At 64.9% G+C, this 225,340-nt stretch carries 218 protein-coding genes, 2 tRNA genes and 1 pseudogene (2 of these 221 running past the window's edge); 95 read left to right on the top strand and 126 right to left on the bottom strand.

The genetic code is table 11. The annotated features are described in order from the left end of the window. From RPPS3_RS12955 to RPPS3_RS12870, 18 genes are all read right to left on the bottom strand, one after another. Positions 1 to 861 carry the 5' portion of a DNA adenine methylase gene (locus tag RPPS3_RS12955; RefSeq protein WP_107344472.1) on the bottom strand. Its footprint begins 15 nt before the window's first position, so the window shows 861 of its 876 coding nt (coding positions 1-861); it begins with the start codon at positions 859 to 861; its stop codon lies off the left edge, out of view. After that, positions 858 to 2,090, bottom strand: coding sequence for a DUF7146 domain-containing protein (locus RPPS3_RS12950; RefSeq protein ID WP_107344471.1), 1,233 nt, complete (start codon positions 2,088 to 2,090; stop codon positions 858 to 860). The genes RPPS3_RS12955 and RPPS3_RS12950 overlap by 4 nt, the downstream gene beginning before the upstream one ends. Next, positions 2,087 to 2,365 (bottom strand): hypothetical protein, encoded by a 279-nt coding sequence (locus tag RPPS3_RS12945; protein WP_107344470.1) that lies wholly within the window; start codon positions 2,363 to 2,365, stop codon positions 2,087 to 2,089. The genes RPPS3_RS12950 and RPPS3_RS12945 overlap by 4 nt, the downstream gene beginning before the upstream one ends. After that, positions 2,362 to 2,598, bottom strand: coding sequence for a Lar family restriction alleviation protein (locus tag RPPS3_RS24895; RefSeq protein ID WP_107344469.1), 237 nt, complete (start codon positions 2,596 to 2,598; stop codon positions 2,362 to 2,364). The genes RPPS3_RS12945 and RPPS3_RS24895 overlap by 4 nt, the downstream gene beginning before the upstream one ends. Beyond that, a complete protein-coding gene (locus RPPS3_RS12935; protein ID WP_107344468.1) occupies positions 2,595 to 2,861 on the bottom strand; it encodes a hypothetical protein in 267 nt (88 codons plus the stop codon). The genes RPPS3_RS24895 and RPPS3_RS12935 overlap by 4 nt, the downstream gene beginning before the upstream one ends. Continuing rightward, positions 2,858 to 3,340, bottom strand: a complete 483-nt coding sequence (locus RPPS3_RS12930; RefSeq protein ID WP_234819946.1) for a hypothetical protein — start codon at positions 3,338 to 3,340, stop codon at positions 2,858 to 2,860. The genes RPPS3_RS12935 and RPPS3_RS12930 overlap by 4 nt, the downstream gene beginning before the upstream one ends. 13 nt (positions 3,341 to 3,353) lie before the next feature. Further along, positions 3,354 to 3,734: a hypothetical protein gene (locus RPPS3_RS24500; protein WP_159060673.1), complete on the bottom strand. Its 381-nt coding sequence runs from the start codon at positions 3,732 to 3,734 to the stop codon at positions 3,354 to 3,356. After that, entirely contained in the window at positions 3,715 to 5,052 is a 1,338-nt protein-coding gene (locus tag RPPS3_RS12920; RefSeq protein WP_107344466.1) for an MT-A70 family methyltransferase, read from the bottom strand. Before RPPS3_RS12920 ends, RPPS3_RS24500 begins: the two co-directional genes overlap by 20 nt. Next, entirely contained in the window at positions 5,049 to 5,300 is a 252-nt protein-coding gene (locus RPPS3_RS12915) for a hypothetical protein (protein WP_107344465.1), read from the bottom strand. Before RPPS3_RS12915 ends, RPPS3_RS12920 begins: the two co-directional genes overlap by 4 nt. Positions 5,301 to 5,311: 11 nt before the next feature. Next, positions 5,312 to 6,442 (bottom strand): DNA polymerase III subunit beta, encoded by a 1,131-nt coding sequence (gene dnaN, locus RPPS3_RS12910; RefSeq protein ID WP_107344464.1) that lies wholly within the window; start codon positions 6,440 to 6,442, stop codon positions 5,312 to 5,314. After that, entirely contained in the window at positions 6,439 to 6,690 is a 252-nt protein-coding gene (locus RPPS3_RS12905) for a hypothetical protein (protein ID WP_107344463.1), read from the bottom strand. The genes dnaN and RPPS3_RS12905 overlap by 4 nt, the downstream gene beginning before the upstream one ends. Before the next feature lie 20 nt (positions 6,691 to 6,710). Continuing rightward, positions 6,711 to 7,136 carry a single-stranded DNA-binding protein gene (gene ssb / locus RPPS3_RS12900; RefSeq protein ID WP_107344462.1) on the bottom strand — a complete coding sequence of 142 codons (426 nt, stop codon included), beginning with the start codon at positions 7,134 to 7,136 and terminating at the stop codon, positions 6,711 to 6,713. Further along, positions 7,133 to 7,462, bottom strand: coding sequence for a hypothetical protein (locus RPPS3_RS12895; protein WP_107344461.1), 330 nt, complete (start codon positions 7,460 to 7,462; stop codon positions 7,133 to 7,135). Before RPPS3_RS12895 ends, ssb begins: the two co-directional genes overlap by 4 nt. Continuing rightward, positions 7,462 to 7,815, bottom strand: coding sequence for a hypothetical protein (locus RPPS3_RS12890; RefSeq protein ID WP_107344460.1), 354 nt, complete (start codon positions 7,813 to 7,815; stop codon positions 7,462 to 7,464). Before RPPS3_RS12890 ends, RPPS3_RS12895 begins: the two co-directional genes overlap by 1 nt. Further along, complete coding sequence (locus RPPS3_RS12885) at positions 7,802 to 7,981, bottom strand: hypothetical protein (protein ID WP_107344459.1); 180 nt, start codon at positions 7,979 to 7,981, stop codon at positions 7,802 to 7,804. The genes RPPS3_RS12890 and RPPS3_RS12885 overlap by 14 nt, the downstream gene beginning before the upstream one ends. Then, the gene (locus RPPS3_RS12880; protein WP_107344458.1) at positions 7,978 to 8,265 is read right to left on the bottom strand and encodes a hypothetical protein; all 288 of its coding nucleotides are present in this window, start codon (positions 8,263 to 8,265) and stop codon (positions 7,978 to 7,980) included. Before RPPS3_RS12880 ends, RPPS3_RS12885 begins: the two co-directional genes overlap by 4 nt. After that, positions 8,262 to 8,582 (bottom strand): hypothetical protein, encoded by a 321-nt coding sequence (locus tag RPPS3_RS12875; protein ID WP_107344457.1) that lies wholly within the window; start codon positions 8,580 to 8,582, stop codon positions 8,262 to 8,264. Before RPPS3_RS12875 ends, RPPS3_RS12880 begins: the two co-directional genes overlap by 4 nt. Before the next feature lie 214 nt (positions 8,583 to 8,796). Then, positions 8,797 to 9,036: a hypothetical protein gene (locus RPPS3_RS12870; protein ID WP_107344456.1), complete on the bottom strand. Its 240-nt coding sequence runs from the start codon at positions 9,034 to 9,036 to the stop codon at positions 8,797 to 8,799. Positions 9,037 to 9,172: 136 nt separating this feature from the next. On the opposite strand from RPPS3_RS12870, the gene RPPS3_RS12865 reads away from it, so the two are divergent. Then, entirely contained in the window at positions 9,173 to 9,481 is a 309-nt protein-coding gene (locus tag RPPS3_RS12865; RefSeq protein WP_107344455.1) for a hypothetical protein, read from the top strand. A gap of 11 nt (positions 9,482 to 9,492) precedes the next feature. Here RPPS3_RS12865 and RPPS3_RS12860 read toward each other — a convergent pair whose 3' ends face one another. Continuing rightward, positions 9,493 to 9,816: a hypothetical protein gene (locus RPPS3_RS12860; protein WP_107344454.1), complete on the bottom strand. Its 324-nt coding sequence runs from the start codon at positions 9,814 to 9,816 to the stop codon at positions 9,493 to 9,495. 115 nt (positions 9,817 to 9,931) lie between these two features. Between RPPS3_RS12860 and RPPS3_RS12855 the strand changes: the two genes are divergently transcribed. Continuing rightward, positions 9,932 to 10,579: a hypothetical protein gene (locus RPPS3_RS12855; RefSeq protein WP_107344453.1), complete on the top strand. Its 648-nt coding sequence runs from the start codon at positions 9,932 to 9,934 to the stop codon at positions 10,577 to 10,579. A gap of 231 nt (positions 10,580 to 10,810) precedes the next feature. Here the strand turns inward: RPPS3_RS12855 and RPPS3_RS12850 are convergent, their stop codons facing one another. Then, positions 10,811 to 11,167 carry a hypothetical protein gene (locus RPPS3_RS12850; RefSeq protein ID WP_107344452.1) on the bottom strand — a complete coding sequence of 119 codons (357 nt, stop codon included), beginning with the start codon at positions 11,165 to 11,167 and terminating at the stop codon, positions 10,811 to 10,813. 15 nt (positions 11,168 to 11,182) lie between these two features. After that, positions 11,183 to 11,674: a hypothetical protein gene (locus RPPS3_RS12845; protein ID WP_107344451.1), complete on the bottom strand. Its 492-nt coding sequence runs from the start codon at positions 11,672 to 11,674 to the stop codon at positions 11,183 to 11,185. A 38-nt stretch (positions 11,675 to 11,712) separates the two neighbouring features. Between RPPS3_RS12845 and RPPS3_RS12840 the strand changes: the two genes are divergently transcribed. The 10 genes from RPPS3_RS12840 to RPPS3_RS12790 all read left to right on the top strand — a co-directional run bounded on the left by RPPS3_RS12840 (position 11,713) and on the right by RPPS3_RS12790 (position 16,849). Next, positions 11,713 to 12,021, top strand: coding sequence for a hypothetical protein (locus RPPS3_RS12840; RefSeq protein WP_107344450.1), 309 nt, complete (start codon positions 11,713 to 11,715; stop codon positions 12,019 to 12,021). A gap of 11 nt (positions 12,022 to 12,032) precedes the next feature. Next, positions 12,033 to 12,413, top strand: coding sequence for a hypothetical protein (locus tag RPPS3_RS12835; RefSeq protein ID WP_159060672.1), 381 nt, complete (start codon positions 12,033 to 12,035; stop codon positions 12,411 to 12,413). Then, positions 12,413 to 12,685, top strand: a complete 273-nt coding sequence (locus tag RPPS3_RS12830) for a hypothetical protein (protein WP_107344448.1) — start codon at positions 12,413 to 12,415, stop codon at positions 12,683 to 12,685. Before RPPS3_RS12835 ends, RPPS3_RS12830 begins: the two co-directional genes overlap by 1 nt. Beyond that, positions 12,685 to 12,930 carry a hypothetical protein gene (locus RPPS3_RS12825; RefSeq protein ID WP_107344447.1) on the top strand — a complete coding sequence of 82 codons (246 nt, stop codon included), beginning with the start codon at positions 12,685 to 12,687 and terminating at the stop codon, positions 12,928 to 12,930. Before RPPS3_RS12830 ends, RPPS3_RS12825 begins: the two co-directional genes overlap by 1 nt. Continuing rightward, positions 12,927 to 13,124, top strand: a complete 198-nt coding sequence (locus RPPS3_RS12820) for a hypothetical protein (RefSeq protein WP_107344446.1) — start codon at positions 12,927 to 12,929, stop codon at positions 13,122 to 13,124. The genes RPPS3_RS12825 and RPPS3_RS12820 overlap by 4 nt, the downstream gene beginning before the upstream one ends. Further along, positions 13,114 to 13,584 carry a hypothetical protein gene (locus tag RPPS3_RS12815; protein WP_107344445.1) on the top strand — a complete coding sequence of 157 codons (471 nt, stop codon included), beginning with the start codon at positions 13,114 to 13,116 and terminating at the stop codon, positions 13,582 to 13,584. The genes RPPS3_RS12820 and RPPS3_RS12815 overlap by 11 nt, the downstream gene beginning before the upstream one ends. A 6-nt stretch (positions 13,585 to 13,590) precedes the next feature. Further along, positions 13,591 to 13,842 (top strand): hypothetical protein, encoded by a 252-nt coding sequence (locus RPPS3_RS12810; RefSeq protein ID WP_107344444.1) that lies wholly within the window; start codon positions 13,591 to 13,593, stop codon positions 13,840 to 13,842. A 109-nt stretch (positions 13,843 to 13,951) separates the two neighbouring features. After that, positions 13,952 to 14,221: a hypothetical protein gene (locus RPPS3_RS12805; protein WP_107344443.1), complete on the top strand. Its 270-nt coding sequence runs from the start codon at positions 13,952 to 13,954 to the stop codon at positions 14,219 to 14,221. Next, the gene (locus tag RPPS3_RS12800; RefSeq protein ID WP_107344442.1) at positions 14,218 to 15,429 is read left to right on the top strand and encodes a tyrosine-type recombinase/integrase; all 1,212 of its coding nucleotides are present in this window, start codon (positions 14,218 to 14,220) and stop codon (positions 15,427 to 15,429) included. Before RPPS3_RS12805 ends, RPPS3_RS12800 begins: the two co-directional genes overlap by 4 nt. Before the next feature lie 829 nt (positions 15,430 to 16,258). Next, entirely contained in the window at positions 16,259 to 16,849 is a 591-nt protein-coding gene (locus RPPS3_RS12790) for an HdeD family acid-resistance protein (RefSeq protein ID WP_107344440.1), read from the top strand. A 26-nt stretch (positions 16,850 to 16,875) separates the two neighbouring features. Here the strand turns inward: RPPS3_RS12790 and RPPS3_RS12785 are convergent, their stop codons facing one another. From RPPS3_RS12785 to epmA, 3 genes are all read right to left on the bottom strand, one after another. Then, positions 16,876 to 17,139 carry a hypothetical protein gene (locus tag RPPS3_RS12785; protein ID WP_107344439.1) on the bottom strand — a complete coding sequence of 88 codons (264 nt, stop codon included), beginning with the start codon at positions 17,137 to 17,139 and terminating at the stop codon, positions 16,876 to 16,878. A 158-nt stretch (positions 17,140 to 17,297) separates the two neighbouring features. Next, entirely contained in the window at positions 17,298 to 18,389 is a 1,092-nt protein-coding gene (locus RPPS3_RS12780) for a lysine-2,3-aminomutase-like protein (protein WP_107344438.1), read from the bottom strand. After that, positions 18,386 to 19,441, bottom strand: coding sequence for an EF-P lysine aminoacylase EpmA (gene epmA, locus RPPS3_RS12775; protein WP_107344437.1), 1,056 nt, complete (start codon positions 19,439 to 19,441; stop codon positions 18,386 to 18,388). Before epmA ends, RPPS3_RS12780 begins: the two co-directional genes overlap by 4 nt. 137 nt (positions 19,442 to 19,578) lie before the next feature. Between epmA and efp the strand changes: the two genes are divergently transcribed. Then, positions 19,579 to 20,145, top strand: coding sequence for an elongation factor P (gene efp / locus RPPS3_RS12770; protein ID WP_107344436.1), 567 nt, complete (start codon positions 19,579 to 19,581; stop codon positions 20,143 to 20,145). Positions 20,146 to 20,212: 67 nt separating this feature from the next. Here the strand turns inward: efp and RPPS3_RS12765 are convergent, their stop codons facing one another. Continuing rightward, complete coding sequence (locus RPPS3_RS12765; RefSeq protein ID WP_107344435.1) at positions 20,213 to 21,193, bottom strand: lipid kinase; 981 nt, start codon at positions 21,191 to 21,193, stop codon at positions 20,213 to 20,215. A gap of 217 nt (positions 21,194 to 21,410) precedes the next feature. Here RPPS3_RS12765 and RPPS3_RS12760 point away from each other — a divergent pair, with 217 nt between their 5' ends. The 3 genes from RPPS3_RS12760 to RPPS3_RS12750 all read left to right on the top strand — a co-directional run bounded on the left by RPPS3_RS12760 (position 21,411) and on the right by RPPS3_RS12750 (position 24,151). Beyond that, positions 21,411 to 22,640 carry a lytic murein transglycosylase gene (locus tag RPPS3_RS12760; RefSeq protein ID WP_107344434.1) on the top strand — a complete coding sequence of 410 codons (1,230 nt, stop codon included), beginning with the start codon at positions 21,411 to 21,413 and terminating at the stop codon, positions 22,638 to 22,640. A gap of 17 nt (positions 22,641 to 22,657) precedes the next feature. Then, positions 22,658 to 23,776, top strand: a complete 1,119-nt coding sequence (locus tag RPPS3_RS12755) for an FUSC family protein (RefSeq protein WP_107344433.1) — start codon at positions 22,658 to 22,660, stop codon at positions 23,774 to 23,776. An 84-nt stretch (positions 23,777 to 23,860) separates the two neighbouring features. Next, complete coding sequence (locus RPPS3_RS12750) at positions 23,861 to 24,151, top strand: hypothetical protein (protein ID WP_011158059.1); 291 nt, start codon at positions 23,861 to 23,863, stop codon at positions 24,149 to 24,151. 134 nt (positions 24,152 to 24,285) lie between these two features. On the opposite strand, the gene recJ is transcribed toward RPPS3_RS12750, so the two are convergent. The 7 genes from recJ to RPPS3_RS12715 all read right to left on the bottom strand — a co-directional run bounded on the left by recJ (position 24,286) and on the right by RPPS3_RS12715 (position 31,730). Then, positions 24,286 to 26,127: a single-stranded-DNA-specific exonuclease RecJ gene (gene recJ / locus RPPS3_RS12745; RefSeq protein WP_107344432.1), complete on the bottom strand. Its 1,842-nt coding sequence runs from the start codon at positions 26,125 to 26,127 to the stop codon at positions 24,286 to 24,288. A 112-nt stretch (positions 26,128 to 26,239) separates the two neighbouring features. Then, complete coding sequence (locus tag RPPS3_RS12740; protein WP_107344431.1) at positions 26,240 to 26,965, bottom strand: haloacid dehalogenase type II; 726 nt, start codon at positions 26,963 to 26,965, stop codon at positions 26,240 to 26,242. A 116-nt stretch (positions 26,966 to 27,081) separates the two neighbouring features. Next, positions 27,082 to 27,525 carry a GNAT family N-acetyltransferase gene (locus tag RPPS3_RS12735; protein ID WP_107344430.1) on the bottom strand — a complete coding sequence of 148 codons (444 nt, stop codon included), beginning with the start codon at positions 27,523 to 27,525 and terminating at the stop codon, positions 27,082 to 27,084. A 17-nt stretch (positions 27,526 to 27,542) separates the two neighbouring features. Beyond that, positions 27,543 to 28,547, bottom strand: coding sequence for a class II fructose-bisphosphatase (glpX, locus tag RPPS3_RS12730; protein WP_107344429.1), 1,005 nt, complete (start codon positions 28,545 to 28,547; stop codon positions 27,543 to 27,545). A gap of 62 nt (positions 28,548 to 28,609) precedes the next feature. Further along, positions 28,610 to 29,935: a homoserine dehydrogenase gene (locus tag RPPS3_RS12725; RefSeq protein ID WP_107344428.1), complete on the bottom strand. Its 1,326-nt coding sequence runs from the start codon at positions 29,933 to 29,935 to the stop codon at positions 28,610 to 28,612. Positions 29,936 to 30,013: 78 nt separating this feature from the next. Continuing rightward, positions 30,014 to 31,234 (bottom strand): LL-diaminopimelate aminotransferase, encoded by a 1,221-nt coding sequence (locus RPPS3_RS12720; RefSeq protein WP_107344427.1) that lies wholly within the window; start codon positions 31,232 to 31,234, stop codon positions 30,014 to 30,016. A gap of 184 nt (positions 31,235 to 31,418) precedes the next feature. Continuing rightward, the gene (locus tag RPPS3_RS12715) at positions 31,419 to 31,730 is read right to left on the bottom strand and encodes a hypothetical protein (RefSeq protein WP_107344426.1); all 312 of its coding nucleotides are present in this window, start codon (positions 31,728 to 31,730) and stop codon (positions 31,419 to 31,421) included. Positions 31,731 to 32,056: 326 nt separating this feature from the next. Here RPPS3_RS12715 and RPPS3_RS12710 point away from each other — a divergent pair, with 326 nt between their 5' ends. Further along, positions 32,057 to 33,862: a PHA/PHB synthase family protein gene (locus tag RPPS3_RS12710; RefSeq protein WP_107344425.1), complete on the top strand. Its 1,806-nt coding sequence runs from the start codon at positions 32,057 to 32,059 to the stop codon at positions 33,860 to 33,862. A 41-nt stretch (positions 33,863 to 33,903) separates the two neighbouring features. Here the strand turns inward: RPPS3_RS12710 and RPPS3_RS12705 are convergent, their stop codons facing one another. The 4 genes from RPPS3_RS12705 to RPPS3_RS12690 form a co-directional block, all read right to left on the bottom strand. Next, complete coding sequence (locus RPPS3_RS12705; protein WP_107344424.1) at positions 33,904 to 35,181, bottom strand: amidase; 1,278 nt, start codon at positions 35,179 to 35,181, stop codon at positions 33,904 to 33,906. 72 nt (positions 35,182 to 35,253) lie between these two features. Further along, entirely contained in the window at positions 35,254 to 36,231 is a 978-nt protein-coding gene (locus tag RPPS3_RS12700) for an ABC transporter substrate-binding protein (protein ID WP_107344423.1), read from the bottom strand. A gap of 56 nt (positions 36,232 to 36,287) precedes the next feature. Further along, a complete protein-coding gene (locus RPPS3_RS12695; RefSeq protein WP_107344422.1) occupies positions 36,288 to 37,166 on the bottom strand; it encodes an ABC transporter permease in 879 nt (292 codons plus the stop codon). Further along, positions 37,166 to 38,248, bottom strand: a complete 1,083-nt coding sequence (locus RPPS3_RS12690) for an ABC transporter ATP-binding protein (RefSeq protein WP_234819945.1) — start codon at positions 38,246 to 38,248, stop codon at positions 37,166 to 37,168. Before RPPS3_RS12690 ends, RPPS3_RS12695 begins: the two co-directional genes overlap by 1 nt. Positions 38,249 to 38,263: 15 nt before the next feature. Here RPPS3_RS12690 and RPPS3_RS12685 point away from each other — a divergent pair, with 15 nt between their 5' ends. Further along, the gene (locus tag RPPS3_RS12685; protein ID WP_107344420.1) at positions 38,264 to 38,962 is read left to right on the top strand and encodes a GntR family transcriptional regulator; all 699 of its coding nucleotides are present in this window, start codon (positions 38,264 to 38,266) and stop codon (positions 38,960 to 38,962) included. A gap of 16 nt (positions 38,963 to 38,978) precedes the next feature. Here RPPS3_RS12685 and RPPS3_RS12680 read toward each other — a convergent pair whose 3' ends face one another. From RPPS3_RS12680 to RPPS3_RS12660, 5 genes are all read right to left on the bottom strand, one after another. After that, a complete protein-coding gene (locus tag RPPS3_RS12680; protein ID WP_107344419.1) occupies positions 38,979 to 39,341 on the bottom strand; it encodes a hypothetical protein in 363 nt (120 codons plus the stop codon). A gap of 244 nt (positions 39,342 to 39,585) precedes the next feature. Next, positions 39,586 to 41,382 carry a B12-binding domain-containing radical SAM protein gene (locus tag RPPS3_RS12675; RefSeq protein ID WP_107344418.1) on the bottom strand — a complete coding sequence of 599 codons (1,797 nt, stop codon included), beginning with the start codon at positions 41,380 to 41,382 and terminating at the stop codon, positions 39,586 to 39,588. Between the two features lie 254 nt (positions 41,383 to 41,636). Continuing rightward, a complete protein-coding gene (locus RPPS3_RS12670; RefSeq protein ID WP_107344417.1) occupies positions 41,637 to 42,236 on the bottom strand; it encodes a class I SAM-dependent methyltransferase in 600 nt (199 codons plus the stop codon). A gap of 68 nt (positions 42,237 to 42,304) precedes the next feature. Next, the gene (argC, locus tag RPPS3_RS12665; protein ID WP_107346586.1) at positions 42,305 to 43,300 is read right to left on the bottom strand and encodes an N-acetyl-gamma-glutamyl-phosphate reductase; all 996 of its coding nucleotides are present in this window, start codon (positions 43,298 to 43,300) and stop codon (positions 42,305 to 42,307) included. A gap of 14 nt (positions 43,301 to 43,314) precedes the next feature. Next, positions 43,315 to 43,980: an FMN-binding negative transcriptional regulator gene (locus RPPS3_RS12660; RefSeq protein ID WP_107344416.1), complete on the bottom strand. Its 666-nt coding sequence runs from the start codon at positions 43,978 to 43,980 to the stop codon at positions 43,315 to 43,317. Between the two features lie 450 nt (positions 43,981 to 44,430). On the opposite strand from RPPS3_RS12660, the gene RPPS3_RS12655 reads away from it, so the two are divergent. After that, entirely contained in the window at positions 44,431 to 44,976 is a 546-nt protein-coding gene (locus RPPS3_RS12655; protein WP_107344415.1) for a DUF2087 domain-containing protein, read from the top strand. Positions 44,977 to 45,078: 102 nt separating this feature from the next. Here RPPS3_RS12655 and RPPS3_RS12650 read toward each other — a convergent pair whose 3' ends face one another. Further along, positions 45,079 to 46,068: an MBL fold metallo-hydrolase gene (locus tag RPPS3_RS12650; RefSeq protein WP_107344414.1), complete on the bottom strand. Its 990-nt coding sequence runs from the start codon at positions 46,066 to 46,068 to the stop codon at positions 45,079 to 45,081. 86 nt (positions 46,069 to 46,154) lie between these two features. Then, on the bottom strand, positions 46,155 to 46,685 hold the full coding sequence (locus RPPS3_RS12645; protein WP_107344413.1) for a DedA family protein: 531 nt from the start codon (positions 46,683 to 46,685) through the stop codon (positions 46,155 to 46,157). Positions 46,686 to 47,141: 456 nt separating this feature from the next. Between RPPS3_RS12645 and parE the strand changes: the two genes are divergently transcribed. After that, positions 47,142 to 49,193, top strand: a complete 2,052-nt coding sequence (gene parE / locus RPPS3_RS12640) for a DNA topoisomerase IV subunit B (protein ID WP_107344412.1) — start codon at positions 47,142 to 47,144, stop codon at positions 49,191 to 49,193. A 45-nt stretch (positions 49,194 to 49,238) separates the two neighbouring features. Here parE and aqpZ read toward each other — a convergent pair whose 3' ends face one another. Then, a complete protein-coding gene (gene aqpZ / locus RPPS3_RS12635; RefSeq protein WP_107346585.1) occupies positions 49,239 to 49,961 on the bottom strand; it encodes an aquaporin Z in 723 nt (240 codons plus the stop codon). 316 nt (positions 49,962 to 50,277) lie between these two features. Here aqpZ and RPPS3_RS12630 point away from each other — a divergent pair, with 316 nt between their 5' ends. Further along, complete coding sequence (locus RPPS3_RS12630) at positions 50,278 to 50,754, top strand: hypothetical protein (RefSeq protein WP_199852135.1); 477 nt, start codon at positions 50,278 to 50,280, stop codon at positions 50,752 to 50,754. 57 nt (positions 50,755 to 50,811) lie between these two features. Next, positions 50,812 to 51,000: a hypothetical protein gene (locus RPPS3_RS12625; RefSeq protein WP_042441071.1), complete on the top strand. Its 189-nt coding sequence runs from the start codon at positions 50,812 to 50,814 to the stop codon at positions 50,998 to 51,000. Positions 51,001 to 51,033: 33 nt separating this feature from the next. Here RPPS3_RS12625 and RPPS3_RS12620 read toward each other — a convergent pair whose 3' ends face one another. Next, positions 51,034 to 51,939, bottom strand: coding sequence for an SDR family oxidoreductase (locus RPPS3_RS12620; RefSeq protein WP_107344411.1), 906 nt, complete (start codon positions 51,937 to 51,939; stop codon positions 51,034 to 51,036). A gap of 98 nt (positions 51,940 to 52,037) precedes the next feature. Between RPPS3_RS12620 and RPPS3_RS12615 the strand changes: the two genes are divergently transcribed. Then, positions 52,038 to 52,874, top strand: coding sequence for a helix-turn-helix transcriptional regulator (locus tag RPPS3_RS12615; protein WP_107344410.1), 837 nt, complete (start codon positions 52,038 to 52,040; stop codon positions 52,872 to 52,874). 51 nt (positions 52,875 to 52,925) lie between these two features. Here the strand turns inward: RPPS3_RS12615 and RPPS3_RS12610 are convergent, their stop codons facing one another. Continuing rightward, positions 52,926 to 54,431, bottom strand: a complete 1,506-nt coding sequence (locus tag RPPS3_RS12610) for a caspase family protein (RefSeq protein WP_107344409.1) — start codon at positions 54,429 to 54,431, stop codon at positions 52,926 to 52,928. A 175-nt stretch (positions 54,432 to 54,606) separates the two neighbouring features. Further along, entirely contained in the window at positions 54,607 to 56,292 is a 1,686-nt protein-coding gene (locus RPPS3_RS12605; RefSeq protein WP_107344408.1) for a methyl-accepting chemotaxis protein, read from the bottom strand. Between the two features lie 326 nt (positions 56,293 to 56,618). Here RPPS3_RS12605 and RPPS3_RS12600 point away from each other — a divergent pair, with 326 nt between their 5' ends. The 3 genes from RPPS3_RS12600 (at position 56,619) to RPPS3_RS12590 (ending at position 60,495) form a co-directional block, all read left to right on the top strand. Continuing rightward, complete coding sequence (locus tag RPPS3_RS12600; protein ID WP_107344407.1) at positions 56,619 to 57,641, top strand: AraC family transcriptional regulator; 1,023 nt, start codon at positions 56,619 to 56,621, stop codon at positions 57,639 to 57,641. A gap of 272 nt (positions 57,642 to 57,913) precedes the next feature. Beyond that, positions 57,914 to 59,329 (top strand): DEAD/DEAH box helicase, encoded by a 1,416-nt coding sequence (locus RPPS3_RS12595; protein WP_107344406.1) that lies wholly within the window; start codon positions 57,914 to 57,916, stop codon positions 59,327 to 59,329. A 98-nt stretch (positions 59,330 to 59,427) separates the two neighbouring features. Next, entirely contained in the window at positions 59,428 to 60,495 is a 1,068-nt protein-coding gene (locus RPPS3_RS12590) for a GGDEF domain-containing protein (RefSeq protein WP_107344405.1), read from the top strand. A gap of 8 nt (positions 60,496 to 60,503) precedes the next feature. Here RPPS3_RS12590 and RPPS3_RS12585 read toward each other — a convergent pair whose 3' ends face one another. The 13 genes from RPPS3_RS12585 to RPPS3_RS12525 all read right to left on the bottom strand — a co-directional run bounded on the left by RPPS3_RS12585 (position 60,504) and on the right by RPPS3_RS12525 (position 72,695). After that, on the bottom strand, positions 60,504 to 61,010 hold the full coding sequence (locus tag RPPS3_RS12585; RefSeq protein WP_107344404.1) for a TfoX/Sxy family protein: 507 nt from the start codon (positions 61,008 to 61,010) through the stop codon (positions 60,504 to 60,506). Positions 61,011 to 61,117: 107 nt separating this feature from the next. Beyond that, entirely contained in the window at positions 61,118 to 61,399 is a 282-nt protein-coding gene (locus RPPS3_RS24770) for a hypothetical protein (protein WP_234819944.1), read from the bottom strand. Positions 61,400 to 61,484: 85 nt separating this feature from the next. Next, entirely contained in the window at positions 61,485 to 61,958 is a 474-nt protein-coding gene (locus tag RPPS3_RS12575) for a RidA family protein (RefSeq protein WP_107344403.1), read from the bottom strand. After that, a complete protein-coding gene (locus RPPS3_RS12570; protein WP_107344402.1) occupies positions 61,955 to 63,055 on the bottom strand; it encodes an NAD(P)/FAD-dependent oxidoreductase in 1,101 nt (366 codons plus the stop codon). The genes RPPS3_RS12575 and RPPS3_RS12570 overlap by 4 nt, the downstream gene beginning before the upstream one ends. Positions 63,056 to 63,060: 5 nt before the next feature. After that, positions 63,061 to 65,025 (bottom strand): CTQ-dependent glycine oxidase GoxA, encoded by a 1,965-nt coding sequence (gene goxA / locus RPPS3_RS12565; protein ID WP_107344401.1) that lies wholly within the window; start codon positions 65,023 to 65,025, stop codon positions 63,061 to 63,063. Between the two features lie 155 nt (positions 65,026 to 65,180). Next, entirely contained in the window at positions 65,181 to 65,552 is a 372-nt protein-coding gene (sufA, locus tag RPPS3_RS12560; RefSeq protein ID WP_107344400.1) for a Fe-S cluster assembly scaffold SufA, read from the bottom strand. A 129-nt stretch (positions 65,553 to 65,681) separates the two neighbouring features. Next, positions 65,682 to 66,098: a VOC family protein gene (locus tag RPPS3_RS12555; protein ID WP_107344399.1), complete on the bottom strand. Its 417-nt coding sequence runs from the start codon at positions 66,096 to 66,098 to the stop codon at positions 65,682 to 65,684. A 7-nt stretch (positions 66,099 to 66,105) separates the two neighbouring features. Then, a complete protein-coding gene (locus RPPS3_RS12550) occupies positions 66,106 to 66,474 on the bottom strand; it encodes an SUF system Fe-S cluster assembly protein (protein WP_013502742.1) in 369 nt (122 codons plus the stop codon). Beyond that, positions 66,471 to 67,718, bottom strand: a complete 1,248-nt coding sequence (locus RPPS3_RS12545; RefSeq protein WP_107344398.1) for a cysteine desulfurase — start codon at positions 67,716 to 67,718, stop codon at positions 66,471 to 66,473. The genes RPPS3_RS12550 and RPPS3_RS12545 overlap by 4 nt, the downstream gene beginning before the upstream one ends. Next, entirely contained in the window at positions 67,715 to 69,028 is a 1,314-nt protein-coding gene (gene sufD / locus RPPS3_RS12540) for a Fe-S cluster assembly protein SufD (protein ID WP_107344397.1), read from the bottom strand. The genes RPPS3_RS12545 and sufD overlap by 4 nt, the downstream gene beginning before the upstream one ends. 23 nt (positions 69,029 to 69,051) lie before the next feature. Next, positions 69,052 to 69,810, bottom strand: coding sequence for a Fe-S cluster assembly ATPase SufC (sufC, locus tag RPPS3_RS12535; protein WP_107344396.1), 759 nt, complete (start codon positions 69,808 to 69,810; stop codon positions 69,052 to 69,054). 133 nt (positions 69,811 to 69,943) lie between these two features. Then, positions 69,944 to 71,440 carry a Fe-S cluster assembly protein SufB gene (gene sufB / locus RPPS3_RS12530; RefSeq protein ID WP_107344395.1) on the bottom strand — a complete coding sequence of 499 codons (1,497 nt, stop codon included), beginning with the start codon at positions 71,438 to 71,440 and terminating at the stop codon, positions 69,944 to 69,946. Between the two features lie 82 nt (positions 71,441 to 71,522). After that, on the bottom strand, positions 71,523 to 72,695 hold the full coding sequence (locus RPPS3_RS12525; RefSeq protein ID WP_107346583.1) for a cysteine desulfurase family protein: 1,173 nt from the start codon (positions 72,693 to 72,695) through the stop codon (positions 71,523 to 71,525). 236 nt (positions 72,696 to 72,931) lie between these two features. On the opposite strand from RPPS3_RS12525, the gene RPPS3_RS12520 reads away from it, so the two are divergent. Continuing rightward, complete coding sequence (locus RPPS3_RS12520) at positions 72,932 to 73,579, top strand: alpha/beta hydrolase (protein ID WP_107344394.1); 648 nt, start codon at positions 72,932 to 72,934, stop codon at positions 73,577 to 73,579. A 141-nt stretch (positions 73,580 to 73,720) separates the two neighbouring features. Here RPPS3_RS12520 and RPPS3_RS12515 read toward each other — a convergent pair whose 3' ends face one another. Then, positions 73,721 to 74,824 carry an anhydro-N-acetylmuramic acid kinase gene (locus RPPS3_RS12515; protein ID WP_107346582.1) on the bottom strand — a complete coding sequence of 368 codons (1,104 nt, stop codon included), beginning with the start codon at positions 74,822 to 74,824 and terminating at the stop codon, positions 73,721 to 73,723. Positions 74,825 to 74,981: 157 nt separating this feature from the next. Between RPPS3_RS12515 and tyrS the strand changes: the two genes are divergently transcribed. The 3 genes from tyrS to RPPS3_RS12500 all read left to right on the top strand — a co-directional run bounded on the left by tyrS (position 74,982) and on the right by RPPS3_RS12500 (position 78,323). Then, a complete protein-coding gene (gene tyrS / locus RPPS3_RS12510) occupies positions 74,982 to 76,238 on the top strand; it encodes a tyrosine--tRNA ligase (RefSeq protein ID WP_107344393.1) in 1,257 nt (418 codons plus the stop codon). Between the two features lie 84 nt (positions 76,239 to 76,322). Next, a complete protein-coding gene (locus RPPS3_RS12505; RefSeq protein ID WP_107344392.1) occupies positions 76,323 to 77,540 on the top strand; it encodes an MFS transporter in 1,218 nt (405 codons plus the stop codon). 222 nt (positions 77,541 to 77,762) lie between these two features. Then, the gene (locus RPPS3_RS12500) at positions 77,763 to 78,323 is read left to right on the top strand and encodes a cytochrome b (protein ID WP_107346581.1); all 561 of its coding nucleotides are present in this window, start codon (positions 77,763 to 77,765) and stop codon (positions 78,321 to 78,323) included. A 140-nt stretch (positions 78,324 to 78,463) separates the two neighbouring features. Here the strand turns inward: RPPS3_RS12500 and RPPS3_RS12495 are convergent, their stop codons facing one another. Further along, positions 78,464 to 82,192: a YhdP family protein gene (locus tag RPPS3_RS12495; RefSeq protein WP_107344391.1), complete on the bottom strand. Its 3,729-nt coding sequence runs from the start codon at positions 82,190 to 82,192 to the stop codon at positions 78,464 to 78,466. A 194-nt stretch (positions 82,193 to 82,386) separates the two neighbouring features. Between RPPS3_RS12495 and RPPS3_RS12490 the strand changes: the two genes are divergently transcribed. Then, a complete protein-coding gene (locus tag RPPS3_RS12490; protein ID WP_107344390.1) occupies positions 82,387 to 83,079 on the top strand; it encodes a peroxiredoxin in 693 nt (230 codons plus the stop codon). A gap of 93 nt (positions 83,080 to 83,172) precedes the next feature. Continuing rightward, on the top strand, positions 83,173 to 84,537 hold the full coding sequence (locus tag RPPS3_RS12485; RefSeq protein ID WP_107344389.1) for a M23 family metallopeptidase: 1,365 nt from the start codon (positions 83,173 to 83,175) through the stop codon (positions 84,535 to 84,537). Between the two features lie 4 nt (positions 84,538 to 84,541). On the opposite strand, the gene RPPS3_RS12480 is transcribed toward RPPS3_RS12485, so the two are convergent. The 5 genes from RPPS3_RS12480 to RPPS3_RS12460 all read right to left on the bottom strand — a co-directional run bounded on the left by RPPS3_RS12480 (position 84,542) and on the right by RPPS3_RS12460 (position 92,233). Beyond that, positions 84,542 to 85,918, bottom strand: a complete 1,377-nt coding sequence (locus RPPS3_RS12480) for a DUF4041 domain-containing protein (protein WP_234819943.1) — start codon at positions 85,916 to 85,918, stop codon at positions 84,542 to 84,544. Between the two features lie 141 nt (positions 85,919 to 86,059). Then, entirely contained in the window at positions 86,060 to 86,950 is an 891-nt protein-coding gene (locus tag RPPS3_RS12475) for an NAD(P)-dependent oxidoreductase (protein ID WP_283812299.1), read from the bottom strand. 2 nt (positions 86,951 to 86,952) lie between these two features. Next, positions 86,953 to 88,084 (bottom strand): peptide chain release factor 2 gene (gene prfB, locus RPPS3_RS12470; RefSeq protein ID WP_107344388.1). Its coding sequence is split into 2 segments (ribosomal slippage): positions 86,953 to 88,014 and positions 88,016 to 88,084, totalling 1,131 coding nucleotides; the frame shifts between segments, so codons are not numbered across the junction. Between the two features lie 119 nt (positions 88,085 to 88,203). Continuing rightward, positions 88,204 to 90,702, bottom strand: a complete 2,499-nt coding sequence (locus RPPS3_RS12465; protein ID WP_107344387.1) for a penicillin-binding protein 1A — start codon at positions 90,700 to 90,702, stop codon at positions 88,204 to 88,206. 220 nt (positions 90,703 to 90,922) lie between these two features. Next, a complete protein-coding gene (locus RPPS3_RS12460) occupies positions 90,923 to 92,233 on the bottom strand; it encodes an N-acetylmuramoyl-L-alanine amidase (RefSeq protein ID WP_107344386.1) in 1,311 nt (436 codons plus the stop codon). 700 nt (positions 92,234 to 92,933) lie between these two features. Between RPPS3_RS12460 and RPPS3_RS12455 the strand changes: the two genes are divergently transcribed. Both RPPS3_RS12455 and RPPS3_RS12450 read left to right on the top strand, forming a co-directional pair. Next, on the top strand, positions 92,934 to 96,104 hold the full coding sequence (locus tag RPPS3_RS12455) for a ribonuclease E/G (protein WP_107344385.1): 3,171 nt from the start codon (positions 92,934 to 92,936) through the stop codon (positions 96,102 to 96,104). Positions 96,105 to 96,219: 115 nt separating this feature from the next. Then, positions 96,220 to 97,239 carry a PGN_0703 family putative restriction endonuclease gene (locus tag RPPS3_RS12450; protein ID WP_107344384.1) on the top strand — a complete coding sequence of 340 codons (1,020 nt, stop codon included), beginning with the start codon at positions 96,220 to 96,222 and terminating at the stop codon, positions 97,237 to 97,239. 104 nt (positions 97,240 to 97,343) lie between these two features. On the opposite strand, the gene RPPS3_RS12445 is transcribed toward RPPS3_RS12450, so the two are convergent. The 3 genes from RPPS3_RS12445 to RPPS3_RS12435 form a co-directional block, all read right to left on the bottom strand. Then, positions 97,344 to 98,681, bottom strand: a complete 1,338-nt coding sequence (locus tag RPPS3_RS12445) for a dicarboxylate/amino acid:cation symporter (RefSeq protein WP_107346578.1) — start codon at positions 98,679 to 98,681, stop codon at positions 97,344 to 97,346. Positions 98,682 to 98,779: 98 nt separating this feature from the next. Further along, positions 98,780 to 99,337, bottom strand: a complete 558-nt coding sequence (locus RPPS3_RS12440) for a biotin transporter BioY (protein ID WP_199852226.1) — start codon at positions 99,335 to 99,337, stop codon at positions 98,780 to 98,782. A gap of 158 nt (positions 99,338 to 99,495) precedes the next feature. Continuing rightward, positions 99,496 to 100,686 (bottom strand): pyridoxal phosphate-dependent aminotransferase, encoded by a 1,191-nt coding sequence (locus tag RPPS3_RS12435; protein WP_107344382.1) that lies wholly within the window; start codon positions 100,684 to 100,686, stop codon positions 99,496 to 99,498. Positions 100,687 to 100,793: 107 nt separating this feature from the next. Between RPPS3_RS12435 and RPPS3_RS12430 the strand changes: the two genes are divergently transcribed. The 4 genes from RPPS3_RS12430 (at position 100,794) to RPPS3_RS12415 (ending at position 104,593) form a co-directional block, all read left to right on the top strand. Beyond that, positions 100,794 to 102,221 (top strand): M48 family metalloprotease, encoded by a 1,428-nt coding sequence (locus RPPS3_RS12430; protein WP_107344381.1) that lies wholly within the window; start codon positions 100,794 to 100,796, stop codon positions 102,219 to 102,221. Between the two features lie 182 nt (positions 102,222 to 102,403). Continuing rightward, a complete protein-coding gene (locus tag RPPS3_RS12425) occupies positions 102,404 to 102,793 on the top strand; it encodes a BA14K family protein (protein WP_107344380.1) in 390 nt (129 codons plus the stop codon). Between the two features lie 211 nt (positions 102,794 to 103,004). Next, positions 103,005 to 103,634, top strand: a complete 630-nt coding sequence (locus RPPS3_RS12420; protein WP_107344379.1) for a peroxiredoxin — start codon at positions 103,005 to 103,007, stop codon at positions 103,632 to 103,634. 191 nt (positions 103,635 to 103,825) lie between these two features. Then, complete coding sequence (locus RPPS3_RS12415) at positions 103,826 to 104,593, top strand: DsbA family protein (protein ID WP_011157992.1); 768 nt, start codon at positions 103,826 to 103,828, stop codon at positions 104,591 to 104,593. A gap of 83 nt (positions 104,594 to 104,676) precedes the next feature. Here the strand turns inward: RPPS3_RS12415 and RPPS3_RS12410 are convergent, their stop codons facing one another. The 3 genes from RPPS3_RS12410 to RPPS3_RS12400 form a co-directional block, all read right to left on the bottom strand. After that, a complete protein-coding gene (locus tag RPPS3_RS12410; protein ID WP_107344378.1) occupies positions 104,677 to 105,360 on the bottom strand; it encodes a TetR/AcrR family transcriptional regulator in 684 nt (227 codons plus the stop codon). Beyond that, positions 105,357 to 106,310 (bottom strand): cation diffusion facilitator family transporter, encoded by a 954-nt coding sequence (locus RPPS3_RS12405; RefSeq protein ID WP_107344377.1) that lies wholly within the window; start codon positions 106,308 to 106,310, stop codon positions 105,357 to 105,359. The genes RPPS3_RS12410 and RPPS3_RS12405 overlap by 4 nt, the downstream gene beginning before the upstream one ends. Before the next feature lie 341 nt (positions 106,311 to 106,651). After that, positions 106,652 to 106,864 carry a hypothetical protein gene (locus RPPS3_RS12400; RefSeq protein WP_107344376.1) on the bottom strand — a complete coding sequence of 71 codons (213 nt, stop codon included), beginning with the start codon at positions 106,862 to 106,864 and terminating at the stop codon, positions 106,652 to 106,654. A gap of 267 nt (positions 106,865 to 107,131) precedes the next feature. On the opposite strand from RPPS3_RS12400, the gene RPPS3_RS12395 reads away from it, so the two are divergent. From RPPS3_RS12395 to aat, 10 genes are all read left to right on the top strand, one after another. Next, positions 107,132 to 107,851, top strand: a complete 720-nt coding sequence (locus RPPS3_RS12395) for a DUF1236 domain-containing protein (protein WP_107344375.1) — start codon at positions 107,132 to 107,134, stop codon at positions 107,849 to 107,851. A gap of 291 nt (positions 107,852 to 108,142) precedes the next feature. Then, positions 108,143 to 108,598 carry a type II 3-dehydroquinate dehydratase gene (gene aroQ, locus RPPS3_RS12390; RefSeq protein ID WP_107344374.1) on the top strand — a complete coding sequence of 152 codons (456 nt, stop codon included), beginning with the start codon at positions 108,143 to 108,145 and terminating at the stop codon, positions 108,596 to 108,598. Between the two features lie 38 nt (positions 108,599 to 108,636). After that, positions 108,637 to 109,134, top strand: coding sequence for an acetyl-CoA carboxylase biotin carboxyl carrier protein (accB, locus tag RPPS3_RS12385; protein ID WP_107344373.1), 498 nt, complete (start codon positions 108,637 to 108,639; stop codon positions 109,132 to 109,134). Between the two features lie 109 nt (positions 109,135 to 109,243). Beyond that, positions 109,244 to 110,596, top strand: coding sequence for an acetyl-CoA carboxylase biotin carboxylase subunit (gene accC / locus RPPS3_RS12380; RefSeq protein ID WP_107344372.1), 1,353 nt, complete (start codon positions 109,244 to 109,246; stop codon positions 110,594 to 110,596). A gap of 190 nt (positions 110,597 to 110,786) precedes the next feature. After that, positions 110,787 to 112,319, top strand: coding sequence for a sensor histidine kinase (locus tag RPPS3_RS12375; RefSeq protein WP_107344371.1), 1,533 nt, complete (start codon positions 110,787 to 110,789; stop codon positions 112,317 to 112,319). Continuing rightward, entirely contained in the window at positions 112,316 to 112,759 is a 444-nt protein-coding gene (locus RPPS3_RS12370; RefSeq protein ID WP_013502774.1) for a response regulator, read from the top strand. The genes RPPS3_RS12375 and RPPS3_RS12370 overlap by 4 nt, the downstream gene beginning before the upstream one ends. Then, positions 112,756 to 113,847 carry a sensor histidine kinase gene (locus RPPS3_RS12365; protein WP_107344370.1) on the top strand — a complete coding sequence of 364 codons (1,092 nt, stop codon included), beginning with the start codon at positions 112,756 to 112,758 and terminating at the stop codon, positions 113,845 to 113,847. Before RPPS3_RS12370 ends, RPPS3_RS12365 begins: the two co-directional genes overlap by 4 nt. Positions 113,848 to 113,974: 127 nt before the next feature. Further along, positions 113,975 to 114,646: a spermidine synthase gene (locus RPPS3_RS12360; RefSeq protein WP_107344369.1), complete on the top strand. Its 672-nt coding sequence runs from the start codon at positions 113,975 to 113,977 to the stop codon at positions 114,644 to 114,646. Positions 114,647 to 114,889: 243 nt separating this feature from the next. Then, positions 114,890 to 116,107 carry a citrate transporter gene (locus RPPS3_RS12355; protein WP_107344368.1) on the top strand — a complete coding sequence of 406 codons (1,218 nt, stop codon included), beginning with the start codon at positions 114,890 to 114,892 and terminating at the stop codon, positions 116,105 to 116,107. 62 nt (positions 116,108 to 116,169) lie between these two features. Beyond that, entirely contained in the window at positions 116,170 to 116,850 is a 681-nt protein-coding gene (gene aat / locus RPPS3_RS12350) for a leucyl/phenylalanyl-tRNA--protein transferase (protein WP_107344367.1), read from the top strand. Between the two features lie 6 nt (positions 116,851 to 116,856). On the opposite strand, the gene RPPS3_RS12345 is transcribed toward aat, so the two are convergent. Beyond that, on the bottom strand, positions 116,857 to 117,846 hold the full coding sequence (locus tag RPPS3_RS12345; RefSeq protein WP_107344366.1) for a DUF2155 domain-containing protein: 990 nt from the start codon (positions 117,844 to 117,846) through the stop codon (positions 116,857 to 116,859). A gap of 232 nt (positions 117,847 to 118,078) precedes the next feature. On the opposite strand from RPPS3_RS12345, the gene RPPS3_RS12340 reads away from it, so the two are divergent. Both RPPS3_RS12340 and RPPS3_RS12335 read left to right on the top strand, forming a co-directional pair. Continuing rightward, the gene (locus tag RPPS3_RS12340; RefSeq protein WP_107344365.1) at positions 118,079 to 119,023 is read left to right on the top strand and encodes an alpha/beta hydrolase; all 945 of its coding nucleotides are present in this window, start codon (positions 118,079 to 118,081) and stop codon (positions 119,021 to 119,023) included. 107 nt (positions 119,024 to 119,130) lie between these two features. After that, positions 119,131 to 120,465 carry an agarase gene (locus tag RPPS3_RS12335; protein ID WP_107344364.1) on the top strand — a complete coding sequence of 445 codons (1,335 nt, stop codon included), beginning with the start codon at positions 119,131 to 119,133 and terminating at the stop codon, positions 120,463 to 120,465. 21 nt (positions 120,466 to 120,486) lie between these two features. On the opposite strand, the gene RPPS3_RS12330 is transcribed toward RPPS3_RS12335, so the two are convergent. Further along, complete coding sequence (locus RPPS3_RS12330) at positions 120,487 to 121,425, bottom strand: GlxA family transcriptional regulator (RefSeq protein WP_107344363.1); 939 nt, start codon at positions 121,423 to 121,425, stop codon at positions 120,487 to 120,489. Between the two features lie 123 nt (positions 121,426 to 121,548). Here RPPS3_RS12330 and RPPS3_RS12325 point away from each other — a divergent pair, with 123 nt between their 5' ends. Next, positions 121,549 to 122,238, top strand: coding sequence for a DJ-1/PfpI family protein (locus tag RPPS3_RS12325; RefSeq protein ID WP_107344362.1), 690 nt, complete (start codon positions 121,549 to 121,551; stop codon positions 122,236 to 122,238). 39 nt (positions 122,239 to 122,277) lie between these two features. Here RPPS3_RS12325 and RPPS3_RS12320 read toward each other — a convergent pair whose 3' ends face one another. Further along, complete coding sequence (locus RPPS3_RS12320) at positions 122,278 to 122,688, bottom strand: NADH:ubiquinone oxidoreductase subunit NDUFA12 (RefSeq protein ID WP_011157971.1); 411 nt, start codon at positions 122,686 to 122,688, stop codon at positions 122,278 to 122,280. A 246-nt stretch (positions 122,689 to 122,934) separates the two neighbouring features. On the opposite strand from RPPS3_RS12320, the gene RPPS3_RS12315 reads away from it, so the two are divergent. Next, complete coding sequence (locus tag RPPS3_RS12315; RefSeq protein ID WP_107346577.1) at positions 122,935 to 123,465, top strand: BA14K family protein; 531 nt, start codon at positions 122,935 to 122,937, stop codon at positions 123,463 to 123,465. Positions 123,466 to 123,688: 223 nt separating this feature from the next. Further along, the gene (locus RPPS3_RS12310) at positions 123,689 to 125,923 is read left to right on the top strand and encodes a lytic transglycosylase domain-containing protein (RefSeq protein ID WP_107344361.1); all 2,235 of its coding nucleotides are present in this window, start codon (positions 123,689 to 123,691) and stop codon (positions 125,921 to 125,923) included. Between the two features lie 298 nt (positions 125,924 to 126,221). On the opposite strand, the gene RPPS3_RS12305 is transcribed toward RPPS3_RS12310, so the two are convergent. After that, a complete protein-coding gene (locus tag RPPS3_RS12305) occupies positions 126,222 to 127,763 on the bottom strand; it encodes a porin (protein WP_107344360.1) in 1,542 nt (513 codons plus the stop codon). Between the two features lie 608 nt (positions 127,764 to 128,371). Here RPPS3_RS12305 and RPPS3_RS12300 point away from each other — a divergent pair. Together RPPS3_RS12300 and RPPS3_RS12295 are read left to right on the top strand one after the other, a co-directional pair. Then, positions 128,372 to 128,465: transfer RNA gene (locus tag RPPS3_RS12300), tRNA-Ser, on the top strand. A 161-nt stretch (positions 128,466 to 128,626) separates the two neighbouring features. Then, positions 128,627 to 129,831: pseudogene (locus RPPS3_RS12295) on the top strand (amidase family protein). A gap of 110 nt (positions 129,832 to 129,941) precedes the next feature. Here the strand turns inward: RPPS3_RS12295 and RPPS3_RS12290 are convergent. Together RPPS3_RS12290 and RPPS3_RS12285 are read right to left on the bottom strand one after the other, a co-directional pair. Next, a complete protein-coding gene (locus tag RPPS3_RS12290; protein WP_107344359.1) occupies positions 129,942 to 130,676 on the bottom strand; it encodes a DNA alkylation repair protein in 735 nt (244 codons plus the stop codon). Continuing rightward, positions 130,663 to 131,190 carry a MarR family winged helix-turn-helix transcriptional regulator gene (locus tag RPPS3_RS12285; protein ID WP_107344358.1) on the bottom strand — a complete coding sequence of 176 codons (528 nt, stop codon included), beginning with the start codon at positions 131,188 to 131,190 and terminating at the stop codon, positions 130,663 to 130,665. The genes RPPS3_RS12290 and RPPS3_RS12285 overlap by 14 nt, the downstream gene beginning before the upstream one ends. A 164-nt stretch (positions 131,191 to 131,354) precedes the next feature. Between RPPS3_RS12285 and RPPS3_RS12280 the strand changes: the two genes are divergently transcribed. Further along, positions 131,355 to 132,992 carry an inorganic phosphate transporter gene (locus tag RPPS3_RS12280; RefSeq protein ID WP_434006759.1) on the top strand — a complete coding sequence of 546 codons (1,638 nt, stop codon included), beginning with the start codon at positions 131,355 to 131,357 and terminating at the stop codon, positions 132,990 to 132,992. Positions 132,993 to 133,150: 158 nt separating this feature from the next. Here the strand turns inward: RPPS3_RS12280 and RPPS3_RS12275 are convergent, their stop codons facing one another. The 6 genes from RPPS3_RS12275 to RPPS3_RS12250 form a co-directional block, all read right to left on the bottom strand. Continuing rightward, complete coding sequence (locus tag RPPS3_RS12275; RefSeq protein WP_107344357.1) at positions 133,151 to 133,945, bottom strand: ABC transporter ATP-binding protein; 795 nt, start codon at positions 133,943 to 133,945, stop codon at positions 133,151 to 133,153. Further along, entirely contained in the window at positions 133,939 to 134,967 is a 1,029-nt protein-coding gene (locus RPPS3_RS12270) for an ABC transporter permease (protein ID WP_107344356.1), read from the bottom strand. The genes RPPS3_RS12275 and RPPS3_RS12270 overlap by 7 nt, the downstream gene beginning before the upstream one ends. Beyond that, on the bottom strand, positions 134,945 to 136,033 hold the full coding sequence (locus RPPS3_RS12265) for an ABC transporter substrate-binding protein (RefSeq protein WP_107344355.1): 1,089 nt from the start codon (positions 136,031 to 136,033) through the stop codon (positions 134,945 to 134,947). The genes RPPS3_RS12270 and RPPS3_RS12265 overlap by 23 nt, the downstream gene beginning before the upstream one ends. A 337-nt stretch (positions 136,034 to 136,370) precedes the next feature. Beyond that, complete coding sequence (locus RPPS3_RS12260) at positions 136,371 to 137,108, bottom strand: enoyl-CoA hydratase/isomerase family protein (protein WP_107344354.1); 738 nt, start codon at positions 137,106 to 137,108, stop codon at positions 136,371 to 136,373. A 21-nt stretch (positions 137,109 to 137,129) separates the two neighbouring features. After that, positions 137,130 to 138,512 carry a phenylacetate--CoA ligase family protein gene (locus tag RPPS3_RS12255; RefSeq protein WP_107344353.1) on the bottom strand — a complete coding sequence of 461 codons (1,383 nt, stop codon included), beginning with the start codon at positions 138,510 to 138,512 and terminating at the stop codon, positions 137,130 to 137,132. Next, entirely contained in the window at positions 138,509 to 140,119 is a 1,611-nt protein-coding gene (locus RPPS3_RS12250; protein WP_107344352.1) for a GMC family oxidoreductase, read from the bottom strand. Before RPPS3_RS12250 ends, RPPS3_RS12255 begins: the two co-directional genes overlap by 4 nt. Positions 140,120 to 140,693: 574 nt before the next feature. Here RPPS3_RS12250 and RPPS3_RS12245 point away from each other — a divergent pair. The 4 genes from RPPS3_RS12245 (at position 140,694) to RPPS3_RS12230 (ending at position 144,025) form a co-directional block, all read left to right on the top strand. Continuing rightward, a complete protein-coding gene (locus tag RPPS3_RS12245; protein ID WP_107344351.1) occupies positions 140,694 to 141,509 on the top strand; it encodes a MetQ/NlpA family ABC transporter substrate-binding protein in 816 nt (271 codons plus the stop codon). After that, on the top strand, positions 141,509 to 142,627 hold the full coding sequence (locus RPPS3_RS12240; RefSeq protein ID WP_107344350.1) for a methionine ABC transporter ATP-binding protein: 1,119 nt from the start codon (positions 141,509 to 141,511) through the stop codon (positions 142,625 to 142,627). Before RPPS3_RS12245 ends, RPPS3_RS12240 begins: the two co-directional genes overlap by 1 nt. Next, complete coding sequence (locus RPPS3_RS12235; RefSeq protein ID WP_199852134.1) at positions 142,608 to 143,264, top strand: methionine ABC transporter permease; 657 nt, start codon at positions 142,608 to 142,610, stop codon at positions 143,262 to 143,264. The genes RPPS3_RS12240 and RPPS3_RS12235 overlap by 20 nt, the downstream gene beginning before the upstream one ends. Positions 143,265 to 143,359: 95 nt before the next feature. Further along, the gene (locus tag RPPS3_RS12230) at positions 143,360 to 144,025 is read left to right on the top strand and encodes a DUF1847 domain-containing protein (RefSeq protein WP_107344349.1); all 666 of its coding nucleotides are present in this window, start codon (positions 143,360 to 143,362) and stop codon (positions 144,023 to 144,025) included. A gap of 190 nt (positions 144,026 to 144,215) precedes the next feature. On the opposite strand, the gene RPPS3_RS12225 is transcribed toward RPPS3_RS12230, so the two are convergent. Both RPPS3_RS12225 and RPPS3_RS12220 read right to left on the bottom strand, forming a co-directional pair. Then, positions 144,216 to 145,091 carry a transporter gene (locus RPPS3_RS12225; RefSeq protein WP_234819941.1) on the bottom strand — a complete coding sequence of 292 codons (876 nt, stop codon included), beginning with the start codon at positions 145,089 to 145,091 and terminating at the stop codon, positions 144,216 to 144,218. A gap of 366 nt (positions 145,092 to 145,457) precedes the next feature. After that, on the bottom strand, positions 145,458 to 146,006 hold the full coding sequence (locus RPPS3_RS12220) for a cysteine hydrolase family protein (protein ID WP_107344347.1): 549 nt from the start codon (positions 146,004 to 146,006) through the stop codon (positions 145,458 to 145,460). 105 nt (positions 146,007 to 146,111) lie between these two features. On the opposite strand from RPPS3_RS12220, the gene RPPS3_RS12215 reads away from it, so the two are divergent. Together RPPS3_RS12215 and RPPS3_RS12210 are read left to right on the top strand one after the other, a co-directional pair. Then, positions 146,112 to 147,137: a GlxA family transcriptional regulator gene (locus RPPS3_RS12215; RefSeq protein ID WP_107344346.1), complete on the top strand. Its 1,026-nt coding sequence runs from the start codon at positions 146,112 to 146,114 to the stop codon at positions 147,135 to 147,137. A 152-nt stretch (positions 147,138 to 147,289) separates the two neighbouring features. After that, positions 147,290 to 147,511 (top strand): hypothetical protein, encoded by a 222-nt coding sequence (locus tag RPPS3_RS12210; protein WP_107344345.1) that lies wholly within the window; start codon positions 147,290 to 147,292, stop codon positions 147,509 to 147,511. Positions 147,512 to 147,530: 19 nt separating this feature from the next. Here the strand turns inward: RPPS3_RS12210 and modB are convergent, their stop codons facing one another. Continuing rightward, a complete protein-coding gene (gene modB / locus RPPS3_RS12205; protein WP_107344344.1) occupies positions 147,531 to 148,226 on the bottom strand; it encodes a molybdate ABC transporter permease subunit in 696 nt (231 codons plus the stop codon). 6 nt (positions 148,227 to 148,232) lie between these two features. Continuing rightward, positions 148,233 to 148,931, bottom strand: coding sequence for a molybdate ABC transporter substrate-binding protein (modA, locus tag RPPS3_RS12200; RefSeq protein ID WP_234819940.1), 699 nt, complete (start codon positions 148,929 to 148,931; stop codon positions 148,233 to 148,235). 129 nt (positions 148,932 to 149,060) lie between these two features. Between modA and RPPS3_RS12195 the strand changes: the two genes are divergently transcribed. Further along, positions 149,061 to 150,005, top strand: a complete 945-nt coding sequence (locus RPPS3_RS12195) for an ABC transporter ATP-binding protein (RefSeq protein ID WP_107344342.1) — start codon at positions 149,061 to 149,063, stop codon at positions 150,003 to 150,005. A 304-nt stretch (positions 150,006 to 150,309) separates the two neighbouring features. Here the strand turns inward: RPPS3_RS12195 and RPPS3_RS12190 are convergent, their stop codons facing one another. The 10 genes from RPPS3_RS12190 to RPPS3_RS12145 all read right to left on the bottom strand — a co-directional run bounded on the left by RPPS3_RS12190 (position 150,310) and on the right by RPPS3_RS12145 (position 160,418). Beyond that, positions 150,310 to 151,071: an SDR family NAD(P)-dependent oxidoreductase gene (locus RPPS3_RS12190; RefSeq protein ID WP_107344341.1), complete on the bottom strand. Its 762-nt coding sequence runs from the start codon at positions 151,069 to 151,071 to the stop codon at positions 150,310 to 150,312. Between the two features lie 15 nt (positions 151,072 to 151,086). Then, entirely contained in the window at positions 151,087 to 152,826 is a 1,740-nt protein-coding gene (locus RPPS3_RS12185; protein ID WP_107344340.1) for a nitrilase-related carbon-nitrogen hydrolase, read from the bottom strand. A 14-nt stretch (positions 152,827 to 152,840) separates the two neighbouring features. Then, a complete protein-coding gene (locus RPPS3_RS12180) occupies positions 152,841 to 153,830 on the bottom strand; it encodes an acetamidase/formamidase family protein (protein ID WP_107346574.1) in 990 nt (329 codons plus the stop codon). Between the two features lie 25 nt (positions 153,831 to 153,855). Then, positions 153,856 to 154,569, bottom strand: coding sequence for an ABC transporter ATP-binding protein (locus tag RPPS3_RS12175; RefSeq protein ID WP_047309675.1), 714 nt, complete (start codon positions 154,567 to 154,569; stop codon positions 153,856 to 153,858). Then, the gene (locus tag RPPS3_RS12170; RefSeq protein WP_011157964.1) at positions 154,562 to 155,284 is read right to left on the bottom strand and encodes an ABC transporter ATP-binding protein; all 723 of its coding nucleotides are present in this window, start codon (positions 155,282 to 155,284) and stop codon (positions 154,562 to 154,564) included. Before RPPS3_RS12170 ends, RPPS3_RS12175 begins: the two co-directional genes overlap by 8 nt. Then, on the bottom strand, positions 155,284 to 156,348 hold the full coding sequence (locus RPPS3_RS12165; RefSeq protein WP_107344339.1) for a branched-chain amino acid ABC transporter permease: 1,065 nt from the start codon (positions 156,346 to 156,348) through the stop codon (positions 155,284 to 155,286). Before RPPS3_RS12165 ends, RPPS3_RS12170 begins: the two co-directional genes overlap by 1 nt. 11 nt (positions 156,349 to 156,359) lie before the next feature. Further along, complete coding sequence (locus tag RPPS3_RS12160; protein ID WP_107344338.1) at positions 156,360 to 157,232, bottom strand: ABC transporter permease subunit; 873 nt, start codon at positions 157,230 to 157,232, stop codon at positions 156,360 to 156,362. A gap of 116 nt (positions 157,233 to 157,348) precedes the next feature. Then, positions 157,349 to 158,587: an urea ABC transporter substrate-binding protein gene (locus RPPS3_RS12155; RefSeq protein WP_107344337.1), complete on the bottom strand. Its 1,239-nt coding sequence runs from the start codon at positions 158,585 to 158,587 to the stop codon at positions 157,349 to 157,351. Between the two features lie 11 nt (positions 158,588 to 158,598). After that, entirely contained in the window at positions 158,599 to 159,264 is a 666-nt protein-coding gene (locus tag RPPS3_RS12150) for an ANTAR domain-containing response regulator (RefSeq protein WP_107344336.1), read from the bottom strand. Further along, positions 159,261 to 160,418 carry a transporter substrate-binding domain-containing protein gene (locus RPPS3_RS12145; protein WP_107344335.1) on the bottom strand — a complete coding sequence of 386 codons (1,158 nt, stop codon included), beginning with the start codon at positions 160,416 to 160,418 and terminating at the stop codon, positions 159,261 to 159,263. Before RPPS3_RS12145 ends, RPPS3_RS12150 begins: the two co-directional genes overlap by 4 nt. A gap of 395 nt (positions 160,419 to 160,813) precedes the next feature. On the opposite strand from RPPS3_RS12145, the gene RPPS3_RS12140 reads away from it, so the two are divergent. Then, on the top strand, positions 160,814 to 161,149 hold the full coding sequence (locus tag RPPS3_RS12140) for a GrlR family regulatory protein (protein ID WP_107344334.1): 336 nt from the start codon (positions 160,814 to 160,816) through the stop codon (positions 161,147 to 161,149). Positions 161,150 to 161,644: 495 nt separating this feature from the next. On the opposite strand, the gene draG is transcribed toward RPPS3_RS12140, so the two are convergent. The 3 genes from draG to RPPS3_RS12125 form a co-directional block, all read right to left on the bottom strand. Next, the gene (gene draG / locus RPPS3_RS12135) at positions 161,645 to 162,535 is read right to left on the bottom strand and encodes an ADP-ribosyl-[dinitrogen reductase] hydrolase (protein ID WP_107344333.1); all 891 of its coding nucleotides are present in this window, start codon (positions 162,533 to 162,535) and stop codon (positions 161,645 to 161,647) included. A gap of 11 nt (positions 162,536 to 162,546) precedes the next feature. Beyond that, positions 162,547 to 163,305 (bottom strand): NAD(+)--dinitrogen-reductase ADP-D-ribosyltransferase, encoded by a 759-nt coding sequence (locus RPPS3_RS12130; protein WP_413776057.1) that lies wholly within the window; start codon positions 163,303 to 163,305, stop codon positions 162,547 to 162,549. Between the two features lie 185 nt (positions 163,306 to 163,490). After that, entirely contained in the window at positions 163,491 to 164,495 is a 1,005-nt protein-coding gene (locus tag RPPS3_RS12125) for an AraC family transcriptional regulator (protein WP_107344331.1), read from the bottom strand. A 300-nt stretch (positions 164,496 to 164,795) separates the two neighbouring features. Between RPPS3_RS12125 and RPPS3_RS12120 the strand changes: the two genes are divergently transcribed. From RPPS3_RS12120 to RPPS3_RS12085, 8 genes are all read left to right on the top strand, one after another. Further along, a tRNA-Ser gene (locus tag RPPS3_RS12120) sits at positions 164,796 to 164,885 on the top strand. Positions 164,886 to 165,368: 483 nt separating this feature from the next. Continuing rightward, positions 165,369 to 166,317, top strand: a protein-coding gene (locus tag RPPS3_RS12115) for an IS630 family transposase (protein ID WP_107344330.1) whose coding sequence is annotated in 2 segments (ribosomal slippage) — positions 165,369 to 165,704 and positions 165,706 to 166,317 — 948 coding nt in all. Because the reading frame shifts where the segments join, the coding sequence is not laid out codon by codon here. A 223-nt stretch (positions 166,318 to 166,540) separates the two neighbouring features. Further along, positions 166,541 to 167,323, top strand: a complete 783-nt coding sequence (locus RPPS3_RS12110) for a VOC family protein (protein ID WP_107344329.1) — start codon at positions 166,541 to 166,543, stop codon at positions 167,321 to 167,323. A 29-nt stretch (positions 167,324 to 167,352) separates the two neighbouring features. After that, positions 167,353 to 168,519, top strand: coding sequence for a M20 aminoacylase family protein (locus RPPS3_RS12105; protein ID WP_107344328.1), 1,167 nt, complete (start codon positions 167,353 to 167,355; stop codon positions 168,517 to 168,519). 167 nt (positions 168,520 to 168,686) lie between these two features. After that, positions 168,687 to 170,303 carry an ABC transporter substrate-binding protein gene (locus tag RPPS3_RS12100; RefSeq protein WP_107344327.1) on the top strand — a complete coding sequence of 539 codons (1,617 nt, stop codon included), beginning with the start codon at positions 168,687 to 168,689 and terminating at the stop codon, positions 170,301 to 170,303. A 24-nt stretch (positions 170,304 to 170,327) separates the two neighbouring features. Further along, on the top strand, positions 170,328 to 171,305 hold the full coding sequence (locus RPPS3_RS12095; RefSeq protein ID WP_107344326.1) for an ABC transporter permease: 978 nt from the start codon (positions 170,328 to 170,330) through the stop codon (positions 171,303 to 171,305). A gap of 4 nt (positions 171,306 to 171,309) precedes the next feature. After that, the gene (locus RPPS3_RS12090) at positions 171,310 to 172,140 is read left to right on the top strand and encodes an ABC transporter permease (RefSeq protein WP_107344325.1); all 831 of its coding nucleotides are present in this window, start codon (positions 171,310 to 171,312) and stop codon (positions 172,138 to 172,140) included. Next, the gene (locus tag RPPS3_RS12085) at positions 172,137 to 173,759 is read left to right on the top strand and encodes an ABC transporter ATP-binding protein (protein ID WP_107344324.1); all 1,623 of its coding nucleotides are present in this window, start codon (positions 172,137 to 172,139) and stop codon (positions 173,757 to 173,759) included. The genes RPPS3_RS12090 and RPPS3_RS12085 overlap by 4 nt, the downstream gene beginning before the upstream one ends. A 61-nt stretch (positions 173,760 to 173,820) precedes the next feature. Here RPPS3_RS12085 and RPPS3_RS12080 read toward each other — a convergent pair whose 3' ends face one another. Beyond that, entirely contained in the window at positions 173,821 to 174,711 is an 891-nt protein-coding gene (locus RPPS3_RS12080; protein WP_107344323.1) for a LysR substrate-binding domain-containing protein, read from the bottom strand. Between the two features lie 226 nt (positions 174,712 to 174,937). Between RPPS3_RS12080 and RPPS3_RS12075 the strand changes: the two genes are divergently transcribed. From RPPS3_RS12075 to RPPS3_RS12065, 3 genes are read left to right on the top strand one after another with little or no spacing between them, the layout of a single operon-like run. After that, positions 174,938 to 176,539: an ABC transporter substrate-binding protein gene (locus tag RPPS3_RS12075; protein ID WP_107344322.1), complete on the top strand. Its 1,602-nt coding sequence runs from the start codon at positions 174,938 to 174,940 to the stop codon at positions 176,537 to 176,539. Positions 176,540 to 176,550: 11 nt separating this feature from the next. Then, on the top strand, positions 176,551 to 177,258 hold the full coding sequence (locus RPPS3_RS12070; protein WP_234820197.1) for a cysteine hydrolase family protein: 708 nt from the start codon (positions 176,551 to 176,553) through the stop codon (positions 177,256 to 177,258). Then, positions 177,255 to 177,740, top strand: a complete 486-nt coding sequence (locus tag RPPS3_RS12065) for an L-2-amino-thiazoline-4-carboxylic acid hydrolase (protein ID WP_107344320.1) — start codon at positions 177,255 to 177,257, stop codon at positions 177,738 to 177,740. Before RPPS3_RS12070 ends, RPPS3_RS12065 begins: the two co-directional genes overlap by 4 nt. Positions 177,741 to 177,777: 37 nt before the next feature. Here RPPS3_RS12065 and RPPS3_RS12060 read toward each other — a convergent pair whose 3' ends face one another. The 12 genes from RPPS3_RS12060 to RPPS3_RS12000 form a co-directional block, all read right to left on the bottom strand. After that, positions 177,778 to 179,082 carry an NAD(P)/FAD-dependent oxidoreductase gene (locus RPPS3_RS12060; RefSeq protein WP_107344319.1) on the bottom strand — a complete coding sequence of 435 codons (1,305 nt, stop codon included), beginning with the start codon at positions 179,080 to 179,082 and terminating at the stop codon, positions 177,778 to 177,780. A 293-nt stretch (positions 179,083 to 179,375) separates the two neighbouring features. Next, complete coding sequence (locus tag RPPS3_RS12055; RefSeq protein ID WP_107344318.1) at positions 179,376 to 180,758, bottom strand: nitrogenase component 1; 1,383 nt, start codon at positions 180,756 to 180,758, stop codon at positions 179,376 to 179,378. A gap of 11 nt (positions 180,759 to 180,769) precedes the next feature. Further along, positions 180,770 to 182,278, bottom strand: a complete 1,509-nt coding sequence (locus tag RPPS3_RS12050) for a nitrogenase component 1 (protein ID WP_107344317.1) — start codon at positions 182,276 to 182,278, stop codon at positions 180,770 to 180,772. 67 nt (positions 182,279 to 182,345) lie between these two features. After that, on the bottom strand, positions 182,346 to 183,215 hold the full coding sequence (locus RPPS3_RS12045; RefSeq protein ID WP_011158185.1) for an AAA family ATPase: 870 nt from the start codon (positions 183,213 to 183,215) through the stop codon (positions 182,346 to 182,348). Between the two features lie 38 nt (positions 183,216 to 183,253). Continuing rightward, on the bottom strand, positions 183,254 to 184,186 hold the full coding sequence (locus RPPS3_RS12040) for a radical SAM protein (protein WP_234820195.1): 933 nt from the start codon (positions 184,184 to 184,186) through the stop codon (positions 183,254 to 183,256). A 792-nt stretch (positions 184,187 to 184,978) separates the two neighbouring features. After that, on the bottom strand, positions 184,979 to 185,791 hold the full coding sequence (locus RPPS3_RS12030) for an ABC transporter ATP-binding protein (protein ID WP_107344315.1): 813 nt from the start codon (positions 185,789 to 185,791) through the stop codon (positions 184,979 to 184,981). Then, entirely contained in the window at positions 185,791 to 186,789 is a 999-nt protein-coding gene (locus RPPS3_RS12025) for an ABC transporter permease (protein WP_107344314.1), read from the bottom strand. The genes RPPS3_RS12030 and RPPS3_RS12025 overlap by 1 nt, the downstream gene beginning before the upstream one ends. 10 nt (positions 186,790 to 186,799) lie before the next feature. Continuing rightward, on the bottom strand, positions 186,800 to 187,828 hold the full coding sequence (locus tag RPPS3_RS12020; protein WP_107344313.1) for an ABC transporter substrate-binding protein: 1,029 nt from the start codon (positions 187,826 to 187,828) through the stop codon (positions 186,800 to 186,802). Positions 187,829 to 188,313: 485 nt separating this feature from the next. After that, positions 188,314 to 189,396, bottom strand: a complete 1,083-nt coding sequence (locus tag RPPS3_RS12015) for an amino acid ABC transporter permease (RefSeq protein WP_107344312.1) — start codon at positions 189,394 to 189,396, stop codon at positions 188,314 to 188,316. Next, positions 189,393 to 190,562, bottom strand: a complete 1,170-nt coding sequence (locus tag RPPS3_RS12010; RefSeq protein WP_107344311.1) for an amino acid ABC transporter permease — start codon at positions 190,560 to 190,562, stop codon at positions 189,393 to 189,395. Before RPPS3_RS12010 ends, RPPS3_RS12015 begins: the two co-directional genes overlap by 4 nt. A 20-nt stretch (positions 190,563 to 190,582) precedes the next feature. Next, positions 190,583 to 191,605, bottom strand: coding sequence for an amino acid ABC transporter substrate-binding protein (locus RPPS3_RS12005; RefSeq protein ID WP_107344310.1), 1,023 nt, complete (start codon positions 191,603 to 191,605; stop codon positions 190,583 to 190,585). 32 nt (positions 191,606 to 191,637) lie between these two features. Further along, positions 191,638 to 193,257, bottom strand: coding sequence for a carboxylesterase/lipase family protein (locus tag RPPS3_RS12000; RefSeq protein ID WP_234820193.1), 1,620 nt, complete (start codon positions 193,255 to 193,257; stop codon positions 191,638 to 191,640). Positions 193,258 to 193,766: 509 nt separating this feature from the next. Between RPPS3_RS12000 and RPPS3_RS11995 the strand changes: the two genes are divergently transcribed. The 7 genes from RPPS3_RS11995 (at position 193,767) to RPPS3_RS11965 (ending at position 200,362) form a co-directional block, all read left to right on the top strand. Beyond that, complete coding sequence (locus RPPS3_RS11995) at positions 193,767 to 194,753, top strand: alpha/beta hydrolase (RefSeq protein ID WP_234820191.1); 987 nt, start codon at positions 193,767 to 193,769, stop codon at positions 194,751 to 194,753. Between the two features lie 242 nt (positions 194,754 to 194,995). Beyond that, a complete protein-coding gene (locus tag RPPS3_RS11990; RefSeq protein ID WP_107344308.1) occupies positions 194,996 to 196,204 on the top strand; it encodes a trans-sulfuration enzyme family protein in 1,209 nt (402 codons plus the stop codon). Between the two features lie 542 nt (positions 196,205 to 196,746). Further along, positions 196,747 to 197,721 (top strand): aliphatic sulfonate ABC transporter substrate-binding protein, encoded by a 975-nt coding sequence (locus tag RPPS3_RS11985; protein ID WP_107344307.1) that lies wholly within the window; start codon positions 196,747 to 196,749, stop codon positions 197,719 to 197,721. A gap of 123 nt (positions 197,722 to 197,844) precedes the next feature. After that, positions 197,845 to 198,687 (top strand): ABC transporter permease, encoded by an 843-nt coding sequence (locus RPPS3_RS11980; protein WP_107344306.1) that lies wholly within the window; start codon positions 197,845 to 197,847, stop codon positions 198,685 to 198,687. Continuing rightward, on the top strand, positions 198,687 to 199,466 hold the full coding sequence (locus RPPS3_RS11975) for an ABC transporter ATP-binding protein (protein WP_107344305.1): 780 nt from the start codon (positions 198,687 to 198,689) through the stop codon (positions 199,464 to 199,466). Before RPPS3_RS11980 ends, RPPS3_RS11975 begins: the two co-directional genes overlap by 1 nt. Positions 199,467 to 199,494: 28 nt before the next feature. After that, positions 199,495 to 200,004, top strand: a complete 510-nt coding sequence (locus RPPS3_RS11970) for an OsmC family protein (protein ID WP_107344304.1) — start codon at positions 199,495 to 199,497, stop codon at positions 200,002 to 200,004. 31 nt (positions 200,005 to 200,035) lie between these two features. Continuing rightward, the gene (locus RPPS3_RS11965; protein WP_107344303.1) at positions 200,036 to 200,362 is read left to right on the top strand and encodes a hypothetical protein; all 327 of its coding nucleotides are present in this window, start codon (positions 200,036 to 200,038) and stop codon (positions 200,360 to 200,362) included. Between the two features lie 102 nt (positions 200,363 to 200,464). Here the strand turns inward: RPPS3_RS11965 and RPPS3_RS11960 are convergent, their stop codons facing one another. Then, complete coding sequence (locus RPPS3_RS11960) at positions 200,465 to 202,069, bottom strand: GMC family oxidoreductase (RefSeq protein WP_107344302.1); 1,605 nt, start codon at positions 202,067 to 202,069, stop codon at positions 200,465 to 200,467. 332 nt (positions 202,070 to 202,401) lie between these two features. On the opposite strand from RPPS3_RS11960, the gene RPPS3_RS11955 reads away from it, so the two are divergent. Further along, a complete protein-coding gene (locus RPPS3_RS11955) occupies positions 202,402 to 203,388 on the top strand; it encodes an ABC transporter substrate-binding protein (protein ID WP_107344301.1) in 987 nt (328 codons plus the stop codon). 160 nt (positions 203,389 to 203,548) lie between these two features. On the opposite strand, the gene RPPS3_RS11950 is transcribed toward RPPS3_RS11955, so the two are convergent. The 4 genes from RPPS3_RS11950 to RPPS3_RS11935 are packed head-to-tail and all read right to left on the bottom strand — an operon-like array spanning position 203,549 to position 208,289. Further along, positions 203,549 to 204,796 carry a nitrogenase component 1 gene (locus RPPS3_RS11950; RefSeq protein WP_107344300.1) on the bottom strand — a complete coding sequence of 416 codons (1,248 nt, stop codon included), beginning with the start codon at positions 204,794 to 204,796 and terminating at the stop codon, positions 203,549 to 203,551. Then, positions 204,796 to 206,154 (bottom strand): nitrogenase component 1, encoded by a 1,359-nt coding sequence (locus RPPS3_RS11945; protein ID WP_107344299.1) that lies wholly within the window; start codon positions 206,152 to 206,154, stop codon positions 204,796 to 204,798. Before RPPS3_RS11945 ends, RPPS3_RS11950 begins: the two co-directional genes overlap by 1 nt. Position 206,155: 1 nt before the next feature. Continuing rightward, positions 206,156 to 207,028: an AAA family ATPase gene (locus tag RPPS3_RS11940; RefSeq protein WP_107344298.1), complete on the bottom strand. Its 873-nt coding sequence runs from the start codon at positions 207,026 to 207,028 to the stop codon at positions 206,156 to 206,158. 43 nt (positions 207,029 to 207,071) lie between these two features. Further along, a complete protein-coding gene (locus RPPS3_RS11935) occupies positions 207,072 to 208,289 on the bottom strand; it encodes a radical SAM protein (protein WP_107346571.1) in 1,218 nt (405 codons plus the stop codon). A 446-nt stretch (positions 208,290 to 208,735) separates the two neighbouring features. Between RPPS3_RS11935 and RPPS3_RS11930 the strand changes: the two genes are divergently transcribed. The 11 genes from RPPS3_RS11930 to RPPS3_RS11880 all read left to right on the top strand — a co-directional run bounded on the left by RPPS3_RS11930 (position 208,736) and on the right by RPPS3_RS11880 (position 217,728). Next, complete coding sequence (locus tag RPPS3_RS11930; protein WP_107344297.1) at positions 208,736 to 209,683, top strand: sulfonate ABC transporter substrate-binding protein; 948 nt, start codon at positions 208,736 to 208,738, stop codon at positions 209,681 to 209,683. A gap of 46 nt (positions 209,684 to 209,729) precedes the next feature. Continuing rightward, positions 209,730 to 210,905, top strand: coding sequence for an FMNH2-dependent alkanesulfonate monooxygenase (ssuD, locus tag RPPS3_RS11925; protein WP_107344296.1), 1,176 nt, complete (start codon positions 209,730 to 209,732; stop codon positions 210,903 to 210,905). Further along, complete coding sequence (gene ssuC, locus RPPS3_RS11920; RefSeq protein ID WP_107344295.1) at positions 210,902 to 211,708, top strand: aliphatic sulfonate ABC transporter permease SsuC; 807 nt, start codon at positions 210,902 to 210,904, stop codon at positions 211,706 to 211,708. Before ssuD ends, ssuC begins: the two co-directional genes overlap by 4 nt. A 4-nt stretch (positions 211,709 to 211,712) precedes the next feature. Then, positions 211,713 to 212,558 (top strand): ATP-binding cassette domain-containing protein, encoded by an 846-nt coding sequence (locus tag RPPS3_RS11915; protein WP_107344294.1) that lies wholly within the window; start codon positions 211,713 to 211,715, stop codon positions 212,556 to 212,558. 10 nt (positions 212,559 to 212,568) lie between these two features. Beyond that, on the top strand, positions 212,569 to 213,138 hold the full coding sequence (locus tag RPPS3_RS11910; RefSeq protein ID WP_107344293.1) for a flavin reductase family protein: 570 nt from the start codon (positions 212,569 to 212,571) through the stop codon (positions 213,136 to 213,138). Positions 213,139 to 213,299: 161 nt separating this feature from the next. Then, positions 213,300 to 214,253, top strand: a complete 954-nt coding sequence (locus tag RPPS3_RS11905) for an aliphatic sulfonate ABC transporter substrate-binding protein (protein WP_107344292.1) — start codon at positions 213,300 to 213,302, stop codon at positions 214,251 to 214,253. Positions 214,254 to 214,591: 338 nt separating this feature from the next. Beyond that, positions 214,592 to 214,822: a hypothetical protein gene (locus RPPS3_RS11900; protein ID WP_159060671.1), complete on the top strand. Its 231-nt coding sequence runs from the start codon at positions 214,592 to 214,594 to the stop codon at positions 214,820 to 214,822. Beyond that, positions 214,819 to 215,442, top strand: coding sequence for a helix-turn-helix domain-containing protein (locus RPPS3_RS11895; RefSeq protein WP_107344290.1), 624 nt, complete (start codon positions 214,819 to 214,821; stop codon positions 215,440 to 215,442). Before RPPS3_RS11900 ends, RPPS3_RS11895 begins: the two co-directional genes overlap by 4 nt. Before the next feature lie 262 nt (positions 215,443 to 215,704). Next, on the top strand, positions 215,705 to 216,196 hold the full coding sequence (locus tag RPPS3_RS24630) for a hypothetical protein (RefSeq protein WP_199852212.1): 492 nt from the start codon (positions 215,705 to 215,707) through the stop codon (positions 216,194 to 216,196). A gap of 138 nt (positions 216,197 to 216,334) precedes the next feature. Beyond that, positions 216,335 to 216,568, top strand: coding sequence for a DUF2218 domain-containing protein (locus RPPS3_RS11885; RefSeq protein WP_107344289.1), 234 nt, complete (start codon positions 216,335 to 216,337; stop codon positions 216,566 to 216,568). A gap of 59 nt (positions 216,569 to 216,627) precedes the next feature. Then, positions 216,628 to 217,728 carry a threonine aldolase family protein gene (locus tag RPPS3_RS11880; RefSeq protein ID WP_107344288.1) on the top strand — a complete coding sequence of 367 codons (1,101 nt, stop codon included), beginning with the start codon at positions 216,628 to 216,630 and terminating at the stop codon, positions 217,726 to 217,728. A 4-nt stretch (positions 217,729 to 217,732) separates the two neighbouring features. Here the strand turns inward: RPPS3_RS11880 and RPPS3_RS11875 are convergent, their stop codons facing one another. From RPPS3_RS11875 to RPPS3_RS11850, 6 genes are read right to left on the bottom strand one after another with little or no spacing between them, the layout of a single operon-like run. Continuing rightward, complete coding sequence (locus tag RPPS3_RS11875) at positions 217,733 to 219,112, bottom strand: nitrogenase component 1 (protein ID WP_107344287.1); 1,380 nt, start codon at positions 219,110 to 219,112, stop codon at positions 217,733 to 217,735. A gap of 12 nt (positions 219,113 to 219,124) precedes the next feature. Then, complete coding sequence (locus tag RPPS3_RS11870; protein WP_107344286.1) at positions 219,125 to 220,630, bottom strand: nitrogenase component 1; 1,506 nt, start codon at positions 220,628 to 220,630, stop codon at positions 219,125 to 219,127. Between the two features lie 15 nt (positions 220,631 to 220,645). Then, on the bottom strand, positions 220,646 to 221,959 hold the full coding sequence (locus RPPS3_RS11865; protein ID WP_107344285.1) for an O-acetylhomoserine aminocarboxypropyltransferase/cysteine synthase family protein: 1,314 nt from the start codon (positions 221,957 to 221,959) through the stop codon (positions 220,646 to 220,648). A gap of 35 nt (positions 221,960 to 221,994) precedes the next feature. Next, entirely contained in the window at positions 221,995 to 222,696 is a 702-nt protein-coding gene (locus RPPS3_RS11860; protein WP_011157914.1) for a methionine ABC transporter permease, read from the bottom strand. Beyond that, complete coding sequence (locus RPPS3_RS11855) at positions 222,650 to 223,783, bottom strand: methionine ABC transporter ATP-binding protein (protein ID WP_107346570.1); 1,134 nt, start codon at positions 223,781 to 223,783, stop codon at positions 222,650 to 222,652. Before RPPS3_RS11855 ends, RPPS3_RS11860 begins: the two co-directional genes overlap by 47 nt. Before the next feature lie 8 nt (positions 223,784 to 223,791). Continuing rightward, entirely contained in the window at positions 223,792 to 224,574 is a 783-nt protein-coding gene (locus RPPS3_RS11850) for a MetQ/NlpA family ABC transporter substrate-binding protein (RefSeq protein ID WP_107344284.1), read from the bottom strand. A 495-nt stretch (positions 224,575 to 225,069) separates the two neighbouring features. Here RPPS3_RS11850 and RPPS3_RS11840 point away from each other — a divergent pair, with 495 nt between their 5' ends. Next, positions 225,070 to 225,340 carry the start of an isopenicillin N synthase family dioxygenase gene (locus RPPS3_RS11840; protein ID WP_107344282.1) on the top strand. It continues 776 nt past the right edge of the window, so the window shows 271 of its 1,047 coding nt (coding positions 1-271); the start codon lies at positions 225,070 to 225,072; its stop codon lies beyond the right edge, outside the window.

The raw sequence follows: 225,340 nt of genomic DNA, 5'->3' as shown, positions 1-225,340 counted from the left end.
GATCAGCTCGAGCTGCGCCCCGCGGTGTTCACGATCGAGCGCCGCGGCGCATGCGGGATTGATCCACAGCACCTCGAGGCGCTCGCGCGCGCCATCCGCCAAGGTCCGTTTTTCGAAGCGCGTCCACTCGCAAAGCATTTCGTCGTACAGCGGATCCGGATAGCCGGAGAGCACCACCATCGATTTGATCTGCAACAGCGCATCGAGCATTGCCGCATGCGCCTCCCGATCCATCTCATGCCGATACCCGTGCGTGTTCGCCGAGCGGCCGATCAGCGACGAACGAGTCTCCGGCAGATACGGCGGATCGAAATACAGCAGCGTCGACGGGGTGTCGTAGCGAACTAACAACTGCATCGCGTCGATCCGCTCGATCGTCACCGAGCGCAGCCGCTCGACAAATTCCGGCACCGAGCGATGCCAGTTCGCCCACGCGTTCGAGGGCAGCGCACGCGCGTCCGTCATCTTGGCGCGGAATCCAGTGCGACAGCCGCGCGAGGCGCTGTCTGATCCATGCCCCATGAACGACAGAACGATCATCTTGTGGGCATCGTCGACATCGTCGATCGGCGCGCTGTAGGACCACTCGAATTCGTCGCGAGCATAGAGCGTCAGGCCAATCCGCCGCTGCAGCTCCGATGCCTTCTCGGGATCTCGCAGCACGCGGAAGAGATTCACCAGCCGGCCGTCGAGGTCGTTGTAAACTTCCGCTGGCGATCGCGGCTTCCGGAGCAACACGGACGCCGCGCCGCCGAACGGCTCGACATAGATCTGATGCCTCGGAAAGAACGAGATGATCCACGGCGCGATGCGCCACTTGCCGCCATGCCAGCGCAAAACCGGTCGCGTCGGGGCACTCATTCCCCGCCCCTCAGCATTCCATTGAAATCCCCGCCCGCGCGCGCGAAGGCGATGCGAATGGTCAGGCCCGGCCGCGCGTAGCGGCGGGCGGCGCGGTCCATCGCGTAGTGAGTCAGAACAGGGTCGCTGTCGCCGTCGCCGAGCAGGGTCAGGTGTTCGACGCTGTCCGGAATCAGCAGTCCCGGCTTGTCGAGATCCGGCAGCGGGCCCGGCACGCGCTTGGGGTGCCCGTTCGGCTGCTTTGCCGTCGGGTGCGCCAGGTTTTCGAAATGCGGCCCGCCGAGGTTGCCGAGATCGCCGGCGGCCCACCAGGCGTAATCGTCGATGCTGCGGCCGGCGATCCGATGCGCGGTATAGACCGAGCCCACGGTCTCGATCCCCTCGCCGATCACCAACACGCGGGCCTGGCACGCATTCGGATCAGTTTGCGGGTTTGCGCAATCGCGCAAACTCTCCCGCGCAAACAGGATATGCGCGCCCGCCTTGCTGCCGCGCATCTTCTTCGCCGGCAGGATCTCGCCGGTCGCCGGATCGATCAGCTCCAGTTTTCGCGGCGGATCGGTGTCGGTGAGATAGGTGAAGTGCAGCCCGCCGAACCGGCCGTCGCCGCGAATGAACGCCGCGATCATCGCCGGGCCGCGATGCAGCACCGCGCGACTGATCCGCCCGCGCTCGTCCTCTTCCTCGCCGTGGAAGTAAGCCGCGGCGGGCAAGAAGCGCAGGCCCGGTGTCTTGTCCGGCAGGATCAGCCCGCGCGTCGCAGTCAGATATCGCTCCGCCGGCGTGCCGCGCAGCGGCTCGGCGCCGTCCCACATGTTCCGCAGCCGCCGCCGCTCCTGCTCGCGATAGCGATCGGCATCGGCCTCGCGCTTCAGGCGCTTCGCCTCGCGCTGTTCGGCCAGCCGCGCCACGGCTGCGGGATCTGCACTGCGCTGCCCGCCGAGCCGCTCGCAGGCGTCGACAAAGCTGCAGTTCTCGATTTTCTCCACAAGCCGGATGACATCGCCGCCGTCGCTACAGACGGCGCACACCCAGGTCTCGCCGTCCGCCTTCACCTCGAACGCCGATTTCGATTTCGCGCCGCCGCCGCACACCGGGCACGGCCCGATCATTCTCGCGCCGCTGCGCCGCAGGGTGACATATTGCCCGGCGACCTCCGCCACCGGATTGCGCTCGCGGATCTGCGCGAGATCGGCTTCGGAAAAGCGGCGGGCAACTCCAGCGCTCATCGCTGCGCCCTCGCCTTCGCCTGCGGGAACAGCGCCTCGTACACCGACTGATCGACGCGGATCTTCTCGATCAGCCGCAGCACGCCGGCAAACGCATTGCGCCGCTCGGTGTAGTGCGCCACCCACCCCTTGCCGGCATCGGTGCCGGCCTCGCCGCGCCAGCGCACCAGCCCTGCCTCGGCATCCCGCATCGCGCTATCCGCCGCCAGATACATCGCATCCAGCGTGGTCTTCCCCGGTGGCGGCAGAGGAGCTTCATTCGGAGCCGCGGTCATCGCATCGAGATCCCCACGTCGACGCCGCGCCGCCGCCTCTTACGCCTGTTCCACTCCCTTGTTGCTTCGGCCTCGGCGCGCTCTTCACTCAGATCACGGCCGTCGTCGTGAACACACGGGCCATGCGTGAAGCAATCGTTGCAGACCCGCTGCCACATCGACAGATTCATCCGCTCAACAAAGCTGTCTGTCGATCCGCAGAACGGGCACGGTTTCGCCTTAGCAATCCTCATCCCTTCGCCCTCACCGGCCGCAGGCCTGCGGCTTCGATCCAGTCGCTCACTTGGCCGCGCGACAGCCGCCGCGCTTCGTCGCGATCGCGCACCGGGCGCCAGCTGGTGGTGCTCGCCTCCGGCAAATTCAGCCGAAAGCACGCGCCGCCACGATCGCCCTCGATCTCCATGATCTCGCCGACCTGCACCCGCCCCAGCACCACCGCCTCGCGCCCCAGGCCGAGCCGCTGAAACGTCACCGGGCTGCGCGGGGAATCGGTCATTCCCCCGTCTCGCAGATCAGCCGCGCCGCGACGCCGAGGACGCTGGACGCCTCGCCGCTCGGCGTGCGCTTCATCGAGCGGGCGATGTCTTCGGCCGGGCAGCCGTATTGCAGCAACATCGACATCAGGATCGCCGCATCGCTCACCAGCGCGTCGATGTAGGAATTGACCTTCTGTGCATTGATGAACACTTCCGCGACGGCGCGGAGCTCGCCCGTCTCTGGGTCGCGCTCGCGGCCGATGCCGACCTTGAACGGCAGGTGATCGTGCTCGACCGCGATCATTTCGTGCTGGCGACGATTGGCGAGGCGCTGGCGGAACGGCTCGACCAAAGCAAGCCGCGCCGCATCGTTTGCTGCGCCCCAACGCTTCGCCATCGTGCCCGTGCAAGAGTAGCTGCGCTGGCCGCCGCGGTAGTCCGGCACGATCTGGTCGGCGATCTCGACCGAGCGCTTATCGAGCGGCGCTTGCTGGTTCATCAGTCAGCCCCACTCACTTCGTCAGCTTGGCGATCGCACGCTGCTGCGCGCGGGTGAGCTTGAGGCCGAGGCCGGACAAGTTCGCTTCGAGATCGTCGGCGATGCGGCGAGCTTCCTTCCGCGCGGGATCGGACTCTTCGTCCGATATGAACTTGGCGGCCACCTCGTCCGTCACCGCGCCGATCTTCGCCAAATCCCGAGCCACGGAGGCGCGCAGATATGTCCATCGATCGAACCGATCTAGAAAAATGTCCCTCGAATTCACCGCCACCGATCCAGACGGGAGCAACGCATAGACATAGTTCTGGCCCTCAAACACTGTTACGGCCCTTCGCACCCGCGAGCCCATCGGCACCAGCTTCACACCAAGAAACTCACGGCTGCGCATCGTCATGGTTGCTCTCCTTGTTGAGGGGCAGAAACGCCGGCAGATCGAGCGGCTCGGCATCGGTCTCCCCTCCCCCTTGCGGGGAGGGGTCGGGAGCTTGCCGCGGCGAAGCATCGCGAAGCCGGGTGGGGGTGCCGCGCGTCGCAACGCCCGCATCGATCGCCGTCGCCACCCCGGTGAATTCCAGCTCATCACCCCAGCTCACCCAGCCGGGCCGAAGGCGGCGCGCGTTGAGTTCGAGATACGGGCCCTCGAACAGCCGCTCGGCGCGCGCCAGCCATTCGTCGGGCTTGCGGCTATGCTCCATGATCGGCGCGACGATCAGTTGCCGCACATCGGCATGGAGCCGCTTCGGCTTGCCCTTGGTGGCCAGCCAGCACATTTCCGGGTTGGCCCGGCTCCAATGGCCCTGGCCGAAGTGCCACAGCCGATTGTCCGCGATGTCGATCGACACGCCGTCGGCCAGCAGCTTGGCGATGATCTCGTTCGCCCGTGCCGTCGTCTTCACCCAGGTGAACAGCACCGTGATATAGGTCAGGCCGAAACGCCGGATCAGCTCGGCGGCCTGATCGAGAGCCCAATCCACCACCCACATGCCGAGCGCGCCGCCATCGGCGAGCAATTCGCCGACCGGCATCTGCGCGATCGCATCCAGATCCTCCGTCTTGTAGTGCATCCCCGCGCTGCGCCCGGCGCCGGCATCCGACCAGGTCGCGTACTGCCATTGCGGGTCCATGCCGATGAAGCCGAACTTGCGGCCCTCGCGGACGAGCTGATGCAGATCCTCGACCCGGCCGCCGGAGACGGTGCGGGCCGCGTGGTTGTCGCGCCGGCGCTGGATGTCCGCGGTCTTCTCCGCGCTCTTGATCGGATCGACGATGATCGCCTTGCCGGACGCGAATTTTTCCCGCGTCGCCTGCAGCAGCTCTTCGAACGCATCGTCGGCGAGCTGCGCCGCGGCCGCGGCGCGGGCGGCCAGCTTCTTGTCGATGCCGATCTCCTTCAGCGTCGCCGGCGGCGGCGCCTCTTCGGATTCCTCCGCCGCTACGTCCGCCGCAGGCCGTCGCCCCTGGCTCTGCACCGCGAGCGTTCCCGCCTCCCGCGCTTCCGCCAGCATCGCGCCGAGCCGCCGCTCGGCCCGCACCTGCGTCACCTGCGCCTCGATCAGCAGCGCGCGATCCTTGATCAGCTTGGCCTGCAGCTTCACATGCTCGAGATCGAGCCGCATCGCCGACCACTCGTCGAACGACTCCGCCCGCGACAGCCCCGCCGCCAGCTTCGCCAGCACCTCCCGCGCCTCGGCGTATTGCGCGAGCACGTTCATGCGCGGTCACCTGCGGGCTGATAAAGCACACCAGCCCGCCGCCAGCTTTCACGCTCGATCGCATAGACGATGGCGAGGCCGGCTGACGTTCCACTCAGGGCTGACCACGCCCGGCGCTCCCAGTAGTCGAGCGAAACAAATCTGATCGCGGCGGCCTTGATCACTGCATCGCGATAGGCCAGCACCAGGCCATACGGCACACCAAACGCGCGCGCGATTCGGAAGAACGGATAGGAGGTCTCACCCACGGCGCACCTCCTCAAACACGAAGAGGCATCAGCAGAAACAGAGCGTCGTTTCTGCCAACGATCTCGAACACCGCGGGGTCCATCGGCCCAGCCATCTTGATCCGAAGCACATCCGCGTCGATTGCTCCGAGCATGTCTTTGAGGAATTCGCCGTTGAACCCGATATCCAGACTGAATGGGTCGCACTGCTCAACATCAAGCCGATCCTCACCATCGCCAACGTCAGCGTTGACGGCGGACAGTTTCATCTCACCACCTTCAAACGAGAGCTTGATCCCGCGCCCGTTCGACTGCGCGCGATTGATGAGATTGACGCGGTCGACGCTCTGACGAAGCGCCGCCGCCTCAATCAGCGCAACGTGCGAATTGGTGCCTGGGATTGTCCGGATGTAGTCAGGATACCGCGCATCGACCAACTTCGACCGCTTGGTGATGCTTCCGACCGTGACGGCAATCGCAGCGCCGGTGATGTGTAGAATCGCGTCGGCCGCCGTCTTCGCGTCGATCATCCGGACGATGTTGTTCACCATCTCGACCGGAACCAACACCGCATCAAACTCAGGAGTCGGCACGCTGCCCATGGTCACCATGGCAAGCCTGGCGCCATCGCACGCCACAAGCCTCAGCACACCATCGCGACGCTCGAACAACGCGCCACGCAAGTACATCCGTTCCTTTCCGGTGAGCATGGCAAATGACACCATCCCCAATGTCCGCCGCAGCAGCGCCGCCGACATCGAGAAGGTCACGCCGCCATCGACCTTGACTGCGTCTGATGGGAAGTCTGCTGCTGGCAGCGCATGAAGCGTAAAGCGCGACCGACCACACCGCACAACAATGCGCGCATCGTCATCCCATTCGATTGTGATGTCGCTGCCGGCGGGGAAGTCGGAGACCAGCTGATCAAACAGCGCAGCTGTAACGGTGATGCCCCCGTTCGCATGGCCCGCAGCCGGAACGACTCCGTCAATCGCGCTGTCGATGTCTGTCGCCATCAGGCGCAAGGTCTCGGATTCAAAGGTGATCAAGACGTTAGTTAAGATCGAAGCAAACCCCTTCCCGGTCTGCGCCGCTCCGGCGGCAACCTGCCGCAGCACAGGCTGCAAATCGTCCCGACCAACAGTAACCTTGCCCTGGCTCATGCGTTTAACCCCATGGCTCTCCGATACTCATCCTCGCAAGCTGCGACGCTGGGGTATTTCGGGCTGATCCAAAGTTGAAGACGATGCTTCGCATCATCCAGCAGGCCGGCCCGAAGGAGGCTATCGACTTCATCGACAAAGACGAAGTTCGTCCGGTCTCGCAGTTCGCTTAGCAACTCGATAGCGCCGTCGACGTCCGCGGGTGACGTATTCAGCGCGTCCAACACCGTCGAAAAATCATCTTCCATCGCTAATCCCCTCGCCGCCGTCAGAACGGAATCTCGTCATCGAGATCGTTGCGCTCGGCGCCATAGCTCTCTTCGCTGGCCGGGCGGCCGGCGCCGGAGGATTCCAGCATCGTCAGGCTGCCGCGGAAGGCGGCGAGCACGATCTCTGTGGTGTAGCGATCGGCGCCGGATTGATCGGTCCACTTGCGGGTTTTGATCTGGCCCTCGATGTAGACGTTCGCGCCTTTCTTCAGATACTGCTCGGCGATCTTGCACAGCCCTTCATTGAAGATCACGACGCGGTGCCATTCGGTCGCCTGCTTGCGCTCGCCGGTGTCCTTGTCGCGCCAGCTCTCGGAGGTGGCGATCCGCATCGTCACCACCGGCTTGCCGTCCTGCAGCCGCCGCACCTCGGGATCGGCGCCGAGCCGGCCGATCAGGATTACCTTGTTGACGCTGCCGCTCATCCCTGACGCTCCCGCGTGTTGCACAGTTCCTGGTAGGCATCGATCCGCACCAGCTCGAGCGCGCTGGCCGCGTGCATCCGCCACAGCGGTTTCTGCTCGTCTTGCGCGGCGAGCAGGCCTTCCAGCGTCACCACCATGCTCATCGCGCCGAAGCTGGTGCGCGGGCCATCGCACGGCCGCGCATCCGCCCGCCGCACCTCGGCGGCCACGCGCATCATCCGCTCGGTCCAGCGCGGATCGCGCTGCGCCGAAGGCCGCGTGATCACCTCTTCGGAAAGCACGATCAGTTCGTTCAGCGTGGCGGAAAACGGCCGCGTCGCGGTCATCAGCTGGCTCCGGCAATCAGTTGAGGAGCGTCGCGCTGATCGCGATGCGCCGAGCGCAGCAGCCGCTCATAGGCGAGGATCGCCAACGCGATGAATTCTTTGCGGTCGATGCCGACCAGCGGCACCAGCGCCAGCGCCTGCACATACGCACTGAGAAACGCCATCAGCGGCAGCGCCTGCACCTCGTCCGGCAGCTGCGCGACCATCGCCGTGATCGTGGCCACCTCGCCCGCCAGCGCCTGCTGATCGCGGGTGCGCAAGTAAGCCTGCCCGGCTGCGATCGCACGCGCGGCCACGAAGGAGAGTTGTTCGGCCGGCGAAAGGCGGGCGGCGGCGCCGTCAGGTCGCGACATCGCAGCCCCCGCGCACGAAGCGGATGAAGGTTTCGACTTGGGTGTCGAGCCAGGCCCCGATCAGCGCCGCACCGCTGCCGATGGCACCGAACGCCAGCAGCAACAACCCCACCGATGAGATCGGATGCAGCGCCACGAAGTCACACGCGCGATCCAGCGGGCTCATCGGGCGACCTCACCGCGCAGGAAGGCAGCGAGCTTCGCCTTGTCGTTGACGTAGTAACCAACGCCGCGCTCTCGCAGCACCAAAACGCCCGAAGGCAGCTGCCGTCGAAGCTCGGTCACATGGCTCTCCGCGTAGCCCTGCGACACCCCCTCGCCATTGCTGAGAACACAGCGGATCGACGAGTCGCTGACCGTCTGGCGCTTCAGCAGCAGCCCTGCGAGCAACAGCAGGCGTGCGCGGGTGGTGCCGGTGAACGGATTGAAAGGCGGGGCGGGCTCGGTCATTTCGCGCCGATCCGCTCTTCAAGCCGATCAATCCGCTCGATTTCGGCGACGATCAGCGCGCCAGCACGAACGAGATCGCGGCGCCGATCCTTCGGCTTCCACCATTCGTGCGACCAGGGCCACAAACTCGATAGAAGCGAGACGCCTTCGGTGGCATAAGGGTCAACCATCATTGACAGCCGTTGAGCCGGCAGCGCGTAGCAGGCCGCCGCAACGGCCAAGTCGCCGCCGCTACGATCGTCGTGCCGCGCGCCCCAGCCCTCGACATCAATCTGGCGTTTCCGCTCCGCCGCGATATCGTCCAGCGCCCGGCTCACGGCCGCACCCCTTTGAGCAGGTAGCGCTTGCCCCAGCGTCCAACACCGCTGCGCGGATAAGTTTCGCGTTTGCTGCCGCTGTGGCCTCGCCCGCCAGAGCGAGCGCCGTGAACCAGACGGAGCGCTTCAGGGCTGGCGACTGCAGCCGGCCGCAGCAGGAACGACAGAATGGCGCGGCCAACTCCGTACCGATCGAACGTCCTCATCCCGAACATCACACCCCTCCCCGGTCAGCACGGCCGCCCAAGCGCGGCCGGAACTGATTCAGCTCGCGCGCGGAAAAGCCGGGCCGCTCGCCGTAGGGGCAGGCCTCGGGGTCGAAGGCGGGGTCGGCGGCTTTGCGGCCGAGCGCGCGCGGCAGGCAGCGCTGCACCACCGCGATCATCAGCGCCGCGGCGACGATCAGCAGCGCCGCCCGGGCGATCAGGTCGAGGGTCTGGATCGCGGCGTCCATCACGACACCGCCTTTCGGCGCGCTTGCGTGACGTCATTGAGGCGATGGCGGGCGCCGGTCATGCTCGCGCCTCCCGGTTTCCGGGCAACCATCGCGGCGCGACGTGATGCGCCGCGCACCACTGGAGATACGCCCCATGGAGTTGAACCGCTCCGCAGACGGACTCGCCACCGAGCTGATCTTGGCCGGATGGAGCCTGACCATGATGGCCCAGGCCTTCGAGGATCTGGCGCTGGCCTTTGCCAAGGTCGATCCCGCCGCCGCCGACAAGGCGATCCACGCGATCGAGGTGCTGGCCGCCGACAGCCTGACCAAGTTCACCGATCACCCGCCCGAGGGGGTCGCTCTGCCGCGGCAGGCGCTGGTGCCGGTGGCGCAGAATTTCCGCCAGATGACGCAGGGCGCCCGCCAGGCGATCCGCGACGCGGCCAAGCCGCCGAACTGACAGCCAGGCCGTCACGACACCGCCTCCCCGTCAGCCGCAGCGGGAATTGGTTCGTGTTCGGAACCATTTCCCGGCGCCTCTGGGACAGCTGGTTCAGCCGGTAATCCGTGGAGCCCGACCAGATAATCCCGCTGACGCAATTCCTCGGCGATCACCGCCGAACTGAGCTTTGCGAGCGTCGAGGAGCGGACGTCACGAATTCGGCCGTCGCGGGCCTTTGCGTGGGCGGTTGAAGCCGGAAGGCCAGCCAGCCGCGCCACATCGTTCATCGTCAGGCGCACCGCAGCGGCGCGCTCCTTGATCTGTAGGATGTCTGTGATAGGGTGCGATTGCATAATTGCAATCTGAAATCTGATTCGTCGAACTCTCGCAAGCGCAATGTTGCAAGATGTAGTGGAAACCTTCCCGGTGCATACTCTCCGTAGCGCAATCGCTACGGATAGAACGCACTTGGCCAGGAAGTCCGACGAACAGATCGACGCACGCGTCGCCCGCATGCATCGCGATTACCTCCACAACGTGGTGGCAGAGACCAAGAAACAGCCCACCACCATCGCCAAGCTGCTGAATATTTCGCCGTCGACGCTGACGCGGATCTACAGGCCGAAGGACGGTCAGATCTCGAAGATGAGCGCCGGCACCCTGGCCCGGCTTGAGGAATTCTCCGGGCTGGCCGCGCCGAGCCTGGAGCCTGAGCCGCAAAAGCAGCCGTCCGAATTCCGCGAAGACGCGACGCGCTACGAAGCCGATGCGGGCGATCCGACGCTCGCCGCGATGATCGCCACCATCATTGGAAACAAGAAGAACATTGATCCGTGGGTGATCCGCAGCCGCAGCCTCGAATGCGCCGGCTTCATGCCCGGCGACGTGGTGCTGGTGGACCTATCGACCATGCCACGGGCCAGCGAGCCGGCATGCGCCCAGGTCTATAACTGGCGGGGCGGCACCGCCGAGACCGTGATGCGTATCCTGGAGCCGCCCTATCTGGTGGCCGCCACGTTCGATCCCGCCTTGCGCAAGCCGCTGTTGGTGGACGATGACCGCGTCATCGTCAAAGGCCTGATCCTGCCGCACCGCCTGCGCCCGCGCCCGAACTAACCCCCACCGAAGCTTCGCCATTTCACGCGGTGATTTGCCCCGGCCGCATCCGCGCGCGCCCACAATTGCTTTCACGTGAAACATCGACGCAAGTCTGATTGCGTCGATTGCAACATGGAATTGCATTAATCGAATTTTGCGCTATCGTTGCATCGTGCGCCGGACGATTTCGTCCGCGCCATCCGGGCGACGACGATGCAAGCCAGCCGTACAGCCAGCGATCAGGTTAGTTCAGGCGTTCGGCCGCTCAGACCGCAGCACCCGGTACGTGCGCCGGCGGCCCAGTGCGACGCCGAGGCCGAACAGCAGCACGCTGCCGATCAGCGACACACCCGCTTGGACCTGTTGAAATTCCGTTCTAGCCGCGATGTACGCCACGATCGCGCCGATCACCGTCAGCACCAGCAGCATCAGGCTGACGATGCCAACCCACGTCATGCGCACGTGCTCGATGATCACCGCGGCTTCCTGGCCGGCCTGCGCTTCCTGCCGGCGATAGGCCCATTCGCGGCGCGCCAAGACAATCGCTGGAACGACGACAAAGATGGCGAAGAACACCAACCCGGCGACGATGGACTCATTCTCCATTTCACCCCCCTGTGCTCAATCGAGCCCGCATTCTCTGGCGAGATCGGCGAAGGCTTTCGGCGCACCGAGCATCTGGAAAACCACCACCGCGCTGACACCGTCGGCGGTTTCGACCCGCATCGCCGTTTCCTTTCCCTCGCGCATCGCGCGGACAAGGCTGCGCGGCGCCGCAATTTGGATCAGTCGGCCACCGATGGCGACGCCGCTCAGCGCGACCACCTCGCCCTTATCGACCCTGAACTTGAACTCGAACCGATCGCCTTCGTTGATTGGCCGCGCGTAGTCGCCGAGCTCCATCATCGCCAGCGACAGCGTTTTGCCGATGCAACGGACGCCGAGCGCCGCACCGCCGGACGTCGTCAGCGCGATGTAGCTGCCGCCGTCGCCGAACCGATCTTCGCGCGCCTTGGTCACCCAGCTCCCGATTTGCCGTCCCGAGTAATCCGCCTGCGCCGCGCCGCTCAGCAGCAGCGCCGCCAGGGCGCTGAGAACGATTTCCCGTTTCATCGTCGCAACCTCGTGTCCTCAACCGGGAGTATCCTGCCATGCGCCTGAGTTCCGTTCCAGCCGCCGCGGCGGCGCCGTCCACCGCCGGCCGCGGCCCGCTCGCCGAGCGGCTGCTGCAGGGCCGGCTTGCCCGGCTCGGCTTCGCCGTCATCGCCGGCACCGATGTGGCGTATCTCGCCGACGCCGAGCGCCGGCTGATCATCCGCTTCGAGCGCACGCCCGCCGGCCGCATCGCCTATCGCGATACGCTGGCCAAAGCCCGCGCCGTCCGCGCCGCCCACGACCTCGGCATCGCCCTGCACCGCGCCACCCTGCTGGCCGGCCTGCAGCCGACCCGCTTGCACTGACGGGGGCGATGATGGTGCGCAAGATCGAGATCAACTTCGCCGAAGACGTCGAACTGACAGACGACATCGAGCAGCAGCTGCTGCAGATCGCCGGTGAGATCTGCAGGGCCTACGAGCTGGCGCATCCTGGCCGCGTGATGTGGCCGGCCGGCATCGGCGGCAAGATCACCTTCATGCCGCTCACGGCGGAAGACGAGCGCGAGCGCGGCATCGAGTTCGACGACGACACCTTCGAAATCGATTGTTACGCGCGCGAAGGCGACGAAACCGAACGCGCCCGCCACACCCCGCCGCCATGGCGTCCGCAGCATCCGAGCAAGCAGGCCGTCACCGCCGTCGCCCTGCAGATGCTGAAGCCGACCGTCACCAACGTGAGCTGGGGAGCGCGCTGATGTCGCAAGACCTGCTCGCCTTCCCGCCCTATCGCCCCAAGCTGCCGCCGCTCGACCGCGACGATCGCCACGCCGCAATGCTCGGATTCTGGTCCAGCAACCGCAATCTGACCACCGAGCAACGGCTGGAGTTGATCAAGCGTTTCGGCCTGATCGACGACACCAAGCCCTGGCCGTGGCCACGCGCCGCCAACGACGCCACGCTGGTGATCAGCGATCAGCAGCTCGACCGCGTCCTCGGCACCGTCGCCTGCGAAATGGAGCAAGGCTGATGGCCGAACCGATCGTCAAAGTCGGCATCAAGATGCCGGAGAGCTTCGCCCGCGCGCTGCGCGACTACGCGGAAACCAAGGGCGTCAGCATCAGCGCCATCTGCCGCGCCGGCGCCCGCCACCAGATGGCCACCGGCGGCCTCGGCGACGCCCTCCCCTCCCCCTTGCGGGGAGGGGTCGGGGGCCTGCCGCGGCGAAGCGGAGCGGAGCCGGGTGGGGCTGACACGCGCGAGGCCTCCGCATGACCCCGCTCCTCGCCTCCGCATCCGCCGATGGCGTCGCCGTCGTGATGTCGCCCGTCGTGCCGAAGAGCCACGACGATCCAAGCTACCGCAGCCAGCGCGCCCGCGAGATCGCTGCGTTATTCGCCCAGCGCCTCCGCCCGCCACCCCGCAGCGCGCCGGTGCTGGTGATCACGGAGCAGAGCCATGGCGCTTGAGATCATCGTCAGCCTCAACGGCCGACCGATTGCGACCGCCTGCGCCGTCAACATCAGCGATCTCGCCAAGCTGTCGGACTACAAAGTCACGGCGTTTGAAACCGCGAGCGCCTTCACGCCCGCGGCGAGCAACACGTTCAAAATCGAAGCGCACAACCACGAGCAATCGTGCTGGGCGCTGGTCGAGAAAATCGCCTCACGAGCGAAGGTTAATCCAGGAGAGAGCAGCATGAGCCAAACATCCATCAAGCCTGAATTTGCTCGCGCCAACGGACCAAACTGCGTTGGATGCATCGAAGAGAAAGCAGACGTCATGCTGACGTTTGGGTTCGGCACCAACTTCACCGACGTGTTTCTTGATCGACGCCTCGCGGCATCATTCCACGAAGAACTCGGCCGGGTTCTGAGCTCAATCCCAATTTCATCCGCACCTGACCGCTCCAGCGAACAAAATGGGTGATCGAAAATGATTTCTCACCTGGAGCCGGGCGGCGATGAGGACTACGTCGACCGCTGCATCGCTTGCGACATCCCCCTCAAAGAGGGCGACGACGTCTACAACGACGTAAGCGGCGGCATCATCCATGCGGAGTGCTGCGGGCCGGACCGCGAGTGCTACGTGAACCTCGATGACGGCAGCCCGATCGGCCCGGACGAACCAATCCCGCAGCCGTGGAAGTGGTCTCCGCTTCCTGCTTCTCAGCAAGATCCCAAATGACCACCCTCATCGCCCTCGCCGCCTTCGGCCTCTTCGTCGCAGCCATCCTGCACGAAGCCCGCGCGCTGGAGCGGGCGGATGCGGACGAGCCGCAGGAGCCGTCGCGCCCATGAGATCGATCTCGCCGCGATCGTTTTCCGGCCTGCAGCCGCGGGGCCTTCGCCTCGAAGCAGCGGCCGAATATGTCGGCGTCGGCAAGACCAAATTCCTCGAATGGGTCGAGGATGGCCGGATGCCGGCCGGCAGGCTCGTGGATGGCTGCCGGTTGTGGGACCGGCTGCGACTTGACGAAGCCTTCGAGGCGTTGATGGATGACGGCAGCGCCACCCCCAGGCCCGGCACGCGCGCCCCGCGCACCGACTGGAGCAACGTGGTGTGACCGAGGCCGTCATGCCCCCGCTGGATTGCCGCTACCTCTACAAGGACACCGATCGCCACGGCAACGACCGGTATTATTTTCGCAAGCGCGGCCAGCCGAAGATCCGCATCCGCGCCGAGCCCGGCACCGCCGAGTTTCACCAGCAGTTCGCCGCCGCCCTGGCCGGCCAGCCGCTGCCCGGCAGCCCTGCCCCGGCGCGGCCACCGGCGCCGCGCGTGGTGGTCAATTCCCTGCGCTGGCTGGTCGAGGAATATTATCGCCGCAGCCAGGAGTTCCGCGCCTATGACGAGTCGACGCAGAAGGTGCGCCGCGCCATCCTTCGCCTCTTGTGCGACGAGCCGATGCGCGAGGGCAGCCCGGACCTGATCGGCGAGATGCACTGCGAGCTGCCCGAAGAGGTCGTCATCAAGCTGCGCGATCGCAAGGCGCTGACCTCTGTCGATTCCGCCAACATGCGGGTGAAGGCGCTGCGCCAGCTCTACAAATGGGCCGTAAAGGTACAACCCAAGCCGCTGGTCACGCGCAACACCGCCAAGGCGGTCGAGCTGCTGGAGCGGATCGAGACCGGAGGCCATCACACCTGGACGATCGAGGAAATCCAGCAGTTCAAGCGGCGCCACCCGATCGGCACCAAGGCGTATCTGGCGCTCAATCTGTTCCTGCTCACCGGCCAGCGGCTGTCGGACGTGGCGCGGCTCGGCAAGCAGCACATCCGCCGGCCGGAGCATGTCAGCGAAGAGATGCGCCGCGCCCATCCCGGGCGATGGCTGGCCTTCCGCCAGCAGAAGAACCGCCGGCGCAGTCCGGTCGATCTGGTGATCCCGATCCTGCCAGAGCTCGAGGAGGTGCTGGCGGCGTCGACCTGCGGGGATCTCAATTTCCTCGAGACCGAGTTCGGCCAGCCCTACACGACCAAGGGGCTCGGCAATTGGTTCGGGGACAGGTGCGTCGAGGCCGGCGTGCCCGGGCGCGCCCACGGCCTCCGCAAGGCCGGCGCCACCATCGCGGCCGAGCGCGGCGCCACGCCGCACCAGCTCATGGCCATCTTCGGCTGGAAGACGCTGCAGCAGGCCGAGCTATACACGAAAAAGGCCAACCAACAGCGCATCGCCGGCAGCGCGATGAACCTGGTCTGGTTCGGCCAGACCGTGAACGAAGGAGGAAAGCCGAAAAAGGCCAAAAGACGCGGGCCACCGGCGCAAATGTGACCCACTTTTCTCACAGCCGAAAATAAACGTGACCCACCGGCAAGCTAAGTCATTGAAGTTACTTTCTAATACAGCACCGGTTCCAGTCCGCTAGGGAGCGCCATCATTCCTCTTCAGCGCTGCAAGAATCCCAGCCAGTCGGTCACCGGCGAGCAATCCCCATGATGCGTGCGGGTCTGGGCTGACCTCATAGTAATCAGTCTGGCCGCAGCTGGCGCATTCGTAGATTCGCAGTTCGATCGATCGCACCGGGGACACCCGGGCGAGCCCCGTGCGAGCACCGCATCTGCTGCAGTGGGGCCGTTTGTCTTTGCACATGCCGCCTCCTAACGGAGACTGATTGCTTGTGGTGCGAACGCCGCGACCACAATTTTAAATTGAATATTTTCTTTATACTCCCTTTTTGGATGCCCAGCGAATCCAATGTGCGGATTCGGCCGGCGACCGCGCTGGACATGGTTGCGCAAGTGTTTGCCGGCGGGTGAATTGGACGCGAACCAGAGGCACGCGCAATTGAGACTTCCCGCCCGATGCTCATGATCGGCGGGTGGTGGATATTCTCAGTCTGAAGTCCTGTGCGCTTGAAGTCAGGCGAACACGAACAGCGTGATCGCAAGCGCCAACGCGACTAGATGCAAAACGGCTGGGACCATCGGTCGTCTCCCGCCAAAGTCGTCGCAATCGAACGCTACAATTAACTGATTCCCGACGCCGTTTCGATTCGCCGGCACCCCCGCGGACCAACACGCCGAATACCGTTGAACTATTAACGCCGAGGTGCGTTGCGCGGGGTAGGTTCCTGAATGGGAACCATTAAAGGAGAAGTCCCATGTCTCTGCCAGATGACAGCCTTCGCCCCCAAGACGTCGAGCGCCTGCAAGCGCGCGTCGAGGCGGCCATTCGCGATCACTGGAAGGCCTATCTGTTCGAAGGCATTCTGCTACTGATCATCGGCTTTGCGGCGATCCTGCTGCCGCTGCTCGCCAGCATCACCTTCACCATCATGCTCGGCTGGCTGTTCTTCATCGCCGGTGTGGCCGGCGTCGGGTTTTCGATCTGGGCGCGCAAGGGCCCCGGCTTCTGGTGGTCGCTGCTGTCGGCCGCATTGGCGCTGGTCGCCGGGCTGGTGCTGATCGCGATGCCGCTGCAAGGCACGCTGACCCTGACCTTCATCGTCGGCGTCTATTTCCTCGCCGAAGGTGTCGCGACCATCATGTACGCCTTCCAGCATCGCGGACGGATGTCGGAGCGCTGGGGCTGGATGCTCGCCGCCGGTATCGCCGACATCCTGGTGGCGTTCATCATCATCTCGGGCTGGCCGGGCACCGTCTGGGCGATCGGCCTGCTGATCGGAATCAATCTGGTGTTCGGCGGCACCTCGCTGATCGCGATGGCGCTCGCCGCCCGTAAGAGCACCTAGTTGTGCGACGTCTGCCGCGGTTCGCGTCAGCAGCCGCGGCAGATGCTCTTGATCTTGCGGTCGAGCGCGGCATCCGCCGGATCGATCTGATCGATGGTCCGCTCCGGCGGCGTGTCGTTGCGGCGCGGCTGCAGATGCCCGATCGGCGCTTGCCGGAGCCCTGCCCCACCATCGGACACGCCCGGCGACATCGTCGAGCCGGCCGAACCGCCTGTGCCGCTGCCGGATTGCGCCAATACCGCGCTGCCGCTCAGGGTCAGGATCGCGGCGGCGATCATCACAGATTTCATCGGAGCTCTCCTTCCATCCACGCTCCCGCCGCGAGGCTGGGCGCCGATCGCGCCAACATCACGGCAGTCTGCATCGGCCAATGGTCCGCCCAACCCCAGCACCAACGCATCATTCCCGGCCCAGTTGCCGGACTGCACCAGCGACAGAGTACCGCCGCTCATTCCGACCGCGGCGGATACAGATGTACCTCGCCGCAATAGTCGGCGACACGATAGCGCGAATCCGGCTCGGTTCCATCGGCGTCCGACAAATAATTGGGGCCAACCGGCGCCTTACCGTAGCCGCCGGGAATGTCGAGCACGTACTCCGGCTGGCAAAGTCCAGACACATTACCGCGCAATGCGCGCATCAAGGCCTGGCCCTCGGCGAGCGTGGTGCGCAGATGCGCGGTGCCCGGCGCCAGATCGCCATGGTGCAGGTAGTACGGCTTGATCCGGCACTCGACGAAAGCGCGCATCAAGGCTTCGAGTGTCGCGGCGTTGTCGTTCACGCCCCGCAGCAGCACCGACTGGCTCACCATCGGAATTCCAGCGTCGACGATCCGCGCGCACGCCCCGCGTGCCGCCTCGGTCAACTCGCGCGGGTGATTGGCGTGCAGCGCGAGCCATGTGGTCTTGCCCGGCACGCGCAAGGCCCGCACCAGATCGGGCGTGATCCGCGCCGGATCTGCGACGGGAAGACGGGTGTGAAAGCGGATGATCTTGACGTGCTCGATCGCGGCGAGTTCGGCCATGATCTCGCCGAGCCGCCGCGGCGACAGCATCAGCGGGTCGCCGCCGGTGAAGATCACTTCCCAGATCTCGTTGTGCGCGCGGATGTAGTCGAGTGCGGCAGCGGTCGCCTCGCGCGACAGCGCGTTGTCCTTGCCGGGACCGACCATCTCGCGGCGAAAGCAGAACCGGCAATACACCGCGCAGACATGCACCGGCTTGAACAGCACGCGGTCGCGATGCCGATGCACGATGCCTTCGACCGGCGCATGCGCGGCGTCGCCGATCGGATCGTCGCGTTCAAAAGCGAGCGAGGACAATTCCTCGGCGCGCGGGATGTACTGCCGCGCGATCGGATCGTCGGCATCGTCGCGATCGATCAGCGCCGCGACCGCCGGCGTCACCGCGATGGCATAGCGCGACGCGACCTCGCTCAGCATCGCGCGGTCGTCCGCAGCGGCGAGCCCCTCGGCGATCAGTTCGTCGGGTTGACGCAGCGTCGCCGCTGCCGGCGTGTTCAATCGGGTGACTTTGGTCATACGCCCTCGCCTGCCGGCGGCGTCCACACCACCTGATCGATCGTGGTTGCGCCGGCCGCCAACATCACCAGGCGGTCGAAGCCGAGCGCGACGCCGCTGGCCTCCGGCATTTCGCCGACCGCCGCGAGAAAGGCCTCGTCGAGCGGATAGCGCTCGCCGTAGCGCCGCTCTTTCTCGTCCATCGCGGCGATGAAGCGCGCACGCTGCTCGGCCGCATTGGTGAGTTCGCCGAACCCGTTGGCGAGTTCGACGCCGCAGGCATACAGCTCGAACCGTTCGGCGACCCGCGGATCGTCCGGCTTGGTCCGCGCCAGCGCCGCTTCAGGCGCCGGGTATTCGCTCAGCACCGTCAGCCGTCCATCGCCGAGCCGCGGCTCGACATGCTCGACCAGCACCTTGCTGAAGATGTCGGACCAAGTGTCGTCATCGGCGATCCGCACGCGCGCAGCGGCCGCGTTTGCCAGCGCCGTGCGATCCCCCTCACCTCTGGAGATCGTGGCAAGCAGATCAATGCCGGCAAAACGGGCGAACGCATCGGCCACCGTCAGCCGCTCCGCCTCGGCGCGCGGATCGGCACGCCGGCCCCTGAACGAAAACGTTGCGATGCCGGTGGCCTCGGCCGCGACGCGGACCAGCGCGACGCAGTCGTCGATCACCTGCTGGTACGGCGCCTCGGCGCGATACCACTCCAGCATGGTGAACTCCGGCAGATGCACGCGGCCCCGCTCACGGTCGCGAAACACCCGGGCGAGTTCGAAGATTCGCGTCTCGCCGGCCGCCAGCAGCTTCTTGCAGGCGAACTCCGGCGAGGTCCGCAGGTATCGGGAGCGCCGCTCGCCGTCCGGCCCCAAAAGTTCAGTGCGCGGGGCGTGCAGATGGGTCTCGTTGCCGGGCGAAATCTGCAGGATCGCGGTCTCGACCTCGGTAAAGCCCGCCGCCTCGAACCAGGTGCGCACGGCCCGGGTCACCGCCCCCCGCGCGCGCAAAAACGGCTGACGGTCCAGATACCTATCCCTGTTCCACCAGGGCGACGGTTGGCTTGTCGCCTCCATCTCAAGTCGCCCCCATCCGGCCGCGCAAAACACTGGCATCAGCGCCACAAATCAGTATGTTGCGCCCCGAAACCGTTTCGGCCTCGGGATACCAACGCCCGGATCGGGCCCGGACCTGAACGACAGGAAACATTCCTTTGAGAGTCATCGCCAGTTCTATTCGCAAGGGCAACGTCCTCGAGCAAGATGGGAAGCTTTACGTCGTCCTGTCTGCCGAAAACATCCATCCCGGCAAGGGCACGCCCGTCAGCCAGATCGAAATGCGCCGAATCAGCGACGGCGTGAAGATCTCGGAGCGCTACAAGACCACCGACCAGGTCGAGAAGGTCACCATCGAAGAGCGCAATTACACCTTCCTGTATGAAGATGGCGAAGGCTTCCACTTCATGGAGCCGGAGTCCTACGATCAGGTCCAGGTCGCCAAGGACGTCGTCGGCTCGGCTGCGCCTTACCTGCAGGAAGGCATGGTGGTGAAGCTGTCGATGCACGACACCACCGCGGTTGCGATCACCCTGCCCCAGCGCGCCACGCTCGAAGTCGTCGAGACCGAGCCGGTGACCAAGGGCCAGACCGCGTCGTCGTCCTACAAGCCGGCGGTGCTGTCGAACGGCGTCCGCACCCAGGTCCCGCCGCACATCGGCACCGGCACCCGCATCGTGGTGCTGACCGAAGACGGCTCCTACGTCGAGCGCGCCAAGGACTAATTGCAATCAGCCCTGCTGACTGCCGCAAAGCCCGCCGCAACCCGGCGGGCTTTTTCGTTGGCGTTGTTCAAGGACGCGGCGGCGGGTGTTTCGGCGCGAATACGCTGACCGCGTTGCGCAGCAGCTCGAACCGGGCCGGCGTAAACGTCACCAGTTCGCCGTCGGCATTCACCGGCCGCGGCTTGCGGGTGCGGATTTCGAACGACGTGCCGCGCGCAGCGCGCACCTCGCGCCACAACACGTGGCGGCCCTTGCGGAAATCGTAGGCCACCGCCAGCAGCTTCCACACCTGCGCGAACTCCAGCGAATACAGATCGAACTGGCCGTCGTCGATTTCAGCGGTTTGCTCCACCGCCATGCCGCCGCCGTAGTAACGACCGTTGCCGACCGCGACCTGCATGGTCTTCACCCGCACCTGCTCATCGCCCGACACGATCACCGCATGAAACGGTCGCGCCTTGCTGAGCACCTTCGCGGCGGTGAGCGCGTAGCTGAGGCGGCCGAACCTGCGCTTGCTCTCGCCGCTCAGTTCGCGCGCCAGATCGGCGCTCAGCCCGACGCTGGCGACGTTGAAGAACTTGTGCCCGTTGACGTCACCGAGGTCGATGGTCTTGCGATGTCCCGCCGCAATCACATCGGCGGCGGCTTCCATATCGAGCGGCAGACCGAGCGTCCTCGCCAGATCGTTGGCGGTCCCCGCCGGAATGATGCCGAGCGGCAACCCGGTCGTCACCAGTGCCGGCGCAGCCGCGTTCAGCGTGCCGTCGCCGCCGGCGATTACAACGCCTGCGGCGCCTTCGGCATGAGCTTCGATCCACGGGGCGACCTCGTGGCGACTGGAAGGTGCCGAGACCACCAGGTCGAAACCCGCGGTGCTGAGTTTGGAGCCGGCCAGACCGACGGCTTGGCTGCCGGAGCGGCTGCCGCGGTTGATCACCATCAGCAGCCGTCGCGTCGGCGCCGCCTGGGCAACGGCGCTGCCAAGGTCGGAGCCGTCGCTGGGCGCAGCCTCCTCAAGGTCCGGCCCGATGTCGGATTCGCGGTCCACTCAACTCCCCATTGTCGGCTGTATCGCGCTTCGAATGCCTGAGGCTGCGGAAGGCAGGTCGGTGTCACCAGTTGGGCGCAGAGCGCGGCGGTACAAGGGCACAGGCGGAGACATCGTGTCGCTGCCGCCTGTTGGAACAATCGGCCGCCCGCTTGCGCAGCTGCTATCGAGGCGCAGCGGCTTTGGGGACGACCTCAATGCCGCTACACTGCCGGCCATGGTCGATCACGATTCCCCCACCTCCCTCACCCGTCGCCACCTGCTCCAGGCGGCCGTCGGCGCCGCCGTGATGCTGCCTGCCGCAGCTGCGGCCGCAGCGCCGGCCGGCTTCGATGAATGGCGCGACGCGTTCCGGGCCAAGGCGCTGGCCAAGGGCATCTCGCCGCGCACCTGGGATCGGGTGATGGGGTCGCTCGAACCCGACATGAGCGTGTTCAAGAACTTCCAGAAGCAGCCCGAATTCAACGAGCAGCTCTGGCAGTACATCAACCGGCGGGTGTCGGATTGGCGGATCACCGCCGGCCGCGAGGCGCTGCGCAAGAACGAAGCGTTGTTCGCGCGGATCGAGCGCGATTTCGGCGTCGAGCGCGGCACGCTGCTGGCGCTATGGGGCGTCGAGAGCGCCTATGGCGATCCGCTGGTACAGCAGAATCATATGCGGCCGGTGTTTCCGTCGCTCGCCGCGCTGGCGTGGCGCGAGCCGCGGCGGCGAACGTATTGGGAAACCGAGCTGATCAACGCGCTGCGGATCGTCGACAAGGGCTGGTCGACACCGGAAGAAATGCGCGGCTCCTGGGCCGGCGCGATGGGCCACAGCCAATGGATGCCGGAGGTGTGGCTGAACGTCGGCATCGACTATGACGGCGACGGACGAGTGTCGCCGTTCGGCCGGCCCGACGACGCGCTCGGCTCGACCGCGAAGTATCTGGTCCGGCGCGGCAACTATCGTCGCGGCGAGCATTGGGGCTACGAGGTCGAGGGCCCCGGCGGCGCAGGCAGCGGTCGCCGCAGCTATTTGGAATGGTCGCGTTCCGGCGTCACTCGCGCCGATGGCCAGCCATTTCCCAATTCCTCGGCCAGCGCGACGATGTGGGTGCCGGTCGACGGCGGCCCGAAATTCCTGATCGGGCCGAACTTCTACGCGGTGAAGAGCTACAACCCGTCGATGAACTACGCGCTGGCGATCTGCCACCTCGGAGATCGCATTCTCGGCGGCAGCCCGTTCATCCATCCCTTCCCCGGATCGGAGCGCGCGCTGACGCTCGCCGAGGTGCAGGAGATGCAGACCCGGCTGACCCGCGCCGGCTTCGACACCGGCGGCACCGACGGCCGGGTCGGCAACGACACCATGAAGGCAATCCGCGACTTTCAGCTCAAGACCGGCCTATCGCCCGCCGACGGCTATGGCGGGCTCAAGGTGCTGGCACGACTGCGGCAGGGTGGATAGAGGCCGCAGGCTTTTCAATGATTCAACATCACTGGACGTGGCACCGGATCAAGGCGCTGGCGCACGAGGAGTGGCGCGAGCTCGTCACCTTCAATCCCAGCGACCGGCCGTGGCAGATGCCTTTCTCGGCCGCACTCGCCGCCGGAGTGCCGATGTTGATCGGCGCCTACTTCGATCATCTCGACTACGGCCTGATCTCGTCGCTCGGCGGCATGGCGTTTCTGTATCTGCCGCGAACCCCGCTGCACCACCGCATGGTGTCGATGATGGCGGCCGGCTTCGGCTATGCCGCCTGCTACACGCTCGGGCTGGTGGTGCATCTGCTGCCGTGGCTGCTGGTGCCGGCGATCACCTTCACGGCGATCGTTGTCACCATGCTGTGCCGGTTCTATCGGGTGGGACCACCGGGCAGCATGTTCTTCGTGATGGCCGCGGCGATCGCCGCCTATACGCCCAGCGACCTGATGCAGCTGCCGCTGAAGGCGGGGCTGTTCGTGCTCGGCAGCCTGCTCGCGACCCTGATCGCGATGATCTACTCGATCGTCGTGCTGCGGATCCGCGATCCGCTGCCGGTGCCGCCGCTGGCGACCGACGATTTCGAGCACGTCGTGCTCGACTCCGTGGTGATCGGCATCTTCGTCGGTTTGGCGTTGGCGCTGGCCCAGGCGCTGCAGCTCGAGCGGCCGTATTGGGTGCCGGTGAGCTGCCTCGCCGTCATTCAGGGCCTGTCGGTGCGTGCGATCTGGAATCGGCATCTGCACCGCCTGCTCGGCACCGCGATCGGCCTCGGCCTCGCCGCGGTGCTACTGGCGCTGCCGCTCGAGAAATGGAGCATCGCGTTTGCGGTGATCGCACTGAGCTTCGTGATCGAGACGGCGGTGATCCGGCACTACGGCTTCGCGGTGATCTTCATCACCCCGCTGACCATCTTCCTCGCCGACGCCGCGACGCTGGGCCAGGAGCCGGCGCACCAGATCATCGAGGCGAGGTTTATCGATACCGTGGTCGGCTGCGTGGTCGGCCTGCTCGGCGGGGTCTGCCTGCACCATCCGGGCTTCCGCCACGTGACGGCCCGCTTGATCCGCCGGCTGATCCCGGCCTATCTGATCCCAGCCAAACACGACCGGGGCGATTGACCGAAAGTCAGGGTTTTGCCCCGGCCGAGCCGTGGAATAATACCCTTCCTCCGTTTCTTCAGGATGTATCGCCGGATTTGAGCCATGACCGACGTGCGCCCTCAGGCCGAGACCTTCCAAGCTCCACTGGACGAAATCGTCTGGAACACCACCTTCCGCCGCGGCTTCGCCGAAGCCCGCTCAGGCCGTACCCCGCGCTATGACGACGAGGTGATGTTCCAGGACGGCCTCGCCTGGGTCTATGAATGGGGCCGCCAGTTCGCCATCCTCGCCCCGCCCGACCTGCCCCTGGTGCTGCCCGAAGAAGGCGCACTGAATCCCAAAGCGGTCGAGCTGTTCCGGGAAATGATCATCCAGGGCGAGATTTGTACTTAGCTTCCGGCGTCCCGCTCATTGAACGCAACTCACGTCATGGCCGGGCTCGACCCGGCCATCCATCACTCTTGAAAGATGGATCGCCGGATCAAGTCCGGCGATGACGACCGTTTCGCGAGCGCGGCTCGCGCTGCTCACCTGATCATCGTCGGCCCGGCATCCGGGACCGCGACGTCGATGACGCGCAGCTGCACGCGTTCAGCGCCTTGCCAGCGGTCGACGCTCAGGCAGCCGGCGACGTGGAGCATCTGACCGCGGTTCTCGGTGAGCGCGTTGCCGAGCTTCTGCCCGACGCTGCGGAATGCGATGCCGTTGACGAACGCGCCGTCGCCGGCCTTGAAGCGCAGCCGCAGATGCGCCTGGCCGACCTCGTCGGCATAGACGAGCTGATGCGCCGGCAGCGCCACGATCGGCTCCGGATTACCAGCGCCGAACGGCCCTGCCCGGTTCAGCGTTGCTGCCAGTTCAGTCGTCACGCCGCGCGCCGACACCGCGCCGTCGACATACAGTTCGTTGACGTGGCGCGACTTGGCGACGTCATCCGCCAGCGTCGTTTCCAGCCAGGCCCGGAATTCGGCGAGCCGCTCTTTGCGCAGCGTCACGCCGGCCGCCATGGCGTGGCCGCCGCCCTTGAGCAAAAGTCCATCGTGCACCGCCTGGCGCACCGCCTTGCCGAGATCGACGCCGGAGATCGAGCGACCCGAGCCGGTGCCGATGCCGCCGGGCTCGAGCGCGATCGCAAACGATGGCCGTCCGAATTTCTCTTTCAGCCGCGACGCGACCAGGCCGACCACGCCAGGGTGCCAGCCTTCGGACGCAGTGACGATCACCGCGCCCTTGTCCTCGAGCCCGAGCGACGCCATCGCCTCGGCCTCGGCCTGTGCTTCGGCCCTCTGTTCGATCTCGCGCCGCTCGCTGTTGAGGCGATCGAGTTCGGCGGCAATGCGGGCGGCTTCGGAGACGTCGGATTCGAGCAGCAGCCGGACGCCGAGATCGGCGCGGCCGATACGCCCGCCGGCATTGATCCGCGGCCCCAGCATGAAGCCGAGATGCCACGCCTCCGGCGGACCGTTCAGCCGCGACACGTCCATCAGCGCGGTGTGGCCGACGTGATCGCGGCGGCGCATCGCGATCAGTCCCTTGGCGACGAAAGCACGGTTGAGCCCGACCAGCGGCGCGACGTCCGCCACGGTGCCGAGAGCGACGTGGTGCAGCATGTCGAGCAGGTTCGGCTCCGGCCGCTCGGTGGTCCAGAACCCGCGATGCCGCAGCTCGCGATTGACCGCGACCAGCGTCATCAGCACCAGGCCGACCGCAGCAAGATGGCCGAGCCCCGACAGATCGTCCGGCCGGTTCGGATTGATCAGCGCTTCGACCTCGGGCAGTTCGTCGCCGCATTGGTGATGATCGATCACCACCACGCTCATCCCGAGCCGCCGCGCTTCCGCCAGCGGCTCCATGCTGGTGGTGCCGCAGTCCACGGTGATCAGCAGCGTCGCGCCTTTGCCGGCGAGCATACGGATCGCGTCGATATTCGGGCCGTAGCCTTCGAAGATGCGATCCGGAATGTGGATCAAAGGATCGAGCCCGCAATGGCGCAGATGCCAGGCGAGCAACGCCGACGAGGTCGCGCCGTCGACATCGTAGTCGCCGAAGATCGCGACCTTCTCGCCGCGCGAGGCAGCGTCGGCGATCCGCTTGGCGCCGGCTTCCATCTGGGTCAGCGACGCCGGATCGGGCATCAGCTTGCGGATCGTCGGATCGAGAAAGTCCTCGACCTGATCGATCTCCACGCCCCGCCCGGCCAGCACCCGCGCCAACATCTCGGGCAATTGATAGCGCTGCACCATTGCCTGCGCCTTCGCAGTGGCGCGCGCGTCGAGCCGGTCGCGCCACGCCTTGCCGGTGGCAGAGCGGGTCACGCCGAGAAACGCCGGCACGGTTTCGGCCGGCAAAACTGAGATGGGAGGCGTCATGGTCCGCGCAGATAAGCACGAAGCGCCGACAGCGCAAACCGCCAGGACGGCGGTCGGAGCACCCCACTGCCCGTCATTGCGAGCGAAGCGAGAGGTTTGACCTTCGCGCGGGTCAGCACCCAAGCCGATCGGCGACACCGGCCAGATCGTCGGCCACGATGGTCCAGTCGCCGGTGGCATCGAAGTCGATCGTCTGCAGCGGGCCGTACTCGGTCGGGCGCGGGATGAACGCTGTCTGCAAGCCCAGCGCTTGCGCGGCCTGAAGATCATAATTGTGCGCGGCGACCAGCATCACTTCGCCCGGCTGCAGATTGAGCAGCTTCGCGGCACCGAGATAATTCTCCCGATCCGGCTTGTAGTGGCGGAAGATGTCACTGCCGAGAACCAGATCCCACGGCAGGCCGGCGCTCTTCGCCATCCGGGTCAACAGCCCGACATTGCCGTTCGACAGCGGAGCCAGAATGTACTTGGTCTTCAGCCGCTCCAGCGCTGCGACCACGCCCGGCCACGGCTTCAACCGATGCCAGCCAGTGACGATGTAGTTGAGATCGTCCTCGGTCAGTCCCTTGATGCCGAATTCGCCGACAAGCCGCTCCAGCGATTGCCGATGCAGTTCGTCGAGGGTGAGGAATTCGGCTTGCGGATTGTTGCGGACCGCATCCATCGACGGCACGTAGGCCTGCCGCCATGCATCGATCAATCCGGTCCAGTCGCCTTCGAGGCCACGCCCAGCCGCGTAGGCCGAGAGATCGTCGATCAGGCTGCTGCGCCAGTCGACCACGGTGCCGAACACGTCGAACAGCAGGGCTTTGACGTCTGTCGCATCGGACACCGGCATGGCGTTCGTCCCTTGTTGTTCTTCGTCATTGCGAGCGCAGCGAAGCAATCCAGAGTCACACATGCAGACTGGATTGCTTCGTCGCTTCGCTCCTCGCAATGACGTTGTTAGGCTGGCTACAGTATCTTCCGATACTGCATGAAGCCGGAATCCTCGGCAATGCGGTCGTAGAGCAGACGTGCGGTGGCGTTGCCGGTTTGGGTCAGCCAATGCACGCGGCTACAGCCGTCCGCTTTGGCGCGCGCGTACACGGCTTCGATCAGCTTGCGGCCGAGGCCGAGCCCGCGGGCGCTGTCGGCGACGAACAGGTCTTGCAGATAGCAGTAATTGCCGACCGTCCAGCACGACCGGTGATAGATGAACTGCACGATCCCGGTGAGCTTGCCGTCGACATAGGCGCCGAGCAGATGAATCGGCTCGGCGGGATCGTGAAACCGCGCCCAGGTGACGTCGGAGACCTCGGGCGCCAGTGTCGCCTTGTAGAACGCGAGGTAACCGGCCCACAGCGGCTCCCAGGCGGCCCGCTCGTCGGGGCCGACGGGACGAATCTCGACGGCCATCCGACGATCTCCTCAACTCAATCCAGGTGGAACTTTTCGAGCTGGCGGTGGTCCGCCTTGATGTAGCGCACCGTGCCGGTGACCGACCGCATCACCACGGTCTCGGTCTGGATCACGCCCTTGCGGAACTTGACGCCCGAGAGCAGCGAACCATCGGTGACGCCGGTCGCGGCGAACAGGCAGTCGCCCTTCACCATGTCCTCGATCTGGTACACGAAGTTCGGATCTTCGATGCCCATCGACTCGGCGCGGTTGCGCTTGGAGTGAGTGTCGAGCAGCAGCCGGCACTGCATCTGGCCGCCGATGCAGCGCAGCGCCGCCGCGGCCAGCACGCCTTCCGGCGCGCCGCCGGTGCCCATGTAGATGTCGACGCCGGTGTTGTCCGGGTCGGCGCAGTGGATCACGCCGGCAACGTCGCCGTCGGTGATCAGCTGGACGCCGGCGCCGGTGGCGCGGATCTTGGCGATCAGCTCGGCGTGGCGCGGACGATCGAGCACCAGCACGGTGATGCCGTGAGTCGGTACACCCTTGGCCTGCGCCAAGCGAAGGATGTTGTCTTCCGGCGGCGCATCGATGTCGATCAGGTTCTTCTCGTAGCCCGGACCGATCGCGATCTTCTGCATGTAGACGTCGGGCGCGTGCAGTAGCGTGCCGCCTTCAGCCATCGCCATGGTGGCGATCGAGCCCGGCATGTTCTTGGCGCACAGCGTGGTGCCTTCGAGCGGGTCGACCGCGATATCGACCTTCGGACCGGCATTGATGCCGGCACCGACCTTCTCACCGATGAACAGCATCGGCGCTTCGTCGCGCTCGCCCTCGCCGATCACGATGGTGCCTTCGATCGGCATCTTGTTGAGCTCGCGGCGCATCGCATCGACCGCGGCCTGGTCCGCGCCCTTCTCGTTGCCGTGGCCGCGCAGCCGCGCCGCAGACACCGCGGCGCGCTCGGTCACACGCACGATCTCCAGGGTCAGGATGCGTTCCAGCAGCAATTGCGGCGGAACGGAAATGGTGGTCGACATCGGCCCAGCTCCTCAAAACAGCGCCCCCGCGCTTGTGGCGGGGGCTGTACAAATGGTCGAACTCAGTTCTTCTCGATCCGGATCACCTGTGGCCGGCCGCTGATCACCTTGTCGCGCTGCACGGCTTGCAGCGCGCGGCGCACCGCGTCTTCAGCGGTGGCGTAAGTAATCAGGATCACCGGCACCGGGACCGACGATTTGGCAGCCTTGCCGTTGGCATCGACGCTGCGGTGCGGATGCCGCTGCACGATGGACTCGATCGAGATGTCCTGCTCGGCAAGCCGCTTGGCGATGGTCGCGGCGGTGCCGGCGTGATCGCGCGCCAACAGCCGCAAGTAATAGCCGCCCTCGTGGCGCTGCATCGGCGCCTTCGCGGTGGCCTTCAGCCCCGATACCGGCCGGCCGAACGGCACCGCGCGGATGCCGCGGGCGACATCGGCGATATCCGCCACCACCGCGGAGGCAGTCGCGGCGGCACCAGCGCCGGCGCCGACCAGGGTGATCGGCGGAATGCCGTCGCCGTCGATCGAGACGGCATTGGTCACGCCCATCACCTGGGCGATCGACGAGGTCTTCGGCACCATGGTCGGATGCACGCGCTGCTCGATGCCCTTGGCGGTGCGAACCGCGACGCCGAGCAGCTTGACGCGATAGCCGAGATCATCGGCCGCGCGGAGATCTTCCGGCGTGATCGAGCGGATGCCTTCGACATAAACCGAGCTCTCCGACACCTTGGTGCCGAATGCGAGGCTGGCCAGGATCGCCAGCTTCTGCGCGGTGTCGTGGCCGTCGATATCGAAAGTCGGATCGGCTTCGGCGTAGCCGAGCCGCTGGGCGTCGGCGAGGCAGTCGTCGAACGACAGCCCCTCCTGCTCCATCCGGGTCAGGATGTAGTTACAGGTGCCGTTGAGGATGCCGTAGATCCGGTCGATGTCGGTGCCGGCGAGGCCCTCGCGCAGCGTCTTGATCACCGGGATCGCGGCGCCGACGGCGGCCTCGTAGTTCAGCGCCGCATTATGCTTCTCGGCCAGCGACGCGAGCTTGAGGCCGTGCTTGGCGATCAGCGCCTTGTTGGCGGTGACCACTGCCTTGCCGGCAGCCAGCGCCGCCTCGATCGCCGGACCGGCGGGATCGCCGGCATCGCCGATCAGTTCGACGAAGCAATCGACCTCGGGATCGGTGGCGATCGCCAGCGGGCTCTTGGCCCATTTGATGCCGGACAGATCAAGCCCGCGCTTCTTCGCCTTGGAGCGCGCGGTGACCGCGACCACCCGCACGGGGCGGCCGCAGCGAGCGGACAAGGTCCGCTCCTGCCGTTCGATGACGCGGACGACTTCGGCACCCACGGTGCCGAGACCCGCAATACCCACTCTGAGTGGCGCGACCATGACGCGCTGACCTGCTGCCGGAACCGGCGTTTCTTGGGGAAGAACCCGGAGGCCGGCGGGCGGCCCCCAATGACGGGCCTATCGCTGAGCAGCGAGAGGCACGACGTTGTGCAACGTTTCGACGCCGCTTTCAAGGAAGCGCCGGACGCCGCGCGCCGCCTGGCGGATGCGCTGCTCGTTTTCCACCATCGCGATGCGGACGAAGCCCTCGCCGTGCTCGCCGAAGCCGACGCCGGGCGACACCACGACACCGCACTTCTCCACCATCAGGGTGGCGAACTGCATCGAGCCGATCTCGCGGAAGGCCGGCGGCAGCGGCGCCCAGGCGAACATCGACGCCGAGGGCGGCGGGATGTCCCAGCCGGCGCGGCCGAAGCTCTCGACCAGGATGTCGCGGCGCTTCTTGTAGGTCTCGCGCATCTCCTTGATGCAGTCGTCCGGACCATTCAGCGCGGCGGTGGCGGCGACCTGGACCGGGGTGAAGGCGCCGTAATCGAGATACGACTTCACGCGGGCCAGCGCGGCGATGATGCGCTCGTTGCCGACCGCGAAGCCCATCCGCCAGCCGGCCATCGAGAACGTCTTCGACATCGAGGTGAACTCGACGGTGACGTCCATCGCGCCCGGCACCTGCAGCACCGACGGCGGCGGATTGTTGTCGTCGAAATACACTTCGGCGTAGGCCAGATCCGACAGGATCATGATCTCGTGCTTCTTCGCGAACGCCACCAGATCCTTGTAGAAGTCGAGGCTGGCCACATAGGCGGTCGGGTTCGACGGATAGCAGGCGATCAGCGCGATCGGCTTGGGGATCGAATGGATGATCGCCCGCTCGGCCGCGGCGAAGAAATCCGGGGTCGGCTCGGACGGCACCGAGCGGATCACGCCGCCGGCCATCAGGAAGCCGAAGGCGTGGATCGGATAGCTCGGGTTCGGGCACAGCACGACGTCGCCGGGGGCGGTGATCGCCTGGGCGACGTTGGCGAAGCCTTCCTTGGAGCCGAGGGTCGCGACCACCTGGGTGTCGGGGTTCAGCTTCACGCCGAATCGGCGGTCGTAATAAGCGGCCTGAGCCCTGCGGAGACCGGTGATACCGCGGGAGGCGGAATAGCGGTCGGTGCGCGGCTTGCCGAGAGTGTCCTTCAGCTTTTCCAGGACGTGCGGCGGAGCCGGCAGGTCCGGATTGCCCATCCCGAGATCGATGATGTCGGCTCCGGCGTTGCGCGCGGCGGCCTTGGCCCGGTTGACCTGCTCGAACACGTAGGGCGGCAAGCGGCGGATGCGGTAGAATTCTTCCATGGTCCTCGACTCCGGGTAACGGTGGGATCGTTACCGCGTTCTTGATCGGAGGGGAATCCGATAAACGTGCAGCAACGCCCTGATTCGATCGAATTTGCGGCTGTTTGCGACAAGGCTGACATGCAGCCCGCTCGCGATCGTCACCTGCCCCGGCGGCGGGTCGTCGATGGCGGCGTCGCTCCGGCTATCTCGACGCCGCCGTTCTGGCGGCCGCGGTGCCCGCGGCCGGCGCGGCGGCACCTGCAGCGGCATTCGCGTTCGCTTGGCGTTCGCGGGCTGCGATCAATTCCTGCTCGATCTTATTGCGCTCGGCCGGCGCCAGCACCGCTTCCTCGCGATTGGCCGGCAGGTCGTTCACGGCCGGAAAAGCGTCGGCTTGCTTGGGCTTGGCAGGGGCATCGCTGCTGCCGAGCAGCGGCATGTCCGACAGCGACACCGAGCAGCCGCCGAGCGCGCAGCCGGCCACGACCAGCGCAGCTGCCACAGCAGCCCGCATGCCGGGTCCCGTCCGTCCACCCGTGCCTGCCACTCGCATCACCCTGCTTGCCTTCACGCGGCCCCGCCTTCCCGATCGTCGCCGCTCGCAACAATCGTCGCACTCGAGGATTAAACCTTAGCTCATTTCGCCTCGAACCGGCCAGCGCCGAGCGGCGACATTAACCGACCCGACCGCCTCAGTGGGATGCCAATGTGGCTAAATCAAGCGCAATTTGTCGCACTGCAGCACATCGAAATCAGCGACGTTTACCGAACTATGCCATCATCCGGGGGCGCGACGACAAATCTCAGCGGATTTTCTGCACCGGATTGTAGTGTTGATTCATGACCGACATGCTCGCAGAACCCAAGGCGGCCCCGAAGTTCGATCCTGACGCATTCGCCCGCAATCTGGCGCAGGCGATGGAGACTGGTAGCCAGGCGCTTGCGACGATGATGAAGTCGCAGAACGGTGCCGTGCCACCGGACGGTCATCCGCCCCCCGGTCTGACCGAAATGGTGAAGAGCTTCTCCACCGTCGCCAATTACTGGCTGTCCGACCAGGACCGTTCCAAAGAGCTGCAGCAGCGGCTCGGCAAGTCGTGTCTCGAACTCTGGGGCGCGGCCTCCAAGCGCCTCGCCGGCGAACAGGCCGAACCGGCGATCGCCCCCTCGCCGCGCGACAAGCGATTCGCCTCACCGGAATGGAAGGCCAACGCGTTCTACGACTTCCTGATGCAGGCCTATCTGCTCACCACGCAGTGGGCCGACGAACTGGTCAAAAACGCTGAGATCGATCCGCACACCAAGCGCAAGGCGGCGTTCTACGTCCAGCAGCTCACCACCGCGCTGGCGCCGTCCAACTTCGTGATGACCAACCCCGAGCTGACGCGGCACACGCTGGAGGCCAGCGGCGACAATCTGGTACGCGGCATGAAGATGCTGGCCGACGACATCCAGTCCGGCCGCGGTCACCTCAAGATCCGGCAGTCCGATCCGGCCGGGCTCGAGGTCGGCGTCAACATGGCGGTCACCCCGGGCAAGGTGATCTTTCAGAACGAGATCATGCAGCTCATCCAGTATGAGCCCGCCACCGAAACGGTGCAGCGCACGCCGCTGCTGATCGTGCCGCCGTGGATCAACAAATACTACATCCTCGACCTGAAGCCCGAGAAGTCGTTCATCAAATGGTGCGTCGACCAGGGCCTCACCGTGTTCGTGATCTCCTGGGTCAACCCGGACAAGAGCCTCGCCGACAAGGATTTCGCCGACTACATGAAGCTCGGGCCGCTGACCGCGATGGACGTGGTCGAGAAGGTCACCGGCGAGATGAAGGTGCACACGCTGGGCTACTGCGTCGGCGGCACCCTGCTCGCCTCGACGCTGGCCTGGCTGGCAGAGCGCCGCCGGGTGCGGGTCACCTCGGCGACCTTCCTGACCACGCAGGTCGACTTCACCCATGCCGGCGACCTGATGGTGTTCGTCGACGAGGAACAGATTTCCGCGGTCGAGCGCGAGATGAAGGTCACCGGGGTGCTCGAAGGCGCCAAGATGGCGATGGCCTTCAACATGCTGCGCCCGAACGACCTGATCTGGTCCTACGTCGTCAACAACTACCTGAAGGGCCAGCCGCCGCAGGCGTTCGACCTGCTGCATTGGAATTCCGACGCCACAAGGATGCCGGCGGCGAACCACTCCTACTACTTACGCAACTGCTATCTCGACAACAAGCTGTCGGCCGGCACCATGGTGCTGGACAACACCACGCTCGACCTCGCCAAGGTCAAGGTGCCGATCTACAACCTCGCCACCCGCGAAGACCATATCGCTCCGGCGGAGTCGGTGCTGTACGGCTCGCAGTTCTTCGGCGGTCCGGTGAAATTCGTGCTGTCCGGCTCGGGCCACATCGCCGGCGTGATCAATCCTCCGGCGGCGAACAAGTACCAGTTCTGGACCAACCCAGACATCTTCGCCGGCTCGGTCGCCAACTGGCTGAACGGGGCCGAGGAGCACAAGGGGTCGTGGTGGCCGGACTGGCGCGCCTGGATCGGCGCCTTCGACGACGAACAGGTCCCCGCCCGCGCCATCGGCAACGAAGCCTACCCGCCGCTGGAAGATGCGCCGGGCAGCTACGTCAAGGTGAGGTCCTGACCGACGCGCGGCGGCAGAGCTTTAGCCGCGCGTCGATCGAGTCAGTTCGCCAGCTTCGCCTCGACCACCCGAGCGATGCGCAGCAGCTTGGCGTCCTCGCCGAAGCCACCGACCACTTGCAGGCCAAGCGGTAGGCCGCGGCCAGACCGGGCGATCGGCATCGTCAGTGCCGGCACGCCCAGCATCGTCCACAGCGCACAAAAACTGGCGTCGCCCGTATAGGCCAGTCCTTCCGGCGCCTCGCCGGGCGCCGGCACCGTCAGGATGCCATCGAGACCGCTGAGATGCCGCGGAAGCTCCTCCCGCAGGGATGCCTGCAGTTGGCGGGCATCGATGTAGCGCGGTGCGCTGATCCCGTTGCCCGTCGCCACCAGCTCCTTGAGCTGCGGGCTGGTCAGATCGGGATGCTGCGTGATCAGCCCGTTGAAGATCGCAGCCGCCTCCGCCGCCAGAATGATCTCCGCGGCTTCGAATCCCTTCCAATAGCGCTCGGGAAGCTCCAGCGATACGACGCCGGCCCCTGTGCGCCGCAACGTATCCAGAGCCGCCTCGAACGCCTGGTTCTGTTCGGCGCTGACCCGATCCCAGATGGGCGGGCGAACCACACCGAGCCGCAGTGACGAGGCCACAGGAAGCACGTCTCCCTCGACGGCTTCGGCTGCCGTCTCCGCGTCGGCGGCGTCGGCCAGCAAGCCAAATGCGAACGCCGCGTCTTCGACCGATCGGGTCAAGAATCCGACGTGATCGAGCGATTGCGCCAATGGGTGAACGCCGTCGCGAACGATCGCACCGAAGCTCGGCTTGAAGCCCACGATGCCGCAATAGGCAGCGGGTCGTACCACCGAACCGACGGTCTGGGTGCCGAGCGCCATCGGCACGATGCCGGCCGCCACCGCGGCCGCCGATCCGCTCGACGAACCGCCGGGCGTGTGCTGCGGATTGTTGGGATTGACCGTTGGCCCCGGGCTCCGCCAGGCAAATTCAGTGCTCACCGTTTTGCCGAACACGATGCCGCCAAGCTGTTTGATGCGCGCCACGATCGGCGCGTCCTGATCCGGGATGTGGTCGGCATAGACCCGTGATCCGTTGGTGGTCGGAATGCCGGCCGTCGCGATGATGTCCTTGATGCCGATCGGGATGCCGGCGAGCGGTCCCTCCCCGCCCGTGAGCTGTTCGCCTAGCAGCCGATGACAGAACGCCTTCAGCCAAGGCTCCACCTCGTCGGCGCGCTGGGTGCAACTGGCAATGTAGTCGGCGGGGCTCAACGTTCCTTCACGGAACGCGCGATGGACTGCGAGCAGTCCCAGCGGATGCGACATGATTGAGATCGTCCTTGAAGCGCAAAAGAAGACGCCGGCGATCGCCTCCGATCGCCGGCGTAATGGCCATGGTTATTTCAGCGCGAGCGCAGGCTTGACGTAGTCCTGAATGACGAAGTCCTCGTACTTCGGCGCCTGCTTGAGATTGCCGAGCGCGATCTGGGTCTGCATCGCGGTCTCGTAGGCCTGCTGCGTTGTCTGCACGCTGCTCGGATAGACGTTTTCGGCGATCATCCGCCGGACGGCCGCTTCGACGATCTTCGGATCGAGCGTCGGGAATTCCTTCTGGGCGATCGCGACCGCTTCATCGGGATTGTTCTTCATGAAGCGCAGCGCCAGCTCCATCGCGTTTACCACCGCCTGCGCATCTTTCGGATCGACGTTCTTGCGAGCGGTGATCGACGAGAACGCATACGGACCGTAGGCTTTCGGGAAGCCGATCACGACCTTCATGCCCTTGGCCACCACCTGATCCAGGCCCGGCTCATACAGCACGGCCACCTTGGCCTGACCGCCGAGGAATGGCCCCGGCTCGGAGCCGATCTGCACCTGCAGCAGATCGACGTCGGAGTCAGGCTTCATGCCGTTGTCCTTGAGCAACTTCATGAACAGCGAGGTGCTGGTGGTCGGCATCAGGCCGGCCACGACCTTCTGGCCCTTGAGATCCTGGAGCGTGTCGTATTTGAAGTCGGGCGCCGCAGCGACCCACACGGCCGCGCCATTCACCACGTTGCAGATGATGCCGACATCGGCGCCCTTCGAATTGGCGATCGCGGTCCATTCCGGACCGTGGATCGAGAACGACGCACTCCCCGACAGAACCGCGGACAGTGCCGTGGTCGGCGAACCTGCGGTCTCCTTGTCGACGTCGAGGCCCTGCTGCTTGAAGAAGCCCTTATCCAGCGCGACGTAGAACGGCAGGTAAAGCATGGACTGGAAGGCCTGAGAGATTTTGACCTGCTTGGCCATCGCGGCGGTGGGGACCACCGTCGAAGCTACTAACGACGCCACGACGGTGGCTGCACCGACAAGTCTTCCGATCGAACGCATAAGGTTTCGGCTCCGAGGTTGGGTGAAGGAGGTGGTGGGAGTTGGTGCGGCCGCGTCTAGGCCTGAATCCGGACGTGTCCGGTGTCCTGCTTCCAGGGCAGCAGGTAGCGCTCGAGCGCATCGATCCCGTGGTAGAGCACGAAGCCCATGAACATCAGGACGAACAGGCCGACCCAGACCGAATTGAGGTCGTAGAGGCTCGATGCGTTGTAAACGAGATGGCCAAGGCCACGCTTGGACGAGATGAACTCTCCGACCACCGCACCGACCAGAGCGAAGCCGATGTTGATCCGGAAGGTTGCGATGATCGCCGGCAGCGACGACGGAACGACCACGCTGTAGAAGATCTGGTGTTTGGAGCCACCCATCGACAGCATCAGCGACTGCAAATCCTTGTCGCTGTCTTTGGCGGCTTGATACGCTGCGATCAGCGCCACCAGCGCCGTCATCGACACCACCAGCACCACCTTCGACAACAAGCCTGTGCCGAACCACAGCAGGATCACCGGGGCGAGAGCAATCTTCGGAACGCTGTTGAGCGCCACGATGAAGGGCTCGACCATCCGGGCGATGAAGGTCGAGTACCACATCGCCAGACCGAGAACCGAACCGACGATGGTGCCGACGACGAAGCCGATCAAAGCTTCGTAGAGCGTGTAGCCGCTGTCGACGAACAGCGATCCATCGAGCAACTGGGTCTCGAACCGCACCCAGATCCCCGACGGCTTCCCGACCAGGAACTCCGAAATCCAGCCCATGCGGACTCCGAGCTCCCACAGCAGGAAGAACGCGACCACCGCGAGCGCCTGCAGCGCGGTGCGACCGAGATGCGTGTCGAACGTGACGACCAGACGCTGGGTCAGGCTGATCGTTTCGTGATTGGGCCGGATGGCAGTGCCGCCGGTACGGGGTGCGACGTCTGTTGCGCTGGTCATCAGTTGGACTTCACTTTTCGGGTCTGAATGTCGAGCTCACCGCAGAGCATGTGGAAATAATCGGAGAAGCGGTGATCGCTGCGCGCCTCCACGGGGCCGGTGCGCTCGATGTCGATGTGATGGACATTCTTGACCCGCGTCGGCCGCCCGCTCAGGGCGACGACGCGCTTGGACAAGGCGACCGCTTCGTCGACGTCGTGGGTGATCAGAATGACGGTCTTGTTGAAGGTCTCGACCGCCTCCATCAGCACGCCTTCGAGATACAGCCGCGTCTGGTAGTCGAGCGCGGAGAACGGCTCATCGAGCAGCAGGATGTCGGGATCCATGATCAGCGTCCGGATCAGCGCCACACGCTGGCGCATGCCGCCCGACAAGGTCTTGGGATAGGCCTTCTCGAATCCCGAAAGACCGAAGGTCGACAGATATTCCCGCGCAGTGTCGAGCGCTTCGGCATCGGCGACGCCGCGCACGCGCAGGCCGAGCAGCACGTTCTCCAGCACCGTCCGCCAGGGAAACAACAGATCCTTCTGCATCATGTAGCCAATGCGGCCGCGCAGACTGCTGACCTGCTCCCCGCGATAGATCAGGCTGCCGCTATCGGCATTCAGTAGTCCCGCGATCACGTTGAAGATCGTCGTCTTGCCGCAACCGCTCGGCCCAATGATGCTGACGAAATCGCGCTCGTAGATGTCGAAGGACAGCCCGTCGAGAACTGGCACTGGCCCCCCTTTTCCGGGAAACACCTTGCGGACGTCTCGAACGCTGAGTTGGATCTGCGGCTCTGCCATGGATTTGCTCCTTTGCGAATGCTTTGCAAAACCCATGCCAGCACATTCGACAAAGGTCGAAGAACGCCAATTCCCGCTGCAGCGCAGGCGATTAGCGGAAGGCCGCCCGCCCTCGCGGCGTTCGCCGCCGCCGTGCTTCGTCCCATCCCGCCGCTCCAATGCATTGTGCATTGTGCACACCGAAGCGGCACCGGTCCGGGCGCGTTCTGTGATATCGAGATTGAAACGACGACTAATCCGCGCGCAATACGAAGCTGCCGACGGCTGCCTCGTAATCGCCTCGGCGATCGGCACTTAAGGGAGTGAAAGATGCGGAGACGTGGACAGCCCACGACGGTCCGCCAGCATGTCCTGCTCGATCTGCGGACCAAGATTCTGCAGGGGCGCTATCCGGCCGGCACGCGGCTGCGGCAGGAAGAGATCGCGCGTCAGCTCGACGTCAGTACGACGCCGGTGCGCGAAGCCTTTCGCGACCTGCTGTCGGAAGGGCTGATCTCACTCGACGCAAGGCGCGGCGCCGTCGTTCGCGGGCTGACGCTGGACGACGTGCAGGAGATCTACCAGATGCGGATGCGGCTGGAGCCTCTGTTGGCCGCCCGCACCTTCGATCGCGTCACTGACGACGATCTCGCCCGCGCCGACGCTTGCCATCGCAAGATGTGCGGCAAGGTCTCGGCGCAAAGCTGGGCCAATCTCAACGAGGAATTTCACGCCGCCCTGACCGGCAACACCACCGGCGGCCGCCTCGGCAGCGTGGTCTACAACCTTGCCCATGCCGCCTCGCCTTATGTCGTCCTGTCGCTATTCGCCGATCCGGACATCCGCGACATGAACAACCGCGATCACGCCGAATTGCTGGCGCTTTATCGGAGCCGCGACCGCGACGGTGTCGTGGCAACGACCGAGCGCCATCTGGCGCAGACACTGCGGCTGATCGAACAGGAGGCGCAATTGAAGTTGGCGCCCGCTCCGGCAGACGACGGCGAACTGCTCACCGCGGCCCGTTGAGGCCGAGAGACCGACGCTATGTCCCCGACACCCAGGCCAGCAGCAGCGCGAAACCGGCGAGACCGACGGTGACGTGCGTGCCGAGCAGGACGTTAGCGCCGACCGGCGAGCGCCGCGCCAGCGCGGCGATGAAGCCGGAGAAGGCCGAAACCGCGAACAGACCAGCCGCGATCTTGCCGAAGGAGACGCTATCCGTCGTCGCAGCTCCATCCGGCGTGCCGTGCAGCAGCATCACGAGAGTCTCGAGCCCGCCAAAGCCGAGCAGCATGTGCAGCGCGACCAGCCCCTGCTTGCGGTCGCCGCGCAGATACAACAGTCCGAGATAAAGCCCCAACGCCGTCGCCGCGCCGAGGATCACCAGCACAGGAGCTGTCGTCATGCCGCCTCCGAAACCGTTTCAATGCAACGGAGCAATTTAAGCATGACGGCGGGAACTTGAGAACAGATCCGAACGGTGCTCGGAGTCATTCCGGGGCGCGAGCGAAGCTCGCGAACCCGGAATCTCGAAGTCGTTCTGGGGAGCGCCGCCACTAAGCCGTGCCGTTTCAGATTCCGGGTTCGCCGCTACGCGGCGCCCCGGAATGACGGCGGACAGCCCGACGTCCCAAGCCAAGTGCAGCCGCCTACGCCACCGATTTGGCGTGGGTGAGCTGGTTGATCTTGCGGATGTGCTCCACGGCGTCCTGGGCGGCCTGGGTGTGGGTGAACAGCTCCAGCTCCTCGACCTCGTGGTCGCCGACCGGGGTGATCGCGGTGTCGGTGTAGGTCAGCCGGTTGGGGTCGCTGCGGATCTTGCGGCGCAGGCCGTCGATCCAGAACCAGTGCCGGACGTTCTGCACCAGCTTGCGGGCCCCCTCGGCAATCAGCTTCGGATAGAACACCAGCGCCGGCTCGACCGGCAGCGACGGGCGGCGGTCCAGCCGATATTTCAGCCGGATGATGCCGCCCTGCAGCGGGTGCACCTTCTCGATCCGGACCATCGACGAGAACAGGAAGATCATCGACGCCAGCCGTGACACACCGACACCGGTCGCGGCGGCGCGGCGCATCATCCGTTCGATGTGCTCGGCCGAATAGTACAGCTCCCAAGCCTTGAGATACGCGCCCTGCCACTCCTCCCGGCTCATCTTCGGATGCGGCGTGACCACGTGTTCGATGTCGAACCGGTTGAGATCGCTGTCCATCGCCACGCCCTGATTCAACAGGCGCTGGTGATCTTCGGAGCCCGGCAACGGCGTCAGGCAGAAGAACTCGAGGATGTCGAGCGGCAGCTCCTTCTGGATGATCGCAATATCTTCGGCGATGCTCTCCGGCGTGTCGTGCGGGAAGCCGAGGATATAGCCCGCATAAGTGATCACCCCGGCCCTCTTCCAGGCCAGCAGCATCTGCCGATATTCGGTGATCTTGTTCTGACGCTTCTTCGCCGAAGCGAGATTTTGCGGGTTGATACTCTCCAATCCGAGGAATGTACGGACCACGCCCGCAGCCCGCGCCTTCTCGATGAAGCCATCGATCTTGTGGCACAGCGTGTCGACCTGGATGACCAGCTTGATGTCCTTCTGCCCGGTCGCAGCAAATTCGCGGCGCAGCGCGGCGAGCCGATCGAGGATCACCTCCCAGTCCTTGTTGCGGGCGAAGTTGTCGTCGGTCATGAAGAACCAGTTGACGCCCTGCGCCATGTTGGCGCGCACCAAGCGCTCGATATCGTCGGCGCTGCGACCGCGCGACTTGCGGCCCTGGACGTTGATGATGGTGCAGAACGAGCACTGATACGGACAGCCGCGGCCGGCATCGAACGAGGTTTGCAGGCTGAACGTCCCCTTGAGGAATTTGCGCGGCAGCACCGGCGTCGGCACGCCCTCGAGGCACGGCAGGTCGTTCAGGTAGTTGTACAGAGGCTTCAGCGCGCCGCTGGCGGCGTCACGCAGCAGCTCGTCGCAGCGGCCTTCGAGCTCGCCGGCATACAGGGTGACACCGAGGTCGAGCGCCTGCTGCAGATCGGGCTGGATCCCGGGGAGCATCGCGATGCAGCCGGAGACGTGGAAGCCGCCGATCGCCACCGGAACGCCGGCGGCCCGCAGCGGCCGAGCGATATCCATCGCGCGCGGGAACTGATTGGACTGCACCCCGACGATGAACACCAGCCCGAAGAAGTCTTGGGCCCGGAACCGCTCGATGATCTGCGGAATGCGCGTTCGAGTGTTGATCTCGTCAGCAGCGGTAATGTCGATCTCGACGTCGCCCAACGCGCGGCGCTGCCGGGCGTCCTCCACCAGGCTGTAAACCACCGCCAGTGAGTTGGAGGGAATGAATGACCTGAACCACTGAATGACGTAGCCGTCGTCATCGTAATGCGACGGTTTGATCAGTGCGATCTGGAACCGCTTCGACGGCCGCGCCGCCGGTTGCACACTCGCCATTGCCGCCCTCACCTGCTCTCGCAACCGAAAGCGATCCCGCCTTCGGCCTCCCGCTTAGAGCTTGGCTCAGGTCGCCGGGCGCTGGCAAGGACGCCCGGCACAACTCACTCAATTATCACTGCAAGCTAATCGCATATGCTGCAGCCGTGGTACTAACCGTGCGCTAACTGAACAGCGGCCGACTTGGTGAGACGCAACAGCAACACTGTGTCTCACTTTGCACAGTCGCCAGGGAACTCAGTGACGGTAAGCAGTCACTCCGGCTTCCGCACCGTTACATGAAGGAACTGAGCAAGTTCCTGGTCGAACCCCTTGCCTTCGCTGGCCTCGACCGCGACCGATGCCCAAGTGCCAGCTTCCGCATAACGCCCACGAAGCCACTCCTCGGACGGGTAATTGTAGTATCGCGCGAGCTTGTCCCGCCCCTCGCTGTCGCCGGACTTGTAGCTGGCATAGAACAGGCCGCCGGGCTTCAGCGCCCGCCAGATCAGTTTCAGCACATCGGCCAGCTCATCGCGCGGCACGTGCAGCAGGCAGGCGTGAGCCCAAACCGCGTCGTAAGCGTCGATCGCGTCGAGCTGATGGAACAACATGGTGCGGACCGGTCGCCCGAGCCGGCGCGACGCTTCCGCCGCGAGTTCCGGGGAGCCGTCGGTCGCGTCGACATCGAAGCCGGCCGCGAGCATCGCTTCGGCCTGGTAGCCGGCCCCGCAGCCGAGCTCGAGGATCTTGGCGCCCGCCGGCAGTTCGCCCAGGAATTTGGTCAGCGTCGCGCTCCGCGGCTGACGCTCGGCGTAAGCGGTGGCATTGCCGCGGTAGAACCGCAGCGTGTCGTCGTCGAAAGCTTGAGTCATGTCAGGTTCCAAAAATGACGTGGCTCCCGCCCAAAGGACGGGAGCCACTCCACAGCAAAGCGAGGCGGCTAATCGACCCCGCCAGTATCAGGCAAGCCGAGCATCAGCCGCATGTTCTGCACGGCGGCACCGGAGGCGCCCTTGCCAAGATTGTCGAGCCGCGCCACCAGCACCGCCTGGCGGTGCGTGTCGCTGCCGAACACGTAAAGTTCGAGCTGATTGGTGTCGTTCAGCGCTTCCGGCTCGATCCGGCCGCCCGCGTACGGCGCAGCATCGAGCGGCGGCACCGACACATAGGTGCTGCCGGCATAACGCTGCGCCAGCGCGGCGTGCAGGTCGGCGACCGCGGGCTTGCCCGGCAGCGTATCGAGATGCAGCGGCACCGATACCAGCATGCCCTGACGGAAGTTACCGACCGAAGGAATGAAGATCGGCCGCCGCGACAGAGCCGAGTACTTCTGGGTTTCCGGCAGATGCTTGTGCGCGAAGCCGAGGCCATACAGCTCGAACGCCGGCGCGGTACCGGCCTCGTAGGCCGCGATCATCGACTTGCCGCCACCGGAATAACCGCTGACGGCGTTGATCGTCACCGGATAGTCGTCCGGCAGCAGACCGGCGTCGACCAGCGGCCGCAGCAGCGCGATGCCGCCGGTCGGGTAGCAGCCGGGATTGGCCACCTTCTTGGCGGCGCGGATCTTGTCGGCCTGGTCCGGCGCCAGCTCGGCGAAGCCATAGACCCAGTCCGGCGCGACCCGGAACGCGGTCGAGGCGTCGAGCACCTTTGGGCCTGCTGCGCCGAGCTCGTCGATCAGCGCCACCGTCTCCTTGGCGGCATCGTCCGGCAGGCACAGGATGACGAGATCGACTTCGGCCATCAGCGCCCGCTTGGCGCCGGGATCCTTGCGCTTGTCGTCGGGGATGTCCTTCACGGTGACCTGGCCGTGGCGGGCCAGCCGCTCGCGGATGCCGAGGCCCGTGGTGCCGGCGGCGCCGTCGATGAACACCACCGGCTTGCCGCTTCTAGCCTTCGCCTGGCCTGAGAGGGTGCTGTCGGTCAGGGTCATGTGAAGCTCCTTGATCAAGCGGGTTCGCCGGCGAGTGCCGGCACGGTGTAATCCAGATGCGGCCGCAGCGCGACCATCTCGGCCGCGATTTCCTGCGAGCCGGCGTCGGGCTGGCGCGCCAGCGCGGCGGCGACCGCGACGTGATCGGCGTCGGACTTGTGCTGGTTGAGCTTGAAACTGCCCGCCACCGCATCCACCCGCATCAGCACCCCGACGATCGCCTGCTTCATCGCATTGCGCCGGCCGGCCGCCATCTTGGCCATGGTCCACGGCCGCTTTGGCGCCAGCGCGGTCTCGAACAAGGCGCTGACGTCGCCGAGCTGCGCCTCCAATTCGCTGGCCGACATCACCGCCGCGGGCCCGGTCAGCTGCACGCTGCGATATAGCCAGGTCGGCACCTGGTCCGGCGATGCGTACCAGTCGGCCGACACATAGGCATGACCGGCGGTCACCGCCATCAGCCACGGCGCGCGGGCGTCGGCGCAGCGCGCCAGCGGATTGTTGCGCGCGATGTGGAACGACAACAGCGGGGTGCCGTCGCTGGCATATTGGATCGCGAACGGCAGCGGCGAAGCGATCGGCCCGGCGGCGTCATGGGCGCAAGCGAGGCCGAAACCGCGCGCCGCCGCGAACGCAAGGCAGGCGGACCGGTCGGGCTTGAACTGGGGTGGCGCATACATGGCGATAAGCTCCTGGTTTGAACGGGAGCCGCCGGATCGATTGCGCGTAAGGGGGATTTGAAGCTCACCTGCCGCGGACCGTAACCGGCGGCAGGGAGGACGCTGTCAGACGCGCGCGTCAACCCATGCCGCGGGAATGCGGCGGCGGGCTTTGGCGGTGGTGAGCGCGTTGAGCATGACGCGTTGATAGGAGCGGTTACGTATCAGGTCAACCCATCACGGCGCAGATCTCAATCTCGCTCATGACGGCGCTGCCGCACGCATAGCTTGCCAATCGTGCGATGGGGCTGTATTTCCCCGCGCACTGGTCGGCAGTTCACCAAGGCGTCGCTGTCCCCTCGGGGAAGCTAAACCTGCCTGTTTCCTTGATCGGCAGACACTTATCCCGTGCCGCCGTCGTAAGTCAGCGACCAACGACATTCATCGTTCGGCACGATCGAGGATGAGGTCATGACCAGAACTGCTTTCCCCTTCGCCACCCAGGATGTGTCCGCGCTGGCGCGCGCGCTCAACCGCGAGCTCGACGCCCAGGGCCACAAGCTCGGCCATGTCGAGATGCTGAACCTGCTGGCGCGCTCGGCCGGCTATCGCAACTTCCAGCATTTCCGCGCCCAGTTCGACGCCGAGGAGCAGCTGCAGCGCCAGCCCGAGCCGGAGCCGGTGGCCGATCTGCAGAAGGTCGCGCAGGCGACGCGTTACTTCGATGCCAGCGGCGGTCTCGCCCGCTGGCCGAAGAAGGCCAGCCATCGCCTGCTCTGCCTATGGGTGATGTGGTCGCGCGTGCCGGCGGGACGCGAGCTCAGCGAGAAACAGCTCAACGAGCTGTTGCTCGCCCATCACGGCTTCGGCGATCACGCGCTGCTGCGCCGCATGATGTGCGACTACGGCCTGATGACGCGCACCCGCGATGGCCGGGTGTATCGCCGGGTCGAGCAGAAGCCGCCGCCGGAGGGCGTGGCACTGATCCGCCACCTCGCCCCGCGGCTCGCAGCCTGAGCCCTCGGCCTTGCGAGCAGCACCCGGATCGGCGCTCCGCGCCGTCCGGGCACAGGCTCCGCGACGAAGCAACGACGAGATTCTCAAGTCTCGGGAACGATCTCAGATCACCGGATTCCACGGCGACGGCACCAGGCGGTAGCCGTCGGCGGTCTTTTCGACATGGCCCATCGCCGGGAACGGGAAATGGAAGCCCTGCACCCGCATCTTCTCGGCGGCGAGCATGTCGTAGGTCTTGCGGCGGGTGGTCTCGGCCATCGCCGGATCCTGATCGAACATCAGGTGCCAGCCCGGATGGGTGACGAACAGCGCCGGCACGTTGGTGACGTCGGACTGGATGAACACCTTGTCGGCGCCGGACGACAGCACGAACGAAGTGTGGCCGGGCGTGTGGCCGCGGGTCTCGACCGCCAGCAGGCCCGGCGCGACGTCCTTGCCCCACTCGTACGGTGTGACCTTCTTGTTGAGCCCGGTGTCGAACACTTTTCGCGCGGTTTGGAACACGCTCTGCATCCGGCCCGCCGGCGCCCGGCTCATCTCGCCGTCGTCCGTGAAGTATTTCCACTCCGCGGCCGGCACCAGCACCTCGGCGTTCGGAAACGCCGGCTGCCCCGACGCATCGAGCAGGCCGTTGATATGATCGCCGTGGAAATGCGAGATCACCACCAGATCGACCGCCTTCGGATCGAACCCTGCGGCCGCCATGTTGCTGGCGAACTGGCCGACATTGCCCTTGCTCGACGCGAACGCGCCGGGGCCGTTGCCGGTGTCGAGCACCACCAGCTTGCCACCGGTGTTGATCACCAGCGGCGCGAAATGGATCGAGACCTTGTCCTTGGGCAGGAACGCCGCTTCCAGCGCCTCGCCGACATCGTCCTTCATGGCGTTGAGCACGAAGCCATCTGCCAGCGGAAAGGTGCTGATGCCGTCGGACACCACGTTCACCTGAGCATCGCCAACCCGGTAGCGATAGTAGCTCGGCGCCTGCTTGTCGGCGACCGGCGCCGCGGCGTGGGCGGGCGCGCTGCGCAGCAGCGGTGCCGCCGCAAGCGCGGCAGTCGCAGTGAGGGCGTGACGTCGGGTCAGATCCATGGCGTGTCCTCGCTGGTGATTTGCGGCGCAGTCTAAGCCGCAACTCATGGCGCGATCACGTCATGACGCGCATTTGATCGGGACCGTCAGACCGACCGCAGGATCCAGCCGAGCCCGATCGACAGGCCGTCGCCGAACAGCAGCAGCACCGCCGACCACACCAAGGCCGACACCACATTGGCGATCTGGAACGGCCAGAACGGCATCTCGAAGATGCCGGCCGCGAGCGGCACCGAGGCGCGCAACGGCCCGAAGAACCGACCGATGAAGATGCTCGGCACGCCCCATTTGCGGACGAAGTCCTCGCCCCGCCGCAGCAGCCCCGGATATTTCGACAGCGGCCAGATCTGGGCGACGTTGTCCTTGTAGCGGTAGCCGAACCAATACGAGACCCAGTCGCCGAGCGCAGCGCCGACGCCGCCGGCGATCCACACCGGCCAGAAGCTGAGGCCGGAGACGCCAATCAGCGCCCCAATCGCAACCAGGGCGCCCCAGGCCGGGATCAGCAGCGAAATGAAGGCGAGCGACTCGCCGAAGGCCAGCGCCAGGACGACGGGTGCGGCCCACGCCTGATGCTGACGCACGAACTCGGCGATGTCGTGGATATAGGCTTCCATTGTCTTTCAGGTGGCCGCCGTCCCCCGACGCGACCTTTCATATGGCTGTCGCAATAGCACGGACCATGGCGGGTCCAACATGCGACACGCCCTCCCGACCAGACCGGCATGGCCGCAATGCGGCCGGCCGGCGCGACCTCGCGCCTCAGCCCGGAAGATTGATCCGGCACAAGCCTTTGCCGGTATTAAGGTATCGCTGCAACGCAGGGTCCCGAGGCGCATCGGCTCTATTCAACCCTGCCCGAGGAGCCTATATGGCCTCCCGGTAGTCGGTCGGCACCGGTTTGCGGGGTGCACATTCTCGTGCATCCGCCCGGCCCGCAGCCCCTGTCGGCGCCCTGCGCCGGCCGGGTCTCGACCCAGCGTCACACCCGTAGCCCTTCCATGGCATAGTGCAACACAGCGATTCGTACGGCTTCGGCCGTTCGCACGACATCAGAACAGACTCCAGGACTCATGGCCAAGGCATTGAAGGCAAGCTCGAAATCGAAATCAGCCAGCGACCTGTTCGGGGCTGCGCCGAAGCCCGCCGCGCCCAAGGCGGCGGCGAAGCCGAGCGGCGCCGAGGACGGTTATACCGCCGCGGACATCGAGGTGCTGGAGGGGCTGGAGCCGGTCCGGCGCCGGCCCGGCATGTATATCGGCGGCACCGACGAAAAGGCGCTGCACCATCTGTTCGCAGAAGTGATCGACAACTCGATGGACGAAGCGCTGGCGGGCTACGCCACCTTCATCGAGGTCGAGCTGTCGGCCGACGGCTTTCTCACCGTCTCCGATAACGGACGCGGCATTCCCGTTGATCCGCATCCGAAATTTCCGAAGAAGTCGGCGCTCGAAGTGATCATGTGCACGCTGCACGCCGGCGGCAAATTCGACAGCAAGGTGTACGAGACCTCGGGCGGTCTGCACGGCGTCGGCGTCAGCGTCGTCAATGCGTTGTCGTCGCGTCTTGAAGTCGAAGTGGCGCGCAATCAGCAGCTCAGCCGCATGGTGTTCGAGCGCGGCCATCCCAAGGGCAAGCTCGAGGACCTCGGCAAGGTCAACAACCGCCGCGGCACCCGCGTCCGCTTCAAGCCCGATACCGAGATCTTCGGCGCCAAAGCCGCGTTCAAGCCGCAGCGTCTGTTCAAGATGGCGCGGTCGAAGGCGTATCTGTTCGGCGGCGTGAAGATCCGCTGGAAGTGCGATCCCGAACTGCTCAAAGGCATCGAGGACGTCCCGGCCGAGGACGAGTTTCACTTCCCCGGCGGCCTGAAGGACTTCCTCGGCGCGGCGATCCACAACGACACGCTGGTGCACCCGGACATCTTCGCCGGCAAGTCGGGCCGCAACGGCGCGCACGGCGCGTGCGAATGGGCGGTCGCCTGGACGGCCGATGCCGACGGCTTCCTGTCGTCGTACTGCAACACTGTGCCCACGCCCGACGGCGGCACTCACGAATCCGGCTTGCGCAGCGCCCTGCTCCGCGGCCTCAAGGACCACGCCGAGCGCGCCGGCCAGGGCAAGCGCGCCTCGTCGATCACCTCGGAAGACGTGATGGTCGGCGCCGCGGTGATGCTGTCGGTATTCGTGCGCGAGCCCGAATTCCAGGGCCAGACCAAGGACCGCCTCGCCACCGCCGAAGCCCAGAAGATCGTCGAACAGGCGATCAAGGATCCGTTCGACCACTGGCTGTCCGGCAACCCGGTGCAGGCCACGAAGCTGCTCGACTTCGTGATCGAGCGCGCCGAGGAGCGGCTGCGCCGCCGCCAGGAAAAGGAAATCTCGCGCAAGACTGCGGTCAAGAAGCTGCGGCTGCCGGGCAAGCTGGCGGACTGCACCTCGACCGCGGCCGAAGGCTCCGAGCTGTTCATCGTCGAGGGCGACTCGGCCGGCGGCAGCGCCAAGCAGGCGCGCGACCGCTCGACCCAGGCGGTGCTGCCGCTGCGCGGCAAGATCCTCAACGTCGCCTCCGCCGGAAAGGACAAGGTGGTGGCGAATGCCCAGCTGTCGGACCTGATCCAGGCTCTCGGTGTCAGCACCGGGGTGAACTACCGCGAGGAAGATCTGCGCTATTCGCGCATCATCATCATGACCGACGCCGACGTCGACGGCGCCCACATCGCCTCGCTGCTGATCACCTTCTTCTACCGGCAGATGCCGAAGCTGATCGACGAGGGCCACCTCTATCTCGCCGTGCCGCCGCTGTACCGGCTGACCCATGGCGCCAAGACGGTGTACGCCCGCGACGACGCCCACAAGGAAGAGCTGCTGCGGAAGGAATTCAACGCCAACGCCAAGGTCGATGTCGGCCGCTTCAAAGGTCTTGGCGAGATGATGCCGGCGCAGCTCAAAGAGACCACGATGGATCCGGCCAAGCGCACGCTGCTGCGCGTCGTGCTGCTCCCCGACGACCGCGACGGCACCGCCAATTCGGTCGAGCGGCTGATGGGCACCAAGGCCGAAGCCCGCTTCGCCTTCATCTCCGAGAAGGCCGAGTTCGCCAGCGACGAATTGCTGGACGTGTAAGACGAAGACGCGCCGCCGCCGAAAGCGGCGGCGCAGACCTCGCGGCTATCGCGCCTTGACGCCTTCGACCACGCCGGTCGGCTCAGGGCTGAGCACACGATAGATCACGCCGCCGAGTACACCGCCGATCAACGGCGCCACCCAGAACAGCCAGAGCTGGCCGATCGCCCAGCCGCCAACGAACAGCGCCGGACCGGTGCTGCGGGCCGGATTGACCGAGGTGTTGGTCACCGGAATGCTGACCAGATGGATCATCACCAGCGCCAGGCCGATCGCCAGCGGCGCGAAGCCGGCCGGCGCCTTGCCGTGGGTCGAGCCCATGATCACGAACAGGAACATCATGGTCATCACCACTTCCATGACGAAGCAGGCGACCAGATTGTACTGGCCCGGCGAATGCGCACCGTAGCCGTTTGAGGCAAAGCCCTTTGCGAGGTCGAAGCCGGCCGCGCCGCTGGCGATCAGATACAGCAGCGCCGCCGCGGCGATCGCGCCGAGCACCTGGGCGATGATGTACGGGGCGATCTGCTTGACCGGGAAACGTCCCCCCGCGGCGAGGCCCAGCGTCACTGCCGGATTGAGGTGACAGCCGGAGATGTGCCCGATCGCGTAGGCCATGGTGACGACGCTGAGCCCGAACGCCAGCGACACGCCGACAAGGCCGATGCCGACCTGGGGAAATCCCGCTGCGATCACCGCACTGCCGCAGCCGGCGAAGGTGAGCCAGAACGTGCCGATCATCTCCGCAAGATACTTATTAATATTCATGTCTCTTTCCTCGATCATCACGACCGAATTGACGGCGTGAGGCGCAGTGCTGTGCCGGGTGGTGGTGGCGGAGCTAAGCGAGGCCACGAGCGAATTGATGGCGCACTGCGTTTTTAATAAAGATTCGCAAATTGAATATCGCATATCAAATGCGACACTGCACAGGCATCGTTACCAGCCGATCTTGCTTATACCGTCCGCACCTGATCGGCCGTGCGCCCTGCCCGCCCCGCCGAAACCAGCGAGGCTCGACGCGTTCGCTCGCAACCTTGCCGACCGAGCCACGTTGATCGCTCGGCAACTCGGAGCGGAGATCATGATGAGACCCTGGATCCTGGCGATCACCGCCGCGGCGATGCTGGGGCCAAGCCTTGCAAAGGCGCAGCAAGCGGACGGCTGGCAGCGCTACACGATCCGGGACAGCGGCGCCTCGGTCGCTGTGCCGACCGCGATCTTCAGCGACGATGGCGGAGCCGCACAGATTGGTCCGGGCCGCCGCTTCGTCACCTCGGATGGGCGGGCCGACCTCACGGTGCAGACCGTCGCCAACCCAAGCGGCATATCTCCGGCCGCGTTCCTGGCGGCGCGCAAGCCGCCGTCGGGCGTCATCTATCGCCGCGTCACCCCGCGGTTCTTCGTCGTCTCCAGCATCCGTAACGATCGCATCTGGTACAATCGGTGCAATCGAGCGGCGGGCGTGATGCACTGCGTGCTGATCAACTATCCCGCGGCCGAGAAGCGCCGCTGGGATCCGATCGTCACCCGGATCAGCCGCTCGCTCAGTGGCGGCTAGTCCAGCTCGACCTTCGCGGGTCTTGTGCCGGTCGGCCAAACCGTGCCTAATTCGTCCATGCGCACATTGTTTCTCGTCATCGGCGTCATCGCCCTGCTCGTGGGGCTGGTCTGGACCGGCCAAGGCGCCGGCCTCATTCAATGGCCGGCTCAGAGTTTCATGATCAACCAGTCGCAATGGATGTGGTACGGCGCCTCGACCGCATTCGGCGGGCTGCTGCTGATCTTCATTTCGCGCAAGGCGTGAGACGGCACGCGGCAAGCGGCCGCCTCACGATGGTCAGCTCGCCGTGCGCAGCTTGAGATAGTCCATCGCCTTTAGATCGGTGAGCAGGTCGGGGCCGGTCGGTGTCCAGTTCAACCGGCTACGCGTTGCGGCGCTCGACGCCCGCATGTCCATCGCCATGAACGGCGCCAGCCAGCCGAAGTGACCGACCGCCTCGTCCGCCTGCAACGCGGCCACCGGAACGCCGAGACCTGCGCCGATCGTCTCGGCGATTCGGCGCATACTGACGCCTTCCTCGGCGGCCGCATGATAGCGGGCGCCAGCCTGGTGATGTTCGAGAGCGAGCCGATACAGGCGCGCGGCATCGTCGATATGGACAGCCGACCAAAGGTTGCTGCCGTCGCCCACATAGGCCGACACGCCCTTGGCCCGGCCGATGTCGATCAGTGGCGAGATCAGCCCCTGCTTTTCGGTGTCGTGCACCTGCGGCAGCCGCACCACCGCTACCGAGACGCCCTTGTCGGCGGCCTCCCGGCCGGCGCGCTCGCTGGCGATCCGCGGCAAAGCGTGAGCCCAGTCGACCACCTCCTCCACGGCTGGCAGACCGGCCCCGGGGGAGCCGATGCCGGTCGCCGACGTAATAATCAGCGGCCGGTCCGAGCCCTTCAGCACCTCCGCCAACGCGCTGATCACGCGCGCGTCCTTGGCGCAATTCTCAAGATAGCGCGAGAAGGTGTGATCAAACGCCGTGTGGATCACGGCATCCGCCTGCTCGGCCCCGCGCGCGAGACTGCCGGCATCTTCCAGTGTGCCGCGATGAACGCTGGCGCCTGCCTGAGCCAGCCAACGCTCGCCCGCATCGGATCGGGTCAGCCCGGTCACCTGATGGCCGGCGGCAAGCAGTTCTTTGAGGACGTGCGAACCGACGAAGCCGGTCGCACCAGTGAGGAAGACACGCATCAGACACCTCCGAGTTTGTTCGGCGGCAAATCTGGCGGTATGTCTAAACCTGTTAAAGCCGTGACATTATCCTGGTATAATAATCAACAGGATCCGACGTGACTCCTGATCAGAACGCGCTCGGTTCCTATTTGCGCAGCCGCCGGACGCGACTCGACCCGGCCGCGCTCGGTTTCTCCATCGGTCGGCGCCGCACGCCTGGACTGCGGCGCGAGGAAGTGGCGCAGCGCGCCAATATCAGCCCCACTTGGTACACTTGGCTCGAACAGGGCCGCGGCGGCGCGCCGTCGGCCGCGGTGCTTGATCGCATCGCCAAGGGCCTGATGCTGACCGAACCCGAACGGGAGCATCTGTTCATGCTCGGCCTCGGCAGGCCGCCGGAAGTGCGATACACGCCCACCGACGGCATCTCGCCGCGATTGCAGCGGGTGCTGGACGCGATGCCGCTCAGTCCGGCCATTATCAAGACCGCAACCTGGGACGTCGTCGGCTGGAACAAGGCCGCTGCGGCACTGCTCACGGACTACAGCAAGCTGCCGCGCGAGCAACGCAACATCCTGCGCCTGCTGTTCGGCAATGCTCGCAAGCGAGCCCGGCAGGAAGACTGGAGCAGCGTGGCGCGCTTCGTCGTCGGCGCGTTCCGTGCCGACGTGGCCCGCGCCGGCGCCGCCGGTACTGAAGAAGTGTCCCGATTGGTGGATGAGCTGTGCCGGCTCAGCACCGAATTCGCCGCGCTGTGGCAGGACAACGACGTCGTCGCGCATGGCGAAGGCGTCAAGTGCATCAAACACCCAGAGGCCGGTCGTCTGGACCTGGAGTTCTCGTCCTTCGCGGTCGAGGGGCGCCCCGAGCTCGGCATGATCGTCTATAATCCTGCCTCGCCGCAGGTGGCCGAGCGCGTTCGTGCACTGATCGAGGCGAAGGGCGCCTCATGACGGACCTGTGCTACTTCAGCCGCCCCCCAGCCGATCGCTGCGACACGAGCCTCACCGGCGGAACGTCTTGATCTCCGACACGCTGCCGTCACGGTAGGTCAGCTCGACCGACACCGATTGCACGTTCGGAGCCAGCTTCAGATAGGGCTGCGCGCTGCTCGGAATCGCGATCGGATCGCGCATATCGCAGGGCGGCATCTTCAGCACCTTGTCAGGCACCGCACTGTCGATCCCGATCCGGACTTCGCGGATCGCGCAGCGATACGACATCAGGTGCGTGTAGTACACGAGCAGGCCATTGTAGTCGCGGAACGACAGCCAGCTGGTCGCCGTCATGTCGAGGATCTTGCGCTGATCGCGGATCAGCGCCGCCTCCGGTTCGAACTTGATCGGAAACGGCCCCTGCATCTCGCCTTGCGCATCGATGTAGCGCAGCTCGATGGTGCCGGCGGGCGCGTCCGCGGGAAGCTGGATCGACGGGTTCGGCATCCGCTTGCGGGTGCGCGGATCGAGCGCGTCCATGAAGCCGGTTTCGCGGAATGCGCCCTCGCCCATCCGCCACGAGATGCCGAGCGTCGGATCGGCAATCGAGAACGACACCGTCCAGCCGCCGTTGTGCCGGGAGAAGCTGGCGATCGGCGCATTCAGCGTCTCCGAGGCCGGCGGCTTCAGCGGCGCGACCGGCGGCAGTGCGGCGACCTTCTGCGAAGGCTCCGTCGCGGCGGCGCTTGGCTGCGGCCGACCGTTCAGGAAGACGTCGTCGACCATCTGGTCGAAATACACCGGGACCTGTTTGTGGCCGATGGTATCTGCCATCTCGCTGACGGCGCGCCGGGTGCGCTGCGCCACCTGCACCAGGTTGTCGCCGGGATCGAGCAACTGCTTCACGAACACCCGGGTGAACACCGAGTTCGGATTGCTGTCGTTGTCGGACAACCGGTCGAGCGCGGTCTGCCGCGGGCCGGCTGAGAAAATCGAAAATACGCCTTCAGGCAGCGTCGTCATCGGCGCAAGCCCGCCGCGCCCGGCCAGTGCGCGCACGCCGCGGCGTTCGAACGGGTTGTTGCGGCACGCATCGAGCACCAGGATCGCGGTGCGCGCACCGCGGTTCTGCAGCCGGTCGATGATGCGGTCCGCCATGATCGAGGCGTCACGCACCAGTTCCTCCTGGCCTTCGGTGGCGGCCGGCACGTCGATCGGCAGCAGGTAGTTCTGCCCCGCGATCTCGAAGCCATGACCGGCGTAGAAAAAGAACGCGGTGTCGCCGGGTTCGATCGTGGTGTCGAACGCCAGCAGGCTTTGGCTGAACGCGGCGCGAGTTTGGTTCTCGGCCACCATCACCTGGAAGCCGAGGGTCTTCAGCGCGTCGCCAATCGTGCGCGCGTCGTTGACCGCCTTCTGCAGCCTGGGGACGTTGCGGTAATCGTCGTTGCCGATCACCAGCGCGACCCGCTTCGCAGCCGATGCGGGGCCGGCGACCAGTAGCGCAAGCACGCAGGTGACGGCCGCAAATAGCGCAGCTCCGTGCCGCGTGCCGGCCCTTCCGATCGATCGCATTCCAGTCCCTCAAAACGAAGCGGCCGGATCGCGTCCGCCTGCGCCATAGTCGGTCAGAACCCGAGCACGGTTCAACCGAAAAGGACGTCGATGGCGGCCACGATCCGGCCGGGTGGTGCGGGCTTTGACAGCCCGCACCCGGGGCAACTGGTTGTCCGCGGAAGAGCCGCGACGCTTACGCCGCGCGGACCGTCTCGAGGAACTTGCCGACTTCCATCCTCAGCCGGTTGCTGTCATTGGCGAGCGATTGCGCCGCCGCCAACACCTGCGTCGATGCCGAGCCGGTCTCGTTGGCGCCACGCTGCACGTCGACCACGCTCGCAGAGACCTGCTGCGTACCTTGCGCGGCCTGCTGGACGTTGCGCGAGATCTCCTGCGTCGCGGCGCCCTGCTCTTCCACCGCCGAGGCGATGGTCGACGCGATCTCCGACATCTTCGAAATCGTGGCGCCGATCTCGCGGATCGCGTTCACCGATTCATGCGTCGCAGCCTGGATGCCGCCGATGTGCTGACTGATCTCACCGGTCGCCTTGGCGGTCTGCTCGGCGAGCGCCTTCACTTCCGCCGCCACCACCGCAAAGCCACGGCCCGCCTCGCCGGCGCGCGCCGCTTCGATCGTCGCGTTGAGCGCCAGCAGATTGGTCTGGCCGGCGATGGTGTTGATCAGTTCGACCACATCGCCGATCCGCGTCGCCGCCTGCGACAGATCGCCGACGCGTTCGTTGGTGCGTTGCGCCTGAGTCACCGCCTCATGGGCGATGCGCGCGGAGTCCTGAACCTGCCGGCTGATCTCGGTGACCGACGAGGCCATCTCCTCGGTCGCCGACGCCACCGACTGCACGTTCGCGGAGGCCTGCTCGGAAGCCGCCGCGACCGACGTGGTGACTTCCTGCGCACGCTGCGCGCTCGACGTCAGCGTCGTCGCAGACGCTTCGAGGTCGGTCGAGGCGGACGACACCGCGCGGATCACTTCACCGACCGCGGCCTCGAACTGATACGCGAGCTTCTCCATCTCCTGCTTGCGCTGGACCGCAATGATGCGGTCCTGCTCGGCCTTGCCCGCGGCTTCCTGCCGGGCCTTCTCGGCGAGCATCAGCTTGATGCCGTTGACCGCATTGGCGGTCTGGCCGATTTCGTCGCCGCGTTCGGTGCCCGAGACCTCGACGTCCTGGCCTCGCGCCATCGCCTGCAGATCGCCGACCAGCCGACCAATCGGACGGGCGATGCCGAACTGCACGATCGCAAAGGCAAGCGCCAGCACGGCGAGGAAGCCGCCGCCGACCAGCAGAACCGTCAGCTTGATGGTGCTGGCGACATCGGCCGACGCCGCGTGCGAGCGATCGCTCAGCTCCTTGTCGAGTTTATTACTGATTGCAAATTGAGCGTCGCGCACGGCCTGATTGTGTTTGGCAATGTCCTTGGCCAGACGGACCGCGAGCTCGTTGTTGTTGGCCATTGTGGCCTGCTCGAGCGGGGGGTATTCCTTCGTCATCATGTCGTCGAACATCCGATCGATCCGATCGAAGTCCGCGGCAAACTGCGGCAGGCCCTTTTTCGCCTGCGCGATGAAATCGCTGAATTCCTTATGATTGGCCGCAATTTCTCGGCTGAGCTTCTGCATTTCCGCCGGATCGGTTTCGGCAATGATCCGCCATGACATCCGCCCAAAATTGAATAGGCGGGCGTTGGCGCGGAAGTTCGCCTTCATGCCCTGCACTTCGTTTTCGAGCATCGACGCGTAGGTCCGGTCGATCTCCTCCATCTTCGAAGCGGCGAACCAGACTCCGAAGCCGACGACGACGCTGAGCAATAAGAAACAGCCGATGATCTTGTAGAGCAATTTGACGTTCGAAAGCTGCATGGCAGGTACCCCAACCCCTAATGTGCCCGACCCGTCGCACCGTACGTTCGAGCATTGGCCGATGTTGTTAGCGCCGACGGGGCGGGCTTCCGATAAACTCGCTGCTTCACGACGCGGTCGTGCGATGCGCAAATTGATCAAAGAGCTCGCTATCCCGACGGTGGTGCCCCGAACACGCAACACCGATCATCGTCCGTATCAGCAGGCTGCTAAGCGCGAGTAAGTACAAATTCGGTCAGGTAGGACAAAACCGGGAGACGGGTCGACAAAGCTGTCACAAGGGTCGAAATAGCGAGACCATCCACTGGAGTCAGCGTGAGCGTCAGATGAATTCGGAAGACATCGTTTCATATTCGGATCAGGAATTACTGCAGGATTTCCCGCTGGTGCGGAGCCACGATCCGGTTGAAGCGAGAGACATCCTTCGGCGCTACGGCGTCGACATGATCGTCTCGAATCCCAGCGACTTCTTCATGCGGACCAACCTCGCCGAGCTGCCGCATATCGGCTTGTATTTCGTCCACAGTTCCGGTGCGACCCGGCTACTGATCCCCGAGCGCGAGATCGCGTTGGTGCATCTTTGCCTGGAGGGCGATGCGCTACTCACCAGCGGCAATCGCCGCGTCGAACTGTCGCAAGGCGCAGCTTGTATTTGTTCGCCGGGGGTGAGCGCCCAGCTCGAATTCGGACAGAACTCGCGGCAACTGCTGCTGCGGATGCCGCAGCGGGTGCTGGAGCGGACCGTCTCGTCGCTGGTCGGCTTCAAGCCGCGGCAGCCGATCCTGTTCGAGCCGGCGATCTGCAACGATGAGCCACGCTATCTCGGCTTCAGAGAGCTGACGACGCTGCTCGCCTCACGGCTAGACTCCAGCTACTCGGTGTGGCCGAAGAACGTGCTGCTCCATCTGGAGCAGTCCTGCATCACGGCGCTGCTGTATTGCAGCCGGCACAATCTCGGCCATCTGCTTGAGAATGCCAACGCGGTGAGCGACGACGTGCCGCGCTACGTCCGCACGGCGGAGCACTACGTCGAGAGCCACCGCGACGAAGACATCAGCGTCGAGGACGTGGCGCGGATTGCCGGCGTCAGCATCTCCACCCTCACCCGCGCCTTCCTCAAGCATCGCGGCTACTCGCCCTCGGCCTACGTCAAGCGCGCCAAGCTCAATCACGCCAAGCAGCTGCTGGAGACCGGCGCCGCGACGACGCTGATCGGCGTCGCGCTCCGCTGCGGCTTTGCCAACCCGAGCCGGTTCGCTCAGGACTACCGGGAGGCATTCGGGGAATCGCCGACCGAAACGCTCCGCCGCTGCCGGCCCGATCGGGGCCCCGAGACGCAAAAACATTAAGCTATTTCAGCCGTTTCATGCGCCGGCGCATTGACTTTGGCCGATTCCGGCCTATGTTCCGCCCGTGATGCGGCCCGGTATTGCGTCAAGTGATACCCAGATTGAGCCGCCTGTCCGCGATCCGACTTCCCCGTGCACGATTGCTAGCCGCTCCGGGGTTGAGCGCGACAGAGATTTCGCAGAATCCATGCGGCGGTTCGATTAAGTGGCGTGACCCCCGAGTTCCGGCCGATGGTGTTAGAACCAGGCCGCGCCCCGACAACAGAGGCTCGATGTCTTTTTCCAATCTGGGACTTTCCGAGAAAGTCCAAGCCGCCGTCGCCGCCGCCGGTTACGTTTCGCCCACTCCCATTCAACAGCAGGCGATCCCCCACGTCCTCGCCCGCAAGGACGTCCTCGGCATCGCCCAGACCGGCACCGGCAAGACCGCCGCCTTCGTACTGCCGATGCTGACGATGCTCGAAAAGGGCCGCGCCCGCGCCCGGATGCCGCGCACCCTGATCCTCGAACCGACCCGCGAACTCGCCGCCCAGGTCAAGGAGCAGTTCGACAAATACGGCGCCGGCCAGAAACTCAACGTCGCCCTGCTGATCGGCGGCGTCTCGTTCGGTGATCAGGACCTCAAGCTCACCCGCGGCGTCGACGTGCTGATCGCCACCCCGGGCCGCCTGCTCGACCACACCGAACGCGGCGGCCTGCTGCTCACCGGCGTCGAGATGCTGATCATCGACGAAGCCGACCGCATGCTCGACATGGGCTTCATCCCGGACATCGAGCGGATCTGCAAGCTGGTCCCGTTCACCCGCCAGACCCTGTTCTTCACCGCGACGATGCCGAACGAAATCCGGCGCATCACCGAGACCTTCCTGCACAATCCTGAAAAGGTCGAAGTCAGCAAGCCGGCCTCGACCGCGGTGACGGTGACCCAGTCGCAGGTTCCTTGCGGCCGCGAGCCGCACGAGAAGCGCGAGACGCTACGCCGGCTGATCCGCGGCGCCACCGACCTCAAGAACGCGATCATCTTCTGCAACCGCAAGCGCGAAGTCGCGCTACTGGCGAAATCGCTGCAGCGTCACGGCTTCAGCGTTGGCGCGCTGCACGGCGACATGGACCAGACCGCGCGCATGGCCGCGCTGGAAGCGTTCCGCAAGGGTGACCTGCCGATCCTGGTCGCGTCCGACGTCGCCGCCCGCGGCCTCGACATTCCGGAAGTGAGCCACGTCTTCAATTTCGACGTTCCGCATCACCCCGACGACTACGTCCACCGGATCGGCCGCACCGGCCGCGCCGGCCGCACCGGTACTGCGGTGACGATCGTCGCGCCATCCGACCAGAAGTCGATGGCCGCGGTCGAAAAGCTGATCGGCCAGGCGATCCCGCGCGCCGAGGTCGGGCCCTCGGTCGAGAGCGAGGCTGTCAGCCCCGAGGCCGAAGCCGAGACCGAGCGCCCGTCACGCTCCCGCCGCGCCGCGCCGGAAGGCCGCCAGCGCGAACCGCGCCGCGAGCCGCGCGAACAGCGCGAGCGCAAACCGCGCCGCGAGCCCCGCAGCCCCGCAAGCCCCGCACCTGCCCCCACCCCCCACGCCTCCTTCGGCTCCCCCCCTCCCGCCCGCGACACGTCGTCGGAGCCGGGGGATCATTCGCATTTGCCGGCGTTCCTGTTGCGCCCGGTGCGGGCGCGCGGCTGATGGGCGATTGGGCGGTGTTTACGAGGTCTTCACCACCCGCACCGTAGCCTTACACCGTTTCAAACACGCGTTGAAAACGCCTGACCGGAGGGTGGCTCGTGGCCGCGCTGCAGGACGACCATGACCGCACCATGGCCTATGCCGAGGTGGCCCTCTCCCAGATCAAGACCCTCCGCCAAGGCGCCGTCCCGCGCAATTACGAGATCTGGTACGTCTACGCGACCGGCTACAATCCCGAGCTGAACAAGGCGATCAACGACACGCTGGCGGAGCGCGGCAGCCTCACCGACGCCGACCTCGACCAGCTGCACGATACCTATCTGTCGCACGGCCGCACCACCGACCGGATCGACCGGATCGGCGCCCGCGTCGCCAACGAGATCGACGACATCATGGCGCTGCTCGCCGAGACGCTCGGCAGCACCGCCAGCTTCGGCGACGATCTGCGCGGCGAAAGCCAGAAGCTGTCGCTGGCGACCGACCACGACCAGATCAAGGCGATCGTCGAGCGTCTGGTCGTCACCACCCGCGAGATGCAGCAGGCCAACAGCGCGCTGGAAGAGCGGCTGTCGACTTCCAAGCAGGAGATCGCCAATCTCCAGGTCAGCCTCGATGCGATCCGCGCCGAGAGCCTCACCGATCCCCTCACCGGCCTCGGCAACCGCAAACTGTTCGACCGCACCGTCCAGGAAGCGATCCGCAACGCCGGCACCAGCCAGCAGCCGCTATCGCTGCTGATGATGGACATCGATCACTTCAAATCGTTCAACGACACCTACGGCCATCTCACCGGCGACCAGGTGCTGCGGCTCGTCGGCCTGACGCTGAAGCAGAGCATCAAGGGCCAGGACTTCACCGCGCGCTACGGCGGCGAGGAATTCGCCGTGGTGCTGCCGAACACGCCGATGCGCCAGGCGATCATCGTCGCCGACAACATCCGCCGGCTGGTGATGTCGAAGGAGCTGAAGAAGAAGTCGACCGGCGAGATCCTCGGCCGGGTGACGCTGTCGGCCGGCGTGTCGACACTGAAGCCGAACGACGATGCCGAAGCGCTGATCGAACGCGCCGACGCCTGCCTGTACGCCGCCAAGCGCAACGGCCGCAACCGCGTGATCTGCGAGACCGATCCGGAATTCTCCGGCGTCACCCAGGCCGCCGTCGCCTGACGCCGCCGTTAGCGCGCCGCCCGGCCGCGCTTCGCCGCAGGAGCCTTTGTGGTCTTCGCGGTCTTGGCCCGACCTGCTGCCTTCGCAACTGTCTTGACCTTCCGTTGAGCGCTGGCCGGCTTGGTTCGCTTCGGCGCCTTATTGCTATCAGCCGCAGTCTTCGTCTTGGTCCCACGCCGCGTCTTCGACGCCTTGCTGAGCGCGGCGCGCTCGGCGGCCGCATAAGCGCTGCGGGCCCATTGCGCGAGCTCGTCCGGATCGTCGAGCAGCCGTTCCGGCAGCAGCCAGTATGAGCCGACCGTCACCGTCTTGGTGCGGGTGTCGTAGCGAAACGGCCGGCTGCCCTCGGCCTCGAACCGCGCCGCGCCGTCCGCATCGGTGCGCAGATAGATCGCATCGCGGATCACCAGCGCAAACGTCACGCCGTCAGCCGAGATCCCGAAGCCTGAGAACATCCGCCGGATCGTGACCGGACCGAATGGCGCGAACAGATCGGCGAGGAACTCACGATCCATGGCTGGCTCATAGCTAAGTTGCGGCGAGCTGCGCCGCCGGTGCAATTTCCAAGGATAACAACAAACACCGCGAACGCGAAGGCATTCGCTCGCAGCACTCCGCGCGGCTACATCCGGACGCCGAGTTCCTGCAGCCGCTCGACCGCTTCCTTGAACTGCGGGCTGAGCTTCACGGTCTGCTGAAAGTCAGCGACCGCGCCGTCTCTGTCGCCGGAGTCGATCGCCGCCGTGCATGCTGCGAGGCTTGTCTCGACTGACGTGATCGGCTGCTGGCATGTCTGCGCCGCGTCCTCACTCTGAGCGTGGGCCGGCACACTGATAATAAAGGCAGACAGCGAGACACTACTCGCCAGCAAAGAAGACGTGAGAGCAAAATACGGCCGGGCCATCGGCACCTCCGAATGTAAATCTTGCTTCCTTCCAGTCGCGCGATGGCCCGCACCGGTTCAAATGTGAGCCCGGAGGCCGGCGGTCTTACTTCGCCGGTGCGTAGAACGTGCCGTCGATTTCGGCGATGTCGCCCTGGTCAAGCGCCGGCACCTGCAGCACGGTGCGCGGCGGATACGGGCCGTCGCCCCAGATGTCCTTCTGCACCTTGTTGACCACCGGACGGTACTTAGCGACGTCGGTCACGAACACGGTGAGCCGCACCGCATCGGCCTTGGTGGCGCCGGCCGCTTCGGCCGCCGCCAGCATGTTGTCGAACATCCGCCGGATCCGCGCCTCGTCGCCGTCGACCATCTTGCCGGTGACGCGGTCGGTGCCGCGCATCCCGCCGATGAACACGAAGTCGCCGGCGCGGGCGCCGATGCTCCAGGTGCCGCTCGGTGTGATCGTCTTATCGGTCGGCGCGATGATCTTCACCGCGCTGGTTTCGGCGGAAGCCGCTGCCGGCAAGGTGATAGCAAGGGCGGCAGCAGCAAAGAGCGTGCGCAGAGTAGCCTTCATGGCGAGATCTCCTGGTTAGGGTGGGACGATGCGACAGTGCGGCGGCGCTGCCAGAACGGCGCATCGGCGAAGCGCGGCTCGGCGGCGTACATCGCCTGCTGGGTGACGAGGTGCTGCGCGATGCCTTGCAAGTAATCGCGCTCATAGGCGTCGGCCCGTTCGGGATCGCCATCGGTCAGCGTCAGCGTCGCCTCTGCAGCCGCCATGCCGCTCCACAGCGCGGTGGCGAGACCGTTGGCGCCGAGCGGATCAAGCGCGGCCGCGGCATCACCGGCGCGCAGGATGCGCCCCTCGATCAGACGGCTGGCGGTGACGGTAGCAGCGGGCGCGACCTGGGGCGGCGCACCTGCTGCCGTGGTATCGAGGCCGAGACTCCGCAGCCGCGGGGCGATCGCGACCGTCGACGCAGCCAGGCTGGTCCATGTGGCGCCATTCTGCGCGGCGCCGGGCGGCAACAAATCGGTGTCGGTGAACAGGCCGAGCATCATGCGGTGGCCCGGCAGTGGGGCCATGTACCACCAGCCCAGCGCCACCGCTTCGATCAAGGTCGCCGCGGCGGGCTCGGTATCGTCCGGCAGGTCGAGCACGCGCCACACGGCGACCAGCCGGTCGGTGCGGCGCCGCCCCGCTGCAGTTCCCGACGACAACGCGGCACGGCCGCTGCAATCGATGGCAGCGTCGGCGAACACGACGCGGCCATCGCCGAGTTCGAGCACGACTCCATCGCAGTGATGCACCAGCATGGTGACGATGATCGGATGGCACTCGATCGCATCGCTATTCAGCTTGGTCCGCATCTGCCGCTCGAAGCTGGCGCGATCGAGGTGCCAGGCACCCTCGCCTTGCGCGGCCCGCCGCAAGGTTCCGTCGCCCCACACCGAAAACCTGCCTTCGCTCGGCAGCGCGCTTTCGGCGTCGAGCAGGTCGGCCCATTGCAGCCGCGCGAGCAATGCGGCAGCGGCCGGCGACAACGTCTCGCCGCGGCTGATCACCTCGCGATCCGGCGCGATCAGCAGCGGCCGTCGCCCGGCCAGCACCAGGCTGCGGGCGGCGGCAAGCGCCGCCACCCCTGCGCCGATCACGGCGATCCGGCCCATCGAGATCAGCGCGCCAGCGTCGGCGCCGCGATGTCCATCGAGCCGCGTTGGACTTCGACATAGAGTTGGTCGGGCACACCCGGCAGCCCCTTCGGGCCGGGACGGCGCACCACGACGCCCATCTGCGTCCACAGCTCGATCATCCGGCGCAGACCGTCGGTGTAGCCGGCTTCGACATGCAGGCCGATGCCAGCGGCTCCGCGCGCCCATGGCACCCGCGTGTGATAGAATCGCAGCCGCTCCTCCTCGGTGAGGTCGGTGCGCATCATCTGCTGATAGAACGCCTCGGGTAGCACATCGACCGGCAGCAGCGCCGGCCACCACACCGGCGTCGGGAAGCCGCTGGCGGTGAGCACTGCCTGGCAACTGAACGCATCGCCCTGCCACGGCACGCCCATCCAGCGCGTCAGATCGCCCGGCGCCTGCGGGCCGATCGGCTTGCCCTGGTCCGGCTTGTCGGGATTGCCGGCGAACACATTGACCGGATTGAGCTGCAACCCGACATCCTGCGCCAAATTCTTGCGGTTCGACAGCGCCAGGCGGAACGGCAGCTTGGTCTCGTTCGGGCCGCGATACAGCGCCTTGTGGCGGATCGGCCAGGTGATCTCGACGCCGGGATGGAACGCGCCGCCCGAGCAGGCGTCGAGCGCAGCACGCGTCATCGCCTCGGGGCGTAGTTCGATCGGCAGATCGTCGAGCGTGCGAACGGAGTCCGCGCTCTTGTCAGCGTAGTCCGCCTCGAACTTACCGTCGGCCCAGAGTTCGAGCACGCGATACTGCGTCGGCGTCAGCGCCAGCCAGGCGTGCGGGCTGTCCTGATAGTTGACGCCGTCGCCGAGCATGATCGGAATCGCGTAGCCGCGCTGATCGCTGCCGTCCGGCTTGCGGAACGCATCGAACACCTTCTTGCGCTCGGCCTTGGCATCGGCCCCGGGCTTGGCCAGCGTCTCGAGCGTCGCCGGACTGGACAGATCACCGATATCGTTCCAGGCGGCGCCGAGGAACGACGCCGTCGCCACCCACTGCATCGCGCCGGCGCGGCGCAGGATCGGCAGCACGTCGCGGCGGAACGACACCTTGTCGGTCGGGCTCTGCATCTGGCCGAGCGCCACCATCGCTTCGCGCGCAGCGTCGTACAGCGTCACGATCGGCTCGAGCTGCGGCGCGAATTTCGGTCCGCAACACACCACCCAGGCCGGATCGCAATCGAGCTTCTGACCATCGACCGTGACAGTCGCCTTGACCCAACCATCGGCCCAGTCGTCGTGCCAGCCGTCATTGTTAGTGAAGTCGCGCACCGGATTCTGCGGCAGCGCGGTGCGCGAGACGCCATCGGCGGCGAACACCAACAGGCGCCCCTTGTCGTCGGTGCGCAGATGGCCGAGCGAGACGTCGAGCGTCTGCCAGAACCGGCCCTTCATCCGATACTTGTCGTCGCCGCCCTTGGGGTTGGTCGAGGCGCCGGAAATCTCCAGCTTGCCGGCGTCGATGCACAGCATCGCTTCGCGCTTGTCGGCCGCAACGAAGGCGTTGCGCTGCGCGCCGGGAACGCCGGGCGCACTGTCGCCGCGATCCATTGCGTTGACGAAGCCGTACCAGGCCGCCTTGGTGTTGGCGACGTGCACGCTCCAGGTCACGCCATCGGCGCCATCGAGTTCGCGCACCACGCGGCCCTGGTCGTCGTAGCCGAACAGGCGGAAGCGCTGCACCTGTTTCTTGATCCGTCCCTGCTTATCCTTGAAGCCGCCTTCTGGCTCGTCGAGCAGGCCCGGCACCTCCGGCGCCAGAAACCAGTCCTCGGCATTACCGACGCGGGAGAAACCGATCGCCGGGAAGATCGCGACCTTGGCGATCTTTGCGCCTTTTGGTGCTGCAGGTTGCGCGTGCAACGACGAGATCGCCGCCTTCGCCAGCAACGGCCCTCCGAGGCCGACGGCTGCAGCTCCGAGCAGAAAATCGCGGCGCTTCATCTGATGATCCTCCCCTGTGGTTCCACCCTTGGAGAGGTATTCGCTTGAGGCACCTTAAGGTGCACTTAATTCGCACACGCAAATAGCGCGCGGTATCGCACCGCGCGCTCTACACTTCTGACAGGATGTAAAGTTTGAATCAGATCCGACGGAACTCAGCCGTCGATCGAGGCCGGCTTCAGTTCCACGGACTCGCCGCAGCCGCACGCTGAGATCTGGTTCGGGTTGTTGAACACGAACTGCGCCTGCATCCTGTCGGCTTTGTAGTCCATCTCGGTGCCGAGCAGGAACAACACCGCCTTCGGATCGACCAGGATCTTCACGCCCTTGTCTTCGATGACTTCGTCGTTCGGCTTGATATCGTGCGCGTACTCGACCGTGTAGGACTGTCCGGCGCAGCCGCCATTCTTGATCCCGACGCGCAGGCCAAGAATCTCGCTGTCGGCGCGGCCCATTAGTTCTTTCACGCGAATGGCCGCGGCATCGGTGAGCCGCATCACTTGAGGCCGAGGACGTGCCGTAGCCATGGTGTTTCCCACTCCTGTTGCCGGACCTACCCGGAGACGTTCACCGCTTAACCGGCGACCAGCCGGACCTTCAGATAGTTACGCAACCGCCACTTCGAAAGGTGCTACCAGTTCCTCGCCGTTTGCCACCTAATGGATCGGCCAGACACCCGGCGTCACAAGTTCCAACAGATGGCGATCGGGATCACGGAAGTAGATACTCGACCCGCCTCGCGGCCACTCCGTGCGGCCTTCGATCTCCACGCCATGCTCCGTCAGGCGCGCTTCCCATTCGCCGAGCCGGTCGCGATCGATCGACAGTCCCATGTGGACAGGTCCGCTGCCATCATGCGGCGGGATCGTGCCGCCCGGCAGTTGGACCGTCTCCAGCGTGCTGCCCCGCTTGAACAGCAGCAGCACGTTGCGGCCACCCACGTCGAAAGCACAAAACCGCTGATCGCTCGTCATCGGACTCAGCAGCAGGACGTCCTGGTAGAAGCTTCGGGCGCGATCGAGGTCGTCGACATACAGCGCCGTTTCGATCACTCCGTTCAGACGCAGACCCAATCCGTCCTCACCACATATTCAGCACGAGCCGGGCTTCGTCGCTCATCCGCTCCGGAGTCCACGGCGGCTCCCAGACAATGTTGACGTTGACCACGCCGACGCCGGGCACGCTGGCCACCGCGTTCTCGACCATGGTCGGCAGCTCGGCCGCAGCCGGACAGTTCGGCGTCGTCAGCGTCATGTCGAGGTCGACGGTGCGGTCGTCCTTGATCTCGACTTTGTAGATTAGTCCGAGCTCGTAAATGTCGGCGGGGATTTCCGGGTCGAACACCGTCTTCAGCGCGGCCACGATCTCGGTGCCGAGCCGCTCGGTCTCCTCCGGCGGCAGCGCCGAAACGGTCTGCATGTTGGCTTTGGCTTCGATCGTATCGGTCATGCGAACAGATCCCGCGCCTTGATCAGCGCACTGACGAGTTGGTCCACTTCCTCACGGGTATTATACATGCCGAACGACGCACGGCACGTCGCAGTGACTTGGAACCGCTCCAGCAGCGGCATCACGCAATGGGTGCCGGCGCGGACCGCGATCCCCTGCCGGTCGATCACCGTAGCGACGTCGTGCGGGTGTGCGCCCTTCATTTCGAAGGAAATCACCGGGCCTTTGCCCTTGGCATTGCCGATGATCCGCAGCGCGTTGATCTCGCGGAGCCGCTCCTCGGCGTAGGTCAAAAGATCGTGTTCGTGGGCGGCGATCCGCTCCTTGCCGATCGAATTGACGTAGTCGATCGCGGCGCCGAGCCCGACGGCTTCGACGATCGCCGGCGTGCCGGCTTCGAATCGATGCGGCGGATCTCCGTAGGTCACCCAATCCTGCGCGACCTCGCGGATCATCTCGCCGCCGCCGTTGTAGGGGCGCATCTTGGCGAGCACGTCGTACTTGCCGTACAGCGCGCCGATCCCGGTCGGGCCATAGATCTTGTGGCCGGTCATCACATAGAAGTCGCAGTCGATGTCCTGGACATCGATCGCGAGATGCACCGCCGCCTGGCTGCCGTCGACCAGCACCGGAATGCCGCGGGCATGGGCGATCTTCACCACGTCCTTGACCGGAACGACGGTACCGAGCGCGTTCGACATCTGGGTGATCGCGACCAGCTTGGTCTTGGCGGTCAGCAGCTTCTCGAACTCGTCGAGCAGGAAGTTGCCTTCGTCGTCGACCGGCGCCCACTTGATCACCGCTCCCTGGCGCTCGCGCAGGAAGTGCCACGGCACGATGTTGGAGTGGTGCTCCATGATCGAGAGCACGATCTCGTCGCCCTCGCCGATATTGGTCGCGCCCCACGACGACGCCACCAGGTTGACCGCCTCGGTGGCGTTGCGGGTGAAGATGATCTCTTCGGGCCGCTTGGCGTTGAGCAGATGCTGCACGCGGGTGCGGCCGCCCTCGTAAGCCTCGGTCGCGGCGTTGGCGAGATAATGCAGGCCGCGATGCACGTTGGCGTATTCGCTCTCATACGCCTGCGTCATCCGCGTCAGCACCTGCCGCGGCTTCTGCGCCGAGGCGGCGTTGTCGAGATACACCAGCTTCTTGCCGTAAACCTGCAGCGCCAGCGCCGGAAAGTCCTCGCGGACCAGGTCGACGTCGTAGCTGCCGTTGTTGACCGCCGGATGCGTACTCATCGCCTCGCCTCCAGCCAGCGCACCGCAGCCGCGGTCACCAGCTCACGTAAATTATCGTCCGCGATCGCTTCGATCGCCTCGCCGACGAAAGCCTGGATCAGCATCGCCTCGGCTTCCTTCTGCGGCAGGCCGCGGGCGCGCAGATAGAACAGCAAGGAGTCGTCGAGCGCGCCGACCGCGGCGCCGTGGCCGCAGGTGACGTCGTCGGCGAAGATTTCGAGCTCCGGCTTATTGTCGACCTCGGCCTCGTCCGACAGCAACAGCGCCCGCGTCATCATTTTGGCGTCGGTCTGCTGCGCCGGCTGACGGACGTTGATCCGCCCCTGGAAGACCGAGTGCCCCCGGTCGTCCACCACAGCGCGGAAACCTTCGCGGCTGGCGCAATGCGGCACATCGTGGTTCATCACCAGCGTGGTGTCGGCGTGCTGCTTGCCGTTGAGGAGATTGACGCCGTTGGTCTGCACTTCGGAGTGCGAGCCGGCCACCGTCACCACCGCCTGATAGCGGCTGACGAGCCCGCCGGTGGTGATGCCGAACGCGTTGAAATGCGCATGCGCGCCGACCGAGACCGCCGCCGAGGTGATGTTGAACGCCTCGCGGGAGTCTTCGACGATCCGCACGTAGTCGAGCCGAGCGTGATCAGCGATCGCGATCACCGCGGAGTCGTGAACCTGATAGGCACCGACGCCCTCGCCCGCCACGTAGCTTTCGACCACCGTCGCCACCGCGGCGTTGCCGAGCGCGATCCGCGACCGGGTGAACATCGCGGCCGGCGCAGTGCCGGAAGCGATGTGCAGGATGTGCAGCGGCCGTGCCAGCGTGGTCCCGTCCGCAACCTCGATAACGACGCCGTCGGTCATCAGCGCGGTGTTGAGCGCCACCATCGGATCGGCGGTGTCGAGCGACAGCACGCGGTCGTCGCCGCTTTGCAGCGCCTCGCGCAAGCTGCGGATCGACAGGCCGGCTTCCAGCTCCGCAAGGTCGGACAGACCGGTCGCCAGCGCGCCGTCGACCAGCACCAAACGGTGGACGCCGTCGATCGCATGCAGCTTGGCGGTAGCCTCGGCGCGCGCCAGCGCGGTCGCCTCTGGGGCAGCAGCAAGCGGCAGAACCTCGCGCATCAGCGCGCGCAGGTCGGTGTACTTCCAGTCTTCGATCCGGCGGTGCGGCAGCCCGATCCGCTGGAATGTGTCGAGCGCCTGACGGCGGGTGTCGGCGACCTTGCCCGCACCCGGCACGCGGGCGCTGACTGCAGCGAAATTATCGCTGGCGGTGTCGGGCTTGTCGGGTTTCGCCACTGCGATGTTCATGACCGTGTCCCGATCGGCGGCGCTCAGGCCGCGGCTTCCTGATATTGCGCGTAACCGTTGGCTTCGAGCTCGAGCGCGAGCTCCTTGCCGCCGCTGCGAACGACCTTGCCCTTCGACATCACATGGACAACGTCCGGCACGATGTAGTCGAGCAGCCGCTGATAGTGGGTGATGACGATCATCGACCGGTTCGGCGCGCGCAGCGCGTTGACACCTTCGGAAGCGATCCGCAGCGCGTCGATGTCGAGGCCGGAGTCCATCTCGTCGAGGATGCACAGGCTGGGCTGGAACAGCGCCATCTGCAGCACCTCGTTGCGCTTCTTCTCGCCGCCCGAGAACCCGACATTGACGCCGCGCTTCAGCATCTCCTGCGGGATGCCAAGCGAGCCCGAGACTTCTCGAACCCGCTTGAGGAAATCAGGCGTCGACAATTCGTCCTCGCCGCGCGCCTTGCGCTGCGCATTCAGCGCGGTGCGCAGGAAGTTCATGGTGGCGACGCCGGGGATTTCGACCGGATACTGGAACGCCAGGAACACGCCCTTGGCGGCGCGCTCGTTCGGCTCCATCGCGAGCAGGTCTTCGCCCTTGAACAGGACCTCGCCGCCGGTCACCTCGTAGCCCGGCTTGCCGGCGATGACATGGCTGAGCGTCGACTTGCCGGAGCCGTTCGGCCCCATGATCGCGTGCACTTCGCCTTCGTTCACGGTGAGTGTCAGCCCGTGCAGGATCTCGCGATCCGCGACGCTGACCTTGAGGTCCTTCACTTCGAGCAATGCGGGCATAACGACCTTCCTGTTTGGCTCTCATCCTGAGGATCGACCGCAGCGCGCGTCTCGAAGGATGAGTTGATATGACGTTCTCGTTGCGGATCCTGCGAGGCGGCCGCGGCGCGGCCACCTCGTGAAGCTGCCGGCGTTAGCCGACCGAACCTTCGAGGCTGATCGAGATCAGCTTCTGCGCTTCCACCGCGAATTCCATCGGCAGTTGCTGCAGCACGTCCTTGACGAAGCCGTTGACCACGAGGCCGACCGCCTCCTCCTGCGACAGGCCGCGCTGGATGCAATAAAACAGCACGTCCTCGGAGATCTTCGACGTGGTCGCCTCGTGCTCGAACAGCGTCGAGGCGTTCTTGGCTTCGATGTAGGGCACGGTGTGCGCGCCGCACTGGTCGCCGATCAGCAGCGAGTCGCAGGCGGTGAAGTTGCGCGCACCGGTGGCCTTGCGGTGCGCCGTGACGAGGCCGCGATAGGTGTTCTGCGACTTGCCGGCGGCGATGCCCTTGGAGATGATCCGGCTCGTGGTGTTCTTGCCGAGATGGATCATCTTGGTGCCGCTATCGACCTGCTGATAGCCGTTCGAGATCGCGATCGAGTAGAACTCGCCGCGCGAATTGTCGCCGCGAAGGATGCAGCTCGGATACTTCCAAGTGATCGCCGACCCGGTCTCGACCTGGGTCCAGGAGATCTTGGAATTGGCGCCGCGGCAGTCGCCACGCTTGGTGACGAAGTTGTAGATGCCGCCCTTGCCTTCCGAGTTGCCCGGGTACCAGTTCTGCACCGTCGAGTATTTGATCTCGGCGTCGTCCATCGCCACCAGTTCGACCACGGCGGCGTGAAGCTGGTTCTCGTCGCGCTGCGGAGCGGTGCAGCCTTCGAGATAGGACACGTAGGAGCCCTTGTCGGCGATGATCAGCGTGCGCTCGAACTGGCCGGTGTTGCGCTCGTTGATGCGGAAATAGGTCGACAGCTCCATCGGGCAGCGCACGCCCGGCGGCACGTAGACGAACGAGCCGTCGGAGAACACCGCCGAGTTCAGCGTCGCATAGAAGTTGTCGGAGGTCGGCACCACGCTGCCGAGATACTTCTGCACCAGTTCGGGGTGATGCTTGATCGCCTCCGAGATCGGCATGAAGATCACGCCGGCCTTCTTCAGTTCGGCCTGGAAGGTGGTCGCCACCGACACCGAGTCGAACACCGCGTCGACCGCAATCTTGCGCCCCGGCGAGTCCGGCGCACCCGGCTGCGGCTCGACGCCTTCCAGCAGCGCGACTTCGCGCAGCGGAATGCCGAGCTTCTCGTAGGTCTTGAGAATCTCAGGATCGATCTCGTCGAGCGAGCCGACGGTCTTCTTCGGCTTCGGCGCGGCGTAGTAGTAGAGGTCCTGGAAGTCGATCTTCGGATACGACACCCGCGCCCAGCTCGGCTCGGTCATCGTCAGCCAGCGGCGATAGGCATCGAGCCGCCACTGCAACATCCAGTCGGGCTCGTTCTTCTTCGCCGAAATGAAGCGGACGATATCTTCGGAAAGCCCCTTCGGAGCCTTCTCGGATTCGATCAGGGTCTCGAATCCATATCGATATTGATCGACGTCGATCTGGCGGACCCGATCGACGGTCTCTTGTACGGCAGCCATTCAAACCTCCGCTCGCGGTTTCAAGGACCGCGGTGGATCTGCTGAGACATGCTTACACGATCCGGCGCGGGATGAAACCCTCTTAGAACCGTTCAAGCACTGTTTCATGATCCCTTTTAGTTAGGTTGCCGGCGAGCTTTCTCCAAGCCTGCAGGCATCGATCGATGTCGGATTCGCTACTCGACCAGCCGAGGCTGATCCGTATCGCCGACCGTGCAAGTTCCGGACCGAACCCCATCGCTTGAAGCACGTGCGACGGCTGCACCTTGCCGGACGAACACGCCGAGCCCGACGACACCGCGATTCCGGCCAGATCGAAGCCGATCACCGCGGTCTCGGCCCGTAATCCCGGAATCGCGAACAGCGTGGTGTTGGGCAGCCGCGGCACGCCGGCCGACATGATCACCCCCTCGTCCCCGGCGATATGTCGCAAGCCCGCCTCGAGCCGTGTCCGCAATCCTTCGATCCGGACCATGTCGTCCGCCATCGCCGGGATCGCCACCGCGGCGGCGGCGCCGAAGCCGGCGATGCCGATCAGGTTCTCGGTGCCGGCGCGCCGCCCCAGCTCCTGACCTCCGCCACGCAGCAGCGGCTCCGGCCCGGTCAGCTTCGGGCTCAGCACCAGCGCGCCGACGCCCTTCGGACCTCCGATCTTGTGTGCAGACAGCGACATAAGATCGACGCCGAGTTCCTTGATTCCGAATGGAATCTTGCCCAGCGCCTGGATCGCGTCGACGTGCAGCACACCGCCCGCTTCATGCACCATCTCAGCAACTTCACGAATCGGCTGAAGCGCGCCGGTCTCGTTGTTGGCGAGCATCACCGACACCAGCGCCGGACCGCCATCGGCCAGCAATGCGCGCAGATGGTCGAGGTCGATCACGCCGTCCGCCGTCACCCGGATCTGGGTGACCCGCTCCGTCGGGAACCGGCCGCCGCTCAGAACCGAGGCATGCTCAACGGCCGAAAGCAGCAGTCTTTCAGTGGGTTCCGTACCGATCCTGAGTCCCGCTGTAAGCGCCAGCGCATTGGCTTCGGTGCCGCCGGAGGTGAACACCACGTCGCGTGGCGCTGCACCGACCGCGGCCGCCACCTGCGCCCGGGCCTGTTCGAGCAGCCCGCGGGCGGCGCGGCCTTCGGCATGGACCGACGACGGATTGCCGACAAGGTCGAGCGCTGCCGTCATCGCCGCCTTAGCCTCCGGCCGCAGCGGCGTGGTCGCATTCCAGTCCAGATACACTCGATTGGCCGTCACCACGCTTCATTCCTTGTCTCGGGAGGACTGTTGGTCCGTCCCCTGGCACCGCCGCCGGCGGCCACCCTGCTCAATATGCTTGCATTTGGCCCTGCGCTCCATGCTAGAACGCAGCTCCCCGTTTCCGCCGGCCACCTGCCCCATCCGCACTGCGGCAGCCGGCGGCCGTTGCTGGCAGGACCCGCGCGCGCCCGGCGCGCCAGGCCGAATCCCACGATGTCGCGCAAGGATCGCTGATGCCCGAAGTTATTTTCACCGGTCCGGCGGGCCGACTTGAAGGCCGCTACCACCCGGCGAAGCAGAAGAACGCGCCGATCGCGATGGTGCTGCACCCGCATCCGCAGTTCCGTGGCAACATGAACCACCCGATCGTCTATCAGGTGTATTACGCCTTCGTGGCCCGCGGCTTCTCGGTGCTGCGGTTCAATTTCCGCGGCGTCGGCCGCAGCCAGGGCTCGTTCGATCACGGCACCGGCGAGCTGGCCGATGCCGCCTCCGCGCTCGATTGGGCGCAGACCATCAATCCCGAAGCCCGCGCCTGCTGGGTCGCCGGCTTCTCGTTCGGCGCCTGGATCGGCATGCAGCTGCTGATGCGCCGCCCCGAGGTCGAAGGCTTCATCTCGATCGCGCCGGAACCGAACCGCTACGATTTCTCGTTCCTGGCGCCCTGCCCGTCGTCCGGCCTGATCGTCCATGGCGAGAAGGACATCGTCGCCCCGGCCAAGGACGTCAACAACCTGGTCGAGAAGTTGAAGACCCAGAAGGGCATCGTGATCGACCAGCAGACCATCCCGGGCGCCAACCACTTCTTCGAAGACCGGATGGAGCCGCTGATGGAGACGATCACGTCCTATCTCGACATGCGGCTCGCCAACGTCCGCTGAGGCGCAGGCCTCGCTCCGTCATTGGGAAGCCAACGGGTCGGCCTCTGGCCGGCCCGGTGACAGGCTCCGCGAAGCAATCCAGAGCCGGGCTGCGAAGCCGGATTGCTTCGTCGCTTTGCTCCTCGCAATGACGATGTCGCCTTACGGCCGCGCCAACAGCCCGCCCGTCATCGGAAAGGCGACGCCGGTGGTCGCCGGATAGCTCAGCGGCAGGCCCTTCAGCCCGCGCGTGGCGAGGAAGCCGAACGCCTGCGCCTCCATCGCGTCGGCGGACCAGCCGAGCGCATCGGCGCTCTCGACGCCGGCCGGGGCCAGCGCCTCGCGCAGCATCCGCATCAGCGTCAGGTTACGTGCACCGCCGCCGGTCACGATCCAGCTCTGCGGCGGCTTCGGCAGCAGCGGCAGCACCGACGCAATCGCGCGCGCGGTGAACGCCGTCAGCGTCGCGGCCCCGTCGGCCGGCGACCAGTCGCGCTGGGCCAGCCCGGCGAAGTCGTTGCGATCGAGCGATTTCGGCGCCGGCTTGGCGAAGAATGGATGCTGTAGCGCTTCCGCGAGCCACGCCTGATCGATCGTGCCCTGCGCCGCCAGCCGGCCTTCGCAATCGAACGGCTTGCCGAGCTTGCGGAACATGAAGTCATCGAGCAGCGCATTGCCGGGGCCGGTGTCGCAGGCAATCAGCGTGTCGGTGCCGTCGATATACGTGACGTTGGACACCCCGCCGACATTGATCACGCCGATCGGGCCGTCACGGCCGAGCGATTGCGCCAGCGCGCGGTGATACACCGGTACCAGCGGCGCGCCCTGCCCGCCGGCTGCGACATCCGCGGCGCGGAAGTCGCACACCACCGGGATGCGGATCGCCTTGGCCAGCGCCTTGGCATCGCCGATCTGCACCGTGAGCTTTTCGGCCGGCCGGTGCAGCACGGTCTGGCCGTGGAAGCCGACGATGTCGACGCTCTCGGGCGACAGCCGGTTCTGCGCCACGAAGGCGGCGACCGCCTCGGCGTGGGCGATCGTCACGGCGCGTTCGGCTTCGGCGAGCACGCCCGGCCGGGCATCCCGCGCGGTCAGTTGCACCGCTTCAGCGAGCGCCTGGCGCAGCAGGCTGCGTTCGGTCTCGGTGTAGGGCCGGTAGCCCGACGGTCCGAGCGCAGCGACGCGCCGTCCGTCGGTCTTGATCAGAGCGACATCGACGCCGTCGAGCGACGTCCCGCTCATCAGTCCGATCGCCGTCATCATCATGGCACGCGCCTTCTCTGGCCGCTGCGGAATGTCCAACTTGTGTCAAACACCTAGTTCTTATAATGCCACAGGGTAACGCGCCCGAAAGACATTCCTGGGCGTCTTCGCGCGCGATCTGCGCGATGCGTGAAATAACCGTGATCAGAGACCGATACAGATGACCGCTTTTAAGTCTGATTTTATGAATGTTCTCCAAAGCCGGGGATTCATTCATCAGATTTCCGACCCCGACTCGCTGGACGCGCTCGCGGCGAAGGGCGAAGTGGTCGCGTATGTCGGTTACGACTGCACCGCGGCGTCGCTGCATGTCGGCCATCTGCTCTCGATCATGATGCTGCACTGGCTGCAGGCGACCGGCAACAAGCCGATCGCACTGATGGGCGGCGGCACCACGCGCGTCGGCGATCCGTCCGGCCGCGACGAGACCCGCAAGATCCTCACCTATGAGCAGATCGACGCCAACAAGGAGTCGATCAAGGGCACGTTCTCGAAGTTCATCAAGTTCGGCGACGGCCACAGCGACGCGGTGATGGCCGACAACGCCGAGTGGCTGACCAAGCTGAACTACATCGAGATGCTGCGCGACGTCGGCCGCCACTTCTCGATCAACCGCATGCTGACGATGGACTCGGTGAAGCTGCGGCTCGAGCGTGAGCAGGAACTGTCATTCATCGAATTCAACTACATGATCCTGCAGTCCTACGACTTCGTCGAGCTGGCGCGCCGCTACAAATGCAATCTGCAGATGGGCGGCTCGGATCAGTGGGGCAACATCGTCAACGGCGTCGACCTCGGCCGCCGCATGGGCACGCATCAGCTCCATGCGCTGACCTGCCCGCTGCTCACCACCGCCTCGGGCGCCAAGATGGGCAAGAGCGCCGCCGGTGCGGTTTGGCTCAACGGCGACATGCTGGCGCCGTATGATTACTGGCAGTACTGGCGCAACACCGAGGACGCCGACGTCGGCCGCTTCCTAAAGCTGTTCACGCTGCTGCCGATGGACGAAATCGAGCGGCTGTCGAAGCTGCAGGGTGCCGAGATCAACGACGCTAAGAAGATCCTGGCCACCGAGGCGACCGCGCTGATGCACGGCCGCGAGGCGGCCGACAAGGCCGAAGCCACCGCGCGCACCACCTTCGAACAGGGCGGCACCGCCCAGGACCTGCCGAGCGTTGAGATCAGCCGCGGCGAGCTCGATGCCGGGATCGGCGTGCTGGTGGCGTTCGCGGAGAAGACCGGGCTGGTCGCCTCCAACGGCGAAGCCCGCCGCCAGATCAAGGCCGGCGGCCTCAAGGTCAACGATGCGCCGGTGACCGACGAAAAGATGACGCTGACCGCGACCGACCTGTCGTCGGACGGCGTGATTAAGCTGTCGATGGGGAAGAAGAAGCACGTGCTGCTTCGGCTTGCATAGCCCCATTCGCGGGCAGGCCCTGCTCCTTTCCGGCAAAACCGCGTTCGATGTGAAAAACGCGGACTCGTTCGGGAAGGATCGTCCTTGGATCACCGTGCCTCGCGCACCGGCCTGTTCATTCTCGGCCTGTGCTTCGTGCTGTCGCTGCTCGGCCGCGGGCTCGGCGAGAGCTTCACCGTGTTCCTGCTGCCGATCTCGGCCTCGTTCGGCTGGGACCGCGCCGAGGTGGTGTCGATCTATTCGCTGACGGCGCTGTGCACCGGCCTCGCCTCACCTCTGGTCGGCCGGCTGTTCGATCGGTCCGGCCCGCGCGCGGTCTACACTCTCGGCATGGCCCTGCTCGGCGGCGCGCTGCTGATCGCCGCCTACGCCGAGCGGCTCTGGCAGCTGCAGATCACCGTCGGGCTGTGCGTCGGCCTCGGCATCGCCTTCACCGGCAACGTTCCGAATTCAATCCTGCTCGGCCGCTGGTTCGGCGCACGGCTGCCGACCGCGATGGCGGTGGTGTATTCGGCGATCGGGGCCGGCGTGCTGGTGATGCTGCCGATCGCTCAGGTACTGATTGAACGATACGGCTGGCGCGAGGCGTATCTGGTCCTCGGCGGCGCGATGCTGATCCTGCTGCTGCCGCTGTCGCTGCTGCCATGGCGGCGGTTCGCCGCCGGGGCGGACGCCCACGCGCAGCGGCCCGCGCAGGATGCCGATGATGACGGCTGGACGCTGGGAAGCGCGATGCGCCACCACGCGTTCTGGGCGCTGTTCGCGACTTTCTTCTTCACCGCAATCGGGATGTATTCGATCTCGGCGCAGGTGGTCGCCTATCTGGTCGACGCCGGCTTCACCCCGCTGCAGGCGGCGACCGCCTGGGGCTTCTCTGGCGTCGTGCTGGTGGTCGGCATGCTCGGCGTGAGTTGGCTCGACGGCGTGATCGGACGGCGTCCGTCGATCCTGTTTTCCTATGCGATCTCGATCACCGGCCTCGGGCTGCTCTGGCTGCTGCAGTGGTATCCGAACCTGTTGCTGCTCGGCGGCTTCGTGATCTGCTTCGGCTCGATGATCGGTTCGCGCGGCCCGCTGATCACCGCCACCGCGATGAGCATCTTCCGCGGCAAGCGCGTCGGCACGATCTACGGCACGATATCGATCGGTAGCGGCCTCGGCTCGGCGTTCGGTTCATGGTGCGGCGGCCTGCTGCACGACCTCACCCAGAGCTACAATCCGGTGCTCGGCTTCGCGCTGGTGAGCGTGGTGCTCGGCATGATCCCGTTCCTGATAGTCCCGGCGCTGCGGGAGCGACAATAAGCGCACGCTGTTGCGTTTCAGTCGCAGCTATCAGTCATGACTTCGCAATCCCTGCGTGGCATAGACCGGGCCATTAGCGGCCCCTCGCCTCTGCGATCAGCAAAATGTGTTCGGCCAAATTGCGCTCGATCACACGCTGCCGCCGCCCTGCCGGGCATCATCGTCCGATGGGCTGCTCGCGCGGCGGGCTTTGACATGCCGCGATTTCGCTTCGGAGACATCATGACCACCACGACTCTTGATACCGCCGACAAACGGCCCGCCCAATACGGCGCGCTCGCTGTCCTCATTCACTGGCTGATTTTCTTTGCCGTGATCGCGCTGTTCGCCTCGATGCAATACGCACACGGGCTGGAGAAGACCGACCCGCTGCGCGGCACGCTGTACAGCTGGCACAAGGCGATCGGCACCCTCGTGCTCGGCCTCGGCGTGGTTCGCATCCTGTGGATCAAGATCCACGGCGCGCCCGATCTGGTACCCTCGCCGCGCATCACCGAGGTGATCGCCCGGATCAGCCACGGCCTGCTCTACCTGCTGCTGCTCGCGGTCCCGATCACCGGCCTCGGCATGACGCTGTTCTCCGGCCGCGGCGTCGACCTGCTCGGCATTCCGCCGCTCGCCAAGAACGACGCAATCGCCGGCGCGCTGCATGCGGCGCACGAACCGCTGTTCCTTTTGACCGCGATCGTCGTGCTGATCCACGTGATCGGCGCGCTGTGGCACCAGTACTTCCGTCACGACGCAACGCTCGGCCGCATGGTGCCGTGGCTGCGCGGCAAGTAACGCCACACCTCGTCATTGGCGAATCCGACGACGTAATCCAGCTCCGTGCACCGAGCTGGATTACTTGTCGGAATTGTCATCGGGCCGGCCAGAGGCCAGACCCGTTGACACTCAATGACGGAGATAGGTCGTTATCTGATTTAGTTTGGCGGCGCCGGGAAATCGGCGCCGTTGTTTTGTCGGCCGGTGTTGAATTCGAAGATCTTGCGCAGCACGCCCGGTGCCATCGCCGAGATCGGGTTGACCCGCAGCACCGGTTTGCCCGGCGTGCCGACCACCTCATAGGTGACGCCGATCAGCCCCTCGTTGCTGCCGCCGCCCAGGAACAGGCCGACGATCGGGATCTGCCCGAACATGTTGTTCAGCCCGTACATCGGCACGAAGGTGCCGCTCATCCGCACCTGGTTGGCGCTGTAATCGATCGAGCCTTCGATCGTGGCGCCGATCGTCGGCCCCTTCACCACGCCGTCGCGAATAGTCAGCGTGCCGTTCTGCCGGCTGAACTCGGCGCGCAGGCGCGAGAACGCCAGTCCCTGCGGCGGTCCGCCCGGCGCGCCGGCGGCGACGCGGTCGAGCGCAGCTTCGCCCTTCACGGTGAAGTCGCGGACGTTGATCAGGCCCTCCTTCTCGCGCGGCTCGCCGCCAGGCGGCTCGACCGCCAGCGAGAGCTGGCCGCCATACATCTTCGAGTAGCTGTCGGTGAAGCGGAAGAACGCGCCGGCGTCGTTGGTCTCGAGATAGATCACTTCGCGGCCCTGATTGCGGCCACGCAGATCGGCGGTGATCGGGGTGTCGCGGCCGAGCTTGCCGTTCATCGAGAAGCTGCGGATCGCGCCATTGCGGCGCGTGGTCTTGACGTCGAGGCTGCGCAGCGCCTCGCCGGAGAAGCCGGCGACCGCACCGAACTTCAGGTCGAGATCGAAATCGATGCTCTTGCCCTTGGCGTCGCTGGAGCTGCCCGACAGCGCCGAGCGGATGAAGCCGCGGCCGTCGAACACGTCACCGCGCATCACCGCCTTGAGGACGCCGTCGGGACCGCGATCGGCCTTCAGCATCGCCTTGTCGCCTTCGGACGGCGAGTACACCGGGAAGTTGATGTTGATCAGATCGCCTTCGGGGTCGACTTCGAGAGAGCCCTTGATCAGCGTGCCGCCGCCTTCGATGGTGACATCATCGAGCCGGGTCGATTGCGGCTTGCGCGTGACGTTGAAGGTCGCCTTGCCGGGCTTGCCCGGCTGCTTGCTCCAGCCCGGCAGCAGATTGTCGACCTTCACCGGGGTCAGATCGGCTTCGATGCCGAACTTGGAATCCTGTTCGTTGTCACCCATCTTGCCGGTCAACTTGACGCCAAGCGGACCGCTGAGACCGCTGCCGAGATCGACACCGAGCCGGGCGCGGCTGGCATCGTCGAGCGTCGCCTGCAGCTTGACGTCGGCGTCGCCATCGACCGGCTTGCGATAGTCCAGCGACGCCGCCTGACCATTGATTTTGACGTCGCCCTTGACCTGGTAGCCCTGGTTGTTGGCGATCACCTTCAGCGCATTGGCCTCGAGCTTCTGGCCCATCGCCACCTTGTCGGCGGAGAAGCCGCTGAGGTCAGCGTTGATCGAGTAGCTGGTGTCCTGCTTGGTCAGCTCGCGCTGGATCGGCATGCCGAGCGCGACCTGCGCCGAGACGTTGCCCTTGCTGGTGTTGGGATCGATCGGCAGCGCCGCCGCGTCACTGAGCCGGCCGGAAGCCAGCACTTCGGCGACTGCGGGCACCGGGCCCTCGAGCTTGAACTTGATCCGCGCCGGCGCCGGCTTCGGCGCCAGATCCGGCACCTCGAACAGAATGTCCGACAGTGCCACCTTGCGGCCGCCGTCGGTGTCGGCATTGGCCTGATTGATCGCGACCGTTGCGGTGCGGCCGGTGACCCGCACCCGCATATCGGCATCCTTCACGACCGGCATGCCGTCGACCGGATGGATCGCCGCGCCATTGCCGAGGATGTTGACCAGCAGCCCTTCGTCCGGGATCGGCGGACCGCGGCGCGACAAGTTCTTCATTGGCGAATTGATCGCGATGTCGATGGTCTGGATCGAGCCGGCGAGGATCCTGTCGTTCACCCACTCCCGCAGCTCCGGCACGATCAGCACCGGCCACATCCGCTTCAGCGCCGACACCGACATCGGGGTGCCGGCAAGGCCCAGCGTCAACCGCGGCTCGCCGGAGTAATCGATGCTGCCGGAGCCGGCGACGCCGATCTCGCCATTGCTGACGTCGGCCTGGGTCAGCAGCACGCGGCGATTGGCGCTATCGAAACGGACCCGAACCGCAATCCGGTTGAAGATCAGCGGGCTCTCGTTCTGCGCGCCCGGCAGAACGATGGTGCCGCCGGACAGTCCGAGCCGCCAGTCGTTGACGCTGCCGTTCGGCGGCTCGAGGGAGGCCAGCAGCGTCACCCGGTTGGGGCCGGCCAGCACCTTGAACGGCGCGATCAGCACGCGGCGATTGGCGTCCCATTCGAACGAGGTTTCGATCTGGTCGATCGCCATTGGATAGTCGGGCGTGTCGGAATCGATCACGGTGCCGGCGCCGGCGGTCAGCTTGCCGCGGAAATAGGTCGGGACGCCGTCGCGGCCGACTTCGCCCTTGAGGTCGCCAGTGAGCGGGAAGTCGGCACTGTAGGTCAGGTTCTTCAGCCGCAGCGCCAGCAGCAAGGTCCGGGTCGGCACCTGGTTGGCGTGGAGTTCGACCGAGCGGACTCCGTCATGCGCCGGGCCGACCTGGACGCGGAGCGACCAGGCCTTGAGCCCGCCCTCCTCGCCGACGCTGAGCGCGACGCCGCCGGTGCTCGGGCGGCGCAGGCTGAGCGAGATGTTCTCGAAGGTCCAACGGTTGCCGCGCTGCTGGTCGTCGACGACGAGGTTGCCGTTCTTCAGGCCGATCTCGTTGAGGTTCTGACCGTCGAGCCCGCTCAGGCTGAGGCTGTCCAGCCATTCGAGCCCGGCCAGCACGCCCTTCATGGTGTCCGACGTATCGGTCGCCGTCGGTGGCGGCGGCGTGTTGGTCGAGGCCGCCGGCGGCGTGGCACCCGGCGCCGCCGCCCCTGCATCCGGAGTGGTCGGCTGGGTCGGGAGCTTGAATTCAGCCGGACGGCCGCTCGGCGCGACGCCAGTGGCCAGCGGCCGATCCGTCGAGCCGGCTGAAACCGTCACCTGCCCGTCGGGATCGATCCGGATCGCCAGTTCGGCGCCGACCAGCCGCAGGCTCTCGGCGCGCAGCCTGCCGGTCATCAGCGCCCAGCCGGATAGCCGCACCTCGGCTTTGGGTGCCGAGGCGACCACGACGTGATCGCGGTCGCGCACCACGATGTCGCGAATCCGCACCGCGATCCGAATCCGGCCAGCCCGCTCGATCTGAGTGCCGCCGATCTCAACGGTGTTGCCCTGACCGATGTTCTCTTCGATCGCGTCTGCCAGCCACGGCGTCACCATGTCGAGATTGATCGGGCCGACGCCGAGCCGCAGCCACAGTCCGGCGAAGCTCGCGATCAGCACGGCGCCGACCACCGCAAGCGTCAGCAGCGTCCGCTTCAGCCACGGCGTGCCGGACGCGCGGCGGCTCGGCCAGTCGTCGATACGATCGAGACCGAGGTTGCGGCGCTTCAGCAATTTGCGGGCGCGGTGCCGCGCATCTTCCTCGTGCTCATGATCCCAATGGCCGTCGTGCCAATGGGGATCGTTGGAGTCTTGGCCAGCGTGCGGGTCGGACTGGTCCGGCGTCGGATGTTTGGCCATTGCCTCTCGTTGCACGCGCGCGTCGGGAGCCGGTTCTTCGCGGGAGGGGTGTGCGCCGTCGCGCAGGATGCGCTCCTGTGGCGGCATTGCTGCCAATCCTCGCTTGAAACCTCAACTCGCCACCGGCCCAACGGGCCCATTGAACAAACGGGGATGGTCGGTACGCCGAATCCCTGCAACCATACCCCGAGGTCGACGGATTTGCCCAGCAGCGGCAAACTCGCATCGTTTCCAGGCGATAATCGATGTTTGACCCTTCGAAAGCGACGAAAGGAAGGCGCATGCCCAAGCCGACGCCCAAGAAACCATCCAAGGCGGCCACCAAGCCCGCCACCAAGAAAACCTCCAAGGTGACGACGAAGGCGGCAGCCAAACCGTCCGCCGCGAAGACCACGGCCGTGACGAAGAAGGCTGCTGCCAAGTTGCCCGCTGCCAAGCCCACTACTGCCAAGACGGCGGCGCCGAAGGCTAACGCGAAGTCCGCGGCCAAATCCGCCGCAACCAAGCCAGCCGGCCTCGCCGAGGGCAGCGTCGCGCCGGACTTCAGGCTGCCGCGCGATGGCGGCGGCGAGATCTCCCGCGCCGACTTTGCCGGCCAGAAGCTGGTTCTGTTCTTCTATCCGAAGGCCAACACCCCTGGCTGCACCCGCGAGGCGATCGACTTCACCCGCCTAGCCGCCGATTTCAAAGCCTGCGGCACGGCCGTGCTCGGCGTCTCGGCCGACTCGGTGAAGGCGCAGGACTCGTTCCGCGACAAACATCAGCTGGCGACGCCGCTGCTGTCCGATCCCACGCATGCGATGCTCGAAGCTTACGGCACCTGGGGCGAGAAATCGTTGTACGGCCGGAAGTTCGAAGGGATTATTCGCAGCACGGTTTTGATCGATGCTGAGGGCCGCGTCGCGCGGGTGTGGCGCAACGTGAAGGTCGACGGCCACGCCGATCAGGTGCTCGCTGCAGCGCAATCTCTATAGTTTTCATTTTCTGAAAATTAACCATGCAGGGGTCAAATCGCACCGCGCCTTGAGCGGAACCGTGACGAGTTTCCGTTCGGCGCGGGAGTTCCGATGTCGTACCGTTCCGGCCACCCATCCGCAGCGATTCACCCCCACGCCCATCAACAAGCCCCCCGACCGGCGGCGCCGCGCCAGGCGCGTCCGCCTCAGCGGCCGGCGCCGGCTGGTAACAGCTACACGATTGCGCATGCCGGCCGTCAGGTGCGGATCGGGCCGGTGCTGTTCTGGATCGCGGTCGGCAGCGTCGTGCTGCTCGGCTGCTGGAGCGCGGCGACCGCGACCTACTTCACATTCCGCGACGACGTGCTGACGCGGCTGATCGCCCGCCAGGCCGAGATGCAATACGCCTATGAGGATCGGATCGCCGAGCTGCGCGCCAAGGTCGATCGCACCACCAGCCGGCAGCTGCTTGACCAGGAGCAGTTCGATCAGAAGCTCGAACAGATCATGCGGCGGCAGTCGCTGCTGGAGTCTCGCGCCGGCGCGCTCAGCGCCCTGCCCGACGTCGGCGTCACCGGCAGCATCAAGCCGACCCGCACGCCGTCGTTCGAAGCCGAGACGAACAGCCGGCCGAAGCCGTCGCCGATCAACGACACGGTGATCTTCGTCGCGCCGCCCGACCGCGAGGCGCGGCTGGAGTCGCGCACCTCGCCGTCCGCGCTCGAACAAGCGCCGACGCAGTACGCCAAGAGCCAGGGCGTCGAGAGCGTTTTGATGCGGTTGCAGACCTCGCTCGACCAGGTCGAGCGCCGCCAGGTTGCCTCGCTCGGCGCGGTCGAAGAGAGCTTCGAGTCGCGTGCGCGCCGGATGCGGGGCGTGCTGACTGATCTCGGCCTCGACGCCCGAGGCATCGAAGCCTCCGCGCCGCGCGCTGCCGTCGGCGGTCCGTTCGTGCCGGTGAAGCAGCCGGGCGCCAACGCCAGCGCGTTCGACCGTCAGCTGTACAGGATCTACATCAGCCGCTCGCAGTTCGAACGCCTCAACCGCGCCCTCGCGCTGGTGCCGTATCGCAAGCCGGTGCTCGGCGAAGTCGAGTTCTCCTCGGGCTTCGGCGTCCGCTCCGATCCGTTCCTCGGCCGTCCGGCGATGCACACCGGGCTCGACTTCCGCGCCTCCAGCGGCGATCCGGTCCGCGCCACCGCGGTCGGCAAGGTGGTGAATGCCGGCTGGCAGGGCGGCTACGGCCAGATGGTCGAGATCGATCACGGCAACGGCCTGTCGACCCGCTACGGCCACCTGTCGAAGATCATCGCCAAGGTCGGCCAGAGCGTGCAGATCGGCCAGGTGATCGGCGAAGTCGGCTCCACCGGCCGCTCGACCGGCCCGCATCTGCACTACGAAACCCGCATCGACGGCGAAGCGGTAGATCCGCAGAAATTCCTGCGCGCCGGTGTGCGGCTGGCGGGCGCGGGTTAGTTAGTCACACTGCTATTGGCAGGCGCACCTCGGACCTGGGCAAGATCGAATTCAGCGCGGACGAACGCCTAGCTAATGTCTCGCGATACTCTTGTGCCTCGATGTCTTTGAAGAACATCGCGTTGGGGGCGACTGAGCGAACCGCATCTTCGACCTGATCAAGCGTGGCGCGGAAGAACTCTTTCCTGTCATTTTCGGTGTTAACGCGGACGATCTCGAAATGGTCGTGCAAGGTCCTTTCGAGCGTTGGCGCATCGTCGCTATAGATGATTGCGTGGGTATCGAACGGAAATGGGACGCTCGCATCCCCAAGCTCTCGAATTCTATCATTTGGGTCCAACCGACGCGTCAAACCAATCTTGACCACATCTGGACCGAATGAGCCGTAGTTCGAAATAACATACACGTATCCGGAACGGGTCATCTCAGCCATGGCTTGGGCCCTACTGACCTTCGCCTGAGCACTGCTGAGATCATTCTCCAGAAGTCTGATTTGTTCCTTCAGCGCATCAAGGCGAGGTCCAATGGCGCGGGCCGCGTCCTCCCTCGCTTTGTCGAGAAGCCGCTGATAGTTGGCCTGATCGTCTTCGGCACGCTCGAGGTCTCGCTGCAGTTTTTGCTCTTCACGCGCTGCTCTCGCCAGTTCTGCACGTTCGTCGCGCTCCTTCTTTAGCTTTTCGCGATACTCGTGCGTAAGGTACAACTCTTTCAGCTTGAGATTGAGAAACTCGCGAGCGATCAAAACCGAGACATATGAGTTTAGCTCATCAATCTTGAGCTGCGCATTCAGTATTCGCTTTTCCATCGTGTCGACGTTGTTCCAACGAACGTTGGCGATGGCCGCATCGCATTCATTATTGAAAGCACGCAGGGTCAGTTTAATGGTCCGATCGATCATGAGCTGACCGCTCACCTCGCTACCTTCGAGCAACCATCCTGTTGTGCAAATGACTGCGGATTTCTCCCTGACCATAGTCTTCTGGTGCGCTCGGTTTTCGCGGATCGCATGCTTGAACTGCTCGCTGTCCGAGAAATCGAAATGCGGCTCATAGACGGCAACATCGGCCAGATCGCTCTTCTCGTTCAGGCTATCAAGCTCAGCAGCGAGGCGATCGAGACGCGCTTTCTTATCGCGATATGAGAGCTTCAGGTCCTCGATCGTACAGACGCGAGTACGTACCTCTTCGTCCAGGCGAGCCAACTCCGTTTGAATATCCGTTATCGGGCGCGACCGCTCCTCGAGTTCGGACAACTGCTCGGAAAGGCTTTGCAGTTCGTCACAGTGGCGGCGGCGCTCTCGAACGAATTTGATGATTAGCCAGCCCAAAATGAAGGGAAGCAAGAACAGAACAGTCACGACAACGAAAACAACAATTGCCAAGGTCGCCCCCGCTAAGATCTCAAACTAGCCGACGTTGCTAAGGCGGGTCGAACAATAAGCGCGAGCGCAGAGATCCCTCAACCTGCGCGAGCAACGCAGACAATAAAGGCTTAACGATCCGTTTTCCGAAATTGGCGAATTTTAAAGGCGAGGCCCATCAGACAGGAACTCGATCAGCCTGCCCTCGTCCTCGTCGGGCGCAGCGGCAACGGCTTTTTCGTAAGCGTCGACGGCCGCGCGGCTGAGCGGAAGGTGTGGCACGAGCGTCTCGGCGAGCTGCACCGCATACACCGCATCTTTGTGCCGCAGCGCGGCCGTGAAGGTGGCGTTGCTGAAGTCGCGGGCGATCATGCGGGGCGCGTGACGCAGCACCTGCGGACTTGCCACCACGCTGCCGAGGAGCGCCTCGCGCACCAGCGCCATGTCGAGACCGGCCTGTTCGGCGATGGCGATGCCTTCGGCGATCCCGGCGATTTGGATCGCGCCCATCAGATTGTTGATCAGCTTGTAGACCGTGCCGGCGCCGACCGCGCCGAAATGGCGGATCGTCTGGCTCAGTGGCGTGAGAAACGGCCGGGCCTGATCGAGGTCGGCCGGCTCCGCACCAATCAGCAATGTCAGCTCGCCGCGTGCTGCGGCATCGGGAAGTCCGGTCACCGGACAATCGATATAGACCAGCCCTCGCGCGCGGACCGCTGCGGCCATATCGAGGGCATGCTGGTGCGACACCGTCGAACATTCGATCGCCAGCGCGCCGGTCGGGGCGGTCGTTGCCGCGCCCTCGGGGCCGAGCCAAACCGTCTGCGAGGCGGCATCGTCGGCGACCATTGTCAGGATGGCGCGCGCATCACGCGCGGCTTCGGCCGGGCTATCGGCCCATCGCGCGCCGCGGCGGATCAGGTCGTCCGCCTTGGCCTTGCTACGATTCCACACCGCGACATCGAAGCCGGCGTCGAGCAACCGGCCGGCCATGCCGTGGCCCATCCTGCCGAGGCCGATGAAGCCAACCCTCGCGCGGGCGCCCTCGCCCACGCTTAGTCGACGTCCTCGATCGCGCCCGGTCCGCCGCCGAAGGCGCGCTGGGCCAGGGTCGCGGCCATGAACTCGTCGAGATCGCCGTCGAGCACCCCGGCGGTGTCGGACGTCTGCACGCCGGTGCGCAGGTCCTTCACCATCTGATACGGCTGCAGCACGTAAGAGCGGATCTGGTGCCCCCAGCCGATATCGGTCTTGGCGGCCTGATCGGCGGCGGCCTGCTCTTCGCGCTTCTTCAGCTCGATCTCGTACAGCCGCGCGCGCAGCATGTCCCACGCCTGGGCGCGGTTCTTATGCTGCGACCGGCCGGCCTGACAGACCACCGCGACGCCGGTCGGGATATGCGTCAGGCGCACCGCGGATTCGGTCTTGTTGACGTGCTGACCGCCGGCGCCGCCCGACCGCATGGTGTCGGTGCGGACGTCGCTTTCCTTGATGTCGATCTTGATGCTGTCGTCGATCACCGGGAAGATCTGCACGCTCGAGAACGAGGTGTGCCGGCGGGCGTTGGAGTCGAACGGCGAGATCCGCACCAGGCGATGCACGCCGGCCTCGGTCTTCAGCCAGCCATAGGCATTGTGGCCGGAGATCTGAATCGTCGCCGACTTGATCCCCGCCTCTTCGCCCTCGGACTCTTCGAGATACTCGATCTTGAAGCCGTGCTTCTCCGCCCAGCGGACATACATCCGCAGCAGCATCGAGGCCCAGTCCTGGCTCTCGGTGCCGCCGGCGCCGGCGTGGACTTCGAGATAGGTGTCGAAGCGGTCGGCTTCGCCGGACAGCAGCGCTTCCAGCTCGCGGCGCGCCACTTCCTTCTTCAGCGCTTTCAGCGCGTCCTCGGCTTCCTTGACGATACCTTCGTCGCCCTCGGCCTCGCCGAGTTCGATCATCTCGATATTGTCGGTCAGCTCACGCTCGACCTTGCCGATGCCGGTGAGCGAATCCTCAAGCGAGGTGCGCTCCTGCATCAGCTTCTGGGCCTTCTGCGGATCGTTCCAGAGGTCGGGATCCTCGGCGAGCTTGTTCAGCTCCGCGAGGCGGACGGTCGACTGATCGACGTCAAAGATGCCTCCTCAGCAGCCCGACTGACTGCTTGATCTCTTCGACGAGGCGTTCGATTTCTGCGCGCATGGAAACTCTGATGGCGGAGATGCGGCCCTCGTGGCCGCATCGATGATGAAGGCGATTTAGCGGTCGCGGCGGCAAAGCGCAATCGCCGCGATCAACCGCGCGGCGATTGGCCGTGGGGGCTAGTACAGCCCGCCGGTGCCCGGCCGCATGAAGCCGCGATCGTCCGGCGGCGCCATCTGCTGTTGCTGCTGCTGGCGCGCGTCGGCGTCGGCGACGCCGATCACGGCGTAATTGTCCGGCGGCGCGGTGCCCGGCTTGAACGCCTCGAGGATGGTGCGGCCGTCGCCCGGGCCGGCACGCATGCCGCTCTTGGCGTCGACGCGGACCAGCTTGATGCCGGCCGGCACGCGGAACGGTACCGCCGGCTTCTCGGCGAGCGCGAGCTTGAAGAAGTCCTTGGCGATCGGCGCTGCGAGATGGCCGCCGGTCGCGCCGCGGCCGAGATTGCGCGGCTTGTCGTAGCCGATATAGACGCCGCACACGAGGTCCGGCGAGAAGCCGATGAACCAGGCGTCCTTCTCGTCGTTGGTGGTGCCGGTCTTGCCGGCGATCGGCTTGCCGACTTCGCGAAGCACGGTCGCGGTACCGGCCTGAACCACGCCTTCCATCATCGAGGTGATCTGATAGGCGGTCATCGGATCGAGCACCTGCTCGCGGCGGTCGACGAGCTGCGGCTCCGGCTGGTTCTTCCAGCCGTTGGGCGCTTCGCAGCCGCGGCATTCGCGCTGATCGTGCTTGAAGATGGTGTGGCCGTAGCGGTCCTGGATGCGGTCGATCAGCGTCGCCTTCACCCGCCGCCCGCCATTGGCGAACATCGAATAGGCGGTGACCATCCGCATCACCGTGGTTTCACCGGCGCCGAGCGCATACGACAGATAGTTCGGCAGGTCGTCATAGACGCCGAACCGCTTGGCGTATTCGCCGATCAGCGGCATGCCGATGTCCTGCGCCAGCCGCACCGTCACGGTGTTGAGCGAGCGCTGCAGCGCGTTGCGCAGCGTGGTCGGGCCGTAATACTTGCCGGTCGAGTAGTTCTCAGGACGCCACACGCCGACGCCCTGCCCCTGGTCGATTTCGATCGGAGCGTCGATCACCACCGTCGACGGGGTGTAGCCATTGTCCATCGCGGCCGAGTACACCAGCGGCTTGAACGACGAACCCGGCTGCCGATACGCCTGGGTGGCGCGGTTGAATTGGCTCTGGTCGAACGAGAAGCCGCCGACCATCGCCAGCACGCGGCCCGTGGACGGGTCCATCGCCACCATCGCGCCGGAGACTTCCGGCAGCTGACGCAACCGGTACTGGCCCTCGATCGCCTTGCCGTCCTTGTCGAGCAGCGGGTCGACATAAATCACTTCGCCCGGCGACAGCACTTCCGACACCGTGCGCGGAGTCTTGCCGCGCGACGGGCCGGCGGCCGGCTTGGCCCACTTGACGCCTTCGAGGGTCACGAGACCGGTCTCGCGCTGCTTGGAGATCGCGCCGCCGAGTTCGCGGCCGGGCTGGAAGCCGATCCGCGCCGACTGGTCGGAGGTCTCCAGCACAACCGCCATCCGCCACGGCGTGATGTCGGCCAGCGCTTTCACGTCGGCAAGCTTGACGCCCCAGTCGCCGGCGGTCTCGAGCTTGGTGACCGGCCCGCGCCAACCGCGCGCTTCGTCGAACCGGACGAGGCCCGCGACCATGGTCTTGCGCGCTTCGATCTGCAGCTTCGGATCGAGCGTGGTGCGCACCGACAGGCCGCCCTCGTACAGCTTCTTCTCGCCGTAGCGCTCGAAGATGTCGCGGCGGACTTCTTCGGCGAAGTATTCGCCCGCGAAGGTGTGCGCGGCGTTGCCACGGTTGGTGACGGTCAGCGGCGACTTGCGTGCCTTGTCGGCATCGGCCTGGCTGATCCAGCCGTTCTCGACCAGGCGGTCGATCACGTAATTGCGGCGTTCGACGGCGCGGTCGTGGTTGCGGATCGGGTGCAGCGCGGCCGGCGCCTTCGGCAGCGCCGCCAGATACGACGCTTCCGCGACCGTCAGTTCGTTGACCGATTTGTCGAAGTAGACCAGCGACGCCGCGGCGATGCCGTAGGCGCCGAGGCCGAGATAGATTTCGTTCAGATACAGCTCGAGGATCTTGTCCTTGGAATAAGCGCGCTCGATCCGCATCGCCAGCAAGGCTTCCTTGATCTTACGGGTGAACGACACCTCGTTGGTCAGAAGGAAGTTCTTGGCGACCTGCTGGGTGATGGTGGAGGCACCCTGCGGCCGGCGGTTGGTGCCGATATTCTGCGCGTAGAGCAGCGCAGCGCGCGCCATGCCCTGATAGTCGATGCCGCCGTGCTCGTAGAAATTCTTGTCTTCGGCGGCGAGGAACGCGTTGATGACCAGCTTCGGCACCGCCTGGATCGGCAGGTACAGCCGGCGCTCCTTGGCGTATTCGGCGAGCAGCGATCCGTCGGACGCGTGGATTCGCGTCATCACCGGCGGTTCGTAGTCCTGCAGCTGCGAGTAGTCCGGCAGGTCCTTGGAGAAGTGCCAGATCAGCCCGGCGACGGCTGCAACGCCGACTAGGAACACGATCGTTCCGGCCGCGAACAGGAAGCCGAAGAAACGCAGCAGAAAGCGCATCAAAAAGTTCCGTTTCCATCCAGGGCCGCGCCTCGCGGCGGATGTCCCTTGACCGAGAATGCCACCGTTCGCAACCCGGGCGGTTTGCGCCACCGGGCGAGGCCCGAACTGCAATCGCCTCGCGAACCGGGCAGCCTGTCTTATCGAACTTCTTATAGAGCTTACGCTGTGGCCAAACTAGGGCCCGGCCAAGCCTGTCCCCGCACCGCTGATGGCGCCCTCAGCCCGGCGGGCCGGCGGTCACCAGGCGCTTGCTCAGGAACGAATCGATCGCCTGGGCGACCGCGCCAACGGTCTTGCTGCGCCACTGTTCGGACAGCAGGTACTGCAGATCGGCCTTGTTGGAGACGTAGCCGAGCTCGATCAGCACCGAAGGTACATCGGGGGCTTTCAGCACCCGGAAGCCGGCCGACTTCATCGGCCGCTTATGCATCCGCGTGGTCGCCTTCATGTCCTTCATCAGCTGCTGGGCGAATCGGTTGGAAAACGCCTTGGTCTCGCGCTGAGCCAGGTCGATCAGGATATCTGCGACCTCGGTCGGCTCTTCGGTGAGATTGACGCCGCCGATCGCGTCCGCCTTGTTTTCAGCGTCGGCCAGCCGCTGCGCTTCGGCGTCGGACGCCTTATCGGACAGCGTGTAAATGGTGGCGCCCTGGGCGTCGCCCTCCTTACGCGGCAGCGCGTCGGCGTGGATCGAGACGAACAGCGCAGCGGACTGCTCGCGGGCGATCTTCACCCGGTCGCCGAGCGGGATGAAGGTGTCGTCGGCGCGGGTCAGCACCACGCGGAATTTGCCCTGCTGCGCCAGCCGGTCACGCAGCGCCACGGCGAAATCGAGCACGATGGTCTTCTCGGCGACGCCATCGGCAGATTGGGTGCCATTGTCGATACCGCCGTGGCCGGGATCGATGACCACCACCGGGCGCGGATCGTCGGTCTCGACCTTCGGCAGCGGCACACTCCGCGACACCGTCGCGGTGGTCTCGGTACCGGGCACCGTCGGGCGCAATTCAGCGACATTCTCGGCGGTCTGCAGCGCCTGCATGAAGGCGGCACGGTCGATCGACTCCAGATCGATCACCATCCGGCCGGGCTGACCGTTGGCGGGATCGAGGATCTCGGCCTTAGCAATCTTGGCCGGCCCGGTGAGATCGAGCACGATTCGCGAGCCGCCCGGCATGACCAGGCCGTAGCGAAACGCCTTGATCAGACCGCGCCCGCTCTCGCCGGTGCCCTTCGGCAGCCGGAAATTGACCTGCGGCAGGTCGATGACGACGCGATACGGGTCGGCCAGCGCGAATGCGCGAAGCGGCACCTTCCCGTCCAGATCGACAATCAGGCGGGTCTGGTGGTCATCACCGGCGATGCGGGCGTCAGATGCGATCGGAAAAGAGGTCGGAACGGGAGCGGCGGCAGGCGCAGCGGTCTCGGCGGAAGCGGCCGTCAGCATACAGGGCGTCAGCCACGACAATGCTGCAGCGCACGCACCGATTGCACAGTACAAAACAAAATGATTTGCGCGGCGTGCCAAACGAATCCCAACCCTCCCGGAAGTCGTTCTACCGCAATAGAACTGCACGGTTAATCGGACCTTAAGTGGCTCGGGATGAAACCTGCGGAGTGTTGCCGGGCCGTGACGCTCACCTTGCAACCGCCACCCAATCCACGTATGTATTTACTGCTGACGGTCTATACTACCGGTTGTGTCGCGTTCAGCCACTCGGTGCAGCGCTAAGTCCCCGATCCCAAACCCGGCGGATTTTGCGTTTTGCCGGCCCCTCCGAGCCAGCGCAGCGCGCGGCAGGTCAAGGAGTGCCGGCCCAGCCCGAACGGCGTCCGTCCCCGGGCCTTCTCTTGTACCAGGGACGGTTCAACACTTCATGACCGGCCACATTCGGCACACCTGCCGGATGCCCTACTCCGGCTTAGCGCCTCGGCGCGGAGCCGGCCCATCAGCGAAACGACACGGCGGCCGATCGAGCCGCCACCTGTTCAGACGGGCCGACGCTTAATGCGCCAGACTGCGATGCCGAAACCGACCCACGCAAAGGCCGCGCCGCCGCGAAGCTCTCGCTTCGCTTTGCGCGTCGCCTCGGGTCTCCGACCGGCACGGCACACCGCGATGCGTTTCGGCCTTCCCCTCACCCCCGAATCAGGTGGACCGTCGCGTCTGCCGGCCGCGCTGCTTGCGCGAGCCGTTTCGCGCGCGCTTCGCCGACATGAGTTGAAAAATGGCCAACAAGATGCTGATCGACGCCACCCACCCGGAAGAGACCCGGGTGGTCGTGGTCCGTGGCAACCGCGTCGAAGAGTTTGATTTCGAAACCGCCCAGCGCAAACAACTCCGCGGCAACATCTATCTCGCAAAAGTCACCCGGGTCGAACCCTCGCTGCAAGCCGCCTTCATCGAATATGGCGGCAATCGCCACGGCTTCCTCGCCTTCAGCGAAATTCATCCCGACTATTATCAAATCCCGGTCGCCGACCGGCAGGCCCTGATCGAAGCCGACGAACGCGCCCACCGCGAAGCCGAAGAAGAAAGCGAGCAGCGCTCCAGCCGCCGCCGGTCGCGGCATCGCAGCCATCGCCGCCGCAACAACGGCGAGCGGGTGCAGAGCGAGATCGTAGAAGCCGTTGCCGACGTTGCGGCCGAGCAGCCGCACGAGGCTGCCGACCATCACGAGGCGCACGAGGTCGAGGCGCACGCCGAGGGCGAGCGCCTGATGCACGAGCTGCCGGAGGGTGAGACCGCCGAGCAGCACGACGCCGCGCACGCCTCCGACGATCACGAGCACCGCCACGTCGAAGCCGCGCCGTCCGAAGCACCCGCTCCGTCCGAGCCTGAGGTGAGCGCTGCAGCCGAGCCCGTCGCGAACGAGCAGCCGGCGGTTGCCGAAGCTCCCGCGCCGGTCGAAGCCCCGCAGGCCGCGGTGTCGCACGACGAGACCGACGCGCACGACGACGACCACGCTGAGGAAGGCGCCGGCTACGCCGAGGACGCGCCGTTCCCGATCGACGATCACCACGAGGCGGACGACGTCCACGGGGCGCACGACGATCACGCTGAAGCCGAGCACGAGGTCGAGACCGACTCCGAGGCGGAAGCCGAGGACGACGAGGAAGAGGACGACGAAGAGGAAGCCGAAGAGGACGTCGTCGAGTCCGTCGGCGGTGACGACGTGCTCGAGGAAGTGCCGGAACGCGCCTTCCGTCCGCGTCGGCAGTACAAGATCCAGGAAGTCATCAAGCGCCGCCAGGTGATGCTGGTGCAGGTCGTCAAGGAAGAGCGTGGCAACAAGGGTGCGGCGCTCACCACCTACCTGTCGCTCGCCGGCCGCTACGCTGTTTTGATGCCGAACACCGCCCGCGGCGGCGGCATCAGCCGCAAGATCACCTCGGCCCAGGATCGTTCGCGGCTGAAGGAAGTGGTGCAGGACCTCGACGTGCCGGAAGGCATGGGCGTGATCCTGCGCACCGCCGGCGCCTCACGGACCAAGCCCGAGATCAAGCGCGACTTCGAATACCTGATCCGGATGTGGGAGACGGTGCGCGACGTCACGCTGAACTCGCAGGCGCCGAAGCTGGTCTATGAAGAAGGCTCGCTGATCAAGCGCTCGCTGCGCGATCTCTACAACAAGGAGATCGATGAAGTGCTGGTGGCCGGCGAAGCCGGCTATCGCGAAGCCCGCGACTTCATGCACATGCTGATGCCCTCGCAGGTCCGCGCGGTGAAGCTGTATCGCGACGGCCAGCCGCTGTTCTCGCGGATGGGCGTCGAGAGCCAGCTCGACGCGATGTTCTCGCCGACCGTGCAGCTTCGCTCCGGCGGCTACATCGTCATCAACCAGACCGAAGCGCTGGTCTCGATCGACGTCAACTCGGGTCGCTCGACCCGCGAGCACCACATCGAGGATACCGCGCTCAAGACCAACATGGAGGCCGCCGAAGAAGTCGCCCGGCAGCTCCGGCTGCGCGACCTCGCCGGCCTGATCGTCATCGACTTCATCGACATGGACGAGAAGCGCAACAACCGCGCAGTCGAGCGCAAGCTCAGCGACTGCCTGCGGCAGGATCGCGCCCGCATCCAGGTCGGCCGCATCTCGCATTTCGGCCTGCTCGAAATGTCGCGCCAGCGCATCCGCGCCAGCGTGCTGGAAAGCTCGACCGAGCCCTGCCCGCATTGCGGCGGCTCGGGCCACGTCCGCTCGGTGTCCTCGGTGGCGCTGCAATTGCTGCGCGGCCTCGAAGAGGTGCTGATGAAGGGCGCCACGCACAATCTGATCGTGCGCACCCGCACCGACGTGGCGCTGTACGTGCTCAACCACAAGCGCGGCCATCTGCGCGACCTCGAGACCGGCTTCCGGGTGTCGCTGTCGGTACTGGCGGACCCGACCGTCAGCGGCCAGCAGTCGTTCGTGATCGACCGCGGCGAACAGGTCCACACGCTGGAGACCGCCAAGGCGCTGCTCGCGGCGCAGATCGCCGCCTCCCCGGCGCCGCTCGACGAGCCCGAGGATGACGACGGCTACGATTTCGAAGCCGAGATCGAGACCGACGAGACCGTCGGCCTCGCCGAGGATCAGGGCAGCGAAGCCGGCGAGAGCGAAGGCGAAGGCCGCAAGCGTCGTCGGCGCCGCCGTCGTCGGCGGTCGGGCGAGCCGCGTGACGCCGCCGAGGCCGGTGCAGTGGGCGAAGACGGCGAGCAGCCGTTCGTGACCGAAGGCGTCGAACAGGTCGGCGAAGCTGACGAAGGCGACGAGGCCGGTGAAGATGACAGCGAGGCCGAAGTCCGCGCCGACCAGGGCGAGAACGGCGAACGCCGTCCGCGCCGCCGCGGTCGCCGTGGTGGCCGCCGCCGTCGTGGCACTGCGGATGGCACCGAGACCGAGGCCGGCGTGGTCGGCTCGATCAGCGACGAACTGAACGCAACCGACGAAGCAGAATCCGCCGATGCGGTCGCCGACTTCGACGGCGGCAGCCCGTCGGTGCAGCCGAGCTTCGAACCGGCAGCCGAGACCGAACAGCCGCATCACGCCGCGCCGCAGGACACTGTGCCGTCCGAACCGCAGCACACGGCAGCCGCAGCCGCCGCACTCGACAGCGGCGACGCATCCGCCGAAGACGACAGCGCCGCGAAGAAGGCTGCGCGTCGCCGCTCCACGGTTCGCGAAAAGGTGAGCTTCGGCGCGCAGGCCGCCTCCGACGCAACGACGGAAGCTGCAGCCGACGTGCAGCCCGAGCCGACCGCTGAGGCCGAGCAGCCCGTAGCAGCCGCGCCTGCGGCAGAAGCCCCGGCCGCCGAGGCAGCAACGCAAGCAGCCGAGCAGCCCGCGCAGGAGCCCTCCTCCACCGCCCCGCGCCGGGTCGGCTGGTGGTCCCGCCGGTTCGGCGGCGGCAATTAAGCCGCCATCAAGACAACAGCTTCCAAAATGCCCGCGCACGCCGCGGGCATTTTCATTTCAGCCGCCAGCGGTCGGTTTGCGACCATCGCCACATTTCAAATCATGGATATTGCCCATGGATACTCGGCCTGAGAGCACCCCAAACAGTCGCCGCTCGTCATCGAGATTCGAAGTCGGCGAGCGGCTACGCCAGACCGCCTTTCTGGACCAAACGCTACCGACCCGTACTCGCTATCAGAACTCACCCTATCGGGTGGACCCGAGCGAGAAGGCGCAGCTCCTGGCGCCGATGATCAGGAGCACTGCCGAGCAGTACTTCTCGAAGTACAGAATTAGCTGGCACCGCCATGCCAACCACGCGCTGTCGTCTCAGCAATGCTGCCTCAACTTTCTGATGCCGTTGGCTGAACAGCCCGGCCGCCTCTCGCAATTGATCGGCCGCGCTCTCGACATCGCCCCGCCCGATATGATGCCGGTCGAAGATGGCCCTGACGGACGGCCATGGTACGTCGGCTTCGAATGGAACGGTGGCGGGCACGACTACCTGAACGAGAGTAAGAAGGGAAAGCCGCTTCAGCGCGGCGCCAACTCGACCTGCGCCGATGCCGTCGTCAGATTCTGCACGGATCAAGGCCCGGAATTTCTGCTGATCGAATGGAAATACACAGAAAAGTACGGAGCCCCGATCCCAAAGAAAGGCAACTGCGAACGATGCAGTCGCTATACCGCAATCGCATTCGATCCGAACGGACCGTTGAAACGGAATCCAATGCTCAATCTGACGGACTTCTTCTACGAGCCCTTCTATCAACTGCTCCGTCAACAGATGCTGGCGCACCGCATGCAGCTGGCGCAGCACGGTGGCGTGCGCCGTGTTCGGGTTCTGCACATCTCACCGGCCGGCAATCGCGCCCTGCACCGCGTCACCTCGCCCCCTCTGCGTGAGCTCGCATTGGGCACCGATGCGTTCGATGTATTCCGCTCACTCCTCGTGCGCCCGAACGATTTCGTCAATCGTACCATCGAGGATCTGTTTCTGCCGACTCTCCGCGAGGCAGGGGCAGACGATCCATGGGCCTCTTATTTGACCGAGCGCTATTGCTTCATGTCCGATGGCGCTTCCGTCGTCTCGTAGGACTCTGCGGACCGCTCACACCTGCGAAACAGAGCCCCCAAAACGCCGATGCCCGCGGCGAGCGCGGGCATCTCGTGATCAGAGCGAATGTTGCAGCGACGGCGTCAGCCGGTGGTGACGGCCGTCTCGACGTCGGACGGATCGATGGTGCGGTTGAGATTGGCGTGCAGGCGGTCGTGGTCGAGTTCGCCTTCCCACCACGACACGAACACCGCAGCAACACCGTTGCCGGTGATGTTGGTCAGCGCGCGGACTTCGCTCATGAACTTGTCGATCGAGAACACGATCGCCATCCCCGGCAGCAGCGCCGGATTGACCGCGGCGAGCGTGCCCGCGAGCGTCACGAAGCCGGCGCCGGTGACGCCGCTGGCGCCCTTCGAAGTCAGCATCGCCACCAACAGGATTGCGACCTGGTGGCTGAAGGTCAGTTCGATGCCGAGCGCCTGGGCGATGAACAGCGTCGCCAGCGTCATGTAGATATTGGTGCCGTCGAGGTTGAACGAGTAGCCGGTCGGAACCACGAGGCCGACCACCGACTTCGAACAGCCGAGCCGCTCCAGCTTTTCCATCAGCTGCGGCAGCGCGCTTTCCGACGACGAGGTGCCGAGCACGATCAAGAGCTCGTCCTTGATGTAGGCGATGAACTTGAAGATGTTGAAGCCGACGAACCGCGCAATCAACCCGAGCACCAGCACCACGAACAGCGCGGCAGTGGCATAGAACAACAGCACCAGCCCGAGCAGGTTGCTGAGCGCGGCCGGGCCGTATTTGCCGATGGTGAAGGCCATCGCGCCGAACGCACCGATCGGCGCCGCCTTCATCACGATGGCGATGACGCCGAACACCGCGTGCGCGGCATCGTCGATCACGTCGCGCAGCCGATGGCCGCGCTCGCCCAGCGCCATCAGCGAGAAGCCGAACAGCACCGCAAACAGCAGCACCTGCAGGATGTCGCCCTGCGCAAAAGCGCCGACCACGCTATCCGGGATGATGTGCAGCACGAAGTCGACCGCCTTCAGATGGCTGGCCTGATCGACGTATTTCGCCACCGCACCGGCGTCCGGTTTGGCGGCGAGACCGTGGCCGACCTGGAAGATGTTGCCGACGATCAGGCCGAGCAGCAGCGCGAAGGACGACACCACTTCGAAATACAAAAGCGCCTTGACGCCGACGCGGCCGACCTTGCGGGCGTCCTGAATATGGGCGATGCCCGACACCACGGTGCAGAAGATGATCGGCGCGATCACCATCTTGATCAGCTTGACGAAGCCGTCGCCGAGCGCCTTGATCCATTCGTTGGTGGCGAGGTGCGGCGACAGCCAGCCGACCAGCACGCCGACCACGATCGCGAACAGCACCTGGACGTAAAGCACCTTGTAGAAGGGCTTCGACTTGCCGCGTTGCGGCAGTGCTGGTGCATCGATATGGGTCGTTGCCGACATGGCGATCACTCCACTCGCTTGATGCCTGTCGAACGAAAAGACGTTGCTGGCCGACCGCAGGCAGTCCCGGTCGACCTAGTCGATTGAAGAACGAACCGTCAGCGTTGGCGGTCGACGATGCGGCGCACCGCGGGCAGCAAGGCCGCGCCGAGCGCGGACTTGACCAGCGAGCCGGCGAGGAACGGAACCACCCCGACCCACCACGCCTTGGTGAGGCCGAGATCGAGCCCGAAGGCGAGCCAGGCGAAGCCGAGCGTCAGAATGGTGAGGTGGCCGGCGAGCATTGCGGCGAACAGCTTGGCCACCGAGCGGTCGAAGCCGCGTTCGGCGCACCAGCCGACCAGGACGGCGGCGACCACGAAGCCGGCCAGATAACCGGCGGTCGGGCCGAGCAGCGGCGCCAGCCCGCCCACCGGCCCGGCGAACACCGGCAGGCCGGCGGCGCCTTCCGCCAGATAGGCGAGCACGGTCGCGGCGCCGAGCCGCGCGCCGTAGGCGGCGCCGATCAGCACCACAACCAGCGTCTGCAGCGTCATCGGAACCAGCGGCAGCGGCAGGTTGACCTTGGCGGACAGCGCCAGCAACACCGAGCCGAACGCGATCAAAACCGCGATCCGCAACCAGGCGGAGAATCCGTCCGTGCGCCGCGGCCACAAATCGGCTGCGAGCGCGGTGTGGCCGCCTATCCTGGGCGGCGCGGACGAACCGAGCGGCAAGGGAATTCTCCCGAGAGGAATTAGTCGCGGGAGCCTATAGCGACGAAATGCCGCTCAGATCAAGCAGCGAAATTGCCGATCCAGTCATTCAGACGAAATTATCGTGCAAGCCAGTCCGTGATCCGGCGCACCGCCTCGCGCATGTCGTCGGCCGAACGGGCGTAGGAAAACCGCACGAAACTCTTGCCGCGCACCGGATCGAAGTCGATGCCCGGGGTCGCCGCCACCCTCGCCTCTTCCAGCATCCGCTTGGTGAAGTCGTAGCTGTCGGCGGTGAAGGCCGAGACGTCGGCGTACAGATAGAACGCGCCGTCGGCCGGCAGGAACTCGGTGAGGCCCGCCTTCGGCAGGCCCTCGATCAGAATCGCGCGGTTCTCTTCATAGCCGCGCTTGACCGCTTCCATCTCGTCGCGGCCGTCGAACGCCGCCTCGGCGGCGATCTGCGACAGCGTCGGCACCGAGATCGCCAGATTCTGCTGCAGACGCTCGACCGGCCGCACCAGATTTTCCGGCAGCACCATCCAGCCGACACGCCAGCCGGTCATGCAGAAGTACTTCGAGAACGAGTTGATCACCACTGCATTCGGCGACAGCTCCGCAGCGGTGACCGCGGGGAACGCGTAGTCGAGACCGTGATAGATCTCGTCGGAGATGAAGCGGATGCCTTCGCTCTCGGCGACCGCGATCAGTTCGGTCAGCGCCTCGCGCGTCATCATCGTGCCGGTCGGATTGGCGGGGCTGCCGACCAGCACGCCCTTCAGCGGCGCCTTGCGGTGCGCGGCGAGCAGTGCTTCGCCGGTCAGCGCATGACGCGTCTCGCTGTGCGTCTCGATCGGCACCGGCACGCAGCCGAGCGCATTCAGAATGTGGCGATACGGCGGATAGCCCGGCACAGTGACCGCAACACGATCGCCCGGCTCGAACAGCGCCAGGAACGACAGGATGAACGCGCCCGACGATCCAGTGGTGACCACGATGCGGTCCGGATCGACATCGCAGCGATAGGTTTCGCGATAATGGTTCGCGATCCGTGCGCGCAGCGACGGAATCCCGAGCGCGGAGGTGTAGTCGATCCGGCTGCTGTCGAGCGCCGCACGTGCAGCGGCAAGCGCGGCCCGCGGCGCCGGCGCCCACGGCTGCCCGACTTCCATATGAATGACGTGACCGCCGGCCGCTTCGATCCGGTCGGCCGCCGCCATCACGTCCATCACCATGAACGGCGGTACGTCGCTGCGGGCAGACGCGGTCAACAATCCGCGCGCACGTTGTGTCTTGGTCGCATCGAGCATCGAATTCTGCTATCCCCGCGCGGTCTGTTCGGTGAACCCGCTGCGCGCCGCGCCGCTGCCGTCTTGCTGGGCCGACTTGGAGATACCCGGAATTCGATGCTCGGCCAATGCTGAAGGACATTGCAGTTTTCGCCGGACGGCTATGCCCGTCCGCACGCAAGCAGGCGTCGCGGCTGGTCGCGGGGCTCACCGCGCTCGCGCTGGCGATCACGCCGGTTCCCGCGCTGGCGCAGGCCCCGACGCAGAAGGGACCGCCGCTGCTGCGCGACACCGAGACCGAGCAGTTGCTGCGCGACTACACCCGGCCGATCCTGCGCGTCGCCGGGCTGGAGAAACAGAACATCCAGGTCGCGATCATCAACGATCCGACCTTTAATGCCTTCGTGGCCGACGGCCACCGCATCTTCGTCAACTACGGCGCGCTGCTGCAGTCGGAAACGCCGAATCAACTGATCGGCGTGCTGGCGCATGAAACCGGCCACCTTGCCGGCGGCCATCTCTCCAAGCTGCGCACCCAGCTCGCGCAGGCGCAGACGCAGATGATCGTCGCGATGCTGCTCGGCGTCGGCGCGATGGTGGCGGGCGCCAGCGCCGGCCCGAACAGCGGCGCCGCCAATATCGGCGCGGCGGCGATCACCGCGCCGCAGGAAGTGATCCGGCGCAATCTGCTGTCGTATCAGCGCCAGCAGGAAGAGAACGCCGACCGCGCCGCGGTGAAGTTTCTCAACGCCACGCAGCAATCTGCGAAGGGCATGTACGAGACCTTCCAGCGCTTCACGAACGAGAGCCTGTTCGCGGCGCGCGGTGCCGATCCCTATGCGCAATCGCACCCGATGCCGGCCGAGCGCGTCTCCGCGCTCGCCGAACTGGCGCGGACCAGCGCGTATTGGGACAAGAAGGACGATCCGGCGCTGCAGATGCGCCACGACATGATGCGCGCCAAGGTGTCGGGCTTCATGGAACGGGCAGATACGGTGTACCGGCGCTATCCGGCGTCGAACACCAGCCTTCCGGCGCGCTACGCACGCGCGATCGCCAGCTATCTGCACGGTGACCCGCGCTCGGCGCTCGCACAGATCGACGGCCTGATCCAGGCTCAGCCCAACAATCCCTATTTCTACGAGCTACGCGGTCAGGCGCTGCTCGAAGGCGGCAAGCCGGCCGAGGCGATCGCACCGCTGCGCAAGGCGGTGGCGATGACCAATGGCGCGCCGCTGATCCAGATCCTGCTCGGCCAGGCGCTGGTCGCCAGCAACAACAAGGCCTACACCGACGAAGCCATCCAGATCCTGCGCGGCGCGCTCGGCCGCGAGGGCGAAGTGCCGCTCGGCTACAGCCATCTGGCCATGGCCTACGGCCAGAAGGGCAACTACGCCGAGGCCGATCTCGCCTCGGCGCAGGCGGCTTACTTGCGAGGCGATGCCAAGACCGCGCGCGAGCTAGCGGCCCGCGCCAAGACCCGCTTCCCGGTCGGCTCGCCGGGCTGGGTCAAGGCCGACGACATCGTCGCGGCGAAGATGCCGGGCCAGAAATAGCGTTCCGCGCGTCATTGTCGCGCCGCGGCGGATTGTCCCGTGTGCACGGCTCTGTCACACTCCCGGCGCGGCGATCCTGTCCGCTCGAGTCTCGCGATCGTCCAAGACTCGCGACGGTCGCGTCGAGCGCTCGGCGCTCACCAGCAAACAACATCGCTGCTCCAACATCGGGAGAAACATCCATGACCAACTCGACACGACCCGCGGGCAACAAGCCCCGAAAGTTCATCACGCGTGCGCTGGCGAGCGTTGCGCTGCTGACGATGTACGGTTTGGGGATGATCGCCACCACCGGCGCGACCATGACGCTGGCCTCGACGCCGGCGCATGCTCAGCGCGGCTGGGGCCGTGGGCGCGGACGTGGATGGGGTCGCGGCCGTGGGCGCGGCTGGGGTGGCCCGGGCGCCGCAGTCGGCATCGGCATCGGCGCAGCGATCGTCGGCGGCGCGATTGCAGCCAGCCAGGCCGAAGCGGCACGGCAGCAGGACTACTGCGCACGGCGCTTCCGATCGTACAATCCGGCGACCGGCACCTACATCGCCAAGGGCGGCCGCGAGATGCCCTGCCCGTAGCCGTACCGAGATAGGACGTACCGAGATAAGACATTCGTCGGGCGGTGCATGATCATCATGCATCGCCCGATGCTTTTTGCGGATGCTTTTGCGACGAGTTCCTTGATCCTGCGGTGCGGAATCTCCATTTAGAAGGTCTCCATCCTTCCACGCGCACGACCTCGTTCGGCGCGTAATCCAGCACTCAACAAACGTACAGGAGACCGTACCGATGTCCCTTCATATCGGCGACATTGCCCCCGACTTCACCGCCGACACCACCAAGGGCAAGATTTCGTTCCACGACTTCATCGGCAACTCCTGGGTCTTCTTTTTCAGCCACCCCGCCGACTTCACCCCGGTCTGCACCACCGAGATGGGCAAGACCGCCAAGCTGGCGCAGCCGTTCGCGTCGCGGAACGTCAAGCCGATCGGCCTGTCGACGGACACCGTGGACGAGCACCTGAAGTGGATCGCGGACGTCAACGACACCCAGCAGACCGACCTGCAATTCCCGATCATCGCCGATCCGGAGCTGAAGGTCGCCAAGCTCTACGACATGATCCATCCGAACCAGAGCGATACCGCTGCGGTGCGTTCGGTGTTCATCATCGATCCGAACAAGAAGATCCGCCTCACCATGACCTACCCGATGAACGTCGGGCGGAACTTCGACGAGATCCTGCGCGTGATCGACGCGCTGCAGTTCGCCGACAAGCACACCGTCGCGGCCCCGGCCGACTGGCGCCCGGGCGACAAGGTCATCATCCCGCTGTCGGTCAAGGGCGAAGCCGCCACCAAGGCGTTCCCGCAGGGCTGGGAAGAACCCCGCCCCTATCTGCGCCTGACCACCGTCAAGTAACTCGGCACGCGATCTGACGACGCCGGCGTTCGGTTCTCCCGGGCGCCGGCGTCGTTGCGTCGCACCGGCCTCAGCCCCTGCCTGGCCGGATCGTGTTCACAAAAACCGCGTATTTGCCGGGGAAAAGCGCTATGAAAACGTCCGAATCCACGCGTCTTTTCCACGACCTGACCCGCCGAAGGGATCCGCCTATGCTGTCGTTCCGCCCGCTCGCCACAGCCCTGCTCGCGCTCGCCATCGTTGGCGCGCCGGCCGTCGCCTCGGCGCAGAAGTTCTCCGACGAGCAGCGGAGCCAGATCGAAACCATCATCAAGGAATATCTGGTGTCGCATCCCGAGGTGCTCGAAGAAGCCTCGGAAGAGCTCGGCAAGCGCCAGGCGGCGGCTCAGGCTGAAAAGCATCAGCAGGCGATCAAGGACAACGCCGACATCATCTACAATTCGCCGCGCGGCGTGACGGTCGGCAACAAGAACGGCGACGTCACCATGGTCGAGTTCTTCGACTACAATTGCGGTTACTGCAAACGCGCGATGACCGACATGATGGAGCTGATGAAGGACGATCCGAACCTGAAGGTCGTTCTGAAGGAATTCCCGGTGCTCGGCCCGCCCTCGGTCGAAGCCGCTCAGGTCGCGATCGCCGTGCGGATGCAGGACCCGACCGGCAAGAAGTATCTCGACTTCCACCAGAAGCTGCTCGGCGGCCGCGGTCAGGCCGACAAGGCGCGCGCGCTCGCGGCCGCGAAGGACGCCGGTCTCGATCCCGCCAAGATCGAAAAGGACATGAACAGCCCGGAAGTGCGCGCCACCATCGAAGAGAGCTTCAAGCTCGCAGAGTCGATGGGCATGAACGGCACGCCGAGCTACGTGATCGGCAAGCAGGTGGTGGTCGGCGCGGTCGGCCTCGACACGCTGCGCCAGAAGATCAACACCGCGCGCTGCGGCAAGGACAAGTGCTGAGCGCGATCGTCGCCTGAGTTAGAATCGCCAGTGGCCGTCTGTTGCGGCGCTGGCGATCTTGCCAAACGATCATGCCGGACGTTTCAGTCCGACCTGCAGCCCACTCGGCTGCCTAGTCCTTCGATAAACAGCTCGTTGGCGATTTCGAAGACGGCTTCCGTCTCGACGGCCAGATACGAGCGAGCCAGCTTCCTCAGCACCGGAAACTCGGCAGACGGCAGCTCTTCCATTTCGGCGACTTCGGACTCGCGAGCCGGCCGGACCAGCCCGCTGATCTCCGCCGTGCACAACCCGATCACGCCTGCGTACCAGGCGAGGCAGACGGCGGGAGCCTCCGCGTCGGACACGCCGGCGTCGGCCAGCGCGCGATGAACCATTTCGATATGCGGGAAGTCGGCGACCCCGGTGTTGAGAAATCTCTGCAGCAGCGGAAACGTGTTCGGATAGCGGAGCGCCAGCGCACGATGATCGCGCGCGTGCATCCGGAGCCGATCCTGCCAAGGCAGATCGTTGCCGACTGGCGACAGCTTCGCCACCAGCGCGTCGGCCATCGCGCGATACATGCCGTCCTTGTTCTTGAAGTGATAGAGGATCGCCATCGGATCGCAGCCGACTCTGTCGCCGAGTTTGCGCACGCTGAAGGCGGCCTCTCCCACCTCCTCCATCAGACCCACCGCGGTCTCGACGATCACCTGCTTGGCAAGACCGCGCGGGCCGGAGCTCGCGCGGGTCTTGGTGTTCGATCTTGTGTCTGCGGTCGACGTCATTCGGCCCATTCAGGATCACCCGTGAACACAACGGTCAGCCAACGGTTCGGTCCGTCGTCGCCAACCAGATCTCCGATCTCGTCCCGCAACACGTCCCATTCGCCGATCGTGCGCGCCGGCGCATCGGCAGGAACGATGAAGTACAATTCGATCTCCTTCGATCGTCCGACCCGCGCCACGTAGGCGCGGTAGGAGACGAAGCCGTGCTTGGCGACGAACGCCGCCGCCACCGTGTCCAGATGCTTCTTCAAATCGACCGGCGTCACCAGGAAGATGTCGGCCAGCGCCTGCCGCACCGTCGAGACCGGCAGCGGAATGATGAGCACGCACACAGCAGCCAGAACCGCCGGATCGATGTAGGGCGAAATCCACTGCCATGATGTCCCCTGCACCGCCAGACCGATCATGAAGGCGATCAGCAGCGCGGCGCTGATGCCGGCCGACATGATCCAGCCCCGCACGTCGAGGCGAACGAATTCCGATCCGATCTTGCGATTGGCGCGCCATTCCACGGCGGCGATGCCCGCGCAGGCGATCACCGTCACGGCCGCGTAGATCAGCGCCGAGCCGAACTCCAGATCACGCCCGCCGCTCAGCAGGCTGCCGATCGCCGTGACCAGGGCGTAGAGCGCCGCACTGATCAGCAAGGTGGCGTTCAGCCCGAGCACCATCGGCTCGAGGTGCCAAAGACCGAACGAAAAGCGTTCTCTGAGCTTGCGCGACAGATGATCCGCCACCGCGTAGGACGTGATCAGGTTGACCACGATCAGCGACAGCAGGCTCATCCCCGCATCGATCAGGGAATACACCCCATCGAACACGATCGAGAACGATCCGGAGAACAGGCCAAAGCCGATGCCGAGAAAAGAGATCACGAATGTCACGGCGATCGAGGTTCTCAACACGCCGCGTTCGTCTGACAGATCAAAAAATGAGAGCAGTCCGCTCATGGTTCGCTCGCAGTCCGAGCCTGGCGTCGCGAGTTAGCCCTCGGACACGCGCGTCCGCATCCTATGCAGACGGGTGAAAGACCGGCGGTCCGGCCAAGAGCCTGATTGAGGGTCGCGAAAGCTGTCGCGACAACACCGTGAGAAGCTCTCGCAACGCTGTCAGCCGCTGACGGTAGCCGATTTCTACACTGTAGAGATTGGCGAGGCAACCGTACGATGCCGCGCCATCCTGACGCAGGAATGACGGCACCCGCCACCTGCCCGATGGAGCGTCAAACTTATGGGCGGGCATCCGCAGTCGGCCCGCGTCCATCGTGTACGGATGCGAATTGCAGAAGGGTTTAGGACGGAAACTCGGTTTCGGCGACGTCGACGCGGTCGGCGTGCAGCGACCATTCCGGCAGCCGCTCCTGTTCGCAGAACCGCTGCTTGGCGAGCTCGATCGCGCCATCGCTGGTTTCAGCGTCGACCTCCAACAGGCCCTGGCAGATTTCCTCGTGCCGGCCGTTCTCGCCGAGGATGCCCTTCATAAATCGCACGATGTAGCGAGCCATGACACCTCCGGTTGGAGTCTCGCGGCGAAGGTGCACGCCTGAATTCGCATCGGCTGGTTCAGGCTGCTGGCCGCGAGCGTTTGGGTCGGGCAATCGCGACCGGATCATTGGGTCGCACGGAGCCTCACGGACCGTGAGACTAGTCCGAACATGACGGTTCGACAAAACAAAACTCCGGGAACGTCAGCGTACGGAACTTCTCATCACCGCGGGAACGGTGCTGCAGGGATGAAGTTGAGGCACGGGCAGGCACATGGGAGAGCCCCAATGAACCATCGCTTGTTGCTGTCAGTCGCCGCCGCCGCACTGATCGCTGGCGGAGCCGCCAACGCGCAGTCGTCATCCTCTGGTAGTTCCAGCGGCAGTGGCGGCGCCGCCACCTCCGCGCCATCGGTCGGACAATCCGCGCCCGCGCCAAGCGGTGCCGGCGCTTCTCAGATGCAGCGCTCCGACTCCGACCGCTCAGGCACTTCGCGCGAAGCCCCAGCGATGGATCGCAGCGCCAACGATGCCACCAAGGGTGTCAGCGATCATGATCGCGACCGCTCCAAGATGAAGGCCGAAGATCGCAACGAGCGAAGCGGCAACCGCAATGCCGACAATGACCGCGATCACGACAGTAAAATGCAGCGAGGTGCCGACAACGACCGCGACCATGACCGCAGCAAGCAACGCGGCGCGGATAACGATCGCGACCGGTCGTCGACCACCACCGGCCAAGCCGGCGCCCGGGCGCAACTCTCGACCGAGCAGCGCACCAAGATCACCACGGTGATCAAGAACCAGCACATCGAGCCGCAGACCAACGTCAACTTCTCGATCTCGGTCGGCACGCGCGTGCCCCGCGAGGTCCACTTCCATCCGCTGCCAACCGAGATCGTGACGGTCTATCCGGATTGGCGCGGCTACGAGTTCTTCATGGTGCGCGACGAGATCGTGGTGGTGAATCCGCGCACGCTGGAAATCGTCGCTGTCCTCGACATCTGATTCACGCACTCCGATACAGGGGGCGGTCATGGCCGCCCCCTGTGCATTACCTTAGGTGCCCCGGCACCACGCCGGGGCCTCGATTGCGAACAATTCCTGTCGGTTGCGCAGGCGAACTCGTCCAAAGCATCAGGGATTTCATCCCCTGTTCGAGCCTGTTCAGGCTTCCCCTCAGCCCCGAGGTTACCTATAACGCCCGCGATCAGGTGAATTTCGCCGGATTCCGACAGGCTGTGCGGCGGGTTGTCCCGCTCGGCTGGATCAGATTCGCAAAAATTGCCGGAATTTTCGATGGCTCAGACGATTTACGTGCTGAACGGCCCGAACTTGAATCTGCTCGGGACCCGTGAGCCGGAAATCTACGGTCGCGCCACCTTGGCCGATGTCGAGAAGCTGTGCGCCGAGACCGCCGCCGGTTTCGGTCTGGTCGCCGTCTGCCGTCAGTCCAACCACGAAGGCCAGCTGATCGACTGGATTCACCAGGCGCGCAGCGAAAAGGTCGCTGGCATCGTGATCAATGCCGGTGGATACACCCACACCTCGATCGCTCTGCATGACGCCCTGGTCGGCGTGCAGATCCCGACGGTGGAAGTCCATGTTTCCAACGTATTTGCGCGTGAGGACTTCCGTCACCACTCCTTCATCGCGAAGGCCGCCTTCGCCAGCCTGTGCGGCTTCGGCATCGACGGCTATCGCCTGGCCATCACCGGCCTCGCCGCCAGACTCGGCGCCCGCACCACGGCCTGAGCCCGCCCATTCACTCAAGACATCTGGATCGACACACCATGGCCCGCCAGCCTGCAGAGAAAACCGCCGCCGAGCCGACCACCGCCCCGGCGACCGACGACAGCAGCCTGATCCGCGAACTCGCGGTGCTGCTGGATGAGACCAACCTGACCGAGATCGAGATCGAACGGGCCGGTCTGCGCGTGCGCGTCGCCCGCAACGTCAGCATCGCCGCAGCGGTACCGGCTGCCTACGCGCCGGCACCCGCCGCCGGTGGCGCGGCAGCCGCGAAAGACACCTCGTCGGTCGATCTCGCCAAGCATCCGGGCGTCGTCACCTCGCCGATGGTCGGCACCGTGTACTGGGCACCGGAGCCGGGCGCCAAGCCGTTCATCGATGTCGGCAGCCGGGTCTCGGTCGGCGAGACGCTGTTCATCGTCGAGGCGATGAAGACCATGAACCAGATTCCTTCGCCGAAGGCCGGCATCGTCACCCAGATCCTGGTCGAAGACGGCCAGCCGGTCGAGTTCGGCGAGCCGCTGGTCGTGATCGAGTAAGAGGCGGATCGGACGCAGCGATTAGCGAGTGAAACAAGCCGCTTAGCTGCATCTCCTTCCATACTCCCTTCGCCACTCGCCTCTTTGGCCTCACAGCGCGGTTAAGCCGATGTTCGATAAAATCCTGATAGCTAATCGCGGCGAGATCGCCCTGCGCGTGCTGCGCGCGTGCAAGGAGCTCGGCATCGCCACGGTCGCGGTCCACTCCACCGCCGATGCCGACGCGATGCACGTCCGCCTCGCCGACGAGAGCGTGTGCATCGGCCCGCCGCAGTCCAAGGACAGCTACCTCAACGTCCCGGCGCTGCTCGCCGCCTGCGAGATCACCGGCGCCGATGCGGTGCATCCGGGCTACGGCTTCCTGTCTGAGAACGCCCGTTTCGCCGAAATCCTCGACGACCATAATCTGCACTTCATCGGCCCCAAGGCCGAGCACATCCGCCTGATGGGCGACAAGATCGAGGCTAAGAAGACCGCCAAGCGGCTCGGCATCCCGGTGGTGCCGGGCTCCGACGGCGCGGTCGGCCCCGACGACGATGCGATGTCGATCGCCAAGGAGATCGGCTTCCCGGTGCTGGTCAAGGCCGCGGCGGGCGGCGGCGGCCGCGGCATGAAGGTCGCGCACACCGCCGACGATCTGGCGCTGGCGATCTCCACCGCCGGCAACGAAGCCAAGGCCGCGTTCGGCGACGCCTCGGTGTATCTGGAAAAGTACCTGCAGAAGCCCCGCCACATCGAGATCCAGGTGCTCGGCGATGGCCGTGGCGGCGCGATCCATCTCGGTGAGCGCGACTGCTCGCTGCAGCGCCGGCATCAGAAGGTGTGGGAGGAAAGCCCCTCGCCTGTGATCAGCCCGGAAGCGCGCGCCCGGATCGGCGGCATCTGCGCCAAGGCGATGCAGGAGATGCAGTATCTCGGCGTCGGCACCATCGAATTCCTCTACGAGGACGGCGAGTTCTATTTCATCGAAATGAACACCCGCATCCAGGTCGAGCATCCGGTGACCGAGATGATCACCGGCATCGATCTGGTGCTGGAGCAGATCCGGATCGCCGCCGGCGGCGACCTGCCGGTGACCCAGGACGAGATCACCCTCAACGGTCATGCGATCGAGTGCCGGGTCAACGCCGAAAACCCGGTGACCTTCCGGCCGTCGCCCGGCAAGATCTCGCGCTACCATCCGCCCGGCGGCCTCGGCATCCGGATCGATTCCGCGGTGTATCAGGGCTACACCATCCCGCCCTATTACGACTCGCTGGTCGGCAAGCTGATCGTCCACGGCAAGACCCGGGGCGAGTGCCTGATGCGGCTGCGCCGCGCGCTCGACGAGATGGTGGTGGACGGCATCGAGACCACCCTGCCGCTGTTCCGCGCCTTGGTGCGTGAGCCGTCGATCATCGATGGCGACTACCACATCCACTGGCTGGAGCAGTACCTCGCTTCGGGCGATCCTGCAGGCTAGCCGCCTAAGCTATTGCAGCGGGTTCGCTTTCTCGCGAGCCCGCTCATTCCAGCCGAAACGAACACATCCCAAATTCTCCTGCGTCCCTCGGGAACCTTTCCGCCTCAGCGGCGTTAGAAAGCGTTCTGAGTTCTGCCTTGCGACGCCTGGGGGATGGCTTGCCTGATTTCGTTCGTGCTGGAGGCGCGCGGTGACGCCTGAATCCGCGCGCAAACGCTCGTTTGCCCAGGTCACCCTGCTGTCGCTGTCGTTCGCCGTGCTGGTCGCGATCAGCCTCGCCTCGGTGTACTGGCTGCAGAAGGCGCGCGAGGACAACGCCTGGGTCGCCCACACCCTGGAAGTCCAGAACCAGATCGCGCTGGCTCAGTTGCAGCTCCGCCGCGCCGAGAGCGCCGAGCGCGGCTATGTCCTGACCCGCCAGGACGACCTGATCGCCCAGTTCGAGGAAGCTGCATCCGACGTGGTGCCGCGGCTGAAGCGGCTGCGCGATTTCGTCGCCGACAATACCGCTCAGGTCCCCTACATCGACCAGGCGATCGCCTCCGCGACCGCGCGGATCGAACGGTTTCGCCAGGTGATCGCGCTGGCGCAGCAGGACCGGATCGACGAAGCCCGCCAATTGCTGCGCGACATCGATGGCCGCCGCGCGATGGACACCCTGACCTCGTCGCTGACGGCGATGCGGCAGGAGGAAAACCGGCTGTTCTCGGAGCGCACCACCGAGGCCGACCGCAGCCAGGCGCTCGCCACCATCATCACCACCACCGGCTCGGGGCTGGTGCTGGTGCTCGCCGGGATGTCTATCTTTCTGGTCCGCCGCTCGGCGCGGGCGCGCGACGAGGCCGAAAATCAGCTGCGCGAGAACAACCTCAACCTCGAATCCACCGTACAAGAACGCACCACCGACCTGCGCGAGGCCAACGAGGAGATCCAGCGCTTCGCCTACATCGTCAGCCACGATCTGCGCTCGCCCCTCGTCAACATCATGGGCTTCACCAGCGAGCTCGAGGAACTGCGCAGCGACATCTTCCGCCGGATCGCGACGCTGAGCCGCGAAGTCGCCGGCAAGCAGAGCGCCGCCAATGCCGACAGCGACGGCGAGCCGGAGCTCGAACCCGCCGACCGCCAGCTCTCCGAGGATTTCACCGAAGCGCTCGGTTTCATCAAATCCTCGATCGGCAAGATGGACCGCCTGATCAGCGCCATCCTCAATCTCACCCGCGAAGGCCGCCGCCAGTTCCAGCCGGTGCGGATCGACACCCGCGAGTTGATCGAGAACATCGCCTCGACGGTGGCGCATCAGGCTGCGGAGGCCGATGCGCAGATCCGGATCGAGCCGCTGCCGGAGATCGTCAGCGATCGGCTGGCGCTCGAACAGATCTTCTCAAATCTCATCGATAACGCTCTGAAATATCTGAAGAACGGTGTGCCGGGCGACATCGTGATCCGGGGCCGGCAGAAGCTCGGCTTCGTAATCTTCGAAATCACCGACAATGGCCGGGGGATCGATCCCAAGGACCACCAGAGAATCTTTGATCTTTTCCGCCGCGCCGGTACACAGGACCGGCCCGGCCAAGGGATCGGCCTCGCCCATGTGCGAGCGCTGGTCCGACGCCTGGGCGGCACCATGTCGGTGTCATCCGCGCTCGGCGAAGGCTCGACCTTCACCATCACCCTGCCGGCCAAATGGGCGGCGAATAAGAACCAGGAACAGCGCGCATGAGTAACCCAGTCACCATCATCATGATCGAGGACGACGAGGGTCATGCCCGTCTGATCGAGCGGAACATCCGCCGTTCCGGCGTCAACAACGAGATCATCCCGTTCACCTCCGGGACAGCCGCGCTGAATTATCTGTTCGGCAGCGACGGCACCGGCATCGAACACAAGCACCGCGCGCTGTTGGTGCTGCTCGACCTCAATCTGCCCGATGCCAGCGGCATCGACATCCTGCGGCGGATCAAGGAGAACGATCATCTCAAGACCACCCCGGTGGTGGTGCTGACGACGACCGACGATGCACACGAGATCAAGCGCTGCTACGAGCTCGGCTGCAACGTCTATATCACCAAGCCGGTGAACTACGAGAGCTTCGCCAACGCGATCCGCCAACTCGGCCTGTTCTTCTCGGTCATCCAGGTCCCTCAGCCCGACGCTCCATGACAGACGCCAAGCCGACCCTGCTCTATATCGACGACGACGAGGCGCTCGGACGCCTCGTGTCGCGCGGCCTGCAGCGGCAGGGATTCAGCGTCGAACACGTGCTGAGCGGCGAAGCCGGCCTGGAGCGGTTGCGCCAGGGCGGCGTCGACGTGATCGCGCTCGATCAGTATATGCCCGGCCTCGACGGGCTGGAGACGCTGGAGCAGATCCAGGCGATCCCCGATCCGCCGCCGGTGGTGTTCGTCACCGCCTCGCAGGATTCCAAGATCGCCGTCACCGCGCTGAAGGCCGGGGCCGACGATTATCTGGTCAAGGACGCCCAGGGCGAGTTCGTGCCGCTGCTCCAGGTCGCCGCCGACCAGGCGCTGAAGCAGGCGATGGTGCGCAAGGCGCGAGACGATGCCGAAGCCGAAGTGCGCGCCTCCCGCGACCGCTACGCTGCGCTCGCTGCCGAACGCGAAATGCTGCTGCGCGAGGTCAACCACCGCGTCGGCAATTCGCTGCAGATCATCGCCTCGCTGCTGCATCTGCAGGCCTCGTCCAGCAAAGAGGAAGAGGTGAAGGCGGCGCTGACCAATGCGATGGGCCGCGTCGCCGCGGTCGCGCAGGTGCACCGCCGGCTCTACACCTCGCACGACCTCAAGAGCGTGATGCTCAATCAGTATCTCGAGGCGCTGCTCGAAGACTTGCGGCGTTCGGCCGAAGGCAACCGGATGTCGCGGCTGACGCTGGCGGCGCAGCCGGTCGAGACCGATCCGGACCGCGCCGTCGCGATCGGCATCATCGTCAACGAGCTGGTGATGAACGCCGTCAAATACGCCTACCCCGAAGGCAAGGGCCCGATCCATGTCGAGCTGAAGGCGAGCGGCGACGACCTCGAACTGGTGATCTCCGACGACGGCGTTGGGCTCAACGTCAAAGCCAACCCGCAATCGACCGGCATGGGCCAGCGCATCGTCAGCGCGATGGCCGCCAAGCTCGAAGCGGACGTCGAGCGCGACCCGCAGCACGCCGGCACCCGGATGGTGCTGCGCTTCCGCCGCGTCAACGCGCCGGCCACGCCCGCCCCCGAGCCCGCCGCTCCCTGACCTTCTAAGCCCGCCAGGGTGACACCGGCCCGCCTGCGCACTACACAGGCCGCGGGTTCTCCGGCCGGACGAACCGCCGGACCTCACCTGTCTGCCGGCGACCTCTGAGCGACCAAAGGCGACGACTGTGCTTCCCTGGATTCAATTGGCCACCGCGAAAGTCCCCGGCGGCGGCGAATTGCGCCTGATGCGGCGCGGCGAGGAATTCTCGATCCGGCTCGACGCCAACGAGTTGATGAACAGCCGGCTCGGCGGCTCCGAAGAAGCGCTCGCCACCCTCGCCTGTCAGAAGCTCGCCGGCCGGCCTCGTCCGCGCGTCCTGATCGGCGGACTCGGCATGGGCTTCACGCTGCGTGCCGCGCTGAAGGTGTTCGGCGCCGACGCCGTCATCGAGGTCGCCGAACTGGTCCCCGAAGTGATCGACTGGGCCCGCGGCGAGATGGCCGGGCTGTACGGCGACAGCCTGACCGATCCCCGCGTCAGCATCCTGCAGCGCGACGTCGGCGAGCTGATCCGCGCCGGTGCCGGGCGCTACGACGCCATCCTGCTCGACGTCGATAACGGCCCCGAAGGTCTGTCGCGCCCCGCCAACGACCAGCTCTATGACAGCCGCGGCCTGTCCGATGCCCGCGCGGCGCTGCGCGGCGGCGGCGTGCTGGCGGTGTGGTCGTCGGGGCCGGACGACAGCTTCACCAAACGGCTGCGGCGCAGCGATTTCGCCGTCAACGAAGTCCCGGTCCGGGCGGTCGGCAAACGCACCGGCTCACGGCATTGGATCTGGCTCGCGGTCAAAACCTGATCGGCCAAACGTTGCCGGCGAACATAATTGCTTTCCCGGCCGGTGCCCTAAGACCATTGCCGCCTTGCCATTCTGTCGCACCTCGGGCAGCTTCCGCCGCGCCGCCGGCCCAACCGGTTCGGCCGAGCAAATTCGGGAAGATACGCCTTTGAACGCTCACGCCCTCAGCGGCCATAGGTTGCCGTTCGTATCTCGCTGGCGCGCCGCTGCGGCGCAGCCCGACCAGTCCGGCGCGAGGCAGCCGTGACACCGATCCTGATCTTCGGCATCCCGCTCGATTTCATCCTGTTCGCCGCCACCCTTGTCGGGGTCGCGATCTTTCACCGCCATACCTTGCTAATCGCGCTGGCCGGCCTGGTCACCGTGGTCGGCTACAAGCTGGCGTTTGCCGGCTTCAAGACCGGCGTCGGCCTGTCCGGCCTGGCGCTGCACATGCAGCACGAATGGGTCACGCTGGCGAACCTGTTTCTGCTGCTGATGGGCTTTGCGCTGCTGTCGGCGCATTTCGAGAAGAGCGGCATTCCCGACGAGATGCCGGCGCTGCTACCCGACGATTGGAAAGGCCCGGTGGCGCTGCTCGGCCTGGTGTTCGTGCTGTCGAGCTTCCTCGACAACATCGCCGCAGCGCTGATCGGCGGCATGGTGGCGCGGCACGTGTTTCGCGGCCGCGTCCACATCGGCTATCTCGCTGCGATCGTCGCCGCCTCGAACGCCGGCGGCTCCGGCAGCGTGGTCGGCGACACCACCACGACGATGATGTGGATCGCCGGCGTCTCGCCGCTCAGCGTGCTGGAAGCCTATGTGGCAGCAATCATCGCGCTGGCGCTGTTCGCCGTGCCGGCCTCAATCCAGCAGCAGAAATTCTCGCCGATCGTGAAGAACGCGCCGAAAGGCCTGCAGATCGAATGGGTGCGGGTCGGCATCGTTGCGGCGATCCTGATCGCTGCGCTGGCGGCCAACGTCACCGCCAACATGAAGTTCCCCGCCCTGCTCGACCACGCGCCGGTGCTCGGCCTGACGGTCTGGGCGGTGATCCTGATCACCGCGCCGCTGCGCCGGCCGGATTGGGAGCTGATGCCCGCGACCTTCAAGGGCACGATCTTCCTGCTCGCGCTGGTGACCGCGGCTTCGCTGATGCCGGTCGAACAATTGCCCACCGCGAGCTGGCAGACCGCGCTCGGCCTCGGCTTCGTCTCGGCCGGCTTCGACAACATCCCGCTCACCGCACTGGCACTGAAACAGGGCGGCTATGACTGGGGCTTTCTGGCCTATGCGGTCGGCTTCGGCGGCTCGATGATGTGGTTCGGCTCCTCGGCCGGCGTCGCGATCACCAATATGTTCCCGGAAGGAAAGTCGGTGGTGATGTGGCTGCGCCACGGCTGGCACGTCGGCGTAGCGTATTTCATCGCGTTCTTCGCGATGCTGCTGCTGGTCGGCTGGCATCCCGACCTACCGCACTAGCCGCTGATCGCCCGCTGTTCCCACGGGGTCGCGCGCCTGCAGCGTCGTGCTATGCTTTGCGCATGGCCTCACGCGACTCCTCCGCCGCTTCCGAGATCACGCCCGACGTGCTGCTGCGCGCCTATGCGTGCGGCATCTTCCCGATGGCCGAGAGCGTCGACGACCCCTCGCTATTCTGGGTCGAGCCCGACATGCGCGGCATCATTCCGCTCGGCGGCTTCCGGGTGTCCTCGCGCCTCGCCCGCACCGTGCGGTCCGACGCGTTCACCGTCACCGTCAATCGCGACTTCAAGGCGGTGATCGACGGCTGCGCCGCGCCGCAGCCGGGGCGCGACGACACCTGGATCAACCGCAGGATTCGTGAGCTGTATATCGGCCTGCACGACATCGGCCATTGCCACAGCGTGGAGGTCTGGCAGGACGGCGATCTCGCCGGCGGCCTCTACGGCGTCAGCCTCGGCCGGGCGTTCTTCGGCGAGAGCATGTTTCACCGCGCCCGCGATGCTTCGAAGGTGGCGCTGGTTCACCTCGTCGCGCGTCTGCTCGCCGGCGGCTACACCCTGCTCGACACCCAGTTCGTCACGGATCACCTGAAAAGCTTCGGCGCCATCGAAGTGCCGCGGCTGCGCTATCGCTCGCTGCTCGACGACGCGCTCGAAGGCGAAGCTTCGTTCGCAGCGTTGCCGCTCGATCGCCCGGTCAGCGGCGCCAAAGCGCTGGCGATCATCGCGTCGCGAAGCTGACCGTCGTTACTGCTGGAAGCCCGGGAACGGCGGCGGCAGCGGGCGTTGCGGGCGCTGGGGCTGCGGCGCTGGCTGCTGCAGCGAGGGCGGCGGCGGCAGCGTCTGCTGCGACTGCTGTTGCTGGCGGCGGCGCTGTTGCGGCGGCGGCGCGGCCGGCTTCGGCGCGTCCGGCTGGGCGCTGGCGACGTTCGAGGTCTCCGGGTCCTTACAGTCGGTCAGCCAGATATCGTAGATCGGGTGCTCGACCGCGTGCAGGCCGGGGCTGGCCGCGAACATCCAACCCGAGAAGATCCGCTTCACTTCGCCCTGCAGCGTGATCTCGTCGACCTCGACGAAGGCATCGGTGTTGGTTGCTTCAGTCGACGGCCGTGTGTAGCAGGCGTCGGTCTTCACCCGCAGCGCACCGAACTGCACCGTCTCGCCGATGTCGGCGTCGAAATTGATGGTGCGGCCGGTGATCTTGTCGAGGCCGGCGAAGCTCGCCTTCTTGTTCACGATCTTCTGCGCCGGCGGCTCGGTGACGATCTCGTCGCCCGGCTGCAGCGTCGCGGGAGCCGGCGGCGGATTGGCCTGCGGCGTGCCGCGTGGCTGGCGCTGGCCCGGCGGCAGACCGGGCAGCGGATTGGTCGTGGCCGGCGCATTGGCGACGCCGGCGTTCGGCTCCGCCGGCTGCTGAGCGGCCGGCGGCGGGTTCTGCGGAATCACGGTGGAGCCCGGCGGCGGCGGCAACGGCTGCGACTGCACCGGTCCCGGCATCGCCGAACCCTGCATCGCGCGACCCGGCGCCGGCAGCACCCGCCCCTGCGGCGGCAGATCCGGCACCTCTTCCTCTTCGTCGTCGGCAGGCGGCGGCGCGCCACGCGGCACCGTTCCCGGCGGCCGCGGCGGCGGATCCGAGAAGATGTTGCCGATCTGCGCCTGCGCGGGAGGCGCAAACGCGATCAACGGGGCGACGATCAACGCCGCAAGACCGACTAGGCTCAGGCTTCGGGACATTCCGCGCGGCTTCAATCGACGAATCAGGCTTGCGACATTCTACAGCTTCGGGCCGCTCGCATTGGCCTCCCGGTTAACACGGGGAATACGGCGGGGAAAGGGCGTGGCCGCTCCGGTCGACGCGGCTGGCTATTGCGAGGAACTCCTGAGATATTGGTTTCAAATCCCGGCGGGCCTACCCGCCGGCGAATAAGCAAGCCCCGGCTCGAACCGGGAAGCACGAGGAAGCCCCATGCCCGCCAAGCTCGATCCCGACGCCGCTGCCGTTTACAAGGCCTTCCAGGACGCCGGACGCCCGGCTTACGAGACACTGACCGCGGGCGAAGCCCGCGCCTACTACTCGGCCGCGCGGCTGGTCAGCAATCCCGATCCGGCCGAAATGGCGTCGGTCCGTTCGATCGCGATCCCCGGCCCGGCCGGCGATATCCCGGCCCGGCTCTACACCCCAAACAAACTCCGCCAGGACGAGGGTCTGGCGCCGGCGCTGGTGTTCTTTCATGGCGGCGGCTGGGTGATCGGCGATCTCGAGACCCACGACGTTGTCTGCCGCGGCATCGCCCAGGATGGCGAACTGCTGGTGATCTCGGTCGACTACCGGCTCGCGCCCGAGCACAAATTCCCCGCGGCCGTCGACGACGCGATCGCTGCGACGCGCTGGATCGCTGACAACGCCAAAAAGCTCGGCATCGATCCCGAACAGCTCAGCGTCGGTGGCGACAGCGCCGGCGGCAACCTCTCCGCGGTGGTCGCGCTGCATGCCCGCGATCACGGCGGCCCCTTGCTCGCCGGTCAGGTGCTGATCTATCCCGCCACCGATTTCTCGATGCGGCATCCGTCGCACAGCGAGCCGGAGACCAGCGTGCTGTTGACGCATTCGGTGATCCGCTGGTTTCGCGATCACTATCTCGGCGGCGCGCAGGATGCCGAGGACTGGCGCGCCTCGCCGGCGCGCGCCGAGACCCTTGCGGGCCTGCCGCCGGCCTTCGTCATCACCGCCGGCGCCGATCCGCTGCGCGACGAAGGCGACGAATACGCCCGCCGCCTCCTCGACGCCGGCGTCCCGGTGGTGCATCGGACCTATCCGGGCCAATTCCACGGCTTCTTCACCATGGGCAAGCTGCTGCCGCAGGCCAACGTCGCGGTGCGCGAGATCGGCGACTGGCTGAAGGCGCTTTAGCCGCAGGCCGGCATTGACCGGCGTCAACGTGACCGCGCTCCAGCCGTCCGAGGATTTGCGCGGTCAACGGGGAGCAGCGGCGCGCGGGCGCCGGTCGTCAGGACGGAATGACTGAACTTGCACGCACGCGCTGGGGCGGCCTTGCCGATCGCAAGGTCGAGGCCAGTGGTTTCTTCCGAACCGAACAGATCGACGGCGTGTGGTGGTTCATCGATCCGGACGGCGGACGGTTTTTGTCCAAGGGCGTGGTCTCCGTGCAGTTCGACCATGACAACGTTCAGGGCACCGATCGACGGCCGTATCGCGAAGCCTGCACGCGCAAATACGGCAGCCGCGAAGCGTGGCGCCGCGTCGCGGCCGACCGCCTCGCCTCCTGGGGCTTCAACACGCTCGGCGCCTGGTCGGAGCCGGAGATCGCAGGCGCCGGCGCGGTGCACCTCGCCTCCGCCGCCGGCGTCGTCTATGTCGCGACCGCCTTCGGCGAACAGCGCGGCGGCTGGCCGGTGTGCGACATCTTCGATCCGGAATTCGAGCAGTTCGCACGCGCGCACGCACGCAAGGTCTGCACGCCGCAGAGCGACGATCCGCACGTGCTCGGCTGGTTCACCGATAACGAGTTGCCGTGGGGACCGGATTGGCGCGGCGAAAACGAACTGCTGCCAACCATCCTTCGCGCGATGGGGGCACCATTCTCGCGCCGCGCCGCGTTGGCGCTGCTGAAAAACCGCTACGACGGCATCGATCAGTTCAATGCGGCGTGGCAATGCGCTCTCTCATCGTGGGACGATCTCGCCACCGCGCCGCTGCAGGCGCCGCCGTTCCGCCGCAACTTCTTCACCAACGATCGGGCGCAAGAGCACGATCCGATCGCGCGCGCTTACTTCGCAGATTGCGATGCCTTCGCCGGGCTGCTGGCCGAGCGCTATCTGTCGGTCAGCGCCGCTGCGATCCGTGCGGCCGATCCCAATCACCTCGTGCTCGGCGCCAGGTTCGCTTACGTGCCGCCGCAGGACGTCGTCGATGCGGCCGGCAGATATTGCGACGTGATCAGCGTCAATTGCTACGATCCGCTGCCGGACGCAGTAATCGACGGCTACGCCGAAACCGGGCGGCCGTGCCTGATCGGCGAATACTCATTCCGTGGTGACGATGCAGGACTCCCCAATACGCACGGCGCCGGCCCGCGAACGCCGACTCAGCGGGAGCGCGCGGAAGGCTTCACGCGCTACACCACCGCGGCACTGCGCCATCCGGCACTGATCGGCTACCACTGGTTCGTCCACGCCGACCAGCCGGCGCAAGGCCGCTGGGATGGCGAGGACTCCAACTACGGCGTCGTGACGATCGAAGACGAGGTCTATCCCGAGCTGACCCAGGCGATGACGACTCTCAACGCCGCAGCCGAACGGATTCACGCGGAGACCGCGCCGGTGTTGGCCTGACTACCAGAGCCACAGCGATCGTCACGCCGCCCTCGCAGCGCGGCGCAGCGCCTGCGGCGGGTGACCGAAGGCGCGGATGAAGGCGCGGCGCATCCGCTCCGGATCGCCGAAGCCGGTGGCCTGTGCGACCAACTCGATCGCCTCACCTGAAGCCTGCACCCGGCTGCGCGCCACTTCGAGCCGCAGCCGTTCCACCGCCTTCGACGGCGTGGTGCCGGTTTCATCCCGGAACGCCCGGGCGAAATGCCGCGTGCTCATCCCCGCCTGCTCGGCCAATTGCTCGACGGTGAGCGGCGTGTCCAGATGTTCGCGCATCCACGACAGCAGCCCGGCGAACCGCCCGGACGGCGCCTGCAGCTCGATCAGCGACGAGAACTGCGACTGACCGCCGGCGCGTCGCTGCGCCACCACCAACTGCCGCGCGACGTCGCGGGCGATCGTATCGGAGTAATCCTCGGCGATGATCGCCAGCGCCAGATCGATGCCGGCGCTGATGCCGGCCGAGGTCCACACCTCGCCGTCGCGCACGAAGATCCGATCCGGCTCCAGCCGAACCTGCGGATAGCGCGTGCGGAAGTCACGACTGCGCCCCCAATGCGTGGTGGCGCGCCGGCCATCGAGCAGTCCGGCTTCGGCCAGCACATAGGCGCCCGAGCAGACACTCGCGATGCGGCAGCCGCGTTTTGCCGCGGCCTTCAGAAACGCTTGCAGCCGCGGACACTGCGCCGCCGCGCGAACCCCTTCACCACCCGCAACGATCAGCGTCCGTATCGCCCGATCATGGCGCAGGCCGCGCGCCAGCAGCTCGGCGCCCGACGAACTACGCACCGCTCCGGCCTCTGCCGCCATCACTCTGATGGCAGGCGCCAGCTTCGCGTAGCGTGCGGCGATCTCGAACGCCGCGATCGGCCCTGCGGCATCGAGCAGTTGGAAATCCGGATAGATCAGCACGCCGATCATGAAGCGCCTCGCTGAGGGTTTGTCTGAAAACGAGGGAAATACGCCATTTCGGCCAACAGCCGAGCATGCCAGATTGGCTCCGTCAAGCGCTGACGCGCGCCAGGCCGTTTCACGGAGACCATCATGACCGCCACGACCATCGGACTGCTGCTATTTCCGAACCTGACGCAGCTCGACCTCACCGGGCCGCTGCAGGTGTTCTCGAGGTTGCCGAACGCGAAAGTGTATCTGGTGGCCAAGACGATGGCCCCGGTCACCAGCGACACCGCGCTGATGCTGCCGCCGACCATCGACTTCGGCCGCTGCCCGCAGCTCGATGTGATCTGCGTGCCCGGCGGCGCCGGGACCGACGACCTGGTCAATGACGAGGACACCCTCGCCTTCCTGCGGCAGCAGGCGGAGCAGGCGCGCTATCTCACCTCCGTCTGCACCGGCGCGCTGGTGCTCGGCGCCGCGGGCCTGCTGCGCGGCTATCGCGCGACGACGCATTGGTCTGCGCTGGAGGATCTGGCGGCGTTCGGGGCAGTTCCGGAGCGGTCGCGGGTCTGCATCGACCGCAATCGTGTCAGCGGTGGCGGAGTGACCGCCGGGATCGATTTTGCGCTGACGCTCGCGGAGCTGCTGGCTGACCGCCCGACCGCGCAGGCGATCCAGTTGATGCTGGAGTACAATCCGGCGCCGCCGTTCAACGCCGGCTCGCCAGACACCGCGCCGCAGGAGGTGGTCGCAATGCTGAAACAGCGGATGCTGGGGGCGCGTCAGCGCCGCATCGACGCCGTCAAGCGTGCGGCCGATCGGCTGTCACGCGATTAAAGGCGGCGACCTGTCAGGCCGCCGCGGAAGCGAGAAGCCTCAGGCGCCCGGGGTCCAGGGCTGATAGTCGCCGGTCGCCTTCGGCCGGCGGCCGGTCGACAGCGTGGAGCCGGTCGGGCGATGCGCCAGCGGCGTGCCGGTCCGGTTCGGCTGGTGCGGCTTCATCCACTCGCGCGGCGTGAAGCTTTCCTGGGTCGGCGGCACATCCACAACGTTGTGCAGCCAGCCGTGCCATTCCGGCGGGACCCGGCTCGGCTCTGCATAGCCGTTGTACAGCACCCAGCGCCGCTCAAAGCCCAGCGTCGGGTCGATCTTGCCGCCCTTGGTGCGGAAGTAGCGGTTGCCCTGATCGTCGGTGCCGACCAGCTCGCCGAACCGCCAGGTCCACAGCTGGGTGCCGAACGTGAAGCCGTTCCACCAGGTAAAAATCCGCAGCAAAAACAGTTTCATCTCGGCGCATCCTTGGCGGCGACAACAGAGTCCCTGATGCCACCGGCGGGCCCGCTTGTCCAGCCGTTGCGAATGCCTGCGAACAAGCGCCACGGCCAGGTTCCGCAAAATCACCGCAATTCATTCAGCCCTTATACAACTGAACGGGATCAGCTTTCGCCGATAAGCGGCGGAATGGGAACGACGGCGATCCAGCCGGGTTGAGACCGCGGGCGTTCCAAGCCAATCCCGTCGATGGAGCCGATGATGTTGAATTTGAGAACCTTGAGTGCCGTGGCCGCGCTGGCCATCGCCCTTCCCCTGACGGCGACGCCGAGCTTCGCGCAAGGCCCCGCCTTTGCCGGTCGTGGAGGCGGTCCCGCGTTCGGCGGAGGCGGAATCAGCCGCGGCAGCTTGGCCGGTGCGGCGATCGCCCACGGCGCTCCGGTCGGCCCGCGCGTCGGTGGTGGCGGCTGGCAAGGCGGCGGTGGTTGGCAGGGTGGCGGCGGCCGCCACTGGCACGGGGGTGGCGGTTGGCACGGCGGTGGTGGCTGGCATGGCGGTGGTTGGCGAGGCGGATTCTGGCCGGGGGTCGCCGTCGGGAGCGCATGGGGCGCACCCTACGCTTACGGCTATTACAGCGACCCGTACTATGGCGACTATGACGAGCCGACCGTAACTGTGGCCCCCGACGACGACGGCGGCGGCGAGGCCTATTGCCGGCAGCGTTACAAATCCTACGACCCGGCCTCGGGCACCTATCTCGGCTACGACGGCCGCCGGCATCCCTGCCCGTAATTCTCTCCTTATCTTTTAGACGACAGCGGCGCCTTCACGGGCGCCGCTTTTGTTTGGCACGCTGCAAACCTGCGGCGATCGGACTCACCGAGCGTTGATCGTTTTGCCGTGTTTTCGCCCCCAAATCGCTGCAAGCGAAGGGCCGTCCCAACGGGGCGCCTTCACTTCCCCTGGCGATACTGCCAGAATCGCCGAATCGCCCCCACAGGGAGGCCGCAGCGTTTTGCATCCATCATCATCACAACGCCGCCCGCGTTTCACGGTCGTCCTGAAGGCATCGACGGCGATCCTGGCGCTCAGCTTGGGCTTTGCGGGATTGATCGAGGCTGCCGACGCCGCCAGCAAGGTGCCGCTGCCGAAGCCGCGACCGCTGGCGCGGAGTCCCGCCCCCAAGAACGTTGCGAAGTCACTGCCGGCTCCGGATCCTCGCCCCTCGACCAAGCTCCCCGTCACCAGCCCTGCTGCAGCGGTCGAGCCGATGCGTCAGCGGCCGCCCACCGCAGCCCTGCACAAGCCGGCGACGCGCTCTGCGATCGCTGCGACCGCATCGACCTCCTCCGCCGATGCCGGCGCGCTCGAAAACGTCATCGAACTCGCCCGCAAGAAAAGGGCTGGCGAAGCCACCGAGGTCGCCAACACCATCTCCGATCCCGTCGCGCGCAAGCTTGCCGAATGGGTGATCCTGCGCAGCGAGGACAACGGCGCCAGCGTCGAACGCTATGCGGCGTTCGTGCACGCCAATCCGAGCTGGCCGTCGCAGAGCTTCCTGCGCCGCCGCGCCGAGGCCGCGCTGTGGGACGATCGGCGCGATGATTCCGCCGTGCTCGCTTACTTCGAAGACGAGCGCCCTTCGACCGGCAAGGGCAAACTGGCGCTGGCGCGTGCCGTGCTGGCGCGCGGTGACCGCCGCACCGCCGAGCAACTGGTACGCGATGCCTGGCGCAACGACACGATGTCGGAGGCGACCGAAAACACCGCGATGGAGTTGTTCGGCCCGCTGATCACGCCGAGCGACCACAAGGCGCGGATGGATTCGTTCCTGTACGGCGACGATCTCGGCCCGGCGCTGCGCGCCGCCAAGCGCCTCGGCGCCGCTCAATTGGCGCTCGCGCGAGCGCGGATCGCGGTCGACAAGAAAGCGTCGAACGGCAAGGCGCTGCTCGCCGCCGTCCCATCCGAACTACACCACGACCCAGGCTTTCTGTTCAGCAAGATCCAAGTGCTGCGCCGCGACGACATGATCGCGGAGGCCGGACGGCTGATGCTGACGGTCCCGCGCGATCCGGCCCGACTGCACAATCTCGACGAATGGTGGATCGAGCGCCGACTGGTCGCGCGCAAGCTGATCGACATCGGCGATTATCGCCTCGCATATCTGGTGGCGCGCGATGCGGCGACTCCGACCAAGGCGATCTACAGGACCGAGCATGAATTCACCGCGGGCTGGATCGCGCTGCGGTTTCTGAATGATCCCGCCACCGCCGCGCAGCACTTCGCACGCCTTGGCCGCGACACCACCAACCCCACAGCCCTCGCACGCGCCGGCTATTGGCAGGGCCGCGCCGCGGAAGCAGCCGGGCGCATCCAAGAGGCACGCGCCGCTTACTCGGCATCGGCGGCGCATTCCACCAGCTATTACGGTCAGTTGTCGCGCGCCAAGCTCGGTCTGGCGCAGCTCGATCTCAACGGCCCACCATCCGGAGGCCGCAACGCCGACCGGCTCGAGATCGTCCGCGCGGTGAGCCTGCTCTATGCGATCGATGAAGGCGAGATGGCGATTCCGATCTTCGCCGATGTCGGCGAGAACGGCGATGTCGACGCACTGATCGGACTGAGCGAAGTCGCAGAACGGCGCAACGATGCGCGCGCGATGCTGCTGGTCGGCAAAGCCGCACTCAATCGCGGTCTGCCGTTCGATCACTACGCCTACCCGGTCAACGGCATTCCGCAGTTCCGCTCGGTAGGCCCCGACGTCGAACGCGCCATCGTCTATGCGATCGCCCGTCAGGAGAGCGCCTTCAATCCGGCAGTCGTTTCGCCTGCCAATGCCTACGGCCTGATGCAGGTGACGCCCGACGCTGGCAAGTACGTTTGCCGCCGCCACGGCTGCACCTTCGATCTACAGCGCCTCAAAACCGATTCGGTTTACAACGCGGCGCTCGGCGCCGCCGAACTCGGCGGCCTGATCGAGGATTATCGCGGCTCCTACATCATGACCTTCGCCGGCTACAACGCCGGCCGCGGCAGCGTCCGCAAATGGGTCGAACGCTATGGCGATCCGCGCGATCCAAAGGTCGACGCGGTGGATTGGGTCGAGCTGATTCCGTTCGCAGAAACGCGCAACTACGTGCAGCGGATCATGGAGAACCTGCAGGTCTATCGCGCCCGCTTCGGCGGCGGCCACCGTCTGCAGATCGAAGCCGACCTCCGCCGTGGCGCCGGCGTCGGCGCCGAATAGCGGCGCTGGCGTGTTGCCGGTCGGCATTCCTTCCAGCGCTTCCTGCTCAGCGGCCCCAACGCATCACAGAGTTTCGAGTTTGCTCCCGGTGATCGTTCTGAAGCGAACTCCGTCGTACTGACGGCATTGCCTCGCCGCCTTCCCGGTGCAGGCATGCCCGGTGTCCCGTCAATCGCGGCGGCAGCGACTCAGTTCACGCAATCTGCCCGCGACGAGAGACAACGAATTTGGAGACAACGAAAAAACCCCGGCGGTTGCCCACCGGGGTTCATCAGATTCGCACTTCGAGAAGCGAGGATCAGAAGTTGCGCTGAACGCGGAGGTTGCCGCTCCAGACGCCCTGGTCCTTGAACTCGTAGGTCGCGCCGCCCGGCTTGCTGTTCGAAGCAGAGCCGGTGATGGTGCCCGTGCTGCTCTGGTCGAAGTAAGTATACATCACTTCGCCCGAGAACGTCAGGTTCTTCACGGGAGTCCAACGGGTCACAGTACCGATCTGAGAGATACGGAAATTCGGATCGCATGTACCGTTGATGGCGACAGCCCCGAACGCCGTATTGGTCACGCCAGGCGTCCGACCACAGATCAGGTCCTTACCACCACCGGACCAACCCACTGAGGTGTACGATCCGAAGACCGACGTCGACCAGTAAGGATTCCAGTTATGGTTGAACGCGCCGCGGAAGCCCCAAATAGACGACTTCTCAATGCTCGTGCCATTACCGAACACGCCGTCACCCGAAATGCCGAGAGCGACCGTCTGATAGGCATTCGGAAGCGAAGTGCCCGAATATCCGTAGAGAGCGAAGTTGTTCGGGCTCACGCCGCCCACCACGTAACGGCTCGCACCGTTCGCATAGCTGGCAGTCAAGTTGATGCTGTCGCCCGGTCCGGTCGGCAGGTTCTTAAGCGACAAGGCAGCCTGCACGGCGTAACCCCAGGTATCGCTTGGATGACCGAAAGTCTCAGTCGCACCACCGGTAGTCGGGTTCGTGTAGTAGCTGCCGCGGATCTGATGCGCAGCAGCCGACACTTGGAACAGACCCCAAGCTTGGTCGACACGGACCTTACCAACAATGTCCGGAACCTGCACGCCGCCATAAGAATTCACGCCGGGGACGCCACCGAGATAGGAAATCCCCGCAACTTGAGCGCTGGTGAGCGTAGGAGTGGCGGTGAAAGCCTGCGCCGGACCAGCGCTTACGTTATACAGGCCGCCTTGCAGGTAAGACGACGGATCTTCCAGCGAGATCGAGGCCGACACGCCATTGCCAAATTCCGCGGTGTACGACACCTGGTTAATACCGGTGACGTCGTCATAACCGCCGATCAGGAACGAGCTGTTGTTGCCCGGATAACCGGTCCACGGCGTATCAAACTGCGAAACGGCCTTACCGAAAGTGAAGCCCGCGAACTGCACGAAGGCATAGTACACGCCGAGCGAACCACCCGCGACGCCGTCGCCAGAGGTCCAGTTGAACGTCGCGTCAAAATAGGTCCGAACCACACCGTATTCGGTTGCGGTGCGAGTATCGAGATTGAGGTCCTGACGAGACCGGAAGATCATGTCATTGGCCAACCGGGTATTGTAACCCGAGGGACCATTCCACGCTGGCGCATTGTAGGCCGCCGAACCGAACAGGGTCACGTCGGCGCGCAGGTAGCCGCCGAGCTTGATGCAGGTATCGGTGCCCGGGATGTAGTAGAAGCCCGCGCCGTAGATCGAGCAGACCTTCACGTATTCGACCGCCTTGGCCTTCAACGGGAGATCGGCCGCCTGCGCGCCGCCGACGGCGAGAAGCGCCGCCGCTGAGCCGAGGAACAGGCCCTTAACGATGTTCATGTAAACCTCCAAGTTGCTCTGTCGGGAAGGTTCCGATCCGCAAAGTGCAAGCACCCGCTGTGGTCCCTTAATCCCAGAAACCCGCCTAGCCGCTTCGCGCCTTTGGACACACCCGCTGAACGCGAGGGACTTAAGCGAACCACCTATTACGGGGCGACCTCGGGATGCCCCCCTCCGTCGCACCACGACAATTACCTAACAGTGATGCACAAGCAACAAGGGAGCCATGCTCTGGCCCCGTTTTCGGGAGGGGTGTTGCACAAATAGCACTCACCCGTTTTGCAGGGCCGACGTAACCATCTGTTTTTAATGAACTTTCCAAATCGAGTTCTGCGGGTAATGCCGCACTGCAACAGTCGGACCGCGGTGGATGAGCTGCCCGCCAAGCGGCAAATACGCGGTCTGCAATGGCGGAATCCTGAGAATCGATTCCTCTGCTGGGACGAATCCGAACGTCTCCGCGACACCGGCGGAGCTGCAAACCGGCGAAATGCAAGCGCTCTGCCCCGCGTCGCGCCGACATTCTCGTGCACAGGCCCAAAGGTCGCGGTGCAATCTGCGCAATCCCGCTTGCGAGCCGCGACCGTGTCGGGCATATCGAGCGCACCGGAGACGTGGCCGAGTGGCTGAAGGCGGCGGTTTGCTAAACCGTTATAGGGTTGTAAAGCCCTATCGAGGGTTCGAATCCCTCCGTCTCCGCCATTCCCGCCGATTCGCCTCTCTGGCGGCGATACAGCCGCCGATCACCGCCCATCACACAGCAGGCAGATAGGCCGCCGCTTCGACGTGACGGTGCGCTGTTGAATCGGGTTGCGCGGCAGTGGATACACAACTCACCTTTTTCGCATCAGGGAAAAGACGACGTGCCTAAGCTCGCAGCTGACGCGTCCTTAGGACTGGTCGAACAGTTGGATCTCGCCCCACTGCGCAAAGGTCCGCTGGATGGGCTGCGCTTTACGGTGAAAGACAACATCGACATCGCGGGCCACAAGACATCCTATGGCAGCCCAGCGTGGCGAGACGCACATCCGGCACCAGCTCACAACGCCCTTTGTGTCGATCAATTGCTGGGTGCCGGTGCGCGCTGCGTCGGCAAGGTTGTCGCCGATGAGTTTACGTACAGCCTCGACGGGGAGAGCTTCTATTTTGGCACACACGCAACGGCAAAGCGCCGGATCGTGTTCCTGGTGGCTCCTCCAGCGGTTCTGCGGCCTCGGTCAGCAATGGCCTTGCCGATTTCTCGCTCTGCACGGACGCGGGCGGCTCCATCCGTGTTCCGGCAAGCTTATGCGGCCTTTGGGGGATGCGTCCCTCTCTTCACCGGATTTCCGAGGCAGGAGTCCTGCCGTTTCAGCCCAGCGTCAGTACCGTAGGTGTGTTGGCGGATCGCTGCGATGTGCTTGATACCGCGATGCGCGTCTTGCTCAATGGACGGACATCCTCCTTGGCTTCGCTGAAGCGCATCTTCGTTCTGCAGGACGCACTAGAGCTTGCGGACGCCGCCGTTCAGGAACAGTTCCGGGGCGCCCTTGAGCGCCTGGTGTCCGACACCGGCATTGACTTCGTGCCGATCAGATTTTCCGAGATCGTTGGAGAGGCCTGCGCGCTGCAAGCGTGCAACCTGAACGCGTTGCGCGATCTGCAAACAGCCGAGTTTCAGTCGACTGTGGGGAACTGGATCGAAGCCCTCCGGCCTGAACTCGGTTTCACTTTCGCCATGGCTTACGGAAACGTCCAAAAGTTCGACCGTATCGCGGCGCTGGACAACATCGCTCGGTGTCAACGTCTGTTCAATCAGATCAACGCCTTCTTCGCGCCCGACACGATCATCTGCTTTCCCACGACACCGAAGATCGCCCCGAAGAAAGGGTCCCTGAACACGCTGGAAGCGGTTATGGATTTCTATGATCCGACAATGACCATCACCGCATTTTCCGGCGTGGCGCACTTGCCGGAAGTCTCTGCTCCGATGATGACCGTCGAAGGTTGTCCGGTTGGTCTGTCCTTCGTCGCGGGCCACTATCGCGACGAGTTCCTGTTGAATGCGGTAAGAGAGCTGCACCACTGATCCTGGCCCGTTTAGGGCTTTCGCTCTTGCCAAGATTAAGAGGGCTATAGCGTCGGTGTAGTTCTCTGCTTCATCGGCTTCGGTCCGCCAGTTCTTGCAAAACATCAAGACTAGTCGATCGACCGCAGCGCCCGCTTTGCGATCCGCTGCGTTGCGCTCGGCGGGGAATGCGCGAGCCATTCATCGACGAGGTGGCGCACCCATTCGGGCCTCGTCTTGGCGGCATCGTTCAGCCAGTTGCCGACCGAATCCTGCACATAAGCTGCCGGGTCAGCCCTAAGCTGATCGAGCAGCACGCGGCCAGGCTCAGGATTGGTCTTGAGTGCCGCGATATGTTTGCACCAGACACCACGGGGCCGTGTCGCCTCACTGGCGAAGCGGCGGATGCGCTCGGAAGGATCGGCCGCCCAATCCGATAGAATCGTGAAAGCATCGTCCAGACGCTCAGCGATTGCAGGACGCACCGCCAACCATGCCCATTCGCTAACGCCGAAGTGTGGATCGTCGGCGAAGGGGCGAATGGCCGCGAGCCGCTCCCGCAGGCTCATATTCTGCGCTCCAACGATGAAGCAGCCCCAGCCGCGCACCGTGTCGCTGCGATGATGGCGCAGTCTCTCGATCACAGCCGACCCGGGCCACCTCACCAGCAGTTGGCCCATCGCCGCCATGCGCGCCGAGATGCCGAGACGGCCAACGGCATCGACCTCGGCTGAGCAGCGATCGGGAGCTTCGGGAAAGACGGACCGGAACAGGATCGGCGTGTCGACCGCCAACACTTCGGCAAGGGTGGCGGCTTCAGCTTGCCCGCTATTTAACGCAGCAGCGCGGCCGTCACGTCGGGTCATCATCCCCCCCTTTCAATCCCGCGCGGCCGGTATCCGTGCGAACATACGCCTTTGCGAGGAGACGACGGAGCGAAGCCCTTTCCGTTTCCGAGAAGTCTGAAAACAGAGAGGCAATCCAACGACCATGCGTCGCCGTAAGCTCCCTCGCCAATCGGCGCCCCTTTGGCGTCAGGCGCACAACAAGCTTGCGGCGGTCTTCATCATGCGAGAGGCGATCGACATGCCCGTCGCGCTCCAGGCCATCGAGCAGCCCCGTAATCGTGCCGCGGGTCACGCCTGCCTGCTCGGCGAGCTCATGCGGCGACAGGCCATCTTTCGTGTCGCTCAAAAGGAACAACAAAACGAACTTGCCTTCCGACACGCCATGCGCCCCGAGCCGGCTCGCACAATCGCGGTCGATCGCAGTCGTCAGTGTCAGGAGCTCGAAGCACAGCCGCATACATTCGACCGTGCCCCTGTCGTAGGCTCCCGCTCGTTGGAGGAGAGCCCCATACTTCTCGTCGAGCTTGATCATAAGCCACCATATAATATGACGCCATACCACTTACAAGTCGCTTTTGGCGCACCTATTTGCCCGCCCCCGCTGCTCACCGTCGACCCGCCCCTTCGACATCCGGCTGACCGACAAGTGTCATCGGAGTGTCAGATCGCGCGGGGAATATCGCGCCATTAAATAAAATGGGGCGTAGCGTGACCGATTTCACCATCAATCAAGCAATCGACAACGGGCCTATTCAGCCGGCCGGTCGGCCGAACCTGGACAAAGGCTTCAATCCGCTGACGATGATCCTATTCTTCGGGGTCCTCGGTGTCGGCATTCTGTTCGTGGCCTACAGCATCTATGTCGACGTCGAAGCGACCGGCGTCCGCGTCACGACGTATCTGCCTTATCTGCTGCTGCTGGTGGCGCTGCTGATCGCGCTCGGCTTCGAGTTCGTCAACGGTTTCCACGACACCGCCAATGCGGTGGCGACCGTGATCTACACCCACTCGCTGCCGGCCGAAGTTGCGGTCGTGTGGTCGGGCGTGTTCAACTTCCTCGGCGTACTGACTTCCACCGGCGCGGTGGCGTTCGGCATCGTCTCGCTGCTCCCGGTCGAATTAATCTTGCAGGTCGGATCAAGCGCCGGTTTCGCGATGGTGTTCGCGCTATTGATTGCCGCGATCCTGTGGAATCTCGGAACCTGGTACTTCGGACTCCCCGCCTCCAGCTCGCACACCTTGATCGGTTCGATCATCGGCGTCGGTGTCGCCAATGCGCTGATGCGCGGACGCGACGGCACTTCGGGAGTTGACTGGGGTAAGGCGACCGAAATCGGCTACGCGCTGCTGCTGTCGCCGCTGGTCGGCTTCGTCTGCGCCGCGATCTTGCTGTTGCTGCTCAAACTGGTGGTGCGCAATCCGAAGCTGTACTCCGCGCCGGAAGGCAACGCCCCGCCGCCGTGGTGGATCCGCGGCCTGCTGATCCTCACCTGCACCGGCGTCAGCTTCGCCCACGGCTCCAACGACGGTCAGAAAGGCATGGGCCTGATCATGCTGATCCTGATCGGCACCGTGCCGACTGCCTACGCGCTCAACCGTGCGCTGCCGGATTCCCAGGTCGCGCATTTCGAGCAGACCTCGGCGGCCGCCTCGGCCGTGATCGCGGCGAAAGGCGCCGGCTACAGCATCATCGGCGATCCCCGCCCGGCGGTGACGCTATACGTATCGCAGCACAAGATCAGCGAAGGCACCTACCCGTCGCTGGCGGTGCTGGTAAAGGATATCGGCGAGCAGGTGCAGCGCTACGGCTCGCTCAGCAAAGTGCCGGCCGAGTCCGTCGGCAACACCCGCAACGACATGTATCTGGCTTCCGAGGCGATCCGCTTCCTGATGAAGGATAAGGAAAGCGACCTCGGTAAGGACGATGTTGCCAAGCTCAACGCCTACAAGGGCTCGCTCGATAGCGCGACCAAGTTCATTCCGAACTGGGTCAAGATCGCGGTTGCGATCGCGCTCGGCCTCGGCACGATGATCGGCTGGAAGCGCATCGTCATCACCGTCGGCGAGAAGATCGGCAAATCGCATCTGACCTACGCGCAAGGTGCCTCCGCCGAGCTGGTGGCAGCCTCGACCATCGGCGCGGCCGACATGTTCGGCCTGCCGGTCTCGACCACGCACGTGCTGTCGTCGGGTGTCGCCGGCACGATGGCGGCCAACGGCTCGGGCCTCCAGATGGCCACGATCCGCAATTTGCTGATGGCCTGGGTGCTGACGCTGCCAGCCGCGATCCTGCTGTCGGCGACGCTGTACGTGCTGCTGTCGCGGGTGCTCTGAGCGCGCTCCCGTTCGCGGTGACAGCCGCGGCTGTCGTCCGGCCACCGTCGCTATATAAAAAGACGCCGCTCCGGCAGAGCAGGAACGGCGTCAGGAGGGAGAGAGATCGCGGCGCGCTGGTTACGGCGCGCCGTTGGCTATTCGTCGCACGGCGCTGATCACCAGGTGGCGTCGAGGCCGAGCAGACCGAGGATCTGGCGGCGCAGGTCAGCCAGATATGGATCGCCGCGGTGGCGTGGATATGGCGCCTCCACCGCGATATCGGCCTTCAACTTGGCCGGACGCTCGCTGAACACCACCACGCGTTGCGCTAGGAACAGCGCCTCTTCAACGTCATGGGTCACCAGCAGCGTCGTGAAGCCCTGCCGCTGCCATAGCGATACGATCTCGGTCTGCATGCTGAGCCGGGTCAGCGAGTCGAGTTTGCCGAGCGGCTCGTCCAGCACCAGGATGTCCGGATCGTTGACCAGCGCTCGGGCCAGCGACACACGCTGCGCCATGCCGCCGGAAAGCTGGTGCGGATAGGCGTTGGCAAAGCCGCTGAGCCCGACCAGCGCCAGCGCCGCATCGACGCGGTGACGCTCGCTTTTGAGGATGCCCTGCGCCTCCAGCCCGAGTGCCACGTTCTTCCACACGGTCCGCCACGGAAACAGCGTCGGATCCTGGAACACCACCACCCGTGACGGATGCGGCCCGGTGATGACGCGGCCATCTTCGAGCAGCCTTCCGGCGCGCGGCGGCTCGAGCCCCGCCACCAGCCGCAGCAGCGTGGACTTGCCGCAGCCCGATGGTCCGAGCAGCGCGACGAACTCGCCCGGCTTGGCGCTCAGTGTGACGTGATCCAGCACCGGCAGTTCGTTGCCGTCGATGTCGAAGTGGTGGCTGACGTCGACGACGTCGAGCGCAGCGCCGGCGGCTTGCGGCGCCTGCTTCAATGCGACGGCGCTCACCATTTCACCACACCCTTCTGCCAGACCAGCAAGCGGTCACGGACCTTGAACAACGCCGTGATGGCGCCGGAGCAGAGCAGCGACATCACCAGCAGCGCCGCATACATATTGGCGTAGGCCGCCCAGCCTTGCGCCCATTGCAGGTACCAGCCGAGGCCGGACTTAACGCCCATCATCTCCGCCACCACCAGCACCGCGAACGAGGCGCCGAGGCCCATGAACAGGCCGACGAAGACGTGCGGCAGCGCCGCCGGGATCGCGACTTTGAACACCAGGAACGACGGCTTGGCACCGAGCGTCCGCGCGACGTCGTAGTACGCGTTCGACACGCTGGCGACACCCGACCAGGTCAGCACCGTCACCGGGAATCCGGTGGCGAGCGCGATCAGGAAGGTCGAGGCGCTCCAACTCGACGGGAAGGCGAAGAATGCAATCGGCAGCCAGGCGGTCGCCGGCAGCGGGCCGATGAAGCGCAGCACCGGATGCACCCAATAGCCGACCGCACGCGACCAACCGATCGACACGCCGGTGACGAAGCCGACTGCCGCGCCGATCAGATAGCCGCCGAGCTGCAGCTTGATCGATGCGAACACGCTGTCGAACAACTTGACGAAGTCGTCGGTATAGACTTCGACGATCGCCTGCGGCGGCGGGAAGAACGGCAGCGGCAGCACGCCGAGCTTGGCGGTCAAAACCTCCCACAGCGCGAGCACCACACCGAGCAGCAGCAGCCACGGCGATCGCCGCTGCAAGGACTCGCCGACCCGCGGCGACCAGAACCCGGCCACTGCCGCGATCGCGATCACGCCGCCGAACACGAAGGCGGCGATCGCCACCTCCTTGGTGCGCGTCCAATCGCCGATGTCTTCCCGCCACAGGCAGGACAGACCGAACGCGATCCAGCCGAGGCTGGCGGCGAAGCCGACGAAATGCCCGCGCAGCGCGCGAAGCAGCGACGGCGTGCGGGACGCAAGTCGCGTCCCGACGTCGAGATCGAGCGTCTCAGACGCGGAATACGTCGGCATAGATCTTGTCCGCAAATTTGGTGGTGTCGGTCGAGGGCTTGATCACCGAGACGGCCTTGAGGTCGTCGGCGTAGAGCTTCAGCTCGTTCTTGAGCTGAGCGCCGATAGGGTGGTGATCATGAGTGTGATACTTGATCAGCGCCTGGATATCCTCTTCGGTGACGATCTTCGGCGCGTAAGGCAGGAAGGACTTGGCCGCCTTCTCTGGATTCTTGGACGAGAACTCGGCCGCGTCGAGCAGCGCCTGGGTCAGCGCGCGCGCCACCTGCGGCTCTTCGCGGATCAAGCTGCCGCGGACGCCGACGATGCAGCAGCTCACATTGCGATAGATGCCGTCGAGATTGGAGCCGATCTCCTTGAACTCGCCATCCTTGAGGAACGCGTGCGCCAGCGGATCGGATGCCAGGGCCGCCTGTGCCTCGCCCTTCTCCACCGCGAGCCGTACCAGGTTGGCCGGATACTGCTTCCACTCGAGATCTTTGGTCGGATCGATGCCGGCCTTGGCGAGCTGGATTGAGAAGAAGTTCTTGCCCGGGCCGGCCTGATCGTCGATCGCCACGACCTTGCCCTTGAGATCGGTGACCTTGCTGATCTCCGACTTGGTCGGCGCGATCGCACGCAGGCAGCCGCCATGGGTGCCGGCGACGATCTTGACGTCGAACCCCTGCTCCAGCGGCTTCAGCCAGCGCAACGCCATGCCGACGCCGGCGTCGCTCTTGCCGGTGGCGATCGCTTCGAGCAGCTGATCGGTCGAGCCGGAGAAATTCACCAGTTCAACGTCGAGATTTTGCTTCTTGAAGAAGTCGTAATCGACCGCGACCGGCACCTGCACCGAGCACACCGAAGTGGCGTTCCACGACAGCTTCACCTTGCGCGGCGCGCCGGTCAGCGGCGTTGCTTCACCGGAGGTCCGGCAGATCGGCGCATCCGACAGATCGTAGCCGATCGGACGGGCGGGAAATGCCTGAAGGCCGAAGGCGCCCGCCGGCGCCGCGATAACGCCCGACGCCGCGCCCAGCAGCACGGAACGCCGGCTGATCCACCGGCCTTTTTCTTGGTTGCTCATGAATGTCCTCTTCGCTTTCAGGGCTCGGGCCGCATCCTCTGCGGCAACTATCAGCAAGCTGGCTCGGCCCATTTCGGCCGCTCTCGCTGATGAGATTCAGAGCTCACATGATCGAGGTGCGCCGGTATCCGGTCAATGAAACACGATTTCAAATGACCCGCCTCACAGAGAACATCACGGGCGTCGTGCAGGCAGGGACAGCGAAGCGACCCTCACGGAGAATGACGTTCTCAATGACGCCGCCTGCACAGCATGATCGTCTATGGCCGAACACCCGCTTTGATGAACAGAGTCGCGCGGGGTGTTGTCACGGCATGCCCGATAGAGCGGACGCGAACTACACGCCCTTGAACGCCGGCGCCCGCTTTTCGAAGAACGCGGTGATGCCTTCGCGGTAGTCGTCCGCGGTGTTGACCGCATCGACGGTGGCGCGGGTGATCGCGGCAGCCTCGGACGGTCCCTTCGGCAGGGTCGCGCCGACGAACCCTTTGAGCAGCTTCACCACCAGCGGCGCATTGGCGGCGATCTCGGCCGCGAACTGCCGCGCAACTGTGAGCTGATCGCCATTCGGCACCACGCGGTTGACCAGCCCGATCTCGTAGGCCCGATGCGCGTCGATCGAGCCGCCGACCAGCAGCAGCTCCATCGCGATCTTATGCGGGATGCGCGCCGCCAGCGAACTGATCAGGCCGCCGCTATAGCCGACTTTGGCTTCCGGATAGGACAGCACGGTGTTGTCGGCAGCGATCGCCAGATCGGCGAACTGAACCAGCACCAGGCCGCCGCCGACCACGAGGCCGCCGATCGCCGCGATGATCGGCTTGTCGACCGGAACGCCGACGCCCGGCACCGCGCGCCAGAAATCATGCGGGATGTCTTTCAGATTGGCTCCGGCGCTGAAGGCGCGGTCGCCGCTCGCCGTCAGGATCGCGACGTGGTCGCTGCCAGCATTGAACCGCTTCCACGCGGCATTCAGGCCTTCCACCACCGAATGGTCGATGACGTTGTGTTTGTCCGTCCGGTTGATGGTGATCTCGGCGATCCCATTGCGGGATTCGTACAGTACGCTCGACATCGGCGCTTCCTCTTGTCTTGCTCAGTTCGCCGCCTGGCTGGCGATCTCGATCAGCTTGGTCTTCTGGCCCGAGCGCGGCAGGCTGCCGTGCGGCAGGATGTCGACCACCGGACGGAACGTCAGCAGTTCGCGAACGCGGTGCTCGATGTCGCCGGCGAGATCCGCCCACGCCGCCTCCGGCAGATCTGGCGCGGCTTCGATCGCGAGCCGAAGCGGCGGCTCGACCTTCGGCGGCGGCCGGTCGAGCCTAATGCGCAGCTCGCCCGAGACCCGCGGCTGGAACTGCAGCACGACGTTCTGGATTGCCGCCGGGTACACTTTGACGCCTTTGATCGCCAGCATGTCGTCGACACGGCCGACCACCTCCATTCGCGTGCCGAACGCCCCGCAGCCGGGACAGGTGCCGACATGGATCTTGAGGATGTCGCCGGTGGCATAGCGAAACGCCGGTGCGGCCTGATAGTCGAGCCCGGTATGGATCGCCTCGCCGACCGCGCCGTCGGTCAGCGGGATCGGCTGCTTGGTCGCTGGATCAACCAAGTCATAGCGGAAGCAGGTGTCGTCGCTGAGATAGTGCATGCCGTGATAGTCGGGGCTGGCGCAGGACAGCGCGGCGTTGTGCCAAGCGCCGCCCATGAAATCGAATACCTCGGCGCCGAACTCCTCGCGCACCCGCTGGCGGAACGCCGGAAGCCCCGCCCCTGGCTCGCCGGCGCACAGCACCCGCTTGATGCCGAGCGCCGCGACCGGCTTGCCGATCTCCTTCGGCGCCCGCTCGATCAGCTGATTGACCATCGACGGCGTTGCAAACAGCGCGGTCGGCCGGGTGAACTCGATGTAGCGCAGGATCTTCGGCACACCGGCCTCGGCGCCGAGCGCCACCGGACGCGCCCCATAGGCCTCCAGCGCCTGCACATAGGTGACCCCGGCGAGCCACAGCGACAGGCCGAAGGCATGGAATGTGGTGTCGCCCGGGCGGATGCCGGCTTGCGCGAACAGCCGGCCGAGCACGCGATGGGAGATTTCAAGATCGCGCGGGCTGAACACATAGAACGTCGGCTGGCCGGTCGTGCCCGAGGTAGCGGCCAGATGCACCGCCTGGTCGAGCGGCACCGTCAGATGCAGGCCGAACGGATGGCCATAGCGTGCCAGCGACTCCTCCTGCGACTGGCGGTGGCTGACCTTGTCGAGCATCGCCGGCAGGCGGCGGAAATCGTCGAGCGAGCGGATGTCCTCCGGCGACGACACGCCCGCTTCGATCAGCTTCGGCCGGAAATAATCGACATTGCTCCAAACGTGCCGGATCTGCTGCTTCAGTTTCTCGAAGCGGTGACGGCCGAGCGCGGCCTGGTATTCGGCCGGATCGCGGCTGTCGATGGCGAGCGGATTGTTGGGATCGGTCATGCTTGCAGTTCCGGAGTACGAGCGTCGGCGAGGATGAGATCGGAGGCGCGTTCGGCGATCATGATCGTCGGCGCATTGGTGTTGCCGGAGACCAGCGTCGGCATCACCGAGGCATCGACCACGCGCAGGCCGGGCACGCCGCGCACACGCAGCTCGCTGTCCACCACGGCTGAAGCATCCGTGCCCATCTTGCAGGTGCCGACCGGGTGATACAGCGTCTTGCCGGTCTGCCGCGCGAACTCGAGCAACTCGGCATCGCTGCCGCCACTCACGCCCGGCAGGCACTCGGTGACGATGTCGGCGAGCGCCGGCTGCGCCGCGATCTTGCGGGCGAACCGCAGCCCTTCCAGCAGCACCCGCTTGTCGTGGTCGTCGGTCAGATAGCGCGGGCGAATGGCCGGCGCCGCCAGCGGGTCGCGCTGGCTGATCTGAATGGTGCCGCGGCTGTGCGGACGAAGCTGGCATACGCCGCAGGTCAGGCCGGGCTCTCGCTCGACCTCTCCGGTTTCGAAATTGAACGTTGCCGGCATCACGTGGAATTGGATGTCGGGATTGTCCGGATCAGTCGTGGTCGGCAGGAACACGTTGATCTGCGACGCGCTCAGCGTCAGCAGTCCCCGACGCGACGCCGCGTAGCGCAGCACCTCGCGCACCAGCCGCCAGCCGCGCGCCGTCTCATTGAAACTGCCGAGCCGCCTGACGTCGTAGATCAGGCTGACCATATAATGGTCCTGCAGATTGCGCCCGACCCCAGGCAGATGGCCGACGACCTCGATCCCCAGCCCGCGCAGATGATCGGCATCGCCGAGTCCCGAATGCTGCAGCAACGCCGGGCTGGCGACAGCACCGGCCGCGACGATCACCTCGCGGCGCGCCGTATAGGTCTCGACCCGGCCGTCGCGCACCACGGCAACGCCGGTCGCGCGGCGGCCCTTGAAGATCAGGCTGGTGGCGTGGGCGCCGGTGACCACCTCAAGATTGGCACGCGAACGCGCCGGCTTCAGATAGGCATTGGCGGTGCTGGCACGCAGCCCATTGCGCACCGTGAGCTGGAAGTAACCCGCGCCCGCCTGAACGTCGCGATTGAAATCGTCCCGCGCGGCGAGGCCCGCCTGCTCGGCTGCGGTGACATAAACATCCGACAACGGATGCCGGATGGTCGGATCGGACACGCCGAGCGGTCCGCCCACGCCGTGAAACTCATCGGCGCCTCGCACCTGATCCTCGGCCTTGCGGAAGTAAGGCAGCACGTCATCCCAGCCCCAGCCGGAATTGCCGAGGTCGCGCCACTCGTCATAGTCACGCGCCTGACCGCGGATGTAGAGCAGTCCGTTGATCGCCGAACTGCCGCCGAGCACCTTGCCGCGCGGCCACAGCATCGGCCGGTTGCCGCTCGAAGCCTCCGGTTCGATCCGATACAGCCAGTTGCCGCGCGGATGCGCGCGATTCCAGACGTAGCCGACAGGCAGATGAAATGACGGGTGCCGTCCCTGCCCGCCGGCTTCCAACAGCACGACGCGATTGCGGCCATCGGCGCTCAGCCGGTTGGCGAGGACGCAGCCCGCGCTGCCGCCGCCGACGATGACGTAGTCGAACTCGTTGCTCATTGGCGCGAACCGAGCAACAGCGATACGGCCGCGGCACGAACAAGGTTCGGTCGCGGTGAAGAAAGAGAATGGGACACAGGTGAGGCTCTCAATACGCGTGCGCCGCTCACAGTCATGCAAACAACGCGTCAGGCCCCACACTGGCGCCGCCCATCAACGAGGGTCAATACGCGCGGCGATCTTTAGAAAATCATCTTCCGAGCCGCGACGATCACGGCAACTTTGAACTGCGATCGCGATCGAATGAAGATGATAACTCCGCCTCCGCTCCTCCGGCGTTCTCGTCACGATCGACTCTCGCATCGGCCGCGCACGTCGGCTCTGCGAACACCGAGGTAATAGGTCACCCTCAGCCATTCGATTCAGTCCAAGCAACGTCACGCGACGTAGTTGTCCCGTTTTACATCCGCAGCACAACGCAGCGTCGCCGTTCTCTGCTGCACCGATAAATAAGAACGTGCTTCGCCTTGTTGCACCGCAATCCAGCACGCTAGGCTTGTCGTCAGCGGCAATGCTGCGGGCGCGATGACATCTCGCCACGCGCTGCCTTCACCTCCTCTCCTGGGACAACATCATGACTGTTCTGAAGACCGCCGCGCGCACGCTCGGCCTGATCGCGGCGTTGGGCGCGCTGACCTCCATCGCCATCGCCGATGCAGCCAAGGGCCCGCTGCGGGTCGGCACCAATGCCGGCTTCGCCCCACCGATCGAAGCCGCGGTGGCGGTCGCCAAGGCGCAAGGTCTGGACGTCAAGCTGATCGAGTTTACCGATCCGGTGACGCCGAACACCTCGCTGGCAAACGGCGAAATCGACCTCAACTATTTCCAGCACAAACCGTTCTTGGACGTCGTCAAGGCGGCACGCAGCTTCGACCTCGAACCGGTCGGCATCGGCATCGCCAATAAGACCGGGCTGTTCTCTAAGAAGTACAAGAGCCTGGACGAGCTGCCGGTCGGCGCCCGCGTTGCGCTCGCCGGCGATCCGTTCAATTTCGGCCGCGGCCTCGAATTGCTCGAGGCGGCCGGGCTGATCAAGCTGAAGCCGGACCATGGCCCTCAGGTCAATGTCGACGCGGTGATCGACAATCCGAAGAAGCTGAGATTCCTGGAGATCGATTTCCACCAGTTGCCGCAGTCACTCAACGAGGTCGACCTGGCGCACGGCTACACCCACTTCCTGAAGGCGTCCGGCGTGATCGATCCGCACGCGGCGCTGTTTTGGGAGCCGATCAATCCGCGGTACGGCATCGTCTTCGTGGCGCAGCCGAAGAACAAGGACGATCCGCGGATCGCGCAGTTCATCAAAATCTATCAGACGGCTCCTGAAGTGCGCGCAGTGCTCGACAAGCAGTATGGCGACCTCTACGTCCGGCTTTGGGAACGTGAGTGATGGACGCCCTCACCGACGCCGGCGCCGGACCCGGCGTCGGCATCGCCCCTCGGAGCCGCGTCAAGACTAGCGCAGATAGCCCGCATATCATCGTCGAGCGTCTGTCGAAGCAATATCCGGGCTCGACTACACCGGCGTTGATCGAGGTCGACCTTGCCGTCAAGCGCGGCGAAGTCTTCGGCATCATCGGCCGCAGCGGCGCCGGCAAGTCGACGTTGATCCGCACGCTCAACCGGCTCGAACGTCCGACCGCCGGCCGCGTCCTGGTCGACGACGAAGACATCGCCACCTTCGACCACGCGACGCTGATCGGACTCCGCCGCCGGGTCGGCATGATCTTCCAGCACTTCAACCTGCTGTCGGCGAAGACGGTTTGGCAGAACGTTGCGCTGCCTCTGAAGGTCGCAGGTGTCGGCAAACGCGAGATCGAACGCCGCGTCGACGAACTGCTCGACATGGTGGGGCTGTCCGAGAAGCGCGACGTCTATCCGGCGCGGCTGTCGGGCGGACAGAAGCAGCGCGTCGGCATTGCGCGCGCTTTGGTGCACCGGCCCGAGGTGCTGCTGTGCGACGAGGCGACCTCCGCGCTCGATACCGAGAGCACCCAGGCGATCCTGGCACTGCTGCAGGACATCAACCGCCGCTTCGACCTGACGATCGTGCTGATCACCCACGAGATGGCGGTGATCCGCGAGATCTGCGACCGCGTGGTGGTTCTCGAACGCGGCAGGGTCGTCGAACAGGGGGAAGTATGGAAGGTGTTTGGCGATCCCAAGCACGAGGTCACGCAGACCCTGCTCGGTACCGTGCATAGGTCGCTTCCGCCGGAAATTCTGGCGCAATTGGTGCCGGTGCCGCGCGATCCCTCCGATCCGCTGCTGCTCGATCTGCATTTCACCGGCACCGGCGACCGTGATCCCGATATCGGCGCGATCGCGCAAGCGCTCGGCGCTCGGACACGATTGGTCTATGGCGGCGTCGATCGCATTCAGGGCCGCGCCCAGGGCCATCTGATCGTCTCGGTGGATGCCGCAGACGACCGCGACGCCGTCCTGCAGCGCGCGCACCTCTTGGCAGACAGAGTGAAGGATCTGGGTTTTGTCTCCGCTGGTCATTGATCGCCTGATCGAAGGCATCATCGATACGCTGCTGATGATCGGGGCGTCGTCGCTGATCACGCTCGGCATCGGCCTGCCCTTGGCGCTGCTGCTGGTCGCCACCAGCAAGGGCGGCATCCTCGAGCAGTCTTGGGTCAATTCGAGCGTCGGCAGCGTCGTCAATGTCGTCCGCTCTGTGCCGTTTCTCATCCTGATGGTGGCGCTGATCCCGTTCACGCGCCTGATCGTCGGCACCAGCTATGGCGTGCTCGGCGCCGTGGTGCCGCTGACCGTCGCCAGCGTGCCGTTCTTCGCCCGCATTGCCGAAGTCAGCCTGCGCGAAGTCGACCGCGGCCTGATCGAAGCTGCGGAGTCGATGGGCTGTGGCCGTTGGCACATCATCTGGCACGTGCTGCTGCCGGAAGCGCGGCCCGGCATCGTCGCGGGCTTCACCATCACCCTGGTCAGCATGATCAACGCCTCGGCGGTGGCCGGTGCGATCGGCGCCGGCGGTCTCGGCGACCTCGCCTATCGCTATGGCTATCAGCGCTTCGACACCCAGGTGATGGTCACCGTGATCGTGCTGCTGGTGATCTTGGTGACCACCATCCAGTTTGGCGGCGACCGCCTCGCATTCGCGCTCAACAAGCGCAAATAACCAAATACGCAGGCCGACCGACGCGTTGCGCAATTGCGCGGCCGGCGCCGGCCGGCTACGCGGACCTCTGAACCACCACACCTGGAAATACACTCATGGCCAAACCGAAGCCCGACGTCGTCACCTGCTCCGAATGCGGGCAATTCAACTGCTATCGTCACGACAAGCGCTACCCCGGCATCTGCGCGACGACGGATCTCGCGCCCGAGGAGCGGCAGGAACTGGTCGAGCTGTATTCCGGCGATGCGGTCGACGCGACGCTGGCGCGAGCGGCGGCCGAGGTCGAGGGGCTGTATTATTGCAAGCTCAATCGCGTCGAAGAGACGGTGGCGTTCGCGCGCCGGATCGGCGCCAAGCGGATCGGTATCGCCACCTGCATCGGCCTGATCGAAGAAACCAAGGTGCTGGTCGACATCCTGCGGCTCGCCGGCTTCGAGACCCGCACCGCCCTGTGCAAAGTCGGCTCGATCGACAAGACCGAGATCGGCGTGCCCGAAGAGATGAAGATCAAATGCGGCCACGAGGCGTGCTGCAACCCGGTGCTGCAGGCGCGGCTACTCAACCGTGAAGAGACCCACCTCAACGTCATCATGGGCCTGTGCGTCGGCCACGACTCGCTGTTCATCCGCCACGCCGAGGCGCCGGTCACGACGCTCGTGGTGAAGGACCGGGTACTCAGCCACAATCCCGTTGCGGCGTTCCACACCGTCAAGACCTACACCAGCCGGATGCTCGACAAGAAGAGGATGCAGGAGTTGTAAGACGACCCGCGGGTTGGCTTCCGCTCGGCCCGCCAAAGTTTGTCCGCCGCTCAAAGCGTGAGGAGCGAGGCAGGACCACCCTGCTCTCGCTCCTCGGCCTAGTCCCCCGTGGCCAGGGCCTACGCCATCCGTTGATCAAGACCGGCCAGGCAGCCAAGGCGCTGTATTCATCGACCTTACAAAATACTGATCACTTGGTGATCAGCGGCCGACGTGGCGCCGGTGCCTCCGGGCTCCACACCGGGATGATCAGTCGCGTCCAGAACCGGGTGTCGTATCCGGAGTAATTATGCTCGGCGACGTCGCGGGTCAGATAGAACTGAGTGATCACCGGGCCAAAATTGTAGCCCACCAAGCCACCCAGCGCGAACTGGCTCTGCTTGTTGCCGTAAAGCCCGCCTGCGGTGCGGAACGGCGACGGCGAACCGAGATCGGTCGAGCCGTAGCCGACCAGGCCGAGCTCCCACTTGTTGAAGTGCTTGGAGACCGAGAAATCGATCTGCGCCGTATCCGGCTGGATGCTCACGCCGGTGGCGCGATCGCTGCCGCTGCTCGAATAGGTGAAGTTGGCGGTCGCGCTCCAAGTGTCGCGGTTGTAGGCGACGGTCGCCAACTCCAGGAAGGTCCAGTAATTGCCGCCGAGATTGAGCGTGTTGCCGAGGGTGGTGTTCACCGGTGCGAACGCGCCGACATAGTTGGCAAAGCCCCAGCCGCCACCGAGATCCCACGCCAGACCGACCAGACCCGCCGGATTATAGAAGTCCCGCCACGCCGCACTGGTCGGGCTGTTCGGATTGACGCTGACCGTCAGCTCCGGAAAGATTCCGAGGATTTCGAGCCGCCCGCCGAGGATCGTCACCGGCGTCGACCACGCCACCACCGGAATGTTGACGCCGGCATCGATCGTCGGCGCGGCGAAGCGCGACGAGCGTTCGAAATAGGTCGCGGTGTTGATGAAGTACACACCCTCCGGCAGCGGCGCGCCGAGCGCAATACCGGCGGTCCACCCCGCCGGGCTCACCGGATCGGCCGACGCGCCACCGGGAAGTGCGACTGCGGCAGCCACCGCGACGGCCGCCAATCGCGCGAGAAAACGAACAGGTTTCAAGATGAGTTCGACGTTCGACATGATGCCCCCAATCATCCGCTGACGGCTCACATGAATGCCCCATGACGCCGCCAACGATTGATTGTGAGATTAGTCGATCTCGCTCGCCCGCCCATTCCAAAGATAATTGACAGCGGGAACGGCCGTTGCTGCTGAGCGTGCAGCAGACGACGGTTTCATTCTCGGTCGTGAACTAATTGGTATCAGTACACGGACAAGCCATCGACGGACGGTGAGTCGTCTCATCACGCGATGCTGCCGAGGGCACCAAAGCATGCTCGGTGCTTATTCGCTCGTCATTCCGTCGAGCCGGCTGCATCCGCATCAGAGCTGCAACTGCTCATCGGTGGCGACGATTGCCGCATAGCTGGAATCCAGCGCGGCGAGAAAGGCCGCCTGCACCTGCGCGGCAGGCACATGAACGCCCCCAAACTCCAGATCGCGGGTCGCGATCGCATCATGGATCACCGTCACCGTGTAACCGAGATCTGCCGCGGCCCGCGCGGTCGCGTCGATGCACATGTGGCTCATCGCGCCGCAGATCACCACGTCGGTGATGCCTTTGGCGATCAGCTGCGCATTGAGATCGGTCTCCAAAAACGAGTTCGGGCGATGCTTCACCACCACCGGTTCGCCCTCGAGGTTCTGGACCGCCGGATTGATCTCGACCCCTGGGGTGCCTTTGACGAAGAACGGCGCCTCGGCTGAGGCGAACACGTGCTGAACGTGAACGACGAATTCTCCTTTGGCCCGCGCGGCCCGCAGCAGCCGGGCCGCATTCTCGGCCGCCGGGACGATATTGGTCAGCTCGAACTTGCCGTTCGGAAAGTAGTCGTTCTGCAGATCGACGATCACCAGTGCGCGTTTGGTCATGAGAACCTCCCTTGAGCGCCGTTGCGGCGCCGATGGCTGCACGCTAGGTGAAAGACACGCCGCTCAGGATGGGCGGACCGGACAAATCGAGGGGCGAAACTGACAATGGCCCGCGCATCGTCGCCGCCGGAAATCGGCCTGGTGCTGTACCCCGGGGTGCAGCGCGCCAGCGTCGATGGACTGACCGATCTGCTCACCGTCGCCGATCGCAATGCACGGCAGCGTCTCGGCCAGACAGCACCGCTCCTCCGCATCAGCCACCTCGCCTATGACGACGCGCAGGATCGCATCGTCCGCGTATTCGACAGTCTGCCGGCTGAGGACGGCGATCCGACGATCCTGGTGCTGTTGCCGAGCCTGGAGAAGCCGGCAGAAACGCCTCAGGCCGGCGGCCTGGTGGACTATCTGAAATCCCGCCATCAGGACGGCACGGTGCTCGCCTCGGTGTGCGCGGGTACGTTCCTGCTCGCCGCAACCGGCGTACTGGCAGGCCGCGTCGCCACCACCCACTGGTCCTATGCCGAAGCACTCGCCGAGCGGTTCGCGGACATCCGCGTCGACACCGACAAGCTGATCATCGACGACGGCGACATCATCACCGCAGGCGGCATGATGGCGTGGACCGATATGGGCCTCACTTTGATCGAGCGGCTGCTCGGTCCGGCGACGATGATCGAGACGGCGCGCAGCTTCATTATCGACCCGCCCGGCCGCGACCAGCGTGCCTACAGCGTGTTCTTGCCGCGGCTCCGGCACGGCGACGCCGCGATCCTCAAGGTGCAGCATTGGCTGCAGCGGATCGATCTGCCGGAGGTGACCGTCGCGGCAATGGCCGAGCATGCGCGGCTCGAACCGCGCACGTTTCAGCGCCGGTTTCAACGCGCCACCGGGTTTGCGCCGCTGGCGTATTGCCAGAACCTGCGGATCGGCCGCGCCCGCGTGATGCTGGAAAGCACGACGCTACCGATCGACCAGATCGCCTGGCAATGCGGATACAAAGATCCCAAATCGTTTCGCAAGGTGTTCGCCAAGATCGCCGGGCTGTCACCGGGACAGTATCGGCAACGGTTTTCCGCGGCACGCCAGGAGCCCGCACCGCGCCAGCGTAACGTGCCGGCACATGCGGGGTGAACATCGCTGCCCCGCTCGCCCGTCGTCGGATCAAATGATAGGATTAGGCTTGTCAGTTCCGCCTACAGTCCCGAGTCGTTCCGTGTCGGGAACAGTAGAGAACATGGGACGTCGCAGCCGCCAGGGCGCAGCTCCGTCCGTCAGGAGGTCCATTGCCCTACCGAGCCTTTCTCGCCCGCATCCGGCAGTTCTTCGACGGCCCGGATGAGCACCTCGATCTGATCGCCGACGGTCTCGCCGGCGGCCGGTTGCGTCAGCCTGCGACGCCGATGACCGATCAGGAACTGGCAGAGGCGATCCGCGAGTTCAAGAAAGCACCGCCATCGGCCGACTCGCTGAAGAAGCTGGAAGCCAAGCTGTCGCGCGAGGATTAGTCCTTCCCCCCAACGCCGCTCAATGCGGGATCGGTCGCGACGCCCGCCGCAGCACCGCAAACACGATCAGCGATACCAAGCCGAGCAGCGCCGACAGCACCGCCGCGCGGCCGTACTCACCGTTAAACACAGCGTTGTAGACCTCGAGCGAGATCGTGTTGGTCTTGCCGACGATGTTGCCGCCGAGCATCAAAGTGATGCCGACCTCGCCGAGCGACCGCGCGGTCCCGAGCACCAAGCCGGCCACGATCGCACCGCGGATGTTCGGCAGGATCACGAAAAGGAACGTCTCGAATTCGTTGCGGCCGAGCGTGCGCGATGCCTCGCCGAGGCTTCGGGACACGCTGGCGATCGCCGCCTCGATCGGCTTCACCACCAGCGGCAGGCCGGCGATCACCGAGGCCAGCAGGACGCCCTCCACCGAGAACACGAAACTGAAGCCGAAGCTGGTGTCGAGCCACTGCCCGACCGGGCTGCGGCGTCCAAGCAGCAGAAGTAGGAAGAAGCCGAGCGCGATCGGCGGAAACACCAACGGGATCGTCACCACCGCGTCGAGCACGGTGCGGCCCGGCCAGGATCGCTGCGCCAGCGCCCAGCCGAGCAGCGTGCCGAGCACGATGTGCAGCACCAGCGTCGCTGCGGCGATTTTCACTGACAGCAGCGCGGGCGCGATCAGCGCCGGATCGCGCAGCGCCTCAATCGCGGCAGCCAGCATCGCGGCCTAGAGCCCGTAGCGCTGCAGGATGGTACGAGCCTGCTCGGTGCCGAGGAACTGCACGAAACCCTCGGCCACCTTCGCGGCCGGGGCCCGCACGCCGCAGACGATCTCGGCCGGATCGTACAGCTTGCTGTCGACCGCGACATAGCCGCCGATGTTGCCCGCTGCGCCGATCGCATCGGTGGCGTTGATGAAGCCGGCATCGACCTCGCCGCTAGCGACGTAGCTCGTCACCTGCGGCACGGTGGCGACCGGCACCAGGCGGGCATCGATCGTTGCGGCCAGCCCGCTGCGCTCGAGAAACTGCCGGCCAGCCTTGCCATAGACGGCGCTAGCTTGATCCGGAATGCCGATCCGCTTGAAATCGGGGGCCGCGAGATCCTCCGGCTTCACGAGCGTCAGGCCCTTGCGGTAGGCGATCACCAGCCGGCCGAGGCCGAGCGGCGCGATCTGCGCAAAGCCGAGATCCTTGGCCTTTTCCAGAACAGCCTTGTCGCCGCACACCAGAGCAATCTGAGTGCTTTCGCGCGCCTGCGCCAGCACCTGCCCCATGTGGCCGTACACCTGCAGAAGCTTGTCACCCGACTGCTTTTCAAAAGCAGCGGCCAGTTCGGCGATCGGCCGCCGATAGCCTGCGCCCGCGGCCAGGGTCGTTTCATCCGCAAACGCCGGCGCTGCGAACGATACCAGGGCCACAGCCATCACCGCCGATCTGATCGACCACACCATTCCAAACCCCTCGCCCTTGCATCCGCTCGCCGACCTCTGGCTAGCAGAGACAGAGATCGTTGTATATTTCACTATACAACGATCTCGCTAGGCAGACAGGCAATGGAGAATGGGACGGACGACATCGCGCTCCGCGTCCGCACACCGCTGAGCGGGCCGGCGGGACCGTTCTGGCTCGACGTCGACTTGAAGATCGGGCCAGGCTCACTGGTGGCGATCACCGGTCCTTCAGGCGCCGGCAAAACCACCCTGCTCCGCACCGCGGCCGGGCTGGAGCGACCGGCAGAGGCCCGCATCCGCGTCGGCCGAACGCTGTGGAGCGACAGCGCGGCGCGCGTGAACGTGCCGACGCGAAAGCGCTCGATCGGACTGGTGTTTCAGGACTACGCGCTGTTTCCGAACATGACGGTGCGCGGCAATGTCGACTATGCGATCGGATCACGGGCCCATCGCAATGAGGTCGACGAGCTGCTGCAACTCGTCGAGCTTGAGGGGCTGGCCGACGCCATGCCGGACCGGCTGTCGGGCGGACAGAAGCAGAGGCTGGCCCTAATCCGCGCACTGGCGCGGCGGCCGTCGCTGCTGATGCTGGACGAGCCGCTGTCGGCGCTCGATCCGGCGATGCGGCGCAAGCTGCAGGACGATCTGCTCCGGCTGCATCACCGCTTCGGCACCACCACCCTGCTGGTCAGCCACGACGCATCCGAGATCCTTCGCCTCGCCGATCGCGTCGTCCGGCTCGAGCACGGCCGCGTAGTGTTCGACGGCGGGCCAGCGGAGTCGCTGGTCGCCGCGCCGGGCCGCGATCCGTTTGTCGTCACCGGCATCTACCTCGGCGAGCGCGACGCGAGCGGCGTCTGCACGGTGCTGGTCGACGGCCGCAAGTTACGGCTCCGCTTGTCCGAAGCAAGCGGGCTCGGCATTGGCGATCCGGTAACACTGCGGATCGATCAGGCCGTGGTGCAGCTCCCCTCGCCGGCGCCAGATGAGCAGCTCAAGGCTTGTCCGGCTTCGGCGGTTGCCGCGGCTGAGCTTCCTCACACTTGACGACGATCTTAAACACACCGCCGCATTGCGGGCACGCGTAGTCGCGAAGCTCGTAGCCTTCCACAAGTGGGCGCGCGCGCAGCAATTCCGTCGCAGATCGACAGACCGCGCAGTTACTGCTGCTACTCGACACCGCGGCCCCCACCACCCGAACCGCGGCTGTATAGCCTGATCCACACGCCGCGTCGCAACTGATCAGCACGCGACGCATCGTTATTTGGGCGAGCTCACCCTAAAGAGGTATTTGGTGACAGCATCATTCCATGATGCAGAATGAAATCAGCCTGGCTTGACGTGTACCACCTCAGAACTGCACGCCACGGGTGAGCGCACCGTCGACTACCACATTGGTGCCGGTGATGAAGCTGGCGGCACGGCTGGCGAGAAACACCACGGCGTTCGCCATCTCCTGCGGCGTGCCCATCCGGCCGGTCGGGTTGAGCGCGAGCGCGGTGTTGTAGAGATCGGGGTTGCCGTTCTTGATCTGCTCCCAAACGCCGCCCTCGAAGTACGTATTGCCGGGCGAGACGGTGTTGGCGCGGATGCCCTTGCCGGCGAGCTGATAGGCAAGACCCTGGGTGTAGTGAATGATCGCCGCCTTGAAGGTGCCGTAGGGCCCGGCGGCAAAATCGATCTCTCGCCCCGACACGCTGGAGACGGTGACGATCGCCGGCTGCGGGCTCTGTTCGAGATACGGCATCGCAGCGTCGACCAGCCGCACCGTGCCCATCATGTCGGTGGAAAAGCCCTTCGCCCAGCTCTCTTCGTCCGATCCGATCGCCAGCGCGCTGACATTGGCGACCACGACATCGATGCCGCCGAGTTTGGCCGCCATCTCGGCAACCCACGCCTTCAACCCCAGGCCATCGGACACGTCAACGGCACTACCGAACGCTGACACGCCCGTCGCCTTCAGCGCAGCGATCGCGCTCTCGACCTCGGCCGCATTGCGCGCACATAGACCGACATGCGCACCTTCCGCCGCAAACGTCTCGGCGATGGCGCGGCCGATGCCCTTGGTGCCGCCGGTGACGAGTACCTTGGCGCCCTTCAATCCCAGATCCATGCTCTCTCCCCTTGGTTAGTAGTTGCCGGCCACAGCCTGCACCAGCGGCCGGTAGCTGTGCGGCATTCGCATCGCCACCAGATCCTTCCGCCGCACCACGTTGGTCGGATACACGCTGTCGAGATTGGAGGTGTCGATCGTCGCGGTGGCAACGCCCTCCTCGCTGCCGATCAGCGCCTCACGGCGCGGAAATTCGAACGTGTCCGGCCCGAACACGCCGCTCAGTCCGGGATAGCCTCTTGCAGCATCCGCCACATTGGCGAAGGCGAAGAACACGTTGTTTTCGCCGGCGCGGACGCGGAAGTGATGCCAGTGGTGCGGATCGGCGCCAGTCGGGATCGGTGCCGGCTGTTGGACGCTGGTCCCCGCATGCGGCGTACTGAACCGGGTCGCAATCGCTGCCGGGCACGCGATGATGTCGCAGCCGCGCAGCGCCAGCACGCGGCCGGCTTCGGGAAACATCGCATCGTGGCCGATCAGCAGGCCGACGCGGCCGAGCGGCGTATCGGTCACGACCAAGCTATCGCCGGGCTGTGCCCAGCTCCGTTCGTCTTCGGTCAGATGGGTCTTGCGATAGGTCGTGAGGCTGCCGTCCGGCGCGATCAGCACCGCGCTGTTGTAGAAGATATCGCCGTCGCGCTCGGCGAGACCGCAGACGAGATACAGCGACAGCTCGCCGGCGAGCGCCGCAAGCCGGTCGGTGGCGGCGCTCGGCACAGAGATCGCAAGCCCCTTCGGATCGCCGACCCCAGTCAGGCTCAGCTCGGGAAACACCACCATCTCGGCGCCGTCGGCCCTCGCCTGGCGCGCCAGAATCTCGATCCGATCGAGATTGGCGTCGATGTCGCCGCTCGGGGCGAACTGCGCGGCGCTGAGCTTGGAGCGCTTGCCCTTCGGCCACGCCTCGTGGCCGTACAGCCCGAAGAAGTCGTACGGATTCCAGCTGAAGGTGCCGGTCAGCAGTTCGGGATACAGCTCCGGCCGCCGCTGCCGGAACACCGCCTCACCGCCGATCCGCCGCGCCCGCGCCGCTTCCAGGTCGATGTCGGCGAAGGCAACGCCGTCGCCACCATCGATCACGGCGGCGATGGCGCCGTCAGGTGCGATCACGCAGCTCCCGCCGGAGAACTGCACGGTGCGCTCCAGCCCCCAGCGGTTGCTCTCGATCACGTAGCAGGAATTTTCGAACGCCCGGCTGATCCAATATGGCGCCGGGGTCCGCTCCGCCAGCCAATTGGAAATGTGGCAGATGATGTCGGCACCGCCCAGCGCCATCAACCGCGCGGTCTCGACGAAATGGATGTCCATGCAGATCAGCAGCGCGATCCGCCCGATCGGCGTGTCGAACACCTGATTGTGCAGATCGCCCGCGGCCGACCATTTCGGCTCGGAGATATAGGGATGCGTCTTGCGGTGACGTCCAATCAATCCCTCCGGGCCGATCAGGACGGCAGAATTGTAGTAAATGCCGTCCTCATCGACTTCCGGAAGGCCGACGACGATGTAACAATCGTGCTTTTGCGCCAGTTCGGCGAACCGCTCCGTGGTCGCCCCCGGGATCGGCTCGACGAACGGCGCCACTTCGGCGCGGTCGTACCAGCAATAGCCGGTGGTGCCCATCTCCGGGGTGACGATCAGTTTGGCGCCTCCCACCGCCGCCTCCTCGCACAGCTCGAGCAGGCGCGCGATGTTGCGCTCCTTCTCGGCCATGATCGGCTCGAACTGGACGGTAGCGACCTTCAGCAGCTGCGACATCGCCGTCGCTCCCCTCACACCAGGAACGACTTCTTGATCGACGCGCCGAGCGTGTACTTCGGATCGACCATGTTGCCGAGCCGGACGCGGCCGGCCTGCGTCAGCAACATATAGGCGTCGATCTCGTCGAAGCCGTAATCAGCCGCCATCCAACGGCACAGCTCGCGATAGGCGATGCGGGCGGCATCCTCCATCGGCCGCGCCGAGCCGATCGTCATGATGAAGTCCTTGGTCTCCAGCCGCGGCCAATGGATCGGCCAGCCCTTGATCAGATCGATCTGCACCGTGGTGACAGTCGGATGCTCGATCGCAACGCCGCAGAGTTCGCCGTCGCCCTGTGCGGCATGGCAATCGCCGAGATACAACAGAGCGCCTGCGGTATTGACCGGCAGATAGATGATCGCGCCGACACCTACATCGGGCAGATCCATGTTGCCGCCGTAGTAGTCCGGAACCAGCGACGAGATCGCTTCGATCTCCGGCGAGGTGCCGATCGTGCCGATGAAAGGCTCATACGGCAGCGTAATCTTGTCGTTCCATTTGGTGCCGTGCTCGGCGGTGATTTCGAGCTTCTTGACCCGCTCCGGCAGCGGCGGATTGAGCAGTGCCGTATTGCCGGTGCCGACCAAGCCGCCGAATTCGGGCATCACCACCGTGGTGCCCCGCGGCTGCGGCCCGCGCGGCACGATGCTTTCGATGTACACCGCCAGCGTGTCGCCCTTCTCAGCGCCATTGACCCAGATCGGGCCGTTCTGCGGATTGAGGAACGGGAAGTTCAGGATCTTGGACGGAACGTCGGTCTCGCTCTTGATCGCGCCTTCAAACGCATCATGCGTTTCGGCCGCCACCACCGCGCCGGGATCGACGGTCAGGACCTTGTCGAAATAAGGCCCATAGACGTAGTGATACTTGCCCTGCTGCGCCTCGGTGAGCGTGTGGGTCGCGCCGCGAACGCCCTTGGCGACGCCCTTGCGCGCCATGATCGATTCAGTCTGCCAGGCCATGTTGGTCTCCTTGGTTGAAATCAGCTCACACCGCGAGGTGGCGGCGCATTTCGGCCTCGTCGTCGAGCGCGGCGCGGTCGAGGTCGGCAACGATCCGGCCCTTGTCCATGACGTAGCAGCGCTGGGCCATCGCCCGGATCATGTCGAGGTTCTGCTCGACCAGGATGATGGTGACGCCGGTCTTGGCGTTCAGCGCAACCATGTCGCGGGCGATATCCTGGACAATGTTCGGCTGAATGCCCTCGGACGGTTCGTCGAGCAGGATCAGCTCGGGATCAGCCACCAGCACCCGGCCGATCGCAAGCTGCTGCTGCTGGCCGCCGGACATCGTGCCAGCCCGCTGGCTCCAACGCTCACCGAGGATTGGAAACGTCTCGACAACCTCGCGGCGCTGCTGCTCGGTGAGCCGCCCCTTGATCGAGGCGCCGACTGCGATGTTCTCGGCGACGCTGAGCCGCGGAAATACGTCGCGGCCCTGCGGCACGTAGCCGATGCCGAGCCGCGCCCGCTTGAACGCTGGCAGATGCTCGATGGCATCGCCGCGGAACACGATCGAACCGTCCATCGCCGGGATCAGCCCGATCAGGCTCTTCATCAGCGTCGACTTGCCGACGCCGTTGCGGCCGATCACCGCGATGATCTCGCCTTCCCGGACCTCGATTTCGAGGCCTTGCAGCACCGGCTTGCCGCCATAGCCGGCCCGCAGTCCCACGGTGTTGAGGATGACTTCCTTACGCATGGTGATGAGCCTGCCCGAGATAGATCGCCGCGACCCGCTCGTCGGCGACGATGTCGTCGATCGAGCCCTGTGCGAACACCTGACCGAGATGCAGCACGGTGACGCGCTGCGCGACCTGGCGGACGAACGCCATGTCGTGCTCGATCGCCAGCACCGTCATGCCTCCGGCATTGAGCCGCTTGACCATCTCGCCGGTCTGGAACGTCTCTTCCGGCGACATCCCCGCAGTAGGCTCGTCGAGCAGCAGCATCCGCGGCTTCAGGCTGGTCGCCATACCGATCTCCAGCCACTGCTTCTGACCGTGGCTGAGATTGCCCGCGGTCTGCTTCTGCTCGGCTTCGAGGCCGAGGAACGCCAGCAATCGATCGATCTCCTGATCGAGCTCGGCGCCGTGCCGCGTCCGTTGCAGCGCAATCTCGAGGTTCTGCCGCACCGACAGCCCCTTGAAGACGCCGGGCACCTGAAATTTCACCGAGAGCCCGCGCGCGATCCGCGCGAACGACTTGAGCGCCGTGATGTTCTCGCCGGCGAAGAAGATCTCACCGGAGCCGGGCGCGTATTCGCCGAGGATCAGCCGGAACAGCGTACTCTTGCCGGCACCGTTGGGGCCGATCAGGCAGTGGATCTCGCCGGTCTCGAACGACAGGTTCACCTGATTGGTGACGTGCAGCCCGCCGAAATGCTTGTTCAGGCCGCGGAGTTGCAGGAGCGCCATCAGTTCCGTCCTCCCTTGGCGCGGGCGACGAGCCGGCCGATCACGTTCATTGCTCCCAGCACCAAGCCATTCGGCGCAATCAACACGGTGAGCACCAGCAGAAGCCCCATCACCACCAGTGCGTATTGGCTGCCGTAGATCGTCAGGGCCTGGAAACCGGCGAGCACCACCAGCGTGCCGACCAGCGTCGAGGTCAGATCACTGCGCCCCCCGACCGCGACCCAGATCAGCGGCAGCGCCGCCGACGTCATGCCCATGCTCGACGGCGTGATGTATTGGCCCCAGGCGGTGTAGAGCACGCCCGACAGCCCGGCGAGCCCGGCGCCGATCACGAAGTTGATGAGCTGATACTTGCGGATGTCGTAGCCGAGCATTTCGGCGCGCTCCGGATTCTCCCGGATCGCCACGATGACGTTGCCGAACGAGGAGTTCACCAGGATGCGCAGGCCGAGATAGACGACGACCACCAGCGCCAGGATCAGGTAGTACAGCCCGACATCGGCGAACAGCACGATCGGCCCGTCGAACCAGGGTATGGTGATCGGCGGCATCCCGCTCATGCCGTTGAAGCCGTTCAGCCGCGCGGCACCGATCCGCCATTCCGGTCCGGCGGTCTGGGCCATGAAGCGCTCAAGCATCAAGGTCACGGCGAGCGTGACGATGCCGAGGAACACGCCTTCGATCCGGCCGAAAAACATGAAGTAGCCGAGCAGCAGCGCCACCACCGCGGCGATCGCGATCGCCGCCAGCACCGCGACCAGCGTGAAACCGTACGCCGCGCCGAAGTTCAGCGTCAGGATGCCGTAGCTGTAGCCGGCGATGCCGAAGAACGCGGTCTGGCCGAACGACAGCGCACCGCCGTAGCCCCAGATCAGGCACAGGCTGAGCGCAATGAACACCCAGACGAAGAAATACGCGGTGTTGCCGACGGTGTAGCCGTCGCTGAACATCGGATAGGCGAGCGCACCGAGTAGCGCCAGCACAAACACCGACCAGAACAGCTTGCCGCGACCTTTGGTTTGCGGGCCCTCGAGCCGGCGGAAGAGAGAGATCAATCCGTTCACCCTCGCCTCCCTCAGGTCCGTTCGCGCAGCAGAAAGCCGGAGATGCCTTTCGGCAGCACCCGGACCACGATGATCACCGCGACCAACAGGCCGATCTGGCCGAACAGCTGGCCCTGCCAGGAGGTCATCGCCGACTTCACCACCGCGAGGACCGCAGCAGCCGGTGCAGTGCCGAGGAACACATCGGCGCCGCCGATCACCACGGTGACGAACGCCTCCATCAGGAAGGTCGCGCCCATCGTCGGCACCAGCGTCATGGTCGGCGCGTAGAGCCCGCCGGCCAGCCCGGCGAGGCCGGCACCGCAGGCAAAGGTCAGGCTGTAGATCCAGCGGGTGTCGACGCCGAGCGCATCCGCCATATGCGGCACCTGAATGGTGGCGCGCGCCTTCACGCCGAACGAGGTCCAATTGAACAGCGCGTACAGTGATCCGAGCACACCGAGCGCAGCCAGGAACAGCACGATCCGATAGATCGAATACGAATAGGCGCCGACCTGAAAGCTGCCGAACGGCGTGCCGACGCCGGCCATGGTCGAGCCGATCACGATCAGCGTGCCTTGGGTCGCAATCAGGCTGAGGCCCCAGGTCGCCACGATGGTGTCGAGCGGACGTTCATACAGATGCCGCACCACCACGAACTCGACCAACATGCCCACCACCGCGGACACCAGCGCACCGGCCAGGATGGCGAGCGGCAGTGGCAGTCCGGCGTGAACAGCGGTGGCGGTGACATAGGCGCCGCACATGATGAACTCGCCGTGGGCGAGATTGATGACGCCCATCATGCCGAAGATGACGGCGAGCCCGCAGGCCGACAGCACCAGGAAGGCGAAGGCGTCGGCGAATTGATACAGCGCCGCGAAGGCGAAGGTAGCGATGTCCATCTGACGTCCAGCAAGGTGGGCGTGGAAGGCCGCGGCTCCGGCGGCCCGACGAAAGTCCGTTGGAGGCAGAGCAGCCGCTCCGACGCGTCAGGGTGCGCCGGAGCGGGCCGCCGCACTTACTTGGGCGGCGGGTTCGACGGCGTGTATTGCGCCATCGGATCCTTCTTGGTCAGGTCACAGCCGGCCTCGCCAAGCCAATACGGCTTGATGTCCGGCCAGACTTTCGGGAAGTCGATCGAGTGATCGGCATTGACGTGCGCCAGATAGATGGTGTGCGACATGTGCTGGCTCTTCGGGTCGATGCAGACCTTGCCTTCCGGCGCATCCATGCAGACGTCACCCTGCGCGATCACCTTGCGGATCTCGTCGCGATTGGTCGACTTCGCCCGCTCCACCATCTGCTTGTAGAGATACACCGCGAGGTAGGAGTTCTCGGCCTCCTGATTGACGTACGGCTCGTTCGGGAACTTGGCCTTGAACTTGGCCAGGAACGCCTTGCTCTGCGGCGATTCGATTTCCTCGATGTAATTGGTGGTGACGTACATGTCCTTCAGGCTCGGCGGCTTGAAGCGCTTGTGCTCGTAGCCCTGCCCGACGTTGACCGAGGACGCCATCGGCAGGTTGACGTTGGCAGAAGCAGCCTGCTCGTAATACGAAGCCTGCGCGGTGCCGACCAGCAACGTCACCACGAAGTCCGGCTTGGCCTTCTGGATGTTCTGGATGCTCTGCGAGAACTGCGACACGCCGAGCGGGATGAACTCCTCGCCGGCCATCTCGCCGCCGTGCTGCTTGACGATGTTGCGCACCCACTCGGCCGAGATCTGGCCGAAATTGTAGTCGGCGGCGAGCGTGTAGACCTTCTTGCCGTACTTCTCCATCATCCACGGGATCAGCGTGGAGAATTGCTGCTCGGGCACTGCACCGGTGACGATCATGTGGCCGTCGCAGACGCCGCCTTCATACTGGTTGTTGTAGAAGGCGAGACCATTGAGCTGATCGACGATCGGCCGATAGGCTTCGCGTGAGGCCGAGGAGAAGCCGGCGAACACCGCATCCGCTTTGTCCCGCTGCAGCACCCGGCGCATGAACTCCTGATAGCGGGTGTTGTCGGACTGGGTGTCGTACACCACCAATTCGAGCGGCCGGCCCATGATGCCGCCGGCCTTGTTGATCTCGTCGGCGGCGAGCTGAATGGCGTGGACCTTGCCGATCGTCGCCACCGCGAAATCGCCCGACTGATCCTCGAGCACGCCGAGCTTGATCGGCTTCTCCGCGGCGAACGCCGCGCCTGACGCGAGGACAAGCGTCCCCGTGAGGACTGCGGCATGCAGTCCCCGTAATACAGTTCCGGTCATGTTGCTGTCTCCTACATCGCTCGTTTGTCGCCACGGTGCAGCGGCGGAGTGCCGGTGTGGCCAGTCGAATCGGGCGGCCTCGCCCGTCGGCTCAGCAGATCCTCGCAGTAACTCTCCAGGCTCTGCCTCACGCGCATGCTCTCCCGGCGGATCTGGTCGTAAGCGCCGTCTTCGTCGAGGCCGCAGTCCCGCATCCGCTGGACCACGGCGCGCAGCACGGCCCTGCGGCCGCGACGGCGCTCCTCGAGCGTCTGCAGGCGCTCCTGCATCCCGCCACGCAGGAGAAATTGATTGATGCCCATGAATAGCGCCGAGTACACAGCGCCGCCGTGCACCGGCTTGCGCAGGAACGCGGTGGCACCGAGATTGACCAGTGCCTTCAGCCGGCTCGGCGCCTCGACGCCGACCAGCCCGATCACCGGCACCGGCGGCAACTGCGATAGCGGATTGAGCTCGATTGCCAGGACACCGTCGAGATCGCCGTCGACAAACAGCATGTCGCGATCAGGCGTCAGCGAAGCGAGGTCAATCTGCGCCCGTCCGTCGACGATCGGGGCGATCTCGCAGCTGACGCCGAGCTTGGCCAGCGTCGGCTCCAGCGCGCCTTCCCTGCCCGTGCGCTCCATCACCACGAGCGCGCGGCCGCCCTTGAAGTTCTGAACCGGTCGGAAGGTCATGACTTCACCAGCCTCAACAATGGAGAACGCATAGCGGCGGCGAACCGCGGCGAGGTTTGCACCAGATACGGATCGGGCGCGATCGGCTCCGGCGCTTCGAGCAGCACTTCGAATTGCCCAGCCGCCGTCGACCGTCCGATCCGCGGCGTCAGCCAGGCGTGATAGGTCTGCGGATCGATCCGCACCTCTCCCTGGGGAGCGATCAGGCGCTGATCGGCAACCGCCGCGCGCACCGCGCTCGCCTCATCGGTGCCGGCCTGCTGCAGAGCGGCGGCGAGCAGCTTGACCGCGATGTAGCAGGCTTCCGCATCCGCCGAAGTCGGTGGCGCATCCGGAAATTTCGTCGCGTAAGCCTGGGTGAAGGCGTCATTGGCCGGCCCTGCCAAGGAGGCGAAATACACGCTGGACGACAGATGCCCGTCGACCGCTTCGGCGCCGATTTCGGAAAGCTCCGGCTCGGCCAGCGTGCAGCTCGCCACCGGGATCTCGGCGGCCTGGTCGATGCCACGCGCCCGGCAGGCCGCACGAAACGCACGGAAGAAGGCGTAGGCGCTGGTACCGATCAGATTGTTGAACACGAAATCCGGGCGCTGCTCCAGGATCGCCGCGACGGCGCGATCGACGTCTGTGTCCCCGACCGCAAGATAGCGCTCCGCCAGCACCGCGCCGCCGCGCGCGATCAGCGCTTCGCGGAAGATCCGGTTGTTCTCCCACGCCCAGATGTAGTTCGAGCCGATACAGAACGCGCGCTTGCCGTGCTTGGCGGCAAGATAATCGACCAACGGCAGCACGTGCTGGTTTGGCGAGGCGCCGGTATAGATGACGTTATCGGAGCTCTCGAAGCCTTCATAATGCGAAGGGTACCACAACAGGCCATCGTGCTTCTCAAAGCACGGAATCACCTCTTTGCGGCTCGACGACGTGTAACAGCCGATCACCTGCCGCACACCGGAGGCCAGTAGCTCGTGAGCCAGCGCGCGATACTGCGACAGGTCGCCGCCGGGATTGACGATGACCGGCTCGATCTCCGGCCCGTTTCCGCTGGTCGCCACCTCGCTGAGCCCGAGCATCGCGCCATTGAGCATGGTGCGCCCGACCGCCCCGTAGGAGCCGGTCGTGGAGAACATCACACCGATGCGCAGCCGCTTCGTCATGCTCGTGTCCAAAAACAAAAAGCGCCCACCGGCTGTCGAGCCGAGGGCGCTTTCGCCACCAACCAAACGCGCATCGATCTGCGCGGTGTCGGAAATGGTTCAAAACTCTTTGCGTCTCAGGGCTTAGTTGCCCAACGCTTGACGATTACGGTCGTCGAGTTCGTAGTTCAAGTCAAGCGCATTGTTGATGCGAAACCTGCCGCTTTTACCGCCTTTGTGCAGCAATTTGATGCACCGCGATCGACCGCTCCCCGGCGACTTCGCGTGCGATCACAACGCCCTCGCCGCGCCGCCTAGTTTAAGCTCTCGCAGCATTTTTCAACTCAAGATGCATCCACCGCTTCTCTTACTAAACCTGGAGTGGTAGAGCACCCGCGGCGATCGCAGGGGTGGACATGACCGATCATCTTCGAGGGTTCTACAAAGCTGAGTTCGAGACGGCACGAAAGAAGTCGCACGGCGTGATCTTTCTTCACGACGGCAAGATCCAGGGCGGCGACTCCACGTTCCTGTATTCCGGCGCCTATTCGGAGAAGGGACTGACAGTGAGCGGGAATCTGCGCGGGGTACGCTACTCGTCGGATCATTCGCGGCTGTCGGTGTTCGGGATCGAGCCGTTCGAAATCATCTTCGATGGCGTCGCCAAGGATGGCTACGTCACGATCGAAGGCTACGCCCACGAGACACCCGGCCTTCCGATGAAGGCCATTTTAACCCGCGTCGACGATTGAGCTTGTTTGAACCGAGACATTTAGCGCGCCACCGCTGGTAATTATTAACGGCCGAAATCCCGACATGCCATTCCGCTTGGTATCGGTGTAGTTATTTCTGTCGCTCAGCGGCGTTTGTTCAACGTCCGCTAACGCTCCAAAGTACGAGCGCCTGCCCTTCCAACCAGTTGTTAAGTGGTGCCGGCCGAGGCTGCTCCCGCGACGACGCCAGCGGCGTCCGCGGCACAACAAAAACAAGGGTGGCAGTCATGGCTTCATTCGCACAGGCGTTTCGCACCGACGACATCGATACACACGGCGCGCTGTACTGGAGCATCTACGATTTCATCCACCAGTTCGTCGCGCTGCTGGAGATCGAACAGCACTGATCGTAGCTGGGATCGATCCTGAAAACGGAATGATCTCGGGACGTCACTCGTCCAGATCGACACGTCGCGCGAGGGGCTCCGCAGAGCGCGGGGCCTTTCCCATGTGCGGCACCATCCAGGCGATCCGCTACCCAGGCGCGGCCGCCGCCAGTTCCAACAGCTTCGGCACCTGACCGCGGATGGCCGTGACCGTTTCGCGCTCGAGTCGATCGAGCCAACGCTTCGGGATTGCGGCGAGGCCATAGGTCGCGCCGGCGAGCATTCCGGCGAGCGCGCCGGTGGTGTCGGCATCGTCGCCCTGGTTGACGGTGGCGATCAGGCAATCGGCGAAGCTGCCAGTCGCGAAATAGTAGTGCAGCACGGTGCGAAGGGTATCGACCACGTAAGCCGTGGCTGGACCGCGATACGGCGTGAAACCGAAAATACGGTGAGCGTGCACCAGATCGTCGGCGATGACGCAGGCGGCGCTTTGCCCCTGCCCCGCCAGCAACACCTGCAGCATCTTGACCAGCGCGAGCGCCGCCGCATCCGACAACGGATGATGATGCGTAACGTGGGCCTGCGCGATCGTCCAGGCTTCCGCCTGCTCCGGACGACCGTAAGTGGCGAGCGCCAGCGGCAGGATCCGCATCGCGGCGCCGTTGCCGGCGTCGCCTTCGAAATACGCCCCCTGCATCTCCCCGGTTGTGATGTAACGGCGGATGCCGCGGCGGCAGGTGCTGCCGACATCGACGGGGCCGGTCTTCAGCCAGGCGGCGAATTCGGCGCAGAGGTCTGGAAGCGCGAGGCCGCCGCAGCGGATCAGCGAGCGGCCAAGCGCGAGTGCCATCTCGGTGTCGTCGGTGACCTGTCCCGGCTTCAGCCGCAGCCAGCCGCCGCCGATGATGTCCTTGTGCACGCCGTAGCGCGCAGCGATCTCAGACTTGGTCATGAACTCGACGGTGGCGCCGAGCGCGTCGCCGATCGCGAAGCCCAGATAGGCGGCGAGCGCGCGGTCTTGCAGGCTCGGCGAGGTCATGGCGCGCCCTTTCAGAAGTAGCTCGCGGTGACGCGATAGTCGCCGCCGATCACCAGATACTCACCCTCACCCTTCAGCGGATGGGCGGCCAGCAGCCGATTGAAGAACAGGATCTTCGCCACCGGCACCCGCACCGTCAGGATGGTATCACCGAAGCAATCGGCGATACCCCGGTCGGAGGTAAACGAGGTCAGGTTGTTGAGGCGGATGATGCAGTGGCGCTTGTCGAGCCGCTCGACGATCTGATGCTCATCGAAGCCATTGACGCCGCGATACAGCGTCACATGGGTGCTGCCGGTGGCGGAGAAATGCGTCAAAGCCCACTGGCAGAATTCATACAGCAGATCGAGCTGGACGAAGATCGCGTTGTTGTGGAAGCGGCTCGACATCTTCTGTTCGACATAGACGGTCCACACCGGACTGGCGATCCGCCGGATCGGCTCCTTGTGAAAGGTCGGAAACAGCCCGAACCGGCTTTCGACCCAGCCCTTCAGCACCGCGCCCTCGGCGCCGTTGCTGTCGAAGCCCCAGCCCTTGATCAGATCGAGGTAGGACGAACGGAAACGGCGGCGGCCGTCGCGGCCGCGGACGCGCTGCTCGGCGTCGATCCCGAACAGCGCCGTCATGTAGCAGGCGAACGCCTCGCCGGCTTCAGCGAGGTCGCGCGCTTGCCCCAGCATCTCGAACAGGCTGGGATTCATCTCGCGCACGCCGGCGATATGCAGCGGCACCGGCGCGTCGTTGAAGCCGACGCCGGTGAGAAACCGCATCGGCACCCCGACGAGGTTGCTGGAATGCCCGATGCTGCCGTCTTCGCTCACCTGGCCGGCTCTGCCGCTCCTGCGCCCGCCCGCGGCGCGCCCCGATCGTCCTGACGCCACATGGTTAGCGAAGACGACGCCACCTGCCTATGCGCAACTCGACGGAGCAGCCCAAGCGGCGGCCGGGGCGCCGGTCAGCGCCGACGTGCCAGCGTTTCCGAGGGCAGCTCGCCGTGGCGGCGGCGATAGTCGTTGGCGAAATGGCCGAGATTGGTGAAGCCGCAGGCGAATGCCACCGAGGTGACCGAGCGGGACGGATCCCCCGACAGCAGCATCTCGCGCGCCTTGTTCAGCCGCACCGCCTTGGCGAACGCCATCGGCGAATAGCCGCGGTGCTTCTGAAAGGCCTTGAACAGGCTGCGGACGCCGACATTGGTCACCGCCGCCAGATCGACGATGGTGATCGCCCGATTCCAGGACGCCTCGATGAAGTCTTCAGCGACGCGGACGTAATCGGGAGCAGTATCCCGGGCGTCGCGGTCGAGCTGGCTGCTGTAATTGTGCCGGGTCACGCTCAGAAACGACACCACCAGCGCCTGCTGCATCTCCCGCAGCATGAACGGCGGCATGGCCGGAGCAGCCGGATCGACGTGGCGGGCGACATACAGAGCGAGATCGCGCAGCGCCGACGCGCCACGATCATCGCAGGACAGATACGGCGCGAAGGTGAGTTTGCCGCGTGGCTTGACGCCGAGCAGCGCCTCCAGCGCGGCGGTCAGCGTCGCAGAGGTGATCCGAAGGATCATCTGCTGGTAGTCGGGGCCGAATTCGAGCCGTGACGGTGTGCCGGCCGACGATACGCACCAATGCTCGGGATCGACATCGACGCTGGACGAGCCGGACGAGGTCCGGCTGCTGCCGCGTAGCGCGATCTGCACCCGGGCGAAGTCCGTCTCGTCGAACTCGGCCACCGCCGGCGCCGCATAGGCGCAGAAGCCGAGCCCTACGCCCTCTAGCCCAACATAGCTGCCGAATCCCTCGAACCCCTCCGCCTCCGCCACAAAATCCCGCGCCCCATAGACCGACAGCATCGCCTCGCGCATCGCTTCAGGGTCGCGGGTGTGAACCACAGGGGCACGATTGAGCGGATGATCGATCGGCTCGGCGTTCGGACGAACGTCAAAGTCGGGCTTACGCATTCCAACAAACTCACTTCCCGGGGAAACCTCGGCCCCGCGGCAAGAGACCAATTGATTAACCCTAATCCGCCCTTACCCGCAGCACCGCTCAGGACCGGTACGGAACTGCTCGCAGAGCGCACCGCTTTAACCAAAGTCGGACATAGCGCTGGGCTGATCGTTGCCGTCGGCTTTCAAAAGGCGTTCAGGCAAGACGTTGACCCCGCCAGGCAATCCACCCTAAACAAGCGCAGCGGACGCCGTCGCAACCGCTGGCCGGCGACCTCGATCCCGCCTTGCCATGACGACGGCTCCCGGTCCGGAAGGGTGGCCGAGTGGTTTAAGGCACCGGTCTTGAAAACCGGCGTGCCCGCAAGGGTACCGTGGGTTCGAATCCCACCCCTTCCGCCAGCCTTACCGATTTGCGCGCCGCCGCGCGATATAATGCGAAATTGTAAAGCCTTCGATGGTCGCTTGGGCGACATATTTGGACACCGGCACCAGCGGATGCCTTCATTCAGCTTTCTGGAGAGTCTCATTCTTCGGATGGCTAAGTCATCTCATAAGGACAGCCGTTAACCTGAGGCAGGAACTGCCAAGTCGCGACTTCTGGCTCGCGGAGATGCCCTGTCGATCATAGCGAACTGCGGAGCAACGGGGATTGCGGTCTCTGCGACGAAGTTGATCGAGCCCCGGGTGAAGACAACCGCTATCACCGACAGGTCCCCCCGTCTCGCTGCAGCAACAGCGCCACTGCCCAACTGCAGCTGATGCGCACGTGGATTGGTCCTGCGACAGAGATTAGAGCGGTTCATCACTAGATAGAATCGAAAGGGATTCCGTTGGTCGGCGGTCTGTGATTCAAGATGCTGGCTGGATCGGAGGCCAGCTTCGATGGTCCGACCTCTTTCGAACGATCTTCGTGAACGAGCGGTTGCGGCGATGCGGGCCGGCGAGAGTTGCCGGGCTGTCGCGCAGCGGTTCGGCGTCGCGCCGTCTTCCGTCGTGAAGTGGCACCGGCTGTATCTGGAGACAGGATCGGTGGTGCCGGGCAAGATAGGCGGACACCGCAAGCCGATCTTGCTGCCGCATCGCGCGTTCATCATGGAGCGGATTAGGCAAACGCCACATCTGACGCTGCATGGCCTGAAGGACGAACTCGCTGCACGCGGCGTGAAGGTCTCGCACCATGCGGTGTGGACCTTCCTCAAGCGCGAAGGTCTGAGCTTCTAAAAAAACGCTGTTCGCCCTTGAGCAGGGCCGCGCCGACGTCGCATGGCGGCGGCAGCGGTGGCGCAGCCTGCAGGATCGCCTCGATCCAAGCCGGCTGGTGTTCATCGACGAGACCTGGGTCAAGACCAACATGGCCCCGTTGCGCGGCTGGGGCCCCAAAGGTGAGCGGCTCCGCGGGTTTGCACCGCACGGTCATTGGCGGACGCTGACCTTTCTGGGCGCGCTACGCTGTGACCGGCTCACTGCGCCTTGCGTATTCGATGGGCCGATCAACGGCGAGAGCTTCCGCGCCTATGTCGAACAGCAACTCGTTCGGGCGCTGCGGCCAGGCGACATCGTCGTTATGGACAATCTCGGAAGCCACAAATCGCCCTCCGTCCGGCGGATGATCCGAGAAGCCGGTGCGAGGCTCTGGTACCTGCCGCCGTACTCACCCGACCTCAACCCAATCGAGCAGGTCTTCGCCAAGATCAAGCACTGGATGCGCATCGCCCAGAAGCGAACCATCGACGCCGCTTGCGATCACATCGGGCGCCTCACCGGGACCATCATCCCAGACGAGTGCGCCAGCTACTTCATCAATGCAGGATACGCTTCCATCAAAACATGAAGCGCTCTAGCACCACGGGCATCACTGGATCCTGCCCCAGTCAATCTCCGACACCCCAGGCAAGATCGCAGCTTCGGCGTGTGTGAAGCACACTATTCAACGAAACTCCGGCACACCACTATTGCTACAAATGACAGGCATCCACGGGATGCGCTGGCAAACACTTGAACATGGTCAGAGATATCGAGCTATTGTGCACGAGCATGCCTAAAGAGGGAGTGAAATGGGATTTCAGATCGATCACGTCGTCGTCGCCGTCGCCAATCTCGACCAGGCCATTGCCGACTATCGCCGCCTCGGCTTCACCGTGGAGGCCGGCGGCGAGCATCCTGGACGGGGTTCGCGCAACGCATTGGTTGTGTTCGGCGATGGTTCGTATTTCGAATTGATTGCCTTCGACCGTCCCGCACCCGACTTCCGCTGGTGGCAGGTGCTCGACCGATCCGGCCCGGGCCTCGTCGACTACGCACTGCTGCCGCGCAATATCGATGCGGACGTGGCAGCGGCGCAGTCTCGCGGTCTGGACTTCGAGAATCCGGAAGACGGCGGACGAGAGCGTCCCGATGGAGAGCGGCTGATTTGGAAGACCGCACGCTCGAAGCAGAGCGATACCCCGTTCTTCTGCGGCGACGTCACGCCGCGTGCCTTGCGCGTTCCGGAGGGCGCCGTGCGGCAGCACGCCAATGGCGCTCTGGGCATCGGTTCGGTGGTTGTTGCGGTCACGGACATCGACCGGAGTGTCGGTCGGTACGCGGCGCTGTTTGGAGAACCTGCTGTCGACGTCCATGCGTTGCCTGGACTGGGCGTCCGCGTCGCGCATCTTCCCGCGGATCGTAGCGCCATCACCCTGATCACACCCACTGCCGAAGGTCCGGCCGGTCAGCGTGTCGCCGCGCACCTTGAGTCACGTGGCGAAAGTCCGTTCGCGATCGGGCTGAAAGGTGCTCCTCCGACGACGCTCGACATCACGCTGTCGCACGGCGCGCCGCTCGAATTCATCGGCTGACCTGTCCGCTCAAAGGAGATCATCACAGCATGACCATCGATCCCCGCATCACCACCATCGCGGATGAAGCGATCGTCTGGCGCCGAGACATCCACGCTCATCCGGAACTTATGTACGACCTCGACCGCACCTCGGCTTTGGTCGCCGATCTGCTGCGTCAGTTCGGCTGCGACGAGGTGGTGACGGGGCTGGGACGAACCGGCGTTGTCGGCCTGGTGCATGGTCGGGGTCGTAGCGCCAATCGCGCCATTGGCCTCCGCGCCGACATGGACGCGCTGCCAATCGAGGAAGACACCGGCGTCGCTTACGCATCGCAGACGCCCGGCCGGATGCACGCTTGCGGCCATGATGGTCACACCGCAATGTTGCTCGGCGCAGCCAAGAATCTGGCCGCCACGCGGGACTTCAACGGCTCGGTAGCATTCATCTTCCAGCCGGCAGAGGAAGGCGGCGCCGGCGCCAAGGCGATGATCGAGGACGGTCTCTTCAGCCGTTTCCCGATCGACGAGGTCTATGGCATGCACAACAAACCGGGGCTTCCGATCGGACAGTTCGCCACCCGTGCAGGCGCGGTCATGGCATCCACCGACCGCGTCGAAATCGAGATCGAAGGCATCGGAGGTCACGCCGCACGGCCGCAGCATTCGATCGATCCGGTTGTGGTCGGGGCGCAGATTGTCACCGCGCTGCAAACGATCGTATCTCGAACGCTTGACCCGCTTGCTTCCGCGGTTGTTTCGATCACCAACTTCCATGCCGGCTCGGCATTCAACGTCATCCCGCAGAAGGCCAATCTGGTCGGCACCGCGCGAGCGCTTGATGGCAAGGTTCGTGACCGGCTGGAGGCCCGCATCGCGGAGCTCTCAACGCTGATTGCCCAAGCTCATGGGGCGACGGCCCGGGTCACTTACGAGCGCGGCTATCCGGTGACCTGCAACCACGCTGAACAGACAGCTTTTGCAGCGGATACGGCCGCTACCATCACTGGCAACGACCAGGTCGATCGCGATCTTGCCCCGATGATGGGCGCCGAGGACTTTTCCTACATGCTCGAACAGCGCCCAGGCGCGCTGATCTTTCTCGGCAATGGTGACAGCGCCGGGCTGCATCACCCGCGCTACGATTTTGCCGATGCTGCGATTCCTTATGGCATCGCCTACTGGTCCAAGCTGGTGGAGCGCGCGCTGCCTTTATGAGCGCATTTCCGTAATCAATGAAAGAATAGACCTGCGGCGACCGCAATCGATGGAACGAAATCACCCCGAGAATGGAAAAATCAGCATGGTTTGAACGTGGATCACAAAGTATCGTCCCCGGACCGCCAGCCGTTTTGCACCGCAATCACAACATTCCAGGAGAAGCGATGCCCCTCTCGCGGATCGAGATTAGCCGCCGCACTGCGCTACTGACGTCGGCTGCGATCGCCGCCAATGTGATCAACCCGATGCGCGCCTTCGCCCAGGAGACGCCGCGCAAGGGTGGCGTGTTCAACGTCCATTATGGCGCCGAACAGCGACAGCTCAATCCGAGCCTGCAGGCCTCGACCGGCGTCTACATCATCGGCGGCAAGATCCAGGAACCGCTGGTCGACCTCGACGCGGCCGGCAACCCGGTCGGTGTGCTCGCGGAAAGCTGGGAATCCACGCCCGATGGCAAAACCATCACCTTCAAGCTGCGCAAGGGCGTGACCTGGCACGACGGCAAGCCGTTCACTTCCGAGGACGTCGCCTTCACGGCGATGAACATGTGGAAGAAGATCCTCAACTACGGATCGACCCTGCAGCTCTTCCTCACCTCGGTCGACACGCCCGATCCGCAAACCGCGATCTTCCGCTACGAGCGGCCGATGCCGCTGAACCTGCTGTTGCGCGCGCTGCCGGATCTCGGCTACGTCTCGGCCAAGCACATCTACGAGACCGGCGACATCCGCCAGAATCCGGCCAACCTGGCGCCGGTCGGCACCGGCCCATTCAAGTTCAACAAATACGAGCGCGGCCAGTACATCATCGCCGACCGCAACGACAATTACTGGCGGCCGAACGGCCCCTATCTCGACCGCATCGTCTGGAAGGTGATCACCGACCGCGCCGCGGCCGCGGCGCAGCTCGAAGCCGGCGGGCTGCAGCTCAGCCCGTTCTCTGGTCTGACGATTTCCGACATGGCTCGGCTCGGCAAGGACAAGCGCTTCGTCGTCTCCACCAAAGGCAACGAAGGTAACGCCCGCACCAACACCATCGAGTTCAACTTCCGCCGCAAGGAGCTGTCGGACATCCGCGTCCGCCGCGCCATCGCGCACGCCATCAACGTGCCGTTCTTCATCGAGAACTTCCTCGGCGACTTCGCCAAGCTTGGCACCGGCCCGATCCCTTCAACCTCGACGGACTTCTATCCGGGCCCGAACACGCCGCAATATCCCTATGACAAGCAGAAGGCGATCGCCCTGCTCGACGAGGCCGGGCTGAAGCCCGGCGCCGGCGGCAACCGGCTGTCCTTGCGGCTGCTGCCCGCGCCGTGGGGCGAGGATATCTCGCTGTGGGCGACCTTCATCCAGCAGTCGCTGGGTGAGGTCGGCATCCAGGTCGAAGTGGTGCGCAACGACGGCGGCGGCTTCCTCAAGCAGGTCTATGACGAGCACGCCTTCGATCTCGCCACCGGCTGGCACCAGTATCGCAACGATCCTGCGGTCTCGACCACGGTGTGGTATCGCTCCGGTCAGCCGAAGGGCGCGCCCTGGACCAACCAATGGGGCTGGGAAGACCCGACGATCGACAAGATCATCGACGACGCCGCCACCGAAGTCGATCCTGCCAAGCGCAAGGCGCTGTATGCCGACTTCGTCACCCGCGCCAATACCGAGCTGCCCATCTGGATGCCAATTGAGCAATTGTTCGTCACGGTGATCACCGCGAAGGCGCGCAATCACTCCAATACGCCACGCTGGGCGTCGTCGACCTGGCATGATCTTTGGCTGGCCGAATAGCGCCAACTCCGCCAGTATAGCTGCATGCGTATCCTGAACCTCGCGGGGCGGCGGCTCGCCGCCTCGATCCCGACCTTGTTTCTCATCCTGATCGGCATCTTCCTGCTCCTGCAATTCGCGCCGGGCGACACCGTCGACGCGATGATGGCACAGATGGGTGGCGGCGACGCCGCGACCGCGCGCGAACTGCGGCAGTTCTACGGGCTCGATCTGTCGATCCCGATGCAACTCGGCCACTATCTGTGGCGGCTGGTGCGGTTCGACCTCGGCTTCTCGTCCATCTACGGCAAGCCGGTCGCGAGCGTGATCCTCGAACGGCTGCCGCCGACGCTGCTGCTGATGACCGCGTCGCTCTCGTTCGCGTTCTTTGCCGGCCTCGTGCTTGGCGTGGTCGCCGCACGCGGCGTCAACAAGTGGCCGGACACGCTGATTTCGACGCTGGGCCTGATCTTCTACGCGACGCCGTCGTTCTGGTTCGGGCTGATGGCCATCGTGGTGTTCTCCGTCTATCTGCAATGGCTGCCGGCAGGCGGCTTCGAGGACATCGGCCAAGCGGCGACCGGGCTCGCGCGAACGCTCGACATCGCGGCACATCTGGTGCTCCCGGCGCTGACGCTCGGGCTGATCTTCCTGGCGATCTACCTGCGCATCATGCGGGCCTCCATGCTCGAAGTGCTCAATCTCGATTTCGTTCGCACAGCGCGCGCCAAGGGACTCGACGAGACCCGCGTCGTCGTCCGCCATGTGCTCCGCAACGCGCTACTGCCGATGGTGACTCTGATCGGCCTGCAAGCGGGCACCATGCTGGGCGGCTCGGTGGTCGTCGAGAGCGTGTTCTCGCTGCCGGGCCTCGGTCGGCTTGCGTATGAATCGGTCGTGCAGCGCGACCTCAACACGCTGCTTGGTATCGTGTTCGTCTCGGCGCTCCTGGTGATCGCCGTCAACTTCCTGGTCGACCTGCTCTACGCCCGCCTCGACCCACGCATCTCGTCGGGGACTTGACGCGATGGATGCGCTCAAACGCTACTTCCGCAGCCCGGCCGCCATCGTCGGCCTGATCCTGTTGTTGCTCGTCATCGGCATGGCGATCAGTGCCGGCTGGTTCTATCCCCGCGATCCCTTGGCGCTAGCCGGCCGGCCCCTGATCTGGCCATTCAGCAATCCGCGTTTCTTGCTCGGCACCGACAATTCCGGCCGTGACATCGCCGCCCAGATCTTCCACGGCGCACGGATCGCGCTGCTGATCGGGGGCGCCGCCACCGTGATCGCTATTCTGATCGGCGTGCTGATCGGCGCGTTTGCGGGCTATTTCGGCGGCTGGGTCGACACCGTCCTGATGCGAATTACAGAGGCATTCCAGACCCTGCCGAACTTCGTGTTGCTGCTGGTGCTGGTCGCGGTGTTCGGCTCGACGCTGACCACGGTGACGATCGCGGTCGGGATCGTGTCGTGGCCGGCGCCAGCACGACTGACACGCGCCGAATTCCTCAGCTTGCGCAATCGCGAGTTCGTGCAAGCAGGTCGCACGCTGGGCATGAAGGATCTGCAGTTGATCCTCGGCGAGATCCTGCCCAACGCGCTGCCGCCGGTGATCGTCTATGCCAGCGTGGTGATGGCGGTGGCGATCCTGCTCGAGAGCGCACTGGCCTTCCTGCGGCTGTCAGATCCGAATGTCGCCTCCTGGGGCAATCTGATCGGGCTCGGCCGCGACGTGTTGCGCGTCCAATGGTACGTCGCCGCGATCCCCGGCATCGCCATCCTGATCACCGTGCTGGCGGTGTCGCTGGTCGGCCAGGGCCTCAACGATGCGCTCAACCCGAGGCTGAAGGGCCGATGACCACGCCCGCAGTTCTCACGCTCGACAAACTGAGCGTCCGCCTGCCCGCCGGCGCCGACCGGTCGCACGCGGTGCGCGAAGCGTCGCTGACGATCGCCGCCGGCGAAATCCTTTGTGTGGTCGGCGAGTCCGGCTCCGGCAAATCGATCATGGCGAACGCCGTGATGCAGCTCTTACCCGGCGGCGTCGCGCTCGACGGCGGCTGCGTGCTGTTCGAGGGGCGCGACCTTGCGCAGGCCAGCGCCGCGGAAATGCGCAAGGTTCGCGGCGCAGGCATCGCCATGGTGTTTCAGGAGCCGATGACCGCGCTCAATCCGCTGCGCACCATCGGTGATCAGATCGGCGAGATGTTCTCGATCCATACCGATCTGTCGAAGCGTGACATCAAGGCCAAGGTGCTGGCGCTGCTGACCGACGTGCGCATCCCCGATCCGGCGCGTGCCGCCGGCGCGTATCCGCACGAACTCTCGGGCGGCCAGCGCCAGCGCGCCATGATCGCGATGGCGCTGGCGCTCGATCCCAAGCTGCTGATCGCCGACGAGCCAACGACTGCGCTCGACGTCACCACCCAGGCGCAGATCCTCACTCTGATCCGCGAACTCCAAAGCCGGCGCAACACGGCGGTGCTGTTCATCACCCATGATTTCGGCGTCGTCGCCGAGATCGCCGACCGCGTCGTGGTGATGCAGCACGGCGTCATCGTCGAACAGGGCAAGGCCGACGACGTGTTGAACCGGCCACAGCATGCTTATACGCGGCAACTGATTGCGGCGGTGCCGCCGCTGACCGCCCCGCCGCCGCGTCCGTTCGGCAGCGACACGATCCTGAGCATCGACAACGTATCGAAGACGTTCCGCACCGGCGGCTTTCTCGGCCGCGGCGCGCGCGTCACCGACGCGGTGAAGAACGTCTCGCTGAAATTGCCGAAGGGAGCGACCCTCGGCATCGTTGGCGAGAGCGGCTCCGGCAAGTCAACACTGGCGCGCTGCATCATCCGGCTGCTCGATCCAGACGCGGGCTCGATCCTGCTGGACGGCCGTGACTGGGCGACGATGCCGCGCGAGCAGGTGCGGCGCGAAACGCGCCACATGCAGATGGTGTTTCAGGACCCGTTCGCCTCGCTCAATCCGCGGCACAAGGCCGAGGAACTGGTCGCGCAAGGCCCGATCATCCACGGCACGCCGCGCAAGCAGGCGATCGCCGAGGCGCGCAAACTGTTCGAGTTGGTCGGGCTCGACCCCGCCGCCGGCGACCGGCTGCCGCACGAATTCTCCGGCGGCCAGCGCCAGCGGATCGGCCTCGCCCGCGCGCTGGCGCTGAAGCCCGACGTGCTGATCGCGGATGAAGCCGTATCGGCGCTCGACGTTTCGGTGCAAGCGCAGGTTCTCAAGCTGCTGACCGGCTTGCGCGAGCAACTTGGGCTGTCGATTATCTTCATCACCCACGATCTGCGCGTCGCCGCGCAGATCTGCGACCTCGTCGCCGTGATGAAGGACGGCGCTGTCGTAGAGCATGGCCCCGCCGGTGACGTCTTCAACGCCCCGCAGCACCCCTACACGCAAGCCCTGCTCGCCTCGATCCCTGGCGGAGATTTCGCGCGCTGCCACGCAGTGACCTAGCCGAGCTACGGAGCAGATCGTCGCCTGCCGAAAGACACCACCTCCACGTGGATGCGCGCAACTAGGCAGAATGCCGACAACGATCGATGATCCAACTGACAAGGCGCCCTTCTGCCTCCGACAACGGCTGCTCAACGAGGTGACAGAGGTAATAGTCTCGGCCGTCTTCAATCTGATGGTCGAAGAGGCGTGACAGCCCTCCTTCGTCGACAAAGACATCGACGAGCGAGGGACGCAGCAGAGCGATGCCCAGACCATCCAGCGCCGCCTGCAAGGCGAGATTGCCGTCCTCCACCAACAGCCCGGTGCCGGGCTTGCCCTCGAGGTGGTGCAGATCCCACCATTGCTGCCAGCCACCGAAGTCTTGATCGTGAATCAGCGCATAGTTCTGAAGCAGTTTCGGATCGGTGGCCGCTTCCCGATGTCGGGCCAGGAACGCCCGGCTGCAATACGGCGCGATTGCACCGGATAGAATCCGATGAGCTTTGTAGCCCTTCCAACTGCCCTCGCCGAACCGAACCGACAGATCCGCTGAATCGCTGACGTAGTTGCGATGGTGGGTGTAGGAGATGCTGAGATCGATATCCGGATTCCGATCCAGAAATTCCTGGATGTGACGGAACAGCCAGGCCCTGGCGAACAGCGGGATGACGCCGAGCCTAACCTGCGTACTTCGGCTGCCCTCCCGAAGTTGATCAGTCGCGCCGCGCAGGACGGCGAACGCGGTGCGAACGGAGCGAAAATACTCGCGCCCCGCGTCGGTCAAAACGAGGCCCCGCCCCTGACGCCGCGTGAGCGGTTGCCCCATGAAGTCATCGAGCACGGCAAGTTGATGGCTGATCGCCGAAGGCGAGACCCCCAGTTCACGGCCAGCGGCGGTGGCGCCTCCGAGCCGTGCGACCGCTTCGAAGGCGCGCACCGAGGTCAGTGGGGGCTCGCCGCGCTCAATCATCTCGCCTCCTCATATATTGAATAATTCTCATAATTATCAGCTATTGACGGTCAAATTTCCAGAGATATCCTTGATTTATGTGAGAAAAATTCAACTACAAAGATGATCGGAGAGAGTAATTCCTTCTCCGCGTCTGTTGAGCCCGCCCCGCCCCGGCTAGCACACCGTCTCGGTCGAGACATTGCCGGCCGCACGAACATCGCATCCGCTGAACGGAGCCGAAACCATGACGATGCTGCACCTCTCACGACGCGCCTTCCTCTCCTCGGTCGCTTTTGCCACCCTCGCCGTCACCCAGCCCAGCATCGTTCATGCGCAGGACACTCCTATCCGGGGTGGCGTCTTGAACGTCCACATGAATGCCGAGCAGCGCGTGCTGAACCCTGCGATCCGGGCATCGGTCGATGTTTACCTGGTCGGTAGCAAGATCGTCGAGCCGCTGGTGGATCTGGACGATAAAGGCCGACCGGTCGGCGTGTTGGCGACAGCCTGGAAAACGTCAGCCGACGGCAAGACGATCACCTTCAAGCTGCGTGAGAACGTCAAATGGCATGACGGCAAGCCGTTCACGTCGGCAGATGTTCAGTACACGGCGATGGAGCTGTGGAAGAAGTACCTGAATTACGGCTCGACCTTGCAGAAGAGCCTGCAAGCGGTCGATACGCCGGACCCGCTCACGGCCGTGTTCCAGTATTCTGAACCGATGCCGCTGGACCTGCTGCTGCGCGCTTTACCCGACCTCGGATATATCGCGCCGAAGCATATCTATGAGGGCACGAATATTCTCGAAAACCCGGCGAACATCGAGCCGATCGGGACCGGTCCGTTCAAATTCGTGAAGTACGAGCGCGGTCAGTACATCATCGCCGAGCGCAACCCGGACTACTGGCGCAAGGGCTTCCCCTATCTCGACCGTATCGTGTGGAAGTTCATTCCCGACAAGACGGCTGCGGCGATGGCGCTGGAGACCGGCTCGGTGGACCTCAGCGCCTACACGTCGTTGACGTTGTCGGACATCAATCGGCTGCGCGAGCACAAGGATTTCATCGTCTCCACCAAGGGCAACGAAGGCAACGCGGTGCAGAATACGGTGGAGTTCAATTTCCGCCGCAAGGAGCTGGCGGATATTCGCGTCCGCCGCGCTATCATACACGCCATCAATACCGACTTCTTCATTGAGAACCTGCTCTATGGCTTCGGCAAACGCGGCCAGGGCCCGATTCCCCAGTCGTCGGACTTCTTCGTCGCAGGCGCGCCGGATCTGAAATACGACGTCGCGCTCGCCAATAAGCTGCTGGACGAGGCTGGATATCCGCGCACCAACGGGCAACGCTTCAAGCTGCGACTGCTGCCCGCACCATGGGGCGAGGACGTCAGCTCCTTCGCGACCTTCATCCAGCAATCGCTGACAGAGGTCGGCATTCAGGTCGAGATCGTGCCGCGTGATGCGGCCGGCTTCTTGTCCGACGTGTATCGCGATTGGAATTTCGACCTGGCCACCGGACGCCACCAGTTCAGGAGCGACCCTGCGGTCAGCACGACGGTCTGGTATCGCTCCGGCGCCACCAAGGGAGCGCCATGGACCAACCAATGGGGCTGGCAGGATGCCGAGATCGACCGGGTGATCGACAAGGCCGCAATCGAGCTCGATCCGCAGGCACGCAAGCGGCTGTATGCCGAGTTCGTCAAGCTGGCCAACACCGAGATGCCGGTCTGGATGGCGACCGACCGCGAATTCATTACGGTCACGAACAAGAAGCTGCGCAATGATCGCAACACCCCGCGCTGGCCTTCGAGCAGCTGGTATGACCTGTGGGTGCAGAAATGAGGAACGTCCCGTTGAAACTCGACTCCACCCCCTATCCGTTTCCGCTGCACGGCCCGCTGACGACGCACAACACCGCGCTGCTGGTCATCGATGTCCAGGGCGATTTCTGCGCCGAGGGCGGGTACATGCACCAGTTCGGCTTCGACCTCACCGCCCTGCAGCGGCCGATCCCCGTGATCGCCCGCGTCCTGGCGGCCTGCCGCGCGGTCGGCATGCCGGTGATCCATACCCGCGAGACCTTCAAGCCCGACCTATCGGACGTCCAGCCGCATCGGCTCTGGCGCGGCATCGACGGCAAGGGTGTGGCGGTCGGCGACGAGGGGCCGAAAGGGCGCTACCTGATCGAGGGTGCCGAGTGCTGGCAGATCATCCCGGAGCTCGCGCCGCAGGATGGAGAGCCGGTGTTCGACAAGCCGTCCTACGGCGCCTTCGGCTTCACCGGCATCGAGAAGTATCTGCGTGAGCGCGGCATCACAAACCTGATCCTGACCGGGCTCACCACCGATTGCTGCATCCACACCAATGTGCGCGAGGCGCTCGATCGCGGCTTCGACTGCCTGACGCTGGCGGACGGCACCGGCGCCTGTTTCGAGGCGGTGCATGAGGCCGCGATCCAGTTGCTGATCAAGAAAAGCGGCGTGTTCGGCGCCGTCGCCGAGAGTCCGGCGCTGCTCGAGGCGCTGCAGCGACTGCCAGTCGCGGAGGCGGCTTCATCATGAGTGAGGACCAGGAACTCGGCATCCTCGCCCGCCGGCGGATCGAGGCCGGTGTCATCAAGCCGATCTACGAGACGCTATGTGCGCATCTCGGCAAGGAGCGGGCTCAATCGCTGATCGGCGAGGCCATTGCCAAGACCGCGGTCGAAGCCGGCCGCGACTTTGCGAGCGGCGTGCCGGGCGGAGCGGATATCCGCAGCTTCGCGGAGCTGCAACGGCTGTGGACCCAGGACGACGCGCTGGAGGTCGAGGTCCTGCGCGCGGACGATCAGGGCTTCAGCTACGACGTGCATCGCTGCCGCTATGCCGAGATGTATCGCGAGATGGGTCTCGGCGAGATCGGTCATCTGCTGTCGTGCAACCGGGATGCCGGTTTCATCGAAGGCTACGATCCCCGCGTCGAGCTGACCCGCACAAGCACCCTGATGTCGGGCGGCGCGTGTTGCGATTTCCGGTACGAAGTCAAAGCCGGCGCAAAGACGTAATCGGCCGGCGCGGCAGAACAGGTTCGTCCGCGCCTCGTCAGCCGATCTCCTTGGCGTCCCGGTGCCGGTACAGCACCATCATCAGCGGCGCGAACGGACGCAGCAGTTCGTTCGCGGGGATCGGCGTCGGCTCGGTGAAGGGCAGCGCCAGTTCGCCATCCGGCGCACCGCGGACGGCTTTGGACAGTTCGCGGCCGAGCGCGACCGACAACGCCACGCCGCGGCCGTTGCAACCAGTCCAACCATAGGCGTTGGGGCCGAGGCGGTGGATGTGCGGCAGGTAGTCCGTCGTCATGCCGATGAAGCCGTTCCAGACGTAGTCGAACCGCACCTCGCCGATCTGCGGCCACAGGCTCTGCAGCCGCTTGCCGACCCGCGCCTTGAGCGTCGCGACCTGGTTGAACGGCCGGACGATGGCGCCGCCGGTGACGAAGCGGTTGCGCGCGTCGAACCGTCCGAAGATCAACTCGCCATGGGTATCGGACATCGCCTGGCGGCCCGGGATGATGGTCTTGCGCACATTGTCGCTCAGCGGCTGCGTCGCCATCTGCCACGACCGTACCGGCATGACCTCGCTGGCGATCGCCGGCGCCAACGTCTTGGAGAATTCGCCGGTGTAGGCGTTGCTGGCGACCACCAGCGCCCGGCCGCTGATCTCGCCTTGGGCGGTCTTGACGATCCAGCGATCGCCGCGCCGCTCGATGCTCACTGCCGGCGAGCGCGCGAAGATACGGCCGCCTTGCGCCAGCACGGCACGAGCTAGTCCGCGCGCGAGCGCCAGCGGATTGACGTGGCCGCCGGTCCTGTTCCAGAATCCGCCGAACCAGGCTTCGGAACCGAGCATGTCGCGCACTTGATCGCGTGACAGCAGCTCGACCGGCGCGCCGAACTTCGACCACTGCCGGAATCGTCGCTCGGCGATCTTGATGCGGCCCGGCGAATGCACCGGCTGCACCCAGCCGTTCTGCTCCTGCTCGGCGTCGACGCCGTGGCGTTTGGCGACATCGAACAGGATCGACGCGCTGTCGCGGATCAGCCCGACCAGCCGCTGGCCGACCGCAACGTGCTTGGCGACGATGTCCTCCGGGTCAGGCCGCGACAACGTCGGAATCACCTGGCCATTGTTGCGACCGGATGCGCCCCAGCCGGGCTCCGCCGCCTCGACGACCGCGACATCGACGCCGACCTCACGCAGATGCAGCGCCGTCGACAGCCCACTGAAGCCGCCGCCGATCACCACTACAGCGGCCTCCTCCGCGCCATGTAAGGCCGGCAACTCTGGTCCGGGTCCAGTCACCGCATGCCAGAGAGATTTCGGCCAGGAGACATCGGTCGTTGTCATATCAATTGTTTCCGGTGATCGACGGATAAGGGCGGTTCTGGCGGATTGTATTTTGCCGGGAGGCGATCCGTCTATTCTACTGCTATCGCCAGCCTTGGGACAGCAGACATCCCGTCATGCGCCGCCGCGCGCGCCGAGCACCGCATTCTCGGGTCACCCGCCTCCGATGCGCGCTGTTCTGTCCCATTTGACGATCACACGCGACGGACCCTGCTTGCGCGTGGGCTTCTTCGGCCCCTACGGCATGTCACGACATAGGCTCCTTTGGAGCCACCTCGCGACGTTCGCCGACGCTAGGCGCTGTGGCTGACGACCGTGGTGTAGATGCGTTCGAGGAGCGATAAAGCGCCGCGGTAGCCGACGTAACTCCTCGACAACACGACCTCATAGGAGGCAGGAAATCCGACTTCAATCAATGACCCTTTCATCTCCTTGACCAGGTCGCGCTCCCACGTCGTTCCAAAGATAATCGGAGGCTTGTGGCCGAAGTCGGCATTCCTCAGCGCTTGGTGAATGGTGTAGCTGTCTTCGACAAACTCCACGTCGACCGAGACGTCGTCATCGATCGCACGGAATTCAGCCTGAATTGCTTCGCGATGCTCAACAGGCGGATCTTCGGTGACGATTTGCTTGGCCGGAATCAATCCAAGCTGCGTCACGAGAAATTTCGTCAGCGCCAGATTGTAGGCACTGTCACCGATCACCGCAAAGCGCGCCGGCAGGCCCCACCAATACTCTGAGTAGAAATCGGTAAAGCCATCGATGTAGTTGTAGTATCGCTTCTCTTCCTTGGCGATGAACGCCTCGACCACATCGACCGAGATGCCGGCGAATGAGGCCACCTTCCGCAAGAATGCTCCGCTCTCCCGCGCGCCGATCGGAACGACGGGAATGTGCAGATAAGGCTGCTCGTACCGGCGAGCGAGCAGCTCAGCCGTCGACAATCCAAGCCAGGGCGACAGCACCAAATTGAACTGCGCGCGCGGGATGTTCCGCCACTCGCTCAATCCCTCGGAATCCGGGCCGAACAGCACATTGACGTTCAGGCCAATACCCTCCAGCAGCCGCTTGATCTCCTCGAGGTCGCCGCGCCAGAACGTGTTCTGATATGGCAGCAGCGACCAGAGATTCACAGTCCCCCGCTCCCGCACGCCGTCCCAGGGACCGAGATACTGTTCGATGATCGCGTGTGTCACCGCCTCGTGGCCGGTGAAGTTGTTGCCGCGAAACCCTCCGGTCTCGGCATAAACGATCGGAACTCCGCGCTTCTGAAAATCACGGACCACCGATCCGACGTCGTCTCCGACGAGGTCCGGAATACAGCCGGTGAGCACGACGAACAAATCGGCATCCAAGACCAGCTGCGAAGATTCGATCAGTTCGCGCAAACGATCCGCGCCGCCGAAAATCACCTCGCGCTGCGATGCATTGGTACTCGGAACGACCGGCCCACCTCCATAACCACTGCCTTGGAATCCGTTGTAGAAAGTGAGGTTCACGTACTGCTTGTCGGCACAGCCGGGCCCGCAATGCGTGATGGGCACCACCCTGGGGATCGCCGCAGCGGTCTGCATCGCGCCGATTGCGCACACATAGCGCACCAGTTCGATCGCACCCGACTTGTCGGCATCAGGCGTGATTTCCGTCGGTCGCGACTTGAGGGCAAGGATAGCCATGATGCGTCCCTTTACGAGGCGGCTCGCGCGAGCGCGAACGGATCCTTCTGCGCCAGCCAGGATTGCTTGTACGGAAGGCTCACCCGCTTCGCGATATCCTTATGGAATTTGCGATGCTGGAGCGCGGCGAGGATCGATTCCCCGAGGTTCACCATGCCTTGATAGCCCAAGGCATGGTGCTCATCGCCGAGCGGAATGGCGGGAATTCCGAGGCGAGCGGCAAGTGGCGCCAACCCGTTGTGCCGGATGATAATGAAGTCCGGCTTCACCCGCTGAAGCAGATTGTAGAACTGGTACTGCTGACGATTGCCCACGGTGAAGTGGCGAACGTCGCCATAATTCTCGATCAGATGGCCGAGCGAGTCCTGTCTGGGATCCTCGCTGTCGTAGACCGGATCGTGGTGGAACACCAAGGATCCATCCACCTCCACCCCGATCTCGCGAAGCACCCCGATCAGACCGTGAGAATAGGCCGAGCCGGTCGCCACATAGCCCTTGAGGCCTTTCAGTTTCGGCCGCAACTCATCGAGCAGCGGCTTGACCCGTGCATGCTCGCGAGCGATGTAATCTTCGGCTTGCGCCCCGCGGCCTGTGACACGGGCAAGCTCACGCAGCCACGCATCCGTCCCCGCAAACCCGTAGGGTTGTGGCGCCTTGATCTGCTCGACGCCGAACTCCTGCTCCAATGCCGTCGCCAGATAGGTGCCGAGCGTGTAGCAAAAGCTGACGGTCGCGCGCGCCTCCGACATCTGCGCGAGTTCCTCGACCGTCGCCATGTCGACCACATAGTTCACACGCAGGCCGAGTTCGCCGAGCATCGGGCTGAAGACGTCGGTGCCCCACAGATTGATCACGTTGATCAGATCGTCCTGGCGCTTCTCCGGGTTGCGGCGCACGATCTGCCGCAAAATGCCGTGCTGGGTCGCATCAAATCCGGTCGACCAGTGCTTGGATTTGAAGCCTTCGCAATGCAGTGGGATGATCGGGATGCCGAACTCGGATTCGGCGGTCCGTGCAACGCTCTCGATGTCATCGCCGATGATGCCGCTGGCGCAGGACGTCGCGATGAACACCGCCTTGGGTTGGTGGCGTTCGACGGCCAGCCGGATCGCTTCGGCCAGCTTTTCGGCACCGCCATAGACCATGTCGCGTTCGCGCAGATTGGTCGAGATGAACCGAATGTTCTGGACCGGCAATCCACGCATCGCCAGGCCGTTGCGATAGATCGAATTATAGATCACCTGCCCCGCTCCGCAGCCGATCGGCGAATGCTGGATCAGGACGGCGTCCCGGATATTGCCGGCCTGACACTCCACCATTTGCTCGCTGCAGACCGAACCCTGGGTAAACGGCCCTTCAAGCTCGCAAACCCGTCGCGCCTTCGTTCCGCAGCCGCTACAGTCACCGCGCGAAAACGCCGACTCGTCGGCCAGCTTCGACGCGGTACCGTCCCATCCGATGATGGTGCCGAGCCGCTGTTCGCGGGTCTCGACGCTCGATGTCTTCAGATTCAGAACCATTCTGCGCCTCTAAAGCTGGAGGAAGAGTCTGCGGCACCCTCTCGCGAATGCCGCCACAGCCGACGGATCAGGCCACCTGCCGCTCCGCTTCGGCCCGTTCGGCAGCCACCAGATGGTCAGCCCAGCGCGCGGACCATTCGCGAAGCTGCTGCGGATTCAGCGGCGTCGGCACCTTCGACTCGGTGTGTTCGGCAATCCGGCGCGCCAGTTGCCGATAGACGTCGGCTTGCGCCGATTGCGGCGCCGCCTCGATAGTCGTCCGCCCGCTGAGCTCAGCCTGAGTCACGGTCAGCGAACGCGGAACGTACTGCACGATTGGCGTATCGGTATGCGCCGCAAAATCATCGATCACCTCGCGCTGAAAGTCGGTGTTGATCGAGTTGGCGATGATCCCACCCAGCAGCGCACCGCCCGAGTTCGAGAACCGCTCGATGCCACGAAACAGATTGTTGGCCGCATAGATCGCCATGAAGTCGGATGACGACACGGTGAACACATGTTCGGCGATGCCTTCGCGCACCGGCACGGCGAAGCCGCCGCACACGACGTCGCCGAGCACGTCGTAGATCACGATGTCCAGGTCCAGCTCTTCGAAGACCCGTTGCTGCTTGAGCAGTTCAACGGCTGTAATGATGCCCCGCCCCGCGCATCCGACGCCCGGTTGAGGGCCGCCGGCCTCGACGCAATAGATGCCCCCGAAGCCTTGGAATATCGCCTCATAGGCATCCACGCGGCGGCGTTCGGCCAAAAGATCGAGGACCGATGGAATGTACTCTCCGCCACGGAGCGTGTTGGTCGAGTCCGCCTTCGGATCTGCGCCGAATTGCATGACCTTGTAGCCGGCCTCTGCAAGCGCGGCGCTGATGTTGGACGTCGTGGTCGATTTTCCGATGCCGCCCTTGCCGTAGATCGCAATCTGCTTGAGTTGTTTCGCCATATGCCGTGTCTCCAAGTTGTGTCAGGAAGGAACCGACCTCAGCCGTGCGAAAAGGTCGGTTCTGCGACGATGTCGTCGCCATAGAGCTGCTGGGCGTAATCGCTGACGCCGGGAATGCCGCAGGCATCGGCCCTGCACCGCTGGCAATGGGTGAACACCCGCAGATACTTCTCCGCCGCGGCACGCGCCGCGTATCGCATCAGCATTCCAGGCGGCTTCAGATGCGCGAAGCCGTGCTGCGGGATCAGCGGAATGATGTTGATGAGATTCGCGCCGGCCGCCGCGACGCGTTCGGCGACGGCTTCGATGTGATGGTCGTTGACCGTCGGAATCAGCACGATGTTGACTTTGACGGTCAGACCGTTGGCGGCGGCGCGGGCAATACCCTCCAGTTGATTGGCGATCAGTCGCTCGCCGGCGACGACGCCGTTTAATCGCTTCCGTTGCCACGCGATCTTCGGCGTCACCTGCGCTTGGATCTGCGGATCGACCGCGTTGACCGTCACCGTCAGGGTCGAAATCCCGAGCGCCGCGATCTCATCGATGCGGTCCGGCAGCATCAGACCATTCGTCGATAGGCAGAGGACCACCTCGGGCCAACGCTCGCGGACCAACGCGAACGTTTGAAGCGCATGTGGCGTCGCCAGCGGATCACCAGGCCCGGCGATGCCGACTACGTTGATGGACGGGCAGAGCTCGAGCGCCCTCGCGACAATGGCCACCGCCTGCTGAGGCGTCAGCAGACGCGTGGCGACACCGGGACGCTGATCACGCCGGTTGAAGTCACGAATACAGAACGCGCAATCGATATTGCACCCCGGACTCACCGGCAGATGGAGGCGCGCCGCGCGTGCGTGCCCCTCGGCCGTTGTGCTGAAACAAGGATGTCGACCCTCCAGCTCCGGAAAGGCCGGTGCCGTCGCGGCCATCCGCATTGCCTGGGCCGCGCAGTTTTGGCCGGTCTCGGTCACGATGCACGACGCTCCAGCACGGCAGATCTCGCTCCAACACAACGACGGGCGACGTCGCACCGCTGCACAAAGACGGCACGGCCCTGACTAGAACGACCAAAGGAAACCGATGACAACGCTGCCGACCGCGCGACTTCTTTCACCAGACCTGTCAGCAACACGACCTTCCCCACAGGCGCGCCTCGCGTCACCGACAAACTCATCCCAGTTCCTTTCTGCCATCCTCGATCGTCGCGATCATCGCGTCATCGACGGCATCAACTAACAACTCACAGCTGTGTGAATTACCGTATTCTTGCGAGGATTGGCTTTCATAGTCTGCCAACTCGCATCCGCATCGTTCTCCGAAAAACGCGGACAGGCGAATTTGCAACTACGGTGGATTGTAATTGGTACGTGCTAACCGCTTTGCGCGAGATCTGCTGTTGGCGATCCTTCCGTCGATTCCTACGACGCGGTATCGACGCTGTTTCGCAAGCAGCTCTGCACGGCTCACGCGCCGCCTATTGCGAACGTGGCGTTGTCGCCGTGAGACTGGCGGACGTCATCGCGACGCCGATCCAGAACGTTCCCCACCAATAGCTCGCAACTACCGACGGATGCGACGCGCGACAGAGTGAACGCGCGAGCTCGCACACCGACGAGTTGCCGACGAGGCAGGTTGCGGCCTCCGAGGCACTCAAGTACGAAAACCTAACGACATCGCCAAACGTGATCCACCACCATCCCACTGCGCTGACCAGCATCAACGCTCCGAACGCCAACAATGCGCGGCCGACCATGGTCATCGGATCACGTCGCAACACCGAGCGTGCTGAGGATTTGGCGGCGCAGCTCGACCAGCACCGGATCATCGCGGTGTCGGGGATAGGGTTCGTCGAACAGAAATTCAGCTTTGATCCGCGCCGGTCTTTCGCCGAACACCAGAATACGGGAGGCGAGTAACAGCGCCTCCTCGACATCATGCGTGACCAGGATCGCGGTGAACCTTTTCTTTTGCCACAGCCGCACCAGCTCATCCTGCAACGTCAGCCGCGTTAGCGAGTCGAGCTTGCCGAGCGGTTCATCCAACAGCAGCAGCGACGGATCGTTGACCAACGCGCGTGCCAAGGACGCCCGTTGCGCCATGCCGCCGGATAGCTGATGCGGATAAGCCGTTTCGAAGCCATCAAGGCCGACGAGCGCCAGTGCTTCAGCGACCCGGGAGCGCTGCAGCTTGAGAACGCCTCTCGCTTCGAGCCCAGTCGCCACATTGCTCCACACAGTCGCCCATGGGAACAGGGTCGGATCCTGAAACACGAGATTGCGGGATGGGTCCGGCGCAGTCACGCGCTCGCCGTCAGCGAAGATCGTACCGCTCGACGGTGGTTCGAGGCCCGCGATCAGGCGCAGCAATGTCGACTTTCCGCAGCCCGAGGGGCCGAGCAACGCGACGAAGTCTCCCGGAGCGACGTCCAGATCGATCGTGTCGAGGACCGGCAAGCTCGTTCCAGACAGCTTGAAACGATGGCTGACACCTCGGATCTCAAGCGCCATTCCGTCGCTGTCGACGTCAGCTGGGATCGTTTCTGGAGAGGCGGAGTGAACCAGCACAAGATCGGCCATCAGATGAAACCCTCCTGCCAATTCAACAGGCGATCTCGCACGACGAATAGCAGACGAATAATCCCGGCGCAGAGCAGCGCCATGATCAACAGCGCAGCATAGACATTGGCATAGCCCGAATAGGCCGTTTGGAATTGGATGTACCAGCCGAGCCCGTATTTGGCGCCGAGCATCTCCGCAACGACCAACACCGCAAAGGAATAGTACAGCGCCATGAACAGACCCACGAAGACGTGGGGCATTGCCGCCGGGATCGCGACGCGGCGAATGAGATAGCGGCTGTCCGCGCCGAGAATGCGGCCGACATCGTAATAGGCGCGGTTCACAGATCCCACCCCCGATGCGGTGAGGATTGCCACCGGAATTCCGGACGCAAGCGCCACGATGAAGATGCTCGCGCCGAACGTAGTGGGGAAGAAGTAGAAGGTGCAGGGAATCCACGCAGTGGCCGGGACCGGTCCGATCAGCTTCAGCAGCGGCATGCCCCAATAGCTAAACCGCCGCGACCATCCGATGGCCACCCCGACGCCGTAACCGACCACGATGCCCGACAGGAATCCCAAGGCCCAAAGCCGAAGCGTATAACCGATGCAGATCAGCAGCCGCGAGCCGTCGGTGACGTAAACATTGAGAAGTCCGTGAGGCGGCGAAAAGAACGGCTTAGGCAGCCAACCGAACTTCGCTGTCGTCAGTTCCCAGACTGCCAGCCAAATGCCTACGACGATCACCCATGGGCCGTAGTGGACCAGCACCTCCCCTGCACGTCCGAGCCGATGCGCGATGACCGACAGGGTGAGGAATATCGCCGCGACACCGGCCGTGATCCACGCGAACAGCGATGCACTTCCCCAAGGGACGACGTCGGGTAGCCCGATTGTGACGAGTGCAGCGGCGAGCCAAGCTGCGGCGGCGAGCAGCCCGTCCCGCCAGAGGCCGTTGACCGCAGCGACGTGGCCGACGACCGCCTCGTCCCCGGCGGCCTGAATGGCATCGGTCATAGCTGCGCCCTCAAGCCAGCAGATTGACGGTCACACGTTCGGCAAAGGCTTTGGGATCCGTGCTGGAATCGAGGACTTTGACGAGCTTCAAATCCTCCGAACTCTTCTGGATCTGATCAACCAGCGGCTGTCCTATCGGGTGATTGTGCAGGACGAACGAACCGAGGATCTGGGTCAGTTCCGCATGCGTCAGCCCAGCGGGCTTCAATGCGTCCAGATACCATTGCGCAGCTTCGTCGGCATGATCCGCGACGTAGTCGTGCACTTCGATGTTGGCAATCGCCAACCGGCGGAGTGCGTCTTTGTTAGCCTTGAGGAAGGCGCCATTGGCGCCCAGCACGCAGCAGGTGTGCCCTTCGTACACGCCCGTCTGGGTGTCTGCGATCTTGGTGAGCCCGAACTTTTTCTCGATCGAGAACGCCCACGGGTCAAGATGAGCCGCAATGTCGGCGTCACCGCGGTTGACCGCCTCGCCCACCAGATCGAATGGAACGACCTTCCACGTGACGTCATTCTCCGGGTCGATGCCTGCCTTCGCGAGCGTAACCTGGAACGCGACCTTCGGCGGCGACACGACGTCGTAGCTGGCGATCGTCTTGCCCTTGACGCCGGCGATGTCCTTGATGCCCGACGCCGGCGAGGCCAGCAGACGCTGGCAGCCGCCATGCGAGCCGACGAACAGCTTGACGTCGAAACCCTGCTCCAGAGGCTTGAGCCAATCGCCGATCAGTCCCGCTCCGACATCGGCCTTGCCGGTGGCGAGAGCCTGGATCAGGGTCTGCCCGCTGGCGCCCTGATAGAACAGCTCGACGTCGACATTGTGCTTCGCATACAGCCCCTTGGCCACACCGAAACCGAGTGGCGAATGGCAGGCTGCGACCTCCGTCCAAGCCAGGCGGATCTTGGGTGCAGGTGCAGCGACCGCAGGCGAATAGATCTTTCCAGCCAACGCACCGGCCGAAACGACCAGCCCCGCGGCGCCGGTCGTCTTGAGCAAATGACGCCGGGACAGACCGCCAACCTTCTTCGATTGCGCCATCAAACGCCTCCGATGCTTCAAACAAAACTTAGAAAATTCCGCTCGATAAGATCGAGTTGGCCCCGTGACCAACCAAATGAATTAGTCCAGTTCGCGGCAGCGTAGGATCAGAGCGGGGAAACGCCATTCACTCGTTGCTATTCCCCGACCGCGAACGTATTCGCTCGTCAATGATGCCGGCGGCCACACCGGCTGTCGAGACGGCGACAAAAATAGCAACACAGGAACTACTGCACTAATAATCGATACAATGTTCATATCGCGTGGCGAGTTGTGATAGCAGTTTTGTGCTCGCCACCGTTTCATCAAATCCGCACCCGCATTCGAGTACCGCACCAAGATTGAGAGATGATTTGCCGAATAGACCGGCAGCGATTGATCCAATCTGATACGGTTGGTCTCACTACCGAGGCAGCAAGCGTTCGCCAGCAGTGATACTGCGCGCCATGAGGCGAAACGACATCCGCCGAGTCGATCGAGAGTGATCAACGCCCGTTGGATGAGCCGAGCCGCCGCTCCAGCCAGAGGCTGTAGCGCGAGCCGCCATAGCCCAGGGCGAAATAGACGAGCGCCACCACCAGGAACGACTCCTTGTAGTAGCCGAGCCACTCCGGATCGGCCGCCGCAGCCTTCGCCGCGCTCAGAATGTCCATGATCCCGATCACCGCGAGCAGCGACGTCGCGAGCAGAAAGCCGATACCGAGATTGACCAGGCCGGGCACGACGGCCCGCAGCGCCTGTGGCAGCACGATGAGGCGCATCGCCCGCCAGTAGCCCAACCCAAGTGCCAGCGCCGCTTCCTCCTGCCCCTTCGGCACGGCCTGCAGGCCGCCGCGCAGGACCTCGGCGACGTAGGCGGTCCAGAATAGCGCGACCATCACGATCGCACGCGGCAGCTTGTCCAGCGGAACGCTGCCCGGCAGTGCCATCGGCAGAATCAACGTGGCGAAGTACAGGATGGCGACCATTGGGATCGCCCGCATCAGTTCGATGTAACCGATGGCGAGCCAGCGCACGACCAGCATCCGGGACCGCCGCGCCAGCGACAGCAGCACGGCGATCGGCACCGACGTGGTGAAACAGATCATCCACACCAGCAACGTGATCGGAAGCCCACCCCATTGGTTGGAGGACACCACCCTTCCGCCCGGCAGGCCGCTCATCAGCGCCAGACAGACACCGATCACGACCGGCCACGCCACGACGAGGCGGGCGCTCCACAGACGCGGAATCGCGCTCACGAGCAGCAGCGCGATCAGCAGCCCACACACCACGACGGGGCGCCACAGCCCATCGGCGGGATAGAACGCGAACAGGAAGAACCGCAGCTTGGCGGCGACGAACGCCCAGCATGCGCCGCCCCGCGCCGCGCACTCGGCCGAGCTGCCTTGCCACGTCGCGTCGAGCAGCAGCCAACGCAGCAGTGGCACCCCGAGCCACACGATCAGCACCAAGACAGCGAATGTCACAAGCGCGCGACGCCAGCCGCCGAACAGCGCTGCAACCAGCTTCGGCCAGTCGAAGCTGCGTCGCTGCGATAGGGTCTCCTGGAGTTCGAACGCGTTCAAGCCGGCCGCCCTCCCCGCATCGCGACGCGCGCATTGTAGACGTTCATCACCGCCGAGACCGACAGGTTCAGGACCAGATACAGTGCCACCACGATCAGCAGCGCCTCGAGCGCCTGCCCGGTCGTGTTGGCGGTGGTGTTGGTGATGTTCATCAGGTCCGGATAGCCGATCGCCACCGCGAGGCTGGAATCCTTGATGACGTCGAGATAGCACGAGGTCGCCAGCGGCGTGATCACGCGGAGCGCCTGCGGCAACACCACCAGCCGAATGATCTGCAATTCGCTCAGCCCGAGCGCTCGCGCGGCATCCCATTGCTCGCGCCGCACCGACAAGATGCCGGCGCGGACGATCTCGGCGAAGATCGCAGCGAACTTCACCGTCAGCCCGACGAGCAACGCGGCGAATTCCGGCGTCAGGCTGGTACCACCCTGAATATTGAATCCCTGCACCGCCGGACTGTGCAGCGAAATCCGGAAGCCGCTGGCATAGATCACGACCGCGAGCACGAGCATTGCCACCAGACCGAGCGGTAGCGGCGCCAGCGGACCGCGCGCTCGGCCCCGCCACATCAACGCCAGCCAGCCGAGCAGGATCGCCGCGATCGCCGTGATCGCCATCCACGATCCCTCGGCAATGACGACGCTCGGCAGATAGACGCCGCGATTGGTCAGGAACACACAGTCGAACCACACCACGGCGCGTCGCGGCGGCGGCAGCGCGTGGGCCAGCCCAATCCAGAAGAACAGTTGCAGCAGCAGCGGCGTGTTGCGCACAACCTCGATCGACCAGCGGACGAGACCCGACAGCACCGGATGGCCTGCTAGCCGCATCAGCGCCAGCGCGACACCCAGCACGGTCGCGAGTATGCAGCTCACCACCGCGACCTTCGCAGTGTTAAGGACGCCGACGGCGATCGCACGCGCGTAGCTGTCGCCGGCCCGGAACGGGATCGCGCTCTCGCCGATTTCGAAATTGGCTGCGCGCTCCAGGAAGCCAAATCCGGGCGTCAGGCCGATCCTCGCCATGGTGGCGGCGATGTTCGATCCCAAAACGACGACGAGGACCACGACCGTGACCAACACGGCGAGTTGTATCGCCGGTCGCGGCCCGAGCCAATTTGACAGCCACGCTCGCGGGCGGCGCCGGAGGCGTTCGAGCGCAGACACGGCGACCGCCGCGCGTTACATCAGCGGAACGGCGGCGAGTACAACAAGCCGCCCTGGGTCCACAGCCGATTGTAGCCGCGCTCCCAGCCAAGCGGTTTGAGGTGCCGATCGAAGATCTCGCCGTAATTGCCGACCGTCTTGATGATCGTATAGGCCCATTTGGGATCGAGGCCGATCGACTCGGCGAGCGACGGATCGACGCCGAGGAACCGACGGATCGACGGATCGTCGGACTTGAGGAAGTCGTCGACATTCTTCGACGTGATCCCCCACTCCTCGGCCTGGATCGTGGCGTTGACCGTCCAGGTGACGACCTCGAGCCACCGATCGTCGCCGCCTGCAACCGCCGGCGCCAACGGCTCCTTCGACAACCGCTCCGGCAGAATCACGTAGTCGTCCGGCTTCTTCAGCTGGGTCTGCTTGGCCGCGAGGTCGGAAGCATCCTGGGTCAGTCCGTCGACGCGCCCCGAGTCGAGAGCCGCAATGAACTCGCTGGTGTCCTCGATCGTCACCGGCGTGAACTTGTGCCGGTGCTTGCGGAAATAGTCGGCGATGTTCAGCTCCCCGGTGGTGCCGCTTTGGATTCCGATCGTCGCGCCGTCGAGCTGCGACGCCGAGGTCACGCCGAGGTCCTTGCGAACCAGGATGCCTTGGCCGTCGTAGAAGATCGTCGGACCGAAATGAAAGCCGAGCTTGAACGCACGCGTGATGGTGACGGTGACGCCAGACAGCAGCACGTCGAACTCGCCCGATTGCAGCGCGGGGAGACGCTGCTGCGGCGACGAACTGGTAAACTGCACCTTGTCGGGATCTCCGAACACGGTGACAGCCAGCGCCCGGCCGAAGTCGACGAAGAAGCCTTGCCAGCGGCCGTTCGAATCCGGCGCGAAATAGCCAGGCGTCGTTCCGACGCCGACCTTGATCACCCCGCGGGACTTGATGCGGTCGAGCGTCGGCCCGGCCGATGCGGCGCTCGACACCAGAGCAAGGACGACCGCGAGCGCAGCGCCAACCGACGTTGTCCGTCGCAGATGCTGAAACATGACAGGATTCTCCTGCTATCGGGGTGCCGTTGCTAATCCCGCGTGAAGGTCACGGGGCGGCTGTATTCGTAAGGCGCGATGTCGGCGAACGCCGCCCGTCGCGCCTTGGCATGATCGTCGACCGTGCGCCAAGAGCCGCCGATCAGCGCCGCGGTGCGCTCTTCGCCCCGATATGGATTCCACTCCGCGATCGCCTTGGTGGTGGGACGTCCGCTGCGTGCAAAGCTCGCCCAGATCTCGCCGATCCGATCCCGCACATTCAAGCGGTCCTGGCTGTCGCCGATCAGCGGCGTGGCGGCATCGAGCGTCCCAAAAATGAACGGAACCTCGGCGGTGTGCGGCGAGCCCAGCACGCCGTCGCGCGCCGGAGATCGCCAGTCGAACCGATAGGCGTACACCGGCGCCTTGCCCTGTGCGGCCTTGCGGTCGGCGACCAGCAGCGTCGGCAGCACGTAGTTGTAGTCGCCGGCGACGGCGATCAGCAGTTCGCTCGGCGACGATTCCGGCAGGATGTCACGGTAGGCGCGGATCAGCTTGTCGGTCGCCGCATCGTCGAGGCCGATGAATTTCTTGATCCGGGCGCGAACCTGATCCGCCCCGAGCGAGAAGTTGCGTTGATCGCCCGCGAGGAAGAAGGTCGCTTCATCCGCCGTCGTGCCGATCAGCAGCGGGATGTCATCCGACACCGCGCTCGCGGCCGGATCGAACGGATGCTGCTTGAACACCAGATTGTCCAGCGTCGGCCGGAAATCAGCGACGCCGGTCTTCGCCGCCACCTGCGCGATCGCCGCAACCAGCTTGTCGGCGGGAATCTCCCGCAGCTTGCCGGCGTTCTTCGCCGTCAGGTCGAACTGTGCCAGCAGCGCGTGCGCTGAGCGCGCGGCCGATTCCGGTGTCGCCAGCCGCCAGGCACCCGACGCGCTCTGGATCACGGCGCGGTGGAACAGACCCTTGGCCGCTGGTGCGCCGAGCAGCACCGCGACTTTCGCGGCGCCGCCGGACTGACCGAAGACGGTGACGTTACCGGCATCGCCGCCGATCGCAGCCGCGTTGTCGCGCACCCATTTCAACGCCGCGATCTGATCCAGCACGGAAAGATTGCCCGACGCCGGCGACAGTTCTTCGGGAAATTCGCCGGTGTACAGCGAGCCGAACAGATTGAGCCGGTGGTTGATAGAGACCACGACTACGTTCTGCGCCTTGGCAAGGTGCGAGCCGTCGAAGCCCGGCGAGGTGCCGGCGCCGATCGCGAATGCGCCACCGTGCAGCCACACCAGAATCGGCCGCCTGCCGCCATCGTTGACGCCGGGCGTGTACACCGACAGCGTGAGATTGTCCTCGCTGGTCGGCACCTTCGACCAGTACCAGGCGAACTCGGCCGGGCTCGGTGCCGCGGGCTGCGGCGCCGATGGCCCGAACTGCGTCGCGTCGCGCTCGCCGGTCCACGCAGCAGGCGGCACCGGCGGACGAAAACGATTGTCGCCGGCGGTCGACGCGCCGTAGGGCACGCCCTTGAACGATGCCACTCCCTCGACGCTCTCTCCGCGCAGCCGCCCGAGCCGCGTCTCGATCACGACCGGCGACGCCTCGCGCGCCCGCGCCGGCGTGGTGAACACCAGCGGCAATGCGGTGGAAGACGCGCCGGTGAGCACGGCGGCTCCAACGGCGTGACCGAGGAAACGGCGTCGATTCAGCTTCGGGGCAGACGGGTCGAAGGATTGGGGCGGCATAGCAAGATTCCAGGACAGGGATTTCGACTGGCGCACGACATCCGAGAGCAGGCTGCTCACCGCTGCCGCGCGCTTCGCACACTTCACGACGTCGACGATGGCTGTCCGCCGCAGCCAGGGCAATAGTCGTAAACTTCGAATTTCGGCCGCGGCGAAGACTGTCGTTTTACCACGTCAAGCAGGACTGAAACAATCGACTTCCCTGCTTTGGCCGAGGCCGCACACGCGCCGTCCGCGTCATCACGTGCGCGGATGCGACGATTACTTCCGATTCAATGGTTCCGGCACGAACGATCCATCGCACCCGGATTCATTGGAAGCGATTTTCGGCAACGCTCTGCTAGCGTCGGGTTGTGTAACCATCCTCATCGGAAGGACTCTTGATGTCACAAAAGGCCCTAATCGCCGCGATCACCTCGGGACTATTCACAATGCTCGCCGTTGTCCTCTGGCCGATCGCATCGGCGAAGGCGGAAGTCGAGATCGTCACCGAGGACTTCAAGATCAAGTCATCGGCTCCTGGAATCGAACTGTTCGTCCGCAACAAACGTCCCGCGGGCACGGACGTCTACCGGAGCGATCGCACCGTCCTCTACGTGCATGGCGCCACGCTGGCTTCCGAGCTCGTGTTCGATCTGCCGGTCGGCGGGGCGTCGTGGGCCGACGATCTCGCGCGGGCCGGCTGGGACGTGTGGCTGGTCGATGTTCGCGGCTACGGCCGGTCAACATGGCCGGAGGCGCTGCGGGCGCCGGCCGAGAACAATCCGCCGGTGGCGACGACGGCGGAAGCCGTCGCGGATTTCACCTCCGCCGCCGATTTCATTCGTGCCAAGCGCAAGATCGACAGCTTGCAGGTGATCGGGTGGTCGTGGGGCGGCGTGATCAGCGGCGCCTATGCGGCGGCCAATCCCGACAAGGTGTCGTCGCTCGTGCTTGTTGCGCCGTTGTGGGCGTTCGACAAACCCGTTACCGCGGGCCCGCCCAAGAAGGCGTGGCAGGAATGGACGCTCGCCGACTCGCGCGCGCGGATCCAAAAGGGCGTCCCCGCAGAACAGGTGAAGCTGATCCTGCCCGACAGCACCGTTGCGCTGTGGGAGAAGGCCGTGCGCGACAGTCAGCCGGAGGCGACCGGACGCACGCCCGAACTGTTCAGGTCGCCGACCGGCGTTGCGGCGGATGTGTCGTGGCAGGCGCAGCAGCCCTATGATGCGGCGACCATCACGGCCCGGACCCTGATCATCCGCGGCGAGTGGGACGATCTCACACCGAGGTCGCTGCAGCTGGCGCTGTTCAGTCAATTGAAGAACGCGAAGATTCGCGAGCTGATCGAAGTCCCCGCCGCGAGCCACTTCATCATCGTGGAAAAGGCACGGGACCGCCTGTTCGACGAAGTCAGAAACTTCCTCTCCCGGCACTGACCAAGCACGGCCCACGAACAAGGCTCGGAACAAGCGCTCGCCGCCTTGGCAGGCTTCGCTCAAGCCAAACTGTATCGCACCGTCTTTTACACCGTGCCCCGCTCGGAGATGCGGCGTTCGATCGGGCGACGATTTTCAATCGTCGTCCGATGGAGCTTTGCCTACCTGGCAGGACAGGCATGACCGCAGCGGGCTCCAATCCCCGCTATGGTTGCTGAAGACACGCGACACGGGATGCAACGATGACCAATGCAGCGAAGCCATGGGGCCCGGCCACCTGGGCTCTCTATATGGGTGACCACCATCGCGAGGTCGGAGATCCGGTGACGCCCGGCCCTGCTCTGAGTGCGAGCTTTCTCACCGCCCCAAACGCGGTCGGCTTCTCCGCCAACGATCTCGGCGCCGCGGCGCCGCATTTCTACACAAGATGGAGCAATCCCACCGTCGAGCTGCTGGAGGCACGGCTGGCGGCGCTCGATGCCGGCGAAGCCGCGGTGACCTTCGCGTCCGGCATGGCCGCCGTGGCCGCGTTGTTTTGCGACCGTCTCCACGCGGGAGACCATCTGGTGCTGTCCGACGTCTGCTATGCCGGCGTCGCCGAACTCGCACATGATGAGCTCACGCGCAATGGCATCGCGGTGACGACCGTGGATTCGTCGAGGCCCGACGCGATCGCGGCTGCGCTTCGTCCCAACACCCGGCTGGTGCATATCGAAACGCCGGCCAATCCGATCCTGCGCCTCGCAGATATCGCCGCGATTGCTCCGCTCGTGCACGCGGCCGGCGCCGAATTGTCGGTGGACGCAACCATCGCGACTCCGCTCGGCCTTCGCCCACTCGAACTCGGTGCCGACTACGTCGTCCACTCGCTGACCAAATACATTTGCGGTCACGGCGACACGCTTGGCGGCGCGGTGATCGGACGAGCCGAAGCGATCGCGCGACTGCGGCGCGGCAGCCTGATCCACCTCGGCGGCTGCCTGGCGCCGTTCTCGGCATGGCTGATCCTGCGGGGTCTTGAGACGCTCGCGCCGCGGATGCGGCTGCACGAGGCCAACGCACGCGCGGTCGAAGCGCTTCTCGCCAACCACCCGAAGGTGAAAGCGGTCTACTGGCCCGGCTCGCCTCGCCATCCGCAGCACGAACTGGCGCAACGAACCATGCGTTGCTTCTCAGGCCTGCTCTCGTTCACCGTGAATGGCGACGGACCGGCATTGGCGGAGCAATTCGCCGAGCGGATGCGCGTCGTCTCCTATGCGGTCTCGCTCGGCAAGACCAAGAGCCTGCTGGTCTACATCCCCACTGAGGACATTCTGCGCTCGTCGTTCCGACTGACCGGCGATGCCACGGCGAGCTATCGCGCCTGGGCCGGCGACGGAGTCTTTCGTCTGTCAGTCGGCATCGAGGATTCCGCCGATATCATCGCTGATCTCGAAACCGCACTGGCATGAACCGTCTCCCACTGCGTGCCAACGGTCCGGCTGATCTCGAGACTCTCGACCTCGAGGTCAGCGTCGCCCGAGCAAGGGCGATAGGCTGGTAGCCCTTCGAATCTCCAACGCCGACCAGGACGACATCTGTCGTCTCCACCCGTTGCGGCCGAGGTCGGCTACCAGCCGCCATGCATCTCTGCGCCCGAACGGCGGCATCATTATCTACCCGACGACGTCGAGGACGAAGACCAGTTCCTTGCCGAGTGTCAGGCAAGTCAGAACTCGCCCCTCCTCCGATCGTCGCTACCGCATTGGAGCTGATCGACCGGCCCGGTCCGCCGACGCGGAACAGAGGCCGATCACGACAGCCTTTCCATGCTCAAAGCGCGCTTCATCCTACAATCTCATTCTTGTACCAGTCGAATTGAGAGAACTTCTTTTCGGTTGATTTGCCTAGATAACTAACTGACAACTCTCTTGTTTCGCGGAGGTATCTACGTCGCATCGAGACGGCGCGGCACGCGGAAGCAACAGCAATGAACCGAGAAGAGAGGAAACCCATGACGACCCTATCCCGGCGCCTGATGACCAGTCTGGTCCTGGCAACGATGCTGGCGCCGACCGCGGTCTTTGCCGCGGATAAACCGAAGGAGATCAGGATCGATTGGGCGACCTACAATCCCGTTTCGATCGTGCTCAAGCAGCAAGGCCTGCTCGAAAAGGAATTCGCCAAAGACGGCATCGGCATCGTCTGGGTGCAGTCGGCCGGCTCCAACAAAGCGCTCGAATTCCTCAACGCCGGCTCGATCGATTTCGGCTCCACCGCAGGTTCGGCCGCGTTGGTTGCGAAGATCAACGGCAATCCGATCAAGTCGATCTACGTCTATTCACGGCCCGAATGGACTGCGCTGGTGACCGCCAAGGATTCCAAGATCGCCTCGGTCGCCGACCTCAAGGGAAAACGCGTGGCGGTGACTCGCGGCACCGATCCCCATATTTTCCTGGTGCGTGCGTTGCTTGGTGCCGGCCTGAGCCAGAACGACATCACCCCCGTGCTGTTGCAACACGCCGATGGCAAGGCCGCGCTGATCCGCGGCGATGTCGATGCCTGGGCTGGCCTCGATCCGATGATGGCACAAGCCGAAGTCGAGGAAGGCGCCAAGTTGTTCTATCGCAAGCCCGAAGCCAACACCTGGGGCATCCTCAACGTGCGTGAAGCCTTCCTCAAGGAGCATCCGGATCTCGTTCGGCGCGTGCTGGCCGTTTACGAAGATGCGCGCAAGTACTCGCTCGCCCATTACGACGAGCTGAAGCAAGCGTTCATCGGCGTGACCAAGCTGCCCGACGCCGTGGTCGACAAGCAGCTCAAGAAACGCACCGAACTCACTCACAGCCGGATCGGCACGCCACAGCGCGACTCCATTCTCGCCGCCGGACTGGCACTGCAGCAGGCCGGCGTGATCCAGTCATCGGTCGACGTCAAAGCGGTGCTCGACACGCTGATCGACGATCAGGTGCCACTGCTGACCAACTAAGCACGTCACAGGGCGGCTGCGGACGGCAGATCGCGTGCGAAGCGAGTGGCGTGCGGGGCCGGAGATGTCGGCCCCGCAAAATGCGGCTCCTGACGTGGAGCCAAATTGGGAAGCGGTTTGGCTATGGCTTTGACGTTAGACAACGCCGCGCCGGTCACGACGGCGGCTCCATCGGCGCATCGCCACGCACCTCCTTGGCGCGGGCCGGCGCTTGGACTGCTGTTGCCGCTGACGGTGGCGGTCGGCTGGGAAGCGGCCGTATATCTCGGCTGGTCCAACGGCCGGCTGGTGCCGCCCCCGTCTCGCGTGTTTTCGACCATTGCCGAATTGGCACGAACCGGAGAACTCACTCGGCACGTTGTCGCGACGCTCGGCCGCGTCGCCGCCGGCTTCGGTCTCGGCGTCCTGTCGGGGTCGGTGCTCGGCGCGGTCGCGGGCTATTGGAGTGTCGCACGGCGGCTGCTCGATCCGACCGTTCAAGCGCTACGCGCGATCCCGTCGATCGCGTGGGTGCCGCTGTTCATTCTGTGGCTCGGGATCTTCGAGACTTCGAAGGTGGCGCTGATTGCGGTCGGCGTGTTCTTCCCGGTGTATCTCGGCGTGATGGGCGCGATCCGCTCGGTGGATCGCAAGATCGTCGAGGTCGGCCGCGCGTTCCGATTGTCCGGCCCGGCGATGATCCGGCGCATCCTCCTGCCGGCGGTGCTGCCAGCCTATGTGCTGGCACTCCGCGTTGGGCTGGGGCTCGGCTGGATGTTCGTGGTCGCGGCCGAGTTCATGGGCGCCTCGGAGGGGCTCGGCTTCCTGCTGATCGACGGGCAACAGCTCGGCAAGCCGGCGCAGATCGTCGCTGCGATCGTGATCTTCGCCTTGCTCGGCAAGACCACCGACTGGCTGATCGAGATCGCCACCCTGCCCCTGCTGCGCTGGCAGGATGCGTTCGACCGGCACGACGGAGAAACCTGATGCTGGTGCTCGACGGCGTCGACAAGACCTACCCCGCCGGCGTTCACGCCCTGCAATCGTTCTCCGCGAGGATCAATCTCGGCGAGATCGTCGCGGTGATCGGCGGCTCGGGCTGCGGCAAGTCGACTTTGCTGCGGGCGATCGCCGGTCTCGATCGGGCGAGCGCCGGCACCATCATGCTGGACGGTGAAATCATCACGGCGCCGCATCCTAAGATCGGCATCATTTTTCAGGAACCACGGCTGCTGCCGTGGCTGAGCGTCGCGGACAATATCGGCTTTGGTCTTGAACGGCTGCCGCGACCGGACCGTCACGCGCGCGTCGCCGCCGCGCTTGCCCGAGTGGGACTGGCCGACAAGGCGAAAGCGTGGCCGCGCGAACTGTCCGGCGGCCAGGCCCAGCGCGTGGCGATCGCACGGGCGCTGGTGCCGCAACCGGAGGTCATTCTGCTCGACGAGCCCTTCTCGGCACTCGACGCTTTCACCCGCACCGATCTGCAGGATCACCTGCTCGATCTGTGGGCAGATACGCGGCCGACGCTGATCCTGGTGACCCACGACGTCGAGGAGGCCGTGGCGCTCGCCGACCGTGTCCTGGTGATGCGGCCGAGGCCGGGACGATTATTTGAAGAAATCCGAACCGATCTGCCGCGTCCACGCGACCGCAGCTCGGCGGCTTTCGAAAACATCAAGCACGCCGTGCTGCATTCACTCGATCGGTCGCTGCAGCGCACCGGACGCCGGGACGACGATTTGCTCGTCGAAGGCGCCGGGATATAATTAATCACAACAGGGAGGAGCGATCAAAATGGATGCGCTGGAATTGCGCGCGCTGCAGGCGCCGATCAAGGACCGCTATAAGGCAGATCCGGCCACCGCGCTGATCACCCTGAAGGCCAAAGGCGCGATCGATGCCGACGGCATCAGTTGCAAGGTCGAAACTGGCAAGGCCTTGGCAACGGCCGGCCTGCATCCGGCGACCGGCGGCTCTGGGCTTGAACTGTGTTCGGGAGACATGCTGCTCGAGGCACTCGTCGCGTGCGCCGGCGTCACCCTGAAGTCGGTTGCGACCGCGATCGAAGTGCCGCTCTCGCGGGGCGACGTGGTCGCCGAGGGCGATCTGGATTTTCGCGGCACGCTCGGCGTCGACAAGGAGGCACCGGTCGGCTTCCGCGAGATCCGGCTGCGATTTGAGGTCGAAACCGACGCGGCGCAGGACAAGCTCGATCTGCTCTTGAAACTGACCGAGCGCTATTGCGTGGTGTATCAGACCATCAAGAACGGCCCGAAGGTGTCCGTGTCGCTGCATCGCGTCTAATCGATATGCTCACGCCGTCCGGACAAAACCGATGATCACCGCCATTGTGCGCTATCGCCTGCCCGCGCATATCGACCGGGCCGCATGCCGAAATCATTTCGAAGCGATCGCTCCGGGTTTCCAGTCTGTGAAAGGGCTGATCAGCAAGCACTTCATCTGGAGCGAGCGCGGCGTCGCCGGCGGTGTGTATCAATGGGCAAGCCAGGCGGACGCCGAGGCGTTCTACTCGGGCCCCTGGCGCGACGGCATCATCCAGCGCTACGGCATGGAGCCGGAGATCGAGTTCTTCACGGTGTTTGCCAAGACCGACAACGAAGCCGGAACGGTCACCGTCGTCGAAGCGGCCCAGCCGGCTTGACCTCCGCTCCGGCATGAGATGCCGGCCGTCAGCACCCGCGAGGCTCCAGATTACCGAGCCAATTCCGGCGCCAACAGTTAGCTCGCCCTCGATTGACAAGGCTCAAGCAATTCGCTGCCCGCGAATAAGGTCGGACGCCTTTTCACCGATCATCACCGCGGGCGCATTAGTGTTGCCGGACACCAGCGTCGGCATCACGGAGCAATCGGCGACACGCAATCCTTCGATGCCGCGGACCCGCAGCTGTGGGTCGAGAACCGGGCCGATCGCGCAGGTTCCGGCTGGATGAAACAGCGTCTGCCCCTTCTGACGGGCGTGCGCCGAAAGTGCGTCGTCGCTGGTGGCGCCGGCTCCGGGCAGATACTCCTCGACGATAAAGTCCGCGAGCGGCTTCTCGTTCGCGATGGTCCGTGCCAGACGCAAGCCATCAATGACAGCGCGGCGATCCGTTTCGGTTGCCAGATAGTTCGCTCGGATGCGCGGGGCCTGCCGCGGATCAGGGGCAGCGATCAGCACGCTGCCGCGACTTTCGGGGCGGAGTTGGCACACGTTCGCGGTGAAGCCTGAGAACGAATGAAGCTGGTCCGCCGAGCTCTCGGCACTGAACATCATGAAATGATACTGGATATCCGAACGCGTCAGCTCCGCACGTGTCCGCGCAAACAGCCCGACCTGGCAGGCGCTGATCGTCATCGGGCCAGACCGGTTCAGCAGATATCGCGCGCCCATCCATAGCTTGCGCACCGGGTTGCGGACGATATCGTTCAGCGTCAGCGGATGGGCCGCCTTCCAGACGATGCGAACCTGGAGGTGATCCTGCAGATTGGCACCGACGGCAGGCAAATCCAGCACCGGTTCGATAGCGACGCTCGCCAGATGTGCGGCAGGACCGATGCCCGACAGTTGCAGAAGCTGTGGCGAATTGACAGCGCCCCCGCACAGGATCACCTCGGATCGCGCACGCAGGACCCGCCGTTCGCCGCCATGTAGATATTCCACACCGACAGCTCGGCCGCCCTCGATCACGACACGGCAGACCAGCGCCTCGGTCTCGACGCGCAGATTGGCGCGCCGCAGTGCCGGCCTCAGAAACGCCACCGCGCTGGAGCAACGGCGACCGTCACGGGTCGTCAGTTGCACGTAGCCGACGCCATCCTGGGACTCGCCGTTAAAGTCCAGATTGGCCGGTACGCCGGCAGAGATGGCGGCGTCGATGAAGGCCTGGCAGATCGGATTGCGCTCGCTGAGGTCGGCGACCGCCAGCGGCCCGCCTACGCCATGATACGCATCAGCGCCGCGGACTTGATCCTCCGAGCGCTTGAAGTACGGGAGGACATCAGTCCAGCCCCACCCAGACGCGCCGGCGGCTGCCCAGCCGTCATAATCGTCAGGATGCCCCCGCATGTAGACAAGGCCGTTGATGCTACTGGTCCCACCGAGCACCTTGCCGCGCGGCCAGAAGATTCGCCGCCCGTCCATCGTCGGCTCCGGCTCGGTCTCGTAGCACCAGTTGATGTCGGGATTTCGGATCGTCTTGGCATAGCCGATCGGAATGTGAATCCACGGGTTGGAATCGCGGGGGCCCGCCTCCAAAAGTGCGACCGAGGTGGCAGGGTCCTCACTGAGGCGATTGGCAAGGACACATCCCGATGAGCCTGCTCCCACGATGATGAAATCGACTGTCTCGGTCGTATTGGCGCGTGTCATCGGAGTCCGTCGGAAAGCGGTTGTCAGCAGTTGGATAAAGAACGGTGCGCGGATTGCTCGAAATCAATTCGGATGTCAATCGAGCGATGATCGCGGGGACTCAGTACGGACCTCAGCGCTTTGCCGTGAGCGGCAACTTCGCCTACGCCTCGGCCGACTGTCGAAACGAATTTCTGCAAAAGCACTCGCCCGCGTGCTCCTCATCGTTTTGTTTGCCGGATAGTTGATAATGCTGATCGACTTGGTCAGCATCGCGTTCACTCGGTGATCGCGACGACCGTGTCGTGGACACCGCCCTTCAGGACTGATTCCAAAACGTCAGAGGTCGTTTGATGTCGATTGGCATGTCGCGTCGCCGTTTGTTGCAAGCCAGCGCGGGTCTTGGGTTCTCCGGGTTGCTGGGCACAGCAAGCGCACGAGCCGCCACCCCAACCGATCTCTCCGGGGTCACGCTGCGGATTGCCTTCTACAAGGGGCTGCACAAGACCTTGCTGGAAACGGCAGGCCTCGCCGCAACGCCCTACAAGATCGATTGGAAGGAGTTCAACTCCGGCGTCCAGCACATCGAAGGCATCAACGTCGACGCGCTCGACCTGGGTTCGGGCAGCGAAACTTCGGCAGCGTTCGGGGTAAAGTCCAAAGCACGCGTGAAATTCATCGCGGTGTATCGCGAGGATCTCAACAATCAGGGCACGTTCGTTCAGAAAGATTCAGACATCCATCGCGTGGCCGACCTCAAGGGGAAGCGCGTCGGCTACGTTCGGGGAACGACGTCTCACTATTATCTCTACAAGCAGCTGGCTGAAGCCGGTCTGTCCTTTGGCGACATCAAGGCGACCCACCTTGCGCCCACCGACGGCCTGTCTGCCTTCGCCCGTGGTGACCTCGATGCATGGGCGATCTGGGGTTACAATGGCCAACTCGCCCGCTCCAAATACGGGGCCCGTACCCTGAAGACAGGCGTCGGCTATCTTTCAGGAAACTTCCTGATCTCGGCCAATCCTTCCGCGATTGACGACCCGCTGCGGCACGCTGCGCTTGCAGACTTTCTCCTGCGGCTGCAGAAGGCCTATGCCTGGAGCAATGCGAACTACCCGACCTATGCGGAAGCCCAGTCGCGCGATACCGGGGTTCCGGTCGAGGCCATTCTCGACCTGTTCAACAATCGCAGCCAGGATTACAGCCTGATCGCCAACAGCGATGCAGCGGTTCAAAGCCATCAGGACGTCGCTGACGTGTTCACCAAGATTGGCGTGTTCGACGCACCGGTAGATGTCAAGCCTTTCTGGGACCGCAGCTTCGACCAGGCATTGGCCTGACCAACGAACCACCTGACGAATGCAACAAACGCCGCGACGTCGACGCCGCCGCGGCTCCTGGAGAGTTTACCCATCTCCCTGCTGATCGTCAGACAGATGCCCATCAATCGGTCGGACGGCAACGTCGTGATGGTGGACGGTCAGTTCCGCGGGGCGCTCCCTACGCTTGATCCGACGCCGTCACGATCGCCTCCAGCAACGTCAGACCGCCGCGAGAGCCGCCGAAGCCACTTGTCAGGCTCAGGCGGCGGGTCGGCGCGGCGCATTCGATCAACGGCACTGCGAGGCGGTCAGCGACCGCTCGCTCCAGGGAGCTGCCGAACACGATCTCCGCGCCACTGCTCCCGATAAGTGCGGCGATCTCGTCGTCGTCTTCGCTGTAGTGAACGATGGGCAGCTCATCCTCGAGCGTGCTGCGATGCTCCGCGGGCGGATTGTCGGTGACGACGATCGCGGCCGGCGACCAACCGAGGGTCCGGCTGAGAAACCGAACGATGCCTCCCGCGTGCAGACTCGGCAAGGCAACGGCAAAGCTGCGGGCACCGCCTTGTCGATAGAGCGTCTCCAGCAGCCGGTCGATGAAGTACGCCTCGCGCTGCCGCTCGCGGTCGATGAAGATCCGCGCCGCCGCATCGTCCACCTCACCAGCGGCAGCGACGATCCTTTCCAGCAGCGCGCCTGTCGCCGCGGCGCCAACGGGCAATCCCGCGCTTTCGATCCAGGGAATGCCGAAGCGGTCATCAAGCGCACGGACCGCCGCCCCGCCCCACGGCGACAACGAGACGCTTAGTTCGGCCTGTGCGGTCGCCCGCAGGCTCGATAGCCCCCCGAACGGACCGAATATCGGGTTCGGGATCAGGCCGACACCGGCGATCAGCCGAGACAATTCCTCGATCTCCGCCAGCCACGTCGCATCCTGATGCGGGACGGGACCGAGAATGTTGACCAGGCCGGCTCGGGTCACTCCCGGAGCGACCGTTCGCTCAACAGCCGCCTGCAGGAAAGATTGATAGCCATGATAGGCCGAGCCGCGAAATCCAGCAGTCGCCAGGTCGAGCACCTCGTCCCCGGCGTCCCGCGCCTCTTGCGCCATCGCCTCGACGTCGTCGCCGATCATCTCGGCCGGGCACCCGGTCAGAACCACGGTGATTTCGCTCGACACCACGCCGCGCGTATTCTTGATCTGCTCGCGCAACCGCGACGCGCCGCCAAACACAATGTGCTTCTCCGACAGATTGGACGTCGGCCACGACACGCCGCAACCACCGACATCCTGCCACAGTCCGGCTTGCACACCACAGCCGGGTGTCGCATGGACGAGCGGAGTCACGCCATCGATCGCGGTTGCGGCGTAAAGCGCGCCATGCAGCGCGCAACCGGCGCGTGGTCGCATCAGATGCGCCGCCATCATCTCACCTCACGCTTGATGTGCCAGTCCGGGCTGCGCTTCAGCCAACCTGCGCGATACGCGGACGTCCCGAGCCCGGCCGTAAAACCATTCTGCCGTGCGGCCAGCGCCCGGCCGATGCGGGTTGCAAGCTTTGTCTCTCCGGCCGCCCCGAGCAAATCGTCGCCTTCGATTGCGACCGCAGTAATCCCGGCGCGGGTCGCAGTCGCCGCGACTGCCGGCGTTCCGATCAGCAGGTCCGGCTCGATCTTGCCGAGCCAGTTCACCAGTTCAAAGGCCTGCCCTGCTCCGACATGCAAGGCCACGGTCGCCGCATTGGTCAGAGCCTTGAGCCCCTCGACATGAAGGCTGTCGATCCAGTCGACGCTGATCCCAGCAATCCGGCCACCGAACTGCACCACAAGCTCAGCGATCGCCAACGCCTGAGATGGCGGCAGCGCAATCACCACACGGCGGTCTTCCAGCAGGTCGGCGCTGACGCGATCGTCGATCCTGATCGGCAGCGGTCGCTCGGTCGCCTCGGCGACGGCTTCGACAAACCGCCGCGCACCCAAGGCGCCGATCGGCGGCGGCAGATGCAGGAACGGCACCCGGTGAAGCCGGTCGAGTTCGCGGCGGAGCACGTCAGACTCGTCCTGAAAAACCGCGACGCTGAGGACCGCCTGCGCCGCCTTGGCGAACGCTTCCCGGCCGGCGCCGGCCGGCACAAGATTGACCTCGAGCCCAAGCCCGGCAAGCTGTTGCGCCACAGCAGTGAGGCCAGGGCCCCGCTCAAAAGCCAGCAGATTGATCAGGTCGCGCCGACGGCCGTGCTGTGGTGGCATCAGGGACGCCAGAGCCGCGCTCGCAATATCGTAGCCGGTAGCACCGATCCGCGAACGGAATCCATCCGTCCGCAGCTCGACGACTGGGATGCCGAGTTCATCACTCAGCTCTTGAGCCACCGCCTGGATGTCGTCGTTATTGATCGCAACGACGGGCGTTGCCACCACGACAATTCCCCAGGGGTGATGACGTTGATGCAACCGACGCAGCGTCCGAGCGAGATTTCCGTCAGCGCCGAGAATGGTGTCGCGCTGATCGAGGTTGGTGACCGCCCATGGACGGCCCGGGCGGCTGCGCACCAGCGCGCCGGCGCAGCCCCGCGCACCGTGGACGACGATCCCCAGCCCTTCCACGTCTGCCAGAACGCGCAACGCGATCGACACATCGTCGCTAGCAACTTGTGAGAACGTCCGAATCCGCGACGCAGGTGGCCCGGCTTCGAGTTCAGCGATCAAGGACGCGACGTCGCCCAAATAGGCGCTGACGCCATTGAGCCTCCGTTCCCGGGTCGGCGGCTGAAGTGCCTTCTCCACCTCACACCACCTCGGCGAGCCGACGCTCCGCCGCGCCGCCGAACACACGGTCACCCCATTGTTTGGCCCATTGCTTCAACGCTGGGGCGTTGAGAGGCTTGGGGATCGACACCGGATGATCGCCTGCGATGTGCCGCGCGAGCTGACGGTACACGTCAGCCTGCTCTGAAGCCGGTGCCGCTTCGATCACGGTCTGGCCGTACAGTTCGCTCTGTGCCACCGTCAGCGAGCGCGGCACGTAGCCCACCACGTTCGTTCCTGTTCGCGAGGCGAAATCGTCGATCAGCGCACTCGCATAGGGCGTCTGGATGCTGTTGGCGATCACGCCGCCAAGCCGCGCGCCGCCCGAAGGTGCGTATTTGCTGATCGCCTTGAACAGATTGTTGGCCGCGAAGATCGCCATGAAATCCGACGACGTCACGACGAAGGCGGATTCGGCGATGCCACTGCGGATCGGCACCGCGAAGCCGCCGCACACCACGTCGCCGAGCACATCGTACAACACGTAATCCGGCTTGAATTCCTCGAACAGTTTCAGTTCATGGAGCAAATCGACCGCGGCGTTGATGCCGCGCCCCGCGCAGCCCACTCCAGGCACCGGCCCGCCGGCCTCGATGCAGAGTACACCGCCGAACCCGATCGCTGACACGTCCGCGATGGTCGGCCGGCCGCTATCCCGCAGGCTGTCCAGCACGGTCGTTAGATCCTCGCCACCCCGCAGGATCGTCGTCGAGTCGCTCTTCGGATCGCAGCCGATCTGGATCACGCGATGCCCCGCCTCCGCAAGCGCCGCACTGATGTTCGACGTCGTGGTCGACTTGCCGATGCCTCCCTTGCCATAGATGGCGATGTGCTTGGGCTTATTGGTGCTCACGAAAACCCCGTTGTGCTCAGCGGTGAAGAGGTGACGACGCAGCTCACTCGGCGGGTTCGAGCTGCCTGGCAGTGCCGAAAATCGGCAACGTCTCGTCCTCGATCCGGTAGATGTCGTGCTGCAATGTGTCGGACGAGGCGTTGCTGTCGAACACGTGCTGGTAGGTGATGCCGTTCTTCTTCCAGATCGCGACCAGTTTGTGCGCGAGATCGAGGTACCAGCCCGGCTCCGGACAACGGTGGCCTTCGAGCTCCGAGCCGGGGTTCGGACACCAAACCGCGAACGTCCCGACCACCCCCTTGGACGCCAGATACTCCAGCCCGGCCAGCGTACTGCGCTTCGGCTCGATTCCGGCGACGATGTTGGAGCGCACTCTGCCATGACCGAACACGGTCACAGCATATTCGAGCGCCTTGACCCAGTGCTCCCAACCGCCACCGCCGCGCGCCTTGCCGGGGCAGATCGCATCATAGATCCCCTTGTCCCAGATCTCGATGTTCATGGCCGTGGTGCGATAGCCGGCCTCCTTGAAACGATCGAGATTGCGCAGATCGAGCGGCGCAGCAATCGTCGCGGTGCCGTTGAAATCGTCGAGCCCGGTGTGCTGCTGAATGGCTTCCGCGACGTCGAGGTAGTATTCAAGTTCACGGCGCTCAGGGATCACGCCACCGCTGACCGTCAGGTGATCGATCGCACCGTCGTTGTAGGCGCGCGCCGCCGTCTCGCCGATCTGCCTCGCGTTCTTCCAGAACACCCCACCTTTGTCGCCGTACACGTCCTTGGTGTAATTGATGTTGCAGAACAGGCAATCTTCGCCCTTGTCCTTGTACGAGCACTCGTTGCTATAGACCACGAACAGGTGCCGGTCGGCGTAGTGCGCACCAATCTGCGCCATCTCGATCCCATCCGACGTCTTGGCGCCATAGAATGCCGGACGCTCACGAAATCGGATCTCGGCGATCACCTCACTGCCATCGATCAGCACCGTCCGATCGCCGAGCAGATCGACTCGATAGCCCGATTTTGGATTCCAGCGGAACGGGACACTCAGCCCGAGCGGCAGATAAAAATGCGACGGCAGCTCGACCGTGTGGGTTTCGAAATCCATCTCGAACAGGCAATGCACCTGCTCCTGGGCCTTGATGCCGGGCTGGACGAAATCGAGTGCCTCGCCGCTGATTGCAACGCCGTTGATGCCAAGTTCTGCCTTGAGCGCCAGTTCGCGCCAAAGTCCTTCCTTCAACTCGCTAACTGTCGGCATATACATCTCATCCGTGATTGCGCCACGGCACCGGAGGCCATCAGGCGGTCCGCAAATCATCCTCGAACCTTATCCCGCCGACAATTCTGAAGATGACGCCGTTTAGAGGTTGTTTATGACGGACCTGATCGGCTCAGCAGAACAGTTGATCTAACAAGGTAACTAATTGCAGATAGCTCTCGGCGCTCATCACCCGTCGGCGGTCTGGACCTGCGTTGTAACTAGCTTGTCTCGGGAGGAACGGCCGCAACTAAGTTCCCTCTCCTGGGGATCAACTGCGATCGTTCGCACGAGAACAACCATTCCGCCTTCGGCCCAAACAGAGGATTTTACCTCCGCCTGTGCCTCCGTCTGAGCACGGGCGTTGCTATTTTTCCCAACGGCTCGACACCGCCTCCCCGGCCTCCCATCATCCCTCGCGACCAACCAACAACGAGGGAGGCCAGATGCAGCGCCGACAATTTCTCCAGCTATCCGCCGGAGCCGCTTTGCTGCCGATTCTGTCGCGCTCAGCCGCGGCCGAGCCGCTGACCGAGATCCGCATCGGCTATCAGAAGAACGGCGTGTTGGTGATCGCGCGGCAACGGCGGACGCTGGAGGATCACTTCGCCGGACAGAATATCGGCATCAAATGGCTGGAATTCTCTTCCGGTCCCCCGATGCTCGAGGCGATGAACGTCGGCAGCATTCACTACGGCGCCGTCGGGGACTCGCCGCCGATCTTTGCCCAGGCTGCTGGCGCTGCAATCGTCTACGCGGCCGGTCAGCCGATTACCAACGGTCAGGGCATCCTGGTTCCGAAGGATTCGCCGATCCGCAGTCTCGCCGATCTCAAGGGTAAGCGCATCGGCTTCACAAAGGGATCGAGCGCCCACAACGTCGTCTTGCTGGCGCTCAAGAAGGCCGGCCTGACCTATGGCGACATCACGCCGGTGTACCTGTCGCCGCCGGACGCCGGGCCCGCGTTCGCGCAAGGCAGCATCGATGCCTGGTCGATCTGGGATCCGTATTTCGCGATCGGCGAGCTGAAGCAGAACGGGCGCGTGCTGGTCAATGCCTCCGAGGTCGGCCGGACCAACTCGTTCTACATCGCCAACCGTGAATTCGCTCAACGAAATGCGTTGATCCTCAAGCAGATCATCGAGGTCACCAGCGCGACCGCGCGATGGGCTGAGGATCATCGCGGCGACGTCGCTCAGTCCCTCAGTGCCGTCACAGGCATCCCGCTCGACATCCAGACGATCGCCGCAAACCGCTCGTCGTTTGTGGTTGGGCCGGTGACGGACGAGATCGTCTCGACCCAGCAGGACGTCGCCGACCGTTTCCATCAGCTTGGCCTGATTCCCCGCCCGATCGTGGTGCGCGATGCGGTGTGGCGGCCGCCACAGGCTTGAGCCGGCAAACGCAAAAATAAGACAGGACAATCCAGGAGCACGCCGCATGACAGCCCTCCCGACGACATCTTCAAACTTCCTTTGGTTTCTTCCGACCCACGGTGATGGTCACTATCTCGGAACATCGAATGGTGGCCGAGACGTCAACTTCGGCTATCTCCGGCAGATCGCACAAGCGGCCGATCAACTCGGCTATTTCGGCGTTTTGCTGCCCACCGGACGGAGCTGCGAGGATTCCTGGGTGGTGGCCTCGGCGGTGGCGCCTTTGACCGAGAGGCTGCGTTACCTGGTCGCCGTCCGCCCCGGCCTGCAGTCGCCCAGCGTCGCAGCTCGGATGACCGCGACGCTGGACCGCTTGATTGGCGGCCGGCTTCTCGTCAACGTCGTCACCGGCGGCGATCCGGTCGAGAACAAGGGCGACGGCGTGTTCTTGTCGCACGACGAGCGCTACGAGGTGACCCGCGAATTCCTCAACGTCTATTCGGATCTGTTGTCCGGCAAGACCGTCAACGTCGCCGGAAAGCACATCACGATCGAGGATGGACGGCTGCTGTTCCCACCGGTGCAAAGCCCGCGCCCGCCACTGTATTTCGGAGGGTCATCGGACGCCGGCATCGACGTCGCAGCCGACACGGTCGACAAGTATCTGACCTGGGGCGAGCCGCCCGCGCAGGTCGCCGAGAAAGTCAATCGCGTCCGGGCGGTGGCGGAGCCGCGCGGGCGCAAGCTGTCGTTCGGCATCCGCTTGCACGTGATCGTTCGCGAGACCAACGAAGCTGCCTGGGCCGCAGCCGACGATCTGATCCGCTACGTCACCGACGACACCATCGCCGCCGCGCAGAAGGTGTTCGCCCGAATGGACTCGGTCGGTCAGCAGCGGATGTCCGAGCTGCACGGCGGCCGCCGCGACAAGCTGGAGATCAGCCCCAATCTTTGGGCCGGCGTCGGTCTGGTGCGGGGGGGCGCTGGCACCGCGCTGGTCGGCGATCCGCAGACCGTGGCCGCGCGGATTAAGGAATACCAGGAGGTCGGCATCGACACCTTCATTCTGTCCGGATACCCGCATCTCGAAGAAGCCTATCGGTTTGCCGAGCTCGTCTTCCCGCTGGTGAAGCCGCAGCACGCGGGCAATGTCACACCGCTGCGCGCCAACACCGGCCCGTTCGGCGAGACCATCGCCAATGAGCATCTGCCGAACGCCAAGCAGGTGGCCAAACCATGAGCCTCGTCGAAACCCTCGCCCGACCGCGCGCGTGGCGGCTGCCGCGACCGGACGGGCTGATCCAATGGATCGTGCCGCTGCTGATCATCCTGGTCTGGCAAGCGGCCTGCAGCCTCGGATTTGTATCGGCGCGTGTGCTGCCGGCGCCGAGCGACGTCCTGGTCGCCGGCTGGAAATTGCTGCAGTCCGGCGAACTCTTCCGCAATATCTGGGTCAGCTTCTGGCGCGCCTCGGTCGGCTTCGCCATCGGCGGCAGCATCGGCTTTGCGTTTGGTCTCGCCAACGGCCTGTCCAGCCTCAGTGCCAAGCTGTCGGACACCACGTTGCAGATGGTCCGCAACGTGCCGCACCTGGCGCTGATCCCGCTGGTGATCCTGTGGTTCGGGATCGACGAGGAGGCCAAGCTGTTCCTGGTCGCGCTCGGCGTGTTCTTCCCGATCTATCTGAACACCCTGCACGGCATCCGCAGCGTCGATCCGCAACTGATCGAGATGGGGCGGATCTACGGCATGAGCAACGTCGAACTGTTCCGCCGGGTGATCTTTCCAGGCGCGCTGCCCTCCGTGTTCGTCGGCGTCCGTTTCGCGCTCGGCATCATGTGGCTGACCCTGATCGTGGCCGAGACCATCGCTGCCTCGTCGGGCCTCGGCTACATGGCGATGCAGGCGCGCGAATTCATGCTGATCGACGTGGTCGTTCTATCGATCCTGATCTACGCCCTGCTCGGCAAGCTCGCCGACAGCGCCTCCCGTCTACTCGAACGGCAGACGCTGTCGTGGCACCCGGCATTCCAGCGCTCTTGAGGGGATGATGATGGAAGCGCTTCAATTCCTGCTAGCCGCCCCGCCCGGCGCCTACGATCCGGTCGCCCGCACCATCGAGGACGAACCTCGCCCCTCGCAGCCTCCGACAAGCGCGCTCGCGCTCGACATTCGCGGTTTGCGCAAATCCTTTGGCGACAACGACGTGCTTCGCGGCATCGACCTGCATATCCCGGCCGGCCAGTTCGTCACCATTGTCGGCCGCAGCGGCTGCGGCAAGAGCACGCTGCTGCGACTGATCGCCGGGCTCGAAACTCCGAGTGCAGGCCACATCGTATTCGGCGAAGACAAACTGCCGGGCGACGTCCGCGTCATGTTCCAGGAGCCGCGCCTGCTGCCGTGGGCACGGGTCCTCGCCAATGTGGAGGTCGGTCTCGGCACCGAGCGCAACTCTCCGGATGCCCGGGCGCGCGCCGATGCGGCCCTGATCGAGGTCGGTCTCGATGACAAGCGCGGGGAATGGCCGGCGGTGCTATCCGGAGGTCAAAAGCAGCGCGTCGCATTGGCCCGCGCCCTGGTCAGCCGACCGCGCGTGCTCGCCTTCGACGAGCCGCTCGGCGCCCTGGACGCGCTGACACGCATCGCCATGCAGCGTCTGCTCGAACAGGTCTGGCAGGCCCAGGGGTTTACCGCCATCCTGGTGACCCACGACGTCGCCGAGGCGGTTGCCCTCGCCGATCGCGTGCTGGTGATCGAGGACGGCCGCATCGCCAAGGATCTGCCGATCGATCTGCCGCGCCCCCGCCAACGCGGCTCCGCCGAGCTCGCCGCCCTAGAAGGTGAGATCCTACGAGATCTGCTCAAGGGCGCGGAGGACACATTCGAGCTGTGAGGCTGCTGCCATGACGCTTGCCATCGAGGACCGTCTTCGTTCCGCTTCGCCGGCTGACTTCGCCCATGCGATGCGGCAACTCGCGAGCGGCGTCAGCGTCATCACCGCCGGCAAAGGCAGCACCCGAGTCGGCATGACCGCCACGGCGGTGACCTCGCTGTCGGCGACGCCGCCGACGTTGATCGTCTGTCTCAACCAGAAATCGTCCGCCGGCCCGCTGATCGCTTGCAGTCACGCCTTCGCGGTCAACATCCTCGCTGCCGACCAGATCGAAATCGGCGAACGCTTCGCCGGCAAGGGCGGCCTGAAGGGCGCAGCGCGGTTCGCCGGCGGTACGTGGAATACGGGTATCTCGGGCGCCCCCGTTCTGGCCGGCGCACTCGCGACCATCGAATGCGAGCTCGATGAAGTTATCGAGCGGCATACCCACGCGATCCTGGTTGGCCGCGTCGTTCACACCTCGACGCTGCCACGCAAAGCCTCACTGACCTATTGGCAGGGCAGCTACGTCGCCATCGATCGCGACGAAGATCTCGTGCGCCTGGCCGAGGTCAGCGTACCAAGCACCAAGCACGGCTAGCAACGAATCCGAAAGCTGACTTGCGAATGGGGCAAACAGTCCTTTCCCCAATCAGATGCTGAGCAGCATAGTTCGCATGACTGCCTTCGATCTTTGGAATTCAGTCGGATTGGAATTCCTGCCTCTAATAGCATCCCACGAATGATCTCTGGAGCAGGCTCATGATGTCGTCGCGTAGATCGTTGTTCGCCCTCGCCTTCGCCGCGCTCGCGGCATCGTCCATCGGCTTCGCCTCTGCGGCGGACCTGAAGGAAGTCCGCATCGGCTTCCAGAAGGCAGGCATTCAGCCTGCTGTGAAGGAACGCGGCGTCCTCGAAGCGGCGCTCAAGGAAAAGGGCCTTTCCGTGAAGTGGGTCGAGTTCGCCTTCGGCCCGCCGCTGCTCGAAGCGCTCAACACCGGCAATATCGATTTCGGTTACACCGGCGACACCCCGCCGATCTTTGCGCAGGCCGCAGCGGCCAACCTGCTGTACGTCGCTGCCCTGCCCGGCTCCGGCAAGAACGAAGGAATCGTCGTTCCGGCGAACTCGCCGATCAAGACGGTCGCCGATCTCAAAGGCAAGCGGCTTGCTATTCCGAAAGGATCGAGCGCACACAACACGGCCGTCGCTATCCTCGAAAAAGCTGGCCTGCAGTTCACCGACGTGACCGCGGTGTACCTGCCGCCCGCCGATGGCACCGCGGCATTCGCCGGCGGAACGGTGGACGCGTGGGCAATCTGGGATCCGTACCTCGCGCTGGCAGAGAAGAGCGGCGCCCGCGTCCTGAGCTTCGCCGGCGACGCTCACGACTCGATCGGATTCTTCCTCGCCAACCGCGAATTCACCAATGCGCACGGCGACGTAGTGGCGCTGATCAACCAGACCTTCGCCAAGGAAGCGCAATGGGCCAATGCGCATCACGACGAGATTACCAAATCCCTCGCCACCTCCACCGGCGTTGATCCAGCCGTGGTGAGCGTACTGGTCGGCCGCTCGGTGTTCGAGATCACGCCGGTGACCGAGAAATACATCGCCGAGCAGCAGCAGACCGCCGACCGCTTCCACAAGCTCGGCCTGATCCCGAAACCGATCAACGTCCGCGACATCGTCTGGAAGTGGTCGCCGGCGTCCTGATCATCGATTCTCCCGTTGGACCACCTCGTCCGGCATCGCACGGCTCGTGCAATGCCGGACGTCTTGTATCGTGCGCCCACCGGACCAACCGCCGAACGTCTCCCATCGCGCGCTCCGCAACCGTGGAGGTAAAATAGCAGCGGACTCGGCTTTCGGCCGGTCCAGCCCCACTTGGCCCGAAACATCCGGACCCGCCGTGTCTCCGATAGCAGACATGACCTACGCGAGCGCAGCAGGCTGAAATGCCTTGCCACTGGACAGAGCAAAGGCGCTCGATCCGTTGTTTTCTCGCTGCACTGATTGTCATGCGGGGGTTTATCGCCGAACATTGGACTTCGATGGATGACAACGAGGACGTGGTGTCCGTGCAATCGGCGAATGTGATCGATCTGAGTGCGTACCGGGCGCAACGAAAGGCGCTCACCGCTGCGGCGAACTCAGCCCCAACGTGGGATCAATACCAGCCGCTTCCGTTTCACGGTCAGGCCTTCTTCTTCGGTTTCTGGCCGAGCTGGGTCATGGCACCGATTATGCTGATCGGCAGCTACACGCCCGGAGCGAAGGGATGAGCGACGCCAGCTTCCGGCTCGACTCCCACGAAACCGAAGCGAAGCACGTCTCAATCGATCTGCCGTCGATCGTTGGGCATAATCTGCGGCGGCTTCGGGTGCGGCAGGGTTACTCGCTTGAACGTCTGGCCAAGCAATCCGGCGTCAGCCGTGCGATGCTTGGGCAGATCGAGACCGGCAAGAGCGTGCCGACGATCGGAACCTTGTGGAAGGTCGCGACCGCGCTCGGCGTCCCATTTGCGCGCCTGATCGCCACGGAGGGCAACCACCGTCCCCAGGTGCTGCGCCGCACCGACGCCAAACTTCTGACGTCGAACCAGGGTCAATTCACCTCGCGCGCGCTGTTTCCATTTGACGGCGAGCGCCAGGTCGAATTCTACGAACTGCGGTTGGCACCGCTTCATCGCGAGGACGCCGACCCGCACGCCGCCGGCACCCGCGAAAATCTGGTCGTTGCGAAAGGTGCTGTCGAAATCACCGCAGGTGCGGAGCGGCCCGTCGTGCTGAGTGCCGGCGACGCGATCCTGTTCGAAGCAGATGTCCCGCACAGCTATCGCAATCTCGGCACCGAGGAAGCCGTTCTGTTCCTCGTCATGACCTACGTCGAATCCATCGGGTAGCCGCCCATCGCGCGACCTGCCCCCAAAGCAGCGTTCCTCACGTCGGAGCGAACGCACGCCTGAGCTATGTGGGAGACGCCGTCAAAGAAATCTGCTGTTCAACAGCAAGGAGCCGGCAGGTGGCCGGCTCCGGGCTGATCTGCAGAAGATGGAACGAGGCGATTAGGCCTTCGCCATCATCCCCATCATCATCATGCCGCCGCAGCTCATCATCATCGGCATGCCGCCCGTCATCATGGTCATCATGTTCTGGCAGCACTGCATGAACATGTCCTTCATCGCCGGATCCATCGGCGCCATCTCGCAGCTCATCGTGCCGTTCGGCGACATCGTGCAAGTCATCTTGCACATCATCATCGGCATCGCCATGCCCGGCATGCCCATCATCGACATGCCCGCCATCATCGGGTTCATCATCATCGGATTCATCATGCCCGGCATCCCGCCCATCATCGGCATCGGCATGGGCATCATCGGCATCATCTGCATTGCGGTATTCATGGCTCTCTCCATCGTCTGGGACGAACTTGCTTCGTCTGCTGACCTGGAGAGTAGAATTACGTTGCTAATCACTCAATCGCGAATACGGCCTTCTCTTCGCTTTCCTCCAACAAGTCAGCCACAACGCCAACAGAACGGCAGCAACGTCCGTTATCACGGAAACTCGTCTGTTATGTTGGCACGGCGGCATCAAAGCAAGAAACGCCCCCTCTATTGTCGTGCATCGCCGGCGCGCCTGACCATTGATGGATGAGCGAATCCCAAATCTGGAATCGCATTGATGTCGGTCGCCGCTCGGTGACTTCAAAACGTGAGCATTCGCTGCAACGGCGATACGCCGCTGGACTCACTTGGTTGAGTTCAGCGCTGTCTCGCTCGACCACAACTATGGCTGCAACGACTTCCGCGCCTCGCCCGCGGGCGAACAAATGAAACCGAACTCGATACGATTCTGACCCGAAGTGCTTTGACGCTCGGTGAGGCTCAGCTGACCGCAAAGCCAGACGCCCTATTGCCAGATTTGACCGCGACAGACGCGGTCAACACAACGACCTTCGAGGAAGTCGTCACCAGCCGCATCGAACACTTCGCGTTCCGCGAAGAGCTTTACTTCATGTGGAACTAATAGATTATACTAGCTGACGGCAGCATCGCTTTTGTTAAACATGAACGTGACATCGCACCGTGATCTACACCCCCGCCCCTGAAGATACCCGACTGCCGCCGGTGCGGATCAATCTGCTGTCGGACACCCAGACGCAGCCCAGCGCGGCGATGCGGGAGGCGATGGCGCGGGCGCCGGTGGGCGACGAACAGATCGGCGCCGATCCGACCGTGAACGCACTGTGCGCCCGGGTTGCCGATCTGCTCGGCAAGGAAGCCGCGGTGTTCATGGCGTCCGGCACGATCTGCAATATCGCAGCGACGCTGGCGCATTGCCGAGCCGGCGACGAAATCCTCGCGCACGAGACGTCGCATGTCGTCTCGCTGGAGGGCTGTACACACGCGGCGCTCGGCGGCTTTCAGATTCACCCGCTGCCGGGTACAGGCGGTCAGTTCTCGGCCGACACGCTGCGAGCAGCACTGCATCGGCCTGACCGTCATCAGGCGAGGCAGAGCTTGGTGTGCGTCGAGCAGACCACCAATCTCGGCGGCGGCACGGTGTGGCGGACGTCGGCGCTCGGCGACGTCGCGGCGCTGGCTCGCGCCAACGGGCTCGCCACCCACATGGACGGCGCCCGCCTGATGAACGCAAGCGTCGCCAGCGGCGCATCGCCCCGGCAGATCGCTGCAGGCTGGGACTCGGTGTGGATCGATTTCAGCAAAGGTCTCGGCGCGCCACTCGGTGCGGTATTGGCCGGCTCAAACGACTTCATCGACCAGGTTTGGCTGTGGAAGCAGCGGCTCGGCGGCTCGTTGCGCCAGGCCGGCATTTGCGCCGCCGCCTGTCTGTACGCGCTCGACCACAACGTCGATCGGCTCGCTGACGATCACGCCAATGCCAGGCTGCTCGCAGCAGGCTTGTCGCAGATTGGCGGCGTGACGGCTGAACCTCCCGAGACCAACCTGGTCTATTTCGATATCTCGGACGCGGCATTGTCGAAGCAGGAATTCGTCGACGCGCTGCGCGCCGATGGCGTGCTGATCTCGATCCTCGGCGGCCGGCTGCGGGCCTGCACGCATCTCGACGTCACGCCCGCCATGATCCAAGAGGCGCTCGAAGTGATCCGCAACGTGGTGGAAGGCGACACGGCGGCCCGGATCGGCCGCCGCGCACAGGTCTGAGCCGTCAGGCCATCGTGCTCGCGCGCACCACCGTGGTGTAGGTCCGCTCGATCAACTGCAGCGCGCCGCGATAGCCCACATAAGCGCGCGACAGCACGACCTCGTCGGTACACGGATAGCCGATCTCGACCAGCGGAGCGCCGATCTCATCGGCCAGCGCTGCCTCCCAGGTCGAGCCGAACACGATCGGCAGTTCGCCGGTGAAGTCGGTCGCGCGCACGATCTGATGGATGCGCTTGCCATCCTGCTCAAACACGGCCTCGGCGCCGGATTGGTCGGCAAGTGCGCGATACTGTTTTTCGATCGTCTCGCGCAGCTCCTCCGGTGGATTCTCGCTGATCACGAACGGCCCCGGATTGAGCCCGAGTTGCTCGACCAGGAAGCTCGCCACCGCGAGATTATAGGCGCTTTCGCTGACCACGATCGCCTGCGACGGCAGCCGGTACTGGCTGGTCGAGCCGGCATAGAAACAGGCGAAGTCGCGCAAGTAAACGTAGTGCTCCTTTTCCTCCTGCGCGATGAACGCTTCGGCGCGTGCCCGATCGAGACCCGCGAACGCCACCACCCGGCGCAGGAACGCGCTGGTCGCCTTGGCGCCGATCGGGATCGTCGGCTCGTGCAGGAACGGCTGGCCATAGAGATCCTCGAGATGCGCCGCGGTCGAGAGCCCGAGCCAGGGCGACAGCACGAGATTGAACTGCGCCTTCGGAATCGCGCGCCATTCCGCGACGCCGGCCGATGCCGGGCCGAACAGAATGTTCACCTGGAGACCGATGCCTTCGAGGATGCGGCGGATCTCGGCCAGATCCCCCCGCCAGAACGGGTTCTGATAGGGCAGCAGCGACCAGACATTGACCAAGCCGTGCTGCAGCGGCGCATCGCCGGCGTCGACGAATTGATCGATGATGGCGCGGATCACCGTCTCATGGCCGGTGAAGTTATTGCCGCGATAGCCGCTGGTCTCGGCCACCACGATCGGCACGCCGCGCTTTTGATAGCGACGCACCACGCTGCCGACGTCGTCGCCGACCAGGCCAGGGATGCAGCCGGTCTGCACCACGAACAGATCGGCCTCCATCACCTTCAGCGTCGAGGCGATCAATTCGTCGAGCCGATCGGCACCGCCGAAGATCACTTCCTGATTGCCGAGATTGGTGCTCGGCACATGGAATTCGCCGCCCTGATAGGCGTTGATGCCGGATAGCGCATGAAACTGTTTGGTGGCGCAGCCAGGCCCGCAATGGGTGATCGGGATCGCGCCGGGAATGGCGATCACGCTCGCGAGCGCGCCGAGGCTGCAGCCGTAGCGCACCTGCTCGATCGCGCCCGGCGAAGAGCAGAACGCACCGGTGGGATCTTGGGCGTTGGTGACGGGAGACAGCATCAATGAACTCTTTCAGGTCGGCTCGGTGATCGGCGCGTAGGGATCGGTCTCTGCCAACCACCAAGGCTGGTACGGAAACGAGCTGTGCGCGGCGACGTCTTCGTAGAACCGCTTACGCGGCAGCACGCGCAGGATGGCGCGGCCGATCGTCAGCAGGCCTTCGTAACCGAGGCCGTCGTTGGAATAGAAAATCGGCAGCACCGGAATGCCCATTCGCCCGGCCAGCACCGCCAGCGTGCCGGTGTGTCGGCAGATCACAAAGTCAGGCTTGGCCCGTAGCAGCGCTGCGTGGGCCTGGAAATGCTGATCCGGGCTCACCGTATAGTTCGGGATATCGCCCCAGGCGTCGACCAGGTGGCCGAGCGAATCCTGCTGCGGATCACCTGAGTCGGTGGTCGGATCGTGGTGGAACGAGAACGCATCGTCGACGGTGACGCCGAGTTCGCGCAGATCCGTGATCAGCCCGTGCGCGAATGCGGCACCGGCCGCCACGAAGCCACGCTTCCCGGTCAGCGCTTTGCGCAGACGTGCCAGTTCCGGCGCGATGCGTGCCCGTTCGCTTTCGATCACCGCCTCGACCTTGTCGGAGGTGCCGGTCAGCCGCGCGATGTCGCGCAGCCAGTTATCGGTGGCGTCCAGCCCATAGGGCAGCGGCGCCCTCACCTCCGGCACGCCGAACTCCTGTTCGAGCCCGGTGGCGAGATACGACAGCACGAAACACATCGTCACCGTCGCCGCGGCTTCCGACATCTGCGCCAGCCGCTCCAGTGTATTGCCGCCCATCACCAGATTGACCCGCAACCCGAGCGGATTCAGTAGCGGCGAGAACACGTCGGGGCCGCCGAGATGGATGACATTAATCAGATCTAGCTGCTTGGTTCGCGGATACGGCACCAGGCGGCGCAGGATGCCGTGCTCGATCACGTCCCAGCCGCTCGACCAGTGCTTCGATTTGAACCCTTCGCAATGCAGGGTGACGACCGGAATGCCGATCTCATCTTCGACTCGCTTGGCCGCGCCGTCGACATCGTCGCCGATGATGCCGGTGGCGCACGAGGTCGCCACGAAAATCACCCGCGGCTTGTGGCGCTCATAGGCGTCACGGATGGTGTCCTCCAGGCGGGAGACGCCGCCGAACACCATGTCCTGCTCGCCGAGATTGGTGCAGATCGACTTCGGGTCTTCCAGCTTCCAGCCACGGCGAGCGGCAAGATCACGGTAGTAGCGCGCGGTGAACGACTGGCTGGCAGCGCAGCCGATCGGCGAATGCTGCACCACCACCGAATCCTGGATGATGGTGGCGTTGGTGACGGCGATGTGCTCGGCGCACATCGACGCCTGCGCGAATGGCGTCGACTGTTCGCACAGCCGTCGCCCCCCGTTCTCGCAGCCCTTGGCGCAGCCATAAGTGAAAGCCGAATCCTTGACCAACTGGCCGGCGCGGCCATCCCACTGGGTGATGGTGCCGAGCCGCTGGTCGCGGGTTTCGACCTGGGGAGTCTTCAGATTGAGCGCCATGTGCGCCTCGCAAATTCAGGTGGCGTCGAGCGCCTGGGCGATGTCGGCGATAATGTCGTCGACGCTCTCGATGCCGATCGACAGCCGCACGTAGCCCGGCGTGACACCGGCGGCGAGCTGCTTGTCCGGCGCGAGCTGGGCATGCGTCGTCGACGACGGGTGGATCGCGAGACTATGGGCGTCGCCGATATTAGCGACGTGGAACAACAGCTTCAGCGAGTCGATGAAGCGTCGGCCCGCCGTGAAGCCGCCCGGCAGTTCGAAGCCGACCAGCGCGCCGTAGCCGCCTTTCAGATAGGTGTCGGCGCGGCGCCGCGCCTCGCCGCTCTGCAGGCCGGGATAGATCACGTTCGCGACCTTGGGATTCTGCGCCAGATAGTCCGCGATCCGCGCCGCATTGGCAGTCTGCTGACGGATGCGCAGCGGCAGCGTCTCGACGCCCTGAATCAACTGAAACGCGTTCTGCGGCGACAACGCCGGGCCAAGGTCGCGCAACAGGCCGGCGCGCGCCGCAAACGCATAGGCAACCGGACCGAACGGCCGCGCGATGTCCGGCCAGTTGCGGCCGTTGTAGGATGGATCGGGGCCTGTGATCAGCCGATGACGGTCAGCGAACTCCTCCCACGGGAACTGGCCGCTATCGATGATGACGCCGCCAATCGTGGTGCCGTGCCCTCCGATATATTTGGTGGCCGAATGCACCACGATGGCCGCGCCATGCTCGATCGGCCGCGCCAGCAGCGGCGCCGCCGTATTGTCGATGATCAGCGGAATGCCGAAGCTGCGGCCGATGTCGGCGACTTCGCGGATCGGAAACACGTTGAGCTTCGGGTTCGGCAAGGTCTCGCCGAAATACAGCCGAGTGCGATCGTCGGTGGCGGCGCGGAACGCCTCGGGGTCGGACGGATCGACGAAACGCGCCTCGATGCCGAACTGCTTCAGCCGGTTGGCGAAGAAATTCCAGGTGCCGCCGTAGAGATCCGTTCCGGTGACGATGTTGTCGCCGGCCTGCACGAGCGTCAGCACCGACAGCGCCACCGCAGCCTGCCCCGAGGCCAGCGCCAGCGCCGCGGCGCCGCCTTCAAGGGCGGCGAGCCGTTCCTCCAGCACATGCGCGGTCGGATTGCCGATGCGCGAATAGACGAAGCCGAACTCCTCGAAATTCACCAGCCGGTCGGCACGTTCGGTGGTCTGCAGATCGAACGATGTGCTCTGATAGATCGGCACCTGCGTGGCGCCGGTGGCCGGATCGGCGCGAAACGAGCCGCCGTGGAGCGCGAGCGTATCGATATTGCCAGGAAGCAGTGGTTGCACAGTTTGCAGCGACATGAGGTCTTCCTTCGAAATAGAGCTACGGCCTGAAATTAAGCGCGGGATGCCGATCGCTTGCCGCGGGCGATACGGTGATTGACGGCGCGCGCAGCCGCGTCGCCGAGCAACTGAACGGACTGAACGATGGCGACGAGCACGATCACGACCGCAGCCATCACCTCGGGCATGAAGCGCTGATAGCCGAACCGCACGCCGAGATCGCCGAGGCCACCGCCGCCGACGGTGCCGGCCATCGCCGAGTAGCCGATCAGGCTGACCAGCGCGACGGTCTGCCCGGCCACGATGCTCGGCAGCGCTTCCGGGATAATCACGCGGACGATGATCTGCAGCGGCGACGCTCCAATCGCCTCGGCCGCTTCAATCAGCCCCCGATCGACCTCACGCATCGCGGTCTCGGCAAGCCGCGCGAACAGCGGCGTGATAGCCACAGTGAGGGGAACAATCGCGGCACTGGTGCCGACCGAGCTTCCGGCGACGAAGCGCGTGAACGGGATGATCGCCACCATCAGGATGATGAAGGGCGTCGACCGGACCAAGTTGACCACCGTGCCGAGCACCCGATTGAAGATCGGCAGCGGCAGAATGTGGCCCGGCGACGTCACCACCAGCAGGACGCCAAGCGGCAGGCCGAGCGCAGTCGAGACCACGGCCGCGACCGAGACCATGTAGGCGGTCTGTTTGAGCGACTCAACGAGCAGCGCTGTGACGGCGGGCGACAGCAGATCGAACGGCATGACCGATGACTTCCACGACTAATCCGAGGGAGGAAAGATGCGACAGCACGGCGGGCAACTTGTCGCCGGCCCCGCCCGCCACCAGCGTCAGCACGCCGAGCGGCCGGTCGCCGACGTAATCAATCCGCCCGTGCAGAATATTGGGCTGGATGCCGAACACCGACACGAGATCAGCAACGATCGGGTCGTGCGCCGCGGTTCCGGTGAACACGATGCGCAGCACCGGATCGCTGCCGGGCACGGCCTCCGGCAGGAGCTGCGCCGCCACCGGTGGCGGCAATTCGTGCGCCACAAGGCCGGACAGGAACGACCGCGCCACCGCTGATTTCGGAAACGCCAGCACATCGAATGTCGCGCCCTCCTCCACCACCCGGCCATGATCGAGCACCGCCACGCGGGTGGCGATGTCACGCACCACGTGCATCTCGTGAGTGATCAGGACGATGGTGAGGCCGAGCTTGCGATTGATGTCGCGCAGCAGCGCCAAGATTTGGTCGGTGGTCTCTGGATCGAGCGCCGAGGTTGCTTCGTCGCACAGCAGCACAGACGGATCGAGCGCAAGCGCCCGGGCAATTCCGACTCGCTGTTTCTGACCGCCCGACAATTCAGACGGATACGCGTCCGCTTTGTGAGCAAGCCCCACCAGATCGAGCAGTGGCGGAATCCGCCGAGCGATCTCCGCGCGCGGCAGCCCCGCCACCTTAAATGGCAGCGCGACGTTGCCGGCGACCGTGTGCGACGACAGCACGTTGAAGTGCTGGAAGATCATGCCGATATCACGCCGCGCATTGCGCAGCGCACGGCCGCGCAGGCTGGTGATCTCTCGGCCCGAGACGATCACCCGCCCTGCGGTCGGCCGCTCCAGCAGATTGATGCAGCGGACCAGCGTGCTTTTGCCAGCTCCCGACCTGCCGATGATGCCGTGGATTTCGCCGCGACTGATCGTGAGTGAGACGTCGTCGAGCACCGGCCCGGCGGCGTCCGAAAATGTCTTGCTGAGATGCTCGATCCGGATCACCGCGTCCCGGGAGGCGTCAGCTCCGCCGGCGACGAGATGAAATTCGGATGGTGGCGGGAGCGCGTTCATCCGATCGGTCACCACGCCGCCAGGATATTGCCGTTGAATTTCGTCGCGATGAATTGCTTTACCTCGGGCGACTGATAGCTCTCGACCAAGGTCTTGACCCAAGGCTTGTCCGCATCCTTGCGAGCGACCCCGATCAGGCAGACGTAATCGGACTGCTGGCTTTCAATCAGCAGCGAATCCCGATTGGGAACAAGACCCGCACTCAGGGCGAAGAACGAGGTGATGACCGAAAAGTCGACGTCTTCCAGCGACCGCGGCAGCTGCGCGGTTTCCATCGCCAGAATCTTCACCTTCTTCGGATTGTCGACGATGTCGAGTTCGGTCGCGCTGAAATTGCTGCCCGGCGCGAGCTTGATCACGCCGCCCGCTTCCAGCAACTTGAGCGCCCGCCCGCCATTGGTGGGATCGTTCGGAATCGAGATCTTGGCGCCGACCGGCAGATCCGCCAGCGACTTATGCTTGCGGGAATAGCCGGCCATCGGCAGCAGGATAGTGCGGCCGACCGAGACGATGTCGAGCCCGCGGTCGCGGTTTTGCTGATCGAGATAAGGCGTATGTTGGAAGGCGTTAGCGTCGAGCTCGCCATTATGGGTGGCAACATCGATCAGCGCACCGTCGGAGAACTCCACCAGCTTGACGTCGAGCCCCTTGGCCTTGGCGACCGGAACAAGAGCCTCGGTGATCTGCGCATGCGGACCGCTGGTGACGCCGACGCGGATGGTCTCGGCGCCGGCAGGATTTCCGGCCCCGATCGCGGCGGCGAGAATGACGGAGAATACGAGCGGTCGCATCAAGATAAATTCCCTTCCCAATTTCAAAGATGCCTGCAGTGTGCGGGCATGGCGATGCCCGCGACCGAGGTCAGCCCAACCGATCACGTGGCCGCCAACATCAACTGCGGCGCCCGATCGACGATCACCGATGCTAGATGGCGCTCCCAGCGTTTTCAATTTTCGTCAGTAGTAAAGCCATCCAAATTAGTTGCTCTGCAGATAAGCTTCTTCGAAATCCACGCGAGATTCGACATCAGGCATCCAATCGGTAATTTTGAGTACAACTAAGCTGCCAACGATCGATATCGGCCCGCAGGCGATACGCGCCGCTTCGGCTTCGAGAACACCGATGCTCTCGGAAGCAGGACCAACTACGAAGCGCATCAGCGAGGAAATAAACCCAGCGGACCAACACTGATCGGCAGCACGACCGATGCTATTTTCGCCGAAGCCTCGACAGCATGTCGGCACGCACGCATCATTCGAAGCAGCCGCTATAGTTGGAGCCAATCGATGACAGCCTCGCCCTCACAGCTTCCCGTCCTCGACCTCAGCCGGTTTCGCAGCGACACCGCCGCGCGGGCGGAATTTCTCCGCGATGTCCGCAACGCCGCCTTCGGTCCCGGATTCTTTTACCTTGTCGGTCACGGCATCTCTGACCGGCTGATCCGCGACGTGCTGTTTGCCTCGCGCAACTTCTTTGCCCTTCCGGAGGCGGACAAGCTCGCGATCGAGATGATCAACTCGCCGCATTTCCGCGGCTACACCCGCGCCGGCCGGGAAT

Source organism: Rhodopseudomonas palustris, assembly GCF_003031265.1.
Classification (GTDB): Bacteria; Pseudomonadota; Alphaproteobacteria; order Rhizobiales; family Xanthobacteraceae; genus Rhodopseudomonas; species Rhodopseudomonas palustris_H.
The sequence above is the reverse complement of the archived record's forward strand: the minus strand, read 5'-3'. Positions and strand labels throughout refer to the sequence as shown.

Excerpts from the sequence above, each read along its gene's own strand:
- RPPS3_RS12950 (WP_107344471.1), bottom strand. The coding sequence starts at position 2,090 with ATGAGCGCTGGAGTTGCCCGCCGCTTTTCCGAAGCCGATCTCGCGCAG.
- RPPS3_RS12945 (WP_107344470.1), bottom strand. The coding sequence starts at position 2,365 with ATGACCGCGGCTCCGAATGAAGCTCCTCTGCCGCCACCGGGGAAGACC.
- RPPS3_RS24895 (WP_107344469.1), bottom strand. The coding sequence starts at position 2,598 with ATGAGGATTGCTAAGGCGAAACCGTGCCCGTTCTGCGGATCGACAGAC.
- RPPS3_RS12935 (WP_107344468.1), bottom strand. The coding sequence starts at position 2,861 with ATGACCGATTCCCCGCGCAGCCCGGTGACGTTTCAGCGGCTCGGCCTG.
- RPPS3_RS12930 (WP_234819946.1), bottom strand. The coding sequence starts at position 3,340 with ATGAACCAGCAAGCGCCGCTCGATAAGCGCTCGGTCGAGATCGCCGAC.
- RPPS3_RS24500 (WP_159060673.1), bottom strand. The coding sequence starts at position 3,734 with ATGACGATGCGCAGCCGTGAGTTTCTTGGTGTGAAGCTGGTGCCGATG.
- RPPS3_RS12920 (WP_107344466.1), bottom strand. The coding sequence starts at position 5,052 with ATGAACGTGCTCGCGCAATACGCCGAGGCGCGGGAGGTGCTGGCGAAG.
- dnaN (WP_107344464.1), bottom strand. The coding sequence starts at position 6,442 with ATGAGCCAGGGCAAGGTTACTGTTGGTCGGGACGATTTGCAGCCTGTG.
- RPPS3_RS12905 (WP_107344463.1), bottom strand. The coding sequence starts at position 6,690 with ATGGAAGATGATTTTTCGACGGTGTTGGACGCGCTGAATACGTCACCC.
- ssb (WP_107344462.1), bottom strand. The coding sequence starts at position 7,136 with ATGAGCGGCAGCGTCAACAAGGTAATCCTGATCGGCCGGCTCGGCGCC.
- RPPS3_RS12895 (WP_107344461.1), bottom strand. The coding sequence starts at position 7,462 with ATGACCGCGACGCGGCCGTTTTCCGCCACGCTGAACGAACTGATCGTG.
- RPPS3_RS12890 (WP_107344460.1), bottom strand. The coding sequence starts at position 7,815 with ATGTCGCGACCTGACGGCGCCGCCGCCCGCCTTTCGCCGGCCGAACAA.
- RPPS3_RS12885 (WP_107344459.1), bottom strand. The coding sequence starts at position 7,981 with ATGAGCCCGCTGGATCGCGCGTGTGACTTCGTGGCGCTGCATCCGATC.
- RPPS3_RS12880 (WP_107344458.1), bottom strand. The coding sequence starts at position 8,265 with ATGACCGAGCCCGCCCCGCCTTTCAATCCGTTCACCGGCACCACCCGC.
- RPPS3_RS12870 (WP_107344456.1), bottom strand. The coding sequence starts at position 9,036 with ATGGACGCCGCGATCCAGACCCTCGACCTGATCGCCCGGGCGGCGCTG.
- RPPS3_RS12865 (WP_107344455.1), top strand. The coding sequence starts at position 9,173 with ATGGAGTTGAACCGCTCCGCAGACGGACTCGCCACCGAGCTGATCTTG.
- RPPS3_RS12860 (WP_107344454.1), bottom strand. The coding sequence starts at position 9,816 with ATGCAATCGCACCCTATCACAGACATCCTACAGATCAAGGAGCGCGCC.
- RPPS3_RS12850 (WP_107344452.1), bottom strand. The coding sequence starts at position 11,167 with ATGGAGAATGAGTCCATCGTCGCCGGGTTGGTGTTCTTCGCCATCTTT.
- RPPS3_RS12845 (WP_107344451.1), bottom strand. The coding sequence starts at position 11,674 with ATGAAACGGGAAATCGTTCTCAGCGCCCTGGCGGCGCTGCTGCTGAGC.
- RPPS3_RS12840 (WP_107344450.1), top strand. The coding sequence starts at position 11,713 with ATGCGCCTGAGTTCCGTTCCAGCCGCCGCGGCGGCGCCGTCCACCGCC.
- RPPS3_RS12835 (WP_159060672.1), top strand. The coding sequence starts at position 12,033 with ATGGTGCGCAAGATCGAGATCAACTTCGCCGAAGACGTCGAACTGACA.
- RPPS3_RS12830 (WP_107344448.1), top strand. The coding sequence starts at position 12,413 with ATGTCGCAAGACCTGCTCGCCTTCCCGCCCTATCGCCCCAAGCTGCCG.
- RPPS3_RS12825 (WP_107344447.1), top strand. The coding sequence starts at position 12,685 with ATGGCCGAACCGATCGTCAAAGTCGGCATCAAGATGCCGGAGAGCTTC.
- RPPS3_RS12820 (WP_107344446.1), top strand. The coding sequence starts at position 12,927 with ATGACCCCGCTCCTCGCCTCCGCATCCGCCGATGGCGTCGCCGTCGTG.
- RPPS3_RS12815 (WP_107344445.1), top strand. The coding sequence starts at position 13,114 with ATGGCGCTTGAGATCATCGTCAGCCTCAACGGCCGACCGATTGCGACC.
- RPPS3_RS12810 (WP_107344444.1), top strand. The coding sequence starts at position 13,591 with ATGATTTCTCACCTGGAGCCGGGCGGCGATGAGGACTACGTCGACCGC.
- RPPS3_RS12805 (WP_107344443.1), top strand. The coding sequence starts at position 13,952 with ATGAGATCGATCTCGCCGCGATCGTTTTCCGGCCTGCAGCCGCGGGGC.
- RPPS3_RS12790 (WP_107344440.1), top strand. The coding sequence starts at position 16,259 with ATGTCTCTGCCAGATGACAGCCTTCGCCCCCAAGACGTCGAGCGCCTG.
- RPPS3_RS12785 (WP_107344439.1), bottom strand. The coding sequence starts at position 17,139 with ATGAAATCTGTGATGATCGCCGCCGCGATCCTGACCCTGAGCGGCAGC.
- RPPS3_RS12780 (WP_107344438.1), bottom strand. The coding sequence starts at position 18,389 with ATGACCAAAGTCACCCGATTGAACACGCCGGCAGCGGCGACGCTGCGT.
- epmA (WP_107344437.1), bottom strand. The coding sequence starts at position 19,441 with ATGGAGGCGACAAGCCAACCGTCGCCCTGGTGGAACAGGGATAGGTAT.
- RPPS3_RS12760 (WP_107344434.1), top strand. The coding sequence starts at position 21,411 with ATGGTCGATCACGATTCCCCCACCTCCCTCACCCGTCGCCACCTGCTC.
- RPPS3_RS12755 (WP_107344433.1), top strand. The coding sequence starts at position 22,658 with ATGATTCAACATCACTGGACGTGGCACCGGATCAAGGCGCTGGCGCAC.
- RPPS3_RS12750 (WP_011158059.1), top strand. The coding sequence starts at position 23,861 with ATGACCGACGTGCGCCCTCAGGCCGAGACCTTCCAAGCTCCACTGGAC.
- recJ (WP_107344432.1), bottom strand. The coding sequence starts at position 26,127 with ATGACGCCTCCCATCTCAGTTTTGCCGGCCGAAACCGTGCCGGCGTTT.
- RPPS3_RS12740 (WP_107344431.1), bottom strand. The coding sequence starts at position 26,965 with ATGCCGGTGTCCGATGCGACAGACGTCAAAGCCCTGCTGTTCGACGTG.
- RPPS3_RS12735 (WP_107344430.1), bottom strand. The coding sequence starts at position 27,525 with ATGGCCGTCGAGATTCGTCCCGTCGGCCCCGACGAGCGGGCCGCCTGG.
- glpX (WP_107344429.1), bottom strand. The coding sequence starts at position 28,547 with ATGTCGACCACCATTTCCGTTCCGCCGCAATTGCTGCTGGAACGCATC.
- RPPS3_RS12725 (WP_107344428.1), bottom strand. The coding sequence starts at position 29,935 with ATGGTCGCGCCACTCAGAGTGGGTATTGCGGGTCTCGGCACCGTGGGT.
- RPPS3_RS12720 (WP_107344427.1), bottom strand. The coding sequence starts at position 31,234 with ATGGAAGAATTCTACCGCATCCGCCGCTTGCCGCCCTACGTGTTCGAG.
- RPPS3_RS12715 (WP_107344426.1), bottom strand. The coding sequence starts at position 31,730 with ATGCGGGCTGCTGTGGCAGCTGCGCTGGTCGTGGCCGGCTGCGCGCTC.
- RPPS3_RS12710 (WP_107344425.1), top strand. The coding sequence starts at position 32,057 with ATGACCGACATGCTCGCAGAACCCAAGGCGGCCCCGAAGTTCGATCCT.
- RPPS3_RS12705 (WP_107344424.1), bottom strand. The coding sequence starts at position 35,181 with ATGTCGCATCCGCTGGGACTGCTCGCAGTCCATCGCGCGTTCCGTGAA.
- RPPS3_RS12700 (WP_107344423.1), bottom strand. The coding sequence starts at position 36,231 with ATGCGTTCGATCGGAAGACTTGTCGGTGCAGCCACCGTCGTGGCGTCG.
- RPPS3_RS12695 (WP_107344422.1), bottom strand. The coding sequence starts at position 37,166 with ATGACCAGCGCAACAGACGTCGCACCCCGTACCGGCGGCACTGCCATC.
- RPPS3_RS12685 (WP_107344420.1), top strand. The coding sequence starts at position 38,264 with ATGCGGAGACGTGGACAGCCCACGACGGTCCGCCAGCATGTCCTGCTC.
- RPPS3_RS12680 (WP_107344419.1), bottom strand. The coding sequence starts at position 39,341 with ATGACGACAGCTCCTGTGCTGGTGATCCTCGGCGCGGCGACGGCGTTG.
- RPPS3_RS12675 (WP_107344418.1), bottom strand. The coding sequence starts at position 41,382 with ATGGCGAGTGTGCAACCGGCGGCGCGGCCGTCGAAGCGGTTCCAGATC.
- RPPS3_RS12670 (WP_107344417.1), bottom strand. The coding sequence starts at position 42,236 with ATGACTCAAGCTTTCGACGACGACACGCTGCGGTTCTACCGCGGCAAT.
- argC (WP_107346586.1), bottom strand. The coding sequence starts at position 43,300 with ATGACCCTGACCGACAGCACCCTCTCAGGCCAGGCGAAGGCTAGAAGC.
- RPPS3_RS12660 (WP_107344416.1), bottom strand. The coding sequence starts at position 43,980 with ATGTATGCGCCACCCCAGTTCAAGCCCGACCGGTCCGCCTGCCTTGCG.
- RPPS3_RS12655 (WP_107344415.1), top strand. The coding sequence starts at position 44,431 with ATGACCAGAACTGCTTTCCCCTTCGCCACCCAGGATGTGTCCGCGCTG.
- RPPS3_RS12650 (WP_107344414.1), bottom strand. The coding sequence starts at position 46,068 with ATGGATCTGACCCGACGTCACGCCCTCACTGCGACTGCCGCGCTTGCG.
- RPPS3_RS12645 (WP_107344413.1), bottom strand. The coding sequence starts at position 46,685 with ATGGAAGCCTATATCCACGACATCGCCGAGTTCGTGCGTCAGCATCAG.
- parE (WP_107344412.1), top strand. The coding sequence starts at position 47,142 with ATGGCCAAGGCATTGAAGGCAAGCTCGAAATCGAAATCAGCCAGCGAC.
- aqpZ (WP_107346585.1), bottom strand. The coding sequence starts at position 49,961 with ATGAATATTAATAAGTATCTTGCGGAGATGATCGGCACGTTCTGGCTC.
- RPPS3_RS12630 (WP_199852135.1), top strand. The coding sequence starts at position 50,278 with ATGATGAGACCCTGGATCCTGGCGATCACCGCCGCGGCGATGCTGGGG.
- RPPS3_RS12625 (WP_042441071.1), top strand. The coding sequence starts at position 50,812 with ATGCGCACATTGTTTCTCGTCATCGGCGTCATCGCCCTGCTCGTGGGG.
- RPPS3_RS12620 (WP_107344411.1), bottom strand. The coding sequence starts at position 51,939 with ATGCGTGTCTTCCTCACTGGTGCGACCGGCTTCGTCGGTTCGCACGTC.
- RPPS3_RS12610 (WP_107344409.1), bottom strand. The coding sequence starts at position 54,431 with ATGCGATCGATCGGAAGGGCCGGCACGCGGCACGGAGCTGCGCTATTT.
- RPPS3_RS12605 (WP_107344408.1), bottom strand. The coding sequence starts at position 56,292 with ATGCAGCTTTCGAACGTCAAATTGCTCTACAAGATCATCGGCTGTTTC.
- RPPS3_RS12600 (WP_107344407.1), top strand. The coding sequence starts at position 56,619 with ATGAATTCGGAAGACATCGTTTCATATTCGGATCAGGAATTACTGCAG.
- RPPS3_RS12595 (WP_107344406.1), top strand. The coding sequence starts at position 57,914 with ATGTCTTTTTCCAATCTGGGACTTTCCGAGAAAGTCCAAGCCGCCGTC.
- RPPS3_RS12585 (WP_107344404.1), bottom strand. The coding sequence starts at position 61,010 with ATGGATCGTGAGTTCCTCGCCGATCTGTTCGCGCCATTCGGTCCGGTC.
- RPPS3_RS24770 (WP_234819944.1), bottom strand. The coding sequence starts at position 61,399 with ATGGCCCGGCCGTATTTTGCTCTCACGTCTTCTTTGCTGGCGAGTAGT.
- RPPS3_RS12575 (WP_107344403.1), bottom strand. The coding sequence starts at position 61,958 with ATGAAGGCTACTCTGCGCACGCTCTTTGCTGCTGCCGCCCTTGCTATC.
- RPPS3_RS12570 (WP_107344402.1), bottom strand. The coding sequence starts at position 63,055 with ATGGGCCGGATCGCCGTGATCGGCGCAGGGGTGGCGGCGCTTGCCGCC.
- goxA (WP_107344401.1), bottom strand. The coding sequence starts at position 65,025 with ATGAAGCGCCGCGATTTTCTGCTCGGAGCTGCAGCCGTCGGCCTCGGA.
- sufA (WP_107344400.1), bottom strand. The coding sequence starts at position 65,552 with ATGGCTACGGCACGTCCTCGGCCTCAAGTGATGCGGCTCACCGATGCC.
- RPPS3_RS12550 (WP_013502742.1), bottom strand. The coding sequence starts at position 66,474 with ATGACCGATACGATCGAAGCCAAAGCCAACATGCAGACCGTTTCGGCG.
- RPPS3_RS12545 (WP_107344398.1), bottom strand. The coding sequence starts at position 67,718 with ATGAGTACGCATCCGGCGGTCAACAACGGCAGCTACGACGTCGACCTG.
- sufD (WP_107344397.1), bottom strand. The coding sequence starts at position 69,028 with ATGAACATCGCAGTGGCGAAACCCGACAAGCCCGACACCGCCAGCGAT.
- sufC (WP_107344396.1), bottom strand. The coding sequence starts at position 69,810 with ATGCCCGCATTGCTCGAAGTGAAGGACCTCAAGGTCAGCGTCGCGGAT.
- sufB (WP_107344395.1), bottom strand. The coding sequence starts at position 71,440 with ATGGCTGCCGTACAAGAGACCGTCGATCGGGTCCGCCAGATCGACGTC.
- RPPS3_RS12520 (WP_107344394.1), top strand. The coding sequence starts at position 72,932 with ATGCCCGAAGTTATTTTCACCGGTCCGGCGGGCCGACTTGAAGGCCGC.
- RPPS3_RS12515 (WP_107346582.1), bottom strand. The coding sequence starts at position 74,824 with ATGATGATGACGGCGATCGGACTGATGAGCGGGACGTCGCTCGACGGC.
- tyrS (WP_107344393.1), top strand. The coding sequence starts at position 74,982 with ATGACCGCTTTTAAGTCTGATTTTATGAATGTTCTCCAAAGCCGGGGA.
- RPPS3_RS12500 (WP_107346581.1), top strand. The coding sequence starts at position 77,763 with ATGACCACCACGACTCTTGATACCGCCGACAAACGGCCCGCCCAATAC.
- RPPS3_RS12495 (WP_107344391.1), bottom strand. The coding sequence starts at position 82,192 with ATGCCGCCACAGGAGCGCATCCTGCGCGACGGCGCACACCCCTCCCGC.
- RPPS3_RS12490 (WP_107344390.1), top strand. The coding sequence starts at position 82,387 with ATGCCCAAGCCGACGCCCAAGAAACCATCCAAGGCGGCCACCAAGCCC.
- RPPS3_RS12485 (WP_107344389.1), top strand. The coding sequence starts at position 83,173 with ATGTCGTACCGTTCCGGCCACCCATCCGCAGCGATTCACCCCCACGCC.
- RPPS3_RS12465 (WP_107344387.1), bottom strand. The coding sequence starts at position 90,702 with ATGCGCTTTCTGCTGCGTTTCTTCGGCTTCCTGTTCGCGGCCGGAACG.
- RPPS3_RS12455 (WP_107344385.1), top strand. The coding sequence starts at position 92,934 with ATGGCCAACAAGATGCTGATCGACGCCACCCACCCGGAAGAGACCCGG.
- RPPS3_RS12450 (WP_107344384.1), top strand. The coding sequence starts at position 96,220 with ATGGATACTCGGCCTGAGAGCACCCCAAACAGTCGCCGCTCGTCATCG.
- RPPS3_RS12445 (WP_107346578.1), bottom strand. The coding sequence starts at position 98,681 with ATGTCGGCAACGACCCATATCGATGCACCAGCACTGCCGCAACGCGGC.
- RPPS3_RS12435 (WP_107344382.1), bottom strand. The coding sequence starts at position 100,686 with ATGCTCGATGCGACCAAGACACAACGTGCGCGCGGATTGTTGACCGCG.
- RPPS3_RS12430 (WP_107344381.1), top strand. The coding sequence starts at position 100,794 with ATGCTGAAGGACATTGCAGTTTTCGCCGGACGGCTATGCCCGTCCGCA.
- RPPS3_RS12425 (WP_107344380.1), top strand. The coding sequence starts at position 102,404 with ATGACCAACTCGACACGACCCGCGGGCAACAAGCCCCGAAAGTTCATC.
- RPPS3_RS12420 (WP_107344379.1), top strand. The coding sequence starts at position 103,005 with ATGTCCCTTCATATCGGCGACATTGCCCCCGACTTCACCGCCGACACC.
- RPPS3_RS12415 (WP_011157992.1), top strand. The coding sequence starts at position 103,826 with ATGCTGTCGTTCCGCCCGCTCGCCACAGCCCTGCTCGCGCTCGCCATC.
- RPPS3_RS12410 (WP_107344378.1), bottom strand. The coding sequence starts at position 105,360 with ATGACGTCGACCGCAGACACAAGATCGAACACCAAGACCCGCGCGAGC.
- RPPS3_RS12405 (WP_107344377.1), bottom strand. The coding sequence starts at position 106,310 with ATGAGCGGACTGCTCTCATTTTTTGATCTGTCAGACGAACGCGGCGTG.
- RPPS3_RS12400 (WP_107344376.1), bottom strand. The coding sequence starts at position 106,864 with ATGGCTCGCTACATCGTGCGATTTATGAAGGGCATCCTCGGCGAGAAC.
- RPPS3_RS12395 (WP_107344375.1), top strand. The coding sequence starts at position 107,132 with ATGAACCATCGCTTGTTGCTGTCAGTCGCCGCCGCCGCACTGATCGCT.
- aroQ (WP_107344374.1), top strand. The coding sequence starts at position 108,143 with ATGGCTCAGACGATTTACGTGCTGAACGGCCCGAACTTGAATCTGCTC.
- accB (WP_107344373.1), top strand. The coding sequence starts at position 108,637 with ATGGCCCGCCAGCCTGCAGAGAAAACCGCCGCCGAGCCGACCACCGCC.
- accC (WP_107344372.1), top strand. The coding sequence starts at position 109,244 with ATGTTCGATAAAATCCTGATAGCTAATCGCGGCGAGATCGCCCTGCGC.
- RPPS3_RS12370 (WP_013502774.1), top strand. The coding sequence starts at position 112,316 with ATGAGTAACCCAGTCACCATCATCATGATCGAGGACGACGAGGGTCAT.
- RPPS3_RS12365 (WP_107344370.1), top strand. The coding sequence starts at position 112,756 with ATGACAGACGCCAAGCCGACCCTGCTCTATATCGACGACGACGAGGCG.
- aat (WP_107344367.1), top strand. The coding sequence starts at position 116,170 with ATGGCCTCACGCGACTCCTCCGCCGCTTCCGAGATCACGCCCGACGTG.
- RPPS3_RS12345 (WP_107344366.1), bottom strand. The coding sequence starts at position 117,846 with ATGTCCCGAAGCCTGAGCCTAGTCGGTCTTGCGGCGTTGATCGTCGCC.
- RPPS3_RS12340 (WP_107344365.1), top strand. The coding sequence starts at position 118,079 with ATGCCCGCCAAGCTCGATCCCGACGCCGCTGCCGTTTACAAGGCCTTC.
- RPPS3_RS12335 (WP_107344364.1), top strand. The coding sequence starts at position 119,131 with ATGACTGAACTTGCACGCACGCGCTGGGGCGGCCTTGCCGATCGCAAG.
- RPPS3_RS12330 (WP_107344363.1), bottom strand. The coding sequence starts at position 121,425 with ATGATCGGCGTGCTGATCTATCCGGATTTCCAACTGCTCGATGCCGCA.
- RPPS3_RS12325 (WP_107344362.1), top strand. The coding sequence starts at position 121,549 with ATGACCGCCACGACCATCGGACTGCTGCTATTTCCGAACCTGACGCAG.
- RPPS3_RS12320 (WP_011157971.1), bottom strand. The coding sequence starts at position 122,688 with ATGAAACTGTTTTTGCTGCGGATTTTTACCTGGTGGAACGGCTTCACG.
- RPPS3_RS12315 (WP_107346577.1), top strand. The coding sequence starts at position 122,935 with ATGTTGAATTTGAGAACCTTGAGTGCCGTGGCCGCGCTGGCCATCGCC.
- RPPS3_RS12305 (WP_107344360.1), bottom strand. The coding sequence starts at position 127,763 with ATGAACATCGTTAAGGGCCTGTTCCTCGGCTCAGCGGCGGCGCTTCTC.
- RPPS3_RS12290 (WP_107344359.1), bottom strand. The coding sequence starts at position 130,676 with ATGACCCGACGTGACGGCCGCGCTGCTGCGTTAAATAGCGGGCAAGCT.
- RPPS3_RS12285 (WP_107344358.1), bottom strand. The coding sequence starts at position 131,190 with ATGATCAAGCTCGACGAGAAGTATGGGGCTCTCCTCCAACGAGCGGGA.
- RPPS3_RS12280 (WP_434006759.1), top strand. The coding sequence starts at position 131,355 with ATGGGGCGTAGCGTGACCGATTTCACCATCAATCAAGCAATCGACAAC.
- RPPS3_RS12275 (WP_107344357.1), bottom strand. The coding sequence starts at position 133,945 with ATGGTGAGCGCCGTCGCATTGAAGCAGGCGCCGCAAGCCGCCGGCGCT.
- RPPS3_RS12270 (WP_107344356.1), bottom strand. The coding sequence starts at position 134,967 with ATGCCGACGTATTCCGCGTCTGAGACGCTCGATCTCGACGTCGGGACG.
- RPPS3_RS12265 (WP_107344355.1), bottom strand. The coding sequence starts at position 136,033 with ATGAGCAACCAAGAAAAAGGCCGGTGGATCAGCCGGCGTTCCGTGCTG.
- RPPS3_RS12260 (WP_107344354.1), bottom strand. The coding sequence starts at position 137,108 with ATGTCGAGCGTACTGTACGAATCCCGCAATGGGATCGCCGAGATCACC.
- RPPS3_RS12255 (WP_107344353.1), bottom strand. The coding sequence starts at position 138,512 with ATGACCGATCCCAACAATCCGCTCGCCATCGACAGCCGCGATCCGGCC.
- RPPS3_RS12250 (WP_107344352.1), bottom strand. The coding sequence starts at position 140,119 with ATGAGCAACGAGTTCGACTACGTCATCGTCGGCGGCGGCAGCGCGGGC.
- RPPS3_RS12245 (WP_107344351.1), top strand. The coding sequence starts at position 140,694 with ATGACTGTTCTGAAGACCGCCGCGCGCACGCTCGGCCTGATCGCGGCG.
- RPPS3_RS12240 (WP_107344350.1), top strand. The coding sequence starts at position 141,509 with ATGGACGCCCTCACCGACGCCGGCGCCGGACCCGGCGTCGGCATCGCC.
- RPPS3_RS12230 (WP_107344349.1), top strand. The coding sequence starts at position 143,360 with ATGGCCAAACCGAAGCCCGACGTCGTCACCTGCTCCGAATGCGGGCAA.
- RPPS3_RS12220 (WP_107344347.1), bottom strand. The coding sequence starts at position 146,006 with ATGACCAAACGCGCACTGGTGATCGTCGATCTGCAGAACGACTACTTT.
- RPPS3_RS12215 (WP_107344346.1), top strand. The coding sequence starts at position 146,112 with ATGGCCCGCGCATCGTCGCCGCCGGAAATCGGCCTGGTGCTGTACCCC.
- modB (WP_107344344.1), bottom strand. The coding sequence starts at position 148,226 with ATGCTGGCTGCCGCGATTGAGGCGCTGCGCGATCCGGCGCTGATCGCG.
- modA (WP_234819940.1), bottom strand. The coding sequence starts at position 148,931 with ATGGCTGTGGCCCTGGTATCGTTCGCAGCGCCGGCGTTTGCGGATGAA.
- RPPS3_RS12195 (WP_107344342.1), top strand. The coding sequence starts at position 149,061 with ATGGAGAATGGGACGGACGACATCGCGCTCCGCGTCCGCACACCGCTG.
- RPPS3_RS12190 (WP_107344341.1), bottom strand. The coding sequence starts at position 151,071 with ATGGATCTGGGATTGAAGGGCGCCAAGGTACTCGTCACCGGCGGCACC.
- RPPS3_RS12185 (WP_107344340.1), bottom strand. The coding sequence starts at position 152,826 with ATGTCGCAGCTGCTGAAGGTCGCTACCGTCCAGTTCGAGCCGATCATG.
- RPPS3_RS12180 (WP_107346574.1), bottom strand. The coding sequence starts at position 153,830 with ATGGCCTGGCAGACTGAATCGATCATGGCGCGCAAGGGCGTCGCCAAG.
- RPPS3_RS12175 (WP_047309675.1), bottom strand. The coding sequence starts at position 154,569 with ATGCGTAAGGAAGTCATCCTCAACACCGTGGGACTGCGGGCCGGCTAT.
- RPPS3_RS12170 (WP_011157964.1), bottom strand. The coding sequence starts at position 155,284 with ATGGCGCTCCTGCAACTCCGCGGCCTGAACAAGCATTTCGGCGGGCTG.
- RPPS3_RS12160 (WP_107344338.1), bottom strand. The coding sequence starts at position 157,232 with ATGGACATCGCTACCTTCGCCTTCGCGGCGCTGTATCAATTCGCCGAC.
- RPPS3_RS12155 (WP_107344337.1), bottom strand. The coding sequence starts at position 158,587 with ATGACCGGAACTGTATTACGGGGACTGCATGCCGCAGTCCTCACGGGG.
- RPPS3_RS12150 (WP_107344336.1), bottom strand. The coding sequence starts at position 159,264 with ATGACCTTCCGACCGGTTCAGAACTTCAAGGGCGGCCGCGCGCTCGTG.
- RPPS3_RS12145 (WP_107344335.1), bottom strand. The coding sequence starts at position 160,418 with ATGACGAAGCGGCTGCGCATCGGTGTGATGTTCTCCACGACCGGCTCC.
- RPPS3_RS12140 (WP_107344334.1), top strand. The coding sequence starts at position 160,814 with ATGACCGATCATCTTCGAGGGTTCTACAAAGCTGAGTTCGAGACGGCA.
- draG (WP_107344333.1), bottom strand. The coding sequence starts at position 162,535 with ATGACCTCGCCGAGCCTGCAAGACCGCGCGCTCGCCGCCTATCTGGGC.
- RPPS3_RS12130 (WP_413776057.1), bottom strand. The coding sequence starts at position 163,305 with ATGCGGTTTCTCACCGGCGTCGGCTTCAACGACGCGCCGGTGCCGCTG.
- RPPS3_RS12125 (WP_107344331.1), bottom strand. The coding sequence starts at position 164,495 with ATGCGTAAGCCCGACTTTGACGTTCGTCCGAACGCCGAGCCGATCGAT.
- RPPS3_RS12110 (WP_107344329.1), top strand. The coding sequence starts at position 166,541 with ATGGGATTTCAGATCGATCACGTCGTCGTCGCCGTCGCCAATCTCGAC.
- RPPS3_RS12105 (WP_107344328.1), top strand. The coding sequence starts at position 167,353 with ATGACCATCGATCCCCGCATCACCACCATCGCGGATGAAGCGATCGTC.
- RPPS3_RS12100 (WP_107344327.1), top strand. The coding sequence starts at position 168,687 with ATGCCCCTCTCGCGGATCGAGATTAGCCGCCGCACTGCGCTACTGACG.
- RPPS3_RS12095 (WP_107344326.1), top strand. The coding sequence starts at position 170,328 with ATGCGTATCCTGAACCTCGCGGGGCGGCGGCTCGCCGCCTCGATCCCG.
- RPPS3_RS12090 (WP_107344325.1), top strand. The coding sequence starts at position 171,310 with ATGGATGCGCTCAAACGCTACTTCCGCAGCCCGGCCGCCATCGTCGGC.
- RPPS3_RS12085 (WP_107344324.1), top strand. The coding sequence starts at position 172,137 with ATGACCACGCCCGCAGTTCTCACGCTCGACAAACTGAGCGTCCGCCTG.
- RPPS3_RS12080 (WP_107344323.1), bottom strand. The coding sequence starts at position 174,711 with ATGATTGAGCGCGGCGAGCCCCCACTGACCTCGGTGCGCGCCTTCGAA.
- RPPS3_RS12075 (WP_107344322.1), top strand. The coding sequence starts at position 174,938 with ATGACGATGCTGCACCTCTCACGACGCGCCTTCCTCTCCTCGGTCGCT.
- RPPS3_RS12065 (WP_107344320.1), top strand. The coding sequence starts at position 177,255 with ATGAGTGAGGACCAGGAACTCGGCATCCTCGCCCGCCGGCGGATCGAG.
- RPPS3_RS12060 (WP_107344319.1), bottom strand. The coding sequence starts at position 179,082 with ATGACAACGACCGATGTCTCCTGGCCGAAATCTCTCTGGCATGCGGTG.
- RPPS3_RS12055 (WP_107344318.1), bottom strand. The coding sequence starts at position 180,758 with ATGGCTATCCTTGCCCTCAAGTCGCGACCGACGGAAATCACGCCTGAT.
- RPPS3_RS12050 (WP_107344317.1), bottom strand. The coding sequence starts at position 182,278 with ATGGTTCTGAATCTGAAGACATCGAGCGTCGAGACCCGCGAACAGCGG.
- RPPS3_RS12045 (WP_011158185.1), bottom strand. The coding sequence starts at position 183,215 with ATGGCGAAACAACTCAAGCAGATTGCGATCTACGGCAAGGGCGGCATC.
- RPPS3_RS12030 (WP_107344315.1), bottom strand. The coding sequence starts at position 185,791 with ATGGCCGATCTTGTGCTGGTTCACTCCGCCTCTCCAGAAACGATCCCA.
- RPPS3_RS12025 (WP_107344314.1), bottom strand. The coding sequence starts at position 186,789 with ATGACCGATGCCATTCAGGCCGCCGGGGACGAGGCGGTCGTCGGCCAC.
- RPPS3_RS12020 (WP_107344313.1), bottom strand. The coding sequence starts at position 187,828 with ATGGCGCAATCGAAGAAGGTTGGCGGTCTGTCCCGGCGTCATTTGCTC.
- RPPS3_RS12005 (WP_107344310.1), bottom strand. The coding sequence starts at position 191,605 with ATGTTTCAGCATCTGCGACGGACAACGTCGGTTGGCGCTGCGCTCGCG.
- RPPS3_RS11995 (WP_234820191.1), top strand. The coding sequence starts at position 193,767 with ATGCTCGCCGTTGTCCTCTGGCCGATCGCATCGGCGAAGGCGGAAGTC.
- RPPS3_RS11990 (WP_107344308.1), top strand. The coding sequence starts at position 194,996 with ATGACCAATGCAGCGAAGCCATGGGGCCCGGCCACCTGGGCTCTCTAT.
- RPPS3_RS11985 (WP_107344307.1), top strand. The coding sequence starts at position 196,747 with ATGACGACCCTATCCCGGCGCCTGATGACCAGTCTGGTCCTGGCAACG.
- RPPS3_RS11980 (WP_107344306.1), top strand. The coding sequence starts at position 197,845 with ATGGCTTTGACGTTAGACAACGCCGCGCCGGTCACGACGGCGGCTCCA.
- RPPS3_RS11975 (WP_107344305.1), top strand. The coding sequence starts at position 198,687 with ATGCTGGTGCTCGACGGCGTCGACAAGACCTACCCCGCCGGCGTTCAC.
- RPPS3_RS11970 (WP_107344304.1), top strand. The coding sequence starts at position 199,495 with ATGGATGCGCTGGAATTGCGCGCGCTGCAGGCGCCGATCAAGGACCGC.
- RPPS3_RS11965 (WP_107344303.1), top strand. The coding sequence starts at position 200,036 with ATGATCACCGCCATTGTGCGCTATCGCCTGCCCGCGCATATCGACCGG.
- RPPS3_RS11960 (WP_107344302.1), bottom strand. The coding sequence starts at position 202,069 with ATGACACGCGCCAATACGACCGAGACAGTCGATTTCATCATCGTGGGA.
- RPPS3_RS11955 (WP_107344301.1), top strand. The coding sequence starts at position 202,402 with ATGTCGATTGGCATGTCGCGTCGCCGTTTGTTGCAAGCCAGCGCGGGT.
- RPPS3_RS11950 (WP_107344300.1), bottom strand. The coding sequence starts at position 204,796 with ATGGCGGCGCATCTGATGCGACCACGCGCCGGTTGCGCGCTGCATGGC.
- RPPS3_RS11935 (WP_107346571.1), bottom strand. The coding sequence starts at position 208,289 with ATGCCGACAGTTAGCGAGTTGAAGGAAGGACTTTGGCGCGAACTGGCG.
- RPPS3_RS11930 (WP_107344297.1), top strand. The coding sequence starts at position 208,736 with ATGCAGCGCCGACAATTTCTCCAGCTATCCGCCGGAGCCGCTTTGCTG.
- ssuD (WP_107344296.1), top strand. The coding sequence starts at position 209,730 with ATGACAGCCCTCCCGACGACATCTTCAAACTTCCTTTGGTTTCTTCCG.
- ssuC (WP_107344295.1), top strand. The coding sequence starts at position 210,902 with ATGAGCCTCGTCGAAACCCTCGCCCGACCGCGCGCGTGGCGGCTGCCG.
- RPPS3_RS11915 (WP_107344294.1), top strand. The coding sequence starts at position 211,713 with ATGATGATGGAAGCGCTTCAATTCCTGCTAGCCGCCCCGCCCGGCGCC.
- RPPS3_RS11910 (WP_107344293.1), top strand. The coding sequence starts at position 212,569 with ATGACGCTTGCCATCGAGGACCGTCTTCGTTCCGCTTCGCCGGCTGAC.
- RPPS3_RS11905 (WP_107344292.1), top strand. The coding sequence starts at position 213,300 with ATGATGTCGTCGCGTAGATCGTTGTTCGCCCTCGCCTTCGCCGCGCTC.
- RPPS3_RS11900 (WP_159060671.1), top strand. The coding sequence starts at position 214,592 with ATGGATGACAACGAGGACGTGGTGTCCGTGCAATCGGCGAATGTGATC.
- RPPS3_RS11895 (WP_107344290.1), top strand. The coding sequence starts at position 214,819 with ATGAGCGACGCCAGCTTCCGGCTCGACTCCCACGAAACCGAAGCGAAG.
- RPPS3_RS24630 (WP_199852212.1), top strand. The coding sequence starts at position 215,705 with ATGAACATGTCCTTCATCGCCGGATCCATCGGCGCCATCTCGCAGCTC.
- RPPS3_RS11875 (WP_107344287.1), bottom strand. The coding sequence starts at position 219,112 with ATGCTGTCTCCCGTCACCAACGCCCAAGATCCCACCGGTGCGTTCTGC.
- RPPS3_RS11870 (WP_107344286.1), bottom strand. The coding sequence starts at position 220,630 with ATGGCGCTCAATCTGAAGACTCCCCAGGTCGAAACCCGCGACCAGCGG.
- RPPS3_RS11865 (WP_107344285.1), bottom strand. The coding sequence starts at position 221,959 with ATGTCGCTGCAAACTGTGCAACCACTGCTTCCTGGCAATATCGATACG.
- RPPS3_RS11860 (WP_011157914.1), bottom strand. The coding sequence starts at position 222,696 with ATGCCGTTCGATCTGCTGTCGCCCGCCGTCACAGCGCTGCTCGTTGAG.
- RPPS3_RS11855 (WP_107346570.1), bottom strand. The coding sequence starts at position 223,783 with ATGAACGCGCTCCCGCCACCATCCGAATTTCATCTCGTCGCCGGCGGA.
- RPPS3_RS11850 (WP_107344284.1), bottom strand. The coding sequence starts at position 224,574 with ATGCGACCGCTCGTATTCTCCGTCATTCTCGCCGCCGCGATCGGGGCC.